This is a genomic window from Streptomyces tibetensis, assembly GCF_040647715.1.
GTDB lineage: Bacteria > Actinomycetota > Actinomycetes > Streptomycetales > Streptomycetaceae > Streptomyces > Streptomyces tibetensis_A.
The window spans coordinates 1-227449 of record NZ_JBEZCR010000001.1; the positions used below are offsets into that span (position 1 = coordinate 1).

The window sequence follows — 227449 nt, forward strand, 5'->3', positions numbered from 1 at the left end:
CGTGAACGCCTGGTTGAACTGCTCGTTCGACATGATCTGCAGGCCCGGGCGGGCCAGCTCGGCGCGCATGAGCAGCGCCATCACGCCACCGATGACGAAGAACGCGAAAGACGTGGCGAGGTACATCGTGCCGATCGTCTTGTGGTCCGTCGTCGTCAGCCACTTGACCACGACACTGCCGCGGTTCTGGCGCCTGACCGGCAGCTCGTCCTGGTAGTGGGACCCTGCTGCCGCGGCACCCTGGGGTTCGTTGAGGATGCTCACAGGTTGTTCGTCTCCCGGTTCTTCTCGTGGCTCGTCTGCGCGATGCCGGCAGGAACGTAACCGTTCTGCTGCTTGTCCACGAGGTCCTTGAGGTGCTGCTCGTAGCGCTCGGGGGAGACGACCTTCACGTTGAACAGCATCCGAGAGTGGTCGACGCCGCAGAGCTCGGCGCACTTGCCCATGAAGGTGCCCTCCTTGTTGGGGGTCACTTCGAAGGCGTTGGTGTGGCCCGGGATGACGTCCTGCTTCATGAGGAACGGCACCACCCAGAAGGAGTGGATGACGTCACGCGAGGTGAGGATGAAGCGGACCGTCTTGCCCTTGGGCAGCCACAGGGTCGGGCCCGGGTTGCCCGTCTGCGGGTTCCGCGTGCCGGGGGTGCCGCAGTCGTAGACGCCGCCGGCGCCTGCCGGGAAGTCCTTCTTGAACCGGTCCGGGATCGCGTCCAGGTCCTTCGAGGTCTTGGCGTCCCCGGTGGAACCGGCGACCGGCTCGATGTAGTTGAAGCACCAGCTCCACTGGAAGCCGACCACGTTGACCGTGACGTCGGGCTTCTTCTTGAGGCTGAGCAGCTCGGACTCGTCACGGGCGGTGAAGTAGAACAGCACCGAGACGATGATGAGCGGAACCACGGTGTACAGCGCCTCGATGGGCATGTTGTACCGGGTCTGCGGAGGAACTTCGACCTTGGTGCGGCTGCGCCGGTGGAAGAAAGCACTCCACAGGATCAGACCCCACACCAGCACGCCGACGGCGAGCGCAGCCGCCCAGGAACCCTGCCACAGGGAGAGGATCCGGGGAGCCTCTTCCGTGGTCGGGGTGGGCATACCAAGGCGGGGGAAGTCTTCCCAGTTGTACGAGCAACCGGTGGCTGTCGCCAAGACCAGGCCCGCGGTCAGTGCCTGCAGCAGCTTCCGCCGCATCGGGCGCCGCGGCGAGCGGTCGGAGCCGTTGGGACTCACGTAGCGCCTTCCCGAGAGTCTCGCCCGCGCGGTTCGGCTGCGGCCTGGCCTTCTCGCTGGTCGGTCGCGGCCCTGCGTCGGGCAGGGGTTTGGATGTTTATGCGGACCAAACCCTAGCCGACGCCCTCCGGGGGTTCTCGGGGAGGGGTGCCCAACGCGCCGCGGGTTACGCCGCGCGCCCACCAGGGCGGGAGTTCACCGCGTCGGCGGCCGCGGGTTCGTGGTGGTCGAGCGCGCAGTTCCCCGCGCCCCTTCGGGGCGCTTAGCGTGGAGCTGTGCCCTACTTCGATGCTGCTTCCAGTGCTCCTCTTCATCCCGTTGCCCGGCAGGCGCTGCTGGCCTCGCTCGACGAGGGGTGGGCGGATCCCTCGCGGTTGTACAGGGAAGGGCGGCGGGCGCGGATGCTGTTGGACGCCGCTCGGGAGGCCGCCGCGGAGGCCGTGGGGTGCCGGGCGGACGAGGTGGTGTTCACCTCGTCGGGGACCCGGGCCGTGCACGCGGGGACGGCCGGGGCGCTGGCCGGGCGGAGGCGGATCGGGCGTCACCTGATCGTGTCCGCGGTCGAACACTCCTCTGTACTGCATTCGGCGGAGGCACACGAAGCCGACGGCGGTTCCGTCACCCAGGTGAGGGTCGACCGGGGCGGGGCGGTGGATCCGGTCGCCTACGGCGAGGCCCTGCGCGCGGACACGGCGTTGGCGTGTCTGCAGTCGGCCAACCACGAGGTGGGGACCGAGCAACCGGTCGCGGCGGTGGCGGAGCTGTGCCGGGAGGCCGGGGTGCCGTTGCTGGTGGACGCGGCGCAGTCGCTCGGGTGGGGCCCCGTGGACGGGGACTGGTCGCTGCTGACGGCCAGCGCCCACAAGTGGGGCGGGCCGTCGGGGGTCGGACTGCTCGTGGTGCGCAAGGGTGTGCGGTTCTCGGCGCAAGGGCCGGTGGACGAGCGGGAGTCGGGGCGGGCGCCCGGTTTCGAGAACATCCCGGCGATCGTGGCGGCGGCCGCGTCGCTCAGGGCCGTACGGGCCGAGGCGGCCGAGGAGGCGGCGCGGCTGCGGGAGCTGACGGACCGGATCCGGGCGCGGGTGCCGCGGCTGGTGACCGACGCCGAGGTCGTCGGTGATCCGGTGCGCCGGCTGCCCGGGCTCGTCACCTTCTCCTGTCTCTACGTCGACGGCGAGGCGCTGCTGCACGAGCTGGACCGCGAGGGTTTTTCGGTCTCGTCCGGATCGTCCTGCACGAGCAGCACGCTGACGCCGAGCCATGTACTGCGGGCGATGGGCGTGCTGAGTGAGGGAAATGTGCGGGTTTCGCTGCCGCCCGGGGCGGCCGAGGAGGATGTGGAGAGGTTCCTGGAGGTCCTTCCCCGGGCGGTGGCGACGGTGCGGGAGAAGCTGGGGGCGCCGGTTTCACAGACGGTCGCGCGGGAGGCCGACGTGCTCGTCGTGGACTCCCTGGGCAAGAGGTGCCCGATCCCGGTGATCGAGCTGGCGAAGGTCATCGGTGACGTCCCCGTGGGCGGCCTGGTCCGGGTCCTGTCGGACGACGAGGCGGCCCGCCTGGACATCCCGGCGTGGTGCGAGATGCGGGACCAGGAGTACATCGGCGAGGAGCCGGCGGAAAAGGGAACGGCGTATGTGATCCGCCGGATGAGCTGACCAACCCCCGTCTTCGGGGGCGTGGGGAACTGCGCGATCAGCCCCCACGCGCCCGCAGACGGCACATCAGCCCAGATGCCCCCGAACCTCTTCCGCGGCCTCGTCCCCGTACGCCTTGGTGAACCGCTCCATGAAGTGCCCGCGCCGCAGCCGGTACTCCTGCGTGCCCACCGTCTCGATCACGAGGGTCGCCAGCATGCAGCCGACCTGCGCGGCGCGCTCCAGGGAGACGCCCCAGGCCAGGCCGGAGAGGAACCCGGCGCGGAAGGCGTCGCCGACGCCCGTCGGGTCGGCCTTGCGCTCCTCGTCGGGCGTGCCGACCTCGATCGGGTCCTCGCCGGCCCGCTCGATGCGGACGCCGCGCGCGCCGAGGGTGGTCACCCGGTGGCCCACGCGGGAGAGGATCTCCGCGTCGCTCCAGCCGGTCTTGGTCTCGATGAGGCCCTTCTCGTACTCGTTGGAGAAGAGGTAGGTCGCCCCGTCGAGCAGGATGCGGATCTCCTCGCCGTCCATCCGGGCGATCTGCTGGGAGAAGTCGGCGGCGAACGGGATCTTCCGGGAGCGGCACTCCTCGGTGTGGCGGAGCATGGCCTCCGGGTCGTCGGCGCCGATGGAGACCAGGTCGAGGCCGCCCACGCGGTCGGCGACGGTCTTCAGCTCGATGAGGCGGGCCTCGCTCATGGCGCCGGTGTAGAAGGAGCCGATCTGGTTGTGGTCGGCGTCGGTCGTGCACACGAAGCGGGCGGTGTGCAGCGTGTCGGAGATGCGGACGGACTCCGTGTCGACGCCGTGCCGGTCGAGCCAGGCCCGGTACTCGTCGAAGTCCGCGCCCGCCGCGCCGACCAGGACCGGGCGGGTGCCGAGCTGCCCCATGCCGAACGCGATGTTCGCGGCGACACCGCCGCGGCGCACGTCGAGCTTGTCGACCAGGAACGACAGCGAGACCGTGTGCAGCTGGTCCGCTACGAGCTGGTCGGCGAAGCGGCCGGGGAAGGTCATGAGGTGGTCGGTGGCGATGGAGCCGGTGACTGCGATGCGCACGGCGTGGATTCTCCTGTGGGAGGCGGACCTTGACGGTTCACGCTATCGGGTGGCTGGGCAGCTCTGAAGGCATCGAAACTACCCGATAGTAGATCTTTCTCGGTGAGCTCGACCGTGCTTACGGTGCCGTTATGACGAACCTCAAGGTCCATGCGCCCGTTCCGGTCGATCTCGAGGGCGATCTGGCGTCGCTGCCGGGTGACGGGGCTCGGATGGCTCCACACTGGGTGGTCCCCCGGATCGCCTCGCGACCGGTCTCCCCGGCCCTGATCCACGGCGTGTCCGTGCCTCCGGCGTCGGCACGGCTGCTCGACGCCATGTCCGACTACGGGGACTGACGGCGCACTCGCGGGAACCGTGTGCTCCCCCGCTGCGTCCCATCGCTGTCCCCCGTAAAGGGGAGGCGGGATACGACCCACCAGCGGTCCGTGTGTGACCGGGCCGGGTCCCATGGGACAGCTGTGCAGCCGAAGGAGCGATGCGGTGAACACCGAGCGACCCGACAACGACGCCGACGCCAGGGAAGCGGCCGGCGCCCCCGCCGATGCCGCTCCGCAGACCGAGGCGAGCGGCACGGCGCAGGCCGGGGCATCGGCCGACGCCGACGCCGCATCGGAGGAGACCGGCGCGTCTGCGGAGGCCGCCGCGTCGGCAGGTGTCGGGGCGTCGGCGGAGAACGGGGAACCGACGGAGACCAGAGAGTCTGCGGAGGCCGACGACACGGACGTGACCGGCGGGGCTCCCGATGCCGCCGCGGCGGCGGCGCCTGAACCCGCACCCGCGTCCACGCCTGCGCCCACGCGCGAATCCACGCCCGCGCCCACGCCCGAGGCCGCCGACGACGCCGAAGCGCGGACGGCCCGCCCCCGTGCCACCCCCGCGCCGGTCCGTGAGCTGTCGCGAGAGGACGACGGCCCGGTCCCGCACGGCGGTGGCCGGCCCCGTACGCCCGCGATCGTCGCCTCCGTCGCCGCGGCCGTGCTGCTGATCGGCGGTGGCGGGGCCTGGCTCGCTTCCAACGCCGCCGGCGGGTCGGGCGGCGGCACGACGTCGGGAGCGCCCGGTGGGGACGGCACTCCCCCGCCGCTCACGCTCGACGGCTACTCGGAGTCCACGGCCGGCGGCGGCAACGGCATCGCACCCGGCGAGCCCAACCCCTACGGCGCCACCTACCGGCTCGGCGGCCCCCTGCCCGACGGTCCCGCCACGGCGCCGGTGTACCGGGCGCAGGGCGAGGTCGGCAAGGCGGACGTGGCCCGGCTGGCCAAGGCCCTCGGAGTCGAGGGGGTGCCGGTGGCGCAGGGCGAGGTCTGGAAGATCGGGGGCCGGGACGGGTCCGGGCCGAGCCTCCAGGTGAACAAGCAGGCGCCGGGCTCCTGGACGTTCAGCCGGTACGCCCCGGGCACGGACAACTGCAAGGGCACCGACACCTGCGCGGCCCCGCAGTCCGGCGGTACGCCGGTGAGCGAGGAGGTGGCCGAGAAGGCCGCGGCGCCCGTGCTGAAGGCGGTGGGTCAGGACGACGCGAAGCGCGACGCGAGCCAGGTCATGGGCGCCCAGCGGGTGGTGAACGCCGATCCCGCGGTCGGCGGACTGCCCACGTACGGCTGGACGACCGGGATCACGGTCGGCCCGGACGGCCAGGTCGTCGGCGGCAGCGGGCAGCTGAAAACGCCGGTGAAGGGCGACACGTACCCCGTGGTCGGTGCCGAGAAGGCGCTGGAGCTGATGAACGGGCAGCCGAAGAACGACCACCGGATGGGCATCGGCGGCTGCGCCAGCCCCGTGCCGCTGAAGGACCGGCTGGAGCAGCCCTGCGGGCAGCCGGCGAGCGGTCCTCCGAAGCAGGACACGGTGACGGTCGAGAGCGCGGTGTTCGGGCTGGCCTCGCACGTCGTGGACGGACGGCAGGCGCTGGTGCCGTCCTGGCTGTTCGAGGTGACGGCGCCGGGCGCGAAGGATCCGTTCACGGTGACGTACCCGGCGGTGGAGCCGAAGTATCTGGCCTCCCCCGAGCCGAGCGAGCCGAGTGACAAGCCGACGTCGGCTCCCGGGCCGCGCGAGGTGAAGGTGGACGGCTACCGGGCCGAGGGCGCGGAGCTGACGGTGACCTTCACGGGCGGGGTGTGCGCCGACTACGACGTGAAGGCGAGCGAGAAGGGCGACGAGGTGACGGTCAGCGTGACGTCGACGCCGTGGCCGGACAAGGTCTGCATCATGATCGCCAAGCAGTTCCAGAAGACCGTGCAGCTGGACGAGCCGCTCGGTGACCGGGCCGTCGTGAACGCGGACGGCAAGGCGGTCCCGCTGGCGAAGGAGGGCGCGCGGCTGCCGGCTCCCCCGACGCAGGAGCGGTAGGAAGCGACACGCAACGCGAAGGCGGCGGCCCCGTCGGAGGGGGCCGCCGCCTTCGTCGTGTCCGCGGCCGCCGGTGGCGGCTCGGCAGGCTCAGCTGAAGGAGTCGCCGCAGGCGCAGGAGCCCGTCGCGTTCGGGTTGTCGATCGTGAAGCCCTGCTTCTCGATGGTGTCCACGAAGTCGATCGTGGCACCGCCCAGGTACGGGGCGCTCATGCGGTCGGTGACGACCTTCACACCGCCGAAGTCCTTCTCGACGTCGCCGTCGAGGGCGCGCTCGTCGAAGAAGAGCTGGTAGCGCAGGCCGGAGCAACCGCCGGGCTGGACGGCGACGCGCAGCGCCAGGTCTTCGCGGCCTTCCTGGTCGAGCAGCGCCTTGACCTTGGACGCGGCGGCGTCGGTCAGGATGATGCCGTCGGTGACGGTGCTGGTCTCGTCCGATACGGACATCTACATCTCTCCCGGGTTGTACGGAGACTGCTTGCCGACGGGTGCAACCGGCGGGGCCGCGGATTCATTCCGGGCCGGGCGCTCGATCTCGGCTCCTTTTCATGCTCGCACACCCGCCGGGAACCGGAAAACGCCTCTTTCCGGGTCTTCCCGGGAATGAACGACGGCTCACCGGGATTCACGTCACACAGACGCTATGGCCATCGTCAAAGTGACGTGAAGCGGTTATGATAGATAGCGTCAAATCGACGAAAAGTCGCAGAAACAGAAAGGGTGCGTGTCGTGACCACCGCCCAGACCCAGGAGCTCGACGTACAGCCGACGCCCCTCGCCCTGCTGCTCCTCGGCCGTGAGGCCGACCCGAAGAGCGAGCGCGGTGTGGAGTGTCCCGGCGACCTGCCCTCGCCGTCCGACCCGGACCTGGTGGAGCGCGCCCGCAAGGCGAAGGAGAAGCTCGGGGACAAGGTCTTCGTGCTCGGCCACCACTACCAGCGCGACGAGGTCATCCAGTTCGCCGACGTGACGGGTGACTCGTTCAAGCTCGCCCGGGACGCGGCCGCCCGCCCGGAGGCCGAGTACATCGTGTTCTGCGGCGTCCACTTCATGGCGGAGTCGGCGGACATCCTCACGTCCGACGACCAGAAGGTCGTGCTGCCCGACCTCGCCGCCGGCTGCTCGATGGCCGACATGGCGACGGCCGAGCAGGTCGCCGAGTGCTGGGACGTCCTGACCGAGGCCGGGATAGCCGAGCAGGTCGTGCCCGTCTCGTACATGAACTCCTCCGCCGACATCAAGGCCTTCACCGGCAAGCACGGCGGGACGATCTGCACCTCGTCCAACGCCGAGCGGGCCCTGGAGTGGGCCTTCGAGCAGGGGGAGAAGGTGCTCTTCCTGCCGGACCAGCACCTCGGCCGCAACACCGCGGTCCGCGACATGGGCATGTCCCTCGAGGACTGCGTCGTCTACAACCCGCACAAGCCGAACGGCGGCCTGACCGCCGACGAGCTGCGCGCCGCGAAGATGATCCTGTGGCGCGGCCACTGCTCGGTGCACGGCCGCTTCAGCCTGGACTCGGTGAACGACGTGCGCGAGCGGATCCCGGGCGTGAACGTCCTGGTCCACCCCGAGTGCAAGCACGAGGTCGTGGCCGCGGCGGACTACGTCGGTTCGACGGAGTACATCATCAAGGCCCTGGAGGCCGCGCCGGCCGGCTCCAAGTGGGCCATCGGCACCGAGCTGAACCTGGTCCGCCGTCTGGCGAACCGTTTCGCTCCGGAGGGCAAGGAGATCGTCTTCCTCGACAAGACGGTCTGCTTCTGCTCGACCATGAACCGCATCGACCTCCCCCACCTGGTCTGGGCCCTGGAGTCGCTGGCCGAGGGCAACCTCGTCAACCGCATCGAGGTGGACAAGGAGACCGAGGCGTTCGCCAAGCTGGCACTGGAGCGGATGCTGGCGCTGCCGTAGGTCACGCGGCCCCCGGGCTCACCCCGAGACGGCCTTCCGGTCGGGGTGGGCCGGGTCGAGGGTGAAGACGTCGCCCTCCGCGGTGGTGACCACGAGGGCGCCCTCGTGGAGCCGCACCTCCGAGCGCCACCAGCCCTGATTGGTCACCCGCCGGGCACGCGGCAGGGTCTCCCACAGCAGCGTGCCCTTGCGCGTGTCGAGAGCGGCGATCCTGCCGCTGGCGCTGGACAGGTAGACCACCCGGGCGCGCGGGTCGTGGGTGACGTCGCTGGGCTGCTCCAGGCTCGTCCGGGTCTGCCACAGCCGCTCGCCCGTGCGGACCGACACCGCGGTGACCTGTCCGGACGACGTGGCGAACCACAGCGTGCCGCCCGAGAGCGCCGCGTTGCCCTCCAACGGCTCCGCGAGCTTCGCCGTGCGTTCCTCGCCCGTGTCCGGATCCAGCTGCCGGATCCGGGCGTAGGCGTCGTCCTCCTCGTCCTCGGTCGGTTCGAGGAAGACCAGACGGCCGTCGTCGGTGCCGACGAGGGTGTGGTCGGTGGGCACCGTCAGGCGTCGCACCGAGCCGTCGGCCGGGTCCAGCCGCAGCAGGAGCGTCTCCTTCACGGGCACCACGTCGGGTCCGCACACCAGGTAGCGGTTCCCACCGGTGTTCTCCGGGCTGCAGTGCCGGCCCCCGGGCAGCGGTGCCGTCCAGCGCCCGGCGCCGGTGCGCGGCGAGCGGGCGGTCACCGAGCGACCGTCGTCGTCCGGCACGATCACGAGGTCGCCGAAGAGATACGGGCGGACCGTGTCGACGTTCACCGTGCGGTGCCACAGCCGCTTGCCGGCCCGGGTGTCGAGGGCGGCGACCGTGACCTCGGCGTCCTCGCCGTGGTCGGGGTCGTACGTCTGCTCCACCAGCACCGCGTCGTCCGTGACACCGAGGACGGAGAAGCTGTACGACCCCTTGCCCGTACCCGGGGGCAGCACATCGGCGCGCCAGCGGGTCTGTCCGGTCAGGGCGTCGAGGCGCACCGGCAGGACTCCGTCGCCCGCGCAGTAGAGGGCTCCCTCGTACACGTCGCACTCCGGGCCGTCCAGCGATCCGGTCCCGCCGATGCCGAGCTCCTGCTTCACTCCCTGCGCGGCGGGGGCGTGGACCGTCGTCTGCCAGGGCTTCCAGCCGGCCGGGACGGCCGTCCAGCGGGAGGGCGCCGATCCGGTGGGGTTCGTCCCGCCGCGTGCGTCGTCCCCGCCCGTTCCGGGTCCGAACAGCAGATAGCCCGTCAGGCCGAGCGCGAGGGCGGCGGCCGTGCCGGCCGTGACCCACAGCCGCCGGGTACGGCTCCGGCGTCGGACGGCGGCCGGGGGCCCGGGGTCGGCGACCGCGGCGGGCCGGGTGCTGACCAGGGCCACCTCGTCCGTGCGCAACGGCACCGTGTTCTGGTCCTCGGCACCCGTCTCCGGCAGCGCCGCCACGAACTGCCGCGCCAGTTCGTCCAGTCCGGGCCGGTCCGCGGGGTTCTTGGCGAGGCAACGTTCCAGGAGCGGGTGCAGGGGCTCCGGGACGCCGTCCAGGACGGGGGCGTCATGGACCACCCGATAGGCCGTCAGATAGGGGCTGTCGGCGTCGAACGGGCCCCGGCCGGTGCTGGTGAACACGAGCAGGGCGCCCACGGAGAACACGTCGGACGCCGGGCCCACCGAACGGGCGTCGGTGAGCTGCTCCGGGGACATGAACGGCGGGGTGCCGATCATCTGGCCGGTCTCGGTCAGGGTGTTGTGGTCCTCGGCCGCGCGGGAGATGCCGAAGTCGATGACACGCGGCCCGTCGTCGGCCATCAGGACGTTCGCGGGCTTGAGGTCCCGGTGCACCACCCCCGCCCGGTGGATCTCCCGCAGCGCCTCCACCAGTCCGAGCGCCAGCCGGCGCAGTGCCGTGCCCCGCAGTGGGCCCTGGTCGCGGATCAGCGCGGCGAGGGAGGGCCCGGGCACGTACTGGGTCGCCATCCAGGGCCGTACCGCCTCCGCGTCGGCGTCCAGGACCGGCGCGGTGAAGGCGCCGCTCACCTTGCGGACGGCCTCGATCTCCTGTCGGAAGCGGGCGCGGAAGACCGCGTCCTCCGCGTACTGGGCGTGCACCACCTTGACGGCGACCTCGCGCCCCGAGCGCGCCCGGCCGCGGTAGACGACCCCCATGCCCCCGGACCCGAGCCGGCCGACCAGCTTGTACCCGCCGATCGACTTCGGGTCGTCCTTCTGCAGCGGCACGCCCGGTTCCTCTCCCCCGCCATGCAGTCCGGGTCAGGATACGTAACGGCGACACGGCGGAGGCCGGGGCCCGAACCGTTCTTTCCGGTTCGGGCCCCGGCCTCCGTGAAGGACCGGCCGTAGGGGCTCGGCGGTGAGCTCGCGATCAGACGGACGCGTGCTCCGGCTCCTTCGAGCCCGGCGTGGCGCCGGGCTCGTCACCGGCCTTCTTCGCCCGCTTCGCCGCGCGCTTCTGCGCCCGGCGCTCCTTGCGGAGTTCGACCATCGCGTAGAGCGTCGGGACGAGCAGGAGGGTGAGCAGGGTCGACGTCACCAGACCGCCGATCACGACCACGGCCAGCGGCTGGGCGATGAAGCCGCCCTCGCCGGTGATGCCGAGGGCCATCGGCAGCAGGGCGAAGATCGTCGCCAGGGCGGTCATGAGGATCGGGCGCAGCCGGTGCCGGCCGCCCTCGATCACGGCCTCGACGACGCCGTGGCCCTGCTTGCGGTACTGGTTGATCAGGTCGATCAGCACGATCGCGTTCGTCACCACGATGCCGATGAGCATCAGCATGCCGATCATGGCCGGGACGCCCATCGGGGTGCCGGTGGCGATCAGCAGGCCGATCGCGCCGGTGGCGGCGAACGGGATGGAGACGAGCAGGATCAGCGGCTGGATCAGGGACCTGAAGGTGCCGACCAGCAGCATGAAGACGATCGCGATGGCCGCCAGCATCGCCAGGCCCAGGTTGACGAACGCCTCGTCCTGGTCCTCGGAGACACCGCCGATCGACGCCGTGGCACCGTCCGGGAGCTTCAGCGCGTTGATCTTCGACTGGAGCTGGGCGCTGACCGCGCCCGTGTTGTCGCCGGTCGGCTTCGCGGTGACGGTGGCCGCGCGCTGACCGTCGATGCGGGTCATCGAGACGGGGCCGTCGACCTGCTTCACCGTGGCGATGTCGCCGAGCTTCACCGCGCCGAGGCGCAGGTCCCGAAGCTGCTTCAGGGTCTTGGCGGGCTTGGCCGAGCGGATGACGACGTCGCGCTCGGTGTCGTCCAGGACCGCCTTGGCGGCGGTGGTGCCGCGGACGGCCTGGGCGACGGCGGCACCGAGGGTCTGGTCGTTGAACCCGGCCGCGGCCGCCTTGTCGTTGGCCTTGACCGAGATGCGCGGGACGCTGGTGGCGAGGTCGCTGGAGACGTCCGTGACGTCGTCGAGGGAGGCGACCGCCTTGCGGACCTCCTCGGACGCGGTGCGCAGGACGCCGGCGTCGGCGGCCTTCACGACCACGCTGAGGTCCTGGCTGCCGAAGCCGTCACCGGCGGCGACGGTGGTCGTGCCGATGCCCTTCAGACCGGCCAGGCCCTTCTCGATGCTGCTCTGGACGTCCTCGTGGGACGCCGAGTCGTCGAGCATCACCTGGTACGAGGCCTGGTTGGTGTCCGTGCCGCCGCCGAAGGCCGCCATGAAGCCGGACGAGCCGACCGTGACCTGGTAGTCCTTCACGCCCTTGGTGCCGGCGAGCAGCTGCTCGACCTTCCTGGCCTGGGCGTTCGTCGCGGACAGGCTGGTGCCGGGCTTCAGCTCCTGCTTGACGGTGAGGACTTCCTGCTCGCCCTGGTCGAAGAAGTTCGTCTTCAGCAGGGGCGCCATGCCGAACGTGCCGACCAGGACGACGATCGCGAGGGCCACACTGGTGAGGCGGCGACGGGTCGCGAAGCGCAGGACCGGGACGTACAGGCGCTGGAGGCGGCTCTTGGCCTCCTTCTCCTCGGCCAGCCGGCGCGCCTCGGCCGCGTCCTCGGGGGTGCCCTTGGGCGGGCGCAGGAACCAGTACGAGAGCACCGGCACGACCGTCAGGGAGACGAGGAGGGACGCCAGCAGCGCGGCCGTCACGGTCAGGCTGAACGAGCCGAACAGCTCGCCCACCATGCCGCCGACCAGGCCGATCGGCAGGAACACCGCGACGGTGGTGAGCGTCGAGGACGTCACCGCGCCCGCGACCTCGCGGACCGCGTTGAGGATGGCCGAGTGGCGCTCCTCGCCGTAGCCGAGGTGGCGTTTGATGTTCTCCAGGACCACGATCGAGTCGTCGACGACACGGCCGATGGCGATGGTCAGGGCGCCCAGGGTGAGGACGTTCAGCGACAGGTCGCGCGTCCACAGCACGATCAGGGCGAGGACCACGGACAGCGGGATGGACACCGCCGTCACGAGGGTCGAACGGATCGAGGCCAGGAAGACGAGGATCACCAGGACGGCGAAGAGCAGACCGAGCGCGCCCTCGGTGGTCAGGCCCTTGATGGACTTGGACACGGCCGGGCCCTGGTCGCTGACGACCGTGAGGGTCGCGCCGGATCCGAGGTCCTTGCGCAGGTCCGGGAGTTTGTCCTGGACGGCGTCGGAGATGGCGACCGCGCTGCCGTCGCGGTCCATCGTCACGGCGACCGACAGGCTGGGCTTGCCGTCGGTGCGGGTGATGGAGTCGGCCGTGGCCTCCTGCTGCTTCACGGTGGCGACGTCACCGAGCCGCACCGGCTTGCCCTTGCCGGGCTCGCCCGTGACCCTCAGGTCCTGGATCTGCCGCAGCGAGGTCAGGCCGCCGCCGACCTGGACCGTGCGGTTGGCGCCGTCCTCGTCGAAGGAGCCGGCCGGGACGGTCGCGCCGCCCGCCTGGAGCGCCTGGGAGAGGGACTGCGCGGTCAGACCCGCTTTGGCCAGCTTCGCGTCGTCGGGCGTGACGGTGACCTGGAGGTCGCGCACACCGTCGACGGTGACCTGGCCGACGCCGTCGATGCTCTTCAGGTCGGGCACCACGGTCTTGTCGAGCTGGTCGGCCAGGGCCTGCTGGTCGCGACCGGAGGTGACGGCGAGGACGACCGTAGGAATGTCGTCCGTGGAACCGGCGACGACCTGCGGGTCGACGTCGTCCGGGAGCTGGACGCGGGCCCGGTTGACGGCCTGCTGGACGTCGGCGACCAGCTGCTCGGTGTTGTTGCCGTAGTCGAAGGACGCCATGATCACGGCGTTGCCCTCGCTGGCGGTGGAGGTGACGCCGCTGATGCCGTCGACGGCTTCGAGGGCGTCCTCGATGGGTTCGACGACCTGCTTCTCGACCACGTCCGGGGACGCGCCCTGGTAAGGCGCCAGCACGGACACCATGGGCAGTTCGATGGTGGGCAGCAGCTGCTGCTTGAGCTGGGGTATCGCGATCGCCCCGAAGACGAGCGCGATGATCGACATCAGCCCGATCAAGGCACGTTGCGCGAGGCTGAACCTGGACAGCCAGGACATGGGTGAGGGTCTCTCTTCTGTTCAACGGCAGAAGCGGCAGCGGACGCACAGATGAGCGCCCGCCCCTACACCCTGAGCCATGCGGGAACCCGGATTCGTAGGCCCCAGGTCCAAATCCTTATGCGGCGCATACTCCGGTCGCAGTACGCCCGGGTCGAACTCACTCCACCCTTGGACGGACCAGACCGGATTCGTACGCGGTGACGACGAGCTGGGCGCGGTCCCGGGCGCCGAGCTTGGCCATGGCCCGGTTGACGTGCGTCTTCACTGTCAGCGGGCTGACTGCGAGGCGCTCGGCGATCTCGTCGTTGGAGTGCCCGCCGGCGACCAGAACCAGCACTTCGCGTTCGCGGACGGTGAGCGAGTCGAGCCGTTCGCCGCGGCCCGGGTCGCGTTCGTCGTCGGCCGGGTCCTCGGTGGCGAGGAACCGGGCGATCAGGCCCGTGGTGGCCGCCGGGGAGAGCAGGGCCTGGCCACCGGCGGCGATGCGGATGGCGTTCAGCAGCTCCTCGGGTTCGGCGCCCTTGCCGAGGAAGCCGGAGGCTCCGGCCCGCAGCGACTGCACGACGTAGTCGTCGACCTCGAAGGTCGTCAGGATGACGACCCGGACGTCGGCGAGGTCGGGGTCGGCGCTGATCAGCCGGGTCGCGGCGAGACCGTCGGTGCCGGGCATGCGGATGTCCATGAGCACGACGTCGGCCCGCTGCTCCTTCGTCAGCCGGACCGCTTCCGCGCCGTCGCAGGCCTCGCCGACCACCTCCATGTCGGGCTCGGAGTCGACGAGCACACGAAAGGCGCTGCGCAGCAGCGCCTGGTCGTCGGCGAGCAGGACACGGATGGTCATGCGGGGCCCTCCCCGGTCGGTGTGCGGTTCTCGACCGGCAGGATCGCATGGACGCGGAAGCCGCCTCCGTAGCGGGGACCGGTGGTGAGGGTGCCGCGCAGGGCGGTGACGCGTTCGCGCATGCCGAGCAGCCCGTGGCCGCCGCCGCTGTCCTGCGGCTCGTGCTCGCCGCTGCCGTCGTCGAGCACGGTGATCTCGATGTGCGGTCCGACGCGCACGACGCTGACCTCCGCCTTGGCCTGGGGCCCGGCATGCTTCTGCACGTTGGTGAGCGCCTCCTGGATGATCCGGTAGGCGGCCAGGTCGACGGCCGCCGGCAGGGTGGTGCCCTGGTCGGCGCGGGCGACCTCGATATGCAGGCCGGCGTTGCGGAAGGTGCCCGTGAGTTCGTCGAGGCGGTTCAGGCCCGGGGCGGGTTCGGTGGGGGCCTCGGGGTCGTCGGACTGCCGGAGCAGGCCGACGGTGGCACGGAGTTCGTTGAGCGCGGAGCGACTGGCCTCACGGACGTGCCCGAGCGCTTCCTTGGCCTGGTCGGGGCGCTTGTCCATGACGTGCGCGGCGACCCCGGCCTGCACGTTGACCAGGGCGATGTGGTGGGCGACCACGTCGTGCAGGTCCCGGGCGATGCGCAGGCGTTCCTCGGCGACGCGGCGGCGGGCCTCCTCCTCACGGGTGCGCTCGGCCCGTTCGGCGCGCTCCCTGATGGCCTGGACGAAGGCGCGGCGGCTGCGGACGGCGTCGCCGGCGGTGGCGCCGATACCGGTCCAGGCGAAGATCGCGAGGTTGTCCTGGGCGTACCAGGGCAGGGAGCCGGCCGACATGGCGGCGCCGGTCAGCACGGTCATGGTGAGCAGGCCGACGCGCCAGGTGGTGGGGCGGTCGGTGGTGGAGGCGACGGTGTACAGGGCGACGACGGCGGACATGGCGACGGGGGCGCGGGGGTCGCCGGTGAGGGACTCGATGACGGAGAGGGTGCCGGTGAGGGCGAGGACCGTCATGGGGGCGCGGCGGCGGAAGACAAGGGCGGCGGCGCCGAGGGCCATGAGGACGAGGCTGAGGGGGTCGGGGGTGTGCAGGGCCCAGTCGGCGCTGTCGCGGTGGCGGGGTTCGACGAACGAACCGGCGGCCATGCAGACCAGGACGGCGAGGGCGAGGACGGCGTCCAGGGCCAGGGGGTGCGCCTTGGCCTGGTGCCTGGCCCGCGCGAGGGTGCTCACGGCTGTTTACGGTAGCCGGGCCGGGGGCCGCGCCCCCAGGCCCCCGCCGGTCCGCCCCTTCAGTGGGGGGACTCAGCCCGGAATCAAGCCGTCGTCGCTGAGGAGCTCCCGGACTTCCTCCAAGGTCGCGTCCGGGGACGGCAGGATCAGTTCCGACGGTTCCAGGGAGTCGTCCGGGAGGGGGTCGCCGAGGTCGCGGACCCTGGTCAGGAGGGCCTGGAGGGTGCGGCGGAAGCCGGGGCCGTCGCCGTTCTCCATTTCCGCCAGGAGTTCGTCGTCCAGCTTGTTCAGCTCGGCGAGGTGGCCGTCGGCCAGACTCACCTGGCCCTCCCCCATGATCCGTACGATCATGTCGCCCTCCTAGGCGTGGACCCCTACTGCTTGTCGAAGCGCGGGGTGTCCTGCGGCTGCTGCTGGGACTGCTGCTGGTTCGTGCCACCTTCGAGGGCCTGCTGCCCGCTGCTCGGGCCTCCGGCCAGCTCGGCCTTCATGCGCTGCAGCTCCAGCTCTACATCCGTACCACCGGAGAGCCGGTCCAGCTCGGCCTGGATGTCGTCCTTGTGCATGCCGGACTGGTCGTCGAGGGCACCGGAGGCGAGCAGCTCGTCGATGGCGCCGGCGCGGGCCTGGAGCTGGGCCGTCTTGTCCTCGGCGCGCTGGATCGCCAGGCCGACGTCGCCCATCTCCTCGGAGATGCCCGAGAAGGCCTCACCGATCCGGGTCTGCGCCTGGGCCGCGGTGTACGTCGCCTTGATCGTCTCCTTCTTCGTGCGGAAGGCGTCGACCTTGGCCTGGAGCCGCTGGGCCGCGAGGGTGAGCTTCTCCTCCTCGCCCTGGAGTGTGGCGTGCTGGGTCTCCAGGTCGGTCACCTGCTGCTGGAGCGCGGCCCGGCGGGAGAGCGCCTCGCGGGCCAGGTCCTCGCGGCCCAGCGCGAGCGCCTTGCGGCCCTGGTCCTCCAGCTTGCCCGACTGCGACTGCAGCTGGTTCAGCTGCAGTTCCAGGCGCTTGCGGGAGGTCGCCACGTCGGCGACGCCACGGCGGACCTTCTGCAGCAGCTCCAGCTGCTTCTGGTACGAGTAATCGAGGGTCTCGCGCGGGTCCTCGGCCCGGTCAAGGGCCTTGTTCGCCTTCGCGCGGAAGATCATCCCCATACGCTTCATGACACCGCTCATGGGCTTCGCGCGCCCCCTTCTGACCGACTCCGGCAGCTGCTCCTGCGACAGAACCCACAGTACGGGCCCTGCATCCATTACCGCACTGTTCGGGGACGGATGCGCTCATCCCCAAGGACGACTGCGTGCGCTCCCGCTCCGGCGTAGGGAGTAGGTGGTCCCCGGGGTTACCGGAGCCGTACACGCCGGGAAACATCCGGAGGCGTACGCAACGTCCCCTCTGTCCCCTTACTGACGACTGGTGTTGCCGGATCGTTCCCCACCGGGCTGGGGTCCATGCCCGGAAGCCCTTACCCTTGGGTTTTGTGTTCCGTAGCCGTGCGAAGGATGAGAAGGCCCAGGACGCCGCCAAGGCGCCGGTGACCGACTCCAGTCAGCCCCGTCACCCCGAGGCCCCCAAGGGCCGCCCCACGCCCAAGCGCAGTGCGGCCCAGTCGCAGCGCCGCAGCGTGGCCAACACGTCGACGACGCGCAAGGAGGCCGCCAAGCGACAGCGCGCGGAGCGCCGTACCGCGATGGAGCGGCAGCGCCAGGCGCTGGCGAGCGGCGACGAGCGGTATCTGCCCGCGCGTGACAAGGGACCGGTCCGCAGGTTCGCGCGCGACTTCGTCGACTCCCGGTTCAACATCGCGGAGTTCTTCCTGCCGATGGCCGTGGTGATCCTCGTGCTGAGCATGGTGCGGGTGGCGTCGCTGCAGAACATCGCGCTGCTGCTGTGGCTCGTGGTGATCGTGTTGATCGTGCTCGACTCGTTCGTCACGTCCTTCCGGCTGAAGAAGCAGCTGAACGAGCGCTTCGCGGGTGAGAACAAGCGTGGCGCCGTCGCCTACGCCCTGATGCGCTCCCTCCAGATGCGCCGGCTCCGGCTGCCGAAGCCGCAGGTCAAGCGCGGAGAGCGGCCCTGACCGCAACGCCGTTCTCCGGGGGTGCGGCAAAAGCCTGGCTGGACAAGCTGGGCGGGCTGCGCGATGTCGTCCGTCAGGAGCTGGTGGCCCGCCAGCTGGACGAGCAGATAGTCGGGCGTTTCCCGGTGGGTCAGCGCCTGCGGGTGCTCGACGTGGGGATGGGCCAGGGCACGCAGGCGCTGCGGCTGGCCAGGGCCGGGCACCAGGTGACCGGCCTGGAGCAGGACTCCACGATGGTCGCCGTGGCCCGGGAGTCCCTCGCCGGGGAGCCGGAGGGCATCCGGGAGCGGATGCGGATCATCGAGGGCGACGGCCGGGACACCGGCGTGCACTTCCTGCCGGGCAGTTTCGACGTGGTGCTGTGCCACGGCGTCCTGATGTACGTGGAGGAACCCGACCCGCTGCTGGCGGGGCTCGCCCGGATGCTCGCGCCCGGCGGGCTGCTGTCCCTGCTGGTGCGCAACGGGGACGCGCTCGCGATCCGGCCGGGGCTGTCCGGTGACTGGGCCGGGGCGCTGGCGTCCTTCGACACCGTCTCGTACCGCAACCGGCTCGGGCTGGACGTGCGGGCCGACCGGCTGAAGGACCTGACGTCGACGCTCGCGGGGATCGGGGCGCCGCTGCACGCCTGGTACGGCGTGCGGGTGTTCACCGACACGGCGGCGGACGCCGCGGAGGTGCCGGACGACGTGGAGACGCTCCTCGCGGTGGAGGAGAAGGCCGGGCGGACGGATCCGTACCGCGGGGTGGCGGCGCTGCTGCACCTGTGCGGTGTGCGCGGCTGAGTCGCCGGGCCGCACGGGGAGTGGATCGCCGGGCGCAGGGGGAGGAACGGAAAGCAGCAGGGGGAGGAACGGAAAGCGGGGCGGGCGGGAGCCGTCGGCCCCCGCCCGCCCCCGGGCTCACGCCTCGGCCGCGTGCAGGCTCATCGGCCCGTAGATCTCCGTGGCGTCCTCGAACAGCCGCACCTGGTCGGCACCGCCCTCCTGGAGGGCCTTCCAGTGCTCCCCGATCCAGGACTCGGCGTCCCCCTGGGTGGGGAACTCCTCCGGCGGCACCGCGGGCTGGACCTCCGTCCCGTCGGTCTTCTCGAACCGCCACGTCCATGCCGCCATGTACGCCTCCCATGTGTGTGAGCACACTGCACAGCGAAAAGCCGGATCTTGGTCCGGCTCCCGTCCAGAGCCTAAGCGCTTCCCGGGTGGGGGCGTTATAGGCCTTGCGGGGTACGGGTATCCCGTCGCCTGCGGGTCATGGGGGGCTGGTCGGGGGGCCGGCCGCGCGGTTCCCCGCGCCCCTGTCGGGGCGTCTTTGTGACGCGTGTCGGTTGCTCACGGGTGAGAATCGTTGCGTGGAACTGACTCTGCTTGGCACCGGCGCGCCCTCCGGGCTTCCCCGCCCCGACTGTCCCTGCGCGGCATGCGCGGCTGCTCTCGGCCCCGACGCGCGGGCGGCCACCTCGCTGCTGCTGGACGGGGCGCTGCTGCTCGACCTGACGCCGGGCGCGGCGTTCGCGGCGGCGCGGGCGGGCCGTTCCCTGACCGGCGTACGGCAGGTGCTGCTCTCGCATCCCCACGACGGGCCGGCGGTCGAGGTGCCGGCAGGGCTGCCGCAGCCCGGACGGGTGCCGGACGGGCGCGAGTTGACGCTGCTGACGGGGCACCGGGTGCGGGCGGTGGCGCTGGACGCGCCGGGCACGGGGTACGCGGTGACGGGGCCGGAGGGACAGCGGCTGCTGTATCTGCCGCCGGGCGGGGCGCCGGCGGGTCTGGAGCAGCCGGCCGAGTCGTACGACATGGTGCTCGCGGACGTCGTGGGGCGGCCGGACGCGCTGGCCAGGCTGCGGGCGGTGGGCGCACTCGGCCCGACGACCGACGTGGTCGCCGTTCACCTGGACCACGACCTGCCGCCCGGCCCCGAGCTCGGGCGGCGGCTCGCGGCGGCCGGGGCGCGGGCCGTGCCGGACGGGGTGACGCTGGTGGTCGGTGCGTACGAGGACGTGCCGGACGTGCCGCGGCGGACCCTGGTGCTGGGCGGCGCGCGGTCGGGCAAGTCGGTGGAGGCCGAGCGGAGGCTGGAGGCCTTTCCCGACGTGCTGTACGTGGCGACGGGCGGGTCGCGCAACGGGGACACGGAGTGGTCCTCGCGGGTGGCGGCCCATCGGGATCGCCGGCCGGGGTCGTGGCGGACGGTCGAGACCTGTGACCTGGTGCCGTTGCTGGAGGCCGAGGGGCCGCCCCTGCTGATCGACTGTCTGTCCCTGTGGCTGACCGACGCGATGGACTCCGCCGGGGCGTGGGACGACGCGGTGTGGGCGGAGCGCGGGGAGAAGGTGCTGCGGGAGCGGGTGCGGGAACTCACGGAGGCCGTGCGGGTCACCCGGCGGACGGTGGTCGCCGTGTCGAACGAGGTGGGGTCGGGGATCGTGCCGTCGACCGCGTCGGGGCGGCGCTACCGGGATGAACTCGGGCGCCTGAACGCGCAGTTCGCGGACGAGTGTGAGCATGTGCTGCTGGTGGTGGCCGGGCAGGCGATGGTGCTGCGGGGCTGAGGCGGGTGCGCGGAGTCAGCGACCTGCCTCCGCCGCCGACCCCGCAGGAACGCCGCCGCGCAGCGGGGCGTCGGCGCGGCCCCTCCTGCTCCCCCCCCTCGGCCTCGGCCTACGGAGCTGTGCGGGCGATCACCCGGTAGGTGTTCGCGAAGCGCGTGCGGCGGGCCACCGGGGCGACGAGGCGGTCCGCCAGTGCCGCAAGGGCCACCAGGGGGAGGCCGGCGCGGAGCAGGGCCGTACGGGCGTGCCGTTGCACGGGGGGCGGGGGAATCGCCCGCCAGGGGGTGTCGGGGGCGGGCAGCGCGTGGGAGAGGGCCAGGGACGTGGCGCCCGCGAGGTCGTGGGGGACGTGGACCGGGCGGTGGTCGAGCGCCAGGATCGTGCAGCCGGCCGACTCCAGTTCCGCGCGGACGTTCTGCGGGGGCAGCAGGTGGAGGTGGCGCGGCTGGTCGTAGGGGAGCCACCAGCGGCCCAGCAGGGCCGCGAAGACGCAGCGGGGACTCAGGGTCTCGATGAGCAGGTGGCCGCCCGGGCGCAGGACGGAGAGGGCGGCCCGGAGTTCCGCCCGCGGATCGGGCGTGCCCTCCAGGTGGTGGAGCATGCTGACCACGTCGTAGCGGGCACGCAGCGGGGCGGCGATCCGAGGGTCCGTCAGACGGCCGACGTGGGCCTCCTCGACGCGGTCGGCCGTGCGGGCGCGGACCACGCGCGGCGTGGGGTCGAGGCCGTCGAAGGCCGTGTAGGGGAAGAACTGACGGGCCGTGGCGGGGAAGCGGGCGTGGCCCGTCCCGACGTCCAGCCAGCTCTCCGGCTCGCCGCAGAGCAGCATCGCGCGGGCCGCCGAGCGGTGACGGCGTGGGCTGCCGCGCAGGGCGAGGAGGCCGTCGCTCGCCGGGTCCCTGGGCGCCCCGCGCGCGGTCCGGTGGTAGAGGGCGAGACCCTCCGCCGTGAGGCGGGGGTTCTGGAAGGTGTGGCCGCAGTCCCGGCACGCGTCGACGGTGAAGCTGCCCGGCTTGTACTGCCGCAGGTCACCCGTGCGCAACCGGTTCCGCAGCCGGGCCGAGCCGCACCAGGGGCAGTCCTCCCGGCGCGGTTCGTGGACCCGTGCGGTCGGCTGGGCGAGAGCGGGTGCGGGCGGGGCGGGGTGTGCGGGCATGGGCGGCTCCCGGGCGCGACGGCGTACGGCGAGGACGTACGGCGGGGACGTCGCACGACCGTGTACGACCACGCACGACCGTGTACGACAATCCGCTGCAAAACGGAACGTATGGGATGACGATCTCGGGTGCAACGACGTCGCCTTCACGGAGTGGTGATGTGGCGCCGTGCTGTTCGACCCGGGCCGGTACTGTTCGGCGAATGAGCTCGCTTAATCTCGACGACTTCACCGATCTGATCGAGCGTCCGGACGGCGGGATCCGCCGTGACGCCGAGGCGCGCCGGGAGCGACAGATCGTGCCGCCCGGGTCGCTGGGCCGACTCGACGAACTGGGTGAGTGGCTGGCGGCGGCACAGTCCGCCGTGCCGGTCCGGCCGGTCGAACGGCCGCGGGTGGTGCTCTTCGCCGGTGACCACGGCGTCGCCGAGCTGGGCGTCTCGGCCCGTACGGCGGGCAGCGCCGGGGAGTTGGTCCGCGAGGTGCTGGAGGGCGGCCGGCCCGTGTCGGTGCTGGCACGACGGCTGGGCGTGCCGGTGCGGATCGTCGACATGGCCCTGGACTGCGACCCCGAGGCCCTGCCGGCGGATGTCGTGCGGCACCGGGTGCGACGCGGCAGCGGGCGGATCGACGTCGAGGACGCGCTGACCCCCGAGGAGGCCGAGGCGGCCTTCCTGGCCGGGGTCGCGGTGGCCGACGAGGAGGCCGACTCGGGCACGGACCTGGTGGTGCTCGGCGATGTGAGCGTCGGCGGGACCACGGTGGCGGGCGTGCTGGTCGCGGCCCTGTGCGGGGTCGACGCGTCGGTCGTGACCGGGCGGGGCGGGCAGGCGATCGACGACCTGGCGTGGATGCGCAAGTGCGCGGCGATCCGCGACGCGCTGCGCCGGGCGCGTCCGGTGCTCGGGGACCAGCTGCAGCTGCTGGCGGCGGTCGGCGGGGCCGACGTCGCCGCGATGACGGGTTTCCTGCTGCAGAGCGCGGTGCGCAAGCTCCCGGTGGTGCTCGACGGGGTCGTGGCGGCCGCCTGCGCGCTGGTCGGGCAGCGGATCGCGTTCCGGGCGCCGGACTGGTGGCTGGCCGCGCACGACAGCGGCGAGCCCGGGCAGGCCAAGGCTCTGGACCGGATGGCGCTGGAGCCGCTGCTCACTCATGGCGTGACCGTCGGGGAGGGCGCGGGCGGCCTGCTGGCGCTGCCGCTCGTGCAGGCCGCTGCCGCACTGGCGGCGGAACTGCCCGAGAAGCCGAAGGAGTCCGAGGATCCGGAAGGGACCGAGGAGCCGGAGGGGACCGTGGAGCCGGAGGGGCCTGGGCAGCCGTAGGGACCGGGGAACCGCCGGGCCCTGAGCAGCCGTACGGACCCGGGCAACCGCCCGGGCCCGGGGAGCCGCAGGGGCCCGGGGAGCCAGGCGGGGACGGGGCCTCGTAGAGCGCCCCCGAGCAGTGGCGGTCGCGAGATCCAGCTCACTCACGCCTGGCTCAACTTCGTCCCGTTCCGGTCGGTCTTGGAACGTGGTGTCGGTTTGACTGAGTCGCAGACACCCTCCATCCACGCCATGCACGGACGAGGACGACCGCCGGATGACCACGCTCGCCCGCTGGGCCCGCGCCGAATGGGGTGCGCTGTACGCCGCGGTGCGCGGGCCGTTGACCGAGCGGCGGTGGCGGGCCGCGCCGATGGCGGTGGCGGTCGTGTGCCTCACGGCCGTGCTGCACGTCGTGCACAACCAGGCGTGGGGCTACCGGTTCGTGCAGAACGCCGGTGGCGTGCGGGCCGAGGACCCGTTGTGGCTCGCGCTGCTGCGTACACCGCTGTCGCTGTTCGTGCCCGCGCTGGACCTGCCCGTGTGGGGCGCGCTCGTGCAGATCCTGCTGGTGTTCGGCATCGCCGAGCTGTGCCTGGGCCGGTGGCGCACCCTGGCCCTCGCCTACGTCGCGACGCTCGCGGGCACGCTGTACGCCCGCCTGGGCATCTGGCTCGGCCCGGACTCGCCGCTCGGCCTGCCCGCCTCGGACGCCCGGGTCGTGGACACCGGTCCGTCGGCGGCGGTGGTGGGCCTGGCCGTCTTCCTGGGGTGGCGGTACCGCGCGTACGTCACGGCCTCGGTGGTGATCGTGGCGATGGTGGCCGAGGTCGCGCTGAAGGAGAACCTCGCGGGCAAGGAGCACCTCGCGGCGATCGTGGTGGTACTGGCGCTGTGCGCGGCCGGCGAGCTGCGTCAGCGGCGTTCGAGGGACCGGGCCGGCTCGGGGTCGGGGGCGCCGCCGATCCAGTCCTGAACAGCTCGCATGGGTGTCACCCAGCGGCGGTCGTGGTGGTAGGCGCGCAGGGCGGATCTGGCCCGGGCGCGGGGCCGTTTGCGGTAGAAGCGCTTGGCCCACGGGGAGGTGGGCCGGGCCAGCCGTACGGCCGCGATGATGGCGATGAAGGGGATGATCAGGCCCACGACCGCGAGCCGGACCTTGCCCTTGAACAGGGCGATCAGGGCGAACGCGAAGTTCACGAGGATGTTCACGAGGACGACGGCCCGGTTCTGCTGCTGGTCGTCGTTGAGGTCGTTGACACCCAGCGGCGAGAAGCCGATCAGGAGCAGGCCGACCAGGGAGGCGGTGAGGACGACCATCTCCACGCTCTTGCGGCCGTCGGGGGTCCAGTAGACGTCGGCGAGATGCAGGACCAGGGCGAACTCGTCCAGGACGAGGCCCGCGCCGATGCCGAAGAACACCGCCGCCAGGCACGACCCGAAGCCGTGCTGACCGCCCGCCACCGCGCCGAAACCGCCGACGATCGTCAGGATGACCCCGGGGACCACGTGGTGGACGTGGACGCCACCGCTGCTGACATTGCCGAAGGGGCCCTTGCCCGCCCGGATGAGACGGGTGATGAACCGGGTGATCAGGAAGGTCAGCACGAAGGCGACGAGAGCGAGAAGCAGCGGCAGCTTGCCTGGTTCGATGATGTTCCGCTCCAGCCATCCCATATGTGAACTTTATCCTCGGCTGCCGTTCCCGCCCTCATGACCGGCCGGTAGCCTGCGCCGGTGCCCAGAACCTCGCCCCTCGACGGCCTCCGCTTCGCCTTCGGCACCCTGACGGTGATCCCCGTCCGGGTGACCCGGTGGGACCGGGAGGCCGCACGCGGCGGCATGCTGTGCGCTCCGCTGGCGGGCCTCGCGGTCGGCGCCGCCGCCGCCGGGCTCGGACTGGCGCTGCTGTTCCTCGGCGCGGGCGCCCCGCTCGCCGCCGTGGCGACCGCAGCCGTGCCCGCCGCCCTCACCCGGGGGCTGCACCTCGACGGGCTCGCCGACACCGCCGACGGGCTGGGCAGCGGGAAACCCGCCGAGGACGCGCTGCGGATCATGAAGCAGTCCGACATCGGGCCGTTCGGGGTCATCACCCTCGTCCTCGTCCTGCTCGCGCAGGTCGCCGCGCTCACCCAGGCCTACGACGCCTCCTGGGTGCGGGGCGCCTGCGCCGCCGTCGTCTCGGCGGCCCTCGCCCGGCTGGCGCTGACCCTGGCGGCCCGGACCGGGGTGCCGGCGGCCCGGCCGGAGGGGCTCGGCGCGGCGGTCGCCGGTGTGGTGCCGGTGCGGGGCGCGGTGATCGCCGCGGTGGCCGTCACGGCGACCGCGGCAGCGGCAGGTACCCTCTTCGGGCCGTACGGCGTGATCCGTACGGTGCTCGCGGCCCTCCTCGCCCTGGCTGCCGCCGAGGCGCTGCTGCGTCACTGCACGCGCCGGTTCGGCGGGGTCACGGGGGACGTCTTCGGCGGTCTGGCGGAGACGGCGGCGACCACGGCGCTGGTCGTTCTGTCACTGGGCTGAAACGATCTCCTCGTCCCTCTGCTGCCCGGGCCGCCGAGCCGCTAGTTTCCTGCCCGACACACACGTGATCGGGGGACGTTCATGCCGAAGCTGCGCCGCGCCCTGGCCTGGTTCGTCGATTTCGCACTGGTGGTGGCGCTGGCCTCGGCGCTCGCCGTGCTCACCTTCCACCGGGTCTCCGCGCTCGTCACCGACGTGCCCGAGCTGGCCACCCGCGGCGGTTTCGATCTGCTGACCTCGCGCGGTGACGTGCTCGACGCCTCGCAGGACCTCGGGCTCTCGCTGTGGAACAAGTCGGTGCTGTACGTCGAGCAGGCCTTCGGGCTGCTCGTGCTGGCCGTGTTCCTCTACCAGTGGGCGTGCCTGTCCCTGGCCGGGCGGACCGTCGGCAAGGCCCTGGTGGGGCTGAAGGTCACGACGGACCCCCCGGGCAGGATCAGGGCGGCGCGCCGGGCCGCGGTCACGACCGTCGCGGACGTCGCCGTGTACGCCGTGGCCTGCGTACTGCTGGTCGAGGGCCAGGTCGTGCTGTCGGTGCTGGTGTGGGCGGTCGCGGTGGTGCTGTTCCTGCTGAACGCACTGCCGGCCCTCTCCCCCGGCCGCCGCTCCCTCGCCGACCGGTTCGCGGGCACCTCCGTCACCGGGATCGGGTTCGGCAAGGCCGTCGTCACACCCCCGGTTCGTACGTGGTGAGCAGCGAACCGGGGTCCAGGCGGCGCGGCCGGGCCGTGTGACCCGGTTCACCGGTGTGCGGGAGCAGGAAATGGCCACTACGCCACCGAGAGGTGAACGCCCGCAGGAACGAGCGAAGGAGGCCACGCGCGTAGTCTCGTCGTCGAGTGTTCGCCGCACCGGGGAAGGCCCCGTGACACCCGCCCCAGAAGGTCGACGTAGGGTCGGCTGTCGGGCCCGGTCGACCCACACCGTTCGACCTCAGCAACTTCACATCGGAAGCGAGATTTCACCACCGTGACTGCTCTCACTCTCAGCACCGCCGCGGCGCCCGGTCTGCGGGCCGACGCGATCGTGATCGGTGTCGCCAAGGGTGCCAAGGGGCCGGTCGTCGCACCGGGCGCCGAGGCCGTGGACAAGGCGTACGACGGCAGGCTCGCCGGCGTTCTGGAGACTCTCGGCGCCTCCGGCGGCGAGGGCGAGGTGACGAAGTTGCCGGCGCCGTCCGGCTTCAAGACACCGCTCGTCCTGGCGGTCGGCCTGGGCGCGGTCCCGGAGAAGGACGCCGACTACGACACGGAGTCCCTGCGCAAGGCCGCCGGTGCCGCCGCCCGCGCCCTGGCCGGGTCCAAGAAGGCCGCCTTCGCACTGCCGCTCGGCGACGCCGCCGACGCGGGCGCGGTCGGGGAGGGTGCGCTGCTCGGCGCGTACTCCTTCGACGCCTACAAGGACAACGGCAAGGACCCCAAGGCGAAGAACGGCAAGGCGCCGCTCGCCGAGATCGTCCTGCTCGGCGGCAAGCCCCGCGACAAGGCGTACAAGGCCGCGATCGAGCGCGCCGTCGCCGTGTCCGAGGAGCTCAACCGCTCCCGCGACCTGGTCAACACCCCGCCGAACGACCTCAATCCCGAGTCGTTCGCCGCGATCGCCCAGGCCGCTGCCAAGGAGCACGGCATCAAGATCCAGGTGCTCGACGAGAAGGCCCTGACCAAGGGCGGCTACGGCGGCATCCTCGGCGTCGGCTCCGGCTCCGCGGCCACCCCGCGCCTGGTCAAGCTGTCGTACACCTCCTCCAAGGCGAAGAAGCACCTCGCCTTCGTCGGCAAGGGCATCACCTACGACTCGGGTGGCATCTCGCTGAAGCCGGCCGGTCACAACGAGACGATGAAGTGCGACATGGCCGGTGCGGCGTCGGTGTTCGCCGCGGTCGTCGCCGCCGCGCGTCTCGGCCTGGAGGTCAACGTCACCGGCTGGCTCGCCCTGGCCGAGAACATGCCCTCCGGGTCGGCGACCCGTCCGGGTGACGTGCTGCGGATGTACAGCGGCAAGACGGTGGAGGTGCTCAACACCGACGCGGAGGGCCGGCTGGTGCTCGCCGACGCGCTGTGGGCGGCGTCGCAGGAGAAGCCCGACGCGATCGTGGACGTGGCGACGCTGACCGGGGCGATGGTGCTGGCGCTGGGCAACCGGACGTTCGGGGTCATGGGCAACGACGACGCGTTCCGCGCGGCGCTGTGCGAGGCCGCGGAGGAGGTCGGGGAGCCGGCGTGGCCGATGCCGCTGCCGGAGCACCTGCGCAAGGGGATGGACTCCCCCACCGCCGACATCGCGAACATGGGCGAGCGGATGGGCGGCGGGCTGGTCGCCGGTCTGTTCCTGCGCGAGTTCGTGGGTGAGGGGATCACCTGGGCTCACCTGGACATCGCCGGGCCGGCCTTCAACGAGGGCGGGCCCTTCGGGTACACGCCGAAGGGCGGCACGGGGACGGCTGTGCGGACGCTGGTGCGGCTGGCGGAGCTGACGGCCGCGGGTGACCTTGGCTGAGTTCGCCTCTTAGCTCGGTCTCGCCCGTTGTGTGGCGAGTGCGGGGGCGTGGGGGCTGTTCGCGCAGTTCCCCGCGCCCCCAGGGCGTTGTCCTCGCGCCCGCGCGGCGGAGCCGCAGATCAGACACAGCCCCGCGCCCCTTCGGGCGTTGTCCTCGCGTCCCTGGGGCGCTGCTCCGGCGTGGCTCATCTGAACGTGGGGCGTCTCACACCGCAGCCCGGCGTCTCCTTGTGTGCCGACAAGTGCGAAGATGGGGCTCGGCAGGACAGGGCCCCACCGAAGGGCCGAAGAACGAGCGGCCGGACACCAGCCGCCTGCCGGTCGTCGAAGACCGGCTCACGGCGCACATGCATGGAGGACGTGACGTGGCGAACGACGCCAGCACCGTTTTCGACCTAGTGATCCTCGGCGGTGGCAGCGGTGGTTACGCCGCGGCCCTGCGCGGGGCGCAGCTGGGCCTGGACGTCGCCCTGATCGAGAAGGACAAGGTCGGCGGCACCTGCCTGCACCGGGGATGCATCCCCACCAAGGCCCTGCTGCACGCGGGCGAGATCGCCGACCAGGCCCGCGAGAGCGAGCAGTTCGGTGTGAAGGCCTCCTTCGAGGGCATCGACATCGCCGGGGTGCACAAGTACAAGGACGGCGTGATCGCCGGTCTGTACAAGGGCCTGCAGGGGCTCGTCGCCTCCCGGAAGGTGACGTACATCGAGGGTGAGGGCCGCCTGTCCTCCCCCACCTCCGTCGACGTGAACGGCCGCCGCGTCGAGGGCCGCCACATCCTGCTCGCGACCGGCTCCGTGCCGAAGTCGCTGCCCGGCCTGGACATCGACGGCGACCGGATCATCTCCTCCGACCACGCCCTCGTCCTGGACCGCGTGCCGAAGTCCGCGATCATCCTGGGCGGCGGCGTCATCGGCGTGGAGTTCGCCTCCGCGTGGAAGTCCTTCGGCACCGAGGTCACGATCGTCGAGGGCCTGAAGCACCTCGTCCCGGTCGAGGACGAGAACTCCTCCAAGCTCCTGGAGCGCTCGTTCCGCAAGCGCGGCATCAAGTTCAACCTGGGCACCTTCTTCCAGAAGGCCGAGTACACCCAGGACGGCGTCAAGGTCACCCTCGCCGACGGCAAGGAGTTCGAGGCCGAGATCCTGCTGGTGGCCATCGGCCGCGGCCCCGTCTCCCAGGGTCTGGGCTACGAGGAGCAGGGCGTCGCGATGGACCGCGGCTACGTCCTGGTCGACGAGTACATGCGCACGAACGTGCCGACCATCTCCGCCGTCGGTGACCTCGTCCCGACCCTCCAGCTCGCGCACGTCGGCTTCGCCGAGGGCATCCTGGTGGCGGAGCGCCTGGCCGGCCTGAAGACCGTTCCGATCGACTACGACGGTGTCCCGCGGGTGACGTACTGCCACCCGGAGGTCGCCTCCGTCGGTATCACCGAGGCCAAGGCCAAGGAGATCTACGGTGCGGACAAGGTCGTCGCTCTGAAGTACAACCTCGCGGGCAACGGCAGGAGCAAGATCCTGAACACCGCGGGCGAGATCAAGCTCGTCCAGGTCAAGGACGGTGCCGTCGTCGGCGTCCACATGGTCGGCGACCGCATGGGCGAGCAGGTCGGCGAAGCCCAGCTGATCTACAACTGGGAGGCGCTGCCCGCCGAGGTCGCGCAGCTCATCCACGCCCACCCGACCCAGAGCGAGGCGCTCGGCGAGGCCCACCTGGCCCTCGCAGGCAAGCCCCTCCACGCGCACGACTGACCCCTCGGTCGACGAACGCGACGACACAGACTTCCGCACTTTCCGTAAGGAGCAACCGAAACCATGGCGGTTTCCGTAACCCTTCCGGCGCTCGGTGAGAGCGTCACCGAGGGCACTGTCACCCGCTGGCTGAAGGCCGAGGGCGAGCGCGTCGAGGCCGACGAGCCGCTGCTCGAGGTGTCGACCGACAAGGTCGACACCGAGATCCCCTCGCCCGCCGCCGGTGTCCTGGCCTCCATCAAGGTCGCCGAGGACGAGACGGTCGAGGTCGGCGCCGAGCTGGCCCTGATCGACGACGGCAGCGGCGCGCCCGCCGCCGCCGAGGCCCCGCAGGCCGAGCAGGTCGCCGAGCCCGCTCCCGAGCCGGCCGCGGCCGCCCCGTCCACCGAGCAGGCCGCCCCGGCGCCCGCTCCCTCCGCCGACGCCGCTACCGGCGGCGGCTCCGCCGAGGGCACGGACGTCGTCCTGCCCGCGCTCGGCGAGTCCGTCACCGAGGGCACCGTCACCCGCTGGCTGAAGTCGGTCGGTGACAGCGTCGAGGCCGACGAGCCGCTGCTCGAGGTCTCCACGGACAAGGTCGACACCGAGATCCCGGCGCCCACCTCGGGCACGCTGCTGGAGATCGTGGTCGGCGAGGACGAGACCGCCGAGGTCGGCGCCAAGCTGGCCGTCATCGGCGAGGCCGGTGCCGCTCCGGCCGCGGCCCCCGCGCAGGAGGCCCCGGCCGCCCCGGCGCAGCCCGAGCCCGCGCAGGCTCCGGCTCCGCAGCAGGCCGCCCCGGCCCAGCAGGCCCCGGCCCCGCAGGCTCCGTCGGCCCCGGCCCCGCAGCAGCAGACCACCCCGGCTCCCGAGCCGGCCCCGTCCGCTCCCGCGCCCGCCCCGGCTCCGGCCCAGGCCCCGGCCGCTCCGGCCGCCGCCAAGCCGGCCGACGACGGCGCGTACGTCACCCCGCTGGTGCGCAAGCTCGCCGCCGAGCAGGGCGTCGACCTGGCCACCGTCAAGGGCACCGGCGTCGGCGGCCGTATCCGCAAGCAGGACGTCGTCGCCGCCGCCGAGGCCGCGAAGGCCGCCACCGCCGCCCCGGCCCCCGCCGCTGCCGCCCCGTCGGCCGCGAAGAAGGCCCCGGCGCTGGAGGCGTCCCCGCTGCGCGGCCAGACCGTGAAGATGCCGCGGATCCGCAAGGTCATCGGCGACAACATGGTCAAGGCCCTGCACGAGCAGGCCCAGCTGTCCTCGGTCGTCGAGGTCGACGTCACGCGTCTGATGAAGCTGCGCGCCCGTGCCAAGGACGCGTTCGCGTCGCGTGAGGGCGTCAAGCTCTCCCCGATGCCGTTCTTCGTCAAGGCCGCGGCCCAGGCGCTGAAGGCGCACGCGCCGATCAACGCCAAGATCAACGAGGCCGAGGGGACCATCACCTACTTCGACACCGAGAACATCGGTATCGCGGTGGACTCCGAGAAGGGCCTGATGACCCCGGTCATCAAGAACGCCGGTGACCTCAACCTCGCCGGTATCGCCAAGGCCACGGCCGACCTGGCGGGCAAGGTCCGCGCCAACAAGATCACCCCGGACGAGCTGTCCGGCGCGACCTTCACCATCTCCAACACCGGGTCGCGCGGCGCGCTCTTCGACACGATCATCGTGCCGCCGGGCCAGGTCGCCATCCTCGGCATCGGCGCGACGGTCAAGCGCCCCGCCGTCATCGAGACGGAGGAGGGCACGGTCATCGGCGTCCGCGACATGACGTACCTGACCCTGTCCTACGACCACCGCCTGGTGGACGGCGCCGACGCCGCCCGTTACCTGACGGCGGTCAAGGCCATCCTGGAGGCAGGCGAGTTCGAGGTCGAGCTCGGCCTCTGACCTCCATCGCCGGTACGGCTGTACGGTGCCCCCGCTCGGATCATCTCCGAGCGGGGGCACGTTGCTTGGGGGCGCGGGCCTGTCTCGATGTGCGGCTCCGCCGCGTGGCCGCGATCAGCCACATGCGACCGTGAGCCGAAGGACACGCCCGCACTCCCCCGTGTAAGTCTCGTCTCACCTGCACCAAAGCGCCCCCACCCGCCCCACCCGCGGAGCGAACCGGCCGTATTGTCTAAACGTCAATCCGGCGTAAGGAGCCCTCATGACCGCGCCCGTCATCCACTCGCTCCGCGAGCAGATCCGCGAGCACATCCTGGAGGGGATCATCAGCGGACGCTGGCAGCCGGGCGAGCGGATCGTCGAGCGCCGGATCGCCACCGAGCTGGAGGTCAGCCAGACCCCGGTCCGTGAGGCCCTGCGCGAGCTGGAGTCCCTGCGTCTGATCGAGTCCGCTCCGAACAAGGGCGTGCGCGTCCGCAACCTCACGGCCGCCGACCTGGAGGAGAGCTACCCGGTCCGGGCCGGCCTGGAGGCCATCGCCGCGGAGCTGGCCGCCCAGGGCCTCGCGGAGGACTGCACGGCACTGGAACCCCACGTCAGCGCGCTGTACGAGGCCGACCGCGTCGCCGACGGCACCGCCCAGGTCCGCCACACCGTCGCCTTCCACCGCGAACTGGTCCGCGCCGCCGGCAACTCCGTCCTGCTGCACACCTGGGAGGGCCTCGGCATCGAGGTGTTCACGGCCCTGTCCATCCGCTGGCTCGGCACGCAGCAGCAGTCGTACGCCGAGGAGCACGAGGAGCTGGTCGCCGCGTTCAAGCGCCGTGACCCGCGGATCGCCGAACTGGTGAAGGCGCACGTCCTGGGTTGCGCACCCCGAGCGTGACACTCGAGCACAGCCCCGCTCAAAAGCCTCCGACCTGCGAAAACCATGCGAAAATCAGTCACCGCGTGCCACGGCCCGAGGCACCCCGTGCCTACTTTCTCGTGATCAAGAGGTTTTGCCTCTCAACCCTTTGATCGATCATCGATCAGGGAGTTACAGTCGCCGACGGGCTTGCCACCCAAGCCCTCCGCCCTGTCCTGCCAAAGACAAAGGGCACCCCCGATCCCCGCATGTGAGGGAAACCCCTTCGACTGAGGAAGGCGGCGACATGACCGACCCCAACGCCATCCAGCCGAGCGAGCTCGACCAGCTCCCCGACCGGGACCCCGAGGAGACCGCCGAATGGCAGGCCTCCCTGGACGCGGTCACCAAGGCTGCCGGGCCGCACCGTGCCGCATACCTGATGCGCCGCACGCTGGAGCGCGCCGAGGGCGCCGGCATCGCGCTGCCGAAGCTCCTCGAGACCGACTACGTCAACTCCATCCCCACCTCCGCCGAGCCGGCCGTGCCCGGTGACGAGGCGCTGGAGCAGCGGATCACCGCGTGGAACCGCTGGAACGCGGCCGCGATGGTCACCCGCGGCAGCAAGTACGGCGTCGGCGGCCACATCGCCACCTTCGCCTCCGCGGCCTGGCTGTACGAGACCGGCTTCAACCACTTCTTCAAGGGCAAAGAGGCCGACGGCTCCGGCGACCAGCTCTACATCCAGGGCCACGCCTCCCCCGGCATCTACGCCCGCGCGTTCCTCGACGGCCGGCTGAACGAGGAGCAGCTCGACAACTTCCGCCGGGAGGCGGGCGGCAACGGCCTGCCCTCCTACCCGCACCCGCGCCGGCTGCCCTGGCTGTGGGAGTTCCCGACGGTCTCCATGGGCCTCGGCCCGCTGTCGGCGATCTACCAGGCGCGCTTCAACCGCTATCTGGCCAACCGCGGCATCAAGGACACCGCCGGTTCGCACGTGTGGGCGTTCCTCGGCGACGGTGAGATGGACGAGCCCGAGTCGACGGCGGCCCTGGCGCTGGCGGCCCGTGAGGAGCTGGACAACCTCACCTTCGTCATCAACTGCAACCTGCAGCGCCTCGACGGCCCGGTCCGCGCCAACTTCAAGATCGTGCAGGAGCTGGAGGCCCAGTTCCGCGGCGCCGGCTGGAACGTGATCAAGACGCTGTGGGGCACGGCCTGGGACGAGCTGTTCCAGCTCGACACCACCGGCGCGCTCGTACGCCGCCTGCGCCAGGTACCGGACGCGCAGATCCAGACGTACCAGACCCGCGACGCGGCCTACATCCGCCAGGACTTCTTCGGCGGCGACCCGGCGCTCGTGGAGCTGGCGAAGCTGCTGAGCGACGACAAGATCCTCGAGTGCTTCCACCTCTCGCGCGGTGGTCACGAGTCCCGCAAGGTGTTCGCCGCGTACAAGGCCGCCGTCGAGCACAAGGGCGCGCCGACCGTGATCCTGGCCCAGACGGTCAAGGGCCACACCCTCGGTGAGGGCTTCGCGTCGAAGAACGCCAACCACCAGATGAAGAAGCTCTCGGTGGACGAGTTCAAGAACATGCGCGACCTGCTGGAGCTGCCGATCTCCGACAGCGCGTTCGTCGACGGCGTGGTCCCCTACGGCCACCCCGGCGCCGACTCCCCCGAGGTCCGCTACCTCCAGGAGCGGCGTGCCGCCCTCGGCGGTCCGGCCCCGGCCCGGCGCGTGCACCCGGTCGCCCCGCTGCCCGCCCCGGCGGAGAAGGCGTTCGCGTCCTTCGACAAGGGCTCCGGTTCGCAGAACGTGGCCACCACCATGGCGTTCGTCCGTCTGGTCAAGGACCTGGTCCGCGACAAGGAGACGGGCAAGCGCTGGGTGCCGATCGTCCCGGACGAGGCGCGCACCTTCGGTATGGAGTCGCTGTTCCCGTCGCTCGGCATCTACTCGCCGAAGGGCCAGACGTACGAGCCGGTCGACCGTGACCAGCTGATGTACTACAAGGAGGCCCAGAACGGCCAGATCCTCAACGAGGGGATCACCGAGGCCGGTTCGATGGCCGACTTCATCGCCGCTTCGACGTCGTACGCGACGCACGGCGAGGCGATGATCCCGTTCTACATCTTCTACTCGATGTTCGGCTGGCAGCGCACGGCCGACCAGATGTGGCAGCTCGGCGACCAGCTCGGCCGCGGCTTCCTCGTCGGCGCCACGGCCGGCCGTACGACGCTGACGGGCGAGGGCCTGCAGCACGCCGACGGCCACTCCCCCGTGATCGCCGCGACGAACCCGGCGGCGCTGTCGTACGACCCGGCGTTCGCCTACGAGGTCGCCACCATCGTCAAGGACGGTCTGCGCCGGATGTACGGCGAGGCGGCCCCGGGTGAGGACCAGAACGTCTTCTACTACCTGACCGTCTACAACGAGCCGCTGCCGCAGCCGGCGAAGCCGTCCGTCGACGGTGTCGACGAGGGCATCGTCAAGGGCCTGTACCGCTTCAACACGGCGGAGTCGGCGGGCATCACGCCCCCGGCGAACGCCCCGCGGATCCAGCTGCTCGGCTCCGGCACGGCGATCCACTGGGCTCTGAAGGCGCAGCAGCTGCTCGCCGAGGAGTGGGGCGTGGCGGCCGACGTGTGGTCGGCGACGTCCTGGAGCGAGCTGCGCCGGGACGCCCTGGAGGCGGACGAGGCGCTGCTGCGCGGCGAGGAGCGGGTGCCGTTCGTGCGGCAGGCGCTCCAGGGGGCCGAGGGTCCGGTGCTGGCGGTCTCCGACTACATGCGCCAGGTCCCGGACCAGATCGCGCAGTGGGTCGAGCAGGACTGGTCCTCGCTGGGCGCCGACGGCTTCGGCCTCTCCGACACCCGTGAGGCGGCCCGCCGGCACTTCGGTGTGGACGCGGAGTCGATCGTCGTCGCCGCCCTGGCCCAGCTCGCCAAGCGCGGCGAGGTGAAGGCGGCGTCCGTGAAGGAAGCGCGCGAGCAGTACGGCCTGTAGGGTCTGCGGCCCCCATCGGTCCCGGCCGTTCGTCGGCTGCCGACCGGTGGGGGCTTGGCGCGCAGTTCCCCGCGCCCCTGGAACAGGCCTGCCCGGGCACGCCCGTTCTTTTTTGGGGGCGCGGGGCTGTATCGACATGCGGCTCCGCCGCGTGGGCGCGACGAGCCCCCCACACACGCCCGCACCCGGACACGCACCATGATGGCCCTATGCGTGCTGCCCGGCTGATCAAGATGGTGCTGCTGCTCCAGTCCCGGCCCTCCATGACGGCCGCCGAGCTCGCCCGTGAGCTGGAGGTGTCGGAGCGGACGGTCACCCGTGACGCGCAGGCGCTGTCGGAGGCGGGCGTGCCGGTGTACGCGGACCGGGGCCGGGCCGGCGGGTACCGGCTGGTCGGCGGGTACCGTACGCGGCTGACCGGGCTGCACCGCGGTGAGGCCGAGGCACTGTTCCTGTCCGGGGTGCCGGGGGCGCTGCGCGAGATGGGTCTGGAGGACGCCGCCTCGGCGGCCCGGCTGAAGGTGTCGGCGGCGCTGCTGCCCTCCCTGCGGGACGCTTCCCGGTCGGCCGCCCAGCGGTTCCACCTGGACGCGCCGAACTGGTTCCGGGAGCCGAAGACACCCGCGCTGCTGCCGGCCGTCGCCGACGCGGTGTGGGACGACCGGCGGATCGGCGCGCGCTACCGGCGCGGGGAGGACGAGGTCGTCCGGGAGCTGGAGCCGTACGGGCTGGTGCTGAAGGCGGGCGTCTGGTACCTGTGTGCCCGGGTGCCCGGGCCCGGGTCGTTCCGGGTCTACCGGATCGACCGGTTCACGGCGGTGGACCCGGACGGTGAGCGCTTCGAACGGGAGCCGGACTTCGACCTGCCCGCCTTCTGGGAGGAGCGGGCGGAACAGTTCGCGCGGTCCCTCCTGCGGGCGCGGGTCGTGGTGCGGCTGTCCCCCGACGGGGTGCGCGCGCTGCCGTACGCCCTCGACTCGGTGCCCGCCCGGGAGGCCCTGGCGGACGCCGACGCCCCGGACGCGGACGGCTGGGTGACGGTGACCCTGCCGGTGGAGTCCGAGGAGGTCGCCCACAGCCAGCTGGCGGCGCTGGGCCCGGAGGTGGAGGTGCTGGCACCCCAGGGCCTGCGCGAGCGGTTCGCCGGGGACGCGGCGCGGCTGGCCCGGCTCTACCGGCCCGACAGCGGCGCATAACGATCCCGCCCACTCCGGGTGCGCCCCTGTGTCCCAGGGCCGATGCTTGACCCGTGATGGACGAGACGGAGTTCTGGGAGCTGGTGGACGACGCCCGGGAGGCCGCCGAGGGCGACCCGGAGGAGCAGGCGGACCTGCTCGTGGACCGGCTCGCCCAGCTGGACCCCGACTCGGTCCTGGACTTCGCCCGGCACTTCGAGTCCCGCTACAACCGCGCCTACCGCTGGGACCTGTGGGGCGCCGCCTGGGTGCTGCTCGACGGGGCGAGCGACGACGCCTTCGACTTCTTCCGGTGCTGGCTGATCGGCCAGGGGCGCGAGGTGTTCGAGGGCGCCGTGCACGACCCGGACGCGCTCGCCGATCTGCTGGACGACTTCGACGAGGAGATCGACGGCGACGGCGAGGAACTCGGCTACGCGGCGGACGAGGCCTACGAGCAGCTCACCGGCGTGGTCGCCCCCGACCTGGAGATCGCGCCCGCCCCGCCGGAACCGGAGGGCACGCCGCTCGACTTCGAGAACGAGGCGCTGCTCGCCGAGCGCTACCCCCGGCTGTGGCAGCGCTTCAGGGGCTGATCAGGGGACCCGGCAGCGGCTGACGCTCAGAGTCGTTTCCAGCTGCCGCACCGGCCCCGACGGGGCGCCCTTGGGACGCTCACCGCAACGGCGCCGTGAGAAACGCCGTCTCAAGGGCTGATCATGCGACCCGGCGGCGGCTTGCGTCGGACGGGATGTGCGCGTGGGTCTGGTCGGCCCGTACCGCGTGGTGCAGCGGAGCGGCGTTGGCCTGGTCGAGCGCGGAGGCGGTGACCGCGGCCGGCCCCAGGACGACGGTCACGACCGCGCACAGCACCGCCCAGGGGCCGCGGGCGCTGCCCCTGCGCACGTCCTGGTCCCCCGGGGCCTTCGTACGGCCGTCGTTCATGGTCCCCACCTCCGGTCGGCTGCCTGTGGGAACGACCGTAGGAGACCGGGATGTCAGGAGGCTGCGCGTTCGCTGTGGCCTTGCCGTGGACCGTCCGGCCGGCCCTGGAGACGGGCCGCGAGCTGTCTGATCTCGGGCAGGCGGGCGTGCAGGGCGGCGCCCGGGCAGCTGGTCATGTAGCCCTCGTTGTGGCCTGCGACGGCGGGCAGGCGGGCCGTGGTGCCGGCCGCGTACCTGCTCAGGCCGTTGCTGGAGACCAGGCGCACCTCCGAGCGCGGGTCGGTGCCGCTCAGGCCCAGTTTCCAGGCGGCCAGCGCGGCGATCGCGCGGATCATGGGCCGCGGGACGGGCATGCCCTCGGTGAAGGTGCCGAGAGCGGCGATGCCCGCGGTGCGGTGGTTGAAGCCCTGGGTGTGGGCGCCGGTGACGGCGCGCTCCACGCCCCCGGCACGGCCCTCGTAGATGGTGCCGCAGCGGTCGACGACGAAGTTGTAACCGATGTCGTCCCAGTCACGGGTGCCGGTCTGGCCGGTGTAGAGGTCCCGGATGATGCGGGGCGCGTCGGCGCAGTCGTAGCCGTTGGGCGAGTCGGTGTGGTGGACGAAGACGGCGGCGACCCGGTCGTCGTAGCGGGGGCGCGGCTGCGTGCGGGCGGCGTCGCCCAGCCAGTGCGCTCTCGGCTCGATGGGCGGTCGCGGGGCGGTGTGGGACGTGGCCGGGGAGCGGGGCGGGGCGGCGCGGGAGCCGGTGCCGGCGGCGTTCTCCACGCCGTGGGCGCACAGGAACAGCGCCACGACGGCGGCGGCGCCCGGCAGGCAGCCGAGCAGCACGCGGGCCGCGCGCGGCAGGCCGGCTATGCCGGGTGCCCCGTCGGCGGAGCGCCTGCGTGCGCCCCGCCGTCTTCGGAAGACACGCATGGTCCCACTGTCGGCCCGATCCGGTCCGTCCGCGATGTGTGGTGTGCCACCCGGTGGAACCATCGTCACGGTCCGCGGCGTTTTTCCCTGTGCACGCCCGCGGCCGATTCCGATCACCCGTGCGCGTGTGACTGATCACCGGGCCCTCCCCCCGCGTATTAAGGGGTTCCGAGAGAAAGGCGGCGTGCGTGGACCTGCTCGACATCCTGCTGTTGCTGGTCGTCCTGGCCTACGCGGCGTCCGGGTACCGGCGCGGGCTGGTGGCCGGCTGTGTGTCGCTGGCGGGCTTCGTGGGCGGTGCGGTCGTCGGCGTGTGGATCCTGCCGTGGGTCATGGACCTGGTGCAGGCGGGCACGACGCGGGCGACGCTGACGGCGGTGTTCACGGTGCTGCTCCCGGCGGTGGTGGGGCACGAGCTGGCGGGGCGCCTCGCGCTGCGGCTGCGGCGGGAGCTGGACCGGGGGCCGCTGCGGGTGGCGGACGGGATCGGCGGGGCGGTGGCCAACGCGGTCGCCGTGCTGATCGTGGCGTGGGTGGCCGCGAGCGTCCTGGGCGCCTCCTCGTCGCCCCTGGTCACCTCGGCGATCCGGGACTCGCGGCTGCTCGGCGCCGTGCAGCGGACGATGCCGGACACGACCCCGGCGTGGTTCTCGGGGGCCACGTCCGCGCTGACGCAGGCGGGCTTCCCGCAGGTCTTCAACCCCTTCGAGAACGAGTCGACGGCCGAGGTCGCCAAGCCGACCGGCGACAGCGTCACGGCGGCCGCCACCGAGGCGGCCAAGCGGAGCACGGTGAAGGTCGAGGGCGTCGCGGGCACCCAGGGGCGCGAGGGCAGCGGGTTCGTCTACGCGCGCGAGCACGTGATGACCAACGCCCATGTGGTGGCGGGCATCGACGAGCCGACCGTGCAGATCGGCGGCGTCGGGCGGACGTACGAGGCGCGGGTGGTGCTCTTCGATCCGCAGAAAGACGTGGCGGTGCTGTACGTGCCGGGTCTCAGGGCGCCCGTGCTGCGCTTCGACGACGACGCCGAGCGCGGTGACTCGGCGGTTGTCGCCGGCTATCCGCAGGACGGCGATCTGAACCTCCAGGCGGCGACGGTCGCGAACCGGGTGCGCGCCACGGGCCAGAACATCTACAACGACGGGACGGCCACCCGGGAGATCTACTCGATCCGCTCCACGGTCCGCCCGGGCAACTCCGGCGGCCCGCTGCTCACCACCGACGGCCGGGTGTTCGGCGTGGTCTTCGCCCGCTCCACCTCGGACGCCGAGACGGGCTACGTCCTGACGGCGGACGAGGTCGCCTCCGACGCGCGGCGCGCGGCGGGTGCGACGGCACCGGTGGACACGGGCGAGCTGGCGGCGTCGTAGCCCGGGCTCAGTCGCAGCCCGGGCTCGGTCGCAGCCCGGGCTCAGTCGCAGCCCGGGCTCAGTCGCAGCCCGGGCTCGGTCGCAGCCCGGGCTCGGTCGCAGCGCCGGCTCACAGGAAGCGTCCCATCATCACGTCGTCGACGTAGGCCCCGTCGAGCAGGAACTCCTCGGGCATGACCCCCTCGACCACGAACCCCTCGGCCGCGTAGAGCGCCCGGGCCGGCTTGTTGTGCCCGAGGACGCGCAGGGTGATGCGGCGGGCGCCGCTCCGACGGGCCTCGTCGACGGCGGCCCGGACCAGTGCGCGCCCGACGCCCCGGCCGCGATCCTCCTCGGCGACGGCGAGGCCCTGGATCTGGCGGACGTGCCGGTTCGAGGCGAGCGGAGTGGGGAAACCGAGCAGGACATAGCCCGCGAGACGGTCGCCGAGCTCGGCGACCAGGCAGTCCTCGGGGGCGTGCCGCTCGCCGAAGAAGGGCGGGTACGGCGGCTGCGGCTGGGGCATCACCGCGTGCAGGTGCGACCAGACGAGCCGGTCGAGCAGGGCCAGCTCGTCACCGTCCTCGGTGCGGGCGGTGCGGATGCGAGGTTCGGGGAGCTCGGGCATGCGCGTCACCCTACGGCGAGCGGATCGAGGCCTTGCAAGGGTTTTACGGGGCCACCCGGCAGGATGGGTTTATGGAAACTTCAAGATTCGCGGTGGCGGGCGCGTCCGGGCTCATCGGCAGCGCCCTCGTGCGGTCCCTGACCGCCGACGGACACGAGGTGCGGCGGCTGGTGCGCGGCACGCCACGCTCGGCCGGGGACATCCGCTGGGATCCCGAGGGCGGGCGGGTGGACGCGGCCGGGCTCGCCGGGTGCCACGCGGTGGTGAACCTGGCCGGGGCCGGGGTCGGCGACCGGCGCTGGACGCAGGCCTACAAGCGGCGGATCCGCGACAGCCGGGTGAACGGCACGGCGGCCCTGGCCGAGGCGGTGGCGTCGCTGGACGCGAAGGACCGGCCGCGGGTCTTCGTGAACGGCAGCGCGATCGGCTACTACGGCGAGACCGGCGAGCGCACGGTCGACGAGAGCGCGCCCGCGGGAGAGGGGTTCCTGCCCGCGCTGTGCGTCGAGTGGGAGGGGGCCGCCGCCCCCGCCCAGGAGGCCGGTGTCCGCACGGTGTTCACCCGGACCGGGCTGGTCGTCTCCCGCGAGGGCGGCGCCTGGGGGCGGCTGTTCCCGCTGTTCCGGGCGGGGGCAGGCGGGCGGCTGGGCGACGGGCGGCAGTACTGGTCGTTCGTCGCGCTGCACGACGAGGTCGCCGCGATCCGGCATCTGATCGAGACCGACGGCCTGTCGGGGCCGTTCAACATCACCGCGCCGAACCCCGTGACGAACCGTGAGATCACAGCGGCGATGGGGCGCGTGCTGCACCGCCCGACCCTGTTCCCGGTGCCCGCGACCGTCCTGCGGACCGTCCTGGGCGAGATGGCCGGGGACGTCCTGGGCAGTGCCCGGGTCCTGCCGGCGCGTCTGCTGGAGTCGGGCTTCCGGTTCGCCTTCCCGGAGATCGAGGGAGCGATCAGGGCGGCACTGTGACAGCTCACCCCCCGGGCGCAGACCGGCACACACCGGACGCCTGTCCGGGATTCGACCGGTCGTTCCGAGACACCTCACCGATCCGCACACCAGCCTCCTGCGACCACTTGATGCCCACAAGGCGTCCGAATGCGACCGCTGTGCGACCGTGCCCTGCCGATGCGCGACTCCCGCTGACCGATCACGGTCCTACCCTCGACCAGAACTCGCGTATCCCTGCGGCCTGTTGAGGGCATGACGTCTCCAGCGCCCGCGCAACCTCGAGGAGGGGCACGTGCTTGAGCCCGCGTACCAGGCGGACGTGGTCGTCGTGGGGGCCGGGGTCGCCGGACTCTCGGCAGCGCACCGGCTGACCAGCGCAGGAGTGACGACCATGGTCCTGGAGGCCGCCCACGGGGTCGGCGGCCGCATGGCGACGGAGAAGGTCGACGGCTTCCGGCTCGACAGGATCGGCCAGTTGCTGTCCACGGCGTATCCGGAACTACGGCTGACACCCGGTCTCGACGGGCTGGTGCTCCGGCCCTTCGCTCCCGGTGTCCTGCTGCACGGCGACGGACGCCACCACCGTGCCGGCGTACAGCCGGGCGCAGGGGGCGCAAGGGGCGCACTGCATGCGGTTCGCGCGCTCGCGAGTGCTCCCCGGTCGCCGTCCGCTCCCAGGCAGACCCGGAGGCCGGCGGCCGTGCCCGGCCGGCAGGTCTCGGTCCCCCGCAGCCGTCCCGGCGCTCCGCTCGGCACGGCCGTCGACCAGGCCCGGCTCGGCGCCGCCCTGACCCGGCTCGCGGGCACACCGGCCGAACGACTGCTGGCCCGCCCGGAGTTGCCCGCCGGGGAGGCCCTGGCGGCGCGCGGACTGCCCGCCCGTACGATCGACGGCTTTCTGCGTCCGCTGCTCGCCGCCCTGCTGTGCGACCCGGGTCTGACGACGTCCAGCCGGTGCGCGGACCTCGCGCTGCGCGCCTTCGCGCGGGGCCGGTTGTGCCTGCCGGAGGGCGGTGCGGAGGCCCTGCCGGAGCAGCTGGCGCGCACGCTGCCGCCGGGCACGGTGCACACCGGCGTGCGCGTCACCTCCGTGTCGACGACCTCGGTGACCACCGCGGAGCACGGTGAGATCCGGTGCAGGGCCGTTCTGGTGGCGACGGGCGCGCGCGCCGCCGCCGAGCTGCTGCCCGGACTGCGGGTGCCGGAGTTCCATCCGGTGACGGTGGTGCACCACACGACCGACGAGCCGCCGACGACGGGAGCGTCGCTGCTGCTCGACGCGGACCTCGGCGGCCCGGTCGCGCACACGGCGGTGGTCAGTCTCGTCGATCCGACCCGGGCGCCGGCCGGGCGGGCGCTGGTGTCGTCGACGGTGCTCGGGCGGTCCGCCGGGGACGTCGACACGGCTGTGCGCATGCATCTGGCGCGGTTGTACGGGGTGTCGACGGCACGGTGGGAGACGCTGGCCGTGCACCGGACGGTGGAGGCGGTGCCGGCGATGCGGCCGCCGCATGATCTGCGGCGGCCGGTGCGGTTGATCGCGGGCCTGTATGTGTGCGGGGATCACCGGGACACCAGTACGGTCCAGGGTGCTCTGCACTCGGGGCATCGGGCGTCCTCGGCGATTCTGGCGGACCTGGGGGCGGGGCGGTCGATGCATGTCGCCGATCCGCTGCCGACTGTGCCACGGGCTGCGTAGGTGGTGTTTCGGCTGCGGCTGCGTCGTGGCTCGTCGCGCCCACGCGGCGGAGCCGCACATGGACACAGCCCCGCGCCCCCAACGGAAGGGCCTCACCCCAAAGCCGACACCTTGTCGCGGTAGTTGCGAACCGGGGCCGCGTCCTTGTAGGGCTCCAAACGCCGCTCGAAGTCCCTGACGTACTCCACCGCCCGCACCGAACGCATCTCCGCCGCCTGGCCTGCCGCTTCCGCGGCGAGCTGGCAGGCCTGGTCGAGTTCGCCGAGGCCCAGGCGGGCGGTGGCCAGGACCACGCGGCAGAAGAGGCGGCTGCGGGCGTAGGAAGGGGCCCGCAGCTGGAGTGAACGCTCGGCGTGCTGGGCGGCGGCACGGAACTGCTGCAGGTCACGATGGCAGTGGCCGAACTCGTCGGCGAGCTGGGCCTCGTCGAAGAACCTCGCCCAGTGCGGCACGTCGTCCCCGGGCCGGGCCGTCTCCAGCGCGCGTTCGGCCCGGACCAGCGCTGCCGTGCAGGCCCGGACCTCGCCGAGCACCCCGTGCCCGCGCGCCTCGGAGGCGTGCAGCAGGGCCTGGACGACGGGAGGGCCGGAGGTGCCGACGCCCTGCTGGGCCACGCGGGCGAGCTGCACGGCTTCCCGCCCGTGCCCGAGGTAGACGGCCTGGCGGCTCATGGTGACCAGTACATAGGCCCCGTACGCACGGTCCCCGGCCGCCTGGGCGAGCCGCAGCGCCTGCACGAAGTAGCGCTGGGCCAGTCCGTGCGCGGCGATGTCGTACGAGGTCCAGCCGGCGAGCCGGGTCAGGTCCGCGGCGGCGGCGAAGAGGCGGCGGCCGGTCTGCTCGCCGTAGGTGCCGCGCAGCATGGGCTCGCACTCGTGCTCCAGGTAGCGCACGAGGGCCTGGCGGGCGTGGCCGCCGCCGTAGGCGTCGTCGAGGGTGCGGAAGAGTTCGGTGACCGAGCGCAGGGCGGCGATGTCGCCGGCGGTGACCTTCTGGCCGGGTCCCCGTTCGGCCTGACCGCGCCGGCGGGGCAGGGACGAGGCGCCGTGCTCGCCCGGGGCCGTGGGGCGGAGCCCGGGTCGGCCCTGCGCCGGGATGCGGGACAGGGTCGTCTCGCCCCGGGCGACCTTCTCGTCGGCCCGGCCGATCAGCCAGTCCCGGCTGGGCACGACGAGCCCGGCCGGGGTGAAGGCGATCTTGCGGAGTTCGGCGTGGCTGCCGGAGTCCTTGCGCCACAGCCCGCTGACGATGTCGACGGCCTCCTCGGGGGTGGCGGCGAACTCGAGCCCCGCGTAGACGGGGGCGCAGGCGTCCAGGCCGAGGTCCTGGGCGGTGAGGCGGCGGCCCAGGCGCCGGGTGAAGACCTCGGCGATCAGGGCCGGGGTGGTGCCCCTGGGCTGCTGGCCGCGCAGCCACCGGGTGACGGATGTCTTGTCGTATCTCAGATCAAGCCCGTGTTCGAGACCGAGCTGGTCCACGCGACGGGCGAGTCCCGCGTTGGAGAACCCCGCTTCTGCGATGAGCGCGGCGAGCTGTCGGTTGGGGGTGCGCTGCGCGGGTCGTTCCGTCATGGTGCGGTGCGGTCTCCTGCCTTCCGGTGCTGGTGATGTGCCGGATTGCCTGTGAGCAGGCCTTTTGGCTTGCTGGACGGCGCGAATGTAGCGGAGAGTAAACACCCCATCACACACTTTCGCGGACATTCATCCGATCGTGTGAGGATTGCCCCCGGGACTGACGTGTTCGGGCCGGACGTACAGTGGCTTGGGCGCGTTACGTGCCTGACACACCCGTCCGAGGGAGGCGCTTGCCGTGAGTGAGTTGCGGTTCGTCCGCATGGGGTTCGGTGACGAGGCCGTCGAGTACCAGGAGGCGTGGGACGAACAGCGCCGGGTGCACGCGGCGCGCTTCGCCGACGAGATCCCCGACACCGTGCTGCTGCTGGAGCATCCCCCGGTCTACACGGCCGGCCGGCGCACGGCGGACGACGAGCGGCCCCTGGACGGCACGCCCGTCATCGACGTGGACCGCGGCGGCAAGATCACCTGGCACGGACCGGGCCAGCTGGTGGGCTACCCCATCCAGAAGCTCCCGCGCCCGGTGGACGTCGTGGCGCACGTACGCCGTCTGGAAGAGGCCCTGATCCGCGTCTGCGCGGAGTTCGGCCTGGAGACGAGCCGGGTCGAGGGCCGCAGCGGCGTGTGGATCCTGGGCGACCCGGTCGAGCAGCGGCCCGCGCTCGGCGGACTGTCGCTGGACTTCGACCCCCGGCTGCACGACGAGGAGTTCGACCCGCGCATGAACGGCCCGGAGTACGCGCCGTCCAACGCGGGCCAGCGCCGCGAGGACCGCAAGATCGCCGCGATCGGCATCCGCGTCGCCAAGGGCGTCACCATGCACGGCTTCGCGCTCAACGTGAACCCCGACAACAAGTGGTTCGACCGGATCATCCCCTGCGGCATCCGCGACGCGGGCGTCGCCTCGCTGGCCGGCGAGCTCGGCCGGGACGTGACGATCGAGGAGGTCCTGCCGGTCGTCGAGCGCCATCTGCGGGAGGTCCTGGAGAACGCGGAGCTGAAGCCGCGGGAGATCGAGAAGACCCCCGCGGCATAAAACAGCCCGTGCCGGAGCTGGAGGGGTAGCGCCCACACAGGCATTCAAATCAACGGGCGTACCCTTGAGGACGCCGAAGAATCAATCGCTAGGGAGCCGGTCGTGTCCGCAGTCGCACCCGACGGACGCAAGATGCTGCGCCTGGAGGTCCGCAACAGCCAGACCCCCATCGAGCGCAAGCCCGAGTGGATCAAGACCCGGGCGAAAATGGGTCCCGAGTACACCGCGATGCAGAAGCTCGTGAAGAGCGAGGGCCTGCACACGGTCTGCCAGGAAGCCGGCTGCCCCAACATCTACGAGTGCTGGGAGGACCGGGAGGCCACCTTCCTCATCGGCGGCGACCAGTGCACCCGGCGCTGTGACTTCTGCCAGATCGACACCGGCAAGCCCGAGGCACTCGACCGCGACGAGCCCCGCCGCGTCGGCGAGTCCGTGGTGACCATGGACCTGAACTACGCCACGATCACCGGTGTCGCCCGTGACGACCTGGAGGACGGCGGGGCCTGGCTGTACGCCGAGACCGTGCGCCAGATCCACCAGCAGACCGAGGGGCGCGAGGCCGGGCGCACGAAGGTCGAGCTGCTGGCCCCCGACTTCAACGCGGTCCCCGAGCAGCTCGCGGAGGTCTTCTCCTCCCGGCCCGAGGTCTTCGCGCACAACGTCGAGACGGTGCCGCGGATCTTCAAGCGCATCCGCCCCGGCTTCCGCTACGAGCGCTCCCTGAAGGTGATCACCGAGGCGCGCGACTACGGCCTGGTCACCAAGTCGAACCTGATCCTCGGCATGGGCGAGACCCGCGAGGAGGTCAGCGACGCGCTGAAGCAGCTGCACGAGGCGGGTTGCGAGCTGGTCACCATCACGCAGTACCTGCGGCCCTCCGTGCGCCACCACCCGGTGGAGCGCTGGGTCAAGCCGCACGAGTTCGTGGAGCTCAAGGAGGAGGCCGAGCAGATCGGCTTCTCCGGCGTGATGTCCGGGCCGCTGGTGCGCTCCTCGTACCGCGCCGGGCGGCTCTACCAGATGGCCATGGAGCAGCGTTCCGCCGCTCCGCGGCAGGGCGACGGGCAGGTCGCGGCCCAGGCCGTCTGACGAACCGTCACCGCCCCTGCCCGCCAAGGGGCGAGACAAGCGTGTGAATTCGCGCACAAGAGACTACTCGGCAGTAGCGGCCGATTCGACGCGGTCCTGACCGTCCTCGCAGATGAGGGCACATGTCAGGACCGCGTCGGCGTTCCACCGCTCCCCGCCGGCCCTTCATGGGTGTTTGACCGGCCGGTCACGCGCTGGTAACACCAATCAGTAACGCTGGACTCACAGCACGTACACCCGCACCCGAGGGGGGACCTCACCCATGCAGGCCGCGCCGCCCGTCCGCGCCACCGCGATCCCGTCCTTCACGACCGCCCTGCGCGCCGTCGAGTCGCTGCTGATGAGCAGCGGTCAGCGCACGGCCCGCCGCAACGCCTGGACCTCCGTGCTGGAGGACCGCCGTCGTGCCAAGGACCGGGTCGAGACGCAGCGCGTCATCGAGCAGTCCCTGTCCGTCCGTTCCGTCCGCCCCTGACTCAGGGCCCTCCCCCAGGGGCGCCCGCGGGCACTGCCGTCGTCGGGGCTCGTGGGGCCACGTAGACTGCGTGGCATGGCGAGGAAGGAACCTGCAGCGGACGCTGCGAATGCGGGGCGACTGAAGCAGATCGCCCTGACCTACAAGATGACCCGCAAGGCCGACAAGAAGATCGGTCTTGTACTCGCGGCAGTCGGAATCGTCACCTTCGGTGTCTTCCTCGCGATCGGTTTCTTGATCGGTCACCCCATCTATCTCGGCATCCTGGGCCTCCTGCTCGCCTTCCTCGCGTCGGCGATCGTGTTCGGGCGCCGGGCCGAGCGGGCCGCCTTCGGGCAGATGGAGGGACAGCCCGGTGCCGCGGCGGCGGTGCTCGACAACATCGGCCGGGGCTGGACGACGACCCCCGCGGTGGCGATGAACCGCAACCAGGACGTGGTGCACCGCGCGGTCGGCAAGGCCGGCATCGTCCTGGTCGCCGAGGGCAACCCGAACCGGGTGAAGACCCTGCTGGCCGCCGAGAAGCGGAAGATGAACCGCATCGTCGCGGACGTCCCCGTGCACGACCTGGTCGTGGGCACGGGCGAGGGCCAGGTCGAGCTGAAGAAGCTGCGCACGACCATGCTGAAGCTCCCGCGCGTGCTGACCGGCCCGCAGGTCACGGCCACCAACGACCGGCTGCGTGCGCTCGGTGACCTGATGAGCAACATGCCGCTGCCGAAGGGTCCGATGCCGAAGGGCATGCGCCTGCCGAAGGGCGGGCCGAAGGCTCGCTGACACCCGCACACGACATGGACGAGGGGCGCCCGGATCACACCGGGCGCCCCTCGTCCGTGTCGGATCGTTCGTGTCGGATCGTTCGTGTCGGACCTGCTTGCGCGGCGCAGGTCAGATGCGGACCTCGACCGTGCCGGCCAGCCGGTCGTGCAGGCCCCGGCCGTCGCGGTCCCAGATCAGCGCGGGGATCGCGAGGAAGAGCAGGACCGTGCGCAGGGCGGCCCGCCACGGGCTGACCCGGCCGGTGTCCAGGGCGACCACCCGCAGGCCGAGGAGGCGCTTGCCGGGGGTGAAGCCGAGCGTGCCGACCGTGAGGACCATCAGCGCGAACATGATGAGCGGCGCCCAGATCTGGGCCGCCTCGTTGTAGCTCTGTGTGATGAGACCGTATGCGATCAGGAGACACAGGCCCCAGTCGACGGCGAGGGCGCCGATGCGGCGGCCCGGGCGGGCGATCGAACCCGGCCCCTCCTCGGGCAGACCGAGCTGCTCGCCCCGGTATCCGAAGTCGACACCGGCCTCTTCCGCGGCCGCGCGGGGCCCGGAAAGCCACGATCCGAGTGCTTGCCTGTTGTCCACCCGTCCACGGTACTGCGCCCGTAAATGACCAGGGCACGGCGGGGTGTGTCCGGGCTACGGTGGAGGATGAGCCGGTTAACTTGTGCGAAACAAATGAGTCACGCCCGAGAAACCACCCGTCCCTAGGGTCGAGGTCAGCGTGTGCCACCCGCACTGGCAGCACGAACGAACTACCACCCCGGCGGGACGGTCGGGAGTAGGAGGAGCTGGATGTTCCAGAACGCCGACGAGGCCAAGAAGTTCATCGCGGACGAGGACGTCAAGTTCATCGACGTCCGCTTCTGCGACCTGCCGGGCGTGATGCAGCACTTCACGATCCCCGCATCGGCCTTCGACCCGGCCGAGGAGCTGGCCTTCGACGGCTCCTCGATCCGCGGCTTCCAGGCCATCCACGAGTCCGACATGGCCCTGCGCGCGGACCTGTCGACCGCCCGGGTCGACCCGTTCCGCCGTGACAAGACGGTCAACATCAACTTCTTCATCCACGACCCGATCACGGGTGAGCAGTACTCCCGTGACCCGCGCAACGTGGCGAAGAAGGCCGAGGCCTACCTCGCGTCGACCGGCATCGCCGACACGGCGTACTTCGGTCCCGAGGCCGAGTTCTACGTCTTCGACTCCGTCCGCTTCGCGACCAGCGCGAACGAGTCCTTCTACCACATCGATTCCGAGGCCGGCGCCTGGAACACCGGCGCCCTCGAGAACAACCGTGGTTACAAGGTCCGCTACAAGGGCGGCTACTTCCCGGTCCCGCCGGTCGACCACTTCGCCGACCTGCGTGCCCAGATCTCCCTGGAGCTGGACCGCGCCGGCCTGCAGGTCGAGCGCCAGCACCACGAGGTGGGCACCGCCGGCCAGGCCGAGATCAACTACAAGTTCAACACGCTGCTCGCCGCGGCCGACGACCTGCAGCTCTTCAAGTACATCGTGAAGAACGTGGCGTGGCAGAACGGCAAGACGGCGACCTTCATGCCGAAGCCGATCTTCGGTGACAACGGCTCGGGCATGCACGTCCACCAGTCGCTGTGGACCGGCGGCCAGCCGCTGTTCTACGACGAGGCCGGTTACGCGGGCCTGTCGGACACCGCCCGCTACTACATCGGCGGCATCCTCAAGCACGCCCCGTCGCTGCTGGCGTTCACCAACCCGACGGTGAACTCGTACCACCGCCTGGTGCCGGGCTTCGAGGCGCCGGTGAACCTGGTGTACTCGCAGCGCAACCGCTCCGCGGCGATGCGTATCCCGATCACGGGCTCGAACCCGAAGGCCAAGCGCGTCGAGTTCCGCGCGCCCGACTCCTCCGGCAACCCGTACCTCGCCTTCTCCGCCCTGCTCCTCGCGGGCCTGGACGGCATCAAGAACAAGATCGAGCCGGCCGAGCCGATCGACAAGGACCTCTACGAGCTGGCCCCCGAGGAGCACGCGGGCGTCCCGCAGGTCCCGACCTCGCTCCCGGCCGTCCTCGACTCCCTCGAGGCCGACCACGAGTTCCTCCTCCAGGGCGACGTGTTCACGCCGGACCTGATCGAGACGTGGATCGACTACAAGCGCACGAACGAGATCGCCCCGCTCCAGCTGCGCCCGCACCCGCACGAGTTCGAGCTGTACTTCGACGTGTGATCGACGCCTGATCGAGGCATGACCGCCCGCGCCCCCGCTGTCGTACCGACGGCGGGGGCGCGGGCGTCTGTTCTATTCTTGGGGGCAGGACCACACGGGGGTGGGATGGGAATGCCCGAGCACGAACAGGACGACCAGGAGCGCGAGTTCGACCTCAGATGGGCGGACCGGGCCGAGCACAAGGAGCCCTCGGCGCGGGCCCGGATGCTCGCCGCGCGCTGGAAGGACAACCCGCCCGGGCCCGTGCCGTTCCGTGCCGCCCCGGAACACGTCGGCTCCCGCCGCCGCTCCCCCTGGATCTCGACCGCGGTGGTGCTGGGGTGCGTGGCGGCGGTGATCGTGCTGCTGGGGTACATCAACTTCAGGGCGCCGTACTAGACACCGGCGGGCAGCGGCGCGGCTGACCCAGAGGGTCCGTGTCGCCGCGCCTCGGCCGGCTGAGGCGAGCGGCCGGGTCGTGGGACCCGGGCGGGCTGCTAGCGTCCCGCCGCGTGAGTGACAGCGTGTACGTGGGCAACGCCGGTGCGGACGCCGCGCTGGACCGGGGCTGGATTCTCGGGCATTTCAAGGATGCCGGGGATCCGCGGCACAGTGAGGCCGTGGAGATCAAGTGGGGTGTGCATCCTCCGGGCGACGAGCGGGCCGAGTGGGTGCGGGGTGAGGCGCGTACCGCCCTGCTCGTGCTGATCAGCGGGCGGTTCCGGGTGGAGCTGCCCGGGCGCAGTGTGCTGCTGGAGCGGCAGGGGGACTACGTCGTGTGGGGCCGCGGCGTCGATCACTCCTGGGTCGCCGAGGAGGAGTCGGTCGTGCTGACGGTGCGGTGGCCTTCCGTGCCCGGGTACGCCGTGGCCTCGGGCGGGTGACGCCTTCGCCCGCTCCGGATGTCCCCCCCTCCCCCCTCCCCGCTCCTGAGCGGGGCGCCTTGCCCGCCCCGGATGCCCCTCCCGCCTCTGAAGGGGGGCGCCTGGCCCGCTTCGGATGCCCGGCCCACTCGTGAGCCCGGCGCCTTTGCCCGCTCTGGGGGTGCGCGCGACCCGTTCATGAGCGGGGGCGGTGCACACTGGCGGTGGGACGAGTGCGTGACTGCGGGGTGAGGCAGATGCACAGCCGCTTCCGGAGCGACCGGCGGTTGACCACCCGGATGGGGATCACGCTGTTCCTGCTCGGACTGTTGTACGTGGGGTTCGTCGCCGCGTTGATCGTGCTGCTGAAGTCGTGGGTGCTCGTCGTGGTGATCGCGGCGGCGCTGCTCGGCTCGCAGTACTGGTTCTCGGACCGTATCGCCCTGTACGCCATGCGCGGCCGGGTCGTGGAGCGGGACGAGTATCCCGAGTTGCACGGCGTCGTGGACCGGCTCTGTGCCATCGCCGACATGCCCAAGCCGGTGGTCGCCGTGTCCGCGATGGACATGCCGAACGCGTTCGCGACCGGGCGGAACCCCGATCACGCGGTGGTGTGTGTGACGACCGGGCTGCTGCGGCGGCTGGATCCGGCCGAGCTGGAGGGTGTCCTCGCCCACGAGCTGTCGCACGTGGCGCACAAGGACGTCGCGGTGATCACCGTCGCGTCGTTCCTCGGGGTGATCGCGGGGCTGATCGTGCGGTTCGCCTTCTACTCGCAGCTCTTCGGCGGGGCCAGGAGGGACCAGAACACGGCTGCCGTGTTCGCCGCGGTGATGGGTGTGGCCGCGACCGTGTACGCGATCAGTTTCCTGCTGATCCGCGCCCTGTCCCGGTACCGGGAGCTTGCCGCGGACCGGGCCGCGGCCCTGCTCACCGGCCGTCCCTCGGCACTGGCCTCCGCGCTCACCAAGGTCTCCGGCGACATCGCCCGCATCCCGACCAAGGACCTGCGCACGGCCCAGGCCTTCAACGCCTTCTACTTCACGCCGGCGCTGGGCCGTGAGCCCGGTGTCGCACGGCTCTTCTCGACCCACCCGAGCCTGGAGCAGCGGCTCGACCAGCTGGGCCGGATCTCCGCCGAGCTGGGCGAGGCGGCGGCACCGGGAGGGGGGTGATCGCCGCATGGGGCTGCTGGACATCCTGCTCGGCCGGACGAAACCGGTCGTGGCGGATCTCGACCGGCTCTTCGCGCTGCCGTCGGCGGCCGTGACCCTGGAGGCGTCGGCCGGCTTCACCCCGACCGGGCAGGGCGCGGTCTGCTTCGCCACGGTCGAGGGCGCGGCCTTCGAGCAGTCCCACCGCGAAGTGCAGGCGCTGCTGGACGCCGACATCGACCGCGAGGGACCGCCGGTGGAGCTGCGGCAGGACGACTACGGCTACTCCTGGCTGGTCTCACGCCGTGCCCCCGACCGGCTCTCCGCCCTCGTGAACGACCTGCACGCCGTGAACAGCCAGATGGAGGTCAACGGGTTCGGGCCCCAACTGCTCTGCTCACTGGCCGGGTTCGAGGACTCCTCCGGCCGACGGCTCGCCCTGGTGTACCTCTACAAGCGCGGCACCTACTATCCGTTCGCGCCCCTGCCGGACGGGACGCAGCGGCGCGACAACGCACTCGAACTACAGGTGCGGGCCGCGCTCTCCGGCGATCTGCGCATCGAGCAGGACCTGGGCCGCTGGTTCCCGGTGTGGGGGGCGCCGGGACTGTGAACGCCCTCATGGGCCGTGGGTCGCGTGAGTGAATGGCCGGATGAGCGAGCTGATCCCTTTCACGCACGTCGTCGGCGGCGAACGGCTCAAGGGGCTGTCGACGGGCGACGGTGAGCTGTCCACGGGCGACGGTGCGCCGACCCGGGCGACGGCCGTCCTGCTGCACGGCGCGGGCAACGGCAGCAAGGAGCGGCTGGTGCCGTTGCTGGCGGAGTTCGCCGCGCACGGCTGCCATGCCCTCGCCTTCGACTTCTCGGGGCACGGGGAGAGCACCGGCCTGCTGAGTGAGCTGAGCCTGCGCCGCCGTTTCGAGCAGGCCGTCTCCGTCATCGACGCCCGCGCGGGGGTGGACGCGCCGCTGGTCCTGGTCGGGTTCAGCATGAGCGGCCAGACGGTCGCGGACCTCGTGCGGCACTACGGGGAGCGGGTGGCGGCCCTGGGGCTGTGCGCGCCTGCCATGTACGCGGGCGAGGCGTGGGACGTGCCGTTCGGCGCGGGCGACGGGTTGTTCAGCGAGCTCATCCGTCGCCCCGGAAGCTGGCGCGCCTCCCCCGCCCTCGACGTGCTGCGGGCGTACGAGGGGCGGGCCGTGCTGGTCGTACCGGGCACGGACGAGGTCATTCCGCCCGCCGTGACGGACGCCTTCTCCGAGGCGCTGGCCCGTCGCGCACAGTTCACCCACCGGGTACTCCCCGACGCCGGTCACCGTTTGGGCCTGTGGTTCCGTGATCACCCCGGCGACCGGCGGGAGTTCGTCACCGCCGTCCTGAGGGGGCTCGGCGAGCGGGGGTGGACGGCGACCCGCGGGTGGGTGGCCAAGCAGCTTCCCGAGGGCCGCACCATCGCCACGTCGTCTTTTCTGACCGGCGGCTGGAGTGCCCAGATGCGGCGGCTCACCCTCGACGACGGCACCGAACTGGCGTTGCGGACCTTCGTGAAGCCCTTCTTCCGGCGGCACGCGCCGGGGCTGCTGGCCCGTGAGGCGGAGGTTCTCACGCTGCTGGCGGAGCATGAGGGCGTGCCGGCCGCCGAGCTGATCGGCGTCGACGCGACGGGGGAGCACTGCGACCATCCGTCCCTGCTGATGTCCGTCCTGCCGGGGCGGGTCCGGGTCGACGAGCAGGACCTGGAAGCCCGGGTGGACCTGCTGGCGGCTCAGCTCGCGCGGATCCACAACGTCGTCCCCCGGGCACGTCCGCGGTCGTACCAGGCGTGGACCTCGCCGGCAGTGGTCCCGCCGGGGTGGGAACGGGCCGTGGACGTCATCCGCCGCACTCCCCCGCCCTACGACGGCTGCTTCCTGCACCGGGACTTCCACCCCGGGAACGTGCTGTTCACGGGCTCGGGGGCCGGCCTGCGGATCAGCGGGGTCGTCGACTGGGTGGAGACCTCGTGGGGGCCGGCCGACCTGGACGTCGCCCACTGCTCGACGGCACTCGCCCTGCTGCACGGCCCCGAGTACGGCCTCGGTTTCCGGGAGCGCTACGAGGCACAGGGCGGGCGGCGTCCGGCCGACGGCCCGGACCATCTGTACTGGCGGCTGCTCGACGCGCTGGCGTACGTACCCGACGCGGCGAAGCTCGCGGGGCCGTGGCGGGAGCTGGGGCGGTCCGATCTGACGCCGGTGGTGCTGGGCGGGCGGCTCGAGGCGTATGTCGCGGGACTGCTGGAGCGGTACGGCTGAGGTGTTCGACGGGTGATGTCAGTGCCGTCCGCGATGATGCCGTCGGGTGCAGGGACGCGACGAGTGGAGACCGTCATGGGTGAGCAGCGGTACATCGGCGTGGCGGAGCGGCGGGCCCGGCTCGCGCTGCGGCAGCGGCTGGCCGGGCAGGCGCGGGCGGGGACGCCCGAGGAGGTCGCCGGTTCGCTGGTCGCGCTGCACGGCACCGACCCGGCGACGGTGTACCTGGCGGTGGGAGCGCGGCTCGCCGAGCCCGCGAGGACGGTGGAGGAGACCGAGCGGGCCCTGTACGAGGACCGTCGTCTGGTGCGGATGCACGGCATGCGGCACACCGTGTTCGTGTTCCCCGCCGAGCTGACCGCCGTCGTGCACGCCTCGACGGGGCTGGCCGTCGCCGCCCGGGAGAGGGCCTCGCTGCTCAAGCACATGGCGACGGCCGGTGCGCCGGACGCGGCCTGGCTGAAGGAGGTCGAGGAGTCGACGCTGGCGGCGCTCGCCCGGCGCGGGCAGGCGACGGCCGCCGAACTCGCCGCGGACGAGCCGCGGTTGCGGGAGCAGTTCGTGTACGCGGCCGGGAAGAGCTACGAGGGGGTGCACACGGTCTCGACGCGGCTGCTGAGGGTGCTGGGCGTGGAGGGGAAGGTCGTCCGCGGCAGGCCGCTCGGCTCCTGGACGTCGAGCCGGTTCCGCTGGGTCGTGGCACCCGAGCACCCCGAGCTGGATGTCGCGGAGGCGCAGGCGGAGCTGCTGAGACAGTGGCTCGCCGCGTGCGGTCCGGCGACCGAGACCGACCTGAAGTGGTGGACCGGGTGGCGTGTGACGGAGGTGCGCAGGGCGCTGGCCGCGATCGGGGCGGAGGCGGTGTCGCTGGACGAGGGCACCGGGTATGTGGCCGAGGGCGACACGGACCCGGTGCCGTCACCCGACGAACCCTGGGCCGCGTTGCTGCCCGGCCTCGATCCGACGGCGATGGGGTGGCAGCAGCGCGACTGGTATCTCGCGCCGGAGCTGCGGCCCCGGCTGTTCGACGGCAGCGGCAACGTCGGACCGACGGTGTGGTGGAACGGACGGGTGGTCGGGGGCTGGGCGCAGCGGCCGGACGGGGAGATCGTCTGGCGGATCCTCGAGGAGGAGGGCGTCGGCCGGGACGCCCGCGCGGCGATCGAGTCGGAGGCGGAGCGGCTGAGCGGGTGGCTGGACACGACCAGGATCACGCCGCGCTTCCGCACGCCCCTGGAGAAGGAGCTGGCCACCGGCTGAACCCGGCGCACCGCTCCCGTCCGGCAGCCGCCTGCACCGCACCGCCGGCTACGGCCCGCCCGTCTCCGACGAGCACCTCTACGACGTCGTCGACGCACTGGACGAGATCGCGGAGGAGACGGGCAAGGCCGTGCAGCAGATCACCCTGACTGGCTGCTGCGGCGGCCGACCGTGTCCTGCGTCCTCACGGCGCGCGCGACGAGCGGCAGCTGCGCCAGAACCTCGGCGCCGCCGGCTGGAGTCTCGCCCCCGAGCAGGTGGCGAAGCTCGACGCGGCGAGCCACCGTCCGGCGCCCTACCCGTCCTTCCCCTACGAGCGCCAGGAGGGCTTCGCCCGGCTGAACCCGGCGTTGTTCACGGCGCCCCGGCCGGGCGGCAGGAACGAGCGCCGGGCGCCCCGTCGTTCGGGAGGCCCGGCGCTCGGATCGGAGCGGGTCAGCGGGCGTACCGCATGAACGCCCGCACCATGTGGCACGTCGTGTCCGACGGCGGGTGGACGCCGATCAGCTCCGCCGTGTCGCGGATCGTCTCGTTGCGGGCCTGGTTCGGCATGTGGACGCCCGAGTCGAGCAGGGCGATGGCCAGGCGCATCGCCTTGAGACGGCGGTTGTGCGTCACGTACCACTGGCGCGGCCGGCCCGGCGGCAGCGGCCGCTTCTCCACGGGCGCGTACGGCAGGTCGAGCAGGACGGGGCGCTTCGCGGTGGACTGGGTGGGCAACGGCTTCGGCTTCAGGGCGGCAGCGGGCACAGGCATCCTCCTGTCGCGGTCGGGCGGCTCACCGAAGACGTCGTCATCCCCGGCGCCACCCTCGAACACTGCTTACAGTTTACCGCCCGGCACTGACAACGGGGAGTCCACAGAACCCGGCAAAAGCCCTGGTGAGACTGGAAATTGGCGCCGCGTCACCACAGGTTTGCGAGGTGCTGGAGGGGCGCCAGGAATTCGAACAAGCTGGTCTGCGCGTACCGTGTGCGCATGGAGATCTGGATCAATCCCGCGTGTTCGAAGTGCCGCAGCGCGCTGACGCTGCTCGACGCCGAGGGCGCCGACTACACCGTCCGCCGCTACCTGGAGGACGTGCCGAGCGAGGACGAGATCCGGGGCGTGCTCGAGCGCCTCGGTCTCGAACCCTGGGACATCACCCGCACCCAGGAGGCCGACGCCAAGGAGCTCGGCCTCAAGGAGTGGCCGCGGGACGCCGCCTCACGCGAGCGCTGGATCACCGCTCTCGCCGAGCACCCGAAGCTGATCCAGCGCCCGATCATCACCGCGGACGACGGAACGGCGGTGGTCGGCCGCACCGACGAGGCCGTGCGGGACGCCCTGTCGCGCTGACCAGCCACACTCTCCGGTGTGGTGCAGGTCACTCGAGTGACTCCTGTGACCGCTGAGTAACCTCGTTCGGTATCTCGTACATAGCGGCGTACGCTCCCCTACCTCTTCAGGAGGCGCGCATGTCGCGCAGGAGAACTCTCGGTACGAAGAAGAAGATCGCGCTGCTGGTGAGCGCGGCGACGGTGGCGGGAGGCGGGGCCTTCGTCATGGCGAGCACGTCGAACGCGGCGCCGCCGACCCCCAAGTCGGCGTCGGAGTCGACGGTCTGCCTGGGTCTCGCCACCGCCCTCGGCAACAACCAGAAGTTCATCGCGGACCAGCGGGCCGACCCGGACGCGCAGTCCGAGGCGCGGATCGCCAACCGCGAGGCGGTCGTCGCGGAGATCAAGCGGAAGCAGGAGGCGTCGGGGTGCGCCGTCGGGGAGTCGGCTCAGGACTCCCAGACCGCGCAGCCCTCGCAGCCCGCCCAGTCGGCCCAGCCGCCCGCGGCTTCGGCCCAGCCGTCGCAGCCCGCCGCGTCCGCCCCCGCATCAGACGCCGGGGGCGGTGCCGCTGCCTCCGGGCAGCAGGTGTGCAACGGCTCCACGGTCACGCTCTCCGGCGAGGGCGGTGCGCCCGCCGCGTCCAGCAACCAGTTCCCGGCCGGCACGAAGCTGAAGGTCACCAACCTGGACAACAACAAGTCCACGACGGTGGAGGTCACTTCGGTCTCCGGCAGCTGTGCGCTGCTCAACAACGCGGCCTTCGAACAGGTCCGTGAGCCCGGCAAGTTCCTGATCCGCCGGGCCCTGATCGAGAAGGTGGGGTGAGGCCCCACGGCCAGGTGAATCGATGAGGCGGCGGCCACCCCCTCGGCCGCCCCTCGTACGTGTCATCGGTCCTGCTGCCCCCGGCCAGGGGCGGCAGGACCGGCGCGTGCGGGACGCGCGGCGCCGCTCACCGGCTCGACGGAGGGGAGCCGGTGAGCGGCGCCGCACCCGTGAAACGCCCTCACGGGGTGAAGTGCGGCACAGTATGACCAGGTAACACGGGGTTCACATGCGAGCAATGGCCGGGAAATCGCCCGTTGTCAGGCTGCCGGGCAGCAGACGCGGCGCACCGGTGCCGCTGCGCCGCACGCACCCGCGATACGCGCCCAGACACACCCGAGGATGTGGCCCGTGACCTTCAAGGCTGAGTACATCTGGATCGACGGCACCGAGCCGACGGCCAAACTGCGCTCCAAGACCAAGATCATCACGGGTTCGCCCGCCGGTCTCGACGCGCTGCCGATCTGGGGCTTCGACGGGTCTTCGACCAACCAGGCCGAGGGCCACTCCTCGGACTGCGTCCTCAAGCCGGTCTTCAGCTGCCCCGACCCGATCCGCGGCGGTGACGACATCCTGGTGCTGTGCGAGGTCCTGAACATCGACCTCACCCCGCACGCCAGCAACACCCGTGCGGCGCTGGCCGAGGTCGCGGAGAAGTTCGCCGCGCAGGAGCCGATCTTCGGTATCGAGCAGGAGTACACGTTCTTCAAGGACGGCTACCCGCTCGGCTTCCCGAAGGGCGGCTTCCCGGCCCCGCAGGGCGGCTACTACTGCGGTGTCGGCGCGGACGAGATCTTCGGCCGTGACGTCGTCGAGGCGCACCTGGACAACTGCCTCAAGGCCGGTCTCGCCATCTCCGGCATCAACGCCGAGGTCATGCCCGGCCAGTGGGAGTTCCAGGTCGGCCCGGTCTCCCCGCTGGAGGTCTCCGACCACCTGTGGGTGGCCCGCTGGCTCCTCTACCGCACCGCCGAGGACTTCGACATCGCCGCGACGCTCGACCCCAAGCCGGTCAAGGGCGACTGGAACGGCGCCGGTGCGCACACCAACTTCTCCACCAAGGCGATGCGCGAGAGCTACGACGCGATCATCACCGCCGCCGAGTCGCTCGGCGAGGGCTCCAAGCCGCTCGACCACGTCAAGAACTACGGCGCCGGCATCGACGACCGTCTCACCGGACTGCACGAGACCGCGCCGTGGAACGAGTACTCCTACGGCGTCTCCAACCGCGGCGCCTCGGTGCGTATCCCCTGGCAGGTCGAGAAGGACGGCAAGGGCTACATCGAGGACCGCCGCCCGAACGCCAACGTCGACCCGTACGTGGTGACCCGCCTGCTCGTCGACACCTGCTGCTCGGCGCTGGAGAAGGCCGGCCAGGTCTGACCGGCGCACCGCCCGGCTCCCGAGGGGGCGCCCACCGTTCGCGGTGGGCGCCCCCTCGCGTTGTCGGTAGGGCGCCCCTCGCGTTGTCAGTGGGGCGTGCCATCGTGGGGGCATGGAGATCGACGGGGACCTCGCGGTCAAGGTGCTGACGGAGAGCGGGCGGACACACGCGCGGGTTTCGGCGGGTGAGCTGCGCGCGTTGGTGGAGCGGATCGGCGGTGCCGACGACCACTTCCTCGTGGTCCAGCGGATACCGGACCGGCCGAGGGTCTTCATCCAGACCGCGCGTGACGAGGACGGCGCGTACGACCTCCAGCACCGCACCGGGTCCGTTCCCCACCTGTGGGTGACCCGCGTGACCGACCCGGGCCTCGTCGCCGGGGTGATGGTGCGCTGGGCGCGCCGGGAGGACGGCTGGGACGCCGGAGTCACCTGGGAGCGCGAGGAGTTCGGGCTGCCCGAGGAGCCGCCCGCACTCGCGGCCGAGGTCGCCGCCCAAGCCGAGAGGCATGTCCGCGAGCTGCTCCGGGACGGCTACCTGGGCATCGACGCGATGATCCGCGAGACGGTGTATCTGATGGAGGACGGCGAGGGCTCGTCCCCGCTGTCCCCCGCGCAGGCCCGCGCGTTGGTCGAGCGGCTGTGGCTGGAGCAGGTCGACGAGCAGGAGGCGTGGACCGGGCCGACCGATCCGGACCGGCTGGAGCGGGCCTTCGCGGCCCTGGAGGACGCCGGCATCGTCGCCCGGGAGAACTTCACCTGCTGCCGGGGCTGCGGCATGACGGAGATCGGCGCGGAGGTGGACGACGAGTCGGCGGTGCGCGGCTTCGTCTTCTTCCACCACCAGGGCACGCGCGCGGCGGCGGAGGGGCACAGCCTGTCGCTGTACTACGGCGGGTTCGACGGCTCGGAGCAGACCACCACGGCCGTCGGCCACGAGGTCGTGGCGGCGCTGACGTCGGCCGGGCTGTCCACGGAGTGGGACGGCGACCCGGGCAAGGCCATCGACGTGACACCGCTGGAGTGGCGCAAGCGTCTGGTGGGATGAGGGGCGAGCGGCCCCGCGGCGCCCCGGCGCGTGTCCAAGCAGTGAGAGGAGACTCCCGGCGGAGGACCGGCTCTGCTTCAATGGGGTCATGGCCAGCTACCGGAAGTGCATCGCAACGGGTCGTCATGACCTCGAGCCCTTCTGGCCGTCCCGCCAGGACCACGACTTCGACCGGGTGTGTTGCCGCGCGATGAACGCGCAGGCCCTCTAAAGCCGTACACCCCGGCCTTCGGCCAGCGCGCACCGCGTACGTCCCTCGGCGAGCCCGACCACGAATCGCGGCCGTCGACCTTCCCGACGAACTCCTCGCGCGAAAGAGCTGACCTCTCATGGCGACCACTCGTTCTCTGTCCACCGCCGCCCCTCTCACCACCCCCGCGCCGCACGGCCCCCGGCATCGGCTGCGTGCCGTCGACCGGGACGAGGTGGTCACGGTCGCGGATCTGCTGCCGCCGGGTGCCACCTGGTTGCCGGCGCCGCAGCACACCCTGCCCACGCTGCCGGGGCAGCCGCCCATGATCGGCTACCTCGTGCTCGTCCCGGCCGACCAGCAGCCGCCGTTCCCGGTGGCGGTGCCCGACCTGCCGCAGGCCGCCGGCCCGGAGCCCGTCGCCGAGCCGGGCGGTGAGCCGCTGATCCGGGTCGACACCGTGCAGCGCACCGCCCGGGTGGCCGGGCGGCCGCTCGACCTCACCTACCTGGAATTCGAGCTGCTGGCACACCTGGTGGCGCACCCGGGCCGGGTCCACACCCGCGACCAGCTGGTCGGCACGGTGTGGGGCTACGGACACGTCGGTGACGGCCGCACGGTCGACGTCCACATCGCCCGCCTGCGCCGCAAGCTGGGCGTGGAGCACCGCGACACGATCCGCACGGTGCGCCGCGTGGGCTACAAGTACGTGCCGCCGACGGGACACTGACGCCGGCGGAGGCAGGGGGGCTCCGTCTCCGCTGACGGCAGGCCCCCTTCCGTCCCCGCCCAACGGGACACCGACACCCGCCGACGGCCAGGGGCACTCCGTCCTCTGCTGACGGCAGATCCCCGTTCCGTCCCCTCACCCCGCCGGGCAGAGTCACCGGCATGAGGCTTCTGATGCTGGGTGGTACGGAGTTCGTGGGGCGGGCCGTCGTGGAGGCGGCGCTGGGGCGGGGCTGGGAGGTGACCGTCCTCCACCGGGGGCGGCACGGGGCCCCGCCGGGCGTCCGGTCGCTGCCCGGTGACCGCACCGTACCCGACGGCCTGACCGCCCTGGCCGACGACCCGGGCGAGTGGGACGTCGTCGTGGACACCTGGTCGGGGGCGCCCCGGGCGGTGCTGGACGCGGCGCGGCTGCTGCGGGGCCGCGCCGGCCGGTACGTGTACGTGTCGAGCTGCTCGGTGTACGCGTGGGCCCCGCCGGCCGGGTACGACGAGGACGCGCCCCTGGTGGAGGGGGCGTCGCCCGACGCGGAGCAGACCGCCTACGCGCAGGACAAGCGGGGCGGTGAACTGGCCGTGCTGGACGCCTTCGGCGCGGACCGGTCGGTGCTCGTACGGGCCGGGCTGATCCTCGGCCCGTACGAGAACATCGGCCGCCTGCCCTGGTGGCTGGGCCGTACGGCGCGCGGCGGTCCGGTGCTGGCGCCGGACCCGCGTGAACTGCCCCTGCAGTACGTGGACGTCCGTGACCTGGCCGAGTGGATCGTGCTCGCGGCCGAGCAGGAGCTGAGCGGCCCGTACAACCTGGTCAGTGCGCAGGGGCACGCCACCATGGGTGCCTTGCTCGACGCCTGCGTGCGGGTCACCGGCGGCGCCGCCGAGCTCCGCTGGACCGAGCCGGAGGTGATCCTGGAGGCGGGCATCGAGCCGTGGACCGAGATGCCGGTGTGGGTCCCGCCGGGCAGCGACCTGTACGACGCCCTGCACAGCGCGGACGTCTCGCGGGCCGTCGGGGCCGGACTGGTCTGCCGACCGGTCGAGGAGACGGTGGCGGACACCTGGCGGTGGCTCCGGGACGTCGGGGGCGTCGCGCCCCAGCGCCCGGACCGGCCGCGCTCGGGCCTCGACCCGGAGGTGGAGGCGAAGGTCCTCGCGTCCGGTGACGGTGCGTGAACCGCCCCTCGTTCTCAGCACCTCCGCCGACCACTCCTCGTAAGCACCCCTCGTAACCACCTCTCGTGAACACCCCTTGGAACCGCCCTCGTAACCACCTCTCCCGAGCACCCCTTGGAACCGCCCTCGTAACCACCTCTCCCGAGCACCCCTCGGAACCGCCCTCGTGACCACCTCTCCCTTCAGCCGGGGTGTAGCCGGCACCACCCCAGGACCGGTGGTCCGGCCCCGTGACCGGGCACGTCCGCTCGGCGAGACTGACGCCATGACCACGGACACGAAGAACGGCACCGGGCGGACGACGGGGCGGGGCATCGGGCTCGCCGCGGTGCGGGGGCTCGCGCTGGCCCTGCTCTCCCTGCCGGGGGCGGTGCTGTGTTTCTGCCTGTCCCTGATCTCGATCGCGCTCATCCCGATCGGGGTCGGAATCGTCAGCACGCCGTACGTGCTGACCGGGGTGCGGGCGTTCGCGAACGCGCGGCGGGTGCTCGCGGCGGAGTGGGGCGGGGTGCGGATCCCCCCGGCGTACCGGCCGCTGCCCGAGGACGCCAACCCGTGGGCCCGCACCTTCGGGATGCTGCGCGACCCGGCGACCTGGCGGGACCTTCGGTGGCTGCCGGTCGACATGACCGCCGGGTTCGTCACCGCGCTGCTGCCGGCGGTGCTGCTGTTCTACCCGCTGGAGGGGTTCGCGCTGGCACTCGGGCTGTGGCGGGTCTTCCCCGACGGCTACTGGTACGGGTTCATGCCGGTCACGGGGCAGGCGTCCGCGTTCGGTGCGGCGGCCCTGGGCCTGGTGCTGCTGTTCCTCGCGCACCTGTGGACCCCTCGTCTGCTGGGCGTCCACTTCCGGCTCACCCGGGCCGTGCTCGGCGGCGACAAGGGGGAACTCGCCGAGCGGGTGCGGGTGCTGACCGAGACGCGGCGCGACGCCGTGGACGCCTCCGCGGCCGAACTGCGGCGCATCGAGCGGGACCTGCACGACGGGGCGCAGGCCCGGCTGGTCGCCGTCGGCATGGACCTCGGCACCATCGAGACGCTCCTCGACAAGGACCCGGCCCAGGCGAAGCTGCTGATCGCGCAGGCCCGGAAGTCCTCGGTGGAGGCGCTGACCGAGCTGCGCGAGCTGGTGCGCGGCATCCATCCGCCGGTCCTCGCCGAACGCGGCCTGGGCGACGCCGTGCGGGCGCTGGCCCTGCGGCTGCCCGTGCCCACCGAGGTGAGCGTGGATCTGCCCGGGCGGGCCGAGGCGCCCGTGGAGTCGGCCGCGTACTTCGCCGTGAGCGAGGTGCTGACCAACGCCGTGAAGCACTCGGGCGCCGACCGGATCTGGGTGGACCTGCACCGGGCGGACGGCAGGCTGCGGGCGACCGTCACGGACGACGGCAAGGGCGGCGCGGTGATCGGGGCCGGTTCCGGGCTGGCCGGCGTGGAGCGGCGGCTGGGTACATTCGACGGCGTCCTGGCCGTCAGCAGCCCCGCGGGCGGCCCCACCATGGTCACCGTGGAGATCCCTTGCGCGTAGTCCTGGCCGAAGACCTCTTCCTGCTGCGCGACGGACTCGTCCGGCTGCTGCAGGCGCACGGCTTCGAGATCGCGGCGGCCGTCGAGACCGGGCCCGAACTGGCCGCCGCGCTGGCCGAGCTGGACCCGGACGTGGCCGTCGTCGACGTGCGCCTGCCGCCCACGCAGACCGACGAGGGCCTGCAGTGCGCGCTCGACGCCCGCAGGAACCGTCCGGGCCTGCCGGTGCTGGTGCTCTCCCAGCACGTGGAGCAGCTGTACGCGCGCGAGCTGCTCGCCGACGGCACCGGCGGGGTCGGCTATCTGCTGAAGGACCGGGTGTTCGACGCCGAGCAGTTCGTGGACGCGGTACGGCGGGTCGCCGCCGGCGGTACGGCGATGGACCCGCAGGTCATCCAGCAGCTGCTGGCCCGCCGTTCGGGCGACGACCGGCCGCTGGCGCGGCTGACACCCAGGGAGCGGGAGGTGCTGGAGCTGATGGCGCAGGGCCGGTCCAACGCTGCGATCGCCGGGAAACTGGTCGTGACGGAACGGGCGATCGCCAAGCACACCGCCAACATCTTCGCCAAACTGGGGCTTGAGGTCTCGGACGACGACAACCGTCGCGTGCTGGCGGTTCTGGCGTATCTCGACCACGGCCGGTGAAACCGGACGATACCCTTCACCGCTCCTGGGGGATCAACAACTGCCGGTGTGGGAGGGGCCGTTGAGGACACGGAGTCCTCACGAATCTCGCATCAATTTCCGGGACCTCTGAACACCTGTGGGACGCCCTCCGTATGGAAGGGAGCCGCTTCACTCCTGTCGGGCGCCTCGATGCCCCCGAAAAAGGAAGTCAGAGGAGTTCCATGGGACGCAACACAAGAAAACGCCGTACGCCGCTGGCCACCAAGGCCATTGCCGCATCGGCGGCCCTAGCGCTCGGTGGGGGCGGGCTGATCTGGGCAAACTTCTACGCCTCGGCGCACGAGGAGAACTCGGCGAACCAGACGAAGTCCGCGGGCGCACAGATCGCCACGATCCAGTGCCCGGACGTAGGACAGAAGCTGACCGACGTGCCGGACGGCGCTCGCCAGGGGGTGGACAAGGAGCTGGCCAACCTCGACAAGCAGATCAGCGAGGCCTACACCCGTCTCGCCTCCACGCGTCAGGCCCAGGCCGGTGACGCGAGCTTCGTCAACAACGCCATCCTCGGCCCGCTGAAGTCGAAGCGAATCGCGGTCATCGACCGGATCGGCATCAACATCCGGCGGGTCGGCGGGCAGGCCCCGGCCAACCTCGAGCAGCTGGCCTCGTGCCAGGGCATGGCCGCCGACGCCGACACCACCGACGGCCAGGCCGGCGGCGGTCAGAACAACGACGGCCAGAACAACGACGGCCAGAACAACGGCGGGCAGGACAACGGCGGCGGTCAGGACCAGGGCCAGAACAACGGCGGTCAGGACAACGGCGGGCAGGGCGGCAACGGCGGGCAGGCCGGCAACGGCCCGGCGGCGAACGACTTCATCAAGATCGAGGACGTCCAGCCCAACTCCCGCAACCTGCCGAACGGCCTCGCCGCGAACGGCGACGGCGGTTCCACGGGCACGTTCACCACGAAGTGCGGCACCAACGAGAACGAGAACCGCAACTCGGACAACGTGATCGTGGCGCCGGGTGTCTCCAACGGTGCGCAGCACCAGCACGACTACGTCGGCAATCAGAGCAACAACGCCTTCGCGAGCGACGAGGACCTGGCGAACGCCCAGACCACCTGCCAGAACCAGGGCGACAAGTCCTCCTACTTCTGGCCGGTCCTGCGGATCCAGGACGGTTCGGACGACATCGACGCGGGTAAGCCCGGCGGTGGCCAGGACGGCAACGTCGGCAAGATCGTCGAGCCGGCCGAGGCCCAGCTGAAGTTCGTCGGCAACCGCACCAGCGACGTCGTCGCGATGCCGAAGGCCCTGCGCATCATCACCGGTGACGCCAAGTCCACCACCAACGGCCTGAACAACGCCAACACCTCCTGGAGCTGCACCGGCTTCGAGGACCGTCAGGTGACGGACAAGTACCCGCTCTGCCCCGAGGGCAGCTCCGTGGTGCGGACGTCCAACTTCCAGAGCTGCTGGGACGGCCAGAACATCGACAGCGCCAACCACCGCACCCACGTCGACTTCGTCGAGGCGGACGGCAGCTGCTCGAACGGCTTCAAGGCCATCCCCCAGCTCCAGGTCCGCCTGGTCTACGACGTTCAGGCGCCGCAGATCAACAACGGGCAGGTGCAGAACGCCTTCGCGGTGGACTCCTTCCCGGAGCAGCTGCACAAGGCGATCACCGACCACAACGACTTCATCAACTTCTTCGACGAGAACGTGATGAACAAGATGGTCCAGTGCATCAACGACGGCCAGGACTGCCAGTAGTCCTGAACCGGTAGCGCAGAAGGCCGGCGGTGGGATTTCCCACCGCCGGCCTTCTGCTGTGTTCCGGCCCGTGTGCTCAGCCGTGGTGGCTGCTGCCGCCGCCGTGACCGTTCTTGTTGTGGCTGCCGCCCGGGTTCATGTGCTCGGAACCCTCCTCCATGGTGCCGCCGAGGGTGCCCTGCAGTGCCGTGACCGTCTTCTGCTGGCCCACGGCGACCCACTTGCGCCCGACGAGGTAGTAACCGCCGTAGTCCTTGGCGCTGTTCAGCCACTCGCGCTGGCCCCGGTCCGTGGAGAAGGTCGCGAGGACGTACTTCTCCTTGCCCTTCTTGCACAGCGCCTGGCGGATGGTGTCCGCGTCGGTCTGCATGTTCGGCTTGCAGTCGGCCTCGGCGGCGATGTGCTCCAGGCTGCCGGTCACCTCCTTCGGAACGGCCGCCTCGTCCTTGTCGCCGGATCCGCCGCAGCCGGTCAGCGCCAGTATCGCCACCGCGCCGCTCAGCGCGAGCATCGGTCGGGTCACCCTCATCTGTTCCTCCGGTCCTTGTCGGCACGGTCCCTGTCACGGCACGATCCGGACGCATGCCGCACCGAGCCCCGGCACGAGGCTCTCGCCCTCGATACGGCTGCGGAGGCCGCCGTGCTCAAAATCCCGCTGCCACGTGTGCACTCGTGTGCGAGGGTGGTCCGGTGGATCAGGACTGGGAAGCTCGCGTGGCCGCCCTCTGGGACCGTTTCGACGACTACGCCGAGACGGAGGAGGGCGAGGCCCGCTTCCGCGCCGACGTCGACGCCCTCGTCGCCGAGCTGCCCCAGGGCAGTCCGCTCGGCCCGTTCGAGCAGGCCTGCGCCTGGGACTCCACCGGCCGCTCCGACAAGGCGGTCCCCCTGTACCAGGAGGCACTGGCGAACGGGCTGGGAGACGTCAGCCCCTACAAGGCACGCCGGACGAAGATCCAGCTGGCCAGCTCGCTGCGGAACGTCGGCCGGGCCGAAGAGGGCGTCGCGCTGCTGACGCCCGAGCTCCTCGCCCCGTCCGACGAGCTGGACGACCCGGTACGCGCGACCCTCGCGCTGTGTCTGTCGAGTCTCGGCCGTGACCGGGAGGCACTCGCGCTGGCCCTGGGCGCACTGGCCCCGCACCTGCCGCGCTACCAGAGGTCCATGGCGAACTACGCCCGGCTGCTCGTGGAACCCGGGGAGCACCCGGGGGCGTGACGCCCCGCGGCCAGGTGACCAACCAGCGATTCGCTCGTTCTGCTGAACGTGCAGTCACAGGATGTCGCCCAGCGCCCCGCACCCTCCTCCCCCGCCGGCCCGGTCGTCGACGTCGAGCAGGCCGAGGCCGCGCTCGTCGAGCACTACCCGCGGCTCGTCCGGCTGGCCTACCTGGTCCTGCCACCCGGGCTGGGCCGCAGCCGCCGCGTCCTGACCGCACACGCCCTCACCCAGCGGGCGCTCCCCCGCAACCGCACGCCGTCCCCGGTGATCCCGGCGCAGTCCACGGGGCGGGACGGCGACCCCGGCTACGCCCTGGTCCGTCTGAAGGTGCTGCGCACGGCGCTGGAGGCGGGAGTGCCGCTGAAGGCGAAGGCGTGGCCCAAGAGGGCCCAGTTGCCGCCGCTGCTGCCGCACGTGTGGGGCCTGAAGCTGTTCCCGCGCTCCGGCGGCGCCGACGAACTCGCCCTGGACCAGCGGCTGTCCACCCTGTCCGGCCCGGCCCGCGCCGTCTACGCGCTGCGCGGCCTGGAGCGGCTCACGGACGAAGGGGTGTGCGAGGTCCTCGCGGCGGCGGGCGTCGCCGACCCGGAGGGCGCGGTGCTGGAGGCCGGCGGGGTGCCCGCCCAGTACGGGCTGCTCGACTCCCCCGAGTTCGACCCCTGCTCGCTTCAGGCCCGGCCCACCGACCTGATGCGCCGCCGCCAGCATCTGAAGGCGGCGCTGGTCGCCGGTGCCGCCCTGCTGGTGTGCGGGGCCCTGCTCGGCCTGCCCGGCGAGGGCTGGGGACCCGAGGGCGCCGCGGCGCCCCCGTACGCGCAGAACCCGGCCGCGCAGGCCGCCCTGGACCCGGCGAAGCTGACCCGGGTCCCGCCCGCCGCGTGGCGCAGCTCGGCGCGCACCGACTTCTCCGTGTGGCCGGCCCGTGGCGACCTCACCGGGGACAAGGCCCTGCTGCGCCGCGCCCTGGCCGTGTGGGCCCGTCCCGGAGAGACGGTCCAGGTGTCGGCGACCCCCGGCACCTTCTCCGGCGGCCCCGCCGGACCACCCCAGCTGCTGTACGCGGGGACGGTCGACGCGGCGCGCGTGGTGATCCTCCACGACGGTCTGCGCATCGTCCGGTACGCGGAGCCGAAGGACGGCACGCAGGGCGCCGCCCTGGACTTCGCCCGGGTGGACGGGGCCGACCGGGCCGGGGCGAGCGCCGTGGTGCTGGGCCGGTCCGACGGCAACGTCCGCTATCTCACGGCCCCCTGGGTGCGGAAGGCCGGCGAGCGGGACCTGATGAAGCCGGGCTCCGGCGCGATGAACCTCACGCTCACCGGCGGTGTGGCCGCGCCGCTGGCCAGCCCGGCCCTGCGGTCCGGCCCCTGCACCTCGTGGAACGTGCTGCAGGTGACCGACGGCGGCGGGACCCGGCTGCTGACCGACCTCGGCGAACTGGTCCCGGCCCGGCTCACCGCCGGACGGCCGGGCTCCCCCGGTGAGGTGTCCGGGGTCGCGGCGCTGCACACCTGGCAGCCGTTCGCCTGCTCGCTGGGCACGATGCGCTCGGCCGGGGTGCGGAGCGTCAACGCCTGGGCGTTCAACGAACAGCCGCTGCCCGACGCGAGCGGCTCGGCGGCGTGGGTGTGCACGCGGGCCGAGACCTGGCGGGGCGGCGGGGCGCGGGTGCTGGCGCAGTTCCACACACCGGGCGGGGCCTACGGGGCGGCTGCGGCGCAGGCCGAGAACGTCCCGGCCTGCGGGGCGCGTGATCCGCATGTGCTGGCCGGGGTGCTGTGGAAGTCGAAGGCCGGCGACTGGTACCTGCTGGCCGCCGGCAGCCGGAAGACGGCGTCGATCCGGGCGACGGGCGGAGTGAACGGGTCGGCGCGGGGCAGTCGGCTGACCGTGCCGGCCGAGCGGGGGGCCCAGGCTCAGCTCAAGGGGTCCCTGAAGGACGGGCGTTCGCTCCGCGGACTGCGCTGACGGAGGCGCACGGGGGCGCGTCCCGGTGAGGTCGCCGGAACCCGGTGATCGATCCGGCCCGTTCGAGGCCGGAATCGATCGGTAAGGTGTTCGCATGACTACCGGGGTTCGCCGCAGAATGGGAGTCGAGGAGCGGCGGCAGCAGTTGATCGGCGTCGCCCTCGAACTGTTCAGCCGCCGCTCGCCCGACGACGTCTCCATCGACGAGATAGCGTCGGCCGCGGGCATTTCACGCCCGTTGGTCTACCACTACTTCCCCGGCAAACTCAGCCTGTACGAGGCCGCGTTGCAGCGTGCCTCGGACGATCTGGCGGCCCGTTTCGTGGAGCCGCACGAGGGTCCGCTGGGGGCGCGGCTGCTGCGTGTGATGCACCGCTACTTCGACTTCGTGGACGAGCACGGGCCCGGTTTCTCCGCCCTGATGCGCGGCGGTCCGGCCGTCGGCTCCTCGACGACCAACGCGCTCGTCGACTCCGTACGGCAGGCCGCGTATGTCCAGATCCTTTCGCACCTGGGCGTGACCGATCCGCCCGCGCGCCTCGAACTGGTCGTCCGGTCCTGGATCTCGCTCGCCGAGTCGACGGCGCTGATCTGGCTGGACGGCCGGCGCATCCCGCGCGAGGAGCTGGAACCGCAGCTCGTCAACGACTTCGCCGCGCTCGCCGCCGTCAGCGCCGCCTACGACGAGGAGATGGCGGAGCTGCTGCGCGGCGCCCTCAAGGACGAGCCGGCCGACGGCCCGTTCGCGCACCTGGTCGGCCGGCTCATCGCCCTGGCGGGCTGAGCGGTCTCAGCTTTCGTACTTCGCGTACGACGGGTCGAGATCGCGGACCTCGGCGGAGGCGTGCAGGGCGAGGCCGGCGGCCGGCTTCACATGGGTCCGCAGAAGTTCCAGCGCGGCCTCGGTGAGCCGGGCCTTGGTCTCGTCGGTGCGGCCGGCGAGCAGCGCGATGTGGACGTGCACATGGGCGTGTCCCTCGGTCTCGGGGCCGACCACGATGTCCTCGGTCGGGCGGAACCGGGTCTTGCACGCGGGCGGCTTGGCGGCCGCGATCTCGACCGTCGCCTCGTGCAGCGCCTTCGCGAATCCGGGCCGGTCGAAGCCGTCGGCGAGGTCGGCGGAATAGTCGACGGTGATCTGCGGCATCAGCACTCCTGTTCCAGGTCGGTGTGCCCACCCTAGCCGCGGGTGGGGGCGGGGCGGCCCGCCGGTCGCGGTCCGCCCCACCCCCACCCGGGTGCGTTACCCCGTGGTCCGGGTGAAGACCGCGACCGTGCGCGCCGGCACGGCGAAGGTGCCGGACGCCCACGCGTAGGCGGAGGACTTCACGGTCGCGTCCGCGCCCGCCGCCTGCACCGGGTGCAGCCGGTAGCCGGTCCCGGCGAGGGCGGACACGCGCTGCTCCTGCCGGTCGGGCGTGGCGTTGAAGACGACGACGAGGTCACCGAGCCGCATGGTGATCACGCCGGGTGTCTCGTCCGTGCCCGACAGTGGGAAGGAGAGCCGGGACTGTACCTGGGCGGACGTGCCGAGGGAGAAGTCCTTCTCGGTGCTCCGGATCCGCAGCAGGTCGCGGTACGCGGCCGAGGTGCCCTCGATCTGCTCGCAGCCCACCTCGACGGTGCTCAGCAGGGGCTTGGCGTACGGCCACTTGTCGGTGTTGTCGGCCGCCATGGGCAGTCCGCGGCCGAAGCCGTTGCCGTCCTCGCACCTCCAGTGGACGGCGTTGAACCAGTCGCCGCTGTCGTAGGAGTTGCGGTCCAGGGACTTGGAGCGCAGCAGGTCGGTGCCCGCCTGGGAGAGGGCCGGGCCCTGGGAGAGGGTGGCCGTGGCCATGGCGAGGACCTGCATCCTGGCCCGGTCGGACGCGCTGGTCGTGGCGGGCAGTTTGAAGGCGAGGGCGTCGAACAGGGACTCGTTGTCGTGCGCGTCGGCGTAGGCGAGGGCGTCGCCCGGGGCGTCGGCGTATCCGGCGGGTGCACCGTTGTAGTCGACGTCGGAGCCCTTGACCTCCTTGCCGCCGGTGTCGGTGAAGCGGTAGCCGGCGAGGTTGCCGGAGAGGCCGACCTTGATGAGGTCCTGGTAGTGCAGGAGGCGGGCCTTCTGCTCGGCGGGTGTGCCGTTGTTCTTGGAGGAGTTGGGGTCGGTGTAGAGGCCGGAGGCGAAGCCCTGGACCCCGGGGTCCTCGTCGAAGGGGCCGCCGCCGCGCACCGCGTCGCGGGCCCGGTCGGAGAAGGTGGCGATGCCGGTGCCGGCCATGTTCTTCTGCGTGGCCTGGACGAACCGGGCGTCGTCGGCGACCTCGCCGAAGTTCCAGCCCTCGCCGTAGAGGATGATCTTCTTGCCGTCGACTCCGTCCTTCGCCGGGGTCAGCTCGTCGAGGGCCTTGCGGACGGCCAGGATGTTGGCCTTGGGGTGGTGGCCCATGAGGTCGAAGCGGAAGCCGTCGACCTTGTACTCCTTGGCCCAGGTGACGATCGAGTCGACGACCAGCTTGCCCATCATGGCGTTCTCGGTGGCCGTGTTGGCGCAGCAGGTGCTGTTGGCGACCGAGCCGTCGGCAAGGAGCCGCTGGTAGTAGCCGGGCACGATCCGGTCCAGGACGGAGGTGCCGGCCTGGCCGCTCGCCGCGGTGTGGTTGTAGACGACGTCCATGACGACCCGCAGTCCGTCGTCGTTCAGGGCCTTGACCATCGTGCGGAACTCGACCGTGCGGGCGGTGCCGTCCGGGTCGGTGGCGTAGGAGCCCTCGGGAACCGTGTAGTGGTACGGGTCGTAGCCCCAGTTGTATGCGTCCTTCGCGGCGATCTTCCCGACGCACTCCTGCTGCTTGTCCGAGTCGGCCGGGAAGGACGCCAGGTCGCAGTCGGTCCTCGCCTGGTCGGCCTTCTTCTCCGGGATGGTGGCGATGTCGAACGCGGGCAGGAGATGGACGTAGGAGGTGCCCGCCTTCGCCAGCTCGCGCAGGTGCTTGCTGCCGTCGCTCGTCTTGTCGGTGAAGGCGAGGTAGGTGCCGGGGTGCTTCGCCGTGCGGTCCTCGACGGAGAAGTCCCGGATGTGCAGCTCCTGGATCTGGGCGTCCCGCAGCGGCACGGCCTTCGGCTTGGTGTACGACGTCCAGCCGGACGGCTTCAGCGCCTTGTCGTCCAGGTCGACGACGAGGCTGCGCTCGGAGTCGGTGGTGAGGGCGAGGGCGTAGGGGTCGGTGACCTTGTTGGTGACGACCTTGCGGACACCGGGCGCCCAGACCTTCACGACGTAGCGGTAGGGCTTGCCCTTCCAGGACGCCGGGCCGGTGACGGACCAGACGCCGGTGGCGCTGTCGCGGCGCATGGGGACGGCCTTGCCGTCGAGTTCCAGGGCGACGGACTGCGCCGTCGGCGCCCACACGGACAGGGTGGGGCGGCCCTTGGAGAAGGTGGGCCCGAGGTCGGCCTCGGTGGCGCCGGGGTACAGGGCGTCGAGGACTCCTGCGATCTGGACGCCGGTCGCCGCGAGTACCGCGCCGTTGGCCGCGCGCTGGGTGGCGACGACCTGGCCGCGCAGGGCCTCGCGGACCCGGTCGCGGTCACGGGGGTCGACGGTCCAGGCGTCGTACGCCTTCAGGTGCGGGAACTTCGCCTTCTGGGCGTCGCTCAGCTCTCCCTTGGACAGGCGCAGCCACTTGGCGTCGCCGGTCAGGACGCCGTTCTCGGCCTTGATCGAGCCGTCGCGGGAGTACAGCAGCTGGGTGGAGGCGGCGGCGTCGGAGCCGTTCCAGGCGAGGGTGTTCCGGTCGAGCCACACCGCCTTGGACGTCGTCAGGTCGAGGGCGGCGGCACTGCCCGCGGGCTGCGGGAGCACGTACTTCTCCTGGCCGTTCACCAGCCACACCTCGTGGCCGTTCGCCGTGAGGTCGAGCGACTGGTCGGTGGGCAGGTCCTTCTCGTCGCCCTTGTGGAGGATGTAGCTGAGGCTGGTGGCTCCGTCGGTGAGCGGTACCTCGAAGACTGCGCCATAGGTATCAGTCTTGACCGGCTTGAGGGGGTTCGACCAGTCGGTGGGGTTCGCGGCGCCGGTCCAGACGTGCAGTCCCCAGCCGTCGTAGTCGCCGTCGGCCCGGTGGTAGTGCAGGACGGCCTTGCTCTTGTCGGGGGCCGGGTAGTCGGGCCGTTCGGTGGTGACGGTGTCCTTGCCCTGCTCGATCCAGATCTCGCCGGTCTTGGTGACGTCGATCGTGCGGTCGGTGGAGACGTCCTTGGCGCCGTCCTTGTCGATGACGAGGAAGCCGACGTTCGAGGCGCCGGGCTTGAGCTTGACCCAGGCGAAGGCGCCGTAGGCGTCCCGGCCGGTGAAGGGGTGGCTCTTGGGCCATTCGGTGGCCTCGCCCTCGGCGAGGTCGCCCCAGGCGTACAGGCCCCAGTCGGCGTAGTCGCCGTCCGTGCGCTTGTAGTGGACGATCGCGTAGTCGCGGGAGGAGGCGGTGGGTGGCTCGGGGGCGGGCGGGGTGCCGGTGGTGGAGCCGGCCCGGGCGCTCGCGGTGCGGCCGGTGGCGTCGACGACGACGGCCTTGTAGCGCAGGGCCGTACCGGGGGGCACGTCCTTGCCGATGGTGTGGGTGACCTTGTACGGGGCGTGGTCGGCGGAGCCGAGGGTCTGCCACTTCCCGTTGCCGGTCTGGGCGGCGAAGACGACCCGGTTGAGCTGTCCGCCTCCCCCACTCTCGGCTTCGCTCGAGCGGGAGGTGCCCCCAACGTCGGCGGTGACGTCGACCGTGCCGGTCGCGCCGGCCGCGGGGGCCTTCACGGTGAGGCTGGGTGCGGTGGCGGGCTTGGCGAGCTTTCCGGCCGCCTTGAGGACGATCGCCGACCCGGCCGGGACGGTGACGGTGACCTTCTTGTCACCGTCGCTCTTCGCAGAGGCGTCGGTGCCGTGGATGCCCTTGAAGGTCATGCCGGCCGAGCCGGTCGGGAAGGTCGCGGTCTTCTTCTCGCCGGCGTTGTTGAAGGCGACGACGTACTCGGTGCCGGTCTTCGCGTCCGTGCGGGAGAAGGCGTAGACGCCCGGGCCGTCGGCCGCGTACCGCTCCTGCTGGACGCCGTCGGTCAGCGCCGGGTTGGCCTTGCGGAGCCCCGCGAGGGCGCTGATCTGCCGGTAGAGGGGCGCCTTCGTGTCGTAGGCGTCCTCGGCGTGGGTGCGGTCGGTGCCGATGCGGTCGTCGTCGAGGTAGTCGGCGGTGCGCGAGGCGAACATGCTCTGCCGGGCGTCCTTGTCACCGCCCGGGCCGGTGAAGCCCTGCTCGTCGCCGTAGTAGACGACCGGGTTGCCGCGGCTGAGGAACATCAGCTCGTTGGCCAGCTCGTCCTTGGCGAGGATCTCGGCGTCGGTGGCCTTGGGATCGTCCTGCTTCAGGAACGACCCGATGCGGCCCATGTCGTGGTTGCCGAGGAAGGTGACCTGCTCGTACGCGTTGGCCTTGCCGGTCGTGTACTTGTAGTCGTCGCCGAAGACACCCGCGAGCTTGCGGGCGCTGCCGCCCTGCGAGGCGTACTGGCGGGCCGCCTCCTGGAAGGGGAAGTCGAGGGTGGCGTCGAGCCGGCCCTCGGTGACGTACGGGGCGGTGACGTTCGTGTCTGCGGAGTAGACCTCGCCGAACATGAAGAAGTCGTCTCGGCCGCGCTTCGCGGCGTAGGCGTCGAGGGCGGTGGCCCACTGGGTCCAGAACTCCATGTCGACGTGCTTCACGGTGTCGATCCGGAAGCCGTCGACGTCGAAGTCCCGCACCCAGCGCTGGTAGATCTTCTCCATGCCGTGGACGACCTCGGGCCGTTCGGTCCACAGGTCGTCGAGGCCGGAGAAGTCGCCGTGGGTGGAGCTCTCACCGGCGAAGGTGGAGTCGCCGCGGTTGTGGTACATCGTCGGGTCGTTGAGCCACGACGGGACCTTGTTCTTCTCGGTGACGACCGGGGTGCGCGGGAAGGAGTCCCGGTCGACCGCGGGGAAGCCGTGCCGTCCGTCGGCGTAGTCGGCGTCGTCGAAGGGCACGCCGTCCTTCGTCAGGTACGGGAAGGCGCCCTTGGAGAGGTAGTCGTAGGACTTCTCCTCGTAGTCGACGACGTCGGCGGTGTGGTTGGTGATGACGTCGAAGAAGACCTTCATGCCCTTGGCGTGGGCCTTGTCGATGAGGGTCTCGAGGTCCTCGTTGGTGCCGAAGTGCGGGTCGACCTGGGTGAAGTCCGTGATCCAGTAGCCGTGGTAGCCGGCGGAGGCGTTCTCCCCCGTGCCCTGCACGGGCTGGTTCTTGAAGATGGGGGCCATCCACAGGGCGGTGGTGCCCAGGCCCTTGATGTAGTCGAGCCGCTTGGTCAGGCCCTTGAGGTCGCCGCCCTGGTAGAAGCCCTTGTCGGTGGGGTCGTAGCCGGTCGACAGGCGTGAACCGGTCAGGCCGCCCTTGTCGTTGCGCGGGTCGCCGTTGGCGAAACGGTCCGGCAGGACGAAGTAGAACTGCTCGCGGGTGGCGTCGTGCCGGGCGGGCTGGGCGGCCAGCCTGGCGTCGGAGGGGGGCGGAGGCGGAGCGTCGGCCCGCGCCGCGAGGGGCTGGACGAGCGCTGCGGCCAGCGCGGTCACGGTGACCGCAGCGACCCGTCCGGCATGGGTGGTTCGGCGCCTCGACGGCGTCGGCCATCTCGGTATCACAGATGGGCTCCTTGCGATTACGGCTCTTCGGGTCCGACCCCGCGCGACCGTATCGCCGCCGCAACACTTACAGCAAGAGGCGTGAAACCATCGGAAAAAACTTTCAGTCGGCCGCTCTCAGCAGCTCGGCTTGCCCGCGTACACCGCCAGGGCGGCGTCCGCGCCCAGGGTGGCCGTGAGCTGTCCGCTGGAGTTCACCGTCACAGTCCTGTTGTTCTGCACGTCGCAGTACGTCCCGGCGGGCAGCGAGGTCTGGTACGTCCGGGTCAGAGATCCCGGCTCGTGGTTGATGGCCACGAAGCCCTTGCTGCCCCGGCCGAAGGCGATGGCGTCGCCGCCGTTGTCCCACCAGTTGGTGACGGCCTGGCCCCGGGTGGCGTTGCGGAAGGCGACCATGGACTTGATCTCGGGCCAGTTGTGCTGGCACTTCCAGCCGTCCTGCCAGCAGGCGTTCACCGCACCACCGTGGGGCGGGCCCGCGTCCGTGTCGGAGAACTCGTACCCGGAGTTGATGTCGGGGGCGCCGTAGGGCCAGGCCAGCATGAAGACGTTGGCCAAGGTGTAGTTCGCCCCGTCCTTGTAGCTGAGGGTCGAGCCGTTGCGCTCGGTGTCGTGGTTGTCGACGAAGACACCGGAGACGCCGCTGTTCATGTAGCCCCAGCCCTCGCCGTAGTTCTTCAGGTAGGCGAGGTTCTCGTTGGTGAAGACCCGCTTGAGGTCGTATGCGTAGCGGAACTCCTGGACGTCGCCGTTACTCGTGTATTCGGTGGGCTGGACGGCCTCGCCGGCGCCGTGGATGACCTCCTGCTTCCAGTACACCGACGGGTTGCTCAGCCGCGACTTGATGTCGGCGAGGTCGGCGGTGTCGATGTGCTTGGCCGCGTCGATGCGGAAGCCGTCGACGCCGAGGGAGAGCAGGTCGTTCAGGTAGCCGGCGATCGCGCCGCGGACGTAGTTCTCGCCCGTGTCGAGATCGGCCAGGCCCACCAGTTCGCAGTGCTGGACGTTCCAGCGGTCCTGGTAGTTGCTGATCCTGCTGGTGCAGTCGTCGAAGTCGAAGGACGAGTACAGGCCGGGGTAGGTGTACTTGCTGTACGACGAGCCGCCGGTGCCGGTGCCGGTGCCGGCCGACATGTGGTTGACGACCGTGTCGACGACCACCTTCACACCGGCCGCGTGGCAGGTGTTCACCATGTTCCGGAAGGCCGTCCGGTCGCCGAGCCGACCGGCGATCTTGTAGCTGACCGGCTGGTACGACGTCCACCACTGCGGGCCCTGTATGTGCTCGGCGGGCGGGGAGACCTGGACGGAGCCGTATCCGGCGGGCCCGAGGGTGGTGGTGCACTCGCGGGCGACCGAGGCGAAGTTCCACTCGAAGAGGACGGCGGTGACGTCCTTGGTGCCAGGTGGGGAGGCCTGCGCGCCAGTCGGGTTCATGACAATCGAAGCCGCGGCGAGCGCGACGGCGGTGGCGAGGTATCTGCGTGCCATGTGGGGTTTCCTTCTTCGTTGAAGGTTCTTGCTGCAAGGTTCAGAAACCTTGCGGTGACGCAGATGGTAGAGGCCCGCCGCCCGAAAGGGCAGCGGGCCGTACGGAATTCAAAGGAAAATCAGGCGCGGGCCTCGGTGGGCTCGGTGGTCGCAGAGGTCGCGGAGGTCGCGGTGGTCCACCACACCGTGGTGTCGGCCGGCACCTTCGCCTCGTCGTCGACCTGCACGATCTCGCCGCTCGCCACCAGCACCCGGCCATACGCCGGCATCGCCACCGACTCCCCGGTGGTGTTGGCGACGCACACGAACTCCCCGCGCCGGAAGGCCAGCACGCCCTCGGGCACCCGCAGCCACTCCACGGACGTGCCGGCGCCGAGGTCGGGCTGCTCACGGCGCACGGCGAGCGCGGTCCGGTACAGCTCCAGGGTCGAACCGGGTTCACCGGTCTGCGCCTCGACGCTCAGCTCGCCCCAGCCCTCCGGCTGCGGCAGCCAGCTGCCGCCGTCCCCGAAGCCGTACGACGACCCCGACCGGGTCCACGGGATCGGCACCCGGCAGCCGTCGCGGAAGCCGTCCTGGCCCGCGCCGCGGAAGTACGCCGGGTCCTGGCGCACCTCGTCCGGCAGGTCGACGACGTCGGGCAGACCGAGCTCCTCGCCCTGGTAGACGTACGCCGAGCCGGGCAGCGCCAGCATGAGCAGGCTCGCGGCCCGGGCCCTGCGCAGCCCCAGTGCGCGGTCTCCGGCCAGGCGGATCTGGGTGCCGAGGCCGGGCGGGTTGGCGAAGCGGGTGGCGTGCCGGGTCACGTCGTGGTTGGACAGCACCCAGGTGGCCGGGGCGCCGACCGGGCGCATGGCCTCCAGGGTGCGGTCGATGACCTCGCGCATCTCCGCGGCGTCCCAGTGGGTGCTGAGGTACTGGAAGTTGAAGGCCTGGTGCAGCTCGTCGGGGCGGACGTAGTTCGCGGTCCGCTCGATGGTCGGGGTCCAGGCCTCGGCGACGAAGATCCTTTCTCCCGCGTACTCGTCGAGGATCTGCCGCCACTGCCGGTAGATCTCGTGCACGCCGTCCTGGTCGAAGAACGGCATGACATCGTTGCCCAGCAGCTTCACCTGGTCGTGGGATCCAAGGTCGGGCAGCCCCTCGGCCTTCACCAGGCCGTGAGCGACGTCGACCCGGAAGCCGTCGACGCCCATGTCCAGCCAGAAGCGCAGGATGGAGCGGAACTCGTCGCCGACGGCGGGGTGCTCCCAGTTGAAGTCGGGCTGCTCGGGGGCGAAGAGGTGCAGGTACCACTCGCCGGGCGTGCCGTCGGGTTCGGTGACGCGGGTCCAGGCCGGGCCGCCGAAGATCGACTCCCAGTCGTTGGGCGGCAGTTCGCCGTGCTCGCCCTTGCCGGGGCGGAAGTGGTAGCGGTCCCGCAGCGCGGAGCCCGGGCCCTGCGCGACGGCCCGCTTGAACCACTCGTACTGGTCCGAGGAGTGGTTCGGGACGAGGTCGACGATGATCCTCAGGCCCAGCCGGTGGGCGTCGCGGATCAGCGCGTCGGCGTCCAGCAGGTTGCCGAACATGGGGTCGACGGCACGGTAGTCGGCGACGTCGTAGCCGGCGTCGGCCTGCGGCGAGGCGTAGAAGGGGCTGAGCCACACGGCGTCCACGCCGAGGTCGCGCAGGTACGGCAGACGGGTGCGGACACCCTCCAGGTCGCCCATGCCGTCGCCGTTGCTGTCGGCGAAGCTGCGCGGGTACACCTGGTAGATCACCGCGTCCCGCCACCAGTCACGGCGCTTGGCGACGGCGACGGCGGACGCGGGGTGGGGGGCAGGTGCGGCTGAGTGCTGGCTCATGTCGTCCTTGATGCGTAACAGGATGTCGGTCATGGAAGGCGTGGGTGGGGTGACGAGGCGGCCGCGGCACAGCGGGGTCGGATGGGCGCCACGGCCGCCACACCCGCGCCCCGAAGGGGCGCGGGGAACTGCGCGAGCAACCACGACGGCGCCGCGGCCGATCGCTCGACGAAGGTCACCCCTTGGTGCCGCCGGCCGTGAGGCCCGTCACGAGGTTCTTCTGCACGAGGTAGAAGAACAGGGCGGCCGGTATCGCGATCAGCACGGCCGTCGCAGCCATCAGGTTGCGCTGCGCGTCGTGCTCGCTCACGAACGTCTGCAGACCGACGGCGAAGGTGTACTTGTCGTCGCTCAGCATGAACGTCGAGGCGAACGCGACCTCACCGAAGGCCGTGAGGAAGCTGTAGAACGCCGCGACCGCGAGGCCCGGCTTGGCGAGCGGCAGGATGAGCCGCGCGAACGTGCCGAAGGGGGTCAGCCCGTCGACGCGCCCGGCCTCGTCGATCTCGAACGGGATGGTGTCGAAATAGCCCTTCATCAGCCAGGCGCAGTACGGCACGATCGTGGTGCAGTTGACAAGGATGAGACCAAGGTAGCTGTCGATGAGCTGCAGATCCGAGAGGATCTGGTACATCGGCACGATCAGTACCGCGATGGGGAACATCTGGGTGACCAGCAGCACCCACATCAGCTTCCGGTAGCCGGGGAAGCGCATGCGGGAGACCGCGTAGCCGGTGGACGCGGCGACGACGACGCCGATCAGCGTCGTGCCCAGCACCACGACCAGTGTGCTCTTCAGCCAGTCGAAGAAGCCGGTGTCCTGCAGGACGTAGGCGTAGTTCTCGAGCGACAGCTTGCCCCAGATGCGTCCGGGGTGGAGGTAGTCGTCCTTGTCCGGACCGAGGGACAGGAAGACCAGCCAGGCGACCGGGAAGAGCGCGGTCAGGCTCGCGACGATCAGCACGGCGTGCGAGGCCAGGGAGGAACCGCGGCTGCGTTCGCCGCGGCCGCGGACCTTGCCGGGGACGTTCGCGGGGCGCCGCTCGCCGGCCGGGGCGGAGCTCTCGACGGTGGTCGTACTCATGGGGAACTCCTGCCTCAGATCGCGAGCTGCTGCTCGTTGCGGTTCAGCCAGCGGCGGTAGAAGGAGGTGAAGACGATCAGGATGGACAGGAGCAGGATTCCGTAGGCGGCGGACTGGGCGTAGTCGCGCGGCTGCTGCCCGAAGCCCAGCTGGTAGGCCCACGTGACGAGGATCTGGGCGTCGGGTGCGGTGTTGCCGAACAACAGGAAGATGATGGCGAACTGGTTGAAGGTCCAGATGACCCCCAGGAGGACAACCGTCGTACTGACGGACCTCAGACCGGGCAGGGTGACGTAGCGGAACCGCTGCCAGGCGTTGGCGCCGTCCATCTCGGAGGCCTCGTACAGGCTCGCGTCGATCGCCTGCAGGCCGCCGAGGAGCGAGACCATCATGAACGGCACACCGCACCAGGTGTTGACCATGATCGCGGCGAACCGCTGCCAGAAGGTGTCCTCCAGCCACAGCGGTGCCGGCAGGCCCAGGCCCTCCAGGGCGGAGTTGATGACGCCGCCGTCCGCGAGCATGAACCGCCAGCCGAACACGGTGACGAAGGTCGGCACCGCCCAGGGCAGGACGAGGATCATCCGGTAGAGGGTGCGGCCGCGCAGCTTCTGGTTGAGCAGCAGGGCGAGGCCGAGACCGATGCCGTAGTGCAGGGCGACACAGGCCGCCGTCCAGAAGACCGTCCACAGGAAGTGCGACCAGAAGCGGTCGTACGCCGTCGGGCCCCAGAGGATGTCGGCGTAGTTGTCCAGGCCGATGAACCGGTACGTGGCGTCGATGTGGTTGACGCCGATCGTGCGGGCGGTGTTGAGGCTGGTGGCGTCGGTGAGGGTGAGGTACAGGCCGTACACCAGTGGGTACACCACGAGGACGCCGAGCACGACGGCCACCGGGGCGATCATCGCGTAGGCGTACCAGTGCTTGTGGAAGCCGTTCTTCAGCCGCTGGGCCGGGCCGGGTCGCGGTTCCCGCTCACCGCGCCGCTTGCCGGTCGCTCGGTCGATGGCGACTGTCATGGTTCGACACCTTCTGGAGGTTCAAGGAGGTCAAGGAGACTGCCGGGCGGCAGGAGCGGGCCGGTGGCCGCAGGGTCCCCTCCCCCGTGGCAGGGGATCCTGCGGCCACCCGGCGGTCACTTGGAGAAGTCGGGCACCAGCTTGGCGATGGCGGTCTCGGCGTTGCCGAGGCCCTTGTCCAGGGACTCCTTGCCGCCGGCGATCTTGATGAGCTCGTCGTCGAGCGGGCCCCACAGCGAGCTGTACTCCGGCAGCGCCGGGCGCGGCTGGGCGCTGGACAGCACGCCCTGGTAACCGGCGATGCCGGGGTCGGCCTTGACCTTGTCGGTGTAGGCGTCCTCGCGGGTGGGGAGCGTGGAGTTCTTCAGCGCGATGGTCTCCTGCGCCTTGGCCGAGGTCATGAACTTCACGAACTTCAGCGAGGCCTCCTGGTGGGCCTTGTCCGAGCCCGCGTACACGGAGAGGTTGTGGCCGCCGGTCGGGGCGCCCGCCTTGCCGGTGGAGCCGGCCGGGACGGTGGCGATGCCGAGGTTGTCCTTGTCCTTGAAGGCCGAACCCTTGTAGAAGTTCGTGATCTCCCACGGGCCCTGGACGATCGAGGCGACCTTGCCGCTGACGAACGCCTCCTGGATGTGGGCGTAGGCGTCGGCGGTGGTGTCGGCCTTGTGCAGGCCCTTGCCGGAGAAGAGACCCTGCCAGGTGCCGTAGGCCTTCTTGGCCTCGGGCGAGGTGACGGTGATCTTCTTGGCGTCGGCGTCGACCGTGTCGGTGCCCTCGCCGTAGAGGAAGGACTGGGCGTAGTAGGCCTGGGTGGAGCCCCAGTAGCCGTCGACGCCGGTCTTCGCCTTGATGGTGGCGGCGGCCTTCTTCAGGTCGTCCCAGGTCTTGGGTGCTTCGACGCCGGCCTTCTTGTACAGGGCCTTGTTGTAGACGAGGGCGAGGGTGTCCGTGGTGAAGGGGACGCCGTAGGTCTTGCCCTCGTACGTGGCCTGCTCGATCAGGCTGGGCTGGAACTTGGCCTGCTCGGCGAGGGCCTCGGTGCCGTCCAGCGGCGCGAAGAAGCCCTTCTTGGCGAAGGCGGGGGTCCAGCCGACCTCGGAGCGCAGCACGTCGGGGGCGCCCTTGGAACCGGCGGCGGTGTCGAACTTGTTCTGCGCCTGGTCGAAGGGGACGTTGACGTACTTGACCTTGATGCCCTTGTTGGCGGCCTCGAACTCCTTCACCAGGGCCTGGTACGTCGGCGCCTCGTTGGTGGCGTTGGAGGTGTCCCACCAGGTGAGGGTGACCGGGCCGTCGGCCTCGTCGCCGCTGTCGCTTCCGCCGCAGGCCGTCGCCGCCAGGGCGAGGGACGCCACCAGCGCGGTGGCCGCTATGCCACGCCGCATGAGTTCTCCTTGAGGGTGAAGCCCGTTTCGTGCTGCCGACTGCGCCGTTGGCCGCCGGGCGTCGGCGACATTAGCCGCGCTGCAACGAGTTGCGAAAGACCTTGCAGCAAAAAGTTGCAAGGGGTGCGGATGGTTATCCCGCCGTGACCTCTCGTCGATCGCTCCGAGGCCTTGATTTCCGCCTGCTGGGCGGGGAGTCCGGCGGTTGTGCAAGACTCTGCAAGCACTTGCCATCCGTGTCCGTCGGGGGAATCATCCGTTGCGGATCGGACGCCGACCAGGAATCTCGAGGGACCGCGATGACCAAGCCACCCGCAGCGGGCCGTGCGACGGCGCGCACCAGGCGTCCCGTCGGTGTGCAAGGGGAACACCGGCCGCTACAGTCCAGTGCTGTGACCACACGGCTTGCCGACATCGCGTTGCAGGCGGGGGTGAGCGAAGCGACCGTCAGCCGCGTCCTCAACGGCAAGCCGGGCGTCGCCGCCACCACCCGCCAGTCCGTGCTGGCCGCCCTCGACGTACTCGGCTACGAGCGCCCGGTGCGCCTGCGCCAGCGCAGCGAGGGGCTGGTCGGGCTGATCACCCCGGAGCTGGAGAACCCGATCTTCCCGGCCCTGGCGCAGGTCATCGGCCAGGCGCTGACGCGGCAGGGCTACACCCCGGTGCTGGCCACCCAGACTCCGGGCGGCTCGACCGAGGACGAGCTGACCGAGATGCTCGTCGACCGCGGGGTCGCGGGCATCATCTACGTCTCCGGGCTGCACGCCGACACCACCGCCGACATGCAGCGCTACGACCGGCTGCGCGCCCAGGGCGTGCCCTACGTACTGGTCGACGGTTTCTCGCCGAAGGTGCAGGCGCCGTTCATCTCGCCCGACGACCGCGCGGCGATGAGCCTCGCGGTCACGCACCTGGTGTCCCTCGGGCACACCCGCATCGGCCTGGCCCTCGGGCCCAAGCGGTTCGTGCCGGTGCAGCGCAAGATCGAGGGGTTCGTGCGCACGATGCAGGACCAGTTGGGTCTGCGCGCCGACACGGTCGAGTCGGAGCTGGTGCAGCACTCCCTGTACACGCTCGAGGGTGGTCAGGCGGCGGCCACGGCGTTGATCGACCGGAACTGCACGGCCGTGGTGTGCGCCAGCGACATGATGGCGCTGGGTGCGATCCGGGCGGCCCGGCAGCTCGGTCTGGACGTGCCGAAGGACGTCTCCGTGGTGGGCTTCGACGACTCCCCGCTGATCGCCTTCACCGACCCGCCCCTCACCACGATCCGCAAGCCGGTCCCCGCGATGGGGCAGGCCGCCGTGCGCACCCTGCTGGAGGAGATCGGCGGGACGCCCGCGCCGCACAGCGAGTTCGTGTTCATGCCGGAGCTGGTGGTGCGCGGTTCGACCGCTTCGGCCCCCGGGGAACGCGGTCGTTCCTGAGATCCGTGGCCTGATGTCGCCGTAGGACATGCGCCCCGGGCGGGGCCGCGGGATGATCGGTGGAGAAGTCCTTTTCTGGCAGACTTTGCGCCTATGGGTGAAACGACCGTAACGAAGCCGGAGGGCCTGGAAGCGGCCCTCCCGGACCCCGTTGCGGCCGATCCGGGGCGTGGCCCGCTGCGCCGGCTGCGCACCCCGCACCGGCCCCGGTTCTGGTTCGAGATCCTGCTGATCGCGGTGAGTTACTGGACGTACTCGCTCGTCCGCAACGCCGTGCCCGAGCAGAAGGCGGAGGCGCTGCAGAACGCCGACTGGATCTGGCGGGTCGAGCACCATCTGGGCATCGCCGTCGAGGAGTCCGTCAACCACGCGGTGAACTCGGTGCATTGGCTCATCGTCGGGATGAACTACTACTACGCCACGCTGCACTTCATCGTCACGCTGGGTGTGCTGGTGTGGCTGTACCGTCGCCATCCCGGACGGTACGCGGCGACCCGCCTGGTGCTGTTCGCGACCACCGCCGTCGCCCTGGTCGGCTACTACCTGTATCCGCTGGCGCCCCCGCGGCTGATGAACGGCGGCGACTTCATCGACACGGTCATGGTCCACCAGACCTGGGGTTCGATGGCGTCGGGCGATCTGAAGCACATGTCCAACCAGTACGCCGCGATGCCGTCGATGCACATCGGCTGGTCCGTGTGGTGCGGGCTGACGATCTTCGCCCTGGCGTCGGTCCCCTGGGTGCGGGTACTGGGCCTGCTGTACCCGGCGCTGACGCTGGTGGTCATCGTCGCCACGGCCAACCACTTCTGGCTCGACGCGGTCGGCGGCCTGCTGTGCCTGGCCTTCGGGTTCACGGTCGCGCGGCTCTGGTACGGCAGGCAGCCGTACGCGCTGCCGAGGATGGCGCCGGAGCGCGGGCGCGGTGCGTCCCGGCCTTCGGCCCCGGTGGGGCCTCAGCGCGTCCGGGGCGGGCGTCCCTAGCGGGGGGTATCCGGGGCGGGCGTCCTGGCGGAGGGCGTCCTAGCGGTCGGCGACGCCGTAGAACAGTTCCTCCACCACACCGCGTGCCCGGCGTGCCGTGCGGCGGTACGCGTCCAGCATGTCGCCCGCGTGGCCCGGGCCGTAGCCCAGGTACCTGCCCACGGCGGCCAGTTCCCGGGGTTCGGTCGGGAACGTGTCGCCGGCCCGGCCGCGGACCAGCATCACCGCGTTGCGCACGCGGGTCGCGAGGACCCAGGCCTCGTCGAGGGTCGCCGCGTCCTCGTCCGTGATGAGCCCGGCGGCGCGGGCGGCGGCCAGGGCCTCGCGGGTGCGGGTGGTGCGCAGGCCCGGCTCCGTCGATCCGTGCCGCAGTTGCATGAGCTGCACGGTCCACTCCACGTCGGACAGGCCGCCCGGCCCGAGCTTGGCATGCAGCTTGGGGTCGGCGCCGCGCGGCAGCCGCTCCGACTCCATGCGGGCCTTCAGGCGCCGGATCTCGCGCACGGCCTCGTCGGTGAGCCCGTCCGCCGGGTAGCGCAGCGGGTCGATCAGCTCGATGAAGCGGCGGCCCAGGTCCTCGTCGCCCGCGACGGGCTCGGCCCGCAGCAGCGCGTGCGACTCCCAGGTCAGGGCCCACCGGCGGTAGTACGCCTCGTACGAGGTGAGGGTGCGGACCAGCGGGCCGGACTTGCCCTCCGGGCGCAGGTCGGCGTCGATGAGCAGGGGCGGGTCGGCGCTGGGGAGCTGCAGCAGGCGGCGCATCTCGGAGACGACCTTGTTGGCCGCCTGGGACGCCTCCCGCTCTTCGACGCCCTCGCGCGGTTCGTGCACGAACAGCACGTCCGCGTCGGAGCCGTAGCCCAGCTCGTGGCCGCCGAACCGGCCCATGCCGATGATCGCGAACCGGGTGGGCAGGTCCTCGCCCCAGCCGTCCCGCACGACCGCGCGGAGCGTGCCGGCGAGGGTCGCCGCCGTCAGGTCCGACACGGCCGCCCCGACGCGGTCCACCAGGGCTCCCTGGTCGGCCTCGGCGGGCTGCTCCTCGGTGCCGTAGGAGCCGACGATGTCGGCGGCGGCCGTGCGGAACAGCTCGCGGCGGCGCACTCCGCGGGCCGCCGTGACGGCCTGGGCGGCGCCGTCGGCCCGGCGCACGGCGGCGCGTATCTCCTGCTCCAGATGGGCGCGCGAGCGGGGTTCCAGGCCGCCGCCGTCCCCGTCGCCGAGCAGGGCGACCGCCTCCGGGGCGCGCATCAGCAGGTCCGGCGCGAGCCGGCCGGCGGACAGCACCCGGGCGAGGTTCTGCGCGGCGGCGCCCTCGTCCCGTAGCAGCCGCAGGTACCAGGGGGTCTTGCCGAGCGCGTCCGAGACCTTGCGGAAGCCCAGCAGGCCGGCGTCCGGGTCGGCCGAGTCGGCGAACCAGCCGAGCAGCACCGGCAGCAGGGTGCGCTGGATGGCGGCCTTGCGGGTGACGCCGGAGGCCAGCGCCTCCAGGTGACGCAGGGCGGAGGCGGGGTCGGCGTAGCCGAGGGCGACCATGCGCTCCCGGGCCGCCTCGGTGCTCAGCCGGGCCTCGCCGGTCGCGAGCTGGGCGACCGCGTCGAGCAGCGGCCGGTAGAAGAGCTTCTCGTGCAGACGGCGTACGACACCCGCGTGCCGCCGCCACTCGCGGTGCAGATCGGCGACCGGGTCCGCGCGCAGGCCCAGGGAGCGGCCGATGCGGCGCAGCTCGGCCTCGTCCTCGGGGACGAGGTGGGTGCGGCGCAGCCGGAACAGCTGGATGCGGTGCTCCAGGGAGCGCAGGAAGCGGTAGGCCTCGTCGAGCTGGGCCGCGTCGGCCCGGCCGACGTAGCCGCCGGCGGCGAGCGCCTCGAGCGCGTCCAGGGTCGTGCCGCTGCGCAGGGAGGTGTCGGCCCGGCCGTGCACCAGCTGGAGCAGCTGCACGGCGAACTCGACGTCCCTGAGGCCGCCCGGCCCCAGTTTCAGCTGGCGGTCGACCTCGCCGACGGGGATGTTCTCCACGACCCGGCGGCGCATCTTCTGCACGTCGGGCACGAAGTTCTCGCGCTCGGCGGCCTTCCACACCAGCGGCTGGACGGCGGCGACGTACTCCGCGCCGAGGTCGAGGTCGCCGGCCACCGGGCGGGCCTTGAGCAGCGCCTGGAACTCCCAGGTCTTGGCCCAGCGCTGGTAGTAGGCGAGGTGGCTGGACACGGTCCGCACCAGGGGGCCGTTGCGGCCCTCGGGCCGGAGGTTGGCGTCGACCGGCCAGATGGAGCCCTCGACGGTGGTCTCGGAGCAGATCCGCATCATGTGCGAGGCGAGCCGGGTCGCGGCGCGTACGGCCTTGGTCTCGTCGGCTCCCTCGGTGGCCTCGCCGACGAAGATGACGTCCACGTCCGAGACGTAGTTCAGCTCGTGGCCGCCGCACTTGCCCATGGCGATCACCGCGAGGCGGCACAGGGCGGCGTCCTCGGGCGCGGCCGCCTCGGCGATCCCGAGGGCGGCGCGCAGCGTGGCGGTGGCGAGGTCGGCCAGCTCGGCGGCGGATTCGGCGACGCCGGTGGTGCCGCAGACGTCCCGGGCGGCGATGGACAGCAGGCAGCGCCGGTAGGCGACGCGCAGGGAGACCGGGTCGTCCGCCTCCGCGAGGCCGGCCTCGAACTCCTCCACCCCGGGGTGCAGGTCGTACGCCTCGTACATGACGAGAGCCTGCCAGTCGTCCGGGTGCCGGGTGAGGTGGTCGGCCAGGGCCGTGGAGGCGCCGAGGACACCGAGGAGGCGGTCGCGCAGCGGCTTGGAGGAGATCAGCGTGTCGAGCAGTTCCCGGCGGGCGCCGGGGCCGTGCTGGGCCTCCAGCAGCCGGACGAGTCCGAGCAGCGCGAGATCGGGGTCGGCGGTGGCGCCCAGCGCCTCCAGCAGGACCGGGTCGTCGCGCAGCGGCGCGAGCTCGGGACTGTCCAGGAGCCGTTCGGCGGCGGACGCGTCGGTGAAGCCGTGCCGCAGCAGCCGTGTGAAGGTGCTGCTCCTGCGCCCCGGCACCGCCGTCATCCGGGCCTCCCTCGCACTGTTCCTCGGACATGGGTCGGATCAAGGTCGTACCGCTTTGAGCCTAACCGCACAGACCGGGGGAAGCGCCGGGGAGTTCGGCAGGCGGACGGGGGCGGGGCGGGCCGCCGGTGATGTCCCGTCCCTGCGCAGGGCCGGGAAGCCACACGCCTGGCCGCCGGGGCGCGCGGCTACGCGGACCGGCCGTGCGGGGGCAGGCGACGTACGGCGGTCCGGGGCGTTCCGGGGGACGCGAGGCCCCTTTCCGCCACGGCACGGGTCCGGTGGCCGTCCACTCGGTGGCGCCGCCCGGGGTTTTCGGCTTCGGTGAGGGGGAGCCGTTCAGCCGGCGTCAGGCCGGATCCGGTGAGCGGCTGTCTCGAGGCCGGACGAAAGGGTCACGCCATGGACGTCACGCTCGAAGTCATCCCGCTGCCCGTGAGCGACATCGACCGCGCCCGGGACTTCTACCGGGACAAGGTCGGCTTCCACGTGGACATCGACCAGGAGGTCATGCCCGGGATGCGGATCGTCCAGCTGACCCCTCCGGGTTCCGGCTGTTCGATCGCCCTGGGCGAGTCGATCTGGCAGATGACGCCCGGTCCGACCCCGGCCCCGGGCTCCTACCAGGGCCTGCAGCTGTGCGTCGCCGACATCAAGGCGGCCCACGCGGAGCTGGTCGCCCGCGGCCTCGACGTCTCGGAGCCGGTCCAGTACTCCCCGGACGACGGCGCCACGTTCATGCACTTCCAGGACCCGGACGGCAACGGCTGGGCGGTGCAGGAGTACCGGCGCAGGGCCACGGAGCCGCTGCACCAGCTGCTGGCGGATCTGAAGCGGAAGCAGGGCTGAGGCGGGGGCGGGACCGAAGCGGGGGCCCGCGGCGGAAGCAAGCCCGAGGCGGAGGCAGGGCTGAGGCGGAGGCGGAGGCGGAGGCGGAACCGAACTGGGGGCCCGAGGCGGAAGCAGGGCCGTGGGCCCGAGAAGCCGGTCAGGAATCGAGAAGCGCGTCTCGCGGGACGCGCTTAGCGTCGTTGTCATGACTTCCATCGCATCCGTCACCCTCGAGGTGGCCGACCCCGCCGCCGCCGACCGCTTCTACTCCGCCGCCTTCGCTCTGGGCGACCGGCTGCGCCTGCGGGCGTCGGACGCACCGACCTCCGGCTTCCGCGGGTTCACACTGTCGCTCGTGGTCCCCCAGCCGGCCGACGTGGACGCGCTCGCCGACGCGGCCGTGCAGGCCGGTGCGACGACGCTGAAGCCCGCCGCCAGGTCGCTGTGGGGCTACGGAGGCGTCGTCCAGGCCCCGGACGGGACGATCTGGCAGCTCGCGTCGTCGTCGAAGAGGAACACCGGCCCGGCGACCGGACGGGTCGACGACTTCGTGCTGCTGCTCGGCGTCGAGGACGTGAAGGCCAGCAAGCAGTTCTACGTCGATCACGGCCTGGCCGTGGGCAAGAGCTTCGGCTCCAAGTACGTCGAGTTCGCCGCCGACGGCCCCGTGAAGCTGGCCCTCTACAAGCGCCGCGGCCTCGCCAAGGTCGCCGGCGTCTCCCCCGACGGCACCGGCTCCCACCGCCTGACCATCGCCGGCGACGCCGGGTCGTTCACCGACCCGGACGGTTTCGCATGGACGACGACGTCGGAGAACGCGTCGGTGTGAGCGGTGCCGGGGGAGGTCGTCCGGCCCGGGCCGGACGGACCTGTCAGACCTACAGCGCCGGAAGGTTCTTCCGGAGCTCGAACGCGGTCACCTCGGACCGGTACTCCTCCCACTCCTGCCGCTTGTTGCGCAGGAAGAAGTCGAAGACGTGTTCGCCGAGGGTCTCGGCGACGAGGTCGCTGCGTTCCATCAGGGTCAGGGCCTCGCCCAGGTTCTGCGGCAGCGGCTCGATGCCCATCGCGCGGCGCTCCGCGTCGGAGAGGGCCCAGACGTCGTCCTCGGCGCCCGGCGGGAGCTCGTAGCCCTCCTCGATGCCCTTGAGGCCGGCGGCCAGCAGCAGGGCGTAGGCGAGGTAGGGGTTGGCGCCGGAGTCGAGGGAGCGGACCTCGACCCGCGCGGAGCCCGTCTTGCCGGGCTTGTACATGGGGACGCGGACCAGCGCCGAGCGGTTGTTGTGGCCCCAGCAGATGTACGAGGGGGCCTCGCCGCCCGCGCCCGCGGTGCGCTCCGCGCCGCCCCAGATGCGCTTGTAGGAGTTGACCCACTGGTTGGTGACCGCGGAGATCTCCGCGGCGTGCCGCAGCAGGCCCGCGATGAAGGAGCGGCCCACCTTGGAGAGCTGGTACTCCGAGCCGGACTCGTAGAAGGCGTTGCGGTCGCCCTCGAAGAGCGAGAGGTGGGTGTGCATGCCGCTGCCCGGGTGCTCGGAGAAGGGCTTCGGCATGAACGTGGCGTGCACGCCCTGCTCCAGGGCCACCTGCTTCATGACGAGGCGGAACGTCATGACGTTGTCGGCGGTGGACAGCGCGTCGGCGTAGCGGAGGTCGATCTCCTGCTGGCCCGGCGCGCCCTCGTGGTGGGAGAACTCCACCGAGATGCCCATCGACTCCAGCATGGTGATGGCCTGGCGGCGGAAGTCCATGCCGACGTTGGTCGGGGTGTGGTCGAAGTAGCCGGAGTTGTCGGCCGGAGTGGGGCGTGAGCCGTCCAGCGGCCGGTCCTTCAGCAGGAAGAACTCGATCTCCGGGTGGGTGTAGAAGGTGAAGCCCAGGTCGGAGGTGCGGGCGAGGGCCCGCTTGAGCACGTAGCGCGGGTCGGCGAAGGACGGGGAGCCGTCCGGCATGAGGATGTCGCAGAACATCCGGGCCGTGCCCGGGGCCTCCGCGCGCCACGGCAGGATCTGGAAGGTCGACGGGTCCGGCTTGGCGATCATGTCGGACTCGTAGACCCGGGCGAAGCCCTCGATCGCGGAGCCGTCGAAGCCGATGCCCTCGTCGAAGGCCTGCTCCAGCTCGGCCGGGGCCACGGCGACGGACTTGAGGAAGCCCAGCACGTCCGTGAACCACAGGCGTACGAACCGGATGTCGCGCTCCTCCAACGTCCGGAGCACGAACTCCTGCTGCTTGTCCATCTTCCGCTTCCCCATCCTTGCTGGTCAGGCCGCCTTCTCTTCCGTACCACGGGAGGCGGTCGGGCACCTGAGCATCCCACCACACCACCGTTTCGTACGCGTTGCGGACCATGATCGCCCGGCTGATCCGGGGTCGACCGCCTCACGTGCGGCAGGTGAACTGCTCTTCCGCCCATAGTGCCTGCTCGCGCCCGCATTCGTAACGGCCGGTTCCTTCAGTCGCGCCACCCGCCTCGGCGACGACCTTCGCCAGGTGGGTGTACGGCACGTCCATGCCGTTCGGCGAGGGCACCGGCGCAGACCGGTGAAGCTGTCGGTCGGCTGTCGGTGCCGTATCGATTCGGCCCATTCCCGCGGCTGCCCTACGGGGCGCCCCGTCTCCCCCACTACGATCACTCCACCCGACCGTCACTTTTCCCACGAAGGACACCTCATGGGCTCCGCCAACAAGAGCAGCACGGCACGCAAGGCGCGAATAGAGGAGATGCGGCGCGCCGAGCAGGCCCGTGAGCGCCGCAACCGGGTCCTCACCATCGCGGCCAGTGTGGTGATCGTGGCCGGGCTCGTGGCCGGCGGTGTCGTGCTGGTGCGGTCCCAGGACGACAAGGGCAGTGACACCGCGGCTACGGGCGACTCGTCGGGCAAGGGCACTTTCGTGACGGGCAAGGACGGCGTGAAGACGTGGGAGGGGAAGCTGTCCCGCAACCACGTCACCAAGGCCGTGAAGTACGCCTCCGAACCGCCGGTCGGCGGTGATCACAACCCGGTCTGGATGAACTGCAACGGCGACGTCTACACCGAGCCGCTGAAGAACACCAACGCCGTGCACTCGCTGGAGCACGGCGCGGTGTGGGTGACGTACAACGCCGACGCGAAGAAGGCCGACGTCGACGCGCTCGCGGCGAAGGTGAAGAAGACCCCGTACACGCTGATGAGCCCGATGGACGACCAGAAGGACCCGATCATGCTCTCGGCGTGGGGCCACCAGCGCACGGTGACGAGCGCGAAGGACCCGAACGTGGACGCGTTCTTCGAGAAGTTCGTCCAGGGCGAGCAGACCCCCGAGCCGGGGGCCGCCTGCACGAACGGGCTGTCCAAGTGAGGCATGTCGGCCTGATCGCCGGGGCCGCGGCGGCGGCGCTCGTCGCCGCCGGTGCGATCACCTACGCCGTCGCCGGGGACGACGGCGGCAGCCGGACGCCGTCCGCCGAGTCCGCGGACGCCGGGTTCGCGCGGGACATGGCGGTGCACCACCAGCAGGCCGTGGAGATGTCGTACATCGTGCGCGACCGCACGAAGGACGAGGAGGTCCGGCGGCTGGCGTACGACATCGCGCAGACGCAGGCCAACCAGCGCGGCATGATGCTGGGCTGGCTGGATCTGTGGGGTCTGCCCAAGGTGTCCGCCGAACCGCCCATGACCTGGATGGACATGGGCGGCATGGCCTCCGGCAAGGACGGCGCGCTGATGCCGGGCATGGCGACCAACTCCGAGATGAAGAAGCTCGGCGAGCTCGACGGGAAGCAGGCGGAGGTCTTCTACCTGCAGCTGATGACGGACCACCACAAGGGCGGCATCCACATGGCCGAGGGCTGTGTGGAGCGGTGCGCGGTCGGGGTGGAGAAGCGGCTCGCCCAGGGCATGGTGGACGCGCAGCAGTCGGAGATCTCCTTGATGGCGGACATGCTCAAGGAGCGGGGCGCGGCGGCGCGGTCGTAGCGGCACCGGGCACGTAAGCCTCAAATCGCCCCCCGTCGCTGCCTCTTGAACTCTTCTTGGCCTGCGTGGGGCGGTTCTTGGGCTGCTCCATTCCCTGGCATGAACGGTTCATCGCGAGAGTGGCGGCCGTCGAGTGATCCACTCACGACGAACCGCAGGGGGTTCCATGAGATCCAACCGCGCCACCGTGCGCGCCGGGGTGAGTCTGGCAGCGACACTGCCGATGCTCGCCGGTGCGCTGGCGCTCGGCATACCCGCGGCCCACGCCGCCGACCACCCGGCCCGCGACCTGCTGGCCGGGACCCGGCCCGCGTGGGCCACCGCCAGGGCGGACAAGGGCGCCACCTCCGACGCCACCCGGGTGACGGCCCGGGTCTACCTCACCGGCAGGAACGCCGCGGGCCTGGCCGCCTACGCCAAGGCCGTCTCCGACCCGCACTCGGCCTCGTACGGCAAGTACCTGACGGCCAAGCAGGCGCGGGCCCGCTTCGGTGCCACGAAGGCCCAGGTGGCGGCCGTGAAGTCCTGGCTGACGGCGGCCGGCCTGAAGGTCACCGGCGTCACGCAGCACTACGTCTCCGTCAGCGGTGACGTGGCCGCCGCCGAGAAGGCGTTCGGCACCCAGCTGCACAACTTCGCCAAGGGCTCGAAGACCTACCGCGCCCCGGCGAGCACCGCCTCCGTGCCGCAGGGCCTGGCCGACGCCGTCCTGACCGTGACCGGGCTGGACAACGCGCCGCACATGGCCACGCACGACGATCAGCTGCCGCCGCCGGACACCGTGTTCCGCAACGCCGGGCCGTTCTCCTCGTACTACGGCTCCACCACCGCGAGCACGCTCCCGAGCGCCTACGGCAAGAAGATCCCGTACGCCGTGAAGGGCTACACGGGCAAGCAGCTGCGGGCCGCCTACGGGGCGGGCACACGCACCGGCAAGGGCGTCCGGGTCGCCATCACGGACGCGTACGCCTCCCCGACGATCGCCTACGACGCCGGCACCTACGCCAAGCGCAACGGCGACGCGGCGTGGAAGACCGGCCAGCTCCAGCAGGTCACGCCCAAGAAGTACACGGACACCGAGGACTGCTCGGCCTCCGGCTGGTACGGCGAGGAGACCCTGGACGTCGAGGCCGTGCACGCGGTCGCACCCGCCGCGGACGTCACGTACGTCGGCGCCGCCTCCTGCAACGACGACGACCTGCTCGACGCGCTCGGCAAGGTCGTCGACAAGCACCTGGCCGACATCGTCTCCAACTCCTGGGGCGAGGTCGAGGCCGTGCAGACCCCGGACCTCGCGGCCGCCTACGACCAGGTCTTCCAGCTGGGCGCGGTCGAGGGCATCGGCTTCTACTTCTCCTCCGGCGACGACGGCGACGAGGTCGCGAGCTCCGGGACCAAGCAGGTCGACTCCCCCGCGAACTCGGCGTGGGTCACCGCTGTCGGCGGCACCTCGCTGGCCGTCGGCAAGAACGACACGTACCTGTGGGAGACCGGCTGGGGCACCGACAAGGCGAACCTGTCGGCCGACGGCAAGAGCTGGACCGACTTCCCCGGCGCGTTCACCTCGGGCGCGGGCGGCGGCACCAGCAAGACGGTCGCCGAGCCCTCCTACCAGCAGGGCGTCGTGCCGGACGCGCTGGCGAAGGCCAACGGCGCATCGGGCAACCGGGTCGTCCCGGACATCGCGGCGATCGCCGACCCGAACACCGGTTTCCTGGTGGGGCAGACGCAGACCCTCCCCGACGGGACGAAGCAGGCCTACAGCGAGTACCGCATCGGCGGCACCTCGCTCGCCGCTCCGACCATCGCGGCCGTCCAGGCCCTGGCCCAGGAGGCCCGCGGCAAGGCGATCGGCTTCGCCAACCCGGTGATCTACTCGAAGTACGGCTCGAAGGTCTACCACGACGTCACCGACAACCCGACGGGCTCCGGCCTCGCCGTGGCCCGGGTCGACTTCGTGAACGGCTACGACGCCACCGGCGGCCTGTCCACGTCCGTGCGCAGCCTCGGCAAGGACAGCTCGCTCGCGGCCGTGAAGGGCTACGACGACGTGACCGGCGTGGGCTCCCCCGCGAACGGCTACGTCGAGTCGTACCGGCGGCCCTGAGCCGGGGGCGGCGCCGGTGGGACTCCCGTCGGCGCCGCTGACCTTCCCCGGCCGTCGCTGACGTCCGCTGACGTCCGCCGACCTCCGCAAGGGGACATGGGGTGGTGTGGGATGACCCACACCACCCCATTGTGTCGCAGTGACGATTACACTGGTCGGCGTGCCTCAACTACGTCTCGCCCTGAACCAGATCGACGCCGGCGTGGGCGACCTCGCCGGTAACACCGAGTCGATCGTCCGCTGGACCCGGCACTCCGCCGAACAGGGAGCGCATCTCGTCGCGTTCCCGGAGATGGTGCTGACCGGGTATCCCGTCGAGGACCTGGCGCTCAGGTCGTCCTTCGTCGAGGCCTCTCGCGCGGCGCTGCGCGCTCTCGCCGCGCGCTTGGCCGAGGAGGGCTTCGGAGAGCTGCCGGTGATCGTCGGCTACCTCGACCGCAGCGCGACCGCCCAGCCGAAGTACGGCCAGCCGGCCGGCGCGCCGCAGAACGCCGGGGCGGTGCTGCACCGCGGCGAGGTGGTGCTGAACTTCGCCAAGCACCACCTGCCGAACTACGGCGTCTTCGACGAGTTCCGCTACTTCGTGCCCGGCGACAGCATGCCGGTGCTGCGGGTGCACGGTGTGGACGTCGCCCTGGCCATCTGCGAGGACCTCTGGCAGGACGGCGGCCGTGTCCCCGCCGCCCGTTCGGCGCAGGCGGGCCTGCTGGTGTCCATCAACGCCTCCCCCTATGAGCGCAACAAGGACGACACGCGCCTGGAGCTGGTCCGCAAGCGGGCCCAGGAGGCCGGCTGCACCACGGCGTACCTGGCCATGATCGGCGGCCAGGACGAGCTGGTGTTCGACGGCGACTCGATCGTGGTCGACAAGGACGGCGAGGTCGTGGCGCGGGCCCCCCAGTTCTCCGAAGGCTGCGTGGTCCTGGACCTGGACCTCCCGGCGGCGTCCCCCGACGCCCCCACGGGCGTGGTCGACGACGGTCTGCGCATCGACCGCGTGGTGCTCTCGGAGGAGCCCCTGCCCGCGTACGAGCCCGAGCTCACGGGCGGTTACGCGGACCGGCTGGACGACGACGAGGAGGTCTACTCGGCGCTGGTCGTGGGCCTGCGGGCGTATGTCGCGAAGAACGGCTTCACCTCGGTCCTGATCGGCCTGTCCGGCGGCATCGACTCGGCGCTGGTCGCCGCGATCGCGTGCGACGCGGTGGGCGCGCAGAACGTGTACGGCGTGTCGATGCCGTCGAAGTACTCCTCGGACCACTCCAAGGACGACGCGGCCGAACTGGCCCGTCGCACGGGCCTGAACTACCGGACCGTCGCCATCGAGCCGATGTTCGACGCGTACATGGGCGCGCTGGGCCTGACGGGTCTGGCGGAGGAGAACCTCCAGTCGCGCCTGCGCGGCACGCTGCTCATGGCGATCTCCAACCAGGAGGGCCACATCGTCCTGGCCCCCGGCAACAAGTCGGAACTGGCGGTCGGCTACTCGACGCTGTACGGCGACTCGGTCGGGGCGTACGGCCCGATCAAGGACGTGTACAAGACGTCGGTCTTCCGTCTGGCCGAGTGGCGCAATCGGGCCGCCCGGGAGCGCGGCCAGACCCCGCCGATCCCGGAGAACTCGATCTCCAAGCCCCCGAGCGCGGAACTGCGCCCGGGTCAGGTCGACACGGACTCGCTGCCCGACTACCCGGTGCTGGACGCGCTCCTGGAGCTGTACGTCGACCGGGACCGGGGCGCGGACGAGATCGTGGCGGCCGGGTTCGACGCGGAGCTGGTCGCGAAGACGCTGCGCATGGTCGACACGGCCGAGTACAAGCGGCGCCAGTACCCGCCGGGCACGAAGATCTCCCCGAAGGGCTTCGGCAAGGACCGCCGACTGCCGATCACGAACGGATGGCGGGAGTCGCTCTGACGGACCAGGGTCGTCAGGGACGGCCACGGGCCCGGCGACCCGGGCGCGGCGGTCTCCGGCACCTCGGGGTGCGGGAGACCGCCGCGCCCGCCGCGACCCGACCTCCACCACCTGTACCCGGGAGTCCGCCATGAGGATCCATCTGACCAGTGTCTTCGTCGACGACCAGACCACGGCCTTGCGCTTCTACACCGAGGTCCTCGGCTTCGTGAAGAAACACGACGTCCCGGTGGGCGGGACCGACCGCTGGCTGACGGTCGTGTCCCCCGAGAACCCCGGCGGTACGGAGCTGCTGCTGGAGCCCGCCGGTCACCCTGCCGTCAAGCCCTACCGCGACGCGCTCGCGGCCGACGGCATCCCGGTCGCCCAGTTCGCCGTCGACGACGTCCGCGCCGAGTACGAGCGCCTCAGCGACCGCGGCGTCCGCTTCACCCAGGAGCCCCTGGACATGGGCCCCATCACCACGGCGGTCCTCGACGACACCTGCGGCAACCTGATCCAGATCGCCACCCGGCCGCAGGAGTGAGCAGTCCTGCGGCGCGCACGGCGGTTTGGCCTGACTCGGCCGGTCTGCCGACGCCCTGACAGGAGGTCACGTAGCGTCGACCCCACCGTGGAGGGGGTTGATCATGAGTGAGCGGGTTGTTCCGGCGCGTGTGCTGGCCGCCGAGCGCATCGCCGTCGAGGCGGGGTTCACGAAGAGCTGCGTCCGGGAGGTCGGCAGGCTGTTGCGGACGGCCGCCGCCGCCAAACCCGGCGGGGTCGTCGCCGAGAGCGGCACCGGGTCGGGCGTGGGGACCGCCTGGCTGCACAGCGGCCTCGGGGACGGTGCGCGGCTCGTCACCGTGGAACGGGACGAGGAGCTGGCCCGTCGCGCGGCCGGGGTGTTCGCCGACGACAGCCGCGTCAGTGTGCTGACCGGCGACTGGCGGCTGCTCGAACGGCACGCACCCTTCGACGTGTTCTTCTGCGACGGCGGCGGCAAGCGGGACGACCCGCGCAGGGTCGTCGAGTTGCTCGCCCCCGGCGGGATCCTCGTCCTTGACGACTTCACCCCGTCGCAGCAGTGGCCGCCCCGGTTCGAGGGCGAGGTGGACGAGCTGCGCCTGTTCTACCTCACCCATCCGGACCTGGACGCGACCGAGGTCCTCACCACTCCCGTCAGTTCGGCGGTCGTCGCCGCGCGGCGGCAAGCGCCGCGGTAGACGACAGGCGGCGGCCCCGTGGGTCTGGCCACGAGGCCGCCGCCTGACGGAAAACCGCAGCCCGTGGGAAGCGGTCCCACGGGCTGGTGTGTGCCGGAAGTCGTCAGTGGTGCACGACTTCCGCCTCCTGCGGGAGGTGGGTCGCCACGATCCGCTCGCGGCCGGGGGCCGGCAGCCGGCGGCGGTCCACCGCGTAGGCCAGCGACGCCACGGCCAGGCCGAGGACGGCCAGGGCCACGCCGGCCAGGGCCGGGGAGGTGACGCCGAAGCCCGCGGCCAGGGCGAGACCGCCGATCCATGCGCCGCCGGCGTTGGCCAGATTGAAGGCGGCCTGGTTGGCCGAGGAGGCCAGGGACGGGGCCGAGGAGGCCTTCTCCATGACCATGAGCTGGAGCGGGGAGCCGGTGGCGAAGGCGGTCAGGCCGAGCAGGATCACGGCGACGGCGGCCGTGACCTCCGTGCGCATCAGCAGCGGGAACAGCGACAGGACCACCACCAGCGAGGCGAGGCAGCCGAACAGCGTGCCGCGCAGGGAGTGATCGGCCAGCCGGCCGCCCAGCAGGTTGCCGGCGGTCGCGCCGACGCCGAACAGGGCCAGCAGCAGGGTGACGCTGGTGTCGGCGTAGCCGGCGGCGTCCGTGAGCATCGGTGTGATGTAGCTGTAGGCCGAGAAGAGCGCACCGAAGCCCGCGACGGTCGTGCCGAGCGACAGCCAGACCGGCAGGGAGCTCAGGGCGGCGAGTTCACCGCGCAGGCCCTTGGCGGTGACGTGCTCGTGGTCCTGCGGGATGAGGAGCGCGAGCGCGGCGATGGCCACCAGGCCGATGGCGCTGACGCCGAGGAAGGTCGCCCTCCAGCCGAGGTGCTGACCCATCAGGGTCGCGACCGGCACGCCCAAGACGTTCGCGATCGTCAGACCGAGGAACATGAGGGAGACCGAGCGCGCCTTGCGTTCGGGGGCCACCATGTTCGTCGCGACGACGGCGCCCACGCCGAAGAAGGCGCCGTGCGGCAGACCGCTCAGGAAGCGGGCGGCCAGCAGCCAGCCGTTGTCCGGCGCGAGGGCCGACAGGGCGTTGCCCACGACGAAGAGTCCCATCAGGCCGGTCAGAACCGTGCGCCGGGACATCTTGGCGGTGACCGCGGCCAGCAGCGGGGCGCCGATGACGACGCCCAGCGCGTACGCCGACACCAGATGGCCGGCGCTGGGTATCGAGATGTTCAGGTCGTTCGCGACGTCGGGCAGCAGCCCCATCATCACGAACTCGGTCGTACCGATGCCGAAGGCGCCCACGGCAAGGGCGAGCAGGGCCAGGGGCATGAAAAGAGCCTTTCGAGACTTGCTTGGAGATCCGTACGCGTATGTTCAAGTACGGAACAAAGTCTCGCAGGCGCACTATTCCACGTGGTGACGCCTCCAGCGGGGTTTTCTGGCCGTACTGCCCTGACCAGCGGTTTTCAGGAACCGCTTGTGGTGACACTCACACGGGCCGCGACCGGCAGGTGGTCGCTGCCCGTCTGCGGGAGGGTCCACGAGCTCTCCGGCTTCAGGCCCCGGACCATGATCTGGTCGATGCGCGCCATCGGGAACGACGCGGGCCAGCTGAAGCCGAAGCCGTTGCCGGCCGCACCCTGCGTGGAACGCATCTGCGAGGTGACGGCGTTGAGCGCACGGTCGTTCATCGTGCCGTTCAGGTCGCCGAGCAGGACCACGTTCTTCAGCGGTTCGCGGGCGATGGCCTCGCCGAGGTAGTCGGCGCTGCGGTCGCGCTGCCGGGCCGTGAAACCGGCCTCCATCTTCACGCGCACGGACGGCAGATGGGCGACGTAGACCGCGACCTGCCCGGCCGGGGCGGTCACGGTGGCGCGCATCGCGCGGGTCCAGCCCATGTCGAGGTCGACGTCCCGCACGCCGCTCAGCGGGTACTTGCTCCACACCCCGACCGTGCCCTGCACCGAGTGGTAGCGGTACGTCGACGCCAGCGCCTTCTCGTACGTGGGGACCGCGGCCGGCGTCAGCTCCTCCAGGGCCAGCACGTCCGCGCCGGAGGCGGCCACGTCACGGGCGGTGCCGGCCGGGTCCGGGTTCTCGGCGTTGACGTTGTGCGTGACCACCGTGAGGTCGCCGCCGGTGGCGGTCTTGTCGCTGAGCTGGCCGCCGAAGAGGTTCAGCCAGACCACGGACGGCAGCAGGACCGCGATCAGCGCGGTCGCGGACCTGCGGACCAGGGCGAGGACGAGCAGCACGGGGACGAGCAGGCCCAGCCAGGGCAGGAACGTCTCGACGAGGCTGCCCAGGTTGCCGATCGTGTTCGGGATGCGCGAGTGCAGCACCATGACCAGGGCCAGCAGCACCGCGCCCGCGGCGACGAACAGTCCGCGCCGCCAGATCCGCGGATCGCCGCGCCAGGAGCCCGCCAGCCGGTCGAACAGGCGCCGAAGCCGGGCTCCCCGGTGCTCGGGCCCCGAGCCGCCGTTGTCCGTCTCCGTCATGTACGCCTGCTGCGCCATACCGTCGCCTCACTGCCTGCCGTGCACACCATCGCCCCCGTGTCCTTACGACCCTAGGGGATGATCCGTTCCGTTCCCGTCGTCCCTCGACGGCCGTACGGGGGCGATGACGATCGAGTGCCCGCGACGAGTTCCGATCAGCCCCGCGAAAGCGCCCTCTGTGACGAAACGCGCACACTGTTGCGGCGGCAGGCGGCGTCGCGTCGCGGCACTAGGACTCCTGGGACACCGAACTGACAGAGGGTGAGCTGCCGGGCCGCAGCCCTTCGAGCAGGGTGTCGACGACCTGCTCGGCGAGGTCGTCGGGGAGGTCGGCGTCGGTGTGCAGCACGGCGCGCAACAGCATCGGCCCGACGAACAGGTCGTTCAGCAGTTCCAGGTCGAGGTCCGTGCGCAGTTCGCCGTTGCGCTGTCCGCGGCTGAGGACCTCCAGGCCGAGCCGGCGGCGCGGGGCGACGACGGTGGAGTGGTACGCCGCCCACAGTTTGGGGCTGCTCTTCATCTGGGCCTGGACGCTGTGCAGGATCGCCGAGGAGCGGTTGGCCAGGCCGCGCCGGCGCACCTGCTCCAGCAGGACCACGAGGTCGTCGCGCATGGAGGTGCCCGGGAGCGGCGGGTCGGGGAGTTCGGCGGCGCGCACGACGTCGACGAAGAGCTCCTCCTTGCCGCTCCAGCGGCGGTAGATGGTGGCCTTGCCGACGCCCGCGGTGCGGGCGATGCGCTCGATGGACAGGTCCGCGAGGGGGACGCCCTCCTCCAGGAGCTGCATCACGCCCTCGATGATGGCGCGCTCGACGGCCTCGCTTCTCGGACGCCCCCTCGTGGGACCGTCGTGCGGGGGGTGCCGTTCGGCGAGGCTCACGTCGCTGCTTCCTTTCCTGACTCTGCGGCCGCTGCGTGCCGCGCGGGAGATGAATTCTCCCCGCGCCTACGACCTGGTGTGCGACAGCTCCTGGTCGCCCTCGGCCTCCTGGGCCGCCGGCGGCCTGCCCGGCAGGAACAGCGCCACGACGACCGCGCCGAGCACGGCGACGCCCGCGCCCCACAGGGCGGTGATGTGCATCGCGTGCAGGAACGCGTCGTGGGCCGGGGTGACCAGGGACGCGCCCCGCGGGCCCAGCTTGTCCGCGATGCCGAGCGTGGCCTCGATGGACTCCCCCGCGGTGTGCCGCAGCGCCGGGGGCAGGGCGCCGAGCTTGTCCTCGATGCCCGTGCGGTACGCCGTGGACAGCACCGAGCCGAGGACGGCGATGCCGAGGGCGCCGCCGAGCTGCCGGAAGGTGTTGCTGAGCGCGGAGGCGGAGCCGGCCTTCTCGCGGGGCAGGGCCTGCATGATGACGACGCTGACCGGCGTCATGATGTGCGCCATGCCGGTGCCCATCAGGAAGAAGATCACTTCCAGGATCCAGATGGGGGTGTCGGCGTCCAGGGCGGCGAAGGCGGCCAGCATGGCGGCGATGACGAGCAGACCGGCCGTCGTCGTGGCCTTGTTGCCGATGCGGTCCACCACCAGCCGGGCGCGCGGCGCGAAGATCATCTGCGCTGCGGCCAGCGGCAGCATGAGCAGACCGGTCTGCAGCGGCGAGTAGCCGCGCACGCTCTGGGTGTAGAAGACGGAGAAGAAGGTCACGCCCATCAGGGCGAAGAAGACCAGCGCGATGGCGGCGATGGCGGCCGAGAAGACCTTGTTCTTGAAGTACGTGACGTCTATCGACGGGTGGTCGCTGCGCTTCTCGAACACGACGAACGCGACGAGTACGGCGAGACCGGCGCCGATGGTGGACAGCACGGTGGCGTCGGTGAAGTCGGCGAGCTGGCCGCCCTTGATGATGCCGTAGACGAGCAGGACCAGGCCGACGACGGACAGCACCACGCCGACGGGGTCGACCCGGCCGGGCTTCGGGTCGCGCGAGTCGGGCACCAGCCAGAACATCAGCGCGAGGGCGAGCAGCACGATCGGCACGTTGATGAGGAAGACCGAGCCCCACCAGAAGTGGTCGAGCAGCACGCCGCCGGTGATCGGGCCGATGGCGATGGCGAGTCCGACGCCGCCCGCCCAGATGCCGATGGCCTTCGGCTGCTCCTCGCGCTCGAAGACGTTCATGAGGACGGCGAGGGTGGCGGGCATCACGAACGCGGCGCCCAGGCCCATCACCGCACGGAAGGCGATCAGCTGGGCGGGTGAACCGGAGAAGGCGGCGAGCGCCGAGCCGATGCCGAACACCGCGAGGCCGCCGAGGAGCACCTTCTTGCGGCCCAGCCGGTCACCGAGCAGCCCGGCGGTGAACAGCAGGCCCGCGAAGACGAGGGTGTAGGCGTTGATCGCCCACTCCAGCTCGCTCTGCGTGGCGCCCAGGCCGGTGGGGGCCGGGGTGGAGATCGTCTTGATGGCGACGTTCAGGATCGAGTTGTCCAGGACGACGATCAGCAGGCTCAGCATCAGAACGCCGAGGATCGCCCAGCGGCGCCGGTGCACCGCTTCCGGTACGCGCGGGCCGGTGGGGGCGGCCGGATCGGCAGGAGTAGTCATGGAGGCGAGCCTAGAACCATTTCGATACGAGACCGTCTCGTATCGGAACTCTCTTACCGAGATCTTACGTGGCTCACGCGTTCCCGGCTTCGGGCGCCGGCCCCGGGCTTCGGGCGCCGGGGGCGGAACTCACAGGGGCTCCCCTAGCCCTCGTTGGCACGAGGTGCCACCATGGACGTGGTCCGGGGACGCCGTCAGGGCGCCTCGAGATGACGTGTTAGGAGCCGTGCCATGACGCAGCTTCCGGCTGCCCAGACTGCTCAGAAGAAGCCCTCCGACGGCGGTAGGGCGCTGTACGGGGGCAAGGGCACCCGCCGTATCACCGTGCGCGACATCGCCGCCGCCAAGGAGCGCGGCGAGAAGTGGCCGATGCTCACCGCGTACGACGCGATGACCGCGTCCGTGTTCGACGAGGCCGGGATCCCGGTGATGCTCGTCGGCGACTCGGCGGGCAACTGCCACCTCGGGTACGAGACGACCGTGCCCGTCACCCTCGACGAGATGACGATGCTGTCGGCGGCGGTCGTACGGGGCACCTCCCGCGCGCTGATCGTCGGCGACCTGCCCTTCGGCTCCTACCAGGAGGGTCCGGTGCAGGCGCTGCGCTCGGCGACCCGGCTGGTGAAGGAGGCGGGCGTGCAGGCCGTGAAGCTGGAGGGTGGCGAGCGGTCGCACGAACAGATCCGGCTGCTCGTCGAGTCCGGCATCCCGGTCATGGCCCACATCGGGCTGACCCCGCAGTCGGTCAACGCGATGGGCTACCGCGTGCAGGGGCGGGGCGAGGAGGCGGCCCAGCAGCTGCTGCGGGACGCCAAGGCCGTGCAGGACGCGGGCGCATTCGCGGTGGTGCTGGAGCTGGTTCCCGCGGAGCTGGCCGCCGAGGTGACGCGGGTGCTGCACATCCCGACCGTCGGCATCGGGGCGGGCCCCGAGACCGACGCGCAGGTGCTGGTGTGGACCGACATGCTCGGCCTGACCGGCGGGCGGGTGCCGAAGTTCGTGAAGCAGTACGCCAACCTGCGTGAGGTCATGGGTGACGCGGTGAAGGCGTTCGCCGACGAGGTCGTCGGCGGGACGTTCCCGCAGGAGGAGAACTCCGTCCACTAGGACCACTGCCGCACCACCCCGGACGGCCCGCCGATCTTCCCCCGTCGGCGGGCCGTCTCTCCTTTGTGCGCCTGAGCCGGCGCCGCTCTCGCGGAGGTGGTTGCTGCCATCGTGGTTCCTCAGTTCATGGTTGCGGTGGTCGTCGATTGATGGTTGCGGTGGTCGTCGTCGAGGTGTCGGTGGCTTGTCGGTGGTTTGTCGGTGGGGGCTGCGAGTGTCTGTCCCATGACGCGAATCGACACACAGACCAGCGGCGCCGCTGTGACCGTGCGGGGGCTGGTGAAGCACTACGGGGAGACCAAGGCTCTGGACGGGGTCGACCTGGAGGTGCGGGAGGGCACCGTGATGGGGGTGCTCGGGCCGAACGGGGCCGGGAAGACCACCCTCGTGCGGATCCTGTCCACGCTCCTGGCGCCCGACTCGGGGCAGGCCACCGTGGCCGGGTACGACGTCGTACGGCAGCCGCGGCAGCTGCGGCGGGTGATAGGGCTCACGGGCCAGTACGCCTCCGTGGACGAGAAGCTCTCGGGCTGGGAGAACCTGTACATGATCGGGCGGCTGCTCGATCTGCCCCGCAAGGAGGCCCGTACCCGTGCCGACGGGCTGCTGGAGCGCTTCTCGCTGACCGAGGCGGCCAAGCGGCCGGCGGCGACGTACTCCGGCGGAATGCGGCGGCGGCTGGACCTGGCCGCGTCGATGATCGGCCGGCCGGCCGTGCTCTTCCTCGACGAGCCGACCACCGGACTCGACCCGCGCACCCGCAACGAGGTGTGGGACGAGGTCAAGCGCATGGTCGGCGACGGGGTCACCGTACTGCTCACCACCCAGTACATGGAGGAGGCCGAGCAGCTCGCCTCCGAGCTGACGGTCGTCGACCGCGGCCAGGTCATCGCCGGGGGCGGGATCGAGGCGCTGAAGGCGAAGGTCGGCGGCCGGGCGCTGCGGATCCGCCCGGCGGACCCCACCCACCTGCGGCCCCTCGCCGGCGCACTGGACGAGCTGGGGATCACCGGGCTCGCCACCACGACCGTCGACACCGACCGGGGCGACGTCCTCGTGCCGATCCTCAGCGACGAGCAGCTGACGGCCGTGGTCGGCGCCGTCACGGCGCGCGGGATCACGCTCTCCTCCATCACCACCGAACTGCCCAGCCTGGACGAGGTGTTCCTGTCCCTCACCGGCCACCGTGCCAGTGCCCCGCAGGACGCCGTGCCCGCCGAAGACCTTCAGGAGGCCGCCGTATGAGCGCCGTCACCGTCAACGACGCCGCCGCGGACGCCCGTATCCCGCTGCGCAGCCATCTGCGCCACACCGGGGCCCTGATCCGCCGCAACCTGCTGTGGATCCGCAAGGACCCGGAGTCGATGGCCGACGCGCTGCTGATGCCGGTCATCTTCACCCTGCTGTTCGTGTACGTCTTCGGCGGCTCGATCGGGCAGGCGCTGGGCGGCGGGCAGGACCAGTACGTGCAGTACGTGATCCCCGGCATGATCGCGATGATGAGCATGACGCTGTCCCAGGGCGTCGGCACCGGCTTCAGCCAGGACTTCAACTCCGGTGTCATGGACCGGTTCCGGTCCCTGCCCATCGGGCGCGGGTCGGTCCTGTTCGCGAAGATCTCCGTGGAGCTGCTGCGGATGCTGTTCGCGACCACCGTGCTGATGGTCGTCTCCGTGGCGGTCGGGTTCGACATCCACAACTGGCCCGGGCTGTTCGCGGCCGTGGCCCTGTCCACCGCGTTCGCCTCGTCGATCATGTGGGTGTTCCTCACCCTGGGCGTGATCCTGAAGAACGCGCAGTCCGTGCAGGCGATGGGCTTCCTGGTGCTGTTCCCGCTGCAGTTCGGCTCGTCGATCTTCGCGCCGACGACGTCGATGCCGGGCTGGCTGCAGGCCTTCACCGACTACAACCCGCTGTCCACGCTCGCCGACGCCGCGCGCGGCCTGATGGTGGGAGGGCCCGTCGCCCACGACCTGTGGGTGACGCTCGGCTGGTCGGTGGCGATCACCGCGGTGATGGCGCCGGTCGCGATCCACAAGTTCCGCACCAAGACCTGACCGGGCGGACCGGCCCGATCCGCGTCAGATCAAGGCGGCGGCCTCCTCTGGGGAGAGGCCGCCGCCCTGCGCGTACGCGGACTCGTACGCCGCGTCGCCGAGGACCGCACGCGCCCTTCGTTCCGCCCGCTCGCGGGCGTCGCGCTCCTGCCGTAGGGCGACGTGGCCGGGCGGCAGCAGGGCGTCCGCGGCGCCGAGGCAGCGGGCCGCGTCCGCGGCGCGGCGCCCGCCGTCGTGGGCGGCCAGGGCTCCGGCCGCGACGGTCAGGTAGACGGCCCGCATATAGGGGGCGATGGCCGCCGACAGCGGGTCGGCCGCACGCTCCAGGGCCCAGCGGACCCGCTCCAGGCACTCGTCGTAGCGTTCCTCGACGGCGTCCAGCCAGGCCTCCGCGCCGAGGATGAACGCGTCGAAGACGACGAAGTGGGCGATCCGGAAGTCCTGCCGCAGCCGCCGCAGTTGCTCGCGGGCCTCGGTGAGACGGCCCGTCATGCCGAGCCGGCCGGCGAGGAACAGCCGGGCGGCGGGCATGGCCTCGCTGTGCGAGTCCTCGCGCTGGGCGATCACCTCGCGCAGCAGCCGCTCACCGCGTTCACCGTCACCCGCCTCCAGCAGCGCGCTGCCCAGCCGGGCGCTGAGCACCGCCGCCTGGGCGCGGGCGCCGAGGTGCTCGGCGTGCGCGACGGCCGCCTCGTAGTCGGCGGCGGCCAGGGCGTAGTGGCCCTTGCGTTCGTGGGCCTCGGCGCGGGCGGAGAGCGCCTCCGCGGTGCCCCAGGCGTCACCGATGCGCCGGTAGATCTCCAGCGCCTCGTCGGCGTCACGGGCCGCGTCGCCCGCCCAGTCGGTGCGGTTGGCGAGGAAGTTGGCCCGCATCTGCAGGCCGGAGGCCAGCTCCCAGTCGAAGCCCGGGGTGTCACGGCAGGTCCGGATGAAGTCGTCCATGATGACGCGCAGCCGGTCCATGTCGCCGGTCAGCATCACGGCGAAGAACCAGAGCAGGCCGGGCATGCGGCAGTTCTGCGGCAGGCCGGGCTCGTAGGTGGCGGCGATGGTCCGCAGCTTCTGCTGGGCCCGGTCGTTCTGCCAGGCGTCCAGCTCGGTGTCCATGCAGGCCAGATGGGCGAGGTGGATACCACGCCGGGCCTCCCACAGGACCTCCCCGGTCATCGGGGGCGGAACGTCGGTGCAGCGCTGCCACACCGCGGTGGCGGGGCGGACGGGCTCGGTGAAGGGGTCGGGGCCGAGCGACATGATCTCGCGGCACCAGTTGCGGGCCTCGATGCGCAGGTCCCGCATCTGCCAGTACCAGACGAGGGACAGCGCCAGGCACAGCGCCTCCTGCTCGTCGCGCAGGACCACGGCGTGGCGCAGGGCGAGGCGCAGGTTCTCGTACTCGCGCTCCAGCCGGTGGATGGCGGCGAGCTGGCCGGGGCCGCGCAGCAACGGGTCGGTGGTGCGGGCGAGTTCGCGGAAGTACGTCAGGTGGGCGCGTTCGGCGTCGGCACGCTGCCCCGACTCGTCCAGCCGTTCGGCGGCGTACTCGGCGACGGTCTCCAGGAGCCGGTAGCGCATCCGCCCGTCGCCGGACTCACCGGGCGGTGCGGCCACGACCAGGGAGCGGTCGACGAGGGAGGCGAGCGCCTCCAGGGCGGCCGGTCCGCACACGGCCTCGGCGGCGGGCAGGTCGCAGCCGCCGGCGAACACCGACAGCCGCCGCAGGACGTCCCGTTCGTCCTCGTCGAGCAGGTCCCAGGACCAGTCGACGACGGCTCTGAGGGTCTGCTGGCGGGGCAGGACGGTGCGGCTGCCGGAGGTGAGGAGGCGGAAGCGGTCGTCGAGCCGGTCGGCGATCTGGCGGGGGGTGAGCATCCGCAGGCGGGCGGCGGCGAGTTCGATGGCCAGGGGGAGGCCGTCGAGGCGCCGGCAGATCTCGGCGCACGCCCCGGGGTCGTCCTCGGTGCGGAAGCCGGGCCGGGCCGCCGCACCCCGGTCGGCGAGCAGCCGCAGCGCGACCGGCTCGGGCAGCGGCTCCACCGGGCGCAGCAACTCCCCCGGTACGCCGAGCGGTTCACGGCTGGTGGCCAGGACGGTGAGGTCGGGGCAGCGTGCCAGCAGCTCCTCGGTGAGGCGGGCGGCGGCGTCGGCGACGTGCTCGCAGTTGTCGAGGATCAGCAGCATGCGGGGCCGGGAGCAGTGTTCGGCGAGCCGCTCGACGGGGTCGTCGAGCCGGTCGGCGACGGCGGCGCGGATGCCTTCGGCGCCGGCGCCGTACAGCACGGTCTCCCGGGCGCCGAGGGCGGTGAGCACGGCCTCGGGGACGGCGTCGGGGTCGTCGACCGGGGCGAGTTCGGCCAGCCACACGCCGCCGGGCATGGCCCCGCGCACGGACTCGGCGGCCTCCTGCGACAGACGGGTCTTTCCGGCGCCGCCGGGCCCGAGCAGGGTGACCAGCCGGGCCGTCGCCAGATCCGCGCGGATGGTCTCGATGTCGGTTTCCCGGCCGATGAAGGAGGTGAGGCGGGCCCGGAGGTTCCCGGCGGACCTGCCCGTCCCCTCGGCTGCCGGCACGGGCGCGGGGGCGTCGCCGAGGCGAAGCAACTCCTCGTGCAGGGAACGGAGTTCCGGTCCCGGGTCGGCGCCGAGACGGTCGGCGAGCAGGCGCCGTACGTCCTCGAAGGCGTCCAGCGCCTCCGCCGCGCGGCCGGCGTCCCGCAGGGCGCGCAGCCGCAGGGCCTGGAGGGGCTCGTCCAGGGGGTGGTCGTCGCACAGGGCGGTCAGTTCCGGCAGGGACTGCTCGGCCCGGCCGAGGGCGAGGGCGGCGGTGTGGCGGGCACGCAGCGCGTCGAGCCGGCGGCTGTCCCGGCGGGCCGCCTCGGCGGTGCGGTCGGGCAGGTCGGCGAGGGCCGGGCCGCGCCACAGGGCGAGGGCGTCGTCGAGGACCACGGCGGCCTTGGCGGGGTCGCCGTCGGCCAGCGCCCGCAGCCCCTCGCCCGTCAGCCGCTCGAACCGGTGCAGGTCGACGTCGTCGGGCGGGGCGGTGAGCCGGTACCCGCCCTCGGCGGAGGCGATCGCGTCCGCGCCGAGGGTCCTGCGCAGCCGTCCGACCAGCGCCTGCAGCGCCCCCGGCGCGTCGGCGGGCGGCTGCCCGCCCCACACCTCGTCGACGAGCAGCCCGGCGGGCACGGTCCGTCCGGCCCGCAGCGCGAGCACGGTCAGCAGCGCACGCAACCGCGCCCCGCCGACCGGAAGAACGGTCCCGTCGTCGCGGAGCGCCTGCGTGGTGCCGAGGATGCGGTAATGCACGGGTTCATTGTCTCCGGTGGTACGGGGCGGGTCACGGCGATCGGCGGCATGGCGGGGTGTCGGGGGGACAGTGCGGGGCGCGACGCCCGGCGGCACGGCGGGGGTCGAGGGCCGGTGCGGGGCGCGCCCCACCCGGCGGCACGGCGGGGGTTTGGGGGACGGTGTGGGGCGCCACGCCCGGCGGCACCACCAGGAACCACCGACCGTGGCCACGGACCGGGCCGGGAAGCCCCAGGCCCGCGCCGTGCCGCTCGACGCGGAGCAGCCCGGCCGAACGGATCCGGCTCCCCGGTCGCGGCCGCAGGTCCTCCTCGGCGTCGGGATCCGCCCCCAGGGCGACCGGCAGCCCCGGCTCCTCCCGCACCATCCGCACCCCGCCCACGTCCTCCACGAGTCCGGCCGCTTCGGTGACCTGGTCGTGCCAGCCGCCGCCCAGCACGGTGTCCGGGTCCATGAGCAGCAGCGGCCGGCTCACCTCGTCCCCCACCGAGAAGGGCGTGCCACAGCACTCCATCTGCCAGTCCTCGTAGTACACGTGCCACAGCCCCATTCCCCCAGCCTCCCCGGAACCGATCGCCCCGCGCGAGACGTTTTTCACCTGCGCCCGGTACCGTCGGGCCGTCCCACCCCGTACTGATGAGCGCAGGGAGCCCCATGACCACCGCCACCACCCGCCACAGCGAGCGGCGGATCAGCCCCGTGTTCGTCGGGATCCTCGCCGTGACGGCGGTCACGGGATGGGCGACCTGGACCGGCTTCGCCGAGCAGCCCGGCGTCGCCGTGTTCCTGTTCGTGACGGCGGCGTGGATCGTCTCCCTGTGCCTGCACGAGTACGCGCACGCGCGCACCGCGTTGCACAGCGGCGACATCTCGGTCGGCGCGAAGGGCTATCTGACCCTGAACCCGCTGAAGTACACGCACGCCCTGCTCAGCATCGTCCTCCCGGTGATTTTCGTGATCATGGGCGGGATCGGCCTGCCCGGCGGTGCCGTGTTCATCGAGCGGGGACGGATCCAGGGGCGCTGGAAGCACAGCCTCATCTCGGCGGCGGGCCCGCTGACGAACGTGCTGTTCGCCGTCGTCTGCACCGCCCCGTTCTGGCTGGACGCGCTGGACGGCGTGCCGAGCGACTTCCGGTTCGCGCTGGCCTTCCTCGCACTGCTCCAGGTGACGGCCGCGCTGCTGAACTTCCTGCCGGTGCCCGGGCTGGACGGCTACGGCGTGATCGAGCCCTGGCTGTCGTACAACATCCGCCGCCAGGTGGAGCCGTTCGCGCCGTTCGGCCTGCTGTTCGTGTTCGCGCTGCTGTGGCTGCCGGCGGTGAACGGCGTCTTCTTCGACGTGATCGACACGATCCTGAAGTCCCTCGGGATCAGTGACTTCGAGACGTACTGCGGTCAGGAGCTGTACCGCTTCTGGCAGGGCTCGAACGAGTTCTGCCAGGCGGCGCCGTGACGAAGAGCGGTCAGTGCGTGACCGACTTCCGCGCCCTGGCGCGCTTCAGGTAGTACCAGGCCATGTTCGACGACAGTCCGGCGAGCAGCACCCACACGATCCCCAGCCAGCTGCCCTCCACGAAGGAGACCACGGCCGCGGCCACGGACAGGACGCAGACGATCAGGGCGTAGAGGGCGAGGCGGGGCATGGGGTGGACTCCTGTCGGGGGACACTGCGGCACTGCTGGTGCCGTCCAGTGTCCCCCATGCGCCTCACCGGCTCACACGTCGGTGACGCGGAGCCCCGCGTGCGCCTTGTAGCGGCGGTTGACGGAGATCAGGTTGGCCACCAGCGACTCCACCTGGTGGGCGTTGCGCAGCCGCCCGGCGAACACACCGCGCATCCCGGGGATGCGGCCGGCGAGGGCCTGGACGATCTCCACGTCCGCCCGCACCTCGCCGAGCACCATCACATCGGTGTCGATCTCGTCGATCTCCGCGTCCTGGAGCAGCACGGCCGACAGATGGTGGAAGGCGGCCGTGACCCGGGAGTCCGGCAGCAGGGCGGCGGCCTGCTCGGCGGCGCTGCCCTCCTCCGGCTTGAGGGCGTAGGCGCCCTTCTTGTCGAAGCCGAGCGGGTTGACGCAGTCGACGACGAGCTTGCCCGTCAGTTCCTCGCGCAGGGACTCGAGGGTCTTGCCGTGGCCGTCCCACGGCACGGCGACGATCACGATGTCGCTGCGGCGCGCGGTCTCGGCGTTGTCGGCGCCCTCGACGCCGTGGCCGAGTTCCTCGGCGGCCGCCTGGGCACGGTCGGCGGCACGCGAGCCGATGATCACCTTCTGGCCGGCCTTGGCGAGCCGGTAGGCCAGGCCCTTGCCCTGCGGTCCCGTCCCGCCGAGCACCCCGACCACGAGTCCGGAGACGTCGGGCAGGTCCCAGGGGTCTTTGGCGGGCGCCTTCTGGGCGTTGGCAGTGGCAGCACTGTCGGTAGTGGTCATGGCCCCGACTCTACGGCCGCGCCGCCGCGCCGGGCGGCCCAGGTCGGCTCCGTCACGGGGGCCCGCCGGAAGGGCCGTTCATCAGGGCGCCGGTGTCCGTCATCAGCGGGCTCCTCCGCTCGTTCGACGGTGGTACAGGTGACCGGTCGGCCTCCCCAGCCCGGGCGAATGCGGGGTGAACCCGACGTCACGAACGACCTCTCGGGGCAGGATGCGGCCCCATGGATGCGGTACGGGTCGCGTTGCTGCGGGAAGTGCTCGCCGGCACGGAGTGGCTCCAGGCCACGCGGCGGTTCGCCGGGGTGCTGCGCGGCTCGGTGGTGTCGCACGGGGGCGGGCTGCTGCTCGTCGGCACGCGGGAGTACGAGCCATGGCATCTGGCCGCGCACCTGGTGGACGAGGCCGCCTGGTCGGGTACGCCGGAGCTGACCCCGACACTGGTACGGCACGACGCGCGCCCCTGCGACCCGGCGCATCTGGCGGTCGGTCTGGGCCGGCTGGAGGCGGCCCGGCGGGGTGAGACGCTGCTGGTGGTCGCCCCCGAGGGACCCGCAGCGCCCCTCCTGGAACGGGTGTCGGACGCCCGTCGCGCCGGGGCCACGGTTCTGGCGCTGGGCCCCGGCCCGGGCGAGTTGCCGTCCCTGGCGCACGAGACCCTGGCCGTCCCCGACGGCTCGGAGCTGGACCTCGACACGGTGCAGCACCTGGTCAGCGCCGCGGCCGGGGAGAACGCCCTGCCCACCCCGAGGGGGCGGCGCCGACTGCGGGACCGGGTGGCCCGCCTGGCGGAACACTTGACCGCACCACCACCGGCCCGCTGGTGACACGGGGACGGCGCCGACTGCGGGATCAGTGACCCGACGGACGGAACACCTCACGGCACCGCCACCGGCCCGCTGGAGACGCGGAGGCCTCCCGCTGCCGGCGGTCCTGCCGGTGTCGCGGGCCCCGCGCATGCCGAACGCCCGGGGCCGCGGCCCCGGGCGTTCGGTGGGGTCAGCTCTCGTCGTCCCGGCTGCCCGCCGGCGCGTCGTGCCACTTCGGGTCGTTCTCCCACTGGAGGTTGCGCTCCCGGGCGGTCGCCATCGCGTGTTCGGCCTCCGTGCGGGAGGCGTACGGCCCGAACCGGTCCTTGTTGGGGCACTCCGGCCCCTCCTCGACCTTCTTGTGCTCCAGGCAGTAGTACCACTCACCCGGCTTGCCGACCGTGCGCTTCTTGAACAGGGCCATGACCAGCTCCTCTCGCCATCGTCATGTTCCCCCATGGCCGCTGGTTAGACTCGCTGGCATGTCTGGCCAGTCGCTGCTCGTCCCTGGGGAGCTGTCCCCCATCCGTTCCGTGCCCGGAAACATCCGTCGCCCCGAGTACGTCGGCAAGCCCGCGCCGACGCCGTACACCGGACCGGAGGTGCAGACGCCCGAGACGATCGAGGCGATGCGCGTGGCCGGCCGGATCGCGGCCCGGGCGATGGCGGAGGCCGCGAAGCTGATCGCCCCCGGGGTGACCACGGACGAGCTGGACAAGGTGGCGCACGAGTACATGTGCGACCACGGCGCCTACCCCTCGACCCTGGGCTACCGCGGCTTCCCCAAGTCGCTGTGCACGAGCGTCAACGAGGTCATCTGCCACGGCATCCCGGACTCGACGGTCCTGCGCGACGGCGACATCGTCAACCTGGACGTGACGGCGTACATCGGCGGTGTGCACGGCGACAACAACGCCACCTACCTGGTGGGTGACGTCGACGAGGAGTCGCGGCTGCTGGTGGAGCGGACCCGGGAGTCCCTGGAGCGGGCGATCAAGGCGGTCAAGCCCGGCCGGCAGATCAACATCATCGGCCGGGTCATCGAGTCGTACGCCAAGCGTTTCGGCTACGGCGTGGTCCGGGACTTCACGGGCCACGGCATCAACTCCTCGTTCCACAGCGGCCTGATCATCCCGCACTACGACAGCCCGCACGCGACGACGGTGATCCAGCCCGGCATGACCTTCACGATCGAGCCGATGCTGACGCTCGGCACCCACGAGTACGACATGTGGGACGACGGCTGGACGGTCGTGACGAAGGACAGGAAGCGCACGGCCCAGTTCGAGCACACGCTGGTGGTGACGGACTCGGGCGCGGAGATCCTCACACTGCCGTAGCCGGCACCCTGCACACCACCCCGCACGGCCCGCTCTCCCCCGGAGGGCGGGCCGTGCGTTTCCCGCCGGGGGTTTTTACCGACACCGCGTCGGGAAAAGTGTGCGCATGGAATCCTTCTCGACGCTTCTTCGGACGGCTTCCCGCGAGCAGCACGAGGAGGTCCGTGGCTCGACCTTCATCGGTGACCTGCTGGGACGCAAGCTGGGGGTCGACGCCTTCGCGCGCTACACGGAGCAGTTGTGGTTCGTGTACGGGGCGCTGGAGTCCGGCGCCCGGCTGCTGGCCGCGGACCCGGTGGCCGGCCCCTTCGTCCGTCCGGAGCTGTTCCGCATGGCGGCGCTGGAGCGGGACCTGGAGCATCTGCGCGGCCCCGGCTGGCGGACGACGGTCAGCGCACTGCCGGCCACCCTGGAGTACGCGGAGCGGATCAGCGCATGCGCCCGCACCTGGCCGGCCGGTTACGTCGCCCACCACTACACCCGCTACATGGGCGACCTCTCCGGCGGGCAGATCATCCGCGACACGGCCGAGAAGACGTGGGGATTCCCGAGGAAGGGCGACGGGGTGCGCTTCTACGTCTTCGAGGAGATCCCCAACCCGGCCGCCTTCAAGCGGAGTTACTGCGATTTGCTGGACGCTCTGCCCGGTGACGAGCTGGAGCGGCAGCGGGTCGTGGCCGAGTGCAAGCGGGCGTACGAGCTGAACAACGGCATGTTCGAGGCGCTGGGCACGGAGTCCCCCCTCACGGCGTGAACGGCAGGGGCCCAGCCGCTCGGAAGCGCTCCGTCCGGGTCAGCGTTCGAGGTGGACGCGTCCGCCGACCTCGGTCCATCCGCCGGGCTGGGGCGCGGTGAGGATCTGGGAGCCCGCTCCCTGGGTGATGTTGAGGGCCCGGCCCAGTCGGTCGGTGAGCAGCAGGGCCGCGGCCCCCGTCGCCTCGTCCTCGTCGATGCCGTCGCCCCGGCCGGGGAAGGCGCGGGCCCGGATCCGCCCGGCCGGCTCGTCCTCCCACGCCCAGGCGTACACCCACTCCCCCGGCGGCGGCACGGTCAGGTCGTCGACCTCGGCGGCGCTGCCGTACTGCCGCAGCGTCCGCGGCGACACCCACTCGGCCCGGGCCTCGATCCAGCAGAACTCCCCGTCCTGCCGGGCGCCGACCACACCGGCGGGCGTCACCAGTTCGGGCACGTCGAGCAGCCATGCCGTTCCGACGCAAGGATGCCCGGCGAAGGGCATCCGCAGGGTGGGCGTGTAGATGTCGATCACCCCGCGCTCGGGGTCGTCGACGAACACGGTCTCGCTGAACCCCACTTTCGCCGCGAACGCCTGCCGCTCGTCCCGCTCCGGCATCACGGAACCCTCGCGCACGACCCCGAGCTCGTTGCCGTACCCACCGTTCGGCCCGCAGAAGACGCGGAGCACGTCGTAGTCAGTCACGAGGGGAATTCAAACATCGCCCGAGTGGACGGGTCGCCCCAGGCAAGGGCGCACACCGGTGACGCGGTGGCCAGGTGGAGCACGAGGAGGGCGCCGTCATGACGTGTGCGCACCACGTCACGCTCCGGTGCGCCGGACATGTCGACGCAGACAGTGGACGCCGAGGCGCCGAATCGCGACCTTTGACCTTCCCTTGACCCAATCATGGGAGCGATTTTGAGCCACTTAGGTAATCCTTATGTGCTGCCCTTAGGTGAGCCTCACCTTCCTGTCTCCTGGAGCCCACATGCGACCCGCCCGTCCCGCTTCCGTCGTCATCGCCGCCGCGGCGGCCCTGGCCGCCGTGACCGGCTGCACCGAGAAGAGCGACGCCAAGGACGGCGACCACGTGATCAACGTGACGGCGACCGACGACAAGTGCCAGGTGTCCAAGAAGGAGTTCCCGGCCGGGCACGTCGAGCTGGCCGTCGAGAACAAGGGCTCCAAGGTCACCGAGGTCTACGTCCTCTTCCCCGACGACCGCGTGGTCACGGAGCGGGAGAACATAGGCCCCGGCACCAAGCAGCGGGTCACCGCCGAGGTGAAGGCCGGCGAGTACCAGATCGCCTGCAAGCCCGGCATGAAGGGCGACGGCATCCGCCAGGCCGTCAAGGCCACCGGCGGCAAGGCCGTCAAGCGCGACCCGCGCCTGGACAAGGCCGTCGCCGCCTACCGCGCCTACGCGCAGGCGCAGGCCGACGAGACGCTGCCGAAGGCCGAGGCGTTCGCCAAGGCCGTCAAGGACGGCGACATCGAGGCGGCGAAGAAGGCCTACGCCCCCTCCCGCATCGGCTGGGAGCGCACCGAGCCGGTCGCCGAGTCGTTCGGCGACATCGACCCCAAGGTCGACGTCCGCGAGGACGGTCTGGAGGACGGCCAGGACCCGGCCACCGACTGGACCGGCTGGCACCGCCTGGAGAAGGCCCTCTGGCAGGACAAGAAGATCGGCGACCGCGAGAAGGACCTCGCCGACCTGCTGATCAAGGACCTCAAGGACTGGCAGGCCCGGGTCGGCAAGGCCGACATCACCCCCACGTCCATGGCCAACGGCGCCAAGGAACTCCTCGACGAGGTCGCCACCGGCAAGGTCACCGGCGAGGAGGAGCGCTACTCGCACACCGACCTGGTCGACTTCAAGGCCAACGTCGAAGGCGCGCAGAAGTCCTACGACCTGCTGAAGCCGGTCGCCAAGGAGAACGACGCGGCCCTCGTCACCGAGCTCGACGAGCAGTTCGCGGCCCTGGACAAGCTGCTCGACCAGTACCGCCCGAACAGCACGTCGTACGACTTCACCTCCTACGACAAGGTCGGCAAGGCCGACCGCAAGGAGCTCTCGGACGCGGTCAACGCCCTGGCGGAGCCGCTGTCGAAGCTCGCCGCGGCGGTGGTGAAGTAGCGATGACGGACACCAACTCCTCCTCCCCCAGCCGCCGTTCCCTGCTCGGCTGGGGCGGCGCGGGCCTGGCGCTCGGCGCGGCCGCGGCGGGCGGCGCGGTGGCGATGGCCCGCACCGAGGACGACGCCGCACCGGCGGCCGGATCGGCGATCGCCTTCCACGGTCCCCACCAGGCGGGCATCGCCACCCCGGTCCAGGACCGTCTGCACTTCGCAGCGTTCGACGTGACGACCGACGACCGTGAGGCCTTCGTACAACTCCTGAAGGACTGGACCGAGGCGGCCCGGCGCATGACGTCCGGCCACCCGGTCGGCGAGGGTGCCTACGGCGGCCTGGCCGAGGCGCCACCGGACGACACAGGCGAGGCACTGGGCCTGAAGCCCTCCCGGCTGACCCTCACGATCGGCTTCGGCCCGTCCCTGTTCGAGAAGTTCGGCCTCACGGACAGCCGCCCGGAGGCCCTGGTCGACCTGCCGAAGTTCGCGGGCGACAACCTCGACAAGAACCGCAGCGGCGGCGACCTGTGCATCCAGGCCTGCGCCGACGACCCCCAGGTCGCCGTGCACGCCGTCCGCAACCTCGCGCGCATCGGCTTCGGCAAGGTCGTCATCAAGTGGTCGCAGCTCGGCTTCGGCAAGACCTCCTCCACCACGCCCGAGGCGCAGACCCCGCGCAACCTGATGGGTTTCAAGGACGGCACCCGCAACATCGCGGGCACGGAGACGGACCGTCTGAAGAAGTTCGTCTGGGTGGGCGAGAAGGACGAACCGGCCTGGATGGCGGGCGGCAGCTACCTGGTGGCCCGCCGCATCCGCATGCACATCGAGACCTGGGACCGCACCTCGCTGCAGGAGCAGGAGGACATCTTCGGCCGTGACAAGGGCGAGGGCGCCCCGGTCGGCAAGGCCAAGGAGCGCGACGAGCCGTTCCTGAAGGCGATGAAGCCCGACGCGCACGTGCGGCTCGCGCACCCCGACAGCAACCACGGGGCGACGATCCTGCGCCGCGGCTACTCCTTCACCGACGGCACGGACGGCCTCGGCCGCCTGGACGCGGGCCTGTTCTTCCTGGCCTACCAGCGCGACGTCCGCAAGGGATTCATCCCCATCCAGCGCAGCCTGGCCGCGGACGCGCTCAACGAGTACATCCAGCACGTGGGTTCGGCCCTCTTCGCCGTCCCGCCGGGGGTCCGCGACAAGGACGACTGGTGGGGCCGCACGCTGTTCTCCAAGGAGGCCTGAGCCGGTGTTCTCCAACTACCTGATCGGTCTGCGCGAGGGCCTGGAGGCGAGCCTCGTCGTCTGCATCCTCATCGCCTACCTCGTCAAGACCGGCCGCAAGGACGCCCTCAAGCCGATCTGGGCCGGCATAGCCGTGGCGATCGCCCTCGCGTTCGGCTTCGGCTGCGCCCTCGAATTCGGCTCCCAGGAACTGACGTTCCAGGCCCAGGAGGCGCTCGGCGGCTCCCTCTCCATCCTCGCGGTCGGCCTGGTGACGTGGATGGTGTTCTGGATGCGCCGCACGGCCCGCCACCTGAAGTCGGAACTGCACGGCCGGCTCGACGCGGCCCTGGCGATGGGCACCGGCGCGCTGGTCGCCACGGCGTTCCTCGCGGTGGGCCGGGAGGGTCTGGAAACGGCCCTGTTCGTCTGGGCGTCGGTCCACGCGGCGAGCGACGGCACACCACGCCCCCTGCTGGGCGTCGCCCTCGGCCTCCTCACGGCGGTCTTCCTGGGCTGGCTGTTCTACCGGGGCGCGCTGCGCATCAACCTGGCGAAGTTCTTCACGTGGACCGGCGGCATGCTGGTGGTCGTCGCGGCCGGCGTCCTGGCCTACGGCTTCCACGACCTGCAGGAGGCCGACTTCCTGCCCGGCCTCACCGACAAGGCCTTCGACATCTCCGGCACGATCCCCCCGGACAGCTGGTACGGCACGCTCCTCAAGGGCGTGTTCAACTTCCAGCCCGACCCCACCATCCTCCAAGTAGCGGTCTGGCTCCTGTACTTGATCCCGACCCTGGCCCTGTTCCTGGCACCGCCCAGGACCGCGGCCCCGACTCCGGTACGAGACAAGGCGTGACAACGCACCGCCGCTCACACTGAGGCCGGGTGGGTCCGCAACCCGGCGTAGCGGGGTGCCGCTGCGCCCACCCTTCCCTCAAGCGCGCAGCGTCACGCATGCCCGCAGCTGGGGTGGTGGGGTCTGCGGCGCGAGCCACGACGCTGCCGCACCCGCGGTCGTACGGAAGGGGACGTGTCGGGGGGTGTCCGCCCGCAGCGGTTGGCGCGTCAACGTCAGTCAGTCGGCACGCAAGTCGATCGCGCCGTTCCGAGGACGGACACCCCCCGACGCGGCCCCGACCCACCCCAACGCGAAGGCGAACAAGCGCACCCCCACACGGCGTCAGACGAAGACGCGCACCCCCACCCGGCAACGGCCGAAGCACCCGCGCCCCACCACCCCGCGTCGGACGAAGCGGACGACCACCCCACCCGCGGCCCGACCGCCGGAGGCACCCGGTAGGGTTCGCCTCCGGAAAGGGGAAGGTGAAGGTACCCGATGAGCAGGGATCGCGATCCTCGAACGCTCCGCAGGCCCGCCCGGAGCGCCCTCATAGCAACCTCGGCGACCGCTTTGTCGCTGACGGCCAGTGGATGCGTCGTCGTGCACGGCGAACGGGAGATCCTGCCGTCCACGACCCGCGCCGAAGCCGCCCAGGCCCTCCAGGAGTTCACGACCGCGTACAACGAGGCCGACAAGGCCTACGACGGCGCCCTGGACGCCGAACACACCACGGGCGCCCTCGCCGACATCGACTCGGCCCGCCTCAAGGCCGGGAAGGCGAACAACCCGGACGGCAACCCGCGCCACACCCCGCTGCGGCTGACGGACGCGAAGTTCACGATCCCGAAGAAGGCCGGCTGGCCCCGCTGGTTCGTCGCCGACGCGGCCGGAAACAAGGGCGGTACCGCCCGCTGGCTCCTGGTCTTCACCCGCAGCAGCCTGGACGACCCCTTCCAGGTGGCGTACCTGACGCTCGTCGCCCCGGACAAGGTCCCGCAGTTCAAGAAGGACGCCGACGGCTGGGCCGAGTCCGTCCCCGTGAACTCCACCGACCTGGCCACCGACCCCGGCGACCTGAGCCGGACGTACGCGACGTACCTGAAGAGCGGCGGAGAGACCTTCGCGGACGGCGCCCACACCAGCCAGTGGCGTGCCCTGCGCGAGAAGAACGGCAAGAAGCCGGGCATGGTCACCCAGTACATCGACGAGCCGCTGACGAACGGCGACTACGCACCGCTGGCGCTGCGCACGACGGACGGCGGGGCACTGGTGTTCTTCACCACCCGCCACTACGAGAAGCAGACCGCCTACGCCGGCACGTCCGTCCCCGCCCCCAACAAGGACGTCCTGGCCCTGACGAAGGGCGAGATCAAGCAGTCCCTCACGATGGAGTTCGTCTCCAACGAGGTGGCGCTGGACCCCAAGGGCCCGGGCAAGGTGACGATCCTGGGCAGGATCCAGGGACTCACCTCGGCGGAGGGCTCGTAACCCAGGCCTGCAGGACCCGGTCGCCTCACCACCCGGCGGTACTCACGGCCAGGCCGCGGACCGGCCTCAGTGCCGCAGGGGCCACGCCGTCTCGCCGGCCCGGCCGGTGTCCTCACCCACGTACCGCCCACAGACCTCCGTGAGCACCTCCAGCAGGTTCAGCGGATCCGGCAGGGCGTGCTCGGGCCCGCGCACCCACCGCACCGCCTGCTCCTCGCCGGGCAGTCGCGCGGGCGGTACGAGGACGTAGGAGCCCCGGCAGTGCCAGCGCAGCCCGGGGTGTTCGTCCATCGTCTCGGGGTGGCAGTCCAGTTCGCACGGCCACCACTCGTCCTCGTCCTCGGGCGTACCGCGGGTGGCCGTGAAGAAGAGCAGGCGGCCGTCGTCGCTCTCGGCGACCGGCCCGACCTCGACACCGGCGGCGAGCAGCCGCTCCAACGCGTCGCGACCGGCGTCGAGGGGCACGTCGAGGACGTCGTGCACCATGCCGGTCGCGGTGATGAAGTTGGCCTGCGGCTGATGGCGGGCCCAGCGCTCGATCTGGGCGCGGTCGGTGGTCGACTGCGTCTGCCAGGCGAAGGACACCGGGTGCCGGGCGGGGGTGGGACAGCCGACCCGGTCGCAGGAGCAGCGGTAGCCGGCCGGGTGGGCGGCGGGCGCGAGGGGCAGTCCCGCGTCGGCGGCGGCGAGCAGCAGGGCCTCACGGCCGCCGTCCCCGGCGGTCTCCTTCGGCCGGCGCCCGGCGCGCAGCCACTGGGTGAGTTTGCCCTGCAGGCCGCTCCGGCCGCCGAACTCCGCGCTCATCTATCCCCTCGCCTCGCCGTCGTGCCGAACAGCATGCCTCATCGTCCCATCTTCCCGCTCACCGGGGGGCCAGTGCCCACATCCAGGACAGGTGGGACGCACCGCACACCGTGCGACGCACGGGACAGACGGGACGCACCGGACGACGCACGGCGGGCGACGCACGGCGGGTGACGCACGGGCAAGGGCACACCACACGACACCGGAGCAGACGGCACGCACCGCGCACGGCCGGCACGCACCGGACGTCGGCCGGCACGCACCGGACGTCGGACAACGGGAGAACCGCGGCCCCCGCTCTCCACCGCGACCGGGTGTCATTGCCCGCTTTGACATGACATGGCGTCCTACCGTGTTCGCCATGGTCACAAGGATCGCGTTGTCGGGTCTGGCCTCCGTGGCGTCCGTGGTCTCGCTGGCCCTGTCGGGACCCGGCGACCGCGCCCCGGCCCCGCTGGAGTGGGGCGCGGGCCCGCTGACCGTGGCCGCCCTGCCCCGGATCACCTACGTCGCGCACCGCGGCGGTGCCCGTGAGGTCCCCGAGAACAGCATGGCCGGACTGGCGGCCGCCTACGAGCGGGGGACGGCGCAGGTGCTGGACTTCGACACCCGGCTGCTGCGCGACGGCACGCCGGTGGTGTTCCACGACGAGACCCTGAACCGCACGACCTACCTGGGCGGCGCGGTGCGCGGCCTGGACGCCCGGGAGTGGCGGGGCGTACGGCTGCGCCCGAAGGACAGGCTCCCGGGGAGCTGGCGGTCGGAGCGGCCGCCGACGGTCGCCGAGGTGCTGGATCGTTTCGGCGGGCGGATCGTACTGATGCTGGAGGCGAAGGACCCGCACGGCCTCGACCGGTTGGCCGAAATGATCCGGTCCCGCGGCCTGACCCGCTCGGTGTTCGTGAACTCCAACGACCCCGAGGTGGCCCGGCGCGTCCACCGCCTCGGCCTGCTCTCGCAGTTGTGGCGCTCGGCGCAGCAGCTGCGCACGGACCGCCCGGAGCGCTGGCGGTCGTACGTGGACCTGCTGGACGTGGACCACCGGGCGCGCGACGCGGACCTGGCGCGGGCGGTGAACTCGGGGATCGCGCGGGTGTGGGCGCACACCGTGGTGACGGACGCGCAGCGGGACCGGGTGCTGGCGCTGGGCTGCGACGGTGTGATCACGGACGCGCCGGGGCGCCTGGCCCGGGCGGCTCAGCGCGGGGCCAAGCCGTGAAGGGCGTAGTCGACGAGGGTGTCGGTGTACTCGTGGGAGATCGGGCCCGTGTGCTGGAGCCAGCGCTGGGCTAGCGGGGAGATGAACAGCTCCAGGGCGATGCGCGGGTCGACCTCGGGCCGCACCTGACCCGCGTCCTGCGCGGCGCGCAGCCGGCCGATGTAGAGGTCGAGTGAGGGCTGCATCAGCTTGGCCACGAGCTCGCGCCCGAGCTGCTCGTTGACGACGCCCTCGGCGGCCAGCGCGCGGCAGGGCACGTCGAACCTGGGGTCGTTCATCTGGTCGACGGTGGCGCGCAGCACGCCCTTGACGTCGGCGGCGAGGTCGCCGGTGTCCGGGAAGGTGTTCGGCGTCGGCCCGTCCTCCCGCAGGGACATCTCGGCCAGGTCGAGGAACGCCTCCATCAGGACGTCCGCCTTGGACGACCACCAGCGGTAGATCGTCTGCTTGCCGACGCCGGCGCGGGCGGCGATGCCCTCGATGGTGGTCTTCGGGTAGCCGACCTCGACAACGAGCGCGAGGGCGGCGTCGTAGATGGCACGGCGGGACTTCTCGCTGCGCCGGGTGGAGTCGGGGGCGGGCTTGCCTGGTGTGGGCTGGGTGGACTTCTGGACGGCCATGGGCCGAATTTATCAGGTTGACAAGACGGACCGTCTCGCGAACAATAAACCATACGCACGAGACGAACCGTCTCGTCGCCCGAAGGTGATGACCACGGAAGGAGCCCGAAATGGCCCGAGGCGGAGCCGGAAACATGCTGGGCGTCGGCGGATCGCGCAAGAACCTCGGCCGCAGGGAGCTGCGCGGCGGCGGCCGGGGCGGCCGGATCGGCGGCGGTCTCGACCCGCAGGCCCAGAAGCGCGAGCTGCTGCGGAAGCTCAAGGAGAAGGGGCAGCAGCAGGAGACCCAGGAAGGGGGCACGGCGGGCACGGCGTCATGAGCCTCCCCCATGTGGGGGAGAGCGGACCCCCTCGCGCGGGATCCTCCCGGACGGTCCGGCGGATGTACTGAAGGCGGTCGCGGCCCGCGACCGGCGGACACCCGCCCCACGGACACCCGGGAGGACTCGGCTCATGACCGCATGGACCAGACGGCGGCTGCTCACCACGGCGGCCACGGCCGTTCCGACGGCGGGCCTCGCCGGCACGACGGCCCCCCTCGCTCGGGCGGCGGCCACGACCCGCCCCGAGGACGTCGACGTGGCCGACACGCTGCGGGCCCTGCCCGGCCTGCGCCTGGTCGAGGAGCGGCACGACGCCGAACCGGGATACCGCCACTTCGTGCTGGGTCTGCGCCAGCCGGTCGACCACACGAACCCGGCCGCCGGCACCTTCGAGCAGCGCCTCACCCTGCTGCACACGTCCGCCGACCGCCCCACCGTGCTGTTCAGCACGGGCTACCAGGCGGTCCTTTCCCCACGCCGGACCGAACCGGCTGTCCTGCTCGGCGCCAACCAGCTCCAGGTCGAGCACCGTTACTTCGGCACCTCACGCCCGGCGGACTCCGGCTACACCCACCTCACCGTCCGGCAGGCCGCCGACGACCACCATCGCGTCGTCCGGCTCTTCCGCCGCCTCTACCCCGGCGCGTGGATCTCCACCGGCAGCAGCAAGGGCGGCATGGCGAGCGTCTACCACCGCCGCTTCCATCCCCACGACGTGAACGGCACAGTGGTCCACTCGGCCCCGAACAACGTCGACGACCGCGACGACTCCGCGTATCTGCGTTTCCTCGAGACGGTCGGCACCCCCGCCGCCCGGGAGGCCCTTCAGGCGGCCCAGCGGTCGATCCTGCTGCGCCGGGGCGAGCTGGGCGCCCGTTACGAGGCCTGGGCGTCCGCCACCGGCGACACCTTCCGGCTCGTCGGCAGCGCCGACAAGGCCCTGGAGATCGCCGTCCTGCGCGTGCCGCTCATGTTCTGGCAGCGCGGCACCCCGGCCGACATCGCCGCGATCCCAGGCCCCGGGGCGACGGCCGACGAGCTGTACGCCTGGCTGGACGACACGACGGGCCTGGCGCTGTACGCCGACACGACGGCCCGGAACTACGTCCCGTACTGGTACCAGATCGGCACCCAGCTGGGGTATGTCGGCCTCCCCACCGCCCACCTCGCGGACCTGCTCCGCCATCCGGGCGCCGCCGAGCCGCGCAGTTTCGTCCCCCGGGACGTCCCCCTGCGCTTCGACCGGGCCGCCATGCCCGACATCGACCGCTGGGTCCGGCGGCGCGGCAGCCGGCTGCTGTTCGTCAACGGCACCCAGGACCCCGCCGTCGCCGAGCACTTCCACCCTGGCGGCCCGGACTCACGGCTGCTGTGGGTGCCGGGCGGCAATCACGGCGCCGACCTCGCGGACCTGTCCCCCGCCGACCGGGCGTCGGCGGAGGACATGCTGGTCCGCTGGGCGGGTCAGGAGTACTTGACGCACACGTTGGGCACGTAGCCCACGGTGCCGCGGTAGTTGACCTTGCGCCAGTAGTGGTAGCTGTCTATCCCGCAGGTGTTCTTGTACGAGCCGCCGTCGACGCCCTTGATGTCGCAGCCCTTGGTGCCCTTGTACCAAAGGCGCAGGCTGGTGGACCCGGTGCTGGCCGACTTGCGGACGTGAACGGTCGACAGGGCCGTGAGGCTCTTGCACTGCGCCGTCGCCGCGACGGTCGCCATGTCGTCGCTCCCGGCCGTCGCCGTGCCGGAGGCGCTCGGCACGAAGGCGGCCAGGGCCAGGGCCGCCACCGCCAGCGGAGCGATCAGCAGTTTCTTCAAGGTTCCTCCCGTTTCAGTGGTACACGTGGTGCACGCCCGAGGGCGCGATGTTGATCTTATGCGTACCTGACAGAAGCTCAGGAGGGCGGCCAGGCGTCTCCCCAGTCGGCGTCCCGGGCGGCCTTGTACAGGTCGCCGTGGCGTTTGGTGACGGTGGCGCGACGGAGGGACGGTTCGCTCTCGCACAGGTCGAGGAGGACCTGGCCCTTGCGGATCTGGGGGCGCCGGACGACCCGGGAGGGAGCGGGGTCGACGGGGAAACGGGCGGCGGCGACGTAGGCGAACTTCTCGTCCTCGTACGCGAGGGAGCCGCCCTTGACCTGGCGGTGCAGAGAGGAGCGGCTGACCCGGGCGGAGAAGTGGCACCAGTCCGTGCCGGGGGCGATGGGGCAGGCGGCGCTGTGCGGGCACGGGGCGGCGATCCGGAAACCGGCGGTGATCAGCCGGTCCCGGGCCTCGATGAGGCGGGCGTAGCCGTCGGGGGTGCCGGGTTCGACGATCACGACGGCCTGTGCGGCGGCCGCTGCGGCGTCGACGAGGGCGGTGCGGTCCCCCGCGGTCAGCTCGTTCAGGACGTAGGACACGGTGACGAGGTCCGTGCTCTCCAGGGTCAGGGCCGCCCCGATCCGGGAGCGCTGCCAGCGGACGTCCTTCAGCTCCGGGTTGGCCGAGGCGATCTCGCGCCCCAGGGCGAGGGCGGGTTCCGCCCAGTCGAGCACGGTGACGGGCCGCTCCCCGCCCCAGACCGCGCTCACGGCCCAGGCGGCGGCACCGGTGCCGCCGCCGAGGTCGGTGTGCCCGCCGGGCACCCACTCGGGCACGGCCTCGGCGAACGCCTCCAGCGCGGAGCGCACGGCCTCGAAGGTCGCGGGCATCCGGTAGGCGGCGTAGGCGGCGACGTCGGCCCGGTCCCGGAGGATGGGGGCGTCGGTCGGGGTGGCCCCCCGGTAGCTGGCGATCAGCCGCTCGACCGCCTGCGAGGCCTGCCGGGGCGGCAGCCCGTCGAGCAGACCGGCGAGGGCGGCACGGAGGTTTTCGGCCGGGGGTGCGGGGGCGTTCACCCGGCGATTCTACGAGGCGTGCCGGGGTGCGGGGGCGCGCCCGCGGGAGGGAACGGGCAGCGCGAGGCCGTACGCGCGAGGAACGAGGCTCCGGGTCCGCGAGCGCTGTTCGCCCGTGCGCGGGCCGGCCCACGGTGCCCGCCACAGGCAGGAATCGTCCCGTCCCTACGCAGCCTGTTGCCGTCCTCCGCCGCCCGCGCACTCACACGAGCACCACTCGCACAACGGAACGGCGCCCCCCGTCCCTCACCGAAGACGCTGCGCACACCCCCACGCCCTTTCCCCCTCCCCGGCGCAAGAACTCACCGCACCGCCCGCGCCACCCGCGACGCCGCCGCCGCTCTCGGGGCGTTGTCCGGGCGGCGGCGGCGCGGGTGGACCGCGTTGGTGAGCAGGATCAGGAACGTGTCCGTGGCCGGGTCCAGGACGAGGGACGTGCCCGTGAAGCCGGTGTGGCCCGCCGCGCCGCGGCCCGCCAGGTCGCCCATGAACCACGGCTGGTCGAGGGAGAAGCCGAGGCCCGGCGGGGTGAAGAGGAGCTCGACGAAGTCGGGGCCGAGGATGCGGGCCGGGCCGTGCGAGCCGCCGGCGAGGAGAGTGCGGCAGAACACCGCGAGGTCCCGGCCGGTGGAGAACAGCCCCGCGTGCCCGGCCACGCCCCCGAGCGCCCAGGCGTTCTCGTCGTGGACCTCGCCCCGCAGCATGCCCCGGTCCGCCTTGGCCCAGGGCCGCCGCTGGTCCTCCGTCGCCGCGGCGCCCGGGCAGGGCCCGAAATCCGTCGCCGTCATGCCCAGGGGCCGGGTGATGCCGTCGCGGATCAGGACGTCGAGCGTGCGGCCGGTGATGCGCTCCAGGACGTACTGCAGGAGCAGCATGTTCAGGTCGGAGTAGCAGTACGTGCCCGGCACGCCCACCGGCGGCTCCGCCCGGAGCGTGGCCAGCCGCTGCGCGTCGTCGGCACAGTCGTAGAGCGGGAGTTCGGGCCGCAGCCCGGAGGTGTGCGTGAGCAGCTGCCGTACGGTGATGCCGTGCCGGGCGGCCGCCGTGAAGTCGGGCAGGTACGCCCCGACCCGCGCGTCCATGCCGAGCGTCCCCCGCTCGATCTGCTGCACGGCGGCCACGGACGTGAACAGTTTGGTGAGGGACGCCAGGTCGAAGGGTGTGCCGACGGTCATCGGGACCCGTTGCTCCGGAGGCAGCTCCACTCCGGCGTCGGCGTCGGGGTCGTAGGCCGAGTAGCGGACGGCCCAGCCCGCCGCCTCCTCGACCGCGATCACCGGGCCACGTCCGACGACGAGGACCGCGCCCGGTGCCCAGGGGCGCTGGCCGGTGGTGAGGACGTGGACCTCCCGGACGAGGTGACGCAGTTCCCCCGGGTCGAGTCCGGCCCGCTCCGGCGTGCCGTCGCGCAGTCTGGGTGCGCTCAGCTGACTGCTCCCTCCACGCTCGCGCGGCTGCTCTCCTGCTTCCAGGGTCGGCACATTCCCATGAAGCAGGCCAGTGCCACCAGTGCGGCGGCCAGTTGGACGACGGCCATCGGGAGGGCGGTGTCCTCCCCGGCGACGCCGACGAGCGGGGAGGCGATCGCGCCGATGAGGAAGGAGGACGTGCCGAGGAGGGCCGACGCGGAGCCCGCCGCGTGCTTGGTGCGCATCAGGGCGAGGGCCTGGGTGTTGGGCAGGGTGATGCCCATCGCGGACATCAGCACGAACAGCGCGGCGGCGACCGGCACCAGACCGACCTCGCCGAAGACGCCGAGGGACATCAGCAGCAGCGCGGTCGCGGCGGTGATGACGATCGTGAGGCCGATGCCCAGCACCCGGTCGAGGCTGACCCGGCCGACCAGGATCTTGCCGTTGATCTGGCCGACGACGACCAGCCCGACCGAGTTGACGCCGAACAGCAGGCTGAACGTCTGCGGGGACGCGCCGTAGATCTCCTGGATGACGAACGGGGACGCCGAGATGTAGGCGAAGAGGGCGGCGAAGGCGAAGCCGCCGGTGAGCATGTAGCCGGCGAAGGCGCGGTCGGCGAGCAGGCCGCGCATCGCGCGCAGCGCCTCGCCGACACCGCCGCCGTGCCGCTCGGCGGGCTCCAGCGTCTCGGGCAGCCTCGTCCAGACCAGGACCCCGATCAGCAGGCCGATGGCGGTGAGGACGACGAACACGCCCCGCCAGTCGGTCACGCGCAGGACCTGCCCGCCGATGAGGGGCGCCACGATCGGGGCGACGCCGGAGATCAGCATGAGGGTGGAGAAGAAGCGGGCCATGGCCATGCCGTCGTAGAGGTCGCGGACGACGGCCCGGGCGATGACGATGGCGGCGGCGCCCGCGAGCCCCTGGGCCAGCCGGAAGGCGACCAGCGTCTCCACGGTGGGCGCGAGCGCGCACAGGACGGTGGCGACGACGAAGACGGCGAGCCCGGCGAGCAGCGGGCGGCGGCGCCCCCAGCGGTCGCTCATCGGCCCGACCACCAGCTGCCCGAGCGCCATGCCGGCCAGGCAGGCGGTGAGCGTGAGTTGGACGGTCGCGGCGGGCGCGTGCAGGGAACGGGTGACCTCCGGCAGGGACGGGAGGTACATGTCCATCGCCAGCGGGGGCACGGCGGTCAGGCTTCCGAGCAGGAAGGTGACCAGGAGCCCGGTGCGGCGGTGCGCTGTCCTGCCGGGCCGCTCCGTCCCGGCAGCGGCCTCCTGGGCGGTCTTCGATATGGACGCCCCACCCTCGGGCATGAGTCCCTCCCTCTCCGAGTCGATCGCCACCTATGCTCTCAGCTCGTACGCAGTGCTCGGGGTCACAAGGTGAAGGCGGGGCGGGTATGACGGCGGACACAGTGCGGTGGGGAGTCCTGGCGACCGGCGGTATCGCGGGTGCGTTCACCGCGGACCTGATCGACCTGCCGGACGCGGAGGTCGTGGCGGTCGCGTCCCGGTCCGAGGAGTCGGCGAAGGCGTTCGCGGAGCGGTTCGGGATACCCCGGGCCTACGGCGACTGGAACCAGCTCGCGCAGGACGAGGACATCGATGTCGTCTACGTCGCCACCCCGCACACGGCCCACCGCACCGCCGCCGGCCTGTGCCTCGCGGCCGGGCGGAACGTCCTGTGCGAGAAGCCGTTCACGCTGAACGTGCGCGAGGCCGGGGAACTCGTCGCGCTGGCGCGTGAGCACGGGCGCTTCCTGATGGAGGCGATGTGGATGTACTGCAACCCGCTGGTACGGCGGCTCAAGGCACTGGTCGACGACGGGGCGATCGGCGAGGTGCGCAGCGTCCAGGCCGACTTCGGGCTGGCCGGCCCCTTCCCGCCCTCGCACCGGCTGCGGAACCCGGAGCTGGGCGGTGGCGCGCTGCTCGATCTCGGTGTGTATCCGGTGTCGTTCGCGCAGCTGCTGCTCGGGGAGCCGTCGGACGTCGTGGCGCGGGCCGTGCTCTCCGAGGAGGGGGTCGACCTCCAGACGGCGGCGGTGCTCACGTACGACAGCGGCGCCCTCGGTTCGGTGCACTGCTCCATCGTGGGCGGTACGGCGACCTCGGCGTCGGTCACCGGCTCCCGGGGCCGGATCGACATCCCGCACGGCTTCTTCTTCCCGGACCGTTTCGTCCTGCACCGGGACGGCCGCGACGCCGAGGAGTTCACGGCCGATCCGGCGGACGGGCCGCGCAACAGCATGCGCCACGAGGCGCTGGAGGTGATGCGGGCCCTGCGCGCCGGCGAAACGGAGTCCCCGCTGGTCCCGCTCGACGGCACGCTCGCCGTGATGCGCACGCTGGACGCGATCCGGGCCCGTGTCGGCGTCCGCTACCCCGACGAGGCGGGCGAGCCGGAACTCACGTCGGCGTGAGGCCTTGATCGGGCGTACGGGGGCAGGGGTTCGGCTCCCGTACGCTGCGGGCCCATGAATGCCAAGGACAATGCAATCGCGGTGGTGACCGGCGCGGGTTCCGGGATCGGCCGGGCGGTCGCCGTGGAACTGCTGCGCGCGGGGTGGTCGGTGGCGTTGGCGGGCCGGCGCGTGGAGACACTGGAGGAGACGGCGGCGCTGGTACCCGGGGCCGCGTCCCTGGCGGTACGCACGGACGTCTCCCACCCCGAGGACGTCAGCGCCCTGTTCGCCGCCACCGTGGAGCGCTTCGGCCGGGTCGACCTGCTGTTCAACAACGCGGGTACGTTCGGCCCCGGCGGTGTGCCGGTCGAGGAACTGCCCTACGAGGCCTGGCGGCACGTGGTGGACACGAACCTCAACGGGGCGTTCCTGTGCGCGCAGGCGGCGTACCGGCAGATGAAGGAGCAGGACCCGCGGGGCGGCCGGATCATCAACAACGGCTCGATCTCCGCGCACACGCCCCGCCCGATGTCGGTGGCCTACACGGCGACGAAGCACGCCCTGACCGGCCTGACGAAGTCCCTCTCCCTGGACGGACGGCCGTACGGGATCGCGGTGGGGCAGATCGACATCGGCAACGCGGCCACCGACATGACGTCCCGTATGCAGACGGGAGCGCTGCAGGCGAACGGGGAAGTAGCCCCGGAACCGGTGATGGACGTCGCGGACGTGGCCCGCACGGTACGGCACATGGCCGAACTGCCGCTGGAGGCGAACGTGCAGTTCGCGACCGTACTGGCGACGGCGATGCCGTACGTCGGCCGCGGCTGAGCGCGCGGCAGAATTCGTCAACTCGTCAACCTGCACAAACGGAATAGGAACCTCCGACCCATTGCGGCCGGTAGGGAGCTTATGCTCAACTCTCCTACACCAAAGCTTCACAGTTGGAGCAGGGCGCTTCCGCAGGCCACATCCAGGGGGGAGGCGGCAGTCGTTCCACGGCACCGGGTGGGGGTGGATTCCGCGACGGACCGCGGAGTACGCACCGGTGCGCGTGGAACGACTGCCGCTCACATCAAGGACCGGATGTGTCGGGGCCGGTCTGCGTCACCGGGGGGACGTTGCGGGGCCGGTTTGCGTCACGGGGGGCGTTGCGGGGCCGCGTCAGGATGAGCGTGCCGGAAGGCGCCACGAGGACGCGTCACTTACTGTGCCGTCCCCTCGCTCGCCCGGGTGTCATGCGCCGGCGCAGTGCCCAGGCCCCGCCCGCCAGGAGCGCCACCGCCGTCCCGGCGCCTTCCAGCAGCCGCCCGGTCGAGGGCCCGTGGGTTACCGCGTGCAACGCGGTGGGGCCGTTCCTCGGCCCGGCCTCCGCCCCCTGCCCCTCGATCACCGGCTCGACCAGCACACCCACCGGCCGTGCCGAAGCACCGTGTGCGAAGCCCCAGTCGAGCAGTGCGGCGGCCTCCTCGTAGACGGCTTCGGCACGGTCGGCGGGGTGCATGACGGTGACGAGCAGGGTGCGCCCGGCCCGAGTGGCGGCACCGGTGAAGGTGTTGCCGGCGTCGCTGGTGTAGCCGTTCTTGACGCCGATCAGCCCCGGATACGGCCGCAGGCCCCAGGTTCCGCTCAGCAGCCGGTCGGTGTTCTGGATCTGGAACGTCTTCCCGCCCCCGGCCGGGAACTGTGCGGTCCGGGTCCGGCAGTAGGCGCGGAACCCGGGGTCGCGCAGCCCCTGCCGCGCGAAGAGGGTCAGGTCGTACGCCGAGGACAGCTGCCCGGGGTGGTCGAAGCCGTCCGGGCTGACTACGTGCGTGTCCAGCGCCTGCAGTTCCCGCGCCCTGGCCTGCATGGCGGCGACGGTTTTCGCCACACCGCCGTTCATGTGGGCGAGGACGTGCACGGCGTCGTTCCCCGAGCGCAGGAAGACGCCCTGCCAGAGCTGGTCGACGGTGTACGTGGTTCCGGCCCGGATACCGACGAGGCTGGAGCCCGCCGGGATGCCGGCGAGGTCGGCGGCGGTGACGGTGTGCCGGCCGCCGCGCGGGAACCGGTCGAGCACCGTGTCGGCGAACAGCATCTTCAACGTGGACGCGGGCGGCAGCCGCCGGTGCGCCCGGCAGGCGGCCAGCACCTCACCGCTGTCCTGATCCGCGACAAGCCAGGAACGGGCGGTGAGCCGCCGGGGCAGTCCGGTGGTGCTGCCCACCTGCACGGTGTCGCGGCCGAGACGGTCGCCGCCGAGCACGGGACGGGGTGCAGCGGCCACGGGGGCCGCGGCGGCCAGGGCGAGGAGGGTCCGCCGGGACAGCCGGGCTGAGTCACGCATCCCGCGACGGTACGAAGCGCAGCGGCGCCGGCGTGCCCGGAACGTTCAAGGACTGCCCCAAGGTTTCGCAAGGTCACCGCCCGAGGAGCCGGTCGACCTCTGCGAGCTGCTCTGCGGACAATGCCCCCTTCTCCAGCGCCCCCGCGTTCTCCTCCGCCTGGGCGACCGACCGGAAACCGGGGATGGGCACCGTGCGTGTGCTGCGCGCCCACAGCCAGGCCAGGGCGCCCTGGGCGGGGGTACGGCCCTCGCTGGTGAGGACGTCCCTGAGGGCGTCGACGCGGGCGAGCCACTCCGGGTCGGCACCGGACCCGTCATTGAAGCCTTGCAGCCAGGCCGGGGGCCTGCTGCGGATGTCACCGGCCTCCAACGGCTGCCGGTCCCGGCGCTTCCCGCTGAGCAGCCCCATGGCGAGCGGACTGCGGTTGATGCTCGCGAGGCCGGCCTCCTCGCACAGCGCGAGCATCGCGGGCGCGTCGGTCAGGACGTTGAGGGCGTGCTGGACGGCGGCGCAGTGCGGCCCCTCGGCGAACACGGCGGCGCGAGCGGGGTCGTCGGTGCTCCACGCGTAGGCCCGTATCAGCCCTTCGCGGACCAGTTCCTCGCACGCATCCCGGAGCGGGGCGGCCTGCTCGGGATCGGCGTCGGAGAGGTGGAACTGGTAGAGGTCGACGTAGTCGGTGCCGAGCCGGCGCAGGGAGGCGGTCAGCGCGCGACGCAGATAGGCCGGAGAGTCGTCACTGCCGGTCAGCGTGCGGGTCTCTTCGTCGAAGACGTTGCCCCACTTGGTGGCGACGACGACGTCGGCCCTGCGCTTGCCGAGGGCCCGGCCCAGCACGCGTTCGCTGTGCCCGGCGCCGTAGGTGTCGGCGGTGTCGAAGAAGGTGACGCCCAGGTCGAGGGCGCGCCGCACCGCCCGCACCGACTCCTCGTCGTCGACCTTGCCCCAGCCGAGCGGCTGCCCGTCCGCGGCCTGCCATTCACCGCCGATCGCCCAGCAGCCGAAGCCGAGGGCGCTCACCTCGATGCCGCTGCGTCCCAGCGGCCGTGTGGTCTCCATGCCCGGAGGCTAGGAGTTGGAGTGCACACGAGGACAAGCCCTTGCGGGTAAAGGAATCCGTGCCCTTGCGGGTGAAAGGATCTCAGGGCGTAAGGGGAATCCCGGGCGGGGCGGTGCGGGAATCTCAGGCCTGCCCGGTCTCGAAGCGCGTGATCCGGCCGTCGTCGTCCACCTGGAAACTCCACCGGGTGCGCATCTCGCCCCAGGTGTCGTTGCTGTAGCGGGCGATGAGGGAACGGCCGCCGTTGGACTCGTTGTCGACCTCCATGTGGCCGTGGGAGGAGAAGATCTCCCGGTCGACCCAGTCGTCGAGGTCGCGGTCCGAGCCGTCGTCGGTCATGGTCGCGCCCGGCGCGAGGAGCTCCATGAAGCTGTCGCGGTCGTGGTTGTTCACGGCGGTCACGAAGGCCCGGACGACCGGATCGCTGAGGCGCGTGGTCTGAATCGTCATGCCAGCAGCCTCGTACCGACCACGGCCCCACGCCACCGGTGCCACCCGAACGGCGCCCCGGGAGGGGCCCGCCGGTGTCGTGGGCGGTGACGGGGTGCGACGGTGAGAACGCGAAGGGGAGTTCCTCTGCTCCTGCTGCCTGCAACTCGCTACCTGCTACCTGCTACCTGCTACCTGCTACCTGCTACCTGCTACCTGCTACCTGCTACGGGAGACGACGTGAGGCGTAACGACCGACGCGATCTGGGTCTGCTGCTGCTCCGGCTGGGGGCGGGCGGTGTGCTGGTGGCGCACGGCACGCAGAAGCTGTTCGGCTGGTTCGGCGGCCACGGCATCTCGGGCACCGGCCAGTTCATGGAGTCCGTCGGCTACTCCCCCGGCAAGACGAGCGCGACGGCGGCGGGCCTGGCGGAGACGGGCGGCGGCACGCTGCTGGCCCTGGGACTGGCGACCCCGGCCGCGGGAGCTGCGGCGGCCGGCGCGATGGCGGGAGCGGCGGCGGTGCACACCCCGAACGGCTTCTTCAACCAGGGCGGCGGCTACGAGTACGCGGCGACACTGGGCCTCACGGCAGCGGGCCTGGCCATCACCGGCCCGGGCCGCCTCTCCGTGGACCACCTGCTCGGCCACGCGGTGAACCGCGGCTGGATGATCCCAGCGGCCTTCGCGGCCACGGCGGCGGGCACGGCGGTGGTGGTGGGGGCCCGGGCGAGGCGGCTGCGGAAGGCGAAGGAGGGGGAGCAGGAGGCGTTGTTCGAGGAGGAGTACATGGAGTAGGGGCGGATGGGGCCGGGGCCCGGGGCGTTGTCAGTCCCGCATGGCAGGCTGCGCCCCTATGAACGATCAGACCCCCGCCCCTGACCTCTGGTCCACCATCGACGCCTTGTCGGAATGGCTCGACACCAACCGCCCGGTAGAGGGCCGCGAGGGCCTCCTCCTGCGCATCCTGAAACTCTCCGAGGAGGTCGGCGAGGTCTCGGAGGCGGTGATCGGGGCGACGGGGCAGAACCCCCGCAAGGGGGTCACACACACGTGGGAGGACGTGCAGGCGGAGTTGTGTGATGTCGCCATCACGGCGCTGATGGCGTTGCGGACGCTGACGCCGGAGGCGAAGGAGGTGTTCGGGGGGCATTTGGAGCGGGTCAGGACGCGGTCGACGGCATGATCAGGTCGCATTGATTTCGGTAAGTCCGCCCTCCAGCTTCAATCCCTGCAAACACCGAAGCAGGGACAGTTCGTTCCGCGACCTTGACCGGCAAGCAGTGAAGTGACGCCACTAGGGATCTCGGTAGCGCTATTCAGGGTCACACCGAATCGCATTGATCGGCGTTCACTACTCCTTGAAATCGAACACGAAAGCCCGTATATATGCGGGGACTCGAGAGTGACATTACAGAAGACGCAAGTCGGGCTGAACGCCGGATACTCATTGGAAAATCTTCCTGACCTGCGCTTCGAGGGGTCGGTGTGACCTGCTAGGTGTATTGATCACGAGCGTTGTTAACGCTTGCCGGGCTTGATCATGGCGAAGGCCTCCGTGTGTGGTGGAGGTGTCGAATCTTCACCGCACGGAGGCCTTCTTGTCCCACCGTAATGCCCGACTGACCGTTCACGGCAGGCGGCTGCTGGTCGAACGTGTCCGCTCCGGCCGTCCCGTCGCCCATGTCGCCGCCGAAATGGGCATCTCCCGTCCCACAGCCCACAAGGGATCCGGCGGTGGCGGTCCGAGGGCGAGAGCGGACTCATCGACCGCTCCAGCCGTCCCCGCAGGACACCGCACCGCACCGCATCCTCCACCGAGGCGCATGTCTGCAGGCTGCGGCAGGACCGCAAACTCGGCCCGGCACGCATCGGACCGATCCTGGGCCTGCCCGCCTCCACCGTGCACCGCATCCGCACCCGCCATGGCCTGAACCGGCTGGCCTTCCTGGACCGGCCCACCGGCCAGGTCATCCGCCGCTACGAACGCGACCGTCCCGGCGAACTCATCCACGTCGACGTCAAAAAGCTCGGCCGCATCCCCGACGGCGGCGGCCACAAGGTCCTGGGCCGACAAGCCGGCCGGGCCACCCGCAGCGGCATGGGCTTCGACTACATCCACTCCGCCGTCGACGACCACACCCGCCTCGCCTACAGCGAGATCCACAGCGTCGAGAAGGCCGCCACCTGCGCGGCCTTCCTGCGCCGGGCCGCGGTCTTCTTCCAAACCATCGGCATCGACCGCATCGAACGGGTCCTGACCGACAACGCCTGGCCCTACCGCAAAAGCTTCGCCTGGCAACAGGCCCTAACCGACCTCGACGCGACCGGCAAGCTCACCCGCGCCTACCGGCCCCAGACCAACGGCAAGGTCGAACGCTTCAACCGCACCCTGCTCGACGAATGGGCCTACCAGCGGCCCTACACCACCAACGACGAACGAACAGCAGCTCTGGCAGACTTCCTGCACACCTACAACCACCACCGCTGCCACACCGCACTCGGCGGCCAGCCACCCATCACCCGCGTGAACAACCCTGCGGGCCAATACACCTAGGTCTTGGTTGCGCAGGCGATCGGAGGGAGGCAGATGAACCGCTGCGATCCACACCGGTTTGACCTGAGCTACTCAATGCCAGTCACAGCAATCTCCCTCCGATTCACCGAATAGACAAAGGCTTAGGCGGCGGACGGATCAGGACTTCTCTGGGCGCTCGGAATAGTCCTCGCTCGAGTCCCTATGGGGACGTTTGCCGCAATACGAGGCCAGACACACGCATCGGCCGAAGTAAAGTCAGCCTTCTGCCTACGCCTCACCCTGCACAGTGATGCCTGACCGCCAATACCGCGGCCCACCTGTCGACCGCCCACCTGAGCCTCAATTCTCCCGACCGCACGGAGAGGGCCGCCATGGCGGCCCTCGATCACAGTGGAGGAGTGGGGCCAACGGCACGGCGCGCTGAAATATCGGCGAGCGGAGCGGGCTGAGTCGGCTTCGCCTACACGACGATCACCGCACGGTCAGGCGGCGGTAGTTTCCGACGAACCGGACGGCGGTCCGTCGTGCCTCAGCAGGTCGGCGGCTCGGTGGGCGGTTTCGTCGGCGTCCTCAGGAAGGAAGCGGCTGGCCTCGCCGCTCCAAGTGACGATCAGCTCGTCACGTGCGCGGGTGGCGGCGACGAACACCAGAGAACGGGCGCGCTGTTCTTCCTGGTGGTAGCGGCCCGGGTTCGCGAGCCGGTACTGCTCGATGCGCTGATGCGGTACCTGGCCCTCGCCGATGGAGGTAAGGAAGACGCGCTGAAACTCCAGGCCCTTGAAACGGTGCATGGTCCCGATGCGTACGGCGTCCAGGTCGGCGCGAACTCCCTCCCGCCTCAACTCGACCACCGGGATGCTGAAGGGTTCCCGGGCCAAAACATTGGCGAACTCCTGAGCAGAGCCCCCATCGGGCACACTCACGGCCATCGCGGAGTACGGCGTGCCATAGACATCATGGCGTTCCTGGATGAGGGTCGCCACCGCCCTCATCTCGGTGAGCCGGTCTGGGGCCCGCCAGAACTGCGGGGCCAGCCCGGTGAGGACGGATCGGTAGCCGTCGAGCGTGTCGGTGCCCGCGTCGAGGTCGTCGAAAGAGGCACCCTCGATCAGACGGTTCGCGCTGCCCAGGATCTGACGGGTGGTGCGGTAGTTGAGGGTGAGACGCCGTGAGGCGCGGCCGCGGACCTCGATGCCCTGGCGGCCGAGCACCACCTGGTTGCCGTAAATGCGCTGGTGGGCGTCGCCCACCAGGAAGATGTCGTTCGGCCCCTTGCGGACCATGGCACGCAGCATGCGCCAGTGCGAGGCGGACAGGTCCTGTGCCTCGTCGACGACGATGTGCTGGTAGCGCGGCTTCAGCCACATGCCGCTGCCCGCCTCGCGGTGGACCAGGTCGCGGCCCCCCACTTCCTCCTTGTAGCGTGCCTGTTCCTCGGCGCGGGCCATCCGGCGTTGTTCGATGGCGGCCGCTGCTTCGGCGATCAGCGCGTACGTCGTCTGCCGCGGCGAGGACTCCAAGTGGGCCTTGTAGGCGAGCACGAGCTGCCAGATCTCGTGGCGCTGGGCGGTGGTGACGCGTGGGCGTCCCGAGCGGGTGACGCGTCGGTAGGCCTCCCAGGAGCCGCATCCGCCCGCGACGATCACATGCCTGAACTCCGTTTCCAGGAAGTCGGCGTCGTACTGGAAGCTGTTCGTCTCGGTGATGACGGTGTGCCACAGGTTCATGGCCGCGTTGTCGTCGATCGGCCGGCCCAGCTCCACCCGGGATTCCTGGACGATCTCACGGGCGAGTAGGTCAACCGACTTGACGTCGACGCGGGCCAGGAGTTCGTCGCCGCCCAGCTGGCGCAGCCGCTCCTTGAGATCCAGCGCGAGGTTGGTGTTGTAGGTGGTGAGCAGAACCGCGTGGGAGTGGCCGGGCGGCAGCCTGTCGACCAGGTGACGAACCCGGTGGAGGGCGACGACCGTCTTGCCGGTGCCCGGACCGCCCGTGACTTTCGCTGAGCCCTTGAAGTCACCGGTGGCGAGGCGCTTCTGCTCGGGGTGGAGGAACAGCCTCCAGGCGTCGAAACTCTTGCCGAGCGCGCCGAGCACGGCGTCGTCGTCGGTCTCGGCCTGGGACACGGCACGCTGGGCCGCACGCGAGAAGTCACGGGGATTGACGTCCTCCTCCGCACGCCACTTCTCCGTGATGTGCTGCCGCACTTCCTCCGGATCCACGCGGTCGCGCAGTGCGAGGAGGACGTCCCGTGTGAGTTCCGGAAGGTTGTGGGCGAGCAGTGCGTCGAACTGCTCGTCAGTGCGGACCTTCCGCAGTGCCGACAGGAGGGAGCGGACGACTCCGAGGTCGAGAAGGAGCTCGTCGTCATATCGGGCGAAAAGCGGGGTGCGGAGGCTGCTCGTGGGGGTCGCTGCCGGTGGGGCGGCGTCGGTGCGAGGCGTGTCCGGTGCGGCGTCCGTCCTGGCCGCCCCGTCGCGTGGGGCGTCCTCCGTGGTGGGTTCCGTGCGGTCCGGCAGGGCGACGACCTGGGCGCTGACCTCACTCTGGTCGACCACCTCGATCGCGCCCGACACGGGGTTGATCTCCACGGTGAGCCGGGCGAGTTCGGCTCCGGCCTGAGCTCCGTCACGCACCGCGAGGACCCGCATCTCGTCCTCGCCGTCGGTCGACAGGAGCAGGACCATGCAGGTCTCGGCCTGTGCGAGGTGGAGGTCCCCGTTGGCGCCCGCGGCCCGCAGGAAGGTCCGGCCCAGGGCCCGGTTGTTCCGGTCGGCCCGCAACCGGTGGACGAAGGTCGCGACCGCGTCCCCCACGGCACCGCCCCGGCGCCGGATGTCCTCGTGGGCCTGGAGCCCCACCTGCACCCGCGTCCTGGCCCGGCCCCCCGGCCGACCCGCCGCGTAGCTCATCGCGCGCCCCCCTTCTCGCCCAGCAGCCGGGCGAGTTCCGCAGTGTCCCAGTCACCCGGCGCGCGTACGTGCCAGCCGGCTGACGCGCACTGGGCCATGTACTCCGTGTCTTCGGCGTCCTCCCCGAGGACAATGCCGATCTTATGGGCGGGCCAGGCGAGTTCGATGGTGCGGGAGACGCCCTCGACATCCCAGCCTGCCTTGCCGGCAGGCACGTCTTCGTGGGCCGACAGTTGCTCGGCGAGCACCGCGACCTCGGGATCTCCCCACTTGGACAGCTCTTCGACGACCAGTTGCCAGGCGGTTCGCTCCACGAGAGTCATGCCCTCGTCCGCTTCCGGGGTCCCCTTTTCCGGCTGCTCCTCGGGTGCCGCCGGGTTGACGGCATGCGGGCGGCCCTCGGCGTCGTCGAGGTCCTCGGGCAGGGCGAGCCCGGTGCCCGGTGCGTCTGCGCGCAGCGCGGCCAGAAGGCCCGTGCCCAACCCGGCAGTGGCGGCGAGCAGAGAGGCGTCGAAGGTGTCGAGTGTGGAGCGGGCGAGGGTGAGTCCGTCGGCCTGACCCGCGCCGGTGGGGTCGAGGAACTGGATGATGTTCCCCCAGCTCAGCCAGGCCTTCCAGCGGCGCCTGTGGTCGGGCCGGTCACCTTCGACCGCTTCGGGCCGATCGTCGAGCACGGCGAGAGCACTCCAGCGCAGCGCCTTGGCGTCGGCGCGCCGGGCTCCGGCGAGGACGAGAGGCAGCCCTGAACCGTCCTGGAACGAGAGCAGTTTGAGCCCTTGTCCCGTGACGGCCGGGGCGGGCTCGTCACGGACGGCGGCCTCGATCCACCCGGTCGCGGTGACCGCGTCGGCGTCGACGAGGTCATTTCTACGGAGGAAGGCGGGCGCGCTGATCGCAAGCTGGGCGAGTTGCTGCCACTTGTTCAGCCGGGGGTCGCGCAGGAAGCCCAGCAGGGATGGGATCGCCCCGTCGTAGAGGAGGGCGTCGGCCTCCGAGGGATCCCGTCGTGCGTTCGCCCACTGCTTGCGCACCATGGCCCCCGGCCCCGCGGGGGAGGTCACGTCGTACGGCGGCCAGGCCGCGTCGGCCTCGGGGCCGGCGACAACGGGAGCGAGCGGATCGCGAGGCTCGTCCACGTCCTCGGCCGGCTCGTCCGGCGGAGTCCTCAGGGCCTTCTCCCAGGCCACCACGTCGTCCCAGGTGATCTGCCAGACGAGGATGCCGTCGGCGCGCAGCAGGGCACGCTTGGCGGCGTCGGCCGCGATCCGGTTGGTGCGGCAGGAAGCGTGCCAGCGGTAACCGTCGAGGTAGACGGCGATCGGCATGGGGGGCGCGCCGTCGCTCGTGGTGTCCCCGGTGATCGGGCGGAAGAGGAGGTCGGGGCGGGTGCGGTAGCCGTGCAGGTCCTTCTGGGCCACGACCTCCCAGCGGACCCGGCCGCCGCCGGGCCGGGTGAGGGTGAACTGCTTACCCTGCCTGCCGGTGGGGGTCTCTTCGTGGTCCGCGGGAGCACCGTTGTCAGGGACGGCGAGCCAGCGGTCCAGGGCCTCGATGAAACGGCGCTCGAGGTCGCTCTCCGCCTGCGCGGCGAACCGGATCTCGGCGTCGGCCGACTCCTTGCGGAAGTCCCATCCGCTGTGCCCGTCGGCGCCCAGCAGATCGTCGAGCATCCACAGGGCTTCCTGCCGGTCGAGGTCCTTGTAGTCCCGTTCCGGGGCGTAGCCGAGGAGGCAGAGGTGGCAGGCGCGGCGCCCCTGGGTGTCCTTGCAGGGGCAGACCCGCAGCGCGTCCTGGGCCTCGGCGAGCACCGCCCGGAACTCCTCGCCGTCACGCTCCACCAGACGCTGGAGGTATCCGGTCCCGCCGGGGAGCGCGTCGTACAGCACCAGGTAGTTGCGGGTGAGCTCGCTGTCCCGGTCGGGCTCGGTTGCTGGGGCGGAGCGGATGTGCGCGGGGTCGCCGCCGTAGCGCCGGGCGAGGCCCAGGTGGAGCGCGGCGGAGAAGGAGGCGAGGCGTTCGGGCACGTTGAGGGTGGCGGCGGGGAGCAGGATGCGCAGTGCCTCCGTGCGGTGCTCGGTGGCGGTGATCACCTGCACGTCCTCGGGCGCGGCCTGCTTGTCGCGGCGGCGGGTGGGGCACCACGGCCGGTGGTGTGCGAGCTCGGGGCGGCCGAGCAGGGACTGGCTGAGCGATTCCTGGGTGGGGCTGTGACCGGGTTCCCGGTCGGTGGCGCCGCCGCACCGCGGGCACACGGTGAACCCGGTGGGGGTGGCCACCTCGGTGCCGGCGAAGTAGGTGTCCTTGGGGCGGCCGTGCCGGGCCTTGCCGAGGTTGAAGCGGCGGATGACCGCCTCGCGGACGTGGTCCACCCCGAAGGTCCTGTTCTTGTGCCGCCAGGTCTCCTTGATGTTCTGCCGGTCGACGTCGACGGCGGTGACGGTGGTGTAGGTGGTCCGTACCCGGTTCTCGTGGTCGTCGACGATCCGGGCGTCGTCCCGCTTGTCGTGGGCGGTCACCTTGCGCGGCACGACCACCTGGAAGACGGCGCTGCGTCCGCCGATGCCGTGGCCGCCGCAGCGCGGGCAGGGCGAGGTGTCCTGCTCGGCCCGCTCACCGGTGCGGACGTGGCCGCACTCCCGGCAGATCCGCCAGGTGCGCAGTCCGACCGGCAGGCCTGCCGGTGAGCCCTTCCTGGTGGGACCGAGGTCGAAGCCGTCGACGACGTGCCGGTAGCCGCGCACGTAGTAGGCGTTGCCCGGGGCGAGTTCGGTGAGCGCGGCCTCGGCGGGCCGGTCGTAGACACGCGGTTCGCTGCTCCACTTGGTCTTGGGCGCGTCCCCGGCGTCCGGCTTCCCGTCAGCCGTACGGGCCTTGCGGACGGGCTCCTTGAAGGTGAGCATCGCCTCCAGTCGTACGCCGTCCTCGACGAGGCTGTAGTTGGGCAGCAGCCCGTGCTCGACGAGGAAGCCCTGGGCGTCGGCCTGGGCCATCTCCTGGAGCCGCTTGCTGACGCCGGTCGCCTCCCGGATCAGGGTGCGCTTCTCACGGGCCTCGTCGTCCACGGATTCCTGGAGCGCGTCCGCCGCATCGTTGATCATGTCTTTGCGCCGGACGAGTTCGGCACGCTCGGCCTGCCAGGCGCGCTCGGCGGCGTCCAGCTCCTGGCCCAGTTTCTCCGCGGCGAACCGCCGCAGCACCTTGCGGGCATCGCTGGAGGCACCGGATCCGGGAACGCCCTCGATCTCGGGGAACAGGCGCAGGAATTCGTCCGCGAGGTCCAGGCGGCCGACCGTCGCCTGGCCGAACTGCTTCAACCAGCCGGAACGGCCGACGAGCTGGGTCACCCGGTCCGGCAGCGGAATGACACCCTCCAGGGCACCCCGGGCCGCGCGGTCGATCAGGAACGCCGTGTACTGACGGCACAGCAGCTCACCCGCCGACAGGAAGCAGCCGGGCGGCAGGATCGGGCCCGCGATCAGGTGGCGTGGTTCGGCGAGGTGGTACAGCGCGCGGGGGCTGGTGTCGGCGAGCGACACCGTGAAGGCGTTGCCGGTGGCGCGCCCGGCGCGGCCGACCCGCTGGACGTAGCCGGCCGTGGACGGCGGCAGCGAGGCCAGGATGACCGACTCCAACTGGCCGATGTCGATGCCGAGTTCGAGGGTCGGGGTGCAGGACAGGACGTTCGGGTCGGTGTGCTTGACGCCGCGCCGGAAACCTTTCTCCACCTCCTCGCGCTCCTTGCGCTTGAGGACACCGGTGTGTTCGGCGGCGACCACGCTGTACGGCTTGGCCTCCCGGTACAGACGCCGGTAGTAGTTGGAGCGGGGGTCGCGGGCCGCCCGGCCACCGACCTCGGCGGACGGCCGGGCGAGGGCTCCCTCGCAGCGCTTGAGCGGGCAGCGCATGCCCTGCCACACCTCGGCGCGCTCCGGCGGGACGGTCTGCGTCCAGCCGCACTCCCGGCAGGTCAGCACGGAGAGCGGGGTCTGTTCGTCGTCCAGCGGACGTACGCGTACATGGCCCGGTGTGAGCCCGTACACCCCGTGGCCCTGCTGCTTGTCGGCGGTGTTGGTCCGCCGCCGGGCCAGTGCGCCGATGTCGTCGTGGGCCAGCTGCTCGAACAGCGCGGCCAGGTACTCCCCCGCCGTCTGCCGGTCCAGCCCCAGGCAGCGCTGGGTGAAGTCGACGTACCAGCTGTCCCGGGTGTCCACCCGCTCGAAGTCCGTGCTTCCGCTGCGGGCGCCGACCAGCACGAACGCCGGCGCTTCGGAGTTGCGGCCGAAGGCGGGCATACCGGTGGGACGGCCCGTCCAGACCGGGTAGCGGGTTCGGCCCTCCTCGTCGATGAAGTCGTCCAGCCAGGTGTGGTGGATGCCGCCGATCTGACGGATGTGTTCGAGGAGTCCGCGGACGAAGCCCTCGAAGTAGCGGAGCCGCTCGGGGGCTCCCGGGGCGGGGGGTCCGCTCGCCGCACCAGCGGCAACGGGCAGGAGCTGCCCCTGGTGGAAGCCGAACAGAGCCTCGGCCGCCTTGGCCGCTTTCTCGGGCTCGGGCAGATGCACCTCGGCCGCGACCGTGCGGGTCAGTTCCAGGGTGCGGCCGAGGCGGGAGTGCAGGCCGAACTCCAGCAGGGTGTTGAAGGCGAGGCGCTGGCCGACGAGCTCCCAGGTCGACTCCGGGATCCGCTTGCGTCCTTCGAGCAGGCGCTTGACCTGGGCCACGTCATGCAGGTCGGGCGGGACGACGGAGGCGAGGACCCGCTTCTCCTGTACGGCGGCCCGACTCACGAGGGAGGCGATCAGTTCGTTGAGCGGAACGCCGTCGGCCGCGTAGGCGGGGTCCGTGCGGACGCGCTCGGACAGCTGCTCGTGGATCAGCGAGCGCAGCGAGAACTTCCAGGCGCGGCTGGCCACGAAGCCGGCGCGATGCGCCGCGTCCTGCACCGAGTCGTTGAAGATCAGCGTCTTGCGGCGGTCCCGCTTCTCCTCGTCCTCGGCTGGCAGTTCGCCGCCGGTGAAAAGCTGAGTGACCACGACCGAGGCGAGCGGGGCGACACCGGCACCGAGGAAGCGGATTCCCTGGGCCTGCCCGCAGGCGGGGCAGCGGTCCTGCTTGGAGTAGTCGCCGCGCTCCTGGTTCTCGAACCAGGTCCAGACGTAGACGCCGTTGTCCGGGGCGGGAGAGATCCCGCCGTCGGCACGGAGAACCTCGTCCGGGTCCAGTCTGCGCAGCGCCGTGCCGTTGTCCTCCAGGACCATCAGGGTCGCGTCGTGCGCGGCGCCCCGCCGGCCGCGCTGGGCGCGGCGCGCGAGTGTGGCGCGGGCCTGTTCGGCGGCCTCAGCCGGGGTGGCCGCGATCATCGCCCGCACCCGGCCCTTGGCGGCTCCGCCCGCCACGCTGGCCCGGTAGATCTCGTCCGGGGCGTGCACCAGGTTCTGCGGATTGCGGTCGGGACATATCGCGGACCATCCCGAGCGCCCGCAGTGCCGGCAGTAGGCGGCCGGCAGCCGCCCCGAGGCGCGCGCCTTCCGCCGCCGCTCCACCTGCGCGGCCACCGCCACCGCTTGCCGGTCGGCTTCGGCGCGGTTGTGCTCGGCGAGGGCGGCCTGGTCGGCGTCCGACCAGGAGAACACCGGTTCCGGGCTGACGAACCGCAGCACCCGCGACAGCGCCCGCAGCCACAGATGTGTCTCCACGAGCAGCAGCGGCCGTTCCTCGTCGGCGGGCGCGTCGGGATCGCGGGCCACGGAGATCAGCGCCACGAAGCGCGCCAGCGCGGCAGCGGCCCGCTCCGGGGCCTGTGCGGCGGCGGCGCGCCAGGCCGAGGTGGCGTCGAAGCCTTCCAGCACCTCCAGGGCCGTCAGAGGCGCGTCCTTCGTGTGCAGCAGCGCGCGTGTGAGGGGATGGGCGAGCAGTCGCCGCCCCAGCTCGCGCGGGTCGGCCGTGTCGCACCCCAGGGTGGCACGGGCCACGGCGTCCATGCCGCCGGGTGTGCGCACCGGGTCCGGGAGGCCGGCCAGTTCCTCGGGAGACGGCAGGGGCAGCGAGTGGTCGACGGGTGAGAGGAACTCGTCGATGTCCCGCCGGTCCTCCCCCACCACCGCGTCGTCCGGGAACCGTACGCCGAACACCTGCGAGGCCACGTCCAGCATGGCCCGCGCCCCACCCGCCCCGCCGCCGGACCCGAGGGTCGCGGAGGTCGCCACCGGACAGATCGACCCGAGCGGCCGTCCCTTCTCGGCGGCCCCGACCACGGCCGCGAGGCGGCGCAGCAGCATGGCCACGTCGGTGCCCTGGGCGCCGTCGAAGGTGTGGAACTCGTCGATCACGACGTACGCCACGTCCGCGTCCCGCCACAGGGAGGCGTCCTGCTGCCGCTGGAGCAGCAGGTCCAGCATCTTGTAGTTGGTGATCAGGATGTCCGGCGGGTTGCGGCGGATCTCGGCCCGGTCCACCATCACCCGCCCGTACGGCGGCTCGGACCCGCGCGCGGCCGAGGCCTCGCCGATGTACAGCCCCGCCGTGACGTCGTCGAGGCGCCTGTCGCGCTCGAACAGGTCGCCGAGGCGCTTGGCCTGGTCACCGGCCAGGGCGTTCATCGGATACAGCAGTACGGCCTTGATGCCCGCCTTCCCGGCCTCCCGCGCGCGGCGGCAGTGGTCGAGCACGGGGATGAGGAACGACTCCGTCTTGCCGGAGCCCGTGCCGGTCGTCACGAGGGTCGGCTCGGGCCGGTGCCCGTCCTTGCCGGTCAGCCGGGCGAACGACTCCGCCTGGTGCGCGTAGGGCCGGAAGCGCGCCGGGAACCAGTCCAGGTGGCGTTCCCAGCCAGGGTGAGGAACACCGGCTCGGGCAGGTGGGTGCGGTCCACCTGGATCACCGGTGCCTGCTGACGACCCAGCTGGACCAGGACCTTGTCGGTGATCCACTCCATGACGGGGTGCAGCTCACCGACGTAGTGGGCGTCCGGCCACAAGGAGGAGGAATCGGCGTCCTCACGGGCCCGCTTCAGGGAGTCGGCCGCGTCCTTCTTGCTGAAGGTGAGCTTCATCCGGCGGGTGATGCCCTGGTCGCGCAGGTAGCCGGCGGGCAGCACGTCGAGCCGGTCGGCGAGGTCGTCCGGGGTGTCGAAGCTGAGGTCGGTGCCGTTCACGGTGGTGTCCAGGCGGAAGGGTTCCAGGTCGGCCAGTTCCGCGAGGCCGGCGAGGACGTATTCGCGGCGGTCCTTGAACAGGCGCAGTTCCTCGACGTGGTGGAGGGGAGCCTGGGCGGCGGTCTGCGCGGCGGGGACCGGCTCCTCCTGCGGGGCGCCGGGGGTGTTCGGGGTGTCGGGGGCCTGGTCGAAGTCGAAGCCCGCGTCGCCGTCGTAGTCCGTGTCGAAGTCGAAGTCGGCGTCCTCGAACGGGTCGCCGTCCGCGCCGAACTCGGCGTTCAGCTGTTGCGCGAGCGGCAGGTCCGCCGCCGTGACGCCCTCGTCCAGGGGAACGGACTCCAGGTCCGCGACGGCCTCCTGCGGTGCCTCGCCCTTGAGCAGCGCCTCCATGACGCGCTGCTCCTCCAGGTCGCCGTCGTTCTCCTTCGTCGCCGCCTCCACGGCTCCGAGGACGGCGTGCACCCTCGCCTCACGGGCGAGGACCTTCTCGGCGATGTCGGTGTCGTCGAGCGCGCCCTCGACGGACGATTCGAGGATCATCGCGCGGAACTCGGGCGGCTCGGTCTGGCCGTACCGGTCGATGCGGCCGTTGCGCTGCTCGACCCTGATCAGGCTCCAGGGCAGGTCCCAGTGGATCAGGTGGTGGCACTGACGGTGCAGGTTGACGCCCTCGGAGGCGCCGTCGCCGGTGAGCAGCAGACGGACGTCGCCGCCCGCGCGGGCGAACTCGTCGACGTACTCCATCTGCACCTTGTCCGAGACGCCGGTGCTGTGCAGCACCTTGACGGCGGCCTTGGCGTCGTCCCTCTTCTTCCAGCCAAGCAGTGGGGGGAGCACATCGCCGAGCCAGTCGAGGGTCTCGCGGCGCTCTGAGAAGACGACCGCCCGGGGCACGTTGCCCGCCCCCACGCCGATGCGGCGCAGCTCCGTGACCAGACCGGCGAGCTTGGACGTAGCGGTCAGCCCGTCCTCCCCGCCGGCCGCGCGGTCGATGGCGCGGGCGAGCTCCATGAGACGCAGGAGGGAGGCGGCCTCGGGCGTGCGTGCCTCGACGTCGGCCGGGGGCGCGTCGACGATCTTGTGTCCGTCGGGGAGGCGGTGACCTGTCTTGGCGAGCCGCTCACGCACCGTGGAGAACAGGGCCCGGTGCGAGGAGAGGAACGACTTGAGCAGGACGTACGGGAACAGTCTGTCCTCCGTACCGGCCTGGGCTTCGGGCTGCTTGAGCCAGTGCTGGGCCAGCTCCTGGAAGACCTCCTCCTCCAGCTCGTTCGCCTGGCAGCGCACCGGGTGGGAGCTGCCGCGCGGCGCCCAGTGGTCCTTGAGCTGCGCCGCGACCTCGGCGCTGACCTTGGTGCGGCGCAGCATCAAGTGGTCCAGCTCTTCGGCCTTGGGGTTGCAGGGGTCCTTGACCGCCATGGGGTCGAGGAGGCGGATCAGGCCGGTGAAGGCCTGCATGTCGCCGTTGTGCGGGGTCGCGCTGGCCAGTACGAGGGCGTCGGTGCGCTCGGCCAGGAGGTCGGCGAGTGCGCGCCGGTCGCTGCCCTGGTTGATGAGGTTGTGGGACTCGTCGATGACCACCGCGTCCCAGCGGATGTGCTCCAGCCAGGGGCGGTAGCGCTTGGGGTTCTTGAGCGTGTCCATGGAGATGATCACACGCTTGAAGTACGTGAACGGGTTGCGGCCCGCCGGGATCTTCCGTTCGATCCGGGCGATGCCGGCGCTGTCCAGCCGCACCAGCGGGAGGGAGAAGCGCGTCCACATCTCGTGCTGGAACTGTTCGAGCACGGGAGCCGGTGTGACGACGAGGATGCGCTCGCCCCGGCCGCGCCGAATCAGCTCGCTGAGCAGCACCCCGATCTCCAGGGTCTTGCCGAGCCCCACGACGTCACCGATCAGGAGCCTTGGCCGCAGCGGGTTCGCCAGGGCCTTCGCGGCGGGCCGCAGCTGGTAGTCCATGCGGTCGAGGAGGAAGCCGTCGGCCAGTGCCAGCCGGCGTTCGGTCTGCGGGAGCGGGGTTTTGCGGAGCACGGCCTCCAGGAAGAGGCGGCTGCGCCGGAAGTGCGGCGAGCGGTCGCCGATGAGCTCGGTGTCCTCGGGGAGCAGGATCCGCGGCTGGTCCATCGTGGGCACGAGGAACCGGGTTTCCTGGCCGCGCACCAGTTCAGACGCTCCGACCGCCTCGATCACGAATTCGCCGGGGCGCACCTCGTCGCTGCTGCGGACCATCCACTCCTCGTCCCGCACCTCGATCACTGTGCCAGCGGGCGGAGCTCCTTCGGGTTGCGCCAGGGCCTGGGCGGCGGGGCGGTCCTCGGTGCTGCCGGGCGCGGTGTCGGGCATGGGGTGCGGGTCCTTTCGGGTGGTACGGGGAACGCCCCGCGGCGGTGAAGCCTGGTGGTGGCCGATGCCGCCGGGGCAGGGCGTCCCTGTGAAGCCTAGGGCTCCGGAGAGGTGCGGTGGGAGGCTTACGGAGGACGGCTCAGGGCTTCGGCGATCAGGCCTGGCAGGGCACGGCGTGAGGGGCCGCCTGTCCTGCCGACTCCGCCAGCCTGCGGCCGCGCCGTCTGCGCTGCTACAGCCTGCCGCTGTGCGCGTAGGCCTTCCGCAGCCGCTCGGCGACGCGCAGTGCGGCACGAGGCGGAGCAGCCGCGGGCGGTTCCACGGCCGGCCGTGGAGGCGGGAGGTGGTAGCTGGTGGGGTCGGGGGGTTCGACGGAAGGCCCCTCGGCGATCTCGTCCGGTTGGTTCGGCGCGGGAAGTGGTCCGACAGGCTGCGCCTCGGGCTCGTCGACGACCGTCGGTGTGTACCCGGCCGGTACGCCGTCCTCGGCGGTATCCACGGCCAGCTCGATGTCGTCGGTGTCGACGAGGCCGAAGAAACCCGCGCCACCATTCGACAGGTCCACCGGCGTGCCCCCCGCCCACGGCGCGTCGGGCGCGGCCCCCGCGTCGACCGCCCGCTGGGCCCGATCCCGCACCGCCGGATCGACACCGCCCGAGCGTGCCTCAGGAGGCAGCTCCGGAGCCAGGCCGGCCTCCGCCACCAGTACCCTCAGCTGCTCGAACGCCAGGTCCTGGGTCAGCCCCGCTTCGTGGAGGAGGGCCCGCAGCCCCATGTCCACCCTGTCCAGGTCCGGACGGAGGCCGGGGATGTCCACCAGTATCTGCGCGAGCAGCGGGCGGAAGTCCGCGCCGACGCCGTTCCAGTGCGGCGGGGTGAGCAGGGGCTCCTCCGGGTAGGGCGGCCTGCCGGTCAGCGCGAAGAACAGCGTGGCACCGAGCGCGTACACGTCGGTGGGTTCCTTGGCGCTCGGGAAGTTGTGAAGCTGCTCGTAGGACATGTACTTCTTGGTCCCCCAGGCTTCACCGGGGCCGGTGATCGCCTGGCTGGTCCGCCGTTCGATGAGGGTGGCCAGCCCGAAGTCCAGGACGACCGGGCCGTGCGGGCCCAGTACGACGTTGTCCGGCTTGAGGTCGCGGTGCAGCAGCCCCGTGCCGTGGATGGCGCGCAGGGCGTCCACCAGGTGGAGGCCCAGGGCGGCGTACGGGCCCACGGAGAACGTGCCGGACTCCATCACCATGCGGTGCAGCGACGGACCCGCGATGTAGTCCATGGCGAACCACGGTTCCGACGCTTCGGTGTCGGCCGCGAGGAGTGCCGGTACCCGGTCGCTGACGACGGCCCGGATCGTGTCGATCTCCCTGTCGAACCGCTTTCTGGCCCCCGGTTTGTCCAACAGGTGCGGCTGGATCATCTTGACCACGGCGAGCCTCGACTCCGCGGCGTCCGCGCCCTCGTCGGGCTCGACCAGGTGGTACGTCGCGGTCAGTTCGTCCGTGAGTCCGTCCAGCGGGATCCGGCGGGCCAGATAGGCCACGCCCATGCCGCCTTCCCCCAGCCGGGCAAGCAGTTCGAAAGGCCCCAGCACACGGGGGTCCTTGTCGGCGTCCAGCGGCTCCATCGGCGCTCTCGTACCCCCACGCTCACGTCACGGCCCCCCGGCCGCACTGCTGTCGATCAGTTTACGGGCAGTGTCACGGCGGAGGCGGTCGGTGAAGGGGAGGCGATGGTCCCGTTCTCGACCTGGCTTGAATCGACGGGTGGTTGAACACTGGACGCTATACATGAGCACGCTGCGCGATCGGGTGTCATGTTCATACGGGGAGGCACAGCATGCGGGCCTGGGTGGTACGGGCGGGAGAGAACGGACAGAGGGAGCGCGCGGCCCTGGAGGAAGGGGTCCTCCTGGCCGGGTGGCACGAACTGGGAGACCTGACCGACTTCATCACCCGCGAGGACATCAAGGCCGCCGTGGCGTCCGCCTATCCCGACGAGGGCCCCTACACGGTCGGCAACTGGACCGGCCAGCTCTACCGCTTCGTGCATGAGATACAGCCCGGGGATTTCGTCGTCCTGCCGCTCAAGTCGTGGCGGGTGGCCGTGGGCCGGATCACGGGCGGTTACGAACACGACGCGCAGGCCACGGACGGTCCGCGCCACATCCGCCGGGTGGAGTGGCTGATCAAGGACATCGACCGGCAGTCGATCCAGCCCGATCTGCTCGACAGTATGGGGTCGCTACTGACCGTCTTCGAACTCAGCAGGTTCGCCGCGGCGGAGCGCATTGCCGCCCTCGCCGAGGGCCAGCCCGACCCCGGACGGCCTGACGCCGACGAGTTCGCCGCCAGCCTGACGGAACCCGCCAAACTGTACGAGGAGGTGCGCCGCCGCACCGCGGACGAACCGCTCACGCTGTCCATCCGGGACTTCCTGTCCGTCTGGGGCGTCCAGCGCCGGTACCCGGCCGCCGTCGAGCAGATCAAGAACGATCTCGACCAGCGCGGGCTCGTGACCGTGCCACCCTTCACCGAAGGCAGCATCGACAGCAAGATTGCCGTATTGGCGGGCGGCGCCGAGCCGGACGCGTCCGGAACCAGCGCCGTGACCCGGTTCGCGGACACCACAGCGGTGCCCCATGGTGTCGTCGAGGCCGATGGCGAGGGCGAGACACAGACCGTCGCCTACCGCGTGAGCAACCTCGAGTCGGCGAACCGCATGCCCGAATTCGTGAGGGTGGGAGCCGACCTCAAGACCGCCATGACGCTCATGGTGCTGCGTGGCTACAGCCAGCTCCCCGTCCTCGACGCGGACGGGCGACTGCGCGGCGTCGTCAGCTGGGAGTCGATCGGGCGCGCCCACATGGCCGATCCCCACGCGAGCCTCGAATCCGCCACGGTCAGGGGCCAGGAGGCCGACCGTTCGGACGACCTGCTGGACTGGATCGGCATCGTCCAGCAGTCCGGGTTCATGATCGTACGGGACCACGACCACAAGGTCTGCGGTCTGGTCACCGCGGCCGATCTCACGGGTCAATTCGGAACGCGCGTGCGTCCCTTCGTGCTCGTCGAGGAGATCGAGCAGCGACTGCGGCGTGTGGTCGACCGGTGCATCCCGATCGATCGCATCCGCGCGGTGGTTCCCGGACGGCGCGCATCCCGGGTGAACTCGGCCGCGAACTTGACGTTCGGAGCGTACGGCCACCTGCTCAAGGTGCCCGAGAACTGGGCCGCCCTGGGATGGGCCATCGATCAGGAGTACTTCCTGACGGCACTCGAGGAGTGCCGCCAGTTCCGCAACGGCCTGATGCACTTCAGCCCGGATCCCGTCACCGACGACCAGTTGCTGCCGGCGCAGGGGCTGCTCGAACTTCTTCGCTCCATGGATCCGTCGACGTGAGACCACATCGCCCAGCCCGCGATGCCGTGCGCAGCGTTTGGACGAGGCAAGGTCCCGCTGACGATTGTGATGACCGGTGGCCCAATCCGCTTCGACGACGTCTGCGAGGTAGAACGGAACCGCGGAAGCAACGCGGAGCAAGGACACGGTTCGGTGGTGGCAGACGCCGAGGAAGCCGGTCGCGGCGGCCGCCACGGCCGCTGCCGCATCCGCCTTGTTGGGATGGAAGTACAACAGCTGGATCCGACCGTGTGGCGATCGAGCCAGTCCGGGCGGCCACACGCCTGCCTTCTCCGAGATAAAGGTGCGCAAGCGGCAGACGAGTCGGGCTGTACGCCGGGTTCTGTACCCCGGGACCTCGCGGTCGTCGGGGCGACGGCCATCCATCTAGGGCCGGTGTTGCCACCGGCCTCGTGCGGTCTACCCGCGGACTCGGGCGGGCAGCCCTCGAACGTCCGCGCAGAGACACCGAGGTGTCTCCTCTTGACCTTGCTCCGGGTGGGGTTTACCTAGCTGCCTGAGTCACCTCAAGCACTGGTGGTCTCTTACACCACCGTTTCACCCTTACCGAGGGCCGAAGCCCCCGGCGGTCTGCTTTCTGTGGCACTGTCCCGCGGGTCACCCCGGGTGGCCGTTAGCCACCACCCTGCCCTGTGGAGCCCGGACGTTCCTCGGGAAGCTCCCCGTCAGGGGGACTCCACGCGGCCGTCCGCCCGGCTCGTCTGCCGTGTCGACCATGGTACCCGTACCCGGCGGACGTCCCGCTTCGGCGTCGCGGCCGTGGCCAGGACCGAGCCCGCCAGGATCAGGGTGAAGGCCACGCCGATGCCGAGCGTCAGCTTCTCGTCCAGGAACAGCGCGCCCGCGGCGACCGCCACCGCCGGGTTGACGTACGTGATCACGCCCGCCCGCGTCGGGCCGACCTCCTTGATCAGCTCCAGGAAGGCCACGAACGCGATCGCCGTGCAGACCACTCCCAGGCCGGCGAGGGCAGCGAGGACCTCGCCCGACGGCATGGTGGCGGGGCGGGTGAGGAATGCCGCTGGGGCGTAGACCACAGCGGCAAGCGTCAGGCACGGGGTGATCAGCTGGAGCGTCGGGACGTCCTTGAGGTACCGGGCCGCTATCAGCGGGGCCGTGGCATAGCCGACGACCGTCACCAGCACCTCGGCCATCGACAGGGCGTCGCCGCCGGTGAGGTGCGGCAGGGTGAGGACGGTGACTCCCGCGAGGCCGAGGGCCAGGCCCGTGACGCGGCGGGCGCCCACGTGTTCCCCGGCGCCGAAGAAGCGGGCCAGGAGCAGGGCGACGATCGGCACGCCCGCGATGAGGAGCCCGGCCGTCGAGCTGGACAGGTGGCGTTCCGCGTCGGTCAGGGTCCACCAGGGGCCGATGATCTCGATGACGGCGAAGGCCAGCATCGGCTTCCAGTGCGTCCGGACCGTACGGCCGAAGCCGCCCTGGCGCAGGGCGAACGGGAGCAGGAGCGCGGCGCCGAGGGCGCAGCGTGCGAACACCACCGTGGACGGGGACAGCTCGTCCACCGCCACCTTGATCATCAGGTAGGGGACACCCCAGACGACTCCCATCAGGGAGAACAGGAACCAGCCGCGTGCAGTCATGCGATGAGTGTCCGGCTTCTCACCCCACGGTGTCTTGAACGCTGTTGCGGTACGCCTCGGCTCGAGCGCTGTTGCGGTACGTCGCGACGTGAACGCTGTTGCGGTACGCCGCCGGGGTCACCCCCAGCACCCTGCGGAACCAACGGGTGAGGTGCGCCTGGTCCGCGAAGCCGACGAGGCCCGCGACCTCGGCAGGCCGCAGCCCGGCTTCCAGGAGTGCGCGGGCCCTGGCCACCCGGTGCTGGGCCAGCCAGGCGTACGGCGGTACGCCCATCGTGGTGCGGAACGCGCGGAGCAATTGGTAGCGGGACAGGCCCAGGTCCGTGGCGAGAGCGGCCAGGGACGGGGGGTCCAGCAGTTCGTCCGCCAGGCGGTCGCGTACGGATCTGGCGATGTGGCCGGCGCCGGGCACGGTGTCGTCGGTCGCCCGGGCCGTGGAGTGGCGGCGGGCCAGGGCCGTGAGCAGCCAGGGCAGCCGGGACTCGGCCTCCAGCGGGTCGGGGCAGGCGCTGATGTCGGTGTGGGCTGCGCGCAGCGCCACCGCCAGCTCCGGGTCGTGCAGGACGGGGTCGGTGAAGTGCGGGAGGCCGCCGAGGGTGCCGTCGGCGAGGAGGGCCGGTTCGGCGTAGAAGGCCTGGTAGGCGTAGCCGTCGCAGGCGGCCGGGCCTCCGGTGTGCATCTCACCCGGCTCCAGGACGACGATCGAGCCGGGGTGGGAGCGGATGTGCCCGCCCCGGTACGCGATGACCTCCGAGCCGCCGACCGTGACACCGATGGTGAACTCGTCGTGGGCGTGGGGCGCGTAGACGTGGCTGTCGAAGTGGGCGGTGAGGAGGTCGAGGGGCGGGCCGGCACGGCCGAGGCGTGCCCTGGTCCAGCTGGCCTGTTCCCGTGTCCCCATGTCGCACCCCCGCCCACAGGGGATCAGAGGAGGTCGGCCGTGTCCAGGTCGAAGGCGAAGGGTTCCGGAAGAGCGACGGGCTTACCGAAGGGGCGGGCGCAGTGCTCGCGGTAGTCGTCGTTCTTCGGCTCGCTGAACACCGTGACTTGCGCGGTGTCGCGGTCGACGAGCAGGTAGAGCGGGATGCCCGAGCGGGCGTAGCAACGGCGTTTGGCCTCGCGGTCGGCCTGCGGCTTGGTGGAGGTCACCTCCATCACCATGGCTACGCCGTCGCAGGACATCCAGGATTCGGCCCCGCCGAACAAGTCGCGCTCGATGGGACCGAAGGTGACGTCAGGAACCAGGTGGTTCTTGGGGCAGGCACCCCCGCTCCTCAGCTTCAGCCCTTTGTTCCCCGAGAAGTCCATGTCGGTCTGCGAGCGCCTGATCACTTGCCTCACGATCCGGCTGATGTATTTCTCGTGATCCCCGTCCGGCGGCGGCGTCACAACGATCTCCCCCTCGATCAGCTCTGCCCGGAAGCCCTCCGGGGTGTCCAGGGCGAGGAAGCCCTCCAGCAGGACCTCTTCCTGCGAGAGCGGCTCGTGTGCCATGGCAGTCATGTCACGGCCCTCCTTCTGTCGCCCGCCAGACTGGGACATCGGCTGATCACCTGTCCGTGAGATGGGGATCCCTTCCCTCGATCGTGGCACACGATCAATACCGCCGTCAGGCACCGAGCCGTCCGCTTGACCTTGTCGCAGCGTCAACGTCTTCACTGGTGGCATGCGGATAGGGGAACTCGCCGGCGTCGTCGGCGTCACCACGCGGGCCGTGCGGCACTACCACCACTTGGGGCTGCTGCCCGAGCCCGAGCGGCGGGCCAACGGGTATCGGGAGTACGGGCTGCGGCACGCGGTCGTGCTGGCGCGGATCCGGCGGCTGACCGAGCTGGGGCTGGGGCTCGCGGAGGTGCGGGACGTGCTCGCGGACGAGGCCGGCAAGGACCTCGTCGAGGTGCTGACCGAGCTGGACGAGGATCTGGCGCGTCAGGAGGAGGCCCTGCGGGAGCGGCGGGCGCGGTTGCGGGTCCTGCTGGAGGTGGAGGGCGGGGTGCCGGCGGAGGGGCCGGTTTCGCCCGGGCTGGCCGCGCTGTTCGCCGGGACAGCACATCTGTCGGACTCGCCCATGGCCGTCAAGGACCGCGAGATCATCGCGTTCCTGGAGACCGCCGTGCCGGAGGGGGAACGGGAGCGGCTGGTGTCGTCGGTGGGTGAGGCGCTGGGGAGCCCGGAGGCCGTGGCGCGGGCCGGTGAGGCGTACGCGCTGCTCGACGCGCTCGCCGGTGCCGAGCCCGACGACCCGCGTGTCGAGGATGCCGCCGTGACGCTCGCCGGCTGCATTCCGCCGACGCTGTTCCCTGGGACGGCCGGGGAGCTCGACCCGGACGACGGTTTCCTGCACGCCTTCTACGACGATCTCGCCCCGGCCCAGGCGGAGGCCGTCCGCCGCGCGTTGCGGATCCTCGCCGAGGAGCGGCGATGAGGGTCGTGCGACTGCTGGTCCGGCACGAGGTGCGGGTGTTCGTGAGTCTTGTTCTGTGGGTGGCTCGGCGGACACACGGAACAGGGAGTGGACGGGCCTTCGGGTACGCGCGTGGGCAGGGCGCGATGATGGCCGGGTTCGCGTTCGTGTGTGTCGTCGAGACGGTCGGGGTGTCCGTGCTGCTGCGGGACTGGCCCGCCGTGCACGCGGCGTTCCTCTTCCTGGATGTGTACACGATCGTGTTCGTCGTCGGGCTGCACGCCTCGTCCGTCGTCCGTCCGCATGTGCTGGATGCGGCCCGTGGCACCCTGCGGGTACGGCGGTACGTCCATGTGGACCTGCTGGTGCCGCTGGAGCGGATCGGCTCCGTGCGGCGTGAGCTGCGGATGACGCACGAGCCCGCCGACGGGGAGCTGGATGTGGAGGTGGGCTCGCAGACCAGCGTCACGCTCGAACTGACGGATCCCCTCACGCACGTCGGATTCCTCGGGCGGCGCCGGGAGGTGCGGGTCGTCCGCTTCCACGCCGACGACGCCGACGGGCTCGTGCGCGCCCTCGGCCAGGCCCGCCTCTGAGCTCCCCGTACGCTGTCGGGCGGAGTTCGATCGAAGGAGTACCCGTGCTTGTCCTGCTGCCGCCGTCCGAAGGCAAGGCCTCCTCCGGCCGCGGTGCCCCGCTGAAGCCGGAGTCGCTGTCGCTGCCGGGGCTGACCGCCGCCCGGGAGGCCGTTCTCACCGAGCTGGTGGAGCTGTGCGCCGGCGACGAGGACAAGGCGCGCGACGTGCTGGGGCTGAGCGAGGGGCTGCGGGGCGAGGTCGCGAAGAACGCGGAGCTGCGCACGGCGGGGGCGCGGCCGGCCGGGGAGATCTACACCGGCGTGCTCTACGACGCCCTCGGCCTGGCGTCGCTGGACACGGCCGCGAAGCGGCGGGCCGCGCGGTCGCTGCTGGTGTTCTCCGGGCTGTGGGGTGCCGTGCGGGTGACGGACCGGATTCCGTCCTACCGGTGCTCGATGGGTGTGAAGCTGCCGGGGCTCGGGGCGCTGGGCGCGCACTGGCGTACGCCGATGGCGTCGGTGCTGCCCGAGGTGGCCGGGGGCGGGTTGGTGCTGGATCTGCGGTCCGCCGCGTACGCCGCCGCGTGGAAGCCGAAGGGCGAGGTCGCCGGGCGGACGGCGTCGGTGCGGGTGCTGCACGCTCCCACCAGGAAGGTCGTCAGCCACTTCAACAAGGCGACCAAGGGGCGGATCGTGCGCAGCCTGCTGACCTCGGGGACCGACCCGAAGGGTCCGGCCGAGCTGGTGGAGGCGCTCCGGGATCTCGGGTACCTGGTGGAGGCGCAGGCGCCTGCGAAGTCGGAGCAGGCCTGGTCGCTGGACGTGCTGGTGGACGAGGTGCACTAGGTCGCGTTGCATGTAATGCAATGACCTTTGCGTTGTCTGCACGCCGACGGCAGGATGACGCCATGGTCTCCCCCGCCCCGCCCGCCTCCGTGCTGGACCTCGCGCCCGTCGTTCCCGTCGTCGTCATCGAGGACGTGGGCGACGCCGTACCGCTCGCACGGGCCCTGGTCGCGGGTGGGCTGCCCGCGCTCGAGGTGACGTTGCGGACGCCCGCGGCCCTGGAGGCGATCCGGGAGATCGCCCGGGAGGTGCCCGGGGCGGTGGTCGGGGCCGGGACGGTGATCCGGCCGGAGCAGGCCGGACAGGCGGTGGCCGCGGGCTCCCGGTTCCTGGTCAGCCCGGGCTGGACGGACGGGCTGCTGGAGGCGATGCGGGCGTCGGGGGTGCCGTTCCTGCCGGGGGTGTCGACCGCGTCCGAGGTGGTGGCGCTGCTGGAGCGCGGGGTGCGCGAGATGAAGTTCTTCCCGGCGCAGGCCGCGGGCGGTACGGCGTATCTCGCGTCGCTGTCGGGGCCGTTGCCGCAGGCGCGATTCTGCCCGACGGGCGGGATCGGCCCGGACTCCGCCCCGGACTATCTGGCCCTGCCCAACGTCGGGTGCGTGGGGGGCAGCTGGATGCTGCCGCCGGACGCGGTCGCCGGACGCGACTGGGGGCGCGTCGAGGCGCTGGCCCGGCAGGCGGCGGCGCTCAGCGCAGGTGGGACGTGTCGTTGAGGAGGCGGACGCTGGCGTTGCCGTCCGCGTAGTAGGCGACGACCGACAGGGACGCGGCCGACAGTTCCATGCGGAACAGGGACTCCGGCGGGGCGCCCAGGGCGAGCCGGACGAGCGTCTTGATCGGGGTCACGTGCGTGACGAGCAGGACCGTGCGGCCCGCGTGGGCGGCGACCAGCTTGTCGCGGGTGGCGGCGAGCCGGACGGCCGTCGCCGCGAAGCTCTCGCCGCCCCCGGTGGGTTCGGCGTCCGGGGAGGCCAGCCAGGCGTTCAGGTCGTCGGGGTGGCGCTCGCGCACCTCGGCGAAGGTGAGGCCCTCCCAGGCGCCGAAGTCGGTTTCGCGCAGCCCGTCGTCGATGCTCACGTCGAGCCCGAGCCGGGCGGCGACGATCCCGGCGGTCTCCCGGGTACGGGCGAGCGGCGAGGAGACGACGGCCTGGACGGTGCCCCGCCGGGCCAGCATCGCGGCGGCCCGCTCGGCCTGCTCCCGGCCGACGTCGGACAGGGAGGGGTCGGTGCCGCCGCTGCCGGAGAACCGCTTCTGGGGCGTCAACGGCGTCTCCCCGTGCCGCAGCAGCACGAAGGTGGCGGGCGCGCCCATGTCGGCCGGGGCCCAGCCGGGGGCGGCCACGGCTTTCGCGGCGCGGGTGTCGGCCCGTGCGGCTTCGTCAGCGGCCCGGGGGGCCTCCGAAGCCCTGGCAGCAACTCCGGGAACCTCCGCGACCTCGGCGGTGGCCCCGGGACCCTCCGATACTCCGGCGGCGTCCCCGGCCGCCGTGTCCAGCTCCGCCGTAGACCCCGCCTCCGACCACCGCTCGCCCCTGGCCCCCGCGTCCATCGCCTCGTTGGCCAGCCGGTCGGCGTGCTTGTTCTGCTCCCTCGGCATCCACGCGTACGTGACCCGCCCGGGTGGGAAGACCCGGGCGGCCTGCGCGGCCAGGGGCTTCATGTCGGGGTGCTTGATCTTCCAGCGGCCCGACATCTGCTCGATGACGAGCTTGGAGTCCATCCGGACGTGGACCGTCGCGTCCGGGTCCAGCGCGTGGGCGGCGCGCAGGCCTGCGAGGAGGCCGCGGTACTCGGCGACGTTGTTCGTGGCGACGCCGATGTACTCGGCGGTCTCGCGCAGGGTCTCCCCCGTCGCCGCGTCGCTGACCACGGCCCCGTACCCGGCCGGCCCCGGGTTGCCCCGTGACCCGCCGTCGGCCTCGACGATGAACTCCCGCACCGGAAGGGCTCCTTGAAGGCCTAGAGGCCGGACTCGGACGTGCGCACCAGGATGCGGCGGCAGTTCTCGCAGCGGACCACCGTGTCGGGCGCGGCCTTGCGGATCTCGGCCAGCTCGGTGATGGCGAGCTCCTGCCGGCAGCCCTGGCAGCTGCGCGCGTACAGCTTCGCCGCGCCGATGCCGCCCTGCTGCTCGCGCAGCTTGTCGTAGAGCTTCAGCAGATCGGCGGGGATCGAGCCGGCGACGACCTCGCGCTCCTTGGTGACCGTGGCGACCTCGCCGTCGATCTCCTCGAAGGAGGCGTCGCGGCGCGCCGTCGCGTCGTCGATCTTCGACTGGACGGAGGTGACGCGCTCGGTCAGCTCGGCGACCCGCTCCTGCGCGGACTCCCGGCGCTCCATGACCTCCAGCACCACGTCCTCCAGATCACCCTGCCGCTTGGCGAGGGAGGCGATCTCGCGCTGGAGGTTCTCCAGGTCCTTGGGGGAGGTGACGGCGCCCGAGTCGAGCCGCTGCTGGTCGCGGGTGGCGCGCTGGCGCACCTGGTCCACGTCCTGCTCGGCCTTGGTCTGCTCGCGGGCGGTGTCGCTCTCCTCGGTCTGCGCGGCCACGAGCAGGTCGCGCAGCTGGGTGTGGTCCTTGGTCAGCGACTCGATCTCGGCGTGCTCGGGCAGCGACCTGCGCTTGTGCGCGAGCTGCTGGAGGCGGACGTCGAGGTCCTGGACGTCGAGGAGACGGATCTGGTCGGCGGGCGCGGCGTTCAGTTCGGGGCTCCAAGGGGATCAGAAGGGGGCGAGGCCGCGTGCGCGGTCCAGGGGTCGGTGACCGTCTTCGAGACGTGGACGCGCAGGTCCCATCCGTGGCGGTCGGAGATCTCGTCGAGCTGGCTCGCGGCCAGTTCGCACCAGGGCCACTCGGTGGCCCAGTGCGCCGCGTCGAGCAGCGCGAGGGGGCTGTGGGCGACGGCCTCCGACGCCGGGTGGTGGCGCAGGTCGGCCGTGAGGAAGGCGTCGACCCCGGCCGCCCGTACGTGGTCGAAGAGGCTGTCACCGGAGCCGCCGCTGACGGCGACCGTGCGGACGAGCGCCTCGGGGTCGCCCGCCACGCGGATGCCCTGTGCGGTGGCGGGCAGCCGCTCGGCGGCGCGGGCGGCGAGCTCGCGGACGGTCACCGGGTGGTCCAGCGCGCAGAGTCGGCCCAGGCCCCGGCGGCCCTCGGGGTCGGTGGGATCCGGCACCAGCGGCCCGGTGACCCGCAGGTCCAGGGCGCCCGCGAGGGCGTCGGAGACACCCGGGTCGGCGGTGTCGGCGTTGGTGTGGGCGACGTGCAGCGCGATGTCGTTCTTGATGAGGGTGTGGACGACGCGACCCTTGAAGTGCGTCGCCGCGACGGTGGTGGTGCCGCGCAGATAGAGCGGGTGGTGGGTGACGAGCAGGTCGGCGCCCAGTTCCACCGCCTCGTCGACGATCTCCCGGACCGGGTCGACGGCGAACAGGACCCGCGTGACCTCCTGGTCGGGGTCGCCCGCGACGGTGCCGACCGCGTCCCAGGACTCGGCCCGCTCGGCGGGCCACAGGGTCTCCAGCGCGGCGATGACTTCAGACAGACGGGGCACGGGAGCAAGGCTACCCGCCTGATCTGTGGCGTTGCACCGCCACCGCCCGCTCCCGGCACCCATCGCCCCGCTCAGCACAATCGCCCCCTTTCCCTCAGGCGAATCGTTCCTGGAACACCCTTATGTGTGAAGCCCGCTGCGGCGGAATTCCCCGTTCGTGCGGGCGAACTACCTTCGTCACTGGAGGTGACCGAGCGATGACGGTCTGTACGATCGAGCCTTCGGCGGGATTCGAGAACGGTGGCGAGTACGGGGGCCGGGACAGGCGCGAGGAGAGGAGCGGGGAGGGGGCCGCGCCGGCCGGCTGCACGTTCACCGCGGACGGCGCCTACGGCGCGCGCCTGGCGTCGGCCGGCGGTTCCTGGTTCCCGGAGCGCTGGACCCTGGACGGCCCCGAGCCGTACGCGGTGCCCCTGCCGCGCAACCAGCCGGAGGAGCCCGGCACCGAGGTGCAGCCGATGGCCGACGGGCGGGTGCTCATCCACCGGGTGGTGGCCGGGCGGCACGCCTTCTCGCTGCTGTACCCGACCGGCCCGGGCACCGGGGAGCTGCCCCTGGGTGCGGTCGGCTGCCCGGACCGGACCGCCCGGCTGCGGCTGCTGCCACCCGCACCGGACGGCGAACGGGCCTACGCCCTCGCCGTGGGGCCGCGCACGACGTCGGTGTGGCTGGTGGCGGGCGGCGTTTCGGGGCCCGAGCGGCTGGCGGAGCTGCCCGGACGCTGCTCGGGCGGGGTCTGGCTGGACCGGGCGGGGCGGATGCTGGCCCTCGACCGGGAGACCGACGGCCGCACCAAGGCCGTCGTGGTGGACCTGGAGTGCGGCGGTGAGGTGTCGCCGCTGCTGCAGATCGCCGACGGCAGCGACGACCGGGTGCTGCTCGCCGACCACGACAGCGGGCTGCTGATCGTCCGCTCGGACGCGCCCTCGCCGGGGCAGGAGCGGCTGGGCTGGGGCGTCCTCGGCAGCACGCTCCCGGTGCGCTTCCCGGAGTGCCTTCGGGTGCGGGACTGCTCCGTCACACCGTTCGCCATCCAGCCGGGGCAGGTGTTGACGCCCGAGAGCTGCGCGGTGGCGTTGCGGGTGGACGGGCCGACGGGCAGCTGGGTCGGGGTCTGGCGTCCCGCCGAGCGCCGGGTGCACCACCTCAGGGCGCCCGAGGGGTGGTTGACGGGGGCGGGCCTGTGGACACCGGAGGGGGTGCTGCGGCTGCCGTACGCGACGGCGGCCGTGCCGTGCGGGGTGGCGCAGGTGAGCCCGCCGCCCGTCGCGGAGCCGGAGCCCGGGGCCGCGCCGGGTCGGCAGGCGCAACGGCCTCAGGCGCACCAGCCGCAGACGCACCAACCACAGACACATCAACCACTGTCCCAACAGCCGCAGGCGCAACAGGTGGAGGCCCACCAGCCGCAGGTGCAGGGACAACAGCCGCCGTCGCAACAGCGGCCGGTGGTCCCGTCTCCGGGACACCCGGGACGGCTCGCAGCGCCGGGCGAGCCTCACTTCCCGGCTCCGGCCCCGGTCCCGGCCCCGGCCCCGGCCGCACAGCCTCCGGCGCCCTCGGCCGCCCGTCCTGTGCCCCTTCAGGAAGCGCCGTTGGGACGCCTTGTAACGAACTAGTGCCGTTTGGCCTGGCCGCCTGGATCCGAGGTCAGGGGTGCCGGTTAGACTCACCCGGCTGTAAAAAAGATCATGTTGACGGGGTGAATTCCATCCGATGAGCGACGCCAGCACGAACCAGACGAGCGCTGCCGACGTCCAGCAGCCCTCCTCCGGCCCCGGCCGGCACCGTGGTGAAGTCTCCACGCAGGGCGGCGAGACGGCTCCGCGCGGACGTCACCGCAAGCCGGTGGCGGAGACCGAGCAGGCCGTGACTGCGGCCTGACGGCACGCCAGTCACCATACGGAGAACGGCCCTCCCCGCCACAAGCGGGGAGGGCCGTTCCGTGTCCTCGCCATCCGTCGCAGTCGAGCGCCGTCCGTCGCCATCCGCGCCTCGGTCGCCACCCGTCGCCACCCGCCGCCGGTCGCCACCCGTCGCCGTCCGTCGCCACCTGTCGCCGCCGCTCGTCGGCCGTCGCCGTCCGGCATCCGCTTTCGCCCCGGCCTCACCCGCGTTTCAGACCCAGCACCTCCGCCGCGGCGAACGTCTCCCCCGCCGGCCGGCCCGCGTAGTACGGGCCGAGGGCGGCCTCCAGTTCGTCGTAGGTGAAGGTGTCCTGCTTGCTGTCGAACTTGGCGGCCACCCGCGGCCGTTCCACGACGGCGACCATTCCGCCGTGCACCACGAGGAGCTGCCCGGTGACGTGGGCGGCGGCGGGCGAGGCCAGATAGCCGACGAGCGGGGCGACGTGCTCGGGGGCGAGCGGGTCCAGCCCGGTGCCGGAGGGCTGCTCGACGCCCGCGAAGACGTCCTCGGTCATCCGGGTGCGGGCGCGCGGGCAGATGGCGTTGGCCGTGACGCCGTACCGGGCGAGGGCGAGGGCGGTGGAGGTGGTGAGGCCGACGATCCCGCCCTTGGCGGCGGCGTAGTTGGGCTGGCCGGCGGAACCCGCGAGGAACGCCTCCGAGGAGGTGTTCACGATCCGCCCGAACACCGGCTCCCCGGCCCGCTTGGACCGCTCCCGCCAGTGCGCGGCGGCGAACCGGGTGGTGTTGAAGTGGCCCTTGAGGTGCACGCGCAGGACCGAGTCCCACTCCTCCTCGGCCATCGAGAAGACCATGCGGTCGCGCAGGATGCCCGCGTTGTTGACGAGGATGTCGAGCTTGCCGTAGGCGGTGACGGCCGACTCGACGAGCGCGCGGGCCTGCGTGAAGTCGGAGACGTCGCCGGTGTGTGCGAGGGCGCTCCCGCCCGCCGCGCGGATCTCGGCGGCGACCTCCTCGGCGGGGCCCGCGGACGCCTCGCCCGTCCCGTCGCGTCCGGGCTGCCCGTAGTCGTTGACGACGACGGCGGCGCCGAGCCGGGCGAGTTCCAGCGCCTCGGCCCGGCCGAGCCCGCGACCGGCGCCCGTGATGACGGCGGACAGCCCCTCGAGCGGCAGTGACAGTGACAGTGACATCGGTGGCGTCCTCAGATCTCTATGCAGGTACGCAGGGCGGTTCCGGTGCGCATCTGGTCCAGCGCCTCGTTGATGTCGGCGAGCGGCACCCGGTGGGTGATCAGGCCCGCCAGGTCGATCCGGCCCGCGCGCCACAGGGCGATGGTGCGTTCGTAGGAGCGCAGCACGTCACCGCCGCCGTACATGGACGGCAGGATCCGCTTCTCGTCGAAGAACAGCTCGAACATGTTGAGCTGGAGGAAGTCGTCCATGGCGCCCGCGCCGACGATGACGAGGGTGCCGCCGCGCCGGGTGTTCTCGTAGGCGGTGCGGGCGGTGGCGGACCTGCCGACGACCTCGAAGACGTAGTCGAAGCCCTCGCCGCCGGTCACCTGCTGTTTGGCGCCGGGCAGTTCCTCCGGGGGGACGGCGTGCGACGCGCCGAATCTCAGCGCCGCCTCGCGGCGTGAGGCCACCGGGTCGACGGCGACGATCTCGGCGGCGCCCTTCAGCCGGGCCCCCTGGATCGCGGAGATGCCGACGCCCCCGCAGCCGATGACGGCGACCGACGAACCGGCCTCCACGTCGGCCGTGTTGAGCGCGGCGCCGAGGCCGGTGGTCACCCCGCAGCCGATGAGGGCGGCGATGTCGAAGGGCACGTCGTCGGGGATGGGCACCGCGCAGCCGGCGTCGACGACGACCTCCTCGGTGAAGGTTCCGGTGCCGGCGAAGCCGAAGACGTCCCCGCCGGGGCGCTTGAAGTTGGGGGTGCCGGCGTTCATGAACCCGGCCAGGCACAGCTGGGTCTGGCCGCGCTTGCAGGCGGGGCAGGCGCCGCAGGCGGGCAGCCAGCACACGACGACCCGGTCGCCGGCCTTCAGCCGGCTGACGCCCTCGCCGACTTCGACGATCTCGCCCGCCCCTTCGTGGCCGGGTACGAAGGGACCGGGCTGCGGGAGCACCCCGCTCATCGCGGACAGGTCCGAATGGCACAGCCCGGTGGCGCGCACCCGGATCCTGACCTTGCCGGGCCCGAACCCCACCGCCTCGACGTCGTCGAGGACCTCCAGCTTGTCCTGGCCGATCTCGTGCAGTACGGCTGCGCGCATGGTGCGGGCTCCCCTCGTACGGCGTGGTGGTTCAGGTGTGTTCGACGACGGTGTCGGCGAGGACGGGAGCGTCCTCGCGCTCGACGGCACTGACGGCGACCCGGGTGGAGCCGGCTGTGTGCCACATGCGGATCCGCAGGGTCTCCCCCGGGTACACGACCCCGGCGAACCGGGTGGCGTAGGAACGCACCCGGGTGACGTCGCCGCCGAGCAGGGTGTCGACGACCGCCTTGAGCGTGATGCCGTAGGTGCACAGGCCGTGCAGGATGGGCCGCTCGAAGCCGGCGACCTTGGCGAACTCCGGGTCCGCGTGCAGCGGGTTGAAGTCGCCGGAGAGGCGGTAGAGCAGGGCCTGGTCGTCGCGGATCGGCCGTTCGGCGGTCCGGTCGGGATGGCCGGCGGGGGGTTCGAGGCGGGCGGAGGGGCCGCGGTCACCGCCCCAGCCGCCCTCGCCGCGGACGAAGATCTGGGCGTCGTTGGTCCACAACGGGCCTTCGGTGTCCGCGACGTCGGTGCGCAGCACGAGGACGGCCGCAGTGCCCTTGTCGTACACGGCGGCGATGCGGTGGGTCGCGGTGGCGGTGCCCGTCGCCGGGATGGGCCGGTGGATGACGAGGTTCTGGCCGCCGTGCAGGACGCGGGCCAGGTCGACCTCGACGCCGGGCATGGACAGCCCGCTGGTGACGCCGGGCTTTCCGCCCCCGGCGACGGTGGCGAAGCTCGGCAGGACGTGCAGCCGGGTCTCCAGGGTGTAGCGCAGTTCGTCGGGGTCGGTGGCGGGGCTGCCCGCGCCGATGCCCAGGTGGTAGAGCTGCACGTCCTTGGGGTCCCAGGAGAGTTCGCCGGTCCGGGGTGCGGCGGCGAGCGCCTTGGCTGCGTCGATGGGCATGGGGCTCCTGATCGCCGGAGGAAGGACCTCGGTACGGCCGTCCGCACCGTCGGCCGCACCGAGGCCGTCTGGGACCGGGCCGGGACGCGAACTGAAACGCGTTCCAGTCCCGCGCCCTCTGTATAGCCGAGGCCCCGTCAGTTGTGAAGGCTCCTGACACCGTGTCAGATCGGTGGGGTCGGATCACTGGGTCGGATCGCTGCGGCGATGACATGTGTCCTGCCGCGGTCCGTACAAGCGCATCTGCCGCGCGGCCCGGCGGATCCGTAACGTCGTCGCCATGGCCACGCGGGCCCGGCGGATCGTGCCGTTCGCCACGTGGCCCCTGCGGGCACTACCTGCGCGCGGCCGGGGCGAAGGAGGGGACATGTCCTGGACGGACAAGGCCAGGTGCCGGTTCGAGGCCATGCGGTCGGATGTCCGCGAGGCCCGGGAGCACCAGCGCTATGACCGGGCGGACAAAGGCCGGCCCAAGGCCGAGTGGCGGGCGGCCCGGAAGGCGGGCTGTCCCGACGCCGGCCCGCCGCCCAGCGGGTTCACCCTGCTGCCCTGGCTGCTGCTGGGCATGGGCGCGTTCTCCAACCTCTTCCAGGGCCGCACGGCCAACCCGTGGATCGGCGGCCTGGGCCTGCTGACCTTCAACAGCCTCTACATCTATGTGGCGTTCCGATCGTTCGACAAGCAGAAGCGCGAGGCCCGGTCCACCCAGGTCGCACTCGCCCTGCTGGCGGCCGTGACCTGCGCACTCGCCGTCGGTTACGGAGACAACTGGCTGCTGTTCTTCCCCCTGCTCGGTCTGGCGACCGGCGCGGCCCTGCGGCTGCGGCACCTGCGGCCCGCCGGTACGGTCCTGGCGGTGCTGGCGGGGACGGTGGCCTGGTTCCACGACGGCTGGGGCGGCCTCGACATCGCGTACGCCACCTGGATCTCCACGATGGTGACGGCCGCGATCCTGCGCCTCTCCGAGGCGGTGCGTGAGCTGCAGGCCGCGCGCGACGAGCTGGCCCACCGGGCGGTCGAGAAGGAACGGCTGCGCTTCTCCCGTGACCTGCACGACCTGCTCGGGCACACGATGTCGGTGATCGTCGTGAAGTCGGAGGCGGCCCGCCGGCTGGCCGGCCGTGACCTGGACGCGGCGCTGGTCCAGGTCACGGACATCGAGGCCGTGGGCCGGCAGGCCCTGACGGAGATCCGGGAGGCCGTGAGCGGCTACCGGCAGGGCAGCCTCGCCGCTGAACTGGACCGGGCGCACTCGGTCCTGACGGCGGCGGGCATCACCCTCGTGGTGAGCCGCTCCGGCCCGCCGCTCGGGCCGCAGACGGAGGCACTGCTGGGCTGGGTGGTCCGGGAGGCGGTCACCAACGTGGTCCGGCACAGCGGGGCGAACCGCTGCGAGGTCACGCTGGCGGGTGGCGGAGAGCGGGTACGGCTGACGGTCTCGGACGACGGGGGCGGGGGTGGGGCCGTCACCGGGGACACGGGGCCCACCGGCTCCGTCCGCGCAGGAGTCCGCTCGGCCGGTACGGGGCTGACCGGTCTGACGGAGCGGCTCGCGGCGGCGGGTGGGTCGCTGACCGCGGGGCCGCGGGCCAAGGGCGGCTTCGCGGTGGCGGCGGAGCTTCCGGCGGACACGGCGGAGGAACGGCCGGAGCGGCCGGAGGAGTCGAAGGGGCCGGAGGGGCCGGGGGTGGCGGGTTTCCGCAGGGACCCGCACGTGTACGTTGGCCGGTGGTCCGCGCGGCCACACGCCGAGGCCGCCGGCAACGGCTGAGGACCCTAGGGGAACGGGAGCACATGGGACGCGTCGCCGTCATCACCGCGCCGAACATCGGATACCGCAACACGGGCATGCTGACCGTGGACTTGGCGTTCGAGTCCCTGCGGCGGCGGATGGACACCGCGTTCGACGCCACCTGGTACACCCTGCACACGCCGGAGACCGTGCCGCTGCGCGAGGGTGCGCGCGGCACCGCCTTCCCGTTCCGCTTCCATCCGCTGGCCGAGCACCTCGGCACGCTCCGCGAGCATGACGCGGTCGTCTTCTGGGGCGACTTCCTGCACACCCGGCACTACCTGGCGCAGGACGCGACGAACCGCCTGCTCGACTTCGGCTTCGCCGCGGACCGGGACGACGCCCGGGCGCAGCTGAACCGGGCCCTGCTCCTCGCCGACCAGCCGGACGAGGTCCTCGCACGGACCCTCAGCTACGGCGGGACGATCCTGCACAACACGCAGTCGGACTACGAGGACAAGGAGTACGGCCCGCTGTTCTCCCGTCTGGTGACGGGCAGTCACCGGATGTGGGTGCGGGATCCGCTCTCGGCGGCGAAGATCGCGCATCTGCGCCGGGACCGTACGACCGACCACTTCGGTTCGGACGCGGCGTTGCTGTCCCGCCCCGGCGACCTCGACCACCTCCCGGTCTCGCCGTGGTCCCGGTCGGTGCCCGAGGGCGGGGCCGTCGGCGTCTTCCTCGGTGCCCGTACGCCGATCCCCGACTGGCTGCCCGCCTTCTGCCAGGGCCTGTCCGACCGTCTGGGCGCCCCACTGGAGTGGCTGCCCTGGTTCGACCGGGACCTCCCCGCCGCGGTGAGCCACATCGCCACCCGCCCGGGAAGTCCCACCGTCGGCGACCTGGTCCGGGTCCTGCCCCGCTACCGGCTGGTCATCACGGACACGTACCACCTGGCCGTCAACGCGTGGGGCGCCGGTACGCCCGCGGTGTGCGTCGGCGCGCCCGAGCCGACGCCCAAGACGCACGACGACTACCTGACGCTGAGCGATGTGAAGAAGCACGTCTTCCACATGGCGTACGACGCGACGGACTTCTACCTGACCACCGAGGAGGGGCACGGGCAGGACCTGGACCGGATCGTCGGCCTCCTGGAGGGCGGAGGCGCCGACACGGTCGCGGCGCGCATCCGCGACCACGCTGACCACTCGGCGGAGTCCTTCATGCGGACGCTGACCTCACTGCTGGACACGGCCCGCCCCACCCCTGTCCCGTGACCGCCCGGCGCATCCGCGTGCTGCTCGCGGAGGACCAGGGCATGATGCGCGGTGCGCTCGCGCTGCTGCTGGGGATGGAGGACGACATCGAGGTCGTCGCGCAGGTGGCCGCGGGGGACGCGATCCTGGACGCCGCCCTCGCCCACCGTCCGGACGTCGCCCTCCTCGACATCGAACTGCCGGGCAGGAGCGGTCTGGACGCCGCGGCGGACCTGCGTGAAAGGGTCCCCGACTGCCGCGTGCTGATCCTCACGACCTTCGGACGCCCCGGTTACCTGCGCCGCGCGATGGAGTCGGGAGCGGCCGGTTTCCTGGTCAAGGACGGCCCCGTGGAGGAACTCGCCGCCGCCGTCCGCCGGGTCCTCGCGGGCGAGACGGTCGTCGACCCGGCCCTGGCCACCGCCGCCCTCAGCGCGGGCCCCAACCCCCTCACGGCCCGCGAGAGCGACGCGCTCAAGGCCTCCGCGGACGGCGCGACGGTCGCCGACATCGCCGCCAGGCTCCACCTCTCGGAGTCCACCGTCCGCAACTACCTCTCCTCCGCGATCGGCAAGACCGCCACCCGCAACCGCATGGAAGCCCTCCGCGAAGCCCGCCGCCAGGGCTGGCTGTAGCCCTCGCGCAGAAGCCGCCACCAGGGCTGGCGGCAGGGCCGGCTGCAGCCCACGCATGGAAGCCCGCCGCCAGGGCCGGCTGTACCCCTCGCCCCCCTTACGGCACCTGGGCCGCCCGCCGTGGCAGCCACAGCCACATCAGCACGACCCCGGCCGTCAGGACCCCGGCTCCGACGCGGAACGCGAGGGCGTAGCCCTCCGTCAGGGCCTGCGGGGTCGTGCTGCCCGCCGACTCGGCCGCCGCGAGGGTGGACAGGACCGCCAGGCCCAGGGAACCGCCCATCGTGCGGGAGGTGTTGACCAGGCCGGAGACCAGGCCCGCCTCTTCGGGGGCCGCGCCGGAGGTGGCCAGGGAGGCCAGCGGGGTCGCCGCCAGGCCCGCGCCGAGCATCATGAGGACGCCGGGGACGAGGATCGCCGTGGTGTAGGAGCCGTCGGAGGTCATCGTGGACTGCCAGGCGAACCCGGCCACGGCGACCAGGGTTCCCAGCGCGGCGACGTTGCGCGGGCCGACCGGCCGCATCAGCCGCGGGGCGAGCTTCGAGCCGAGGATGACGGCGAGGGAGCTCGGGACCAGGGCGAGGCCGGCCTCGATCGGGGTGTAGCCGAGGACGTTCTGCGCGTAGAGGGTCATGAAGAACCACATGCAGAACATCGCCGACCCGCACAGGAACATCGAGACGTTCGCCGAGGAGACCGAGCGCAGACGCAGCAGGCCGAGCGGCATCAGCGGACTCGCCGTGCGGGACTCGACCGCGAGGAACGCCCCGAGCAGGACCAGCCCGGCGAGCAGCGGCAGCAGGGTGGCCGGTGCCGTCCAGCCCGCCGCCTCCGTCTGGGAGATGCCGTAGGCCAGTGTGCCGAGACCGGCCGTGACGAGCAGCGCGCCCGGCAGGTCGAGGCGGCGGCCGTCCCCGGCGCGGCCCTCGGTGAGGAACCAGGCCGCGGCGAACAGCACCACGGCCCCGACGGGCACGTTGATCAGCAGCACCCAGCGCCAGGACAGCGTCTCCACCAGCAGCCCGCCGACCAGACCGCCCGCCGCGCCGCCACCGGCGCCGACGGCCGTCCAGGTCCCGATGGCCCGGGCCCTCGCGGCGCCCTCCGGCACCGACGCCGTGAGGATCGTCAGCGTCGAGGGCGCCAGCACCGCCGCGCCCAGCCCCTGCACGGCTCGCGCCACGAGCAGCTGCCAGTCGTCCTGTGCGAGCCCGCCGGCCGCCGAGGCCAGGGTGAACAGGCCGAGCCCGACGAGGAACATCCGCTTGCGGCCGTAGAGGTCCCCGGCGCGTCCGCCGAGCAGCATGAACCCGGCGAAGGCGATGGCGTAGGCGTTCACCACCCACTGCAGGCCCTGCTCGCTGAGCCCCAGGCCGGTCCGCATCGAGGGCAGGGCCACGTTGACGACGGACACGTCCAGGACGACGAGGAACTGCCCGGCACAGGTGAGCGCCACCACGAGCCACATCGGCGGCGTTCCCCGCGGACGCAGCCGTGAGAGTCGGTGGAGCCGGGATATGCGGAGGCGTCGGGCGGTGGCGGCATCGGCGGATTCGAGCATGGGTGTCATGCTCTCAACCCGCTTGCGCCCCTTGCATCGGGATTTCGCAGGGACCGGCCCTCAGTCCCGGGACCTAGTTCTAGGCCACCGGACAAACCGCCACGAATCCCTCCGCAATCCCCGGCCAGGACCAAGAGAAGGTCAAGTTTTCGTTAGGGTGCCAAAGCAACGGAATAGTTGCCTGGACATACAAGGTTCAGACTCCACGTAACCCGACGCTCCCCGGCCTGGAGGCCCTCCTCAATGACGCAGACGACGACAGACCGCCCCGCCGGCAGAGCGAGCGGGGCCGTGGTCCCGGTGCTCGCCTTCGCGGGCATCGTTGTCGCGGTGATGCAGACCCTGCTCGTCCCGGTGATCAAGGATCTGCCGCAACTGCTGGACACCGCCCCCAGCAACGCCACCTGGGTCCTCACCTCGACCCTCCTCTCGGGCGCCGTGGCCACCCCGATCATGGGCCGCCTCGGCGACCTCTACGGCAAGCGCCGCATGCTGATCCTGAGCCTGGCCGTGATGGTCGTGGGCGCCCTGGTCAGCGCGCTCACCAGCGACCTGCTGCTCATGATCACAGGCCGTACGCTGCAGGGCTTCGCGATGGGCGCGATCCCGCTCGGCATCGGCCTGATGCGCGACATGCTGCCCCGCGAGAAGCTCGGCTCGGCGATGGCCCTGATGAGCTCCTCCATAGGCGTCGGCGGCGGCCTCGCCCTGCCCGCCGCCGCCCTGGTCGCCCAGCACAGCGACTGGCACACCCTCTACTACGGGGCCGCCGGCCTCGGCGTCGTGGCCATCGCCCTCACCCTCCTCGTCGTTCCGGAGTCCCCGATGCGCGCCGAGGGCTCCTTCGACCTGCCGGGCGCACTCGGCCTGTCCGCCGGGCTCGTGCTGTTCCTGCTGCCGATCACCAAGGGCAGCGACTGGGGCTGGGCCTCCGGCACCACCCTCGGCCTGTTCGCCGCCTCGGCGGTCGTGCTCGTGCTGTGGGGCGTGATGGAGCTGCGCCTGAAGGCCCCGCTGGTCGACCTGCGCACCACGGCCCGCCCGGCCGTCCTCTTCACCAACCTCGCCTCGATCATGGTCGGCGTCTCCTTCTACGTCGTCTCCCTGGTCCTGCCGCAGCTGCTCCAGCTGCCGAAGTCCACCGGCTACGGCCTCGGCCAGTCGATGGTCGTCGCGGGTCTGCTCGTCGCGCCGCTCGGCCTGACGATGATGTTCACGGCGCCCGTCTACGCCCGGCTGTCCGCGAAGTACGGCCCCAAGTTCACCCTGATCCTCGGCCTGCTGATCATCGCGATCGGCTACGGCGCCGGCCTCGGCCTGATGAGCGCCGCCTGGCAGAGCCTGGTCATCTCCGTCCTGTTGGGCGCGGGCATCGGCCTGGCCTACTCCTCGCTGCCCGCGCTGATCGTGGGCGCCGTCCCGGCGTCGGAGACGGGCGCGGCCAACGGCCTCAACACCCTGATGCGCTCCATCGGCACGTCGGTCTCCAGCGCCGTGATCGGCATGGTGCTGGCGAACACCGCGAACAACGTCGGCGGCGTCGAGATCCCGACCATGCACGGCTTCCGGGTCTCCTTCCTGATCGCGACGGGCGCGGTGGCCGTGGGCCTGCTCCTGGCCCTGTTCCTGCCGGGCCGCCGGCCGTCGAACAAGCCGCAGCTGCGCGCCAGCAGTGAGGAGGACGCGGCGCTGGAGCGTGCCGAGCAGGTGCTGCGCGGCTTCCGCGGCCGGGTGCTGGGCGCCGACGGCTCCCCCGTCGCCCGCGCCAAGGTCACCCTGATCGACCGCCGCGGTCGCCAGGCCGGTGCGACGCTGTCCGCCGAGGACGGCAGTTACGCGCTCCTCGTCCCCGCGCAGGGCTCCTACGTCGTGGCCGCCCGCGCCACGGGCCACGGCCCGCTCGCCTCGTCCGCGACCCACGCCGGCGACGAGCGCCCGATCGACCTGGACCTGTCGCTCCCGGGCGAGACGGTCTCGGCCTGACCCGCCGCCCGCCCCGCTACTCACCGGTACCCCCTGTCGCCGTCGCGGCAGGGGGTACGGCACGATGGCGCCCGAACCGTTGTACGACCGAGAGGAACCCGATGCCCGCGGCCCCGAAGCCCGAGATCCTGGCCGCGTTCGAGGCGGCGAAGGGGTTCATGCCCACCCGTGAGGGCCTGGCGCTGTACGCGGCGGCCGTGGAGGCCGGGCGGCTCGGGCTGCCGCTGCTGGAGGTCGGCACCTACTGCGGCCGGTCCACGATCCTGCTCGCCGACGCGGCCCGCGAGGCCGGGGTCAGCGCGCTCACCGTCGACCACCACCGCGGCAGCGAGGAGCAGCAGCCGGGCTGGGAGTACCACGACCCGGAGACGGTCGATCCCGAGATCGGCCTGATGGACACCCTGCCCACGTTCCGCCGCACGCTGCACCGGGCGGGCCTGGAGGAGCACGTGGTGGCACTGGTCGGGCGTTCCCCGAGGATCGCCGCCTTCTGGCGGACGCCGCTGGGGTTCGTCTTCATCGACGGCGGCCACACCGACGAGCACGCCACGGCCGACTACGAGGGCTGGGCGCCGCACGTCGCCGAGGGCGGTCTGTTGCTCATCCACGACGTCTTCCCCGACCCGCAGGACGAGTTCACCGGCCAGGCCCCCTACCGCGTGTACCTCCGCGCCCTCGCCTCAGGCGCGTTCACCGAGGTGTCGGCGACGGACTCGCTGCGGGTGCTGCGGCGCACGGGGCCGGGCATCTAGTGCCGCGGCAGGCCAGGCTTCGTCAGGCTGTCCGGGAGCGGAAACTGTGGCCGAGTTCGGGGCCGAGGCCGAAGTAGTGGCGGAAGTTGTAGATCAGCGGGCTCCACGCCGCTGGGTCGATGTGCTGTGACCCGGTGACGACGATCCGGGGATCGGCGTGCACCTTGAGCACATGGGCTTCCACGATGACGAACTCTCCGGAGGTGTCGGGTTGGGCCCGGGCAACGCGGGCTTCCAACTGCATCGGGCATTCGGCGACGCGGGGCGGCCGAACCAGCTCGGAAGGCTGAGGTCGCAGACCGGCGGCAGCGAACTTGTCCGGTTCGAAGCGGAAGGAGGCACGCTTGTCCACGGGTACCGGGGTGCGCCCGGTCAGCGGCGCCAATCGTTCCACGGCCGGCCATAGCGCGGGCGCGGGGAGGTTGACCACCAGATCATGGCGACTGCGGAGATTGTGCGCGGTCTGCCCCTCGGCGCCCAGACCGAGGACGATCACATGGCCCAGCGCCCAGGCCGAGGACATCGGCGCCAGGTTGAAGGAGCCGTTCTCGTTCTCCGTGGAGAGCAGCACGACCGGCGTTCCGAAGTACAGGATGCTCGGCGTGACGGTCACGTGTTCGGACAACAGGTCGGTGGACACGCTGCTGGGCGTCGAGGTGTTCATGGGGCCGACCGTAGAACGCGGACGCTTCGGCGGGCACCGAAGGATCGCAGGTGGACAACGGACAGCGATGAACAGCCATGACGCTCGCATCGAGGGGCCCCGACCTGACCGCACTGCTGGCCGACGGCCCCCGGGCCGACTTCTGCCTGGCCCTTCGGGACGGCCGGACATGGCCGACGGCGACACAGCCAGAGCCTTTCGTTACTGACCCGTGCTCATGGCAGGCGCCCGGGCGGGTGAACTGCGCCGGACGCACCCCCGCCCGGTCGGCCCACGGGCGGCGTGGCGCGTCGGTGGGTGACCGTCGCTGCCCAAGGATCCGGGCGCGTGGCACACACCTTCGAAGAGCTCGTGGAGAAGCAGCGCGCGGCGGACGAGGCGTACGCCCGCGTGCGTCAGCTGCAGGACGCGTACGGGCCGCCCACCCAGACCAAGTGGAGCGACCAGCAGACCACCACCTGGGAGACGGCCTGGCGTGCCTGGCGCGATCTCGCCCGGGACGTCCAGGCGGCGGTGACCGGGTACGCGAGGCAGGAGGGCACACCGCGTCAGGAGGTGGAGGCGCGAGTGAAGGAGGCGGTACGGCACGGGGACGACGGCGGGAACGGGACGTAGGCCGGGGCCGCACGGTCCGGTCAGGGCCCGGCCACCACCCGTCGGGCCGTCCTCGGCCCGCCGCCCACGCCGACGGCCGCTAGGGTGGCAGGCGTGTCGTACGTAGGCCCGGACTTCGAACCTCCCCAGCCCCGCCGCCCCCGCCGCGGCCCCCTGACCGTCGCGCTCGCCGCGCTGGTGCCGGGTGCGCTGCTCGGTTGGCTGGTGTACGAGACGGTGGGCGGCTCCGGGGACGACGGGGGTCCGGGGCGGGCGACCGTGCGGTCCTCCTCGCCCGCCGCGTCGGGCACCCCCTCCGACGACGCCAAGAAGCCGAGCGTCTCGCCCAAGCCCGCGGACACCCCCACCGCCTCCGCGCCCGCCGCCTCCGGTCCGCTCAAGGGCAAGGTCGTCGTCATCGACCCGGGGCACAACCCGGGCAACTTCCAGCACGCGTCCGAGATCAACCGCAAGGTGGACATCGGGACGAACTCCAAGGAGTGCGACACCACCGGCACGTCCACCAACGACGGTTACACCGAGGCCAAGTTCACGCTGGACGTGGCGCACCGGATGCGCACGCTGCTGGAGAAGCAGGGCGCCACGGTGAAACTGACGCAGGACGGCGACCGGCCGTTCGGGCCGTGCGTGGACGAACGGGCCCGGATCGGCAACCGGGCGAAGGCCGACGCCGTGGTGTCGATCCACGCGGACGGCTCGGGCGCCGGCAACCGCGGCTTCCACGTGATCCTGCCCGGCGCGGTCCACGCGGGCGCCGCGGACACCCGGGCGATCGTCGGCCCCTCCCGCGATCTCGGTGAAAACGTCGCGGGCCGTTTCGTGGCCGTCACCGGCAGCGCGCCCTCCAACTACATCGGCGACGGCAGCGGTCTCGTCACGCGTAAGGACCTGGGCGGTCTCAATCTGTCAACGGTTCCCAAGGTGTTCATCGAGTGCGGCAACATGCGCGATAGCAAGGACGCGGCGTTGCTCACCAGCGGCGCGTGGCGACAGAAGGCGGCGCAAGGGATCTCCGAGGGAATCGTGAGTTTTCTGCGCGGGTAGTCCCGGACCGGCAGATCCCGGCGGACACCCTGACCTGGCGGACGATAGGGTCCTCCTTACGATGAGGGGCCACCCCCGCGCTTCACACCGAGTCCACACGGCGGCATGGTGACAGCGACGCCTCCACGGACGACGAGACGACCTACGAAGGACCTGAAGTGAATATCCGCTCCCTCACTCGGGGCGACGGCGTGGTGATCGGTGCAGCGGTGTTGCTGTTGATCGCGTCGTTCCTCGACCTCTACTCGTTCGACAATGTCCCCGACAGCGTCGACCTCCCCAGCCTGTGGGGCAGCGGCCCGGTCGTGTTCAGCGTCGTGCTGGCCGGGATCATCGGCGCCGCGCTGGTCGTCGTCGCGCGGGGCCTGCCGCAGCTGCCGAAGATCGCCGGGATCGAGCTCGGCCAGTTCGGCGCCGCCTTCACGGTCTTCGCCGCGTGGAGCGCGCTCGGCAACGTCTTCGACGTGACCGGTGGCTACGACAACATCGAGGGGACCCGCGCCGACTATCTTCCGAGCCCCGGCGTCGGCATGATCCTCGCCCTCGTCGCCACGCTGCTGATGGCCGCCGCCGCCATCGTCACCCCCCTCGTCCCGGCCCTCAAGGGCGCCCTCCTCCCGGCCCCCCGCCCGGCCGCCCCGCAGCCCTACGGCGCCCAGCCCCCCGGTGGTTACGGCTACCCGGGCGCGCAGCAGCCCGGCGGCTACGGCCAGCCGCAGCCGGGGCAGCCCTACGGCGGTCAGCCGCAGCCGCAGCAGGCGCAGGCTCCGCAGCCGCCGGCCGGGGACTTCTCCCCGTTCTGGTTCGCCGTGCCGGTGCCGCGGCCGCTGTTCGCGGAGGACGGCTCGCCCACGCCGATCGCCGAACTCGCCCCGGGCACCTGGTACCTGGCCGTCGAGCAGCGCGGAGCCGCCCTGGTCGCCCAGACGCAGGACGGCCGTCGCGGTGTCCTGCAGGACACGTCGGGCATCCAGCGCGGCTGAGCCCGCACGCACACCGCTCGCACGGCCCCTCGCCCTTCCGGGCGGGGGGCCGTTGCCGTACAGTCGTCGCCTCCGTCAGCTGACGCATCGTCAGGAGGCAGGTATGCGGCTCGGTCTCGCGCTCGGCTACTGGGGCCGCGGCCCCTCCCCCGACCACGTCCCCCTCGCGCAGGAGGCCGAGCAGCTCGGCTACGACTCGGTCTGGACGGCGGAGTCCTGGGGCTCGGACGCGTTCACCCCGCTCACCTGGATCGCGGCGCACACCTCCCGCATCCGCCTCGGCACGGCGGTCGCACAGATGGCGGCCCGGTCTCCGGCCACGACCGCGATGCACGCCCTGACCCTGGACCACCTCTCCGGCGGCCGGATGATGCTGGGCCTCGGCCTCTCCGGCCCCCAGGTCGTCGAGGGCTGGTACGGCCGCCCGTTCCCCGCCTCGCCCCTCACCGCCACCCGCGAGTACGTCGACGTCCTGCGGCAGGTGCTGCGCCGCGAGGCCCCCGTGGAGCTGGCGGGCCGCTTCCACTCCCACCCCTACCGGGGCCCGGACGCCACGGGCCTCGGCAAGCCCCTCAAGCCGATCACGCACCCGCTCCGCGCCGATCTGCCGATCCTGCTGGGTGCGGAGGGCCCCAAGAACGTCGCCCAGACGACCCGGATCGCCGACGGCTGGCTGCCGCTGTACTGGGCACCGACCCGGCCCGAGGTCTACGGTCCGGCCCTCGCCGATTTGCCGGAGGGGTTCCTGGTCGCGCCGATGGCCCGGGCCCGGGTCTGCGACGACGTCGCCGAAGGGCTGCTGCCCGTCAAGGCGATGCTCGGCTTCTACATCGGCGGCATGGGCCACGCGGCCCGCAACTTCCACGCCGACCTGATGGCGCGCATGGGGTACGAGGAGGAGGCCCGCCGGATCCAGCGGCTGTTCCTCGACGGCCGCCGGGAGGAGGCCGTGCTCGCCGTCCCCGACGCCTTCGCCGACGAGATCTCCCTGGTCGGGCCGCGTGAACGCATCGCCGAGCGGCTGGAGTCGTGGCGGAAGGGTCCGGTGACCGACCTCCTCGTGCTCAGCCCCGACCCTCATACCCTGCGGATACTCGCGGAGTTGAACTCCTGAGCGAATCGGCGGGTTTCATCCAGAGTTCAAGGGCAATCCGGAAAGCATGTCCCCTCGATATCGCAACGGTGCGAATCAGGCCGGCACGATCGTCGCGGTCGTGGCCGACATCATGGCCCTCATCCTGGGTCTCTGGATCCTGATGTACCTACTGGACGCCAACCCCGGCAACTCGTTCGTCCAGTTCATCCACGACGCGGCCCGCTGGCTTGCCGGCTGGTCGCACGACCTGTTCACCTTCGACGAGGCCTGGGCCCGCGTGGTCTGCGGCTACGGTCTGGCGGCGGTGGTGTACCTGCTCATCGGCCACGCGATCGCCAACAGGGTTTCACACCGGCACTGAGAACGCCTTCAGGGGGCTCGCCTCCTCAGGGGCGCGGGGCTGTGTCGATATGCGGCTCCGCCGCGTGGGCGCGATCAACCACGCACGACCCGCGCCCGCGGAACCCGGCGAGCCCCCGAGCTCTCAGGCGCAGCACTCCGACTCGAGGCCCGCGGGCAACTCCCCGCCGAACACCTGGCACGTAGCCTCATGCCCACCCAACGCGGCCACGGCCAGCAACAGCGACCCGGCGGTCCACGTCGTCAACTCCCGAGGCCAGATCGCCTCGTCGTCGAAGACGTACCCCGTCCAGTACAGCCCGCTGTCCTCGTCCCGCAGATGCTGGATCGACTGCAGGATGTCCAGCGCCCGGTCGGACTCCCCCATCGCCCACAACGCGAGGGCGAGTTCGGCCGACTCACCCCCCGTCACCCACGGGTTGGGAACGACACAGCGCACCCCGAGCCCCGGGACGACGAAGCGGTCCCAGTCCTCCTCGATGCGGGCCTTGGCCTCCGCCCCGGTCAGCGCGCCGCCCAGGACGGGGTAGTACCAGTCCATCGAGTACCGGTTCTTGTCCAGGAACCGCTCGGGGTGGTGCCGTATGGCGTGCCGCAGCGCACCCGCCGCCAACTCCCAGTCCGGTTGGGCCTCTTCGCGCTGCTCGGCGATGGCCAGCGCGCACCGCAGCGCGTGGTGGATCGAGGAGCTCCCCGTCAGCAGGGCGTCCGCCGTGGCCGTGCCGTCGTCGTCGCGCCGCCAGCCGATCTGCCCGCCGGGCTGCTGCAGGCGCAGCACGAACTCCACCGCCGCGTACACCGCCGGCCACATCCGGTCCAGGAACGCGTCGTCGCCGGTGGAGAGGTAGTGGTGCCAGACGCCGACGGCTATGTAGGCGACGAAGTTGGTCTCCCGGCCCCGGTCGGTGACCGCGTCGGCCTCGCCGTCGGTGTAGGCGGCGTACCAGGAGCCGTCCTCGTTCTGGTGCCGGGCCAGCCACAGGTAGGCCCGCTCGGCGGCCTCGTGCTCGCCGGCCGTGTCGAGGGCCATGGCCGCCTCGACGTGGTCCCACGGGTCGAGGTGGTGCCCCCGGAACCAGGGGATCGCACCGTCCTCGCGCTGCACGGCGAGGATGCCGGCGACGGTCGCGGCGGCCTGCCCTGCGGTGAGGACCCCGGGCAGGACCAGATGTTCCGTCCGGGGAGTGGTCACTTGGTGTCCGCCCCGGTGTCGGCCAGACGCGGCAGGTGCGGCTTGGTCGCGTACGCCACGAAGCTCTTGCCGATCAGCGGGTTGAGCGCCTGCTCGGCGACCCGGGTGGCCAGCGGCTTCTTCATGATGTCCCAGACCAGCAGCTTGTGGTACGCCCGCACCGGCAGCGCCTTGTCGTTGTCGACGCCGAACGCGCACTTGAGCCACCAGTAGGGCGAGTGCAGGGCGTGGGCGTGGTGGGTGCCGTAGGGCTTCAGGCCGGCCTCGCGGATCTTCCGCAGCAGTTCGTCCGCCTTGTAGATGCGGATGTGGCCGCCCTCGACCTCGTGGTAGGCGTCGGAGAGGCTCCAGCAGACCTTCTCGGGTCCGTAGCGCGGGACGGTGACGGCGATGCGCCCGCCGGGCTTGAGCACCCGCACCATCTCCGCGAGGACGCCCTTGTCGTCCGGGATGTGCTCCATGACCTCGGAGATGATCACCACGTCGAAGGACTCGTCGGGGAAGGGCAGCGCGAGGGCGTCGCCCTCCATCGCGGTGGCGGTGGCGCCCTCGGGGGCCTCGCCCGCCTCCTTCATCGCCGCGAACCACTTCGCGACCTCGCGGATCTCCTCGGCGTTCTGGTCCAGCGCCACGACCTGCGCGCCGCGCCGGTAACACTCGAACGCGTGCCGCCCGGCCCCGCAGCCGAGGTCCAGGACCCGGTCCCCCGGGGCGAGCGGGAACCGGGAGAAGTCGACGGTCAGCACGTGGCCCTGCTTTCGGAGTTGACGCCTTCTACATCTGCCGGGGCTGCGGAGACAGCACCTGCGGTGACTGCGGGGGCTGCGGGTACAGCACCTGTCGTGGGGGTTGAACGGCCCGATTCCCGCCGCACGTTGCCGGCCCCGGCCCGGTCGATGGCCTCGCGGTAGCGGGCCACCGTGCCCTCAGCGGCCCTGGCCCAGGTGAAGTGCCGGAGCACGCGCTCGCGTCCGGCCGTGCCGAGGCGGGTGCGCATCTCCGCGTCGGACAGCAGGCGGCCGAGGCCCGCGGCCAGGGCGTCCGCGTCGCCGGGCGGTACCGCCAGGCACGTCTCCCCGTCGCGGCCGGCGACCTCGGGTATGGCACCGCCGGTCGTGGCGAGCAGGGGCGTGCCCGTCGCCATGGCCTCGGCGGCCGGGAGCGAGAAACCCTCGTAGAGCGACGGCACGCAGGCGACCTGGGCCGAGCGCACGAGGTCGACGAGTTCCGCGTCGGAGATGCCCTTGACGAACTCGACGGCGCCGGCGAGGCCGTACTGCTCCATCGCCCGGGCGACCGGTCCTTCGGTGGGTCGCTTGCCGACGACGACGAGATGGGCGCCGGGGTGCTCGGTCCGCACCTTGGCGAGCGCCTCGACGAGGTGCACCAGGCCCTTCAGCGGCACGTCCGCGCTGGACGTCGTCACGATCCGGCCCGGCACGACGGGCACCGAGGGATCCGGCGAGAACAGGTCGGTGTCGGCGCCGATGTGGACCACGTGGATGCGGTCCCGCCGCACCCCGAGGTGGTCGATGATCTCCTGCTGCGACGTGCCGGACACGGTGAGCACGGACGGCAGGCGGCGCGCGACGCGCTTCTGCATGCGCGTGAAGGCGTACCAGCGCCGCACCGAGGCGCGCCGCTTCCAGCCGTCCGCCGCGTCCAGCTCCAGCTGCCGGTCGACGGTGATGGGGTGGTGGATGGTCGTCACCAGGGGCGCGCCGACATCGCCCAGCAGGCCGTAGCCGAGGGTCTGGTTGTCGTGCACGACGTCGAACGCGCCGCGGCGGGCGCGCAGATGGCGGCGGGCGCGCAGCGAGAACGTCAGCGGTTCCGGGAAGCCGCCGGTCCACATGGTTGCGACTTCCAGCGCGTCGATCCAGTCGCGGTACTCGCCGCGCCCGGGCGTGCGGAAAGGATCCGGCTGGCGGTACAGGTCGAGGCTGGGCAGCTCGGTGAGGCTCAGCCCGTCGTGGCCCTCGTCGAGGACGGGGTACGGCTGGGCGCCGATGACCTCGACCCGGTGGCCCAGGCGGGCCAGTTCGCGCGAGAGGTGCCGGACGTAGACGCCCTGGCCGCCACAGAACGGGTTCCCTTTATAGGTGAGGAGCGCGATGTCGAGCGGTCGCAAGCCGTCGGCAGCGGGGGCCTGAGGAGCCCCGGCCTCCCTGGCCTCAGCGGTCACTCCGGGCCCCCTTCTCCCTGCACTGTCCCGCGAGATTACGCCGGGACGCTAATCTAGAACAAGTTTCAGACTTGATCGTCCGGAGGCTCTGAATCTACCGGCAGGTAAGGGTGCTGTGAGCAGTGGATCAGGTGATTCACGCCACGGCCGGCCCCGTGCCATGCTGTGTGATCACTCGTCCTCACGGACGGTCACGGAACGGGACCGACACATGCCCGCGGAAGCCAAGGTGAGCGCCAAGGTGAACAAGCCGGCCAAGGTGGAAGCCAGAGCGGCAGCCCCCGTCTCCCCGCCCCTCACGGAGCGGCAGGAGGCCCGCCGCCGCCGCATCCTGCACGCGAGTGCGCAGCTGGCCAGCCGGGGCGGCTTCGACGCCGTGCAGATGCGGGAGGTCGCGGAGTCCTCCCGGGTGGCGCTCGGCACCCTGTACCGCTACTTCCCGTCCAAGATCCATCTGCTGGTCGCCACGATGCAGGACCAGTTGGAGCACATGCACGGCACGCTGCGGAAGAAGCCGCCGCAGGGCGAGACGGCGGCCGAGCGGGTCGCGGAGACGCTGATGCGGGCCTTCCGGGCGCTGCAGCGCGAGCCGCATCTGGCCGATGCGATGGTCCGGGCGCTGACGTTCGCCGACCGCAGCGTGAGCCCGGAGGTCGACCAGGTCTCCCGCCAGACGACGGCGATCATCCTGGACGCGATGGGCCAGGAGAACCCGACGCCCGAGCAGCTCTCGGCGGTCCGGGTCATCGAGCACACCTGGCACTCGGCACTGATCACCTGGCTGTCGGGCCGGGCCTCGATCGCGCAGGTGAAGATCGACATCGAGACGGTGTGCCGCCTGATCGACCTGACGGCGCCGCCCGCCCCGTGAGCGCCGCGGGCCCCGGGCACGCAAAGGGCCTACGAGACGGGTTCCCTTCGCCGGTATGGTCCGGATCAGGTGATGGGGGTCGCCTTCCGGTCGCCCGGCCTTGCGGCCCTGCGCCCTTCCGGCCTCTCAGCCCTACCGTCGCAGTCGGCACCCGCGGAAGCTCGACTTCACTTCCCGCCGACGTCGGCTACTCCGGTCGGACTCCCTCACTCGCCTCGTAGGCTGATTTCCAGGATAAAACGCCCGAAAGGGAATGGCACCCCTCAATCCATGATTCTTCAGGTGTCACTCCTCCGGCGGAAACACCGCCTCCCCGCTGCCCCTCAGCGTGATCACGATCGCCTCCGCCGGGCAGCACTCCGCCGCCTCCAGCACCCGCTCGTTCGCGTCCATGTCCGGGGCGGCCGGACGGGACTGGCGGGCGGCGTCCAGGCGGAAGCCGTCCGGCGCGTGGTGGAGGCACTGCGCGGAGCCGATGCACAGGGAGCGGTCGACCTCGACGTGCCAGCGGTCGCCCATCGCTACCCCCGCGCCGGGAGGTGGATCATCTTGTGCTCCAGGTACTCGCCGTACCCCTCGGGACCGAACTCCCGCCCCAGGCCCGAGTTCTTGTAGCCGCCGAAGGGGCCCAGCATGTCCAGGCTGAAGGTGTTGACCGAGTACGTGCCCGTGCGGACCTGCCGGGCGATGTCGATGCCGTGCTCGACGTCCGCCGTCCAGACGCTGCCGCTCAGCCCGTAGTCGGAGTCGTTGGCGATCTTCACGGCGTCGGACTCGTCGTCGTAGGGCAGCAGGCAGATGACCGGGCCGAAGATCTCCTCGCGGGCGATGCGCATGGAGTTGTCGACGTCGCCGAAGAGGGTCGGTTCGACGTACCAGCCGCGGTCCAGGCCGGCCGGGCGTCCGCCGCCGGTCAGGATCTTGGCGCCCTCCTCCTGCCCGATGCGGATGTAGTCGAGGTTGCGCTGCTGCTGCCGCCGGGCCACCAGCGGGCCCACCTGGGTGGCCGGGTCCAGCGGGTCGCCGACCGTCAGGGCGCCGGCCGCGGCGGCCAGGGCGTCGGCGAACTCGTCGTAGCGCGAGCGCGGCAGGAGGATGCGGGTCTGGGCGACGCAGGCCTGGCCGTTGTTCATCCAGGCCGCGGGGGCGATGCCCGCGACGGCCGTCTCGACGTCCGCGTCGGGCAGGACGACGGCGGCCGACTTGCCACCGAGTTCGAGCGTCAGGCGGGTGAGGTTGCGGGCGGCCACTTCCATGACGCGCTTGCCGGCGGCGACCGATCCGGTGAAGGACACCTTGTCGATCCCGGGGTGCCCGACCAGGTACTCGCTGACGTCCCGGTCGGCGGGCAGGATCGACAGCACACCCTCGGGCAGTCCGGCCTCGCGGGCGATCTCGCCGAGCAGGTAGGCGTCGAGCGGGGACTCGGGCGAGGGCTTGAGGACCACCGTGCAGCCGGTGAGCAGCGCGGGGGCGAGCTTGGCGGCGGCGACGAACTGCGGGACGTTCCAGGGGACCACTGCGGCCACGACCCCGACGGGCTCGCGCCGTACGAGGATCCTGCCCAGGACGCCGTCGCGCCGCTCCTCGTGGGTGAAGCTGCGGGCGACCGTGATCGCCGAGTCCCAGACCATCACCGCGCCGAGGGCCTGGGCGAGGACGCTCCAGGAGTAGGGCGAGCCGTTCTGGGCGGAGATCAGGCGGGCGATCTCGTCGTGCCGGACGGTGATGGCGTCCTTGATCCGGCTCACGACCGCGATGCGCTCGTCGAGGCTCATGCGCGGCCAGGGCCCCTCGTCGAACGCCCGCCGCGCCGCCGCCACGGCCCGGTCCACGTCCGCAGTCGACGCGTGCGGGACGCGTCCGATGACCTCCTCGGTGTGCGGCGAGACCACCTCGATGACGTCCTGGCCCAGGGGGTCGGTCAACTCCCCGCCGATGAACAGCTGTCCGTGTTCCACGAGCTCGGTCATGGCCGACTGCCTCCCCGGGAGCGTTCTCTGACGGTTCATCAGATACGCCCACTGATACCAGCCCCGCCCCGAGGAGTCCACGGACCGCGCACCCTACGGAGGCTCCTCGCTGGAACCCGTTCTAGTTATAGTGGCGGGGAGCCGGCGACGGGGGACCCCATGACACAGGTGACCGACCACGGCGGAGGCGTCCGGTCGCTCCGGGTCCCGATCCCGGACAACCCGCTCGGCCACACCCTGGTGTACGTCGTCGACACCGACCGCGGCCCGGTGCTGATCGACACCGGCTGGGACGACCCCGGCTCCTGGGACACCCTCGCGCAGGGCCTCACCGCCTGCGGCACCTCGGTCGCCGAGATCCACGGCGTGGTCGTCACCCACCACCACCCGGACCACCACGGCCTGTCCGGCCGGGTCCGCCAGGCGTCGGGCGCCTGGATCGCGATGCACGCGGCGGACACCGCGGTCGTACGGCGGACCCGGGAGGCCCGTCCCGAGCACTGGTACGCGTACATGGCGGCCAGGCTCGCCGCCGCCGGGGCGCCCGAGGAGCACATCGCGCCCCGGCGCCGGCCCGGCCACCGCACCCTGCCCGGCCTCTCCCCCGCCCTGCCCGACCGCGACATCGTCCCCGGAGAGCTCCTCGACCTCCCCGGCCGCCGGCTGCGCGCGATCTGGACCCCCGGGCACACGCCCGGCCATGTCTGCCTCCACCTCGAGGAGGCCCATCCCGCACAACTCCCCGGCCACGGCCGCCTGTTCTCCGGCGACCACCTGCTGCCCGGGATCACCCCGCACATCGGCCTCTACGAGGATCCGGATGACACCACCGTCACCGACCCCCTCGGCGACTACCTCGACTCCCTGGAACGCGTCGGCCGCCTCGCCCCCGCCGAGATCCTCCCGGCCCACCAGCACCCCTTCCCGGACGCCACCGCCCGCGTCGGCGCGCTGCTCGCCCACCACGAGTCCCGCCTGGCCGACCTGTCGGCCCTGCTCGCCGAGCCCCTCACCCCCTGGCAGCTCGCCGAACGCATGGAGTGGAACCGCCCCTGGGACCAGATCCCCCACGGCTCCCGCACCATCGCCGTCTCGGAGGCCGAGGCGCACCTGCGGCGGCTGGTGAAGCTCGGCCGGGCGGAGGCGGTGCCGGGGAGCGAGCCGGTGAGGTACGTGGCGGTGTGAAGGGGGCGCTCTTCTCGAGTCCCAGGGCCCGCGTGTGGGACGCAGGGTTCGATCATCACCGGGTCCGGCACGGGCGGGAAGCGCAGAGTGCGGTGGTGCCCCTGGGTACTCCCAGGGGCACCACCGCACCGGTTTCTTGTGCGCGGGGAGCCCGGCGCGGCTCAGGCGGCCTTGCCTGCTTGGCTGCGACCCGCTTCCTCAGCCGTACCGGCCGTCCGGGAACCGTTCCAGGTACGGCAGACGGCGATGACGGAGTCGTAGAAGACCACCAGAGCGGTGAGGCCCAGGGTCACGGGGCCGTCGGCGTGCGGGATGACGCCCGTGTAGTACAGCGATCCGGCGGTGGCGATCGCGGGGACCGCGAGGGTCCCGGCAGGGCGCCGAGCTCCCTTGATCCATTGGTAGGCGGCCTTGCGCACCGCCTTGGGCGGGATGGGGCTCCACCGCGGACCGGCTGCCGGGGCAGAGGGCGGGAGGCCGTTGACGGTGGTGAGTGCGGGGCGGTCGTCCATGAGGTGATCCTTCGTTGCGTGCGCCTTGCCAGGCTTGTGAGGGTGGACCAGAAGGAAGCCGGGGGCCGCCCGCCGAAGCGGGAGGCCCCCCGCCTGCACGTGCCGGGTCACTCCCGGTCGTCGAGCGTTTCGCCGGCCTGGTCCTCGTCGAGGAGCCGCCCGATCTGCAGGGCCGCGGTCGCGTAGCGGGCGATGATGAGGCCCTGGAGGTAGGGGTGTCCGCTGGTGGCCGCCTCGCAGATCATCCGGCTGGCGTCCCAGGGCTCAAGGGCCTTGCCGTTCGCGCCGTAGAGGCGCACGGTCATTCCGTGCCTGCTTGCCACAAGGGCGATCGCGCTGTTCAGCACGTGCCCGGAGCAGTGGATGGCCGCGGGAACGGCGTGTTCGAGAACCGCCTCGATCACCGCCGGGGTGATCTGCTCCGCCGGTACGAACTCGACTTCCGTGTAACCGGCTCGACGCAGCGGCTCTTCGAGGTGCCTGAGCGAGTTGGGCAACAGCACGCACCCGGGATCCGCGTCGGGGACGAGGGGAGCTCCAGCCATGTGGACCCAGTCTCCGCTCCGGGCGAGCCGGTGGGCATCGGAGCAGCTGGACATCAGCGCCGTGCGCTGCGTGACGGTCGCCGCGTGCAGCGGCGAGTCGGGCAGGTGGACCAGGACCGACAACGAAGCGGCCATGGAGTTGCCGAAGACGAAGAGCCGACGCGGGTTTCCGGTGATGGAGATGGAGACGCAGGGCCGCTTCGCCAGGAGCTGGTCGCTGAACATGCGAGTCCGCTCGGCGAGATCGCCCTTCGCTCCGATGACCGTCGCACGGATGCCGGCCGTGTTGACGGTGCCGGCGAGAGTGCTTTCGACCTTGCCGATGAGTCGGGGCAGCAGCTGGGCGTCGAACTGCTCCCAGGCGAAGGCCTGGCCGGCCCGGCCGGCCGGGCGACCGGGCGGGTACTCGTTCCCCTTGGCGAGAGAGCGGACGCGATCCGCCATGGCGCCGGGGTCGTCGTCCGGAAACGCCTCGTCGACGTCCCGGCCTTCGGTCATCTCACGACGGATCTGGTTGAGCTCACGGTGGAGGGTCTCGGCGGTCACAGCGGTTATGCCGGCAGCGGTGAACGGGGACGACTCACTGCCCCTCCCGAAGGTCCCACAGATGGACACGGTCTCTCCTTGCAAAGACGCAGTTGACGGTGGTCTGCAGCCGTCCCCCGCCCGGCACAGGCGCGTGCGCTCAACGCACGTACCTGGATGATGGCATGACAGGCTTCATGAAGCCTACGAACACACATCGAAGCGGCGTGTTGAAGTTCACAGCATGTTTTGGGTCCCCGGTTGCTCCGAGTCGGCGAAATCAGCCGTACTTAAGGCCACATACACCAGGAGGCTTCACGTAGTGGCGTAGCCTCATCGCGTCGTGTAGTGCGACAGTGCGACAGTTATCGATCAGGAGGCGCGCCCCGCTTCCCTGCCAGGACCCGCGGGGCGCCCCTCCTAGAGGGCGTCCAAGGAGGAACCCGTGGCAGATGACTCTAAGAAGACCCAGGGCAAAGAGCGACAAGTCGTGGTCTCGGTACGTTTTCCGGCAGCGTTGCTGGAACGCATCCACGCCGTGGCAGCAGTGGAGGGCGTGACGGCCAACACGGTCATCCGCGACGGGATGGACACCTACGTGCGTGACCGGGTCGCCAGCTCTGAGTTCCAGGAGGCGAGTCAGGCCTACCTGGCGCGCGCAAAGGCCCAGGTGGCCACCGCCCTCGGGGACAGCAAGCGGGGGAGTGAACACGTTCATGTCTGAAGTTCGCGTGCCGACCGCTGCCTTACTGGTGGTGTGCGGGTTGCTGTGGGTGCTTTGCGCAATGCTCTTGCAGCCCATGAGGTGAACGGGAGGCCCCGCGAGGGGCCTCTCTTTCTTTGTGATGTCCGACCCGAACCTGCCGTGGACACAGGGCTCCTCGCGCCCCGGCGGCGCAGGGGGACCGGTGCCGCGGGCCCGCCCGTCGGCATGGGGCGAGGCACCCAGGCCCACCCGGCACCCCTCGGCCCGTTTCCTACGTGCGGGTACAGTAAGCGGGTCGTCATCACACCGTACGGGGGGAAGCCGGTGCAATTCCGGCGCTGACTCGCAACCGTGACCGCCGCACACAGGCGGGAGCCGGATCGCTTCGTACGGTTCGTGACCGGCTCGCGTGCCCGGCAGACCGCCGGTGCGCGGCACCGTCGAGGTATACGGAGCCGAGCCGCCCGGGGGTGTCCCGCGCTGCCCGGCCCCCCGCAGGGAGAGGCACCCGCCGATCATGAACGTCCGCCGCAGCGCCGCGGTCCTGGCCGCCGTCGCCGTGATCGGCGCCGCCACCCCGGCCGCCGCAGCCCCGTCCCCGTCGCCCTCCCAGGCGTTCCCCTCCGCCCTGTACGGCGACAGCGACCCGAAGTACGACGGGGTCTGGCGGCAGTCCCTCGCCCTGCTCGCGCAGGACACGGCGGGGGTGAAGCCGGCGGCGAAGTCGGTGCAGTGGCTGGCGCGTCAGCAGTGCGCGGACGGCTCCTTCGCCGCGTACCGCACCGATCCCACCACCGCGTGCGACGCCAAGACCATGCGGGACACCAACGCCACGTCGGCCGCCGTCCAGGCCCTGACCGCGCTCGGCGGGCACGACGACGTCACCGGCAGGGCCGTCGGCTGGCTGAAGTCCGTCCAGAACAAGGACGGCGGCTGGGGCTACTCGGCCGGCGGCGCCAGCGACACCAACTCGACGTCGGTCGTCGTGGGCGCGCTCGCCGCCACGGGCGAGAACCCCGGCCGGGTCGAGAAGGACGGCAAGTCGCCCTACGACGCGCTGCTGAAGCTCGCCCTGCCCTGCGGCGGGTCCGGCGGCGGCGCCTTCGCGTTCCAGCCGGACAAGAAGGGCGAGCTCGCCGCCAACGCGGACGCCACGGCGGCCGGTGTGCTGGGCGCACTGGGCCAGGGCATGGTCGTCAAGCCCGGCGGGAAGTCAGGCGAGACGGCCGGTGAGAAGTCCGGCGCGGGCTGTGCGAAGGCCGGGACGCCGGAGCAGGCCGCGGCCAACGGGGCCGCCTACCTCACCACCGCCCTCGCCAAGGACGACGGGCATCTCATGTCCGCCCTGGCCGGTGCCGAGCCCCAGCCCGACTACGGCAACACCGCCGACGCGGTCGTCGCGCTCGCCGCGCTGGGTGAGACCGCGCAGGCCGAGGAGTCGTTGCGGTGGCTGGAGAAGAACTCCGCGTCCTGGGCGGCCCAGAGCGGTCCGGCCGCCTACGCCCAGCTGATCCTCGCCGCCCACGCGACGGGCACGAACCCGCGCGACTTCGGCGGCGCGGACCTCGTGAAGCAGCTGGGGGCGACGGGCCCGGCCCCGCAGACCGCCGAGAAGGCCGCCGAGAAGAACAAGGCCTCGGACGAGAAGGAGGAGTCCGGCTCGGACTTCTTCGGGGTCTGGTGGTACGTCGGTGTCTGCCTGGTCGCCGGCATCGGCATCGGCTTCCTGTTCACCGGCCGCAAGAAGCAGCAGCTGTGATCCGCCGGGCCCTTCTCCTCCTCCTGGTCCCGCTCCTGCTGTGCGCGGGCGCGGGCCAGGCCCAGGCCGCCGGTTACCGGTACTGGTCGTTCTGGGACCACGACGGCGGCCACTGGGTCTACGCCACGCAGGGCCCGTCCCTGGCCCGCCCCTCGGACGGTGACGTCCAGGGTTTCCGCTTCGCGGTGAGCGAGGACTCCGCGGACGCGACCCGGCCGCGCGGCAAGGCCGACTTCGCGACGATCTGCGCGAAGACGCCGGCGCGGGACGGCAGCAAGCGGGTGGCCCTGGTCCTCGACTTCGGCACACCCTCGGACGCCCCCGAGGGCGAGACCCCGCCCGGCGCCCGGACGGCCTGCGCCCGGGTCGCCGCCGACGCGACGACCGCCGAGGCCCTGGCGGCAGTCGCCAAGCCGCTGCGCTACGACACCAACGCCCTGCTGTGCGCGATCTCGGGCTATCCGGAGAAGGGCTGCGGCGAACCGGTCTCGCAGAAGCGGACCCCGGGGCAGGGGAAGCCCGCGGTGGAGGAGAAGCCCCCGTCGGACGACGGCCCGTCCCTGGGCCTGGTGGCGGGCATCGCCGTGGTGGTGGCCCTGGGCGGCGCGGCGATCTGGCAGGTACGACGGCGTGGGTAGCCGTTCCTCCCAGCCTGCGGGCAGTCGTGCTGGGGCGTCGGGGGTCCCCTCTGCTCATGGGGGTCCCCCCTGTTCGAGCGAAGCCGAGAACTTGGGGGAGCTGTCGAGAGCTTGGGAGAGGGAGGGCGCAGGCGGCGCCCCGCAGCACCGGGTCGCGCACCCACCCCGGCCCCGCTCCCGGCGCCGAGCCCAACTGCACCCCGGAGCCTGGTGGCTCTGGGCACTCGCCCTGGGCACCGCGGCCACCCGCACCACCAACCCCCTCCTGCTCGCCCTCCTCATCACGGTCTCCGCCTACGTCGTGGCCACCCGCCGCCCCGACACCCCCTGGTCCCGCTCCTACGGCGCCTTCGTGAAGCTCGCCCTCGCCGTGATCCTCGTCCGCCTGCTCTTCGCGACCGTCCTCGGCTCCCCCGTCCCGGGCACCCACACCCTCCTCACCCTCCCCGAAGTTCCGCTCCCCGCCTGGGCCCAGGGCATCCGCCTCGGCGGCGAGGTGACCGCGGAGGCCCTCACCTTCGCCCTGTACGACGGACTGAGACTGGCCACGCTCCTCGTCTGCGTCGGTGCCGCGAACGCCCTCGCCAACCCCTCCCGCCTCCTGAAGTCCCTGCCGGGCGCCCTGTACGAGCTGGGCGTCGCGGTCGTCGTCGCCCTGACCTTCGCCCCGAACCTCATCGCCGACGTCCAGCGCCTGCGCGCCGCCCGCCGTCTGCGCGGCCGCCCGGACAACGGCATCAGGGGCCTGCTGCAGGTGGGGCTCCCGGTCCTGGAGGGGGCGCTGGAGCGCTCCGTCTCCCTCGCCGCCGCGATGGACGCCCGCGGCTACGGCCGTACCGCCCAGGTCCCGCCCGCCGTACGCCGTACCACCGCCGCCCTCACCCTCGGCGGCCTGCTGGGCGTCTGCGCGGGAACGTACGGCCTGCTCACGGCCGAGGGCGCCGGTTACGGCGTCCCCGTACTCCTCGCGGGTGTCACCGCCGCCCTCGCGGGACTGAAACTCGGCGGCCGCCGGTCCCTGCGCACCCGTTACCGCCCGGATCGCTGGGACGTGCGTGCCTGGCTGGTCGTCGGCTCCGGCGTCGCGGTCGCGGCCCTGCTCGCCCTCGCCGCGGCCCGCAACCCCGCGGCCCTGCACCCGGGCGTGGTCCCCCTGGCCGCCCCCACCCTCCCCCTCTGGCCGGCCGCGGCCGTACTCCTCGGCCTGCTGCCCGCGTTCGTCGCCCCCGACCCCAAGGAGCCGTCGTGATCCGCTTCGAGGATGTCTCCGTGACCTACGACGGGGCCGCCGAACCCACCGTGCGGGGCATCGACTTCGAGGTCCCGGAAGGCGAACTGGTCCTGCTGGCGGGCCCGTCCGGCGTGGGCAAGTCCACCGTCCTGGGCGCGGTCGGCGGACTCGTCCCGCACTTCACCGGCGGCACCCTGCGCGGCCGGGTCACGGTCGCGGGCCGTGACACCCGCACCCACAAGCCGCGCGAACTGGCCGACGTCGTGGGCACGGTGGGCCAGGACCCGCTCTCCCACTTCGTCACCGACACCGTCGAGGATGAACTCGCCTACGGCATGGAGTCGCTGGGCCTCGCCCCGGACGTGATGCGCCGCCGCGTCGAGGAGACGCTCGACCTGCTGGGTCTGGCCGATCTGCGCGACCGGCCGATCGCCACGCTCTCCGGCGGTCAGCAGCAGCGCGTCGCGATCGGCTCGGTCCTCACCCCGCACCCGAGCGTCCTGGTCCTGGACGAGCCGACCTCCGCGCTGGACCCGGCGGCGGCCGAGGAGGTACTGGCGGTCCTCCAGCGGCTCGTCCACGACCTCGGCACGACCGTCCTCATGGCCGAACACCGCCTGGAACGCGTCATCCAGTACGCCGACCAGGTCGTCCTGCTCCCGTCCCCGGGCGCGCCCCCGATCCTCGGCGACCCGGCCGAGGTGATGGCCGTGTCCCCGGTGTGCCCCCCGGTGGTGGCCCTGGGCCGCCTGGCGGCCTGGACCCCCCTCCCCCTGACGGTCCGCGACGCCCGCCGCAAGGCAGGACCTCTGAAACAACAGCTGGAGAACGCCGCCCCCGAGGGGCGCGGGGAACAGCGCGATCAACCACGGACAACCCGCACGCGCCGACATGAGGCGCCCCCCACCCCCATGGGCGAGGTACGAGCCCTCTCGGTCACACGCGCCCACGTCCAAGCCCTCAACCACATCGACCTCACCATCACCCCCGGCGAGACCATCGCCCTCATGGGCCGCAACGGCGCCGGAAAATCCACCCTGCTCAACGCCCTGGTCGGCCTCATGAGGCCCAGCTCCGGAACCGTCCGCCTCGGCGAAGCCACACCCCACCGCACCGCCCCCAGGGACCTCGTCCGCAAGGTCGGCCTGGTCCCCCAGGAACCTCGCGACCTGCTCTGCGCCGACACCGTCGCCGCCGAGTGCGCGGCGGCCGACAAGGACGCGGGCGCCGCCCCCGGCACCTGCCGGGCCCTGGTCTCCGAGCTGCTGCCCGGCGTCACCGACGGCACCCACCCCCGGGACCTCTCGGAGGGGCAGCGGCTCGCGCTCGCCCTGGCCGTCGTGCTGACCGCCCGGCCCCCGCTGCTCCTGCTGGACGAGCCGACCCGGGGCCTGGACTACGCGGCGAAGGCCCGGCTGGTGGCGGTGCTGCGCGAACTGGCCGCCGAGGGGCACGCCATCGTCCTGGCCACGCACGACGTGGAACTCGCGGCGGAGATCGCCCACCGGGTGGTGCTGCTGGCCGAGGGCGAGGTGATCGCGGACGGGCCGACGGCCGACGTCGTCGTCTCCTCCCCGTCCTTCGCCCCGCAGGTCACCAAGATCCTGGCCCCGCAGCACTGGCTCACGGTCTCCCAGGTCCGCGCGGCGCTTCACTCCGAGGGAGCCCGCTCGTGAACACCCAGAAGCAAGCCCGGGCCGTCCGTCTCGGCCCCCGCTCCGTCGCCGCCCTGGCCCTGGCCGGCGCGGTGGGCGTGGCCGCTTTCGGCTGGCCCTTCCTCGCCCCGCCCTCCTCGCGGATCAGCGCGCACGCGCAGGACGCGCCGTGGCTCTTCGCGGGCCTGCTGGTGCTGCTCGTGGCGGTCGTGGGCGCGGCCATCTCGGAGTCCGGTCTCGGCCCGAAGGCGGTCGCGATGCTGGGCGTGCTGGCCGCCACAGGAGCGGCCCTGCGGCCGATCGGGGCCGGTACCGCCGGTATCGAGCCGATGTTCTTCCTGATGGTGCTGAGCGGCCGGGTGCTGGGCCCGGGCTTCGGGTTCGTCCTCGGCTCGGTGACCATGTTCGCGTCCGCGCTGCTCACGGGCGGGGTCGGCCCCTGGATGCCGTTCCAGATGCTGGCGATGGGATGGTTCGCGATGGGTGCGGGCCTGCTGCCCGGCCCGGACCTGTTGCGCGGGCGGGCGGAAGTCGCGATGCTCGCGGCTTACGGCTTCCTCGCCGCGTTCGCCTACGGCACGGTGATGAACCTGGCGGGCTGGCCCTTCATGGGCGCCCTCGCCTCGAACGTCGCCTTCGACCCGCAGGCCGCGGTCGCCGCGAACCTGGCCCGCTTCTTCGCCTACTGCCTGGCCACCTCGCTCGGCTGGGACCTGGGCCGGGCCGTCGTCACGGTCGTCCTGACGCTCCTCCTCGGCCCCGCCGTGCTCAGGGCGCTGCGGCGCGCCACACGCCGGGCGGCTTTCGAGACGCCGGTCACCTTCGAGACGCACGCGACGTGAAGCCCCCCACGTGACCCGGGTCATGTACGAAGCGTGGCCGTAGGCAGGAGTCCCGGTCACACGCGGGGGACCCGCACCCGCATGCGGCCGGACTTAGTAAGAGGAGTCGTTGCAGGCGCAGGTCGGGCCCTGCTTCTCTGGACGACGAAGGCGACGGCCCCTCGATCCCCGGGGCCGTCGCCTTTGCCTTCGACTACGCCTCGCCTACTTGCTCTGGAGCTTCCCCAGCGGCTCGGGGTCCTCCTCCAGCGCGGCGGCCGCCGCCTTCCAGCCGGGGTCCCCGGGGTACAGGGCGCTGCGCAGGTAGGCGGTGGTGAGGCGCTGGAGCAGGGCGACGCGTGCGGGACTTTCGTCGCTCGTCTCCGCCACCTCGTAGCCGGGGATGCCCCCGAGCGAGTGCTCCGCCCCGAACAGCGTGAGCAGGCTCTTGTTTCCCGGGCTGTAGGTGTAGGGGTCGGTGAACCAGTCCGGTCCGCGCGTGGTCAGCGCGGAGTCGTCGGAGTCCCCGGCGACGATGAGCGCCGGTGCGGTCATGGTGTCGAAGGACGGCCTCATGAAGGGCAGGTGCTCGACGGCGAACGGGGTCAGGTCGTCGCCCAGGCCGGCCATGGCGAGCAGCACACCCGCCTTCACGCGGGGGTCGGACATGTCCTCGCCGGGAGCGCCGTCGGGGTCGCGTACGCGCGCGCCGAGGAGCGTGCTCGCCGTCTGGGCTCCCCAGGAGTGGCCTGCCACAGCGACACGGTCGCGGTCGAGGCGTCCGGCGAGGCCCGGTACGGAGGCTTCGAGAACGTCGAGTCCGTCGAGCACACGGGTGAGGTCCTCGATACGCAAGCGCCAGATCCGCGGCGTGCGGGGGTCTTCGGGAGGCAGGCCCAGCGTCCTGGAGTCCAGGTGGGTGGGCTGCACCACCACGAAGCCCTGGGCGGCCCAGTGGTCCGCCAGCGGGGCGTAGCCGTTCATCGACCAGCCGAAGCCGTGCGAGAAGACGACGACGGGCAGCTCGCCGCCGGTCGCGGGGGCGGACACGCGGACCTGGAGGTCCTCACCGCGGCCCGGGGCGGGCAGGACCACCGGTTTCGCGGAGATCACCATGGTCGAGTCGGACAGGGAAGTGCCGGGCATGGGGGTGCCTTCCGGTCAGGTCTGTCATCATGAATGAAACGGAACGCCGTTCCGATTGCCCGCCTCACGATACGGAACGCAGTTCCGCTTTACAACCGCCCACAATGCACGCAACGCCCGCAACGCACGCGACCGCAGGGAAGGACGACTCGGTGAACGACAGCGGCCAGAGCGCCGGAAGCTCAGCCCGGTCCAAGCGCAAGGACGCCCGGCGCAACCAGCAGGCCCTGCTGGACGCGGCCGCCGACGCCTTCCTCAGCTCGGGCGTGGACGCGCCGGTGCGCGACATCGCGGCCAGGGCCGGCGTCGGGGTGGGCACGATCTACCGCCACTTCCCCACCCGGGCGGATCTCGTCATCGCCGTCTACCGCCACCAGGTCGACGCCTGCGCCGAAGCCGGCCCGGCCCTGCTGGCGGCCGGCCCGACGCCCCATGCCGCCCTGGTGCGCTGGGTCGACCTCTTCGTCGACTTCCTGGTCACCAAGCACGGCCTGGCCACCGCGATGCAGGGGGACAGCACCTGCTTCGGGCCGCTGCACACCTACTTCCTCGAACGCCTCCTGCCGGTGTGCACGCAACTGCTCGAAGCCGCCGCCGCGTCCGGCGAGATCCGCTCCGACCTGGACGCCTACCCGTTCCTGCGCGGCATCGGAAACCTGTGCGTCGGCGCTGACAGCGACCCGCACTACGACGCACGCCGACTGGTCGCGCTCCTCGTCGCGGGACTGCGCCGGTCGGACTGACCGCTACCGGGCCTGAACCCGGAGTTCTTTCACGCCGTTGATCCACGCCGACCTCAATCGACGCGGGTCCCGGACCAGTCGGAGACCCGGCATGGCGTCGGCGATCGCGTTGAAGATGAGGTTGATCTCCAGCACGGCGAGGGACTTGCCCAGGCAGTAGTGCGGGCCGCCGCCGCCGAACCCGAGGTGCGGGTTGGGATCGCGGGTGACGTCGAAGGTGTCCGGGTCGTCGAAGACCTCGGGGTCGTGGTTGGCCGAGGCGTAGAACAGCCCCAGCCGGTCGCCCTCGCGGATGCGCTTGCCGCCGAGTTCGGTGTCCTGGGTGGCGGTCCGCTGGAAGGCCGCGACCGGGGTCGCCCAGCGCACGATCTCCTCCGCCGCCGTCTCCGGGCGGTCGCTCTTGTACAGCTCCCACTGGTCGGGATGGGTGAGGAAGGCGTGCATGCCGTGGGTGATGGCGTTGCGGGTGGTCTCGTTGCCCGCGACGGCCAGCATCAGGACGAAGAAGCCGAACTCGTCGGAGCTGAGGTTGCCCTCGTCCTCCGCTGCGACGAGCTGGGTGACGATGTCGTGGGCGGGGCACTGCTTGCGGTCGACGGCCATGTTCATCGCATAGGCGATGATCTCCGTGGCCGACTCGGCGCCGATCTCCTCGGTGATGGCGTACTCGGGATCGTCGTAGGCGATCATCTTGTTGGACCAGTCGAAGATCTTGTCCCGGTCCTCCTGGGGGACGCCCATCAGCTCGGCGATCGCCTGGAGGGGCAGCTCGCAGGCGACCTGGGTGACGAAGTCGAACGGCCCGGTGTTCGCGCGGGCGCCTTCGACGATGGCCTGGGCCCGTGCCCGCAGCCGGTCCTCCAGCGCCCGGATCGCCCGGGGCGTGAAACCGCGCTGCACGATCTGCCGGACCCGGGTGTGCTCCGGCGGGTCCATGTTGAGCAGGATCAGCCGCTGTGCGTCGATGGCGTCGCGCTGGATGTGCTCGTTGAAGCGGATGATCGCCGTGTTGAGGTACGACGAGAACAGCTCCGGGTGGGTGGAGACGTACTTGACGTCGGCGTGCCGGGTGACGGCCCAGTAGCCCTCGTCCTGGAATCCGGCGAGACCGGACGGCTGCGGCACCCAGCAGACCGGTTCGGCCCGGCGCAGCTCGGCGAACTCCGGCAGCGGCACGCGGCGGTGCAGCAGGTCGGGGTCGGTGAAGTCGAACCCGTCGGGCAGCGCGGGACAGGGCATGGGCGGCTCCCACCACTCGTACCGACTCATCGGCCTGACGGCCCATCAGCTGTGCGGAGTTGCGGTGACGGTAGTAACGGGTTCTACAAGTAGCAAGAGGCACGGTCCCGCCAATTGCCCGCACGACTATTGCGGTCACCGAGCGGCCCTCAGCACACTGCTTACGGAACTAGAACGCGTACTAGTTCTGCTGAGCCTCCCGGAGAGGACCCGCACCCATGGCTGCCGAACCCGTGATCGTCGAAGCCGTACGCACCCCCATCGGCAAGCGCGGCGGCGCGCTCGCCCATCTGCACCCCGCCTACCTCCTGGGCGAGACCTACCGCGAACTCCTCGGCCGCACCGGCATTCCCGCGGACTGCGTCGAGCAGATCGTCGGCGGGACGGTCACCCACGCCGGCGAGCAGTCCATGAACCCCGCGCGCACGGCCTGGCTGACCATGGGGCTCCCGTACGAGACGGCCGCGACGACCGTGGACGCGCAGTGCGGGTCCTCCCAGCAGGCCTCGCACATGGTGGCCAACATGGTCGCGGCGGGCGTGATCGACGTCGGCATCTCCTGCGGGGTGGAGTCGATGTCGCGGGTGCCGCTGGGGTCGGGCTCCAAGCACGGGCCGGGCAAGCCGTTCCCCGACGAGTGGAACGTGGACCTGCCCAACCAGTTCGAGGCGGCCGAGCGGATCGCCCGCCACCGCGGACTGACCCGCGAGGACGTCGACGCGCTGGGCCTCGCCTCCCAGGAGAGGGCCGCCCACGCCTGGGCGGAGGAGCGTTTCAAACGGGAGACGTTCGCCGTCCAGGTCCCCACGACCGAGGAGGAGCAGCACGCCGGGCAGGGCATGTGGCGCCTGGTCGACAAGGACGAGGGTCTGCGCGACACGACCGCGGAGGCGCTGGCCGCGCTGAAGCCGATCATGCCGACGGCGGTGCACACGGCCGGGAACTCGTCGCAGATCTCCGACGGGGCGGCGGCGATCATGTGGGCGTCGAAGCGGATGGCCCGGGCGCTGAAGCTACGTCCCCGGGCCCGGATCGTGGCCCAGGCGCTGGTCGGTTCCGACCCGCACTTCCACCTCGACGGCCCGATCGACGCGACGAACGCGGTGCTGGGCAAGGCCGGGATGTCGTTGAAGGACATCGACCTCGTGGAGATCAACGAGGCGTTCGCGTCCGTGGTGCTGAGCTGGGCACGGGTCTTCGACCAGGACCTGTCGAAGGTGAACGTCAACGGCGGAGCGATCGCGCTCGGGCACCCGGTGGGAGCGACCGGGGCCCGGCTCATCACGACGGCACTGCACGAACTGGAGCGCGCGGACAAGGAGTTCGCGCTGATCACCATGTGCGCGGGTGGCGGCTTGGCCACCGGCACGATCATTCAGCGCTTGTAGACGTCCAGTTGACGAAGGTGCTGAACGCGGCGGGGTCGAGGGTGAGGATCGGTCCCGCCGGGTTCTTGCTGTCGCGCAGCGCGACGGTGGCAGAGGATTCTGCGACCTCTACACAATCACGGCGGCCCGAAGATGATCGTAACGGAGCGAGCAGTCCCTGACGGTGTCCGGGTTTGCGGTCGGATGCCCGCTGCCGTACCCCTCGGTGTAGACGATGTCCGGATCGCGTTCGAAGCGGTAGAGGTTGAATGCGCCTTGGAGCCCAGCGTGCGCTCCGGCCGAAAACGGCAGGACCTGGATGTTGATCCGCGAGTTGCCCTCGAAAGCCAACAGGTGACCGAGTTGGTCCCGCATGGTCTCTGCACCGCCGGTTTCCTGGTGCAGAGCCGCCTCGCTGATGACCATCCACAAGACCGGCGGCACCTCCTTGTCGAAGATGCGCTGAAGAGGATGTCCCCCGACTGCCGCTGCGTCAGCCCGGCGGACTCCCTGTGGCGCCGCAGCGCGAAGCCGTAGTAGTAGGGCGGCGACGCACCCGGGTCGAGGGAGTTGATGTGGGTCACGGCGAAAGCCCCTCTCACGCAACTCGGTCCACAACGGAACCGGTTGTATCCGTTCTGTAGCCGAGGGTTGTCACCGCACGTCAGCCTCGTCCCGTGAACGAATACTTTCCCGCCCGGTACTCGATGCGCCTCACCGTCGGTGAACACGCCCCCCGGCACATCCGCCGTATCGCCGCTCGTTCCTCGGCGAGTGGGACATGCCCGAGCTGTCGGACGCCGTGGAGCTGGGCGTGACCGAGCTGCTCGCCAACGTCGTACGGCACGTCCCGGACCGGCGCTGCGCACTGCTGTTGCTGCGCGAGGGCACCGGCGTACGGGTAGAGGTCACGGACGGCAGCGATGAACTGCCGCACACCCCGGAGGCGTCGGACCCGGAGGCCGAGCACGGCCGGGGGCTGTTCCTGCTGGACGCGATGGCCTACAAGTGGGGCGTATCGCTGTGGTCCGGGGGTGGCAAGACCGTGTGGTTCGAATGCGGAGACGAGCTCTACGGGGATCAGGGTCCTTCCGGTCCGCCCCACTCCTCGTACCTGACGCGGTGGGAATGCGGGCCCCCTCGAACGACCTCCACGCCACCGGTCCCGTCCTCATGACCAGGGGTCAAAGGCGCACCGCCCAGCGTGCGGCCCCACCTGCTCATGGCAGCCGTGGCTCTGTTCACGAGATGGGACAGCAATTGTTCATGACGCCCGGAGGCGGTTGGATCGGCGCGGGGTCGATGTTCACGGGAACGGGAGGCACCCGATCCGGAACCTGTTCCGGGTGCCGGCCAACGTTTCTCCGGGAGGTTGTCGTGGAGTGGTCGATGGGGTCGCTCGGGTTCGCCGCCGGGCTTTTGATATCGATGGCCACGGCGCCCGTGGGCGTCTCCGGGGCGGTCTTCCTGCTGCCCGTTCAGGTCAGCGTGCTGGGGGTGCCGAGCCCGGCCGTGACACCGACGAACCTGCTCTACAACGTCGTGGCCGGTCCTGGCGCCCTGCTGCGCTATCGGCGGGCAGGGAGTCTGGGAGGGGCGCTGACCCGCCTGCTCATCGCCGGCACCGTGCCCGGTGTCGTCATCGGCGCCGTGATCAGGGTCTTCGCTGTTCCCGGCCCCCACGTCTTCCGTCTTCTCGTCGCGGCGCTGCTCCTGCCGCTCGGCGTGTGGCTGTGGCTGCGGACCGTGCGCCCAGCGCCCGCCCGCACGTCCCGCCCTCTCTCGCCTCGCGCGACGACGTCGCTGGCCCTCGCCGTCGGTGTCGCCGGCGGCATCTACGGGATCGGGGGCGGCTCCCTGCTCGGACCGATCCTCGTCGGCCGCGGGGCACCCGTCGCCACGGTCGCCCCGGCCGCCCTGGCCTCCACTTTCGTGACCTCCATCATCGGCGCGGCCACCTACGCGCTGCTCTCCCTGACCGCCACGGGCGACGTCGCCCCCGACTGGCTGCTGGGGTTGTCCTGCGGAGCCGGGGGCCTCGTCGGCGGATACCTCGGCGCACGCGTCCAGCCGCACGTGCCGGAGATCGCGCTTCGACTCCTGCTCGGCACCCTCGCCACAGGCGTCGGCGCGCTCTACTCGGTCCAAGTCCTGCGCTGATCGGTCCAAGTCCTGCGCTGACCGAGACCGTCAGCAGAAGGAATCTCAGCGTGCGCGGCCCTCAACCCGGTTGCATCTCGGCGAGGAGCCACGGCCGGGCGGCCGGGCGGTGGAGGGGCGGGGGCGTGGTCCCTGGAGCAGATAGGTGAGGCCGAAGCCCACCGCGGCCACCACCGCTCCCCCGGCCGCGTCCAGCACCCAGTGGTTGCCGGTCGCCACGATCGAGACTCCGGTGAGCAGCGGATGCAGCAGGCCCAGCGCCTTGACCCACCAACGTGACGCCAGGACCGCGATCAGGAGGCCGCACCACAGCGCCCAGCCGAAGTGCAGGGACGGCATGGCCGCGTACTGGTTGGTCAGGTGGGTGAGCGTGCCGTAGTCGGGCCGGGTGAAGTCCTGGGTGCCGTGCACGGTGTCGATGAAGCCGAGCGTCGGCATCAGTCGGGGCGGGGCGAGGGGGTAGAGCCAGAATCCGGCCAGGGCGAGCAGCGTGGCGAGGCCGAGTGCGGAACGGGCCCAGCGGTAGTCGCCGGGGCGGCGCGCGTAGAGGGCCGCCAGGACCGCCAGCGGAACCACGAAGTGGAACGACGTGTAGTAGAAGTCGAGGGCGTCGCGCAGCCAGTCGATCGTGACGACGGTGTGGTTGAGCCGGCGCTCGACGGCGAGGCGCAGGGCGCGTTCGACGTCGTAGACCTGCATGCCGTGCTCCTCGGCCTCGGCTCGCCCTGCCGAGTTGCTGCCGCCGCCCGCGGCGAGGCGGACCTGGGAGTAGGCGGCGTAGGTGACGCGCAGGAGGAGCAGTTCGAGCAGGAGGTTCGGTCTGCTCAGGACCCGGCGCAGGAACGGCATCAGCGGCACGTGCCGGAAGCGGGCCGGGGTGGTGGGCGCGTAGGCGGGCGGTGCCGGTGAGCGGTAGGCGGGCGAGGAGCGGGACAGGAACGGCACGGCGGTGGCGGCGGCGAGGGCGGCCAGCAGGACGACGTTGTCGCGCAGCGGCCGCAGGAACGTCATGTCCGGCAGCAGCATCCTGGCCGGCAGGGTCATGACCAGGATGACGGTGACCGGCCAGACGTACCGGTCCGAGGCACGGGCACCGACCCGGCCGACGACCGCGAGCAGCACCCACAGCAGCTGGTGCTGCCAGGCCGTGGGCGAGACGACGATCGCCGCACAGCCGGTGATCGCGACGGCGAGCAGCAGCTGGCCGTCGTCGAAGTACCGCACGGCCCGGCGCAGGGCGAGGACGGCGACGGCCGCGCCGAGTGACAGGAAGAGCGCGATCTCCGCGGGGCCGTCCAGGCCGAGCCGGAGCAGGGCGCCGTGCAGGGACTGGTTGGCGAGGTCGTCGGCCCGGCCGCCGAGGCCGGCGCCCGCCATGTGGTGGACCCAGTACTGGGAGGAGTCGTGCGGCATCACCGCCCAGGCGAGCCCGGTGCAGGCGGCGAAGGTGACGCCGGTGGCGAGCGCGGCGCGCCTACGGCCGGTGCACCACAACAGGGGTGTGAACAGCAGCAGCGTGGGCTGGAGCGCCGCCGCGACGCCGATCAGCAGGCCGCTGGTCCGCTGGCCGTGGACGGTGAAGCAGCCCAGCAGGACGAGCAGGACGGGGATGATGCTGGTCTGGCCGAGCGACAGGGTGCTGCGGACGGGCAGGGACAGCATCAGCAGGCTGACGGCGACCGGCGCGGCCAGCAGTGCCGTGCGGCGGCGGACCGGCGGGGGCAGGGCGCGGGCGGCGGTCAGGCCGAGGGCGACCACCAGCAGCAGGGTGCCGAAGGTCCAGCCCCAGCCGAGGGCCTGTTCGGCCGAACGGGTGAGGGGTTTGAGGGCGAGGCCCGAGAAGGGCGTGCCCGTGAAGCGGGTGGAGTCGTAGAGCGAGCCGTTGACATGGAGCACGCCGTTCGGGCCGACCCAGGTCTCCAGGTCCGTCAGCCGCTCACCGCGCGGGGTGGCGAGGACCGCGGCCACCTGCCGGGCGGAGAGGACGGCGGCGATCAGCCACAGCCCGAGGCGGGCGGCGCGCAGGCGCGTGCGGACCCCGTCGACAGCCGTCGCTCCGAAGCCCTCCGCCGATCGTCCGCCGTGTTCCGCCTTCGCCACGTCCCATCGGCCTTCCGCAGCAGTTCATCCCACATGTCCAGGATGCGTGGATTCTCCCGCGAACCCTATGGGGATCACGCGACCCCGGGGAGAAGGCGCGGGCGACCGCGGATCACTTGGCGACTGCACACTCGGAAGCGAGAAGGATCACATGACGGCCATGTGGGAACCGCTCGCGAGAGGGCAGAAGCAGCAGTACAGCAACGGTTTACGTGCAGCGTGCAACGACTTCTGTACCGCCCGTGAGCGGAGCAAATCCGCCTATCGTCGCTCATTCGGCCCGTACGACAGCGCCGCCGCGCGGGACCGCGTCCCTGTCCCCGTCGAAAGGTAGGCGAGCGAGCCTTGCCGACTGCCTCAGTCGTCGCCCCCGCTTCTCTCGTGAAAACCCGCAAAGCGAAGACCCCCGACCCCACCGTCACCGACCCCGCGCTCGTCAAGCGCGCCGTGAAGGCCGCGGCACTCGGCAACGCGATGGAGTGGTTCGACTTCGGCGTCTACAGCTACATCGCCGTCACGCTGGGCAAGGTCTTCTTCCCCTCGGGCAACCCCACCGCCCAGCTGCTGTCCACGTTCGGCGCCTTCGCCGCGGCCTTCCTGGTCCGTCCCCTCGGCGGCATGATCTTCGGCCCGCTCGGCGACCGCGTGGGCCGCCAGAAGGTCCTCGCCCTCACCATGATCATGATGGCGGCGGGCACCTTCGCGATCGGTCTGATCCCGTCGTACGCGACGATCGGTGTCGGCGCGCCGATCCTGCTCCTGGTCGCCCGCCTCGTGCAGGGCTTCTCCACCGGCGGCGAGTACGCGGGTGCCTCCACGTTCATCGCCGAGTACGCCCCCGACAAGCGGCGCGGTTTCCTCGGCAGCTGGCTGGAGTTCGGCACGCTCGCCGGCTACATCGGCGGCGCGGGCCTGGTCACGATCATGACCGCCCTGCTCTCCGCCGACGACCTGACCTCCTGGGGCTGGCGCATCCCGTTCCTGGTCGCGGGCCCGATGGGCATCATCGGCCTCTACCTCCGGCTGCGCCTGGAGGAGACCCCGGCGTTCGCGGCCGAGGCGGAGAAGGCGGAGAACAACCGCCCGAAGACGCCGCTGCGCGAGATGGTCGCCGGCCAGTGGCGCGCGCTGCTGCTCTGCGTCGGCCTGGTGCTGGTCTTCAACGTCACCGACTACATGCTGCTGTCGTACATGCCGAGCTACCTGACCGGTCAGCTCCACTACGACGAGACGCACGGCCTGTTGGTCGTCCTCGGCGTGATGGCCGTGATGATGATCGCCCAGCCGTTCGTCGGCGCGCTGACCGACCGGGTCGGCCGTCGCCCGGTGATCGCCACCGGCTGTGCGGGCTTCCTGCTGCTGTCCGTCCCGGCCCTGCTGCTGATCCGCCAGGGCAGCCTGCTGGCCGTCGCGCTCGGCATGGGCGCCCTCGGCATGCTGCTGGTCTGCTTCACGGCGTCGATGCCCTCGGCCCTGCCCGCGCTGTTCCCGACGAAGGTCCGCTACGGCTCCCTGTCCATCGGCTTCAACGTCTCGGTGTCCCTCTTCGGCGGCACGACCCCGCTGGTGGTCACGGCCCTGATCGGCGCGACCGGGAACATGATGATGCCCGCGTACTACATGATGGCCGCGGCCGTGATCGGCGGTTTCGCGGTGTGGCGCATGTCGGAGTCGGCGGGGCGTCCGCTGCCCGGTTCCGCGCCCTCGGTGGCGGGCCGACACGCGGAGTGAAATCCCGCTGACAGCGCCTCGCGCACCCACTATCTTCGTCAGCGCCAGTAGTTAGGGCTGCTAACTATGCCGACGAAAGGTAGAGGTGCATGAGCGAGTCGCACGTCTGGGACGAGGTCGACGCCTACTTCACCGCCCACCTCGCCCCGGACGACGAAGCCCTGGCGGCCGCCCTGCGGGACAGCGACGTCGCCGGGCTTCCGCACATCAACGTCGCCGGGAACCAGGGCAAGCTCCTCCAGCTCCTCGCCCAGATCCAGGGCGCCCGCCACATCCTGGAGATCGGCACGCTCGGCGGCTACAGCACCATCTGGCTGGGCCGCGCCCTGCCCGCCGACGGACGGCTGGTCTCCCTGGAGTACGATTCCCGGCACGCCGAGGTCGCCGTCCGCAACATCGCCCGCGCGGGCCTGGAGAACCTCGTCGAGGTACGGGTGGGCCCGGCCCTGGAGTCGCTGCCCAAGCTGGCCGACGAGAACCCGCCCCCCTTCGACCTGGTCTTCATCGACGCCGACAAGGCCAACAACCCGCACTACGTGGAGTGGGCGATCCGGCTCACCAGCACGGGCAGCCTGATCGTCCTCGACAACGTCGTACGGGGCGGCCGGGTCGTCGACGAGGACAGCACCGCCCCGGACGTGACGGGCACCCGCGCGGCGATCGAGCTGATCGCCGGCCATCCGAGGCTGAGCGGCACGGCGATCCAGACGGTGGGGATGAAGGGCTACGACGGGTTCGCGCTGGCCCGCGTGCTGGCGTGAGGCACCGCCCTTGTTCGACGTGATGCCCTGCCGTCACCCGGCGTGCGGCTTCACCGTCAGACCTCGTGGTAGAAGCCCACGTTGACGCTGCGCGGGGCGGTGCGGTCCTGGATGACGATCTCGCCGCTGGCGCCCCGGGGCAGGGGGACGGTGCCGCCGTAGGTCAGGGGCTGGGCGTACTCCCCCATCATCAGCCGCACCTCGGAGGACGGGTCGGGCTGGGAGCCGCGCAGCCAGGTGACCTGCCAGGCCCCCTCCGGCCCGCACAGGAACTCCAGGTGGACACGGGAGACGAACAGCCAGTCGTCCGGCGTGCTCAGCCGGCACACGGACTTGTCGCGGCCCACCCGCAGCACCGCGCCCGGCTCGCTGGGCGCGTCGGCCATGAGCATGCCGGCCGTGGCGCCCGCCTCCGCCTCCGCGACGGTGGCCATGGTGAGTTCGAGCACGTGCGCTCCTCCTGAGACGTCCTGGTGGGTCAACCAGGTTCCTGACCCGCCGCATGATAAAACGCCCGGCTGCGCGGTGTCCGGCACAATGGCCTCATGACCGAGCGAAAGCCACCGGGCGTCGACTTCGAGTCCTGGGTCGACAAGCAGATCCGTGACGCGGAGGCACGCGGGGAGTTCGACCGGCTGCCGGGCACGGGCGCACCGCTCCCCCGTGACATCGAGAGCACCTACGACGAACTGTGGTGGATCAAGCGGAAGATGGCCCGCGAGGGCTTCTCCGTCCTCCCGCCGGCGCTGGCCCTGCGCAAGGAGGCGGAGGACGCGCTGGAGGCCGCGCTCGCGGCCCCCTCGGAGCGGATCGTGCGGAAGATCATCGACGAGGTCAACGTGAAGATCCGCGAGATGATGTTCAAGCCGCCGCCCGGCCCCCCGCTGGGAAAGAAGCCGTACGACGTCGAGGACGTCGTACGGCAGTGGCGGGAACGCCGGGCGGATCGCTGACCGGGGGAATCACCCCGCGTCACAGGGGGTGATCACCCCGCGTCACACGTGCAGCAGTTTCTCGGCCAGCTCGCGGTAGTCCTTCAGGGCCAGCCGGAGCTGCTCGGTGTCGGCCGACGAGGCGGACCTGCTCTCGCCGCCCTCCATGGCCTGCCAGGAGTGGCGCAGGGTGCGGCGGCGCTGCGTCACGGCCTCGGTGAAGCGGGCCGCGATCTCCTCCAGCACGTGGTCGGCCTCCTCGACGGCGGCCCGGGGCCCGTCGACGAACCCGGCGACGGCGTGCTGCAGTTGCGAGCCGAGCTTGTCGCACTCCTCGTGGGCGAGGAGATGGGCCCGGTTCTTGGCGGAGCCGACCTTGCCGGGGCCGGTGCCGTGCTCGCCGCGCAGGGCGTCGGTGTCGTGCCGTCCGGTGCCGTGCGGGTCGATGCCCGCCCGGTCGAGGTCGTTCCGGTCGACGTCGTTCCGGTCGACGTCGTTCCGGTCGACGTCGTTCCGGTCGGTGACGGGGACGTCCGTGCCGTGTGCTGCGGCGCGGTCCGCGTCGGTGCCGTGTGTGGCGCCGCGGTCCGTTTCGAGGTCACGGCCCACGCCGCGGTCCCGGTCCGGGCCCGGGGCCGTCTCGCGGCGGTCCGTGCCCGGTGCGGTCGGGTGGTGGCCGGTGCCCAGGGCGCTCTCGCCGCGGGCGTCCGGGGCGGCCGGCGTCTGGTCACCGGACGGTCGGGTCATGTCGGTCATTGCCTCAACTCTCCTTCGCCTGGCGTCGGTTCATCGCCCAAGGCAGGTGCCCGCCGCGGGCCGGGGCCTTGCGGCCGCCGTTCAGAGCCGCGCGCTCGCGGCCGTCGTCGTGCCGTCCACCGGTGTGGCCGCCGCCGTCGTGGCGGGCCGGCTTCACCAGTTCCTCGAACAGGGCGCGGGCCGCCACGAAGGCCTCACGCATGTCTTCCGTACCCTGGCCGCCGTCGCGGGCGTCCTCCGCGCGCAGGTGCGCCGCGCGGTGCACGCGGCGGTAGCCGTCCACGTGGTGGGCGTGGTGCACGGACAGCGCGGCCAGCTGTTCCTCGTAGTGCCCGCCGTCCGGGAAGCCCCGGGCACCGGCGAGTTCGGCGAGCAGCCGGTCCGCCTCGGCGACGGCCTCGCGCGGCGAGTCGACGAACCGCTCCTGGGCGGCCGTCCAGCGCGCCTCGAACTGCTCGCGCTGCGCCGGCTCCAGCGGCTGCTCGCGCAGATCGCCGTGGCGCTGCACGCGTTCGGTCAGTTCACGCTCGGCCGCTTTGGCGTCACCGTCGTGCCGGGCGACGGCCCGGTCGTACTCGGGTCCGAAGCGCCGCTTCAGGCTCGGGCCCCGCCGAGGGCCTCGGGCACGCAGGGTCATGACGGCCGCGATGATGACGACCGCCGCGATCACGATCAGAGCAATGATCAGGCCAGTGGACATGAATGCCTTCCGGGTTCTCGGCCCAACCGGCTCTCCTCGCGAGCCGGTTCGCCCGTCGGGTGTCCGCAAAGCCCGGCTCCAAACGGCGCCCGGCCGCACCGGGGCGCGAACACCTGGCCGGAATTATTCGGTTGCGTGTCCGGCGGGGCGGCTGCGGAGAATGCGCTTCGTGATGTGGACCGTGACGCCGGAACCGTACGACTCACCCGTCGCCGCCGCTCTGTGGCGTGCGTACTACACCGAGGTCAGCGATCGCTGGTACCTGCTGCACGAGGGGCGCCGGACCGACCCGGCCGAGCTGGAGCGGGAGATCGCGGCCCGGCCGGGTGCCGATCTCGCCCCGCCGGACGGCCGGTTGCTCGTCGCCCGGTACGGCGGTGAGCCGGCCGGCAGCGCGGGCGTACGGCTGCTGGACGGCACGACCGCCGAGCTCACGCGGGTGTTCCTGTACGAGGAGATGCGCGGCCGGGGCGGCGCGCAGCTCCTGGTCCGGGCCGCCGAGGACGCCGCACGCGCGCTCGGCGCCACCCGGATGATCCTCGACACCCGCGGCGATCTCGTCGAGGCCCGCGGCCTCTACGCCCGCCTCGGCTACACGGAGACCGGACCGCACAACGACGACCGGTACGCGGAGCACTGGTTCAGCAAGGAATTGACCCGGCCTCAGGCCGGCTCCTCCATGGGGCGCACCCGGTAGGGCCGCTCGCGCCGCGATCCGCACAGTTCGCCGTTCAGCTCCCGCACGAGCTGCTCCAGGTCGGCCGGCCGGTCCGGCCCCCACCAGTCGCCGAGCAGCTCGGTGAGGGATTCCTCCCGGGCCTCGGCCAGCCGGCCGGCGACCTCGCGCCCCTCGTCGGACAGGACCATGTCGACGCCCCGGCGCACGGCGAGGCGGCGTTCCTCCGCCTGCCGGGCGGCCTCCATGATCACGGTGAGGGGCAGGGGCATGGACTCGGCGAGCACGCCCGGCTCCACGGAGCCGTAGCGCCGCATCCGCAGCAGCAGCCAGCTCGTCGCGGGCAGCAGGTCGTAGCCCGCCCGGGCGGTGATCTTCCGGTAGATCTCGCGCCGTCCCGCGCGGGTGCCCAGCACCGACAGGGCCCGGCACACCTCGTCGTAGGAGGACCGCTCGACGGGGTTGCTGGCGAGGGTCTCGCTGACGTCGGGTGCGGTGACCGAACCGCGCAGCCGGTCCTCCTTCAGGAACCAGGCCAGCACGAAGCCGAGGAGCGCGACGGGCGCGGCGTACAGGAAGACGTCCGTGATGGAGACGGCGTAGGCGTGCAGGGCCGGCGGGCGCAGGCCGGGCGGCAGGGCGGCGATGCCCCGCGGGTCGGCCTCCAGTGTGTCCACGGAGGTGCCGGGCGGCAGCCGGGCGCCCCGGAAGGCGTCGGTGAGCTGGTCGCCGAGCCGACCCGCGAAGACCGTACCGAAGACCGCGACGCCGAACGAGGCGCCGATGGAGCGGAAGAAGGTCGCGCCGGAGGTGGCCACGCCCAGGTCCTCGTAGGGGACGGCGTTCTGCACGATGAGCACGAGGACCTGCATCACCAGACCGAGCCCGAGCCCGAAGACGAAGAAGAAGCCGCTCAGCTCGGCATCCGAGCTGTGCTCGTCGAGCTGGTGGAGCAGGAGCAGCCCGAGTGTGGTGATGCCGGTTCCGACGATCGGGAACACCTTCCAGCGGCCGGTCCGGCTGACGATCTGCCCGGAGGCGGTCGAGGCCAGCAGCAGACCCAGCACCATCGGCAGCATGTGCACGCCCGACATGGTGGGGCTGATGCCCTGCACGACCTGGAGGAAGGTCGGCAGGTAGGTCATGGCGCCGAACATGGCGAACCCGACGACGAAGCTGATCACGGCGGCGAGCGTGAACGTGCGGACGCGGAACAGCTGGAGCGGCAGGACGGGTTCGGCGGCCCGCTGCTCGACGGCCACGAAGGCGGCGGCGAGGAGGACGCCCAGGACCGCGAGGCCGACGATCTGCCAGGACCCCCATGCCCAGGTCGTCCCGCCGAGCGAGGCGACCAGCACCAGGCAGGTGGCGACGGCGGCGATGAGGAAGGTGCCGCGGTAGTCGATGACGTGGCGGCGCGCCCGGCGCGGGATGTGCAGGACAGCGGCGATCACGGCGAGCGCGACGACGCCGACGGGCAGGTTGACGTAGAACACCCAGCGCCAGCTCAGGTGCTGGGTGAACAGCCCGCCGAGCAGCGGCCCGAGCACGCTGGTCGCACCGAAGACGGCGCCGAACAGCCCCTGGTAGCGGCCGCGTTCGCGAGGGGGCACCAGATCTCCGACGATCGCCATCGACAGCACGATCAGCCCGCCGCCGCCGAGTCCCTGAAGGGCCCGAAAGGCGATCAGCTGAGCCATGTCCTGCGCGGCGCCGCACAGCGCGGACCCGATCAGGAAGATCACGATCGCCGTCTGGAAGAGCCTCTTGCGTCCGTACTGGTCGCCGAGCTTGCCCCACAGGGGGGTGGCGGCGGTCGCGGCCAGCAGATACGCGGTGACCACCCAGGACAGGTGATCCAGGCCGCCGAGATCGCTGACGATCGTGGGCAGCGCGGTCGCCACGATGGTCTGGTCGAGGGCGGCGAGCAGCATGCCGAGGAGCAGGGCGCCGATGGAGACCATGACGTTCCCGGGCACCTGCTCCCGCGGGGCCGTGCCCGGGGGCGTCAGCGTGGTGGCGTTCCCGTCCTCGGCCATCCGACCTCCTGCTGTGTCCCCTGTGTCTTCTGTGACTTTTTCCATCGTGACCGCTGTGACCTGTTATGGCCTGCCGGGCCCTTTTGGAAGCTGCGCTTCCGGGGGCTCCTCGACGGCACTGTGGAGAAGATCTGGATAATCTCTGGAGTTCGCGAGGGGAGGGAGGAACGCGTGGAACCGCCGAACGGCCACCCGTGCCCGGAGTGCGGCGCGCCCAGACAGCGGGGCAACGGCCCCGCCTGCGCCTGCGCAGCCCGGGCCGCCGAGGCCCTGCGCGACGCCCGCACGGCCCAGGCGGCGGCAGCGGAGGACTTCGACCCGCTGCGGATCCGTCCGTACGTGGAGATCGACCCCACCACGAAGACCCCCACCGCCACGTCCCCGGACGACACGACCCACCCGGAGACGGACGCCACCGCCGTGCTCCCGGCCGTGCCGCCCACGTCCGTGGTTCCGGCCTCCGCGGCGTCCGCCGGCACCGAACCGAGCGTCACCGACCTGCGGCTGTTCGACGGGGCGGCGCGCGCGGGCCGCAGCGCGCCGGACGCGGGCGAGACCGGTGGGCGGAGGTCCGGGCGTCGGCGGCGCACCCTGCTGCTCGCCACCGCCGGTGCGTGTGCCGCCGTCGTCGCGGCCGCCGGGTACGCGAGCGGGCTGTTCTCCTACGAGAGCCCCTCCCGCGACACCGCTCTGCCGGACGACATCCGCGCGAGTGTGCCGGACGCCCCGTCGAGCAGCGCGGCAGCCACACCTCCGGAGGGCGGCGCCTCGGCGGTTGCCCCGGCCCCGGCGGCACCACGGCCGTCGCCGTCCCGCACCGGGAGTCCGTCCGCCTCGCCCTCGTCGTCCGCGCCGAGCGCCTCGGCGAGCCCGTCGCAGTCGCCCTCGCCGTCGGCGTCACAGCCGTCCGCCACGGCGACCGGCGCCGAGCAGGCATCCCCGGACAACTCCCGCCAGAAGGGCGGCCCCACCGTCCTGCGCCTCGGCGACCGGGGCCCGGAGGTCACCGAACTCCAGCTACGCCTGCGGCAGTTGTACCTCTACGACGACGACACCGACGGCACCTTCGACGACCGCCTCCGGGAAGCGGTCCGCACCTACCAGTGGTCACGCGGCATCCAGAGCGACGACCTCGGCGTCTACGACCGGGAGACCCGGGCCAAGCTGGAGTCGGAAACGCAGGAGCCGTGACACCCCGGGCCGTCGCGCCGTGACGCCGGGCCCGCCGTGCCGGTGATGGCGTCACGCCGCGCCTCTCTGACGCCGGACGGCTGACGTGCTCGCCGACAGCGGCCGTTCGCCGCGGGCTCAGCCGATGTGCAGGCGGATCGTCCCGTCGCCCGCGTCCTCCACGCGCACCGTCGTGAGGTCCTCGACCACCACGTCCGGCTCGTGGACCGCGGCCCGGGGGCCGACGCCGACCACCGTCATCCCGGCGGCGCGCCCCGCCGCTATCCCGGCTCCCGAGTCCTCGAACACCACACAGTCGGCGGGAGCGATGCCCAGCTCGGCGGCACCCTTCAGGAAGCCCTCGGGGTCGGGCTTGCTCGCCCCGACCGACTCCGCCGTCACCCGCACTCCGGGCAGCTCCAGACCCGCCGCGGCCATCCGCGCCGTCGAGAGCGGCACGTCGGCCGAGGTCACGAGCGCGTGCGGCAGCCCCCGCAGCGAGGCCAGGAACTCCGGCGCCCCGGGGATCGCGACGACACCCTCTGTGTCGGCCGTCTCCTCGGCGAGCATCCGCGCGTTGTCGGCGTGGTTCTGCTCCATCGGCCGCTCGGGCAGCAGCAGCGCCATGGAGGCGTAGCCCTGCCGGCCGTGCACGACCTTCATGACCTCGTCCCCGTCCAGCCCGTGGCGCTCGGCCCAGCGCCGCCAGACGCGCTCGACCGAGGCGTCGGAATTGACGAGGGTGCCGTCCATGTCCAGCAGGAGGGCGCGGGCGGTGAGCACGGCGGTGGCCGTCATCGGCAGCTCCAAGGCTCGGGGCGCGTTCCAGCGCGGCAGAGGGGCTGACGACGGATCGCGACCGGCACGCCCCGGGGGACCAAGGCGGCCCCGCCCGCCGGTCAGGGAAAACGGGCGGAGGCCACTTTGTTCCTCCACGGTACAAAACAAGGCCGCCTTCGCGCCAGGGGCCCCCGCGGGCGTTCACCCACTGTTCAGTCCGCACGGGGCTCAGCCGGTCACGGCCTCCCACAGGCTCCACAGCCCGAGCGCCAGCATCACCAGCGCCGCGATCTGCGTGATCAGCCGCAGCGGCACCTTCTTCATCAGGGCCTTCCCGCCGACGATGCCGATCCCGGCCACCGCCCACAGCGCGAGCACCGCGCCCAGGCCGACGGAGAGCGGGTCGTCGTAGCGGGCGGCCAGGTTGGCCGTCATGATCTGGGTCAGATCGCCGAACTCGGCGACCAGGATGAGCATGAACCCGGCGCCCGAGACCTTCCAGAAGGACTGGTTCTCCGGCTTGCGGACCTCTTCCTCCTCCTCCCCCTTCTTCAGCAGCAGCACCGCTGCCCCGCCCAGGAACAGCACGCCCGTGAGGGCCTGCACGATCTGCTGCGGCAGCAGCGTGAGCACACTGCCGGCCGCCACGGCGAGCACGACGTGCAGCGCGAAGGCGGCGGCCACACCGGCGAAGACGTAGGAGGCGCGGTAGCGGGTGCCGAGGACGAGACCGGCGAGGGCGGTCTTGTCCGGCAGTTCTGCGAGGAAGACGACGCCGAAGACGACGGCCGTCACGGTCAGGCTGATCAAGGGTTCCTCAATCGGTCGGGGCTGCCCCACCGAGAGTGCTGGACCTTCGCACGCGACACCTCGGCACGGCAGCACATCGGTACCCGCGCCGGGAGACGGCACGGGTGTGCACTGCTCTGCCGAAGGTCTCGCTGGCAGGTCCGGGAAAGGACCGGCCTCCGGGCGCCGGCTCAGGCTGGCTGAGCAGTATGTCGACGGTCCGGCGAAGAGCTACTCCCCTTCTGCGCCGTCCATGGTACGGGACGCCCCCGGAGTGAAAAGTTCCGCCTTGAATCTTGTCATGTCATGGCCGCGTCACTAACTTCTCACCGGACGCACATCTGTGTGTCGCACGGCAGCGCGAGCATTCCCTCGCTCGCAAGCCAACACCCCCCTCTCCCCAGGGAGTTCGCATGCCCAGGTTCTACGCGCGTCGACAGCTGAGCGTCGCCGCCGCGGCCGCCGCGCTCATATCCTCCGTGGGCCTCTTCAACGCCCCCACGGCCTCCGCCGCCCTCCCCACCCCCGTGAGCGCCGCCACCGCCCGCACCTACCTCGCCTCACTCACCGTGGCTCCCGAGGACCGCACCGGCTACGACCGCGACCTCTTCCCGCACTGGATCACCCAGTCCGGCTCCTGCAACACCCGGGAGGTCGTCCTCAAGCGCGACGGCACCAACGTCCAGCAGGACTCCTCCTGCGCCGCCACGAGTGGCAGCTGGTACTCCGTCTACGACGGCGCCACCTGGACCGCCGCCTCCGACCTGGACATCGACCACCTGGTCCCGCTGGCCGAGGCCTGGGACTCCGGCGCCGACTCCTGGACGACGTCCCGCCGCCAGTCGTTCGCCAACGACCTGACCCGCCCGCAGCTCATCGCGGTCACCGACAACGTCAACCAGGCCAAGGGCGACCAGGACCCGGCCACCTGGATGCCCTCCCGGACGGCGTACCGCTGCACCTACGTCCGCGCCTGGGTGCAGGTGAAGTACTACTACGGCCTCTCCGTCGACTCGGCCGAGAAGTCCGCGCTGCAGAACCACCTCGCGAGCTGCTGACACGCTGATTCGTGCCGGGACCTCCCCGCCGACCTCCGTCGCTGCGTACCGTACGGGGCGACGGAGAGGGGAACGACATGAGCGCACTGCGCCTCGGACCGCTGCTGAGGTACACCGACGGCTCGTCCGCGACCGTGTGGGTCGAGACGAGCCGTCCGTGCACCGCCGAGGTGCGCTGCGCCGACGGCGCCGGCGGCACGGCCGGCAGCTTCCAGATCGCGGGCCACCACTACGCGCTGGTCCCGGTGACGGGCCTCACGGCCGGTACGACCACGACCTACGAGGTGCTCCTCGACGGCGATCGTGTGTGGCCACTGCCCGGCTCCCCCTTCCCGCCCTCGGCGATCCACGCGCCCGGGCCGGAGGGCGACTTCAGTGTCGCCTTCGGCTCCTGCCGCTGGGCCTCCCCGCCTGCGGGCGGCGACGACCCCGTGGGCCCGGACGCCCTGGACGCCCTCGCCACCCGCCTCGCCGCCGACCCCGAGGGCGAGCGGCCGCACGTGCTGCTGCTGCTCGGCGACCAGGTGTACGCCGACGAGACCTCCGACTCCACCCAGCGCTGGCTGGCGGGGCGCCGCGACCTGAAGGAAGGACCGGGCAACGGGGTCGCGGACTACGAGGAGTACACCCACCTCTACTACGAGTCCTGGCTCGATCCGCGCATCCGCTGGCTGCTGTCCACCGTGCCCAGCTTCATGATCTTCGACGACCACGACGTGATCGACGACTGGAACACCTCCGCCTCCTGGCTCGAAGACATGCGCGCCACCGGCTGGTGGCAGGAGCGGCTGCTGAGCGGACTGATGTCCTACTGGGTCCACCAGCACCTGGGCAACCTCTCCCTGGAGGAGCTGGCGTCCGACCCGGTGTACGAGGAGGTGTGCAAGGTTCCCGACGGCACCGACGCGCTGCGCGACTTCGCCGCCCGGGCCGACGCCGACGCGGCCACGGTCCGCTGGAGCTACCGGCGCGATTTCGGGCGCGTCCGCCTCGTGATGGTGGACAGCAGGGCCGCCCGGGTCCTCGCCGAGGACGAGCGCGCGATGCTCGACCCGGGCGAGGAGGCGTGGCTGCGGGAGCAGGTGCTGGACGGGCCCGAGACCTACGACCACCTCCTGATCGGCACCTCGCTGCCCTGGCTGCTGCCGCACCTGGTGCACGACGCCGAGGGGTGGAACGCGGCGCTGTGCGGTGGTGAACGGGGCGAGCGCTGGGCACGGTTCGGGGAGAAGGTGCGGCGCGGCGCCGACCTGGAGCACTGGTCGGCTTTCCCGGAGTCCTTCGCGGGGCTGGCGGAGCTGATCGCCGAGGCGGGCTCGGGCCGTGACGCACCGGCGACGGTGTGCGTGCTGTCCGGGGACGTGCACCACGCCTACATCGCCGAGCCCTCGTGGCCCGGCCGGGACCCGGACGCCCGGGTCGTGCAGCTCGTCTGCTCCCCCGTCCACAACTCGGTGCCGCTGTCGATGCGGCTCGCCTTCCGCATCGGCTGGAGCGCGATGGCGCGGGGCCTCGGCCGCGGGCTCGCCCGGCACGGCCGCCTGCCGAGCCCGCCGGTCGGCTGGCGCAAGACGGGCGGCCCCTGGTTCGGCAACCAGCTCATGACCCTCACCATGCGCGGGCGCTCCGCCCGGCTGCGGCTGGAGCAGGCCAAGGCCCGCGAGGGGGCGGGCCCCCGCCTGACGACGCTGCTGGACTCCGAACTCGCCCCCTGATCCGGCTGTTGCACCCGTTCGTCGGCGATCCCCTGGAGGCGCCGCTGACGGCGGAGTCGGTGCGTGTGAGAACCCTCATAGAGGCCCGGCTGCCGGGACCGGACCTGCGGCACACCGCCGACGCCCTTCTCACCGGCCTGCTGCGCAGCGGGCGGTGCCGTCCGCCCCCATCGACGGTTATGAGACAGGGGGGTTGGAGGTCACTCCGCAGTCACTCCGCACCCCTGTCGCCTGATGAATCGTCAAGGAGTTGCACACACAAGGCGGTTCGCGATCGGTGTGCCGACAGAAGGCGTGTACTGGGTGACCGCCGTGGGAGCCCGGCCAGGGGTGGATTCGGTCACGCTTTCGGACGCGGATGCGGTGGCGAGAGCCGCTCTACGTGCGGCTGGACCCGAGATCGGGCCACAACGACAGGCCAAGCAGTGGCCAAATGTTGAACTTGCAAGCATCAATTAGGCGCACCTAACGTGGGTTACTCCGCGGTACCCGTCCCCAGTCGGCCTCCCCAGGGCCGGCCAACCGAAGGAGAGACCCCCCACATGACCGCTCGCCTCAACGGCGCCCAGCCGTACGCACTCGGACTCTTCCGGATCGTGATCGGCCTGCTGTTCGCCTGCCACGGCGCCGTCGCGCTCTTCGGCGTCCTCGGCGGTGCGGACGGCAAGGGCGGCACCGCCGCGACCGGCGCCTGGCCCAACTGGTACGCGGCCGTGATCGAACTCGTCGGCGGCATCCTGGTGCTGCTGGGCCTCGGCACCCGCATAGCGGCGTTCATCTCGTCCGGCGCGATGGCGTACGCGTACTTCAAGGTGCACCAGCCCCAGGGCCTGTGGCCGATCGAGAACAGCGGCGAGGGCGCGGCCATGTACTGCTGGGCCATGTTCCTGCTGATCTTCACGGGCTCCGGCGCGTTCGGCGTGGACCGGCTGCTGGCCAAGCGCACCTCCACGCAGGAGCAGCGCTCCGCCGACCAGACCCCGGTGGCCGCCTGAGCCCCGCCGGCCCCCGGCCCCTCGACGCCACAGCGGCGCTTTCCCCTCGGGGAAGGCGCCGCTTCCGTCTGCGGCGACCCACTGTCTGCGGCCCCCACTGTTAGGGCAAGGCGGATACCATGTGCGGATATGCCGACAACTCGGAACAAGCCGAGGCGAGGTGAACAGTCCGCACCGAACGTATGAGCCCCCCGTGAACCGCCCGTCACACCCCAGGCGTACGCTCTATGGCTGTCATGGCCACTCCTGCCGTTCCTCCCGCGCCATCGCGGCACGGGCTGGCCCACGGGGGAGTCCTGGGGAGTCGCGGTGCTGGAGCAAGTGGGGTTGCCGATCGGCAGCCCATGGATCTACGCGGTGGTGGCCTTGTCCGTCCTGCTCGACGTGTTCCTGCCGGTGCTGCCCAGCGGTGTCCTGGTGATCACGGCGGCCACGGCGGCGGCAGCGGGCACCGCGACCGACGTGCCCGACATCCTCGCCCTGACCCTCTGCGCGGCCACCGCCTCCGTCCTGGGTGACCTGGCCGCCTACCGCCTCGCCTGGCGCGGCGGCGCCCGCCTGGACCGGGCGATCTCCCGCTCCCGGCGGCTGACCACCGCCCAGGAACGTCTCGGCGCGGCGCTCGCCCGGGGCGGTGGCGCCCTCGTCGTCGTCGCCCGCTTCGCTCCCGCGGGCCGCTCGGTGGTCTCCCTCGGCGCGGGAGCCGCCCACCGCCGCGCGCGTGACTTCCTGCCCTGGTCGGCCCTGGCCGGCTTCACCTGGGCCGTGTACAGCGTCGCCCTCGGTTACTTCGGCGCCCACTGGCTGGGCGCGACCTGGCTGGCGACGGCGGTGTCGGTGGGAGCGCTGTTCGGCGCCGGGGCAGGAGCGGCGTATCTGATGCGGCGAGAGCCACGGACGTCGTAGTCCGGGCTCCGGCTCACCCCACCCCGACCACCACGACCTGGAAGCGGCTGAGACATTGACGACGACGGCGTCGCGGGAAGCCTCCCGAACGGAACGGATCACCTCGGCCGCGCGCCGGCACCCACGGGCGGTGCTGTGGGCCGCGGCAGGCGTGATCACTCTCGGGTTCCTCGTCGCCCTCCAGATCACCGCGTACCACCTCGGCATACCCGGGCCGATCACCACGCAGGCACGTGAGGTGATCTACGCCCCCAAGTCGGGGTTCCTGCTGTACGCCAGCCTCGCGCTGACGATGGTGGTGCTCACCTGGCGGCAACGGCTCATCGCCCTCGGCGCCGCGATCGGCATCGACCTCGTGTTCCTGCTGGTCCGCTGGGCGACCGGCACCTACCCCGACGAAGGCCACCCGTTCGGCAACGGCGCACTGTGGGTGATCCTGGGCGTCGGCGTCATCGCCCTCACCCGCCGCACCGGACCGGAACGCGTCCTGATGCTGAAGGGCGTGGGGCTCGGCCTGCTGCTGGTGACCGGCCGCAAGACCGGGGACACCTGGCTGCTGATCACGTCGAAGACCCGCCCGCTCGTACTCGACCCGTACATCGCCATGGCCGATCACGCGCTGGGCAACCCGTCGTGGCTGGCGGGCCGGCTCCTCAGGGCGAGCGGCCCGGTCGGCGAGCACGCCCTCGACTACGTGTACGCCCAGCTCGCGGTGGCCGCGGTGTGTGTGGCGCTGTACCAGCTGCGCAACGTGGCGGCCGAGCAGCGCTTCCCACGCCACCACCTGGTGCGCACCTTCCTGCTGATCGGCGTGCTCGGACCGGCCGTCTACATGATCTACCCCGTGGTCGGGCCGATGTTCGCCTACGGCCCCGAGGGCGGGCACTGGGCGGTGGCCGACCTGTGGCCCGACACGCTGCCGCCGGTCGTCACCCCGTACGCGATGCCGTTCGACGGGATCACCCCGCGCAACTGCATGCCCAGCCTGCACACGGCGTGGGCCACCACGATCTTCATCCACTCCCGCAGTGGCCCGCGCGCCCTGCGTCTGGCCGGCACGTTCTGGCTGGTCGCCACCCTCGGCGCGACGCTGGGGTTCGGCTGGCACTACGGCGTGGACCTCATCGCCGGCGTGGTGTTCGCGTACACGGTCGAGGCGGCGCTGCGCACGTACGACCGCGGCTGGGACCGGGCGGGTCTGCGGCTGGTCTGCTACGGGACGGTCGTCTTCGCGGTGCTGCTCGTGTCCTACCGCTTCCTGCCGCTGGAGATGGCCGCGTACCCGTGGCTCTTCGCGCCGCTGCTCCTGCTGGCGATGGGGTCGGTGGTCTACGGCTACCGGCGGACCACCAGGCTGTGGGAGGCAAAGCCCATCCCCGCACCACGCTCCGAACCACAGCCGGAACCGGCGGTCTGAGCCTGCGGGGCTGGGGCCGGGGCTGGGGCCGGGGCTCGGGTCGGGCCCGGAGTTGGGGCCGGGGCTGATGCCGGGGTCGGCCGACCGGCTAGCTCGCTTTCCGTGCCCCGGCTCCGCGGACCTCCAGGCCGTCCAGCAACTCGGCCGTGGCCTGCGCGATCGCCTCCACGGCGCGGTCGAACACCTCCTGGTTGTGAGCGGCGGGGGCGCGGAATCCCGAAACCTTCCGCACGTACTGCAGGGCGGCAGCGCGCACATCCGCCTCGGTGGCCTCTTCGGGCATCGCGGGCGGGCGCAGCGTCTTGATACTCCGGCACATGCCCCCAGTCTCACCCTTCCGGCCCCCGTAGGACAGCGATGCCTGCCATGATCGCTGCGAGGCGGCCACCGTCCCGGGGCCGACCGACGAGAGGAACTCCTCATGGCGAACGCACTCACCGTGGCCGTTCTGGGCCCCGGCGGCGTGGGCGGTCTGCTCGCCGCCCTGCTCTCCCGCACCGGCCACCGTGTGATCTGCCTGTCCGGCGAGAAGACCGCCGAGACCCTGCGCACCGACGGCATCCGGGTGCGCAGCGCCCGCTTCGGCGACTTCACGGCCCGCGTCGAGGCGGACACCGAGCTGCGGGAACCGGTCGACGCGTGCCTGGTCACCGTCAAACACACGGCCCTCGACGCCGCCCTGGGCCGGGTCCCGGCGCCGGTACTGTCCGACGGTCTCCTCGTGCCGTTCCTGAACGGCGTCGAACACCCTGCGGCCCTGCGCGCCCGCTACCGGCCCGACCGGGTGGCCCCGGCAGTGATCCGCGTCGAGTCGACCCGTGTCGCTCCGGGCGAGGTCGAGCACGGCAGCCCCTTCGCGGAGATCGACCTGACCGGCGCCGGCGTGCCCCGGGCCCGCCTCGACGCCCTGGCCGAGGCCTTCGCCGCGGCCGGTCCGGACGCCCGCGTCCTTGCGGACGAGACGGCGGCACTGTGGGCGAAGATGTCGTTCCTGGCGCCGTTCGCCCTGCTCACCACGCGTTACGGCCTCCCCATGGGCGAGGTCCGCACCCACCACCGCGACGAGCTGACCGCCCTGGTCGGGGAAACGGCCGCGGTCAGCCGCGCGTGCGGCGGACCGGCGGACCCGGCCAAGGCGCTGGCCCGGTACGACGCCTTCCCGCCGTCCATGAAGTCCTCGATGCAGCGCGACGCCGAGGCCGGCCGGCCGCTCGAACTGGACGCCATCGGCGGTGCGTTGCTGCGCGCCGCCGAGCGGCACGGGATTCCGGTTCCGGTGACGGCCCGGGTGGTGGGCGAGCTGCGCCCGTTCGCATGAACCCCAGGAAGGAACTCGCCTGCTAAATTCGAACAGGCGTATCATTGGGCTGTGGCTGCGACCTATGACTTTCCGAGTGACCTCCTGGCCGGCCAGGAGGAACTCCATCAGGTCCGGGCCGAGCTGTCGGCCCTGCTGAAGCGGCTCCCGTGGTCGGTGGTGCCACTGGACGGCTTCAGCGACGACAACGGCTGGCGCAAGGTGGAGCGGCCCGCCTCCCCCGGCTGGAGCGCAGACGAACAGGCCGAGGTGGAGAAGCTCCGGCAGCGGGAGCACGAACTCGCGGTGTTCGTCAGCACCCACCGCTACTGGTCCGAACTCGCGGGTTCCGAGCGGGTGGCGGCCCGCTCGGAACTGAAGCACGCACATGAGGCTCCGCCGGAGGAGACCGACGGGGGTGGGGCCGGAGGCTGAGCGGCCCGAAGTCGTCCAGGCGTGAGACGACTTCGGGCTCGCCTTCCTCGCGGATGGACCGAACACGGCGTCCGCCAGCCGTTCGCCGGCTACGACCCGGCCGAAGACCGGCGTCGTCTGCTGCGGCGTTAGCTCTTGCTCGCGCTCTTGCCGAGGAGCTTGTTCATCTCACCGATCTCGGCCTTCTGAGCGGTGACGATGTCGTCGGCCATGCTCTTGGCGCGGCCGTAGCGGCCCTTGCCCTGCTCGGTCCGGGCCATCTCCACGGCCCCTTCGTGGTGCTCGACCATCAGGGTCAGGAACTGCACGTCGAAGGCCTTGCCGGTCAGCCTCTCCAGCGCGGACATGTCCTCGGCGCCCATCATGCCGGGCATACCGGAGTGACCGGCCGCGGAGTGGTCCATGCCGCCGCCGGAGGCCCCGGGGACGTCCTCGCCCCAGGTCTTCAGCCAGCCGGTCATGGTCCGGATCTCCGGATCCTGCGCCTTCTCGATCCGCCCCGCGAGGTCCTTGACCGTGTCCGAGGACGCCCGGTCACCGGCCAGCCGCGCCATCTCCAGCGCCTGCCGGTGATGCGGGATCATGCCCTGCGCGAAGGCGACGTCCTGGGCGTTGTGGGCGCCGGAGGAGGACGGGGTCCCCGTGGGGCTGTGGCTTGCGGCGTCGCCGTGACCGGCGGCGGCCCGGTCCGCGCCGTCACCGCCACAGGCGGCGAGAACGACGGACGCGGCACCCGTCGCCACCACCAGGGCGGCACGGCGCGCGAGGGTACGAATGCTGTTGCTCATGCGTGAACTCCTGCTTCTGCATGGAACTGGGGATGTGCGGACACGACGGAGGCATCACGCCGCGACCGGTCGGTACCGGCCGGCGTGACGCGTGGTGTCTAGATCCGCAGAAGCTGAAGCTCGGCGAGCGAAGGCGGGGCCCGGGCACCCTCCGTATCCACGACGGCATACGCCCGTACGGCGGACTCCCCCTCACCCGCGGGAACCGGGTCGGGAACGAGCGGCGGCACCACCGGGCCCCCACCTACGGCACCCGACGCACAGGTCGCGTCGGCGTGCTGGACGTGCCCGTCACCGCAGTGCCCGTACGGCATGAGCCGGGCCGGGGGCTGGTGCGTCTCGAACACATGGTTCCGGGGCACGGCCGCCTGCTCGGCATGCGCCTGCTCCCCGTGCCCCTGCCCGGGCAGACCACCCCCGGGCGCCAGCCCGTGCATCCCCAGCAACCCCACCAACAGCCCCAGCACGCCCAGCACATGCCACGACCCCCGGACGAGTCGCGGAGCGCGCAGGCGGGGGCTGTTCACCCGCCCATCGTAGAGAAGAGCCCGCAGCAGCCCTTCTATTGCGCCCCGGCGCCCCAGCCGCCGAAGAAGCGCGGCGTGGGCAAGATCGCGGGTCTCGGTTGCGCGGGCAACCTCGCCCTCTTCGTCATCGCCGCCGTCGCCGACGGCAAGGCCGGGGGCGACAGCGCCGAGAAGGCCGAGCCGGCTGAGGACAAGCCCCGGGCCGAACAGTTCAGGGAGTGCGTCGCCGAGAACGGCACGGACACGGAGAAGGCCGCGGTCGAACACGTCACGAAGGTGACCGGCGCGGACAAGCGCAACGACATCCTCGACGCCGCGGAGGTCTTCACCGACTTCAGCGGCGGCCTGATGGGCCCGCACCAGGGCGAGGGCAAACTCATCGCCTCCGCGTTCACCTCCTGCTACGAGTCCAAGAACGGCCTCGTCACGGTGTACGACAAGGACGGCGAGCTCCTCGCCAACGCGAACTACTGACTCCGGCCGCCGGGCCACGGCAACGGGAAAGGCCCTCCAGGGACATCCCTGGAGGGCATCCGACGCACTGTTCGGTCTTGTGGGCGCGGACGGTTTCGAACCGCCGACATCCTGCTTGTAAGGCAGGCGCTCTACCCCTGAGCTACGCACCCGGGTCCCGGACCACGCCCAGGACGAGTCGACAGCCTACATTGCCCGGGGCACGGTCCCGCAAACCCGTATCGCGGGGCCGCGGCGGGCCCCGCGCCTGGGGTTAACCCCACCCACGATCCGGGAGTGGGCCGGATCCCCCCGCGCGCCCCCGGTCCATACGGTCGTAGAGCGCCCCAGGGCGCCCATCGTCCGTCCAGGGGGAGACGTCATGACCACACGCACCGCCGCCGCCCGCGCCACCGCCCTCGCCGGGGCCGTCGTCATGCTCGTCGCAGGGCTCAGCGCCTGCGGGGCGTCCGCCGAGGACGACACGGACCCCGACCACCGGTCGTTCGCCCTCCAGGGCCGCACCCTCACCGTCGACTCCGACGACTCGGCCCTGGAGATCGTCGCCGCCGACGACGGCCCTGCGGGCAAGGTCGAGGTCACCCGCTGGTTCCAGGGCAAGGCCGCCATCGGCACGGCTCCGAAGGCCACCTGGTCCTTGCGGGACGACCGGCTGGTCCTGCGCATGAAGTGTTCCGGCATCGTCGTCGACTGCTCCGCGAAACACCGCATCGAGGTGCCCCGCGGCGTCACCGTCAAGGTCCGGGTCGCCGACGGCAGCGTGCGGGCCCGCGGCTTCCACGACCCCCTGAACATTCGCACCGGCGACGGCTCCGTCCACGTCACGGACACCACCGGCCCCGTCGAGCTGCGCACCGACGACGGGTCGATCCGTGTCAGCGGCGCCACCGGTCCCCTGCGGATGCGCACCGGCGACGGATCCATCCGGGCGGACGTCTCCTCCCGCAACGTCCGCACACACACCGGCGACGGTTCGGCCCGCCTCGAACTCGGCGTCGTACCGGACCGCGTGGAGTCCCGCAGCGGCGACGGCTCCGTGACCATCGCGGTGCCCCGGGCGACCTACCGTGTGACCACCGAGACCGGCGACGGCGGCGTGGAGGTGTCCGTGCCCCGCGACGACAGCAGCGCCCATGTGGTGTCCGCCCGGACCGGCGACGGGAAAGTGACGGTCCGGACAGCGAACTGACCGGCCCGTGTGTTCGTCTTCTACCGGTGGGAGAATGACACCGGGCAGGGCGGACCACAGCACGGGAGAGGGATGTGACGGCGACATCAGGACAGCCGGACTCGCCGTCGGTGCCGCGTGCACACCGCCCGCGTCGCCCCGCCCCGCGTACGCCGGGCCGCCCCCGTCGCTCCGCTTCCCGTACGCCGGGCCGCCCGCTCCGGGACGCGCTCGCCCTGATGGCGCTGCCGCTGGTGGCCGCGCTGGCGCTGCCCGCCGCCTTCGCGGGCGGAGGCACCCGGCGCTGGTTCGGCGGCCGGGCGGAGAACCAGCGGGCCGAGGCCCAGGCGGCGAAGGACGCCGCCGCAGCAGCGTTCTACGAGCTCGACACCGCCCAGCGTGACCTGCGCATCTCGATCGAGACGATCAGCGCCGTCGACGACTCGCCCGCCGCCCGCCGCGCCGTGGCCGACTTCGACGCCCTCGGTCACCGCATCGACGAGGTCAGTCACCGCTACATCGACGCCGTCGACGCCCACGACCTCGACCGCGACGACCTGGAGGCCTCCGCCGCCTCCCGTGCCCGGGCCGAGCTGACCGCCGCCAAGGAGGAACTCGGCCGGGTCAAACAGGAGCTGGACCGCTTCACCGACGGCCTCGGGCCCCTCCTCGGCAAGGCCGAGACCCAGCTGGCCCGTCTGGCCCCCGCGATCGAACGGGCCCGCCAGGCCCTGCTCGCCGCCTCCGGCGCCCTCGACTCCGTACGCGCCTCCGGGCTCAGGGCGGACGATCTCGCCGCCCGGCTCGCCGCCCTCTCGCCGGAGCTGACCAAGCTGAACCAGGGCGCCGGACAGCACGGCGTCCCGCAGACCCTGGAGCGGGCCGCGCGGGTCACCCGTGAGGCGGAGGCGGTCCGCGTGGAGGCCGAGCGGCTGCCGGACCGGGCCGCCGAGATCGACCACCGCCTCGTCTCCCTGCGCACCCGCGCCCAGGCCCTCACCACCCGCTCCGGGCAGGTCGAACCGACCCTGAGCGAACTGCGCCGCCGCTTCACCGCGGCCTGCTGGCAGGACCTGCAGCACGTCCCCGACTCCGCCGCCGAGAACGTCCGCCGGGCCGAGACCAAACTGGCCGAGGCGCGCACCGCCCGGGGCGAACAGCGCTGGGCCGACGCGACGGCCCTGCTGGCGACCGTGCGGGCGCTGCTGAACAGCACCGACGAGGCCGTCTCCGCCGCGGGCGACCGGCTGCACCGCCTGAACGCCGTGCAGAAGGACCCCGAGCAGGAGATCGACCGCACCCGCTTCGCCATCCGCGACGCCCAGCGCCTCGCCATGGCCGGCCGCAACACCCCCGACCCGCGCCACGCCCGGCCCCTGGACGACGCAGTGGCCCGCTTGGACCGTGCCGTCGCCGGTCTCGAGGGCCGCCACCCCGACTACTGGCACTTCCTCACGGAGACGGAAGCGGTCCGCCGGGCCGTGGCCCACGTGGTCTCCGAAATCCGCGAGGAGCGAGGGGCCGGCCACTGAGCGTCCGAGCCAGGGCCCGTCGAGCCGCCCGGCCGACCGCCTGTGACGGAGTGTGAGTCCGGCGACCGGTCCGGCCGTCCAGTCGCGCACCGGGCTCAGTGCCTTCCTCGGGTCCGACTTCCCGGCCGGCGAGCTGCCGGCGAGCTGCCGGCGATCCAGCTCGGCCCTGCGCCTCTTTCGGCTCACGCCCTCCCCTCACATCGCGGGCAGACGCCCAGGTGTCGTCTGCCACGCCGTTCACGCACGCGTGAAAGCGCGGCCGACGCCTCAAGGTCCGCCGGTTAACCTGGTGGCATGCCTCGCTACGAGTACCGCTGCCGGACCTGCGGCGACACCTTCGAACTCAGCCGTCCCATGGCCGAGTCCTCCGACCCCGCGGCCTGCCCCTCCGGGCATGACGACACGGTGAAGCTCCTCTCCACGGTCGCGGTCGGCGGCTCGGCCTCCGCCCCGGCACCGGCGCCCCGCGCGGGCGGCGGCGGTGGGGGCGGCTGCTGCGGAGGCGGCTGCTGCGGCTGACGCGGCTGCCGGGTTTCCTCAGGAGTCCTTCAGCTTCGGTTCCCTAGCGTGGTGGCATGACAGCCATCGCAGCGGACGCCGGGCCGCAGTGGGTCAACGACCTGATGGACGCGCTGGGCGCGCCGGGTGCCGGTCTCGCCATCGCCCTGGAGAACCTGTTC

At 71.8% G+C, this 227449-nt stretch carries 203 protein-coding genes, 1 tRNA gene, 1 other RNA gene, 4 pseudogenes and 1 riboswitch (1 of these 210 cut by a window edge); of the genes and pseudogenes, 122 read left to right on the forward strand and 87 right to left on the reverse strand.

Annotation, left to right across the window (positions count from 1 at the left end):
• Positions 1–264: cbb3-type cytochrome c oxidase subunit I (locus AB0B29_RS00005; RefSeq protein ID WP_436845758.1), on the reverse strand; the 264-nt coding region annotated here is incomplete at its 3' end.
• Positions 261–1226 carry an aa3-type cytochrome oxidase subunit II gene (ctaC, locus tag AB0B29_RS00010; protein WP_362231850.1) on the reverse strand — a complete coding sequence of 322 codons (966 nt, stop codon included), beginning with the start codon at positions 1224–1226 and terminating at the stop codon, positions 261–263. The genes ctaC and AB0B29_RS00005, both read right to left, overlap by 4 nt.
• A gap of 275 nt (positions 1227–1501) precedes the next feature.
• Between ctaC and AB0B29_RS00015 the strand changes: the two genes are divergently transcribed.
• Positions 1502–2881, forward strand: coding sequence for a cysteine desulfurase/sulfurtransferase TusA family protein (locus AB0B29_RS00015; protein ID WP_362231851.1), 1380 nt, complete (start codon positions 1502–1504; stop codon positions 2879–2881).
• A gap of 66 nt (positions 2882–2947) precedes the next feature.
• Here AB0B29_RS00015 and AB0B29_RS00020 read toward each other — a convergent pair whose 3' ends face one another.
• Positions 2948–3922, reverse strand: a complete 975-nt coding sequence (locus AB0B29_RS00020) for a carbohydrate kinase family protein (protein WP_362231852.1) — start codon at positions 3920–3922, stop codon at positions 2948–2950.
• Positions 3923–4053: 131 nt separating this feature from the next.
• Here AB0B29_RS00020 and AB0B29_RS00025 point away from each other — a divergent pair, with 131 nt between their 5' ends.
• Together AB0B29_RS00025 and AB0B29_RS00030 are read left to right on the forward strand one after the other, a co-directional pair.
• A complete protein-coding gene (locus tag AB0B29_RS00025; protein ID WP_362231853.1) occupies positions 4054–4260 on the forward strand; it encodes a hypothetical protein in 207 nt (68 codons plus the stop codon).
• Positions 4261–4405: 145 nt separating this feature from the next.
• Positions 4406–6280, forward strand: a complete 1875-nt coding sequence (locus tag AB0B29_RS00030) for a hypothetical protein (RefSeq protein ID WP_362231855.1) — start codon at positions 4406–4408, stop codon at positions 6278–6280.
• Between the two features lie 90 nt (positions 6281–6370).
• Here AB0B29_RS00030 and AB0B29_RS00035 read toward each other — a convergent pair whose 3' ends face one another.
• Complete coding sequence (locus AB0B29_RS00035) at positions 6371–6727, reverse strand: HesB/IscA family protein (RefSeq protein WP_031109243.1); 357 nt, start codon at positions 6725–6727, stop codon at positions 6371–6373.
• Positions 6728–7009: 282 nt separating this feature from the next.
• On the opposite strand from AB0B29_RS00035, the gene nadA reads away from it, so the two are divergent.
• Positions 7010–8194, forward strand: a complete 1185-nt coding sequence (nadA, locus tag AB0B29_RS00040) for a quinolinate synthase NadA (RefSeq protein WP_362231856.1) — start codon at positions 7010–7012, stop codon at positions 8192–8194.
• 18 nt (positions 8195–8212) lie between these two features.
• Here nadA and AB0B29_RS00045 read toward each other — a convergent pair whose 3' ends face one another.
• The 6 genes from AB0B29_RS00045 to AB0B29_RS00070 all read right to left on the reverse strand — a co-directional run bounded on the left by AB0B29_RS00045 (position 8213) and on the right by AB0B29_RS00070 (position 16945).
• On the reverse strand, positions 8213–10447 hold the full coding sequence (locus AB0B29_RS00045) for a protein kinase domain-containing protein (protein WP_362231857.1): 2235 nt from the start codon (positions 10445–10447) through the stop codon (positions 8213–8215).
• A 145-nt stretch (positions 10448–10592) separates the two neighbouring features.
• Complete coding sequence (locus AB0B29_RS00050) at positions 10593–13724, reverse strand: efflux RND transporter permease subunit (RefSeq protein ID WP_362231859.1); 3132 nt, start codon at positions 13722–13724, stop codon at positions 10593–10595.
• A 160-nt stretch (positions 13725–13884) separates the two neighbouring features.
• Entirely contained in the window at positions 13885–14568 is a 684-nt protein-coding gene (locus AB0B29_RS00055; RefSeq protein ID WP_362231861.1) for a response regulator transcription factor, read from the reverse strand.
• Positions 14565–15785 carry a sensor histidine kinase gene (locus AB0B29_RS00060; protein ID WP_362231862.1) on the reverse strand — a complete coding sequence of 407 codons (1221 nt, stop codon included), beginning with the start codon at positions 15783–15785 and terminating at the stop codon, positions 14565–14567. Before AB0B29_RS00060 ends, AB0B29_RS00055 begins: the two co-directional genes overlap by 4 nt.
• Positions 15786–15857: 72 nt before the next feature.
• Positions 15858–16136 carry a PspA-associated protein PspAA gene (gene pspAA / locus AB0B29_RS00065; RefSeq protein ID WP_097216183.1) on the reverse strand — a complete coding sequence of 93 codons (279 nt, stop codon included), beginning with the start codon at positions 16134–16136 and terminating at the stop codon, positions 15858–15860.
• 23 nt (positions 16137–16159) lie between these two features.
• Positions 16160–16945 carry a PspA/IM30 family protein gene (locus tag AB0B29_RS00070; RefSeq protein ID WP_436845759.1) on the reverse strand — a complete coding sequence of 262 codons (786 nt, stop codon included), beginning with the start codon at positions 16943–16945 and terminating at the stop codon, positions 16160–16162.
• A 317-nt stretch (positions 16946–17262) separates the two neighbouring features.
• Between AB0B29_RS00070 and AB0B29_RS00075 the strand changes: the two genes are divergently transcribed.
• Together AB0B29_RS00075 and AB0B29_RS00080 are read left to right on the forward strand one after the other, a co-directional pair.
• Positions 17263–17862 (forward strand): DUF3043 domain-containing protein, encoded by a 600-nt coding sequence (locus AB0B29_RS00075; RefSeq protein WP_362231864.1) that lies wholly within the window; start codon positions 17263–17265, stop codon positions 17860–17862.
• An 83-nt stretch (positions 17863–17945) separates the two neighbouring features.
• The gene (locus AB0B29_RS00080; protein WP_362231865.1) at positions 17946–18647 is read left to right on the forward strand and encodes a class I SAM-dependent methyltransferase; all 702 of its coding nucleotides are present in this window, start codon (positions 17946–17948) and stop codon (positions 18645–18647) included.
• A gap of 117 nt (positions 18648–18764) precedes the next feature.
• On the opposite strand, the gene AB0B29_RS00085 is transcribed toward AB0B29_RS00080, so the two are convergent.
• On the reverse strand, positions 18765–18977 hold the full coding sequence (locus AB0B29_RS00085; RefSeq protein WP_062926420.1) for a hypothetical protein: 213 nt from the start codon (positions 18975–18977) through the stop codon (positions 18765–18767).
• A gap of 236 nt (positions 18978–19213) precedes the next feature.
• Here AB0B29_RS00085 and AB0B29_RS00090 point away from each other — a divergent pair, with 236 nt between their 5' ends.
• Positions 19214–20413 (forward strand): bifunctional adenosylcobinamide kinase/adenosylcobinamide-phosphate guanylyltransferase, encoded by a 1200-nt coding sequence (locus AB0B29_RS00090; protein ID WP_362231867.1) that lies wholly within the window; start codon positions 19214–19216, stop codon positions 20411–20413.
• A 109-nt stretch (positions 20414–20522) separates the two neighbouring features.
• On the opposite strand, the gene AB0B29_RS00095 is transcribed toward AB0B29_RS00090, so the two are convergent.
• Positions 20523–21569, reverse strand: a complete 1047-nt coding sequence (locus AB0B29_RS00095) for a class I SAM-dependent methyltransferase (RefSeq protein WP_362231868.1) — start codon at positions 21567–21569, stop codon at positions 20523–20525.
• 203 nt (positions 21570–21772) lie between these two features.
• Here AB0B29_RS00095 and cobT point away from each other — a divergent pair, with 203 nt between their 5' ends.
• Positions 21773–22891 carry a nicotinate-nucleotide--dimethylbenzimidazole phosphoribosyltransferase gene (gene cobT, locus AB0B29_RS00100; protein ID WP_362231870.1) on the forward strand — a complete coding sequence of 373 codons (1119 nt, stop codon included), beginning with the start codon at positions 21773–21775 and terminating at the stop codon, positions 22889–22891.
• 259 nt (positions 22892–23150) lie between these two features.
• Positions 23151–23849 (forward strand): hypothetical protein, encoded by a 699-nt coding sequence (locus AB0B29_RS00105; protein WP_362231872.1) that lies wholly within the window; start codon positions 23151–23153, stop codon positions 23847–23849.
• Here the strand turns inward: AB0B29_RS00105 and AB0B29_RS00110 are convergent.
• On the reverse strand, positions 23789–24550 hold the full coding sequence (locus AB0B29_RS00110; RefSeq protein ID WP_362231874.1) for a hypothetical protein: 762 nt from the start codon (positions 24548–24550) through the stop codon (positions 23789–23791). The genes AB0B29_RS00105 and AB0B29_RS00110 overlap by 61 nt on opposite strands.
• 60 nt (positions 24551–24610) lie before the next feature.
• Between AB0B29_RS00110 and AB0B29_RS00115 the strand changes: the two genes are divergently transcribed.
• The 9 genes from AB0B29_RS00115 to AB0B29_RS00155 all read left to right on the forward strand — a co-directional run bounded on the left by AB0B29_RS00115 (position 24611) and on the right by AB0B29_RS00155 (position 37134).
• Positions 24611–25393, forward strand: coding sequence for an adenosylcobinamide-GDP ribazoletransferase (locus AB0B29_RS00115; RefSeq protein WP_362231876.1), 783 nt, complete (start codon positions 24611–24613; stop codon positions 25391–25393).
• Positions 25394–25474: 81 nt separating this feature from the next.
• Positions 25475–26086, forward strand: coding sequence for an RDD family protein (locus AB0B29_RS00120; RefSeq protein ID WP_362231877.1), 612 nt, complete (start codon positions 25475–25477; stop codon positions 26084–26086).
• 276 nt (positions 26087–26362) lie between these two features.
• Complete coding sequence (locus tag AB0B29_RS00125) at positions 26363–27889, forward strand: leucyl aminopeptidase (RefSeq protein WP_362231879.1); 1527 nt, start codon at positions 26363–26365, stop codon at positions 27887–27889.
• 365 nt (positions 27890–28254) lie between these two features.
• Positions 28255–29643, forward strand: coding sequence for a dihydrolipoyl dehydrogenase (gene lpdA / locus AB0B29_RS00130; RefSeq protein WP_362231880.1), 1389 nt, complete (start codon positions 28255–28257; stop codon positions 29641–29643).
• A 63-nt stretch (positions 29644–29706) separates the two neighbouring features.
• On the forward strand, positions 29707–31506 hold the full coding sequence (gene sucB, locus AB0B29_RS00135; RefSeq protein WP_362231882.1) for a 2-oxoglutarate dehydrogenase, E2 component, dihydrolipoamide succinyltransferase: 1800 nt from the start codon (positions 29707–29709) through the stop codon (positions 31504–31506).
• 262 nt (positions 31507–31768) lie between these two features.
• Positions 31769–32392 carry a GntR family transcriptional regulator gene (locus AB0B29_RS00140; RefSeq protein ID WP_362231884.1) on the forward strand — a complete coding sequence of 208 codons (624 nt, stop codon included), beginning with the start codon at positions 31769–31771 and terminating at the stop codon, positions 32390–32392.
• Positions 32393–32660: 268 nt separating this feature from the next.
• Positions 32661–35363, forward strand: a complete 2703-nt coding sequence (aceE, locus tag AB0B29_RS00145) for a pyruvate dehydrogenase (acetyl-transferring), homodimeric type (protein ID WP_362231885.1) — start codon at positions 32661–32663, stop codon at positions 35361–35363.
• Positions 35364–35572: 209 nt separating this feature from the next.
• Entirely contained in the window at positions 35573–36559 is a 987-nt protein-coding gene (locus AB0B29_RS00150) for a helix-turn-helix transcriptional regulator (protein ID WP_362231886.1), read from the forward strand.
• A gap of 56 nt (positions 36560–36615) precedes the next feature.
• On the forward strand, positions 36616–37134 hold the full coding sequence (locus tag AB0B29_RS00155; RefSeq protein WP_362233831.1) for a DUF4240 domain-containing protein: 519 nt from the start codon (positions 36616–36618) through the stop codon (positions 37132–37134).
• A 121-nt stretch (positions 37135–37255) separates the two neighbouring features.
• On the opposite strand, the gene AB0B29_RS00160 is transcribed toward AB0B29_RS00155, so the two are convergent.
• Positions 37256–37483, reverse strand: coding sequence for a hypothetical protein (locus AB0B29_RS00160; protein ID WP_362231888.1), 228 nt, complete (start codon positions 37481–37483; stop codon positions 37256–37258).
• Positions 37484–37536: 53 nt separating this feature from the next.
• Positions 37537–38313 carry a peptidoglycan recognition protein family protein gene (locus AB0B29_RS00165; RefSeq protein WP_362233834.1) on the reverse strand — a complete coding sequence of 259 codons (777 nt, stop codon included), beginning with the start codon at positions 38311–38313 and terminating at the stop codon, positions 37537–37539.
• Positions 38314–38588: 275 nt separating this feature from the next.
• Here AB0B29_RS00165 and AB0B29_RS00170 point away from each other — a divergent pair, with 275 nt between their 5' ends.
• Positions 38589–39773, forward strand: coding sequence for a MarP family serine protease (locus AB0B29_RS00170; RefSeq protein ID WP_362231889.1), 1185 nt, complete (start codon positions 38589–38591; stop codon positions 39771–39773).
• A 109-nt stretch (positions 39774–39882) separates the two neighbouring features.
• Here AB0B29_RS00170 and AB0B29_RS00175 read toward each other — a convergent pair whose 3' ends face one another.
• Positions 39883–40380, reverse strand: a complete 498-nt coding sequence (locus AB0B29_RS00175; RefSeq protein ID WP_362231890.1) for a GNAT family N-acetyltransferase — start codon at positions 40378–40380, stop codon at positions 39883–39885.
• A gap of 71 nt (positions 40381–40451) precedes the next feature.
• Here AB0B29_RS00175 and AB0B29_RS00180 point away from each other — a divergent pair, with 71 nt between their 5' ends.
• Both AB0B29_RS00180 and AB0B29_RS00185 read left to right on the forward strand, forming a co-directional pair.
• On the forward strand, positions 40452–41354 hold the full coding sequence (locus tag AB0B29_RS00180) for a TIGR01777 family oxidoreductase (protein ID WP_362231892.1): 903 nt from the start codon (positions 40452–40454) through the stop codon (positions 41352–41354).
• 274 nt (positions 41355–41628) lie between these two features.
• On the forward strand, positions 41629–43035 hold the full coding sequence (locus AB0B29_RS00185; protein ID WP_362231894.1) for an NAD(P)/FAD-dependent oxidoreductase: 1407 nt from the start codon (positions 41629–41631) through the stop codon (positions 43033–43035).
• A 92-nt stretch (positions 43036–43127) separates the two neighbouring features.
• On the opposite strand, the gene AB0B29_RS00190 is transcribed toward AB0B29_RS00185, so the two are convergent.
• Positions 43128–44606, reverse strand: coding sequence for a regulator (locus AB0B29_RS00190; RefSeq protein ID WP_362231895.1), 1479 nt, complete (start codon positions 44604–44606; stop codon positions 43128–43130).
• A gap of 238 nt (positions 44607–44844) precedes the next feature.
• Between AB0B29_RS00190 and lipB the strand changes: the two genes are divergently transcribed.
• The 4 genes from lipB (at position 44845) to AB0B29_RS00210 (ending at position 47986) form a co-directional block, all read left to right on the forward strand.
• The gene (lipB, locus tag AB0B29_RS00195) at positions 44845–45645 is read left to right on the forward strand and encodes a lipoyl(octanoyl) transferase LipB (protein WP_361943853.1); all 801 of its coding nucleotides are present in this window, start codon (positions 44845–44847) and stop codon (positions 45643–45645) included.
• A 102-nt stretch (positions 45646–45747) separates the two neighbouring features.
• The gene (gene lipA / locus AB0B29_RS00200; protein ID WP_362231897.1) at positions 45748–46734 is read left to right on the forward strand and encodes a lipoyl synthase; all 987 of its coding nucleotides are present in this window, start codon (positions 45748–45750) and stop codon (positions 46732–46734) included.
• Positions 46735–46996: 262 nt separating this feature from the next.
• Positions 46997–47209 carry an SCO2195 family GlnR-regulated protein gene (locus AB0B29_RS00205; protein ID WP_053671998.1) on the forward strand — a complete coding sequence of 71 codons (213 nt, stop codon included), beginning with the start codon at positions 46997–46999 and terminating at the stop codon, positions 47207–47209.
• A gap of 75 nt (positions 47210–47284) precedes the next feature.
• Positions 47285–47986, forward strand: coding sequence for a DUF4191 domain-containing protein (locus tag AB0B29_RS00210; protein ID WP_352101112.1), 702 nt, complete (start codon positions 47285–47287; stop codon positions 47984–47986).
• Between the two features lie 111 nt (positions 47987–48097).
• On the opposite strand, the gene AB0B29_RS00215 is transcribed toward AB0B29_RS00210, so the two are convergent.
• Positions 48098–48565, reverse strand: a complete 468-nt coding sequence (locus tag AB0B29_RS00215; protein ID WP_362231899.1) for an RDD family protein — start codon at positions 48563–48565, stop codon at positions 48098–48100.
• 210 nt (positions 48566–48775) lie between these two features.
• On the opposite strand from AB0B29_RS00215, the gene glnA (AB0B29_RS00220) reads away from it, so the two are divergent.
• The 8 genes and pseudogenes from glnA (AB0B29_RS00220) to AB0B29_RS00255 all read left to right on the forward strand — a co-directional run.
• Positions 48776–50185 carry a type I glutamate--ammonia ligase gene (gene glnA, locus AB0B29_RS00220; protein ID WP_351629454.1) on the forward strand — a complete coding sequence of 470 codons (1410 nt, stop codon included), beginning with the start codon at positions 48776–48778 and terminating at the stop codon, positions 50183–50185.
• A gap of 111 nt (positions 50186–50296) precedes the next feature.
• Positions 50297–50563, forward strand: a complete 267-nt coding sequence (locus tag AB0B29_RS00225; protein ID WP_362231900.1) for a hypothetical protein — start codon at positions 50297–50299, stop codon at positions 50561–50563.
• Positions 50564–50676: 113 nt separating this feature from the next.
• Positions 50677–51048, forward strand: coding sequence for a signal peptidase I (locus AB0B29_RS00230; protein ID WP_362231902.1), 372 nt, complete (start codon positions 50677–50679; stop codon positions 51046–51048).
• A gap of 236 nt (positions 51049–51284) precedes the next feature.
• A complete protein-coding gene (gene htpX / locus AB0B29_RS00235; protein ID WP_362231904.1) occupies positions 51285–52202 on the forward strand; it encodes a zinc metalloprotease HtpX in 918 nt (305 codons plus the stop codon).
• A 7-nt stretch (positions 52203–52209) separates the two neighbouring features.
• On the forward strand, positions 52210–52794 hold the full coding sequence (gene pspAB, locus AB0B29_RS00240) for a PspA-associated protein PspAB (protein ID WP_362231906.1): 585 nt from the start codon (positions 52210–52212) through the stop codon (positions 52792–52794).
• Between the two features lie 40 nt (positions 52795–52834).
• Entirely contained in the window at positions 52835–54478 is a 1644-nt protein-coding gene (locus tag AB0B29_RS00245) for an alpha/beta fold hydrolase (RefSeq protein WP_362231907.1), read from the forward strand.
• A 75-nt stretch (positions 54479–54553) separates the two neighbouring features.
• Positions 54554–55738 carry a winged helix DNA-binding domain-containing protein gene (locus AB0B29_RS00250; protein WP_362231908.1) on the forward strand — a complete coding sequence of 395 codons (1185 nt, stop codon included), beginning with the start codon at positions 54554–54556 and terminating at the stop codon, positions 55736–55738.
• A 4-nt stretch (positions 55739–55742) separates the two neighbouring features.
• A pseudogene (locus AB0B29_RS00255) lies at positions 55743–56091 on the forward strand (aldo/keto reductase); the annotation flags it as partial.
• An 82-nt stretch (positions 56092–56173) separates the two neighbouring features.
• On the opposite strand, the gene AB0B29_RS00260 reads toward AB0B29_RS00255, so the two are convergent.
• Entirely contained in the window at positions 56174–56488 is a 315-nt protein-coding gene (locus AB0B29_RS00260; protein ID WP_362231909.1) for a hypothetical protein, read from the reverse strand.
• A 228-nt stretch (positions 56489–56716) separates the two neighbouring features.
• Here AB0B29_RS00260 and AB0B29_RS00265 point away from each other — a divergent pair, with 228 nt between their 5' ends.
• From AB0B29_RS00265 to AB0B29_RS00310, 10 genes are all read left to right on the forward strand, one after another.
• Positions 56717–57076, forward strand: a complete 360-nt coding sequence (locus AB0B29_RS00265; protein WP_104784061.1) for an arsenate reductase family protein — start codon at positions 56717–56719, stop codon at positions 57074–57076.
• A 119-nt stretch (positions 57077–57195) separates the two neighbouring features.
• A complete protein-coding gene (locus tag AB0B29_RS00270; RefSeq protein ID WP_362231910.1) occupies positions 57196–57885 on the forward strand; it encodes a hypothetical protein in 690 nt (229 codons plus the stop codon).
• 351 nt (positions 57886–58236) lie between these two features.
• On the forward strand, positions 58237–59268 hold the full coding sequence (gene glnII / locus AB0B29_RS00275) for a glutamine synthetase (protein WP_344457358.1): 1032 nt from the start codon (positions 58237–58239) through the stop codon (positions 59266–59268).
• Positions 59269–59380: 112 nt separating this feature from the next.
• On the forward strand, positions 59381–60316 hold the full coding sequence (locus AB0B29_RS00280) for a DUF6891 domain-containing protein (RefSeq protein WP_362231911.1): 936 nt from the start codon (positions 59381–59383) through the stop codon (positions 60314–60316).
• Between the two features lie 88 nt (positions 60317–60404).
• Positions 60405–60527, forward strand: a complete 123-nt coding sequence (locus AB0B29_RS00285) for a hypothetical protein (RefSeq protein ID WP_362231912.1) — start codon at positions 60405–60407, stop codon at positions 60525–60527.
• Between the two features lie 118 nt (positions 60528–60645).
• The gene (locus AB0B29_RS00290) at positions 60646–61236 is read left to right on the forward strand and encodes a winged helix-turn-helix domain-containing protein (RefSeq protein WP_362231914.1); all 591 of its coding nucleotides are present in this window, start codon (positions 60646–60648) and stop codon (positions 61234–61236) included.
• Positions 61237–61397: 161 nt separating this feature from the next.
• Positions 61398–62408, forward strand: a complete 1011-nt coding sequence (locus AB0B29_RS00295) for an SDR family oxidoreductase (RefSeq protein WP_362231915.1) — start codon at positions 61398–61400, stop codon at positions 62406–62408.
• Positions 62409–62673: 265 nt separating this feature from the next.
• On the forward strand, positions 62674–63933 hold the full coding sequence (locus AB0B29_RS00300; protein WP_362231917.1) for a sensor histidine kinase: 1260 nt from the start codon (positions 62674–62676) through the stop codon (positions 63931–63933).
• Positions 63924–64577: a response regulator transcription factor gene (locus AB0B29_RS00305; RefSeq protein WP_362231919.1), complete on the forward strand. Its 654-nt coding sequence runs from the start codon at positions 63924–63926 to the stop codon at positions 64575–64577. Before AB0B29_RS00300 ends, AB0B29_RS00305 begins: the two co-directional genes overlap by 10 nt.
• Before the next feature lie 203 nt (positions 64578–64780).
• The gene (locus AB0B29_RS00310; RefSeq protein ID WP_362231921.1) at positions 64781–66337 is read left to right on the forward strand and encodes a DUF1996 domain-containing protein; all 1557 of its coding nucleotides are present in this window, start codon (positions 64781–64783) and stop codon (positions 66335–66337) included.
• 76 nt (positions 66338–66413) lie between these two features.
• Here the strand turns inward: AB0B29_RS00310 and AB0B29_RS00315 are convergent, their stop codons facing one another.
• Positions 66414–66866 carry a hypothetical protein gene (locus AB0B29_RS00315; RefSeq protein ID WP_362231923.1) on the reverse strand — a complete coding sequence of 151 codons (453 nt, stop codon included), beginning with the start codon at positions 66864–66866 and terminating at the stop codon, positions 66414–66416.
• Between the two features lie 143 nt (positions 66867–67009).
• On the opposite strand from AB0B29_RS00315, the gene AB0B29_RS00320 reads away from it, so the two are divergent.
• The 3 genes from AB0B29_RS00320 to AB0B29_RS00330 all read left to right on the forward strand — a co-directional run bounded on the left by AB0B29_RS00320 (position 67010) and on the right by AB0B29_RS00330 (position 70310).
• Positions 67010–67555: a tetratricopeptide repeat protein gene (locus AB0B29_RS00320; RefSeq protein WP_362231925.1), complete on the forward strand. Its 546-nt coding sequence runs from the start codon at positions 67010–67012 to the stop codon at positions 67553–67555.
• Positions 67556–67603: 48 nt separating this feature from the next.
• Entirely contained in the window at positions 67604–69526 is a 1923-nt protein-coding gene (locus AB0B29_RS00325; RefSeq protein ID WP_362231926.1) for a hypothetical protein, read from the forward strand.
• Between the two features lie 94 nt (positions 69527–69620).
• Entirely contained in the window at positions 69621–70310 is a 690-nt protein-coding gene (locus AB0B29_RS00330; protein ID WP_362231928.1) for a TetR/AcrR family transcriptional regulator, read from the forward strand.
• 6 nt (positions 70311–70316) lie between these two features.
• Here the strand turns inward: AB0B29_RS00330 and AB0B29_RS00335 are convergent, their stop codons facing one another.
• The 7 genes from AB0B29_RS00335 to AB0B29_RS00365 all read right to left on the reverse strand — a co-directional run bounded on the left by AB0B29_RS00335 (position 70317) and on the right by AB0B29_RS00365 (position 83028).
• The gene (locus AB0B29_RS00335; protein WP_344457382.1) at positions 70317–70673 is read right to left on the reverse strand and encodes a 5-carboxymethyl-2-hydroxymuconate Delta-isomerase; all 357 of its coding nucleotides are present in this window, start codon (positions 70671–70673) and stop codon (positions 70317–70319) included.
• Between the two features lie 96 nt (positions 70674–70769).
• Positions 70770–76202: a pullulanase-type alpha-1,6-glucosidase gene (gene pulA / locus AB0B29_RS00340; protein ID WP_362231930.1), complete on the reverse strand. Its 5433-nt coding sequence runs from the start codon at positions 76200–76202 to the stop codon at positions 70770–70772.
• A 117-nt stretch (positions 76203–76319) separates the two neighbouring features.
• Positions 76320–77693, reverse strand: coding sequence for an alpha-amylase (locus tag AB0B29_RS00345; protein WP_362231932.1), 1374 nt, complete (start codon positions 77691–77693; stop codon positions 76320–76322).
• Positions 77694–77812: 119 nt separating this feature from the next.
• Positions 77813–79540 (reverse strand): glycoside hydrolase family 13 protein, encoded by a 1728-nt coding sequence (locus AB0B29_RS00350; RefSeq protein ID WP_362233836.1) that lies wholly within the window; start codon positions 79538–79540, stop codon positions 77813–77815.
• Positions 79541–79715: 175 nt separating this feature from the next.
• A complete protein-coding gene (locus tag AB0B29_RS00355; RefSeq protein ID WP_362231934.1) occupies positions 79716–80624 on the reverse strand; it encodes a sugar ABC transporter permease in 909 nt (302 codons plus the stop codon).
• 14 nt (positions 80625–80638) lie between these two features.
• The gene (locus AB0B29_RS00360) at positions 80639–81643 is read right to left on the reverse strand and encodes a carbohydrate ABC transporter permease (RefSeq protein WP_362231935.1); all 1005 of its coding nucleotides are present in this window, start codon (positions 81641–81643) and stop codon (positions 80639–80641) included.
• A gap of 116 nt (positions 81644–81759) precedes the next feature.
• A complete protein-coding gene (locus AB0B29_RS00365) occupies positions 81760–83028 on the reverse strand; it encodes an extracellular solute-binding protein (RefSeq protein ID WP_362231937.1) in 1269 nt (422 codons plus the stop codon).
• Positions 83029–83420: 392 nt separating this feature from the next.
• On the opposite strand from AB0B29_RS00365, the gene AB0B29_RS00370 reads away from it, so the two are divergent.
• Both AB0B29_RS00370 and AB0B29_RS00375 read left to right on the forward strand, forming a co-directional pair.
• Positions 83421–84455, forward strand: a complete 1035-nt coding sequence (locus AB0B29_RS00370; protein WP_362231939.1) for a LacI family DNA-binding transcriptional regulator — start codon at positions 83421–83423, stop codon at positions 84453–84455.
• 93 nt (positions 84456–84548) lie between these two features.
• Positions 84549–85439, forward strand: a complete 891-nt coding sequence (locus tag AB0B29_RS00375) for a phosphatase PAP2 family protein (protein WP_362231941.1) — start codon at positions 84549–84551, stop codon at positions 85437–85439.
• 39 nt (positions 85440–85478) lie between these two features.
• On the opposite strand, the gene AB0B29_RS00380 is transcribed toward AB0B29_RS00375, so the two are convergent.
• On the reverse strand, positions 85479–88487 hold the full coding sequence (locus AB0B29_RS00380; RefSeq protein ID WP_362231942.1) for a bifunctional [glutamine synthetase] adenylyltransferase/[glutamine synthetase]-adenylyl-L-tyrosine phosphorylase: 3009 nt from the start codon (positions 88485–88487) through the stop codon (positions 85479–85481).
• Between the two features lie 402 nt (positions 88488–88889).
• Here AB0B29_RS00380 and AB0B29_RS00385 point away from each other — a divergent pair, with 402 nt between their 5' ends.
• Positions 88890–89336, forward strand: coding sequence for a VOC family protein (locus AB0B29_RS00385; protein WP_362231944.1), 447 nt, complete (start codon positions 88890–88892; stop codon positions 89334–89336).
• 187 nt (positions 89337–89523) lie between these two features.
• Positions 89524–90147 (forward strand): glyoxalase, encoded by a 624-nt coding sequence (locus AB0B29_RS00390; protein ID WP_362231946.1) that lies wholly within the window; start codon positions 89524–89526, stop codon positions 90145–90147.
• 49 nt (positions 90148–90196) lie between these two features.
• Here AB0B29_RS00390 and glnA (AB0B29_RS00395) read toward each other — a convergent pair whose 3' ends face one another.
• Both glnA (AB0B29_RS00395) and AB0B29_RS00400 read right to left on the reverse strand, forming a co-directional pair.
• Positions 90197–91558, reverse strand: a complete 1362-nt coding sequence (glnA, locus tag AB0B29_RS00395; RefSeq protein ID WP_033312643.1) for a type I glutamate--ammonia ligase — start codon at positions 91556–91558, stop codon at positions 90197–90199.
• Between the two features lie 142 nt (positions 91559–91700).
• Positions 91701–91850: a hypothetical protein gene (locus AB0B29_RS00400; protein ID WP_362231948.1), complete on the reverse strand. Its 150-nt coding sequence runs from the start codon at positions 91848–91850 to the stop codon at positions 91701–91703.
• A 141-nt stretch (positions 91851–91991) separates the two neighbouring features.
• Between AB0B29_RS00400 and AB0B29_RS00405 the strand changes: the two genes are divergently transcribed.
• The 6 genes from AB0B29_RS00405 (at position 91992) to AB0B29_RS00430 (ending at position 98504) form a co-directional block, all read left to right on the forward strand.
• The gene (locus tag AB0B29_RS00405) at positions 91992–92660 is read left to right on the forward strand and encodes a DUF3105 domain-containing protein (RefSeq protein ID WP_362231950.1); all 669 of its coding nucleotides are present in this window, start codon (positions 91992–91994) and stop codon (positions 92658–92660) included.
• On the forward strand, positions 92657–93277 hold the full coding sequence (locus AB0B29_RS00410) for a DUF305 domain-containing protein (protein WP_362231951.1): 621 nt from the start codon (positions 92657–92659) through the stop codon (positions 93275–93277). Before AB0B29_RS00405 ends, AB0B29_RS00410 begins: the two co-directional genes overlap by 4 nt.
• Before the next feature lie 166 nt (positions 93278–93443).
• Positions 93444–95384: a S53 family peptidase gene (locus AB0B29_RS00415; RefSeq protein ID WP_362231953.1), complete on the forward strand. Its 1941-nt coding sequence runs from the start codon at positions 93444–93446 to the stop codon at positions 95382–95384.
• Between the two features lie 160 nt (positions 95385–95544).
• A complete protein-coding gene (locus AB0B29_RS00420; RefSeq protein ID WP_362231954.1) occupies positions 95545–97299 on the forward strand; it encodes an NAD+ synthase in 1755 nt (584 codons plus the stop codon).
• A gap of 130 nt (positions 97300–97429) precedes the next feature.
• Positions 97430–97825, forward strand: coding sequence for a VOC family protein (locus tag AB0B29_RS00425; RefSeq protein WP_362231956.1), 396 nt, complete (start codon positions 97430–97432; stop codon positions 97823–97825).
• 103 nt (positions 97826–97928) lie between these two features.
• On the forward strand, positions 97929–98504 hold the full coding sequence (locus AB0B29_RS00430; protein WP_436845760.1) for an O-methyltransferase: 576 nt from the start codon (positions 97929–97931) through the stop codon (positions 98502–98504).
• A 103-nt stretch (positions 98505–98607) separates the two neighbouring features.
• Here the strand turns inward: AB0B29_RS00430 and AB0B29_RS00435 are convergent, their stop codons facing one another.
• The 4 genes from AB0B29_RS00435 to AB0B29_RS00450 form a co-directional block, all read right to left on the reverse strand.
• On the reverse strand, positions 98608–99825 hold the full coding sequence (locus AB0B29_RS00435) for an MFS transporter (protein ID WP_362231960.1): 1218 nt from the start codon (positions 99823–99825) through the stop codon (positions 98608–98610).
• A gap of 137 nt (positions 99826–99962) precedes the next feature.
• Positions 99963–101015 (reverse strand): endonuclease/exonuclease/phosphatase family protein, encoded by a 1053-nt coding sequence (locus AB0B29_RS00440; protein WP_362231961.1) that lies wholly within the window; start codon positions 101013–101015, stop codon positions 99963–99965.
• A gap of 211 nt (positions 101016–101226) precedes the next feature.
• Entirely contained in the window at positions 101227–101877 is a 651-nt protein-coding gene (locus AB0B29_RS00445; protein WP_362231963.1) for a TetR/AcrR family transcriptional regulator, read from the reverse strand.
• Between the two features lie 66 nt (positions 101878–101943).
• Positions 101944–103545: an MFS transporter gene (locus AB0B29_RS00450; RefSeq protein WP_362231964.1), complete on the reverse strand. Its 1602-nt coding sequence runs from the start codon at positions 103543–103545 to the stop codon at positions 101944–101946.
• A 231-nt stretch (positions 103546–103776) separates the two neighbouring features.
• On the opposite strand from AB0B29_RS00450, the gene panB reads away from it, so the two are divergent.
• The 3 genes from panB to AB0B29_RS00465 all read left to right on the forward strand — a co-directional run bounded on the left by panB (position 103777) and on the right by AB0B29_RS00465 (position 106709).
• The gene (gene panB, locus AB0B29_RS00455; protein WP_362039578.1) at positions 103777–104652 is read left to right on the forward strand and encodes a 3-methyl-2-oxobutanoate hydroxymethyltransferase; all 876 of its coding nucleotides are present in this window, start codon (positions 103777–103779) and stop codon (positions 104650–104652) included.
• A gap of 225 nt (positions 104653–104877) precedes the next feature.
• A complete protein-coding gene (locus AB0B29_RS00460; protein WP_362231966.1) occupies positions 104878–105897 on the forward strand; it encodes an ATP-binding cassette domain-containing protein in 1020 nt (339 codons plus the stop codon).
• Positions 105894–106709: an ABC transporter permease gene (locus AB0B29_RS00465; protein WP_362231968.1), complete on the forward strand. Its 816-nt coding sequence runs from the start codon at positions 105894–105896 to the stop codon at positions 106707–106709. Before AB0B29_RS00460 ends, AB0B29_RS00465 begins: the two co-directional genes overlap by 4 nt.
• A 24-nt stretch (positions 106710–106733) precedes the next feature.
• Here AB0B29_RS00465 and AB0B29_RS00470 read toward each other — a convergent pair whose 3' ends face one another.
• Both AB0B29_RS00470 and AB0B29_RS00475 read right to left on the reverse strand, forming a co-directional pair.
• Positions 106734–110012: a BTAD domain-containing putative transcriptional regulator gene (locus AB0B29_RS00470; RefSeq protein ID WP_362231971.1), complete on the reverse strand. Its 3279-nt coding sequence runs from the start codon at positions 110010–110012 to the stop codon at positions 106734–106736.
• A gap of 31 nt (positions 110013–110043) precedes the next feature.
• The gene (locus AB0B29_RS00475) at positions 110044–110562 is read right to left on the reverse strand and encodes a DUF6578 domain-containing protein (protein ID WP_362231974.1); all 519 of its coding nucleotides are present in this window, start codon (positions 110560–110562) and stop codon (positions 110044–110046) included.
• 104 nt (positions 110563–110666) lie between these two features.
• Between AB0B29_RS00475 and AB0B29_RS00480 the strand changes: the two genes are divergently transcribed.
• Positions 110667–111467, forward strand: coding sequence for a site-2 protease family protein (locus AB0B29_RS00480; RefSeq protein WP_362231977.1), 801 nt, complete (start codon positions 110667–110669; stop codon positions 111465–111467).
• 10 nt (positions 111468–111477) lie between these two features.
• Here the strand turns inward: AB0B29_RS00480 and AB0B29_RS00485 are convergent, their stop codons facing one another.
• Positions 111478–111657: a hypothetical protein gene (locus AB0B29_RS00485; RefSeq protein ID WP_362231980.1), complete on the reverse strand. Its 180-nt coding sequence runs from the start codon at positions 111655–111657 to the stop codon at positions 111478–111480.
• A 72-nt stretch (positions 111658–111729) separates the two neighbouring features.
• Positions 111730–112449 (reverse strand): NADPH-dependent F420 reductase, encoded by a 720-nt coding sequence (gene npdG, locus AB0B29_RS00490; protein WP_362231983.1) that lies wholly within the window; start codon positions 112447–112449, stop codon positions 111730–111732.
• Between the two features lie 221 nt (positions 112450–112670).
• On the opposite strand from npdG, the gene AB0B29_RS00495 reads away from it, so the two are divergent.
• Positions 112671–113273, forward strand: a complete 603-nt coding sequence (locus tag AB0B29_RS00495) for a hypothetical protein (protein ID WP_362231986.1) — start codon at positions 112671–112673, stop codon at positions 113271–113273.
• Positions 113274–113445: 172 nt separating this feature from the next.
• Here the strand turns inward: AB0B29_RS00495 and AB0B29_RS00500 are convergent, their stop codons facing one another.
• Complete coding sequence (locus AB0B29_RS00500; RefSeq protein WP_031105401.1) at positions 113446–113679, reverse strand: hypothetical protein; 234 nt, start codon at positions 113677–113679, stop codon at positions 113446–113448.
• Between the two features lie 58 nt (positions 113680–113737).
• Here AB0B29_RS00500 and map point away from each other — a divergent pair, with 58 nt between their 5' ends.
• Positions 113738–114595, forward strand: coding sequence for a type I methionyl aminopeptidase (map, locus tag AB0B29_RS00505; protein WP_362231989.1), 858 nt, complete (start codon positions 113738–113740; stop codon positions 114593–114595).
• Positions 114596–114701: 106 nt separating this feature from the next.
• On the forward strand, positions 114702–115349 hold the full coding sequence (locus AB0B29_RS00510; protein WP_362231992.1) for a heme oxygenase (biliverdin-producing): 648 nt from the start codon (positions 114702–114704) through the stop codon (positions 115347–115349).
• 39 nt (positions 115350–115388) lie between these two features.
• Here the strand turns inward: AB0B29_RS00510 and AB0B29_RS00515 are convergent, their stop codons facing one another.
• A complete protein-coding gene (locus AB0B29_RS00515) occupies positions 115389–116033 on the reverse strand; it encodes a PhzF family phenazine biosynthesis protein (RefSeq protein WP_362231995.1) in 645 nt (214 codons plus the stop codon).
• A 286-nt stretch (positions 116034–116319) separates the two neighbouring features.
• Here AB0B29_RS00515 and efeO point away from each other — a divergent pair, with 286 nt between their 5' ends.
• The 4 genes from efeO (at position 116320) to AB0B29_RS00535 (ending at position 121020) form a co-directional block, all read left to right on the forward strand.
• The gene (efeO, locus tag AB0B29_RS00520) at positions 116320–117468 is read left to right on the forward strand and encodes an iron uptake system protein EfeO (RefSeq protein WP_362231998.1); all 1149 of its coding nucleotides are present in this window, start codon (positions 116320–116322) and stop codon (positions 117466–117468) included.
• 2 nt (positions 117469–117470) lie between these two features.
• A complete protein-coding gene (gene efeB, locus AB0B29_RS00525) occupies positions 117471–118709 on the forward strand; it encodes an iron uptake transporter deferrochelatase/peroxidase subunit (RefSeq protein WP_362232000.1) in 1239 nt (412 codons plus the stop codon).
• 4 nt (positions 118710–118713) lie between these two features.
• Positions 118714–119547, forward strand: coding sequence for an iron uptake transporter permease EfeU (gene efeU / locus AB0B29_RS00530; protein ID WP_362232002.1), 834 nt, complete (start codon positions 118714–118716; stop codon positions 119545–119547).
• Between the two features lie 480 nt (positions 119548–120027).
• On the forward strand, positions 120028–121020 hold the full coding sequence (locus AB0B29_RS00535; protein ID WP_362232005.1) for a hypothetical protein: 993 nt from the start codon (positions 120028–120030) through the stop codon (positions 121018–121020).
• Between the two features lie 66 nt (positions 121021–121086).
• On the opposite strand, the gene AB0B29_RS00540 is transcribed toward AB0B29_RS00535, so the two are convergent.
• Positions 121087–121824 (reverse strand): bifunctional DNA primase/polymerase, encoded by a 738-nt coding sequence (locus AB0B29_RS00540; protein WP_362232008.1) that lies wholly within the window; start codon positions 121822–121824, stop codon positions 121087–121089.
• Between the two features lie 361 nt (positions 121825–122185).
• Here AB0B29_RS00540 and AB0B29_RS00545 point away from each other — a divergent pair, with 361 nt between their 5' ends.
• Entirely contained in the window at positions 122186–123043 is an 858-nt protein-coding gene (locus tag AB0B29_RS00545; RefSeq protein WP_362232011.1) for a glycerophosphodiester phosphodiesterase, read from the forward strand.
• On the opposite strand, the gene AB0B29_RS00550 is transcribed toward AB0B29_RS00545, so the two are convergent.
• Entirely contained in the window at positions 123022–123663 is a 642-nt protein-coding gene (locus tag AB0B29_RS00550) for a TetR/AcrR family transcriptional regulator (protein WP_362232014.1), read from the reverse strand. The genes AB0B29_RS00545 and AB0B29_RS00550 overlap by 22 nt on opposite strands.
• Before the next feature lie 110 nt (positions 123664–123773).
• Between AB0B29_RS00550 and AB0B29_RS00555 the strand changes: the two genes are divergently transcribed.
• Both AB0B29_RS00555 and AB0B29_RS00560 read left to right on the forward strand, forming a co-directional pair.
• Entirely contained in the window at positions 123774–123983 is a 210-nt protein-coding gene (locus AB0B29_RS00555; RefSeq protein WP_362232017.1) for a DUF6243 family protein, read from the forward strand.
• Positions 123984–124116: 133 nt separating this feature from the next.
• Positions 124117–125484: a S28 family serine protease gene (locus AB0B29_RS00560; RefSeq protein WP_362232019.1), complete on the forward strand. Its 1368-nt coding sequence runs from the start codon at positions 124117–124119 to the stop codon at positions 125482–125484.
• On the opposite strand, the gene AB0B29_RS00565 is transcribed toward AB0B29_RS00560, so the two are convergent.
• The 4 genes from AB0B29_RS00565 to AB0B29_RS00580 form a co-directional block, all read right to left on the reverse strand.
• Positions 125451–125804, reverse strand: coding sequence for a hypothetical protein (locus AB0B29_RS00565; RefSeq protein WP_362232022.1), 354 nt, complete (start codon positions 125802–125804; stop codon positions 125451–125453). The two genes, AB0B29_RS00560 and AB0B29_RS00565, sit on opposite strands and share 34 nt — an antisense overlap.
• Positions 125805–125881: 77 nt before the next feature.
• Positions 125882–126865, reverse strand: coding sequence for a small ribosomal subunit Rsm22 family protein (locus AB0B29_RS00570; RefSeq protein ID WP_362232024.1), 984 nt, complete (start codon positions 126863–126865; stop codon positions 125882–125884).
• A 302-nt stretch (positions 126866–127167) separates the two neighbouring features.
• Positions 127168–128346 (reverse strand): serine hydrolase domain-containing protein, encoded by a 1179-nt coding sequence (locus tag AB0B29_RS00575; protein WP_362232027.1) that lies wholly within the window; start codon positions 128344–128346, stop codon positions 127168–127170.
• Positions 128289–129596 carry a multidrug effflux MFS transporter gene (locus AB0B29_RS00580; protein ID WP_362232030.1) on the reverse strand — a complete coding sequence of 436 codons (1308 nt, stop codon included), beginning with the start codon at positions 129594–129596 and terminating at the stop codon, positions 128289–128291. Before AB0B29_RS00580 ends, AB0B29_RS00575 begins: the two co-directional genes overlap by 58 nt.
• 86 nt (positions 129597–129682) lie before the next feature.
• Between AB0B29_RS00580 and AB0B29_RS00585 the strand changes: the two genes are divergently transcribed.
• Both AB0B29_RS00585 and AB0B29_RS00590 read left to right on the forward strand, forming a co-directional pair.
• Entirely contained in the window at positions 129683–130705 is a 1023-nt protein-coding gene (locus AB0B29_RS00585) for a Gfo/Idh/MocA family protein (protein WP_362232032.1), read from the forward strand.
• Positions 130706–130759: 54 nt separating this feature from the next.
• Positions 130760–131518, forward strand: a complete 759-nt coding sequence (locus AB0B29_RS00590) for an SDR family oxidoreductase (RefSeq protein ID WP_362232035.1) — start codon at positions 130760–130762, stop codon at positions 131516–131518.
• 370 nt (positions 131519–131888) lie between these two features.
• Here the strand turns inward: AB0B29_RS00590 and AB0B29_RS00595 are convergent, their stop codons facing one another.
• From AB0B29_RS00595 to AB0B29_RS00605, 3 genes are all read right to left on the reverse strand, one after another.
• Positions 131889–133016 (reverse strand): D-alanyl-D-alanine carboxypeptidase family protein, encoded by a 1128-nt coding sequence (locus AB0B29_RS00595; protein ID WP_362232038.1) that lies wholly within the window; start codon positions 133014–133016, stop codon positions 131889–131891.
• Between the two features lie 73 nt (positions 133017–133089).
• Complete coding sequence (locus tag AB0B29_RS00600) at positions 133090–134076, reverse strand: aldo/keto reductase (RefSeq protein ID WP_362232040.1); 987 nt, start codon at positions 134074–134076, stop codon at positions 133090–133092.
• Between the two features lie 124 nt (positions 134077–134200).
• Complete coding sequence (locus tag AB0B29_RS00605) at positions 134201–134527, reverse strand: nuclear transport factor 2 family protein (protein ID WP_362232043.1); 327 nt, start codon at positions 134525–134527, stop codon at positions 134201–134203.
• A gap of 219 nt (positions 134528–134746) precedes the next feature.
• On the opposite strand from AB0B29_RS00605, the gene AB0B29_RS00610 reads away from it, so the two are divergent.
• From AB0B29_RS00610 to AB0B29_RS00620, 3 genes and pseudogenes are all read left to right on the forward strand, one after another.
• Positions 134747–135304 carry a DoxX family protein gene (locus tag AB0B29_RS00610; protein WP_362232046.1) on the forward strand — a complete coding sequence of 186 codons (558 nt, stop codon included), beginning with the start codon at positions 134747–134749 and terminating at the stop codon, positions 135302–135304.
• A 58-nt stretch (positions 135305–135362) separates the two neighbouring features.
• Positions 135363–135692, forward strand: a complete 330-nt coding sequence (locus AB0B29_RS00615) for a MazG-like family protein (RefSeq protein WP_362232049.1) — start codon at positions 135363–135365, stop codon at positions 135690–135692.
• A gap of 415 nt (positions 135693–136107) precedes the next feature.
• Positions 136108–137063: pseudogene (locus tag AB0B29_RS00620) on the forward strand (IS481 family transposase).
• Positions 137064–137527: 464 nt separating this feature from the next.
• Here the strand turns inward: AB0B29_RS00620 and AB0B29_RS00625 are convergent.
• The 4 genes from AB0B29_RS00625 to AB0B29_RS00640 form a co-directional block, all read right to left on the reverse strand.
• The gene (locus tag AB0B29_RS00625) at positions 137528–139957 is read right to left on the reverse strand and encodes a UvrD-helicase domain-containing protein (RefSeq protein WP_362232052.1); all 2430 of its coding nucleotides are present in this window, start codon (positions 139955–139957) and stop codon (positions 137528–137530) included.
• Positions 139954–146772, reverse strand: coding sequence for a DEAD/DEAH box helicase (locus AB0B29_RS00630; protein WP_362233839.1), 6819 nt, complete (start codon positions 146770–146772; stop codon positions 139954–139956). The genes AB0B29_RS00625 and AB0B29_RS00630 overlap by 4 nt, the downstream gene beginning before the upstream one ends.
• The gene (locus AB0B29_RS00635; RefSeq protein WP_362232054.1) at positions 146709–149453 is read right to left on the reverse strand and encodes a DEAD/DEAH box helicase; all 2745 of its coding nucleotides are present in this window, start codon (positions 149451–149453) and stop codon (positions 146709–146711) included. Before AB0B29_RS00635 ends, AB0B29_RS00630 begins: the two co-directional genes overlap by 64 nt.
• Before the next feature lie 232 nt (positions 149454–149685).
• Positions 149686–151074, reverse strand: a complete 1389-nt coding sequence (locus AB0B29_RS00640) for a serine/threonine protein kinase (RefSeq protein WP_362232057.1) — start codon at positions 151072–151074, stop codon at positions 149686–149688.
• Positions 151075–151286: 212 nt separating this feature from the next.
• Between AB0B29_RS00640 and AB0B29_RS00645 the strand changes: the two genes are divergently transcribed.
• Entirely contained in the window at positions 151287–152849 is a 1563-nt protein-coding gene (locus AB0B29_RS00645) for a CBS domain-containing protein (RefSeq protein WP_362232060.1), read from the forward strand.
• 316 nt (positions 152850–153165) lie between these two features.
• Here AB0B29_RS00645 and rnpB read toward each other — a convergent pair.
• The 4 genes and pseudogenes from rnpB to AB0B29_RS00665 all read right to left on the reverse strand — a co-directional run bounded on the left by rnpB (position 153166) and on the right by AB0B29_RS00665 (position 155965).
• Positions 153166–153570: RNase P RNA component class A (rnpB, locus tag AB0B29_RS00650), an RNA gene on the reverse strand.
• 121 nt (positions 153571–153691) lie between these two features.
• Positions 153692–154471: pseudogene (locus AB0B29_RS00655) on the reverse strand (DMT family transporter); the annotation flags it as partial.
• A gap of 19 nt (positions 154472–154490) precedes the next feature.
• Positions 154491–155372 (reverse strand): AraC family transcriptional regulator, encoded by an 882-nt coding sequence (locus tag AB0B29_RS00660; protein WP_362232062.1) that lies wholly within the window; start codon positions 155370–155372, stop codon positions 154491–154493.
• 23 nt (positions 155373–155395) lie between these two features.
• Positions 155396–155965 (reverse strand): Uma2 family endonuclease, encoded by a 570-nt coding sequence (locus AB0B29_RS00665; RefSeq protein WP_362233842.1) that lies wholly within the window; start codon positions 155963–155965, stop codon positions 155396–155398.
• 172 nt (positions 155966–156137) lie between these two features.
• On the opposite strand from AB0B29_RS00665, the gene AB0B29_RS00670 reads away from it, so the two are divergent.
• The 4 genes from AB0B29_RS00670 (at position 156138) to eda (ending at position 159011) form a co-directional block, all read left to right on the forward strand.
• The gene (locus tag AB0B29_RS00670) at positions 156138–156896 is read left to right on the forward strand and encodes a MerR family transcriptional regulator (RefSeq protein ID WP_362232065.1); all 759 of its coding nucleotides are present in this window, start codon (positions 156138–156140) and stop codon (positions 156894–156896) included.
• Entirely contained in the window at positions 156893–157471 is a 579-nt protein-coding gene (locus AB0B29_RS00675; protein ID WP_362232068.1) for a hypothetical protein, read from the forward strand. The genes AB0B29_RS00670 and AB0B29_RS00675 overlap by 4 nt, the downstream gene beginning before the upstream one ends.
• A gap of 44 nt (positions 157472–157515) precedes the next feature.
• Entirely contained in the window at positions 157516–158298 is a 783-nt protein-coding gene (gene yaaA, locus AB0B29_RS00680) for a peroxide stress protein YaaA (RefSeq protein ID WP_362232071.1), read from the forward strand.
• A 62-nt stretch (positions 158299–158360) separates the two neighbouring features.
• Positions 158361–159011, forward strand: a complete 651-nt coding sequence (gene eda / locus AB0B29_RS00685) for a bifunctional 4-hydroxy-2-oxoglutarate aldolase/2-dehydro-3-deoxy-phosphogluconate aldolase (RefSeq protein ID WP_362232073.1) — start codon at positions 158361–158363, stop codon at positions 159009–159011.
• Here eda and AB0B29_RS00690 read toward each other — a convergent pair.
• The 3 genes from AB0B29_RS00690 to AB0B29_RS00700 are packed head-to-tail and all read right to left on the reverse strand — an operon-like array spanning position 158986 to position 161854.
• Positions 158986–160239 carry a bifunctional RNase H/acid phosphatase gene (locus tag AB0B29_RS00690; protein WP_362232076.1) on the reverse strand — a complete coding sequence of 418 codons (1254 nt, stop codon included), beginning with the start codon at positions 160237–160239 and terminating at the stop codon, positions 158986–158988. The two genes, eda and AB0B29_RS00690, sit on opposite strands and share 26 nt — an antisense overlap.
• Before the next feature lie 20 nt (positions 160240–160259).
• Complete coding sequence (locus AB0B29_RS00695) at positions 160260–161003, reverse strand: zinc ribbon domain-containing protein (protein WP_362233845.1); 744 nt, start codon at positions 161001–161003, stop codon at positions 160260–160262.
• On the reverse strand, positions 161000–161854 hold the full coding sequence (locus tag AB0B29_RS00700; protein WP_362232079.1) for a Nif3-like dinuclear metal center hexameric protein: 855 nt from the start codon (positions 161852–161854) through the stop codon (positions 161000–161002). The genes AB0B29_RS00695 and AB0B29_RS00700 overlap by 4 nt, the downstream gene beginning before the upstream one ends.
• Before the next feature lie 197 nt (positions 161855–162051).
• Between AB0B29_RS00700 and AB0B29_RS00705 the strand changes: the two genes are divergently transcribed.
• Together AB0B29_RS00705 and AB0B29_RS00710 are read left to right on the forward strand one after the other, a co-directional pair.
• A complete protein-coding gene (locus AB0B29_RS00705; RefSeq protein WP_362232082.1) occupies positions 162052–163470 on the forward strand; it encodes a hypothetical protein in 1419 nt (472 codons plus the stop codon).
• 97 nt (positions 163471–163567) lie between these two features.
• Positions 163568–163735, forward strand: coding sequence for a hypothetical protein (locus AB0B29_RS00710; RefSeq protein ID WP_362232084.1), 168 nt, complete (start codon positions 163568–163570; stop codon positions 163733–163735).
• Between the two features lie 223 nt (positions 163736–163958).
• Here AB0B29_RS00710 and AB0B29_RS00715 read toward each other — a convergent pair whose 3' ends face one another.
• Genes AB0B29_RS00715 through AB0B29_RS00725 form a run of 3 tightly spaced genes read right to left on the reverse strand, consistent with a single transcriptional unit; the run spans position 163959 to position 166889 of the window.
• Positions 163959–164906, reverse strand: coding sequence for a 3-oxoacyl-ACP reductase (locus AB0B29_RS00715; protein WP_362233847.1), 948 nt, complete (start codon positions 164904–164906; stop codon positions 163959–163961).
• Positions 164907–164923: 17 nt separating this feature from the next.
• On the reverse strand, positions 164924–166000 hold the full coding sequence (locus tag AB0B29_RS00720; protein ID WP_362232087.1) for a Zn-dependent alcohol dehydrogenase: 1077 nt from the start codon (positions 165998–166000) through the stop codon (positions 164924–164926).
• Between the two features lie 31 nt (positions 166001–166031).
• Positions 166032–166889 carry a MaoC/PaaZ C-terminal domain-containing protein gene (locus AB0B29_RS00725; RefSeq protein WP_362232090.1) on the reverse strand — a complete coding sequence of 286 codons (858 nt, stop codon included), beginning with the start codon at positions 166887–166889 and terminating at the stop codon, positions 166032–166034.
• A 367-nt stretch (positions 166890–167256) separates the two neighbouring features.
• On the opposite strand from AB0B29_RS00725, the gene AB0B29_RS00730 reads away from it, so the two are divergent.
• The 3 genes from AB0B29_RS00730 to AB0B29_RS00740 are packed head-to-tail and all read left to right on the forward strand — an operon-like array spanning position 167257 to position 170512.
• Positions 167257–168660: a sensor histidine kinase gene (locus tag AB0B29_RS00730; protein ID WP_362232093.1), complete on the forward strand. Its 1404-nt coding sequence runs from the start codon at positions 167257–167259 to the stop codon at positions 168658–168660.
• Between the two features lie 23 nt (positions 168661–168683).
• The gene (locus tag AB0B29_RS00735) at positions 168684–169898 is read left to right on the forward strand and encodes a hypothetical protein (protein WP_362232096.1); all 1215 of its coding nucleotides are present in this window, start codon (positions 168684–168686) and stop codon (positions 169896–169898) included.
• Positions 169895–170512 (forward strand): response regulator transcription factor, encoded by a 618-nt coding sequence (locus tag AB0B29_RS00740; RefSeq protein WP_362232099.1) that lies wholly within the window; start codon positions 169895–169897, stop codon positions 170510–170512. The genes AB0B29_RS00735 and AB0B29_RS00740 overlap by 4 nt, the downstream gene beginning before the upstream one ends.
• Before the next feature lie 97 nt (positions 170513–170609).
• Here the strand turns inward: AB0B29_RS00740 and AB0B29_RS00745 are convergent, their stop codons facing one another.
• Positions 170610–172082: an MFS transporter gene (locus tag AB0B29_RS00745; protein WP_436845761.1), complete on the reverse strand. Its 1473-nt coding sequence runs from the start codon at positions 172080–172082 to the stop codon at positions 170610–170612.
• A 234-nt stretch (positions 172083–172316) separates the two neighbouring features.
• Between AB0B29_RS00745 and AB0B29_RS00750 the strand changes: the two genes are divergently transcribed.
• Together AB0B29_RS00750 and AB0B29_RS00755 are read left to right on the forward strand one after the other, a co-directional pair.
• Positions 172317–174056: an MFS transporter gene (locus tag AB0B29_RS00750; RefSeq protein WP_362232104.1), complete on the forward strand. Its 1740-nt coding sequence runs from the start codon at positions 172317–172319 to the stop codon at positions 174054–174056.
• 101 nt (positions 174057–174157) lie between these two features.
• The gene (locus tag AB0B29_RS00755) at positions 174158–174808 is read left to right on the forward strand and encodes a class I SAM-dependent methyltransferase (protein WP_362232107.1); all 651 of its coding nucleotides are present in this window, start codon (positions 174158–174160) and stop codon (positions 174806–174808) included.
• A gap of 22 nt (positions 174809–174830) precedes the next feature.
• Here AB0B29_RS00755 and AB0B29_RS00760 read toward each other — a convergent pair whose 3' ends face one another.
• Positions 174831–175472 (reverse strand): flavin reductase family protein, encoded by a 642-nt coding sequence (locus AB0B29_RS00760; RefSeq protein WP_362232110.1) that lies wholly within the window; start codon positions 175470–175472, stop codon positions 174831–174833.
• A 327-nt stretch (positions 175473–175799) separates the two neighbouring features.
• Here AB0B29_RS00760 and AB0B29_RS00765 point away from each other — a divergent pair, with 327 nt between their 5' ends.
• The 5 genes from AB0B29_RS00765 (at position 175800) to AB0B29_RS00785 (ending at position 179571) form a co-directional block, all read left to right on the forward strand.
• A complete protein-coding gene (locus AB0B29_RS00765; RefSeq protein WP_362232113.1) occupies positions 175800–176087 on the forward strand; it encodes a hypothetical protein in 288 nt (95 codons plus the stop codon).
• Positions 176088–176180: 93 nt separating this feature from the next.
• Positions 176181–177131, forward strand: coding sequence for an N-acetylmuramoyl-L-alanine amidase (locus AB0B29_RS00770; RefSeq protein ID WP_362232115.1), 951 nt, complete (start codon positions 176181–176183; stop codon positions 177129–177131).
• Between the two features lie 158 nt (positions 177132–177289).
• A complete protein-coding gene (locus tag AB0B29_RS00775; protein ID WP_362232118.1) occupies positions 177290–178114 on the forward strand; it encodes a hypothetical protein in 825 nt (274 codons plus the stop codon).
• Positions 178115–178217: 103 nt separating this feature from the next.
• Complete coding sequence (locus AB0B29_RS00780; protein ID WP_362232120.1) at positions 178218–179228, forward strand: LLM class F420-dependent oxidoreductase; 1011 nt, start codon at positions 178218–178220, stop codon at positions 179226–179228.
• A 46-nt stretch (positions 179229–179274) separates the two neighbouring features.
• Positions 179275–179571: a hypothetical protein gene (locus tag AB0B29_RS00785; RefSeq protein WP_362232123.1), complete on the forward strand. Its 297-nt coding sequence runs from the start codon at positions 179275–179277 to the stop codon at positions 179569–179571.
• Positions 179572–179694: 123 nt separating this feature from the next.
• On the opposite strand, the gene AB0B29_RS00790 is transcribed toward AB0B29_RS00785, so the two are convergent.
• The 3 genes from AB0B29_RS00790 to AB0B29_RS00800 are packed head-to-tail and all read right to left on the reverse strand — an operon-like array spanning position 179695 to position 182947.
• Positions 179695–180762 (reverse strand): prenyltransferase, encoded by a 1068-nt coding sequence (locus tag AB0B29_RS00790; protein ID WP_362232125.1) that lies wholly within the window; start codon positions 180760–180762, stop codon positions 179695–179697.
• Positions 180759–181508, reverse strand: coding sequence for a class I SAM-dependent methyltransferase (locus tag AB0B29_RS00795; protein ID WP_362232128.1), 750 nt, complete (start codon positions 181506–181508; stop codon positions 180759–180761). The genes AB0B29_RS00790 and AB0B29_RS00795 overlap by 4 nt, the downstream gene beginning before the upstream one ends.
• On the reverse strand, positions 181502–182947 hold the full coding sequence (locus AB0B29_RS00800) for a glycosyltransferase family 4 protein (RefSeq protein WP_362232130.1): 1446 nt from the start codon (positions 182945–182947) through the stop codon (positions 181502–181504). The genes AB0B29_RS00795 and AB0B29_RS00800 overlap by 7 nt, the downstream gene beginning before the upstream one ends.
• 211 nt (positions 182948–183158) lie before the next feature.
• On the opposite strand from AB0B29_RS00800, the gene AB0B29_RS00805 reads away from it, so the two are divergent.
• On the forward strand, positions 183159–183818 hold the full coding sequence (locus tag AB0B29_RS00805) for a TetR family transcriptional regulator (RefSeq protein WP_362232133.1): 660 nt from the start codon (positions 183159–183161) through the stop codon (positions 183816–183818).
• Between the two features lie 285 nt (positions 183819–184103).
• On the opposite strand, the gene AB0B29_RS00810 is transcribed toward AB0B29_RS00805, so the two are convergent.
• Together AB0B29_RS00810 and AB0B29_RS00815 are read right to left on the reverse strand one after the other, a co-directional pair.
• Positions 184104–184337, reverse strand: coding sequence for a ferredoxin (locus AB0B29_RS00810; RefSeq protein WP_362232135.1), 234 nt, complete (start codon positions 184335–184337; stop codon positions 184104–184106).
• 2 nt (positions 184338–184339) lie between these two features.
• Complete coding sequence (locus tag AB0B29_RS00815) at positions 184340–185791, reverse strand: aldehyde dehydrogenase (RefSeq protein ID WP_362232137.1); 1452 nt, start codon at positions 185789–185791, stop codon at positions 184340–184342.
• Between the two features lie 159 nt (positions 185792–185950).
• Between AB0B29_RS00815 and AB0B29_RS00820 the strand changes: the two genes are divergently transcribed.
• A complete protein-coding gene (locus AB0B29_RS00820; protein ID WP_362232140.1) occupies positions 185951–186976 on the forward strand; it encodes an MBL fold metallo-hydrolase in 1026 nt (341 codons plus the stop codon).
• A 161-nt stretch (positions 186977–187137) separates the two neighbouring features.
• Here AB0B29_RS00820 and AB0B29_RS00825 read toward each other — a convergent pair whose 3' ends face one another.
• Positions 187138–187488 carry a hypothetical protein gene (locus AB0B29_RS00825; protein ID WP_362232142.1) on the reverse strand — a complete coding sequence of 117 codons (351 nt, stop codon included), beginning with the start codon at positions 187486–187488 and terminating at the stop codon, positions 187138–187140.
• 107 nt (positions 187489–187595) lie between these two features.
• Complete coding sequence (locus AB0B29_RS00830) at positions 187596–188579, reverse strand: hypothetical protein (protein WP_362232145.1); 984 nt, start codon at positions 188577–188579, stop codon at positions 187596–187598.
• 424 nt (positions 188580–189003) lie between these two features.
• On the opposite strand from AB0B29_RS00830, the gene AB0B29_RS00835 reads away from it, so the two are divergent.
• The 6 genes from AB0B29_RS00835 (at position 189004) to AB0B29_RS00860 (ending at position 195389) form a co-directional block, all read left to right on the forward strand.
• The gene (locus AB0B29_RS00835) at positions 189004–189282 is read left to right on the forward strand and encodes a hypothetical protein (protein WP_362232148.1); all 279 of its coding nucleotides are present in this window, start codon (positions 189004–189006) and stop codon (positions 189280–189282) included.
• Positions 189283–189579: 297 nt separating this feature from the next.
• Positions 189580–189687: riboswitch (cobalamin riboswitch) on the forward strand.
• Positions 189688–189781: 94 nt separating this feature from the next.
• Positions 189782–191023 (forward strand): prenyltransferase/squalene oxidase repeat-containing protein, encoded by a 1242-nt coding sequence (locus AB0B29_RS00840; RefSeq protein WP_362232150.1) that lies wholly within the window; start codon positions 189782–189784, stop codon positions 191021–191023.
• Positions 191020–191661 (forward strand): SCO2322 family protein, encoded by a 642-nt coding sequence (locus AB0B29_RS00845; protein ID WP_362232152.1) that lies wholly within the window; start codon positions 191020–191022, stop codon positions 191659–191661. The genes AB0B29_RS00840 and AB0B29_RS00845 overlap by 4 nt, the downstream gene beginning before the upstream one ends.
• Positions 191662–191761: 100 nt before the next feature.
• Entirely contained in the window at positions 191762–192910 is a 1149-nt protein-coding gene (locus AB0B29_RS00850; protein WP_436845778.1) for an energy-coupling factor transporter transmembrane component T, read from the forward strand.
• The gene (locus AB0B29_RS00855) at positions 192907–194568 is read left to right on the forward strand and encodes an ABC transporter ATP-binding protein (RefSeq protein WP_362232155.1); all 1662 of its coding nucleotides are present in this window, start codon (positions 192907–192909) and stop codon (positions 194566–194568) included. Before AB0B29_RS00850 ends, AB0B29_RS00855 begins: the two co-directional genes overlap by 4 nt.
• Positions 194565–195389 (forward strand): ECF transporter S component, encoded by an 825-nt coding sequence (locus AB0B29_RS00860; RefSeq protein ID WP_362232157.1) that lies wholly within the window; start codon positions 194565–194567, stop codon positions 195387–195389. The genes AB0B29_RS00855 and AB0B29_RS00860 overlap by 4 nt, the downstream gene beginning before the upstream one ends.
• 204 nt (positions 195390–195593) lie before the next feature.
• Here the strand turns inward: AB0B29_RS00860 and AB0B29_RS00865 are convergent, their stop codons facing one another.
• Positions 195594–196514 carry an alpha/beta hydrolase family protein gene (locus AB0B29_RS00865; RefSeq protein WP_362232160.1) on the reverse strand — a complete coding sequence of 307 codons (921 nt, stop codon included), beginning with the start codon at positions 196512–196514 and terminating at the stop codon, positions 195594–195596.
• Positions 196515–196666: 152 nt separating this feature from the next.
• On the opposite strand from AB0B29_RS00865, the gene AB0B29_RS00870 reads away from it, so the two are divergent.
• Positions 196667–197257: a TetR/AcrR family transcriptional regulator gene (locus AB0B29_RS00870; RefSeq protein WP_362232162.1), complete on the forward strand. Its 591-nt coding sequence runs from the start codon at positions 196667–196669 to the stop codon at positions 197255–197257.
• 3 nt (positions 197258–197260) lie between these two features.
• On the opposite strand, the gene AB0B29_RS00875 is transcribed toward AB0B29_RS00870, so the two are convergent.
• Positions 197261–198496, reverse strand: a complete 1236-nt coding sequence (locus AB0B29_RS00875) for a cytochrome P450 (protein ID WP_362233852.1) — start codon at positions 198494–198496, stop codon at positions 197261–197263.
• A gap of 218 nt (positions 198497–198714) precedes the next feature.
• On the opposite strand from AB0B29_RS00875, the gene AB0B29_RS00880 reads away from it, so the two are divergent.
• Positions 198715–199884 (forward strand): steroid 3-ketoacyl-CoA thiolase, encoded by a 1170-nt coding sequence (locus tag AB0B29_RS00880; RefSeq protein ID WP_104786775.1) that lies wholly within the window; start codon positions 198715–198717, stop codon positions 199882–199884.
• Here AB0B29_RS00880 and AB0B29_RS00885 read toward each other — a convergent pair.
• Both AB0B29_RS00885 and AB0B29_RS37715 read right to left on the reverse strand, forming a co-directional pair.
• Positions 199868–200038 (reverse strand): DUF397 domain-containing protein, encoded by a 171-nt coding sequence (locus AB0B29_RS00885; RefSeq protein ID WP_362233855.1) that lies wholly within the window; start codon positions 200036–200038, stop codon positions 199868–199870. The genes AB0B29_RS00880 and AB0B29_RS00885 overlap by 17 nt on opposite strands.
• Complete coding sequence (locus tag AB0B29_RS37715; RefSeq protein WP_436845762.1) at positions 199993–200289, reverse strand: DUF5753 domain-containing protein; 297 nt, start codon at positions 200287–200289, stop codon at positions 199993–199995. The genes AB0B29_RS00885 and AB0B29_RS37715 overlap by 46 nt, the downstream gene beginning before the upstream one ends.
• Positions 200290–200644: 355 nt before the next feature.
• On the opposite strand from AB0B29_RS37715, the gene AB0B29_RS00895 reads away from it, so the two are divergent.
• Entirely contained in the window at positions 200645–201040 is a 396-nt protein-coding gene (locus AB0B29_RS00895) for an ATP-binding protein (protein ID WP_362232166.1), read from the forward strand.
• Positions 201041–201240: 200 nt separating this feature from the next.
• Positions 201241–202023 carry a sulfite exporter TauE/SafE family protein gene (locus AB0B29_RS00900; protein ID WP_362232169.1) on the forward strand — a complete coding sequence of 261 codons (783 nt, stop codon included), beginning with the start codon at positions 201241–201243 and terminating at the stop codon, positions 202021–202023.
• A 45-nt stretch (positions 202024–202068) separates the two neighbouring features.
• Here AB0B29_RS00900 and AB0B29_RS00905 read toward each other — a convergent pair whose 3' ends face one another.
• Positions 202069–204123: a bifunctional glycosyltransferase 87/phosphatase PAP2 family protein gene (locus tag AB0B29_RS00905; protein ID WP_362232172.1), complete on the reverse strand. Its 2055-nt coding sequence runs from the start codon at positions 204121–204123 to the stop codon at positions 202069–202071.
• A 345-nt stretch (positions 204124–204468) separates the two neighbouring features.
• Between AB0B29_RS00905 and proP the strand changes: the two genes are divergently transcribed.
• Positions 204469–205854, forward strand: a complete 1386-nt coding sequence (gene proP, locus AB0B29_RS00910; RefSeq protein WP_436845763.1) for a glycine betaine/L-proline transporter ProP — start codon at positions 204469–204471, stop codon at positions 205852–205854.
• Positions 205855–205943: 89 nt separating this feature from the next.
• A complete protein-coding gene (locus AB0B29_RS00915; RefSeq protein ID WP_362232177.1) occupies positions 205944–206615 on the forward strand; it encodes an O-methyltransferase in 672 nt (223 codons plus the stop codon).
• 56 nt (positions 206616–206671) lie between these two features.
• Here the strand turns inward: AB0B29_RS00915 and AB0B29_RS00920 are convergent, their stop codons facing one another.
• The gene (locus AB0B29_RS00920; protein ID WP_362232180.1) at positions 206672–207064 is read right to left on the reverse strand and encodes a hypothetical protein; all 393 of its coding nucleotides are present in this window, start codon (positions 207062–207064) and stop codon (positions 206672–206674) included.
• A 96-nt stretch (positions 207065–207160) separates the two neighbouring features.
• On the opposite strand from AB0B29_RS00920, the gene AB0B29_RS00925 reads away from it, so the two are divergent.
• A complete protein-coding gene (locus tag AB0B29_RS00925; RefSeq protein WP_362232183.1) occupies positions 207161–207568 on the forward strand; it encodes a DUF1992 domain-containing protein in 408 nt (135 codons plus the stop codon).
• A gap of 42 nt (positions 207569–207610) precedes the next feature.
• Here the strand turns inward: AB0B29_RS00925 and AB0B29_RS00930 are convergent, their stop codons facing one another.
• Together AB0B29_RS00930 and AB0B29_RS00935 are read right to left on the reverse strand one after the other, a co-directional pair.
• On the reverse strand, positions 207611–208303 hold the full coding sequence (locus AB0B29_RS00930) for a hypothetical protein (protein ID WP_362232186.1): 693 nt from the start codon (positions 208301–208303) through the stop codon (positions 207611–207613).
• Positions 208304–208307: 4 nt separating this feature from the next.
• Complete coding sequence (locus tag AB0B29_RS00935) at positions 208308–209003, reverse strand: hypothetical protein (protein ID WP_362232188.1); 696 nt, start codon at positions 209001–209003, stop codon at positions 208308–208310.
• A gap of 169 nt (positions 209004–209172) precedes the next feature.
• Between AB0B29_RS00935 and AB0B29_RS00940 the strand changes: the two genes are divergently transcribed.
• A complete protein-coding gene (locus AB0B29_RS00940) occupies positions 209173–209700 on the forward strand; it encodes a GNAT family N-acetyltransferase (RefSeq protein WP_436845764.1) in 528 nt (175 codons plus the stop codon).
• On the opposite strand, the gene AB0B29_RS00945 is transcribed toward AB0B29_RS00940, so the two are convergent.
• Positions 209667–211718 carry an MDR family MFS transporter gene (locus AB0B29_RS00945; RefSeq protein ID WP_362232193.1) on the reverse strand — a complete coding sequence of 684 codons (2052 nt, stop codon included), beginning with the start codon at positions 211716–211718 and terminating at the stop codon, positions 209667–209669. The genes AB0B29_RS00940 and AB0B29_RS00945 overlap by 34 nt on opposite strands.
• Before the next feature lie 171 nt (positions 211719–211889).
• Here AB0B29_RS00945 and AB0B29_RS00950 point away from each other — a divergent pair, with 171 nt between their 5' ends.
• Positions 211890–212909: a peptidoglycan-binding protein gene (locus AB0B29_RS00950; RefSeq protein WP_362232195.1), complete on the forward strand. Its 1020-nt coding sequence runs from the start codon at positions 211890–211892 to the stop codon at positions 212907–212909.
• Positions 212910–213026: 117 nt separating this feature from the next.
• On the opposite strand, the gene AB0B29_RS00955 is transcribed toward AB0B29_RS00950, so the two are convergent.
• A complete protein-coding gene (locus AB0B29_RS00955; RefSeq protein WP_362232198.1) occupies positions 213027–213686 on the reverse strand; it encodes an HAD-IA family hydrolase in 660 nt (219 codons plus the stop codon).
• Between the two features lie 210 nt (positions 213687–213896).
• Positions 213897–214478, reverse strand: coding sequence for a TMEM165/GDT1 family protein (locus AB0B29_RS00960; RefSeq protein ID WP_053672124.1), 582 nt, complete (start codon positions 214476–214478; stop codon positions 213897–213899).
• A 392-nt stretch (positions 214479–214870) separates the two neighbouring features.
• Between AB0B29_RS00960 and AB0B29_RS00965 the strand changes: the two genes are divergently transcribed.
• The 6 genes and pseudogenes from AB0B29_RS00965 (at position 214871) to AB0B29_RS00990 (ending at position 220548) form a co-directional block, all read left to right on the forward strand.
• On the forward strand, positions 214871–215515 hold the full coding sequence (locus tag AB0B29_RS00965; RefSeq protein ID WP_362232201.1) for an HNH endonuclease family protein: 645 nt from the start codon (positions 214871–214873) through the stop codon (positions 215513–215515).
• Positions 215516–215592: 77 nt separating this feature from the next.
• Entirely contained in the window at positions 215593–217230 is a 1638-nt protein-coding gene (locus tag AB0B29_RS00970) for an alkaline phosphatase D family protein (RefSeq protein WP_362232204.1), read from the forward strand.
• A 56-nt stretch (positions 217231–217286) separates the two neighbouring features.
• Positions 217287–217689 (forward strand): annotated as a pseudogene (locus AB0B29_RS00975) (FAD/NAD(P)-binding protein); the annotation flags it as partial.
• Between the two features lie 83 nt (positions 217690–217772).
• Positions 217773–218225, forward strand: a complete 453-nt coding sequence (locus AB0B29_RS00980; protein WP_362232207.1) for a DoxX family protein — start codon at positions 217773–217775, stop codon at positions 218223–218225.
• 309 nt (positions 218226–218534) lie between these two features.
• Positions 218535–219131 carry a DedA family protein gene (locus AB0B29_RS00985; protein WP_344457672.1) on the forward strand — a complete coding sequence of 199 codons (597 nt, stop codon included), beginning with the start codon at positions 218535–218537 and terminating at the stop codon, positions 219129–219131.
• A gap of 151 nt (positions 219132–219282) precedes the next feature.
• The gene (locus AB0B29_RS00990) at positions 219283–220548 is read left to right on the forward strand and encodes a phosphatase PAP2 family protein (protein WP_436845765.1); all 1266 of its coding nucleotides are present in this window, start codon (positions 219283–219285) and stop codon (positions 220546–220548) included.
• An 88-nt stretch (positions 220549–220636) separates the two neighbouring features.
• Here the strand turns inward: AB0B29_RS00990 and AB0B29_RS00995 are convergent, their stop codons facing one another.
• Positions 220637–220867, reverse strand: a complete 231-nt coding sequence (locus AB0B29_RS00995) for a DUF2277 domain-containing protein (protein WP_234845278.1) — start codon at positions 220865–220867, stop codon at positions 220637–220639.
• 102 nt (positions 220868–220969) lie between these two features.
• Here AB0B29_RS00995 and AB0B29_RS01000 point away from each other — a divergent pair, with 102 nt between their 5' ends.
• Both AB0B29_RS01000 and AB0B29_RS01005 read left to right on the forward strand, forming a co-directional pair.
• A complete protein-coding gene (locus AB0B29_RS01000) occupies positions 220970–221866 on the forward strand; it encodes a ketopantoate reductase family protein (protein WP_362232213.1) in 897 nt (298 codons plus the stop codon).
• 51 nt (positions 221867–221917) lie between these two features.
• Entirely contained in the window at positions 221918–222280 is a 363-nt protein-coding gene (locus tag AB0B29_RS01005) for a hypothetical protein (protein ID WP_362232216.1), read from the forward strand.
• Between the two features lie 128 nt (positions 222281–222408).
• Here the strand turns inward: AB0B29_RS01005 and AB0B29_RS01010 are convergent, their stop codons facing one another.
• Together AB0B29_RS01010 and AB0B29_RS01015 are read right to left on the reverse strand one after the other, a co-directional pair.
• Positions 222409–223068: a DUF305 domain-containing protein gene (locus AB0B29_RS01010; RefSeq protein WP_362232219.1), complete on the reverse strand. Its 660-nt coding sequence runs from the start codon at positions 223066–223068 to the stop codon at positions 222409–222411.
• Positions 223069–223166: 98 nt separating this feature from the next.
• On the reverse strand, positions 223167–223595 hold the full coding sequence (locus tag AB0B29_RS01015) for a DUF6153 family protein (RefSeq protein ID WP_362232222.1): 429 nt from the start codon (positions 223593–223595) through the stop codon (positions 223167–223169).
• 75 nt (positions 223596–223670) lie between these two features.
• Between AB0B29_RS01015 and AB0B29_RS01020 the strand changes: the two genes are divergently transcribed.
• Positions 223671–224069 (forward strand): hypothetical protein, encoded by a 399-nt coding sequence (locus tag AB0B29_RS01020; protein WP_362232224.1) that lies wholly within the window; start codon positions 223671–223673, stop codon positions 224067–224069.
• Between the two features lie 80 nt (positions 224070–224149).
• Here the strand turns inward: AB0B29_RS01020 and AB0B29_RS01025 are convergent.
• Positions 224150–224221, reverse strand: a tRNA-Val gene (locus AB0B29_RS01025).
• A 209-nt stretch (positions 224222–224430) separates the two neighbouring features.
• Between AB0B29_RS01025 and AB0B29_RS01030 the strand changes: the two genes are divergently transcribed.
• The 4 genes from AB0B29_RS01030 to AB0B29_RS01045 all read left to right on the forward strand — a co-directional run.
• Entirely contained in the window at positions 224431–225258 is an 828-nt protein-coding gene (locus tag AB0B29_RS01030) for a DUF4097 family beta strand repeat-containing protein (RefSeq protein WP_362232227.1), read from the forward strand.
• A gap of 74 nt (positions 225259–225332) precedes the next feature.
• Positions 225333–226769 (forward strand): hypothetical protein, encoded by a 1437-nt coding sequence (locus tag AB0B29_RS01035; RefSeq protein WP_362232230.1) that lies wholly within the window; start codon positions 225333–225335, stop codon positions 226767–226769.
• A gap of 294 nt (positions 226770–227063) precedes the next feature.
• Positions 227064–227288, forward strand: coding sequence for an FmdB family zinc ribbon protein (locus tag AB0B29_RS01040; RefSeq protein ID WP_104780813.1), 225 nt, complete (start codon positions 227064–227066; stop codon positions 227286–227288).
• 56 nt (positions 227289–227344) lie between these two features.
• Positions 227345–227449 carry the start of a DedA family protein gene (locus AB0B29_RS01045; protein ID WP_362232232.1) on the forward strand. Its footprint extends 702 nt past the window's final position, so the window shows 105 of its 807 coding nt (coding positions 1–105); the start codon lies at positions 227345–227347; its stop codon lies off the right edge, out of view.

Coding starts and splice junctions, on each gene's coding strand:
- AB0B29_RS00750 (WP_362232104.1), top strand. CDS start 172,317: ATGACGCAGACGACGACAGACCGCCCCGCCGGCAGAGCGAGCGGGGCC.
- AB0B29_RS00925 (WP_362232183.1), top strand. CDS start 207,161: ATGACCGAGCGAAAGCCACCGGGCGTCGACTTCGAGTCCTGGGTCGAC.
- pspAA (WP_097216183.1), bottom strand. CDS start 16,136: ATGATCGTACGGATCATGGGGGAGGGCCAGGTGAGTCTGGCCGACGGC.
- AB0B29_RS00955 (WP_362232198.1), bottom strand. CDS start 213,686: ATGACGGCCACCGCCGTGCTCACCGCCCGCGCCCTCCTGCTGGACATG.
- panB (WP_362039578.1), top strand. CDS start 103,777: ATGACGCAGCTTCCGGCTGCCCAGACTGCTCAGAAGAAGCCCTCCGAC.
- AB0B29_RS00245 (WP_362231907.1), top strand. CDS start 52,835: ATGAGCGAGCTGATCCCTTTCACGCACGTCGTCGGCGGCGAACGGCTC.
- AB0B29_RS00095 (WP_362231868.1), bottom strand. CDS start 21,569: ATGCCCGCACACCCCGCCCCGCCCGCACCCGCTCTCGCCCAGCCGACC.
- AB0B29_RS00450 (WP_362231964.1), bottom strand. CDS start 103,545: ATGACTACTCCTGCCGATCCGGCCGCCCCCACCGGCCCGCGCGTACCG.
- AB0B29_RS00755 (WP_362232107.1), top strand. CDS start 174,158: ATGCCCGCGGCCCCGAAGCCCGAGATCCTGGCCGCGTTCGAGGCGGCG.
- AB0B29_RS00055 (WP_362231861.1), bottom strand. CDS start 14,568: ATGACCATCCGTGTCCTGCTCGCCGACGACCAGGCGCTGCTGCGCAGC.
- AB0B29_RS00625 (WP_362232052.1), bottom strand. CDS start 139,957: ATGAGCTACGCGGCGGGTCGGCCGGGGGGCCGGGCCAGGACGCGGGTG.
- AB0B29_RS00250 (WP_362231908.1), top strand. CDS start 54,554: ATGGGTGAGCAGCGGTACATCGGCGTGGCGGAGCGGCGGGCCCGGCTC.
- AB0B29_RS00440 (WP_362231961.1), bottom strand. CDS start 101,015: ATGGCGCAGCAGGCGTACATGACGGAGACGGACAACGGCGGCTCGGGG.
- AB0B29_RS00875 (WP_362233852.1), bottom strand. CDS start 198,496: ATGCCCTGTCCCGCGCTGCCCGACGGGTTCGACTTCACCGACCCCGAC.
- AB0B29_RS00495 (WP_362231986.1), top strand. CDS start 112,671: ATGGATGCGGTACGGGTCGCGTTGCTGCGGGAAGTGCTCGCCGGCACG.
- AB0B29_RS00665 (WP_362233842.1), bottom strand. CDS start 155,965: ATGGCACACGAGCCGCTCTCGCAGGAAGAGGTCCTGCTGGAGGGCTTC.
- AB0B29_RS00540 (WP_362232008.1), bottom strand. CDS start 121,824: ATGAGCGCGGAGTTCGGCGGCCGGAGCGGCCTGCAGGGCAAACTCACC.
- AB0B29_RS00725 (WP_362232090.1), bottom strand. CDS start 166,889: ATGCCCATCGACGCAGCCAAGGCGCTCGCCGCCGCACCCCGGACCGGC.
- AB0B29_RS00085 (WP_062926420.1), bottom strand. CDS start 18,977: ATGGCGGCATGGACGTGGCGGTTCGAGAAGACCGACGGGACGGAGGTC.
- AB0B29_RS00390 (WP_362231946.1), top strand. CDS start 89,524: ATGACTTCCATCGCATCCGTCACCCTCGAGGTGGCCGACCCCGCCGCC.
- AB0B29_RS00895 (WP_362232166.1), top strand. CDS start 200,645: ATGCCCGAGCTGTCGGACGCCGTGGAGCTGGGCGTGACCGAGCTGCTC.
- AB0B29_RS00285 (WP_362231912.1), top strand. CDS start 60,405: ATGGCCAGCTACCGGAAGTGCATCGCAACGGGTCGTCATGACCTCGAG.
- AB0B29_RS00585 (WP_362232032.1), top strand. CDS start 129,683: ATGACGGCGGACACAGTGCGGTGGGGAGTCCTGGCGACCGGCGGTATC.
- AB0B29_RS00780 (WP_362232120.1), top strand. CDS start 178,218: ATGCGGCTCGGTCTCGCGCTCGGCTACTGGGGCCGCGGCCCCTCCCCC.
- AB0B29_RS00705 (WP_362232082.1), top strand. CDS start 162,052: ATGACGGTCTGTACGATCGAGCCTTCGGCGGGATTCGAGAACGGTGGC.
- efeO (WP_362231998.1), top strand. CDS start 116,320: ATGCGACCCGCCCGTCCCGCTTCCGTCGTCATCGCCGCCGCGGCGGCC.
- AB0B29_RS00485 (WP_362231980.1), bottom strand. CDS start 111,657: ATGCCCCGCCTCGCCCTCTACGCCCTGATCGTCTGCGTCCTGTCCGTG.
- AB0B29_RS00415 (WP_362231953.1), top strand. CDS start 93,444: ATGAGATCCAACCGCGCCACCGTGCGCGCCGGGGTGAGTCTGGCAGCG.
- AB0B29_RS37715 (WP_436845762.1), bottom strand. CDS start 200,289: ATGGTCATCAGCGAGGCGGCTCTGCACCAGGAAACCGGCGGTGCAGAG.
- AB0B29_RS00720 (WP_362232087.1), bottom strand. CDS start 166,000: ATGCGCGCAGCCGTACTGCACGAGATCGGCCAGGACAAGCTGGAGGTC.
- AB0B29_RS00710 (WP_362232084.1), top strand. CDS start 163,568: ATGAGCGACGCCAGCACGAACCAGACGAGCGCTGCCGACGTCCAGCAG.
- AB0B29_RS00615 (WP_362232049.1), top strand. CDS start 135,363: ATGAACGATCAGACCCCCGCCCCTGACCTCTGGTCCACCATCGACGCC.
- AB0B29_RS00210 (WP_352101112.1), top strand. CDS start 47,285: ATGGCGAGGAAGGAACCTGCAGCGGACGCTGCGAATGCGGGGCGACTG.
- AB0B29_RS00995 (WP_234845278.1), bottom strand. CDS start 220,867: ATGTGCCGGAGTATCAAGACGCTGCGCCCGCCCGCGATGCCCGAAGAG.
- AB0B29_RS00555 (WP_362232017.1), top strand. CDS start 123,774: ATGGCCCGAGGCGGAGCCGGAAACATGCTGGGCGTCGGCGGATCGCGC.
- AB0B29_RS00980 (WP_362232207.1), top strand. CDS start 217,773: ATGACCGCTCGCCTCAACGGCGCCCAGCCGTACGCACTCGGACTCTTC.
- AB0B29_RS00150 (WP_362231886.1), top strand. CDS start 35,573: ATGCGTGCTGCCCGGCTGATCAAGATGGTGCTGCTGCTCCAGTCCCGG.
- AB0B29_RS00335 (WP_344457382.1), bottom strand. CDS start 70,673: ATGCCGCAGATCACCGTCGACTATTCCGCCGACCTCGCCGACGGCTTC.
- AB0B29_RS00280 (WP_362231911.1), top strand. CDS start 59,381: ATGGAGATCGACGGGGACCTCGCGGTCAAGGTGCTGACGGAGAGCGGG.
- AB0B29_RS00295 (WP_362231915.1), top strand. CDS start 61,398: ATGAGGCTTCTGATGCTGGGTGGTACGGAGTTCGTGGGGCGGGCCGTC.
- npdG (WP_362231983.1), bottom strand. CDS start 112,449: ATGACCACTACCGACAGTGCTGCCACTGCCAACGCCCAGAAGGCGCCC.
- AB0B29_RS00815 (WP_362232137.1), bottom strand. CDS start 185,791: ATGACCGAGCTCGTGGAACACGGACAGCTGTTCATCGGCGGGGAGTTG.
- AB0B29_RS00405 (WP_362231950.1), top strand. CDS start 91,992: ATGGGCTCCGCCAACAAGAGCAGCACGGCACGCAAGGCGCGAATAGAG.
- AB0B29_RS00820 (WP_362232140.1), top strand. CDS start 185,951: ATGACACAGGTGACCGACCACGGCGGAGGCGTCCGGTCGCTCCGGGTC.
- AB0B29_RS00120 (WP_362231877.1), top strand. CDS start 25,475: ATGCCGAAGCTGCGCCGCGCCCTGGCCTGGTTCGTCGATTTCGCACTG.
- AB0B29_RS00385 (WP_362231944.1), top strand. CDS start 88,890: ATGGACGTCACGCTCGAAGTCATCCCGCTGCCCGTGAGCGACATCGAC.
- AB0B29_RS00375 (WP_362231941.1), top strand. CDS start 84,549: ATGGGTGAAACGACCGTAACGAAGCCGGAGGGCCTGGAAGCGGCCCTC.
- AB0B29_RS00480 (WP_362231977.1), top strand. CDS start 110,667: ATGACCACCGCCACCACCCGCCACAGCGAGCGGCGGATCAGCCCCGTG.
- AB0B29_RS00460 (WP_362231966.1), top strand. CDS start 104,878: ATGACGCGAATCGACACACAGACCAGCGGCGCCGCTGTGACCGTGCGG.
- AB0B29_RS00140 (WP_362231884.1), top strand. CDS start 31,769: ATGACCGCGCCCGTCATCCACTCGCTCCGCGAGCAGATCCGCGAGCAC.
- AB0B29_RS00360 (WP_362231935.1), bottom strand. CDS start 81,643: ATGACAGTCGCCATCGACCGAGCGACCGGCAAGCGGCGCGGTGAGCGG.
- AB0B29_RS00510 (WP_362231992.1), top strand. CDS start 114,702: ATGGAATCCTTCTCGACGCTTCTTCGGACGGCTTCCCGCGAGCAGCAC.
- AB0B29_RS00580 (WP_362232030.1), bottom strand. CDS start 129,596: ATGCCCGAGGGTGGGGCGTCCATATCGAAGACCGCCCAGGAGGCCGCT.
- AB0B29_RS00965 (WP_362232201.1), top strand. CDS start 214,871: ATGCCCAGGTTCTACGCGCGTCGACAGCTGAGCGTCGCCGCCGCGGCC.
- pspAB (WP_362231906.1), top strand. CDS start 52,210: ATGGGGCTGCTGGACATCCTGCTCGGCCGGACGAAACCGGTCGTGGCG.
- AB0B29_RS00330 (WP_362231928.1), top strand. CDS start 69,621: ATGACTACCGGGGTTCGCCGCAGAATGGGAGTCGAGGAGCGGCGGCAG.
- AB0B29_RS00785 (WP_362232123.1), top strand. CDS start 179,275: ATGTCCCCTCGATATCGCAACGGTGCGAATCAGGCCGGCACGATCGTC.
- glnA (WP_351629454.1), top strand. CDS start 48,776: ATGTTCCAGAACGCCGACGAGGCCAAGAAGTTCATCGCGGACGAGGAC.
- AB0B29_RS00315 (WP_362231923.1), bottom strand. CDS start 66,866: ATGAGGGTGACCCGACCGATGCTCGCGCTGAGCGGCGCGGTGGCGATA.
- AB0B29_RS00590 (WP_362232035.1), top strand. CDS start 130,760: ATGAATGCCAAGGACAATGCAATCGCGGTGGTGACCGGCGCGGGTTCC.
- AB0B29_RS00380 (WP_362231942.1), bottom strand. CDS start 88,487: ATGACGGCGGTGCCGGGGCGCAGGAGCAGCACCTTCACACGGCTGCTG.
- AB0B29_RS00105 (WP_362231872.1), top strand. CDS start 23,151: ATGACCACGCTCGCCCGCTGGGCCCGCGCCGAATGGGGTGCGCTGTAC.
- AB0B29_RS00175 (WP_362231890.1), bottom strand. CDS start 40,380: ATGCCCGAGCTCCCCGAACCTCGCATCCGCACCGCCCGCACCGAGGAC.
- AB0B29_RS00760 (WP_362232110.1), bottom strand. CDS start 175,472: ATGAACACCTCGACGCCCAGCAGCGTGTCCACCGACCTGTTGTCCGAA.
- AB0B29_RS00810 (WP_362232135.1), bottom strand. CDS start 184,337: ATGGGCGACCGCTGGCACGTCGAGGTCGACCGCTCCCTGTGCATCGGC.
- map (WP_362231989.1), top strand. CDS start 113,738: ATGTCTGGCCAGTCGCTGCTCGTCCCTGGGGAGCTGTCCCCCATCCGT.
- efeB (WP_362232000.1), top strand. CDS start 117,471: ATGACGGACACCAACTCCTCCTCCCCCAGCCGCCGTTCCCTGCTCGGC.
- htpX (WP_362231904.1), top strand. CDS start 51,285: ATGCACAGCCGCTTCCGGAGCGACCGGCGGTTGACCACCCGGATGGGG.
- AB0B29_RS00190 (WP_362231895.1), bottom strand. CDS start 44,606: ATGACGGAACGACCCGCGCAGCGCACCCCCAACCGACAGCTCGCCGCG.
- AB0B29_RS00225 (WP_362231900.1), top strand. CDS start 50,297: ATGCCCGAGCACGAACAGGACGACCAGGAGCGCGAGTTCGACCTCAGA.
- AB0B29_RS00745 (WP_436845761.1), bottom strand. CDS start 172,082: ATGACACCCATGCTCGAATCCGCCGATGCCGCCACCGCCCGACGCCTC.
- AB0B29_RS00035 (WP_031109243.1), bottom strand. CDS start 6,727: ATGTCCGTATCGGACGAGACCAGCACCGTCACCGACGGCATCATCCTG.
- glnA (WP_033312643.1), bottom strand. CDS start 91,558: ATGGACAAGCAGCAGGAGTTCGTGCTCCGGACGTTGGAGGAGCGCGAC.
- AB0B29_RS00425 (WP_362231956.1), top strand. CDS start 97,430: ATGAGGATCCATCTGACCAGTGTCTTCGTCGACGACCAGACCACGGCC.
- AB0B29_RS00290 (WP_362231914.1), top strand. CDS start 60,646: ATGGCGACCACTCGTTCTCTGTCCACCGCCGCCCCTCTCACCACCCCC.
- AB0B29_RS00840 (WP_362232150.1), top strand. CDS start 189,782: ATGAACGTCCGCCGCAGCGCCGCGGTCCTGGCCGCCGTCGCCGTGATC.
- AB0B29_RS00635 (WP_362232054.1), bottom strand. CDS start 149,453: ATGCCCGACACCGCGCCCGGCAGCACCGAGGACCGCCCCGCCGCCCAG.
- AB0B29_RS00930 (WP_362232186.1), bottom strand. CDS start 208,303: ATGACCGACATGACCCGACCGTCCGGTGACCAGACGCCGGCCGCCCCG.
- AB0B29_RS00675 (WP_362232068.1), top strand. CDS start 156,893: ATGAGGGTCGTGCGACTGCTGGTCCGGCACGAGGTGCGGGTGTTCGTG.
- AB0B29_RS00660 (WP_362232062.1), bottom strand. CDS start 155,372: ATGGGGACACGGGAACAGGCCAGCTGGACCAGGGCACGCCTCGGCCGT.
- sucB (WP_362231882.1), top strand. CDS start 29,707: ATGGCGGTTTCCGTAACCCTTCCGGCGCTCGGTGAGAGCGTCACCGAG.
- AB0B29_RS00595 (WP_362232038.1), bottom strand. CDS start 133,016: ATGCGTGACTCAGCCCGGCTGTCCCGGCGGACCCTCCTCGCCCTGGCC.
- AB0B29_RS00915 (WP_362232177.1), top strand. CDS start 205,944: ATGAGCGAGTCGCACGTCTGGGACGAGGTCGACGCCTACTTCACCGCC.
- AB0B29_RS00110 (WP_362231874.1), bottom strand. CDS start 24,550: ATGGGATGGCTGGAGCGGAACATCATCGAACCAGGCAAGCTGCCGCTG.
- AB0B29_RS00560 (WP_362232019.1), top strand. CDS start 124,117: ATGACCGCATGGACCAGACGGCGGCTGCTCACCACGGCGGCCACGGCC.
- AB0B29_RS00070 (WP_436845759.1), bottom strand. CDS start 16,945: ATGAAGCGTATGGGGATGATCTTCCGCGCGAAGGCGAACAAGGCCCTT.
- AB0B29_RS00535 (WP_362232005.1), top strand. CDS start 120,028: ATGAGCAGGGATCGCGATCCTCGAACGCTCCGCAGGCCCGCCCGGAGC.
- AB0B29_RS01030 (WP_362232227.1), top strand. CDS start 224,431: ATGACCACACGCACCGCCGCCGCCCGCGCCACCGCCCTCGCCGGGGCC.
- AB0B29_RS01000 (WP_362232213.1), top strand. CDS start 220,970: ATGGCGAACGCACTCACCGTGGCCGTTCTGGGCCCCGGCGGCGTGGGC.
- AB0B29_RS00345 (WP_362231932.1), bottom strand. CDS start 77,693: ATGGCACGCAGATACCTCGCCACCGCCGTCGCGCTCGCCGCGGCTTCG.
- AB0B29_RS00945 (WP_362232193.1), bottom strand. CDS start 211,718: ATGGCCGAGGACGGGAACGCCACCACGCTGACGCCCCCGGGCACGGCC.
- AB0B29_RS00310 (WP_362231921.1), top strand. CDS start 64,781: ATGGGACGCAACACAAGAAAACGCCGTACGCCGCTGGCCACCAAGGCC.
- AB0B29_RS00970 (WP_362232204.1), top strand. CDS start 215,593: ATGAGCGCACTGCGCCTCGGACCGCTGCTGAGGTACACCGACGGCTCG.
- AB0B29_RS00025 (WP_362231853.1), top strand. CDS start 4,054: ATGACGAACCTCAAGGTCCATGCGCCCGTTCCGGTCGATCTCGAGGGC.
- AB0B29_RS00435 (WP_362231960.1), bottom strand. CDS start 99,825: ATGCCCCTGGCCCTGCTCGCCCTTGCCGTGGGCGCCTTCGGCATCGGT.
- AB0B29_RS00500 (WP_031105401.1), bottom strand. CDS start 113,679: ATGGCCCTGTTCAAGAAGCGCACGGTCGGCAAGCCGGGTGAGTGGTAC.
- AB0B29_RS00205 (WP_053671998.1), top strand. CDS start 46,997: ATGCAGGCCGCGCCGCCCGTCCGCGCCACCGCGATCCCGTCCTTCACG.
- AB0B29_RS00670 (WP_362232065.1), top strand. CDS start 156,138: ATGCGGATAGGGGAACTCGCCGGCGTCGTCGGCGTCACCACGCGGGCC.
- AB0B29_RS00545 (WP_362232011.1), top strand. CDS start 122,186: ATGGTCACAAGGATCGCGTTGTCGGGTCTGGCCTCCGTGGCGTCCGTG.
- AB0B29_RS00865 (WP_362232160.1), bottom strand. CDS start 196,514: ATGCCCGGCACTTCCCTGTCCGACTCGACCATGGTGATCTCCGCGAAA.
- AB0B29_RS00160 (WP_362231888.1), bottom strand. CDS start 37,483: ATGAACGACGGCCGTACGAAGGCCCCGGGGGACCAGGACGTGCGCAGG.
- AB0B29_RS00050 (WP_362231859.1), bottom strand. CDS start 13,724: ATGTCCTGGCTGTCCAGGTTCAGCCTCGCGCAACGTGCCTTGATCGGG.
- AB0B29_RS00935 (WP_362232188.1), bottom strand. CDS start 209,003: ATGTCCACTGGCCTGATCATTGCTCTGATCGTGATCGCGGCGGTCGTC.
- eda (WP_362232073.1), top strand. CDS start 158,361: ATGGTCTCCCCCGCCCCGCCCGCCTCCGTGCTGGACCTCGCGCCCGTC.
- AB0B29_RS00350 (WP_362233836.1), bottom strand. CDS start 79,540: ATGAGCCAGCACTCAGCCGCACCTGCCCCCCACCCCGCGTCCGCCGTC.
- AB0B29_RS00430 (WP_436845760.1), top strand. CDS start 97,929: ATGAGTGAGCGGGTTGTTCCGGCGCGTGTGCTGGCCGCCGAGCGCATC.
- AB0B29_RS00155 (WP_362233831.1), top strand. CDS start 36,616: ATGGACGAGACGGAGTTCTGGGAGCTGGTGGACGACGCCCGGGAGGCC.
- cobT (WP_362231870.1), top strand. CDS start 21,773: ATGAGCTCGCTTAATCTCGACGACTTCACCGATCTGATCGAGCGTCCG.
- AB0B29_RS00735 (WP_362232096.1), top strand. CDS start 168,684: ATGGGACGCGTCGCCGTCATCACCGCGCCGAACATCGGATACCGCAAC.
- AB0B29_RS00805 (WP_362232133.1), top strand. CDS start 183,159: ATGCCCGCGGAAGCCAAGGTGAGCGCCAAGGTGAACAAGCCGGCCAAG.
- AB0B29_RS00550 (WP_362232014.1), bottom strand. CDS start 123,663: ATGGCCGTCCAGAAGTCCACCCAGCCCACACCAGGCAAGCCCGCCCCC.
- AB0B29_RS01040 (WP_104780813.1), top strand. CDS start 227,064: ATGCCTCGCTACGAGTACCGCTGCCGGACCTGCGGCGACACCTTCGAA.
- AB0B29_RS01010 (WP_362232219.1), bottom strand. CDS start 223,068: ATGAGCAACAGCATTCGTACCCTCGCGCGCCGTGCCGCCCTGGTGGTG.
- AB0B29_RS00825 (WP_362232142.1), bottom strand. CDS start 187,488: ATGGACGACCGCCCCGCACTCACCACCGTCAACGGCCTCCCGCCCTCT.
- AB0B29_RS00645 (WP_362232060.1), top strand. CDS start 151,287: ATGCGGGCCTGGGTGGTACGGGCGGGAGAGAACGGACAGAGGGAGCGC.
- AB0B29_RS00600 (WP_362232040.1), bottom strand. CDS start 134,076: ATGGAGACCACACGGCCGCTGGGACGCAGCGGCATCGAGGTGAGCGCC.
- AB0B29_RS00300 (WP_362231917.1), top strand. CDS start 62,674: ATGACCACGGACACGAAGAACGGCACCGGGCGGACGACGGGGCGGGGC.
- AB0B29_RS00475 (WP_362231974.1), bottom strand. CDS start 110,562: ATGGGGCTGTGGCACGTGTACTACGAGGACTGGCAGATGGAGTGCTGT.
- AB0B29_RS00605 (WP_362232043.1), bottom strand. CDS start 134,527: ATGACGATTCAGACCACGCGCCTCAGCGATCCGGTCGTCCGGGCCTTC.
- AB0B29_RS00640 (WP_362232057.1), bottom strand. CDS start 151,074: ATGGAGCCGCTGGACGCCGACAAGGACCCCCGTGTGCTGGGGCCTTTC.
- AB0B29_RS00365 (WP_362231937.1), bottom strand. CDS start 83,028: ATGCGGCGTGGCATAGCGGCCACCGCGCTGGTGGCGTCCCTCGCCCTG.
- AB0B29_RS00355 (WP_362231934.1), bottom strand. CDS start 80,624: ATGAGTACGACCACCGTCGAGAGCTCCGCCCCGGCCGGCGAGCGGCGC.
- AB0B29_RS00270 (WP_362231910.1), top strand. CDS start 57,196: ATGTCGCGCAGGAGAACTCTCGGTACGAAGAAGAAGATCGCGCTGCTG.
- AB0B29_RS00465 (WP_362231968.1), top strand. CDS start 105,894: ATGAGCGCCGTCACCGTCAACGACGCCGCCGCGGACGCCCGTATCCCG.
- AB0B29_RS00730 (WP_362232093.1), top strand. CDS start 167,257: ATGTCCTGGACGGACAAGGCCAGGTGCCGGTTCGAGGCCATGCGGTCG.
- AB0B29_RS00180 (WP_362231892.1), top strand. CDS start 40,452: ATGGAAACTTCAAGATTCGCGGTGGCGGGCGCGTCCGGGCTCATCGGC.
- AB0B29_RS00265 (WP_104784061.1), top strand. CDS start 56,717: ATGGAGATCTGGATCAATCCCGCGTGTTCGAAGTGCCGCAGCGCGCTG.
- AB0B29_RS00880 (WP_104786775.1), top strand. CDS start 198,715: ATGGCTGCCGAACCCGTGATCGTCGAAGCCGTACGCACCCCCATCGGC.
- aceE (WP_362231885.1), top strand. CDS start 32,661: ATGACCGACCCCAACGCCATCCAGCCGAGCGAGCTCGACCAGCTCCCC.